Source organism: Nocardioides dokdonensis FR1436, assembly GCF_001653335.1.
GTDB classification, from domain to species: Bacteria; Actinomycetota; Actinomycetes; order Propionibacteriales; family Nocardioidaceae; genus Nocardioides; species Nocardioides dokdonensis.
Genome location: NZ_CP015079.1, coordinates 3,302,449 through 3,529,609 on the forward strand (window position 1 = coordinate 3,302,449; position 227,161 = coordinate 3,529,609).

General features: G+C 71.2%; 218 protein-coding genes, 1 tRNA gene, 3 pseudogenes and 1 riboswitch (2 of these 223 running past the window's edge). Of the genes and pseudogenes, 102 read left to right on the top strand and 120 right to left on the bottom strand.

Annotated features, from left to right (window positions below):
- The 8 genes and pseudogenes from pglZ to I601_RS21740 all read left to right on the top strand — a co-directional run.
- Positions 1-1,246, top strand: partial view of a BREX-1 system phosphatase PglZ type A gene (pglZ, locus tag I601_RS15615; protein WP_068111678.1) — the final stretch only. Its footprint begins 1,250 nt before the window's first position; 1,246 of the gene's 2,496 nt are visible here — the last part of the coding sequence; its start codon lies off the left edge, out of view; the stop codon is at positions 1,244-1,246.
- Positions 1,247-1,256: 10 nt separating this feature from the next.
- Positions 1,257-3,413: a BREX system Lon protease-like protein BrxL gene (gene brxL, locus I601_RS15620; RefSeq protein WP_068111680.1), complete on the top strand. Its 2,157-nt coding sequence runs from the start codon at positions 1,257-1,259 to the stop codon at positions 3,411-3,413.
- Complete coding sequence (locus I601_RS15625; protein WP_068111683.1) at positions 3,410-5,260, top strand: ATP-dependent nuclease; 1,851 nt, start codon at positions 3,410-3,412, stop codon at positions 5,258-5,260. The genes brxL and I601_RS15625 overlap by 4 nt, the downstream gene beginning before the upstream one ends.
- The gene (locus tag I601_RS15630) at positions 5,257-6,987 is read left to right on the top strand and encodes a UvrD-helicase domain-containing protein (protein ID WP_068111686.1); all 1,731 of its coding nucleotides are present in this window, start codon (positions 5,257-5,259) and stop codon (positions 6,985-6,987) included. The genes I601_RS15625 and I601_RS15630 overlap by 4 nt, the downstream gene beginning before the upstream one ends.
- A 151-nt stretch (positions 6,988-7,138) precedes the next feature.
- Entirely contained in the window at positions 7,139-7,873 is a 735-nt protein-coding gene (locus tag I601_RS15635; protein WP_068111689.1) for a hypothetical protein, read from the top strand.
- Complete coding sequence (locus tag I601_RS15640) at positions 7,866-9,005, top strand: helix-turn-helix domain-containing protein (RefSeq protein ID WP_068111691.1); 1,140 nt, start codon at positions 7,866-7,868, stop codon at positions 9,003-9,005. The genes I601_RS15635 and I601_RS15640 overlap by 8 nt, the downstream gene beginning before the upstream one ends.
- Positions 9,006-9,149: 144 nt before the next feature.
- Positions 9,150-10,076 (top strand): tyrosine-type recombinase/integrase, encoded by a 927-nt coding sequence (locus I601_RS15645; protein ID WP_084527694.1) that lies wholly within the window; start codon positions 9,150-9,152, stop codon positions 10,074-10,076.
- Positions 10,077-10,351: 275 nt separating this feature from the next.
- Positions 10,352-10,465: pseudogene (locus tag I601_RS21740) on the top strand (MerR family transcriptional regulator); the annotation flags it as partial.
- Between the two features lie 319 nt (positions 10,466-10,784).
- Here the strand turns inward: I601_RS21740 and I601_RS15650 are convergent.
- Together I601_RS15650 and I601_RS15655 are read right to left on the bottom strand one after the other, a co-directional pair.
- Complete coding sequence (locus I601_RS15650) at positions 10,785-11,324, bottom strand: hypothetical protein (protein WP_135268390.1); 540 nt, start codon at positions 11,322-11,324, stop codon at positions 10,785-10,787.
- Between the two features lie 360 nt (positions 11,325-11,684).
- Positions 11,685-12,863 carry a cytochrome P450 gene (locus tag I601_RS15655; protein ID WP_068111696.1) on the bottom strand — a complete coding sequence of 393 codons (1,179 nt, stop codon included), beginning with the start codon at positions 12,861-12,863 and terminating at the stop codon, positions 11,685-11,687.
- A gap of 229 nt (positions 12,864-13,092) precedes the next feature.
- Here I601_RS15655 and I601_RS15660 point away from each other — a divergent pair, with 229 nt between their 5' ends.
- A complete protein-coding gene (locus tag I601_RS15660) occupies positions 13,093-13,719 on the top strand; it encodes a TetR/AcrR family transcriptional regulator (RefSeq protein ID WP_068111701.1) in 627 nt (208 codons plus the stop codon).
- A 5-nt stretch (positions 13,720-13,724) separates the two neighbouring features.
- On the top strand, positions 13,725-14,204 hold the full coding sequence (locus I601_RS15665) for a PaaI family thioesterase (protein ID WP_068115057.1): 480 nt from the start codon (positions 13,725-13,727) through the stop codon (positions 14,202-14,204).
- 333 nt (positions 14,205-14,537) lie between these two features.
- On the opposite strand, the gene I601_RS15670 is transcribed toward I601_RS15665, so the two are convergent.
- The 3 genes from I601_RS15670 to I601_RS15680 form a co-directional block, all read right to left on the bottom strand.
- The gene (locus I601_RS15670; protein ID WP_068111705.1) at positions 14,538-15,092 is read right to left on the bottom strand and encodes a TetR/AcrR family transcriptional regulator; all 555 of its coding nucleotides are present in this window, start codon (positions 15,090-15,092) and stop codon (positions 14,538-14,540) included.
- A gap of 960 nt (positions 15,093-16,052) precedes the next feature.
- The gene (locus I601_RS15675) at positions 16,053-18,260 is read right to left on the bottom strand and encodes an MMPL family transporter (RefSeq protein WP_237089435.1); all 2,208 of its coding nucleotides are present in this window, start codon (positions 18,258-18,260) and stop codon (positions 16,053-16,055) included.
- 163 nt (positions 18,261-18,423) lie between these two features.
- Positions 18,424-18,972: a TetR/AcrR family transcriptional regulator gene (locus I601_RS15680; protein WP_169834716.1), complete on the bottom strand. Its 549-nt coding sequence runs from the start codon at positions 18,970-18,972 to the stop codon at positions 18,424-18,426.
- Positions 18,973-19,359: 387 nt separating this feature from the next.
- Between I601_RS15680 and I601_RS15685 the strand changes: the two genes are divergently transcribed.
- Positions 19,360-19,692: a MarR family winged helix-turn-helix transcriptional regulator gene (locus I601_RS15685; protein ID WP_166318101.1), complete on the top strand. Its 333-nt coding sequence runs from the start codon at positions 19,360-19,362 to the stop codon at positions 19,690-19,692.
- Between the two features lie 400 nt (positions 19,693-20,092).
- Here I601_RS15685 and I601_RS15690 read toward each other — a convergent pair whose 3' ends face one another.
- The 6 genes from I601_RS15690 to I601_RS15715 form a co-directional block, all read right to left on the bottom strand.
- Positions 20,093-21,190, bottom strand: coding sequence for a BtrH N-terminal domain-containing protein (locus I601_RS15690; RefSeq protein ID WP_068111716.1), 1,098 nt, complete (start codon positions 21,188-21,190; stop codon positions 20,093-20,095).
- Positions 21,191-21,323: 133 nt separating this feature from the next.
- The gene (locus I601_RS15695) at positions 21,324-21,920 is read right to left on the bottom strand and encodes a TetR/AcrR family transcriptional regulator (protein WP_204797203.1); all 597 of its coding nucleotides are present in this window, start codon (positions 21,918-21,920) and stop codon (positions 21,324-21,326) included.
- Between the two features lie 56 nt (positions 21,921-21,976).
- Entirely contained in the window at positions 21,977-22,765 is a 789-nt protein-coding gene (locus I601_RS15700) for a lysophospholipid acyltransferase family protein (protein WP_227492390.1), read from the bottom strand.
- Positions 22,766-22,827: 62 nt separating this feature from the next.
- Positions 22,828-24,030, bottom strand: coding sequence for an NAD(P)/FAD-dependent oxidoreductase (locus I601_RS15705; RefSeq protein ID WP_068111721.1), 1,203 nt, complete (start codon positions 24,028-24,030; stop codon positions 22,828-22,830).
- Positions 24,027-25,433: a cytochrome P450 gene (locus tag I601_RS15710; RefSeq protein WP_068111724.1), complete on the bottom strand. Its 1,407-nt coding sequence runs from the start codon at positions 25,431-25,433 to the stop codon at positions 24,027-24,029. Before I601_RS15710 ends, I601_RS15705 begins: the two co-directional genes overlap by 4 nt.
- Before the next feature lie 17 nt (positions 25,434-25,450).
- Entirely contained in the window at positions 25,451-25,771 is a 321-nt protein-coding gene (locus I601_RS15715; RefSeq protein ID WP_068111727.1) for a 2Fe-2S iron-sulfur cluster-binding protein, read from the bottom strand.
- Positions 25,772-25,896: 125 nt separating this feature from the next.
- Between I601_RS15715 and I601_RS15720 the strand changes: the two genes are divergently transcribed.
- The gene (locus I601_RS15720) at positions 25,897-26,907 is read left to right on the top strand and encodes an AraC family transcriptional regulator (protein WP_068111730.1); all 1,011 of its coding nucleotides are present in this window, start codon (positions 25,897-25,899) and stop codon (positions 26,905-26,907) included.
- 11 nt (positions 26,908-26,918) lie between these two features.
- On the opposite strand, the gene I601_RS21745 is transcribed toward I601_RS15720, so the two are convergent.
- Both I601_RS21745 and I601_RS21750 read right to left on the bottom strand, forming a co-directional pair.
- Positions 26,919-27,107 (bottom strand): hypothetical protein, encoded by a 189-nt coding sequence (locus I601_RS21745; RefSeq protein ID WP_227492395.1) that lies wholly within the window; start codon positions 27,105-27,107, stop codon positions 26,919-26,921.
- A 169-nt stretch (positions 27,108-27,276) separates the two neighbouring features.
- Positions 27,277-27,690: pseudogene (locus I601_RS21750) on the bottom strand (transglutaminase-like domain-containing protein); the annotation flags it as partial.
- A 305-nt stretch (positions 27,691-27,995) separates the two neighbouring features.
- On the opposite strand from I601_RS21750, the gene I601_RS21205 reads away from it, so the two are divergent.
- The 15 genes from I601_RS21205 (at position 27,996) to I601_RS15795 (ending at position 41,101) form a co-directional block, all read left to right on the top strand.
- Positions 27,996-28,190: a hypothetical protein gene (locus tag I601_RS21205; protein ID WP_135268400.1), complete on the top strand. Its 195-nt coding sequence runs from the start codon at positions 27,996-27,998 to the stop codon at positions 28,188-28,190.
- A gap of 426 nt (positions 28,191-28,616) precedes the next feature.
- Complete coding sequence (locus I601_RS15730; RefSeq protein WP_068111733.1) at positions 28,617-29,045, top strand: DUF6153 family protein; 429 nt, start codon at positions 28,617-28,619, stop codon at positions 29,043-29,045.
- Between the two features lie 79 nt (positions 29,046-29,124).
- Complete coding sequence (locus tag I601_RS15735) at positions 29,125-29,997, top strand: F510_1955 family glycosylhydrolase (protein ID WP_068111736.1); 873 nt, start codon at positions 29,125-29,127, stop codon at positions 29,995-29,997.
- Positions 29,998-30,052: 55 nt separating this feature from the next.
- Positions 30,053-30,280 carry an SHOCT domain-containing protein gene (locus tag I601_RS15740; RefSeq protein ID WP_068111739.1) on the top strand — a complete coding sequence of 76 codons (228 nt, stop codon included), beginning with the start codon at positions 30,053-30,055 and terminating at the stop codon, positions 30,278-30,280.
- Entirely contained in the window at positions 30,277-31,743 is a 1,467-nt protein-coding gene (locus I601_RS15745; protein WP_068111742.1) for a multicopper oxidase family protein, read from the top strand. The genes I601_RS15740 and I601_RS15745 overlap by 4 nt, the downstream gene beginning before the upstream one ends.
- 87 nt (positions 31,744-31,830) lie before the next feature.
- Entirely contained in the window at positions 31,831-32,094 is a 264-nt protein-coding gene (locus I601_RS15750; protein ID WP_068111746.1) for an SHOCT domain-containing protein, read from the top strand.
- 94 nt (positions 32,095-32,188) lie between these two features.
- Entirely contained in the window at positions 32,189-32,764 is a 576-nt protein-coding gene (locus tag I601_RS15755) for a DUF305 domain-containing protein (RefSeq protein WP_084527702.1), read from the top strand.
- Positions 32,765-32,843: 79 nt separating this feature from the next.
- Positions 32,844-33,167, top strand: coding sequence for an NADH-quinone oxidoreductase subunit A (locus tag I601_RS15760; RefSeq protein WP_257735279.1), 324 nt, complete (start codon positions 32,844-32,846; stop codon positions 33,165-33,167).
- Between the two features lie 77 nt (positions 33,168-33,244).
- Positions 33,245-34,426: a hypothetical protein gene (locus tag I601_RS15765; protein ID WP_218917679.1), complete on the top strand. Its 1,182-nt coding sequence runs from the start codon at positions 33,245-33,247 to the stop codon at positions 34,424-34,426.
- On the top strand, positions 34,419-35,384 hold the full coding sequence (locus tag I601_RS15770) for an NADH-quinone oxidoreductase subunit H (RefSeq protein ID WP_218917680.1): 966 nt from the start codon (positions 34,419-34,421) through the stop codon (positions 35,382-35,384). The genes I601_RS15765 and I601_RS15770 overlap by 8 nt, the downstream gene beginning before the upstream one ends.
- A gap of 2 nt (positions 35,385-35,386) precedes the next feature.
- Positions 35,387-35,950: an NADH-quinone oxidoreductase subunit J gene (locus tag I601_RS15775; RefSeq protein ID WP_068111752.1), complete on the top strand. Its 564-nt coding sequence runs from the start codon at positions 35,387-35,389 to the stop codon at positions 35,948-35,950.
- A complete protein-coding gene (locus tag I601_RS15780) occupies positions 35,947-36,249 on the top strand; it encodes an NADH-quinone oxidoreductase subunit NuoK (protein WP_068111754.1) in 303 nt (100 codons plus the stop codon). Before I601_RS15775 ends, I601_RS15780 begins: the two co-directional genes overlap by 4 nt.
- A gap of 8 nt (positions 36,250-36,257) precedes the next feature.
- Positions 36,258-38,186, top strand: coding sequence for a proton-conducting transporter transmembrane domain-containing protein (locus I601_RS15785; RefSeq protein WP_218917681.1), 1,929 nt, complete (start codon positions 36,258-36,260; stop codon positions 38,184-38,186).
- Between the two features lie 2 nt (positions 38,187-38,188).
- Positions 38,189-39,679, top strand: coding sequence for a complex I subunit 4 family protein (locus I601_RS15790; protein WP_068111757.1), 1,491 nt, complete (start codon positions 38,189-38,191; stop codon positions 39,677-39,679).
- 15 nt (positions 39,680-39,694) lie between these two features.
- The gene (locus I601_RS15795) at positions 39,695-41,101 is read left to right on the top strand and encodes an NADH-quinone oxidoreductase subunit N (protein ID WP_218917682.1); all 1,407 of its coding nucleotides are present in this window, start codon (positions 39,695-39,697) and stop codon (positions 41,099-41,101) included.
- Between the two features lie 44 nt (positions 41,102-41,145).
- Here I601_RS15795 and I601_RS15800 read toward each other — a convergent pair whose 3' ends face one another.
- The 3 genes from I601_RS15800 to I601_RS15810 form a co-directional block, all read right to left on the bottom strand.
- Complete coding sequence (locus I601_RS15800; RefSeq protein ID WP_068111760.1) at positions 41,146-42,381, bottom strand: cation:proton antiporter domain-containing protein; 1,236 nt, start codon at positions 42,379-42,381, stop codon at positions 41,146-41,148.
- Positions 42,382-42,409: 28 nt separating this feature from the next.
- Positions 42,410-43,288, bottom strand: a complete 879-nt coding sequence (locus I601_RS15805; RefSeq protein WP_068111763.1) for a potassium channel family protein — start codon at positions 43,286-43,288, stop codon at positions 42,410-42,412.
- A 473-nt stretch (positions 43,289-43,761) separates the two neighbouring features.
- On the bottom strand, positions 43,762-44,037 hold the full coding sequence (locus tag I601_RS15810) for a hypothetical protein (RefSeq protein WP_068111766.1): 276 nt from the start codon (positions 44,035-44,037) through the stop codon (positions 43,762-43,764).
- A gap of 220 nt (positions 44,038-44,257) precedes the next feature.
- On the opposite strand from I601_RS15810, the gene I601_RS15815 reads away from it, so the two are divergent.
- From I601_RS15815 to I601_RS15820, 3 genes are all read left to right on the top strand, one after another.
- Positions 44,258-44,896, top strand: coding sequence for a YdeI/OmpD-associated family protein (locus I601_RS15815; RefSeq protein ID WP_068115072.1), 639 nt, complete (start codon positions 44,258-44,260; stop codon positions 44,894-44,896).
- Positions 44,897-44,991: 95 nt separating this feature from the next.
- Positions 44,992-45,123: a hypothetical protein gene (locus tag I601_RS21865; RefSeq protein ID WP_257733738.1), complete on the top strand. Its 132-nt coding sequence runs from the start codon at positions 44,992-44,994 to the stop codon at positions 45,121-45,123.
- 9 nt (positions 45,124-45,132) lie between these two features.
- The gene (locus I601_RS15820) at positions 45,133-45,867 is read left to right on the top strand and encodes an NAD(P)H-hydrate epimerase (RefSeq protein ID WP_068111771.1); all 735 of its coding nucleotides are present in this window, start codon (positions 45,133-45,135) and stop codon (positions 45,865-45,867) included.
- Here I601_RS15820 and I601_RS15825 read toward each other — a convergent pair.
- From I601_RS15825 to I601_RS15850, 6 genes are all read right to left on the bottom strand, one after another.
- Positions 45,864-46,610 carry a hypothetical protein gene (locus I601_RS15825; RefSeq protein ID WP_068111774.1) on the bottom strand — a complete coding sequence of 249 codons (747 nt, stop codon included), beginning with the start codon at positions 46,608-46,610 and terminating at the stop codon, positions 45,864-45,866. The two genes, I601_RS15820 and I601_RS15825, sit on opposite strands and share 4 nt — an antisense overlap.
- A gap of 26 nt (positions 46,611-46,636) precedes the next feature.
- Complete coding sequence (locus I601_RS15830; RefSeq protein WP_068111777.1) at positions 46,637-48,619, bottom strand: thiamine pyrophosphate-dependent enzyme; 1,983 nt, start codon at positions 48,617-48,619, stop codon at positions 46,637-46,639.
- Positions 48,620-48,670: 51 nt separating this feature from the next.
- Complete coding sequence (locus I601_RS15835) at positions 48,671-49,546, bottom strand: formate/nitrite transporter family protein (RefSeq protein WP_068111780.1); 876 nt, start codon at positions 49,544-49,546, stop codon at positions 48,671-48,673.
- The gene (locus I601_RS15840) at positions 49,543-50,286 is read right to left on the bottom strand and encodes a glutaredoxin domain-containing protein (RefSeq protein WP_068111782.1); all 744 of its coding nucleotides are present in this window, start codon (positions 50,284-50,286) and stop codon (positions 49,543-49,545) included. Before I601_RS15840 ends, I601_RS15835 begins: the two co-directional genes overlap by 4 nt.
- A gap of 30 nt (positions 50,287-50,316) precedes the next feature.
- Positions 50,317-50,877 carry a hypothetical protein gene (locus tag I601_RS15845; RefSeq protein ID WP_218917683.1) on the bottom strand — a complete coding sequence of 187 codons (561 nt, stop codon included), beginning with the start codon at positions 50,875-50,877 and terminating at the stop codon, positions 50,317-50,319.
- A 238-nt stretch (positions 50,878-51,115) separates the two neighbouring features.
- A complete protein-coding gene (locus tag I601_RS15850; RefSeq protein ID WP_068111786.1) occupies positions 51,116-51,721 on the bottom strand; it encodes a TetR/AcrR family transcriptional regulator in 606 nt (201 codons plus the stop codon).
- Positions 51,722-51,854: 133 nt separating this feature from the next.
- Between I601_RS15850 and I601_RS15855 the strand changes: the two genes are divergently transcribed.
- Together I601_RS15855 and I601_RS15860 are read left to right on the top strand one after the other, a co-directional pair.
- Positions 51,855-52,418: a carboxymuconolactone decarboxylase family protein gene (locus I601_RS15855; RefSeq protein WP_068111789.1), complete on the top strand. Its 564-nt coding sequence runs from the start codon at positions 51,855-51,857 to the stop codon at positions 52,416-52,418.
- Between the two features lie 651 nt (positions 52,419-53,069).
- Positions 53,070-54,425 (top strand): mycothione reductase, encoded by a 1,356-nt coding sequence (locus tag I601_RS15860; protein WP_157520210.1) that lies wholly within the window; start codon positions 53,070-53,072, stop codon positions 54,423-54,425.
- Between the two features lie 60 nt (positions 54,426-54,485).
- Here I601_RS15860 and I601_RS15865 read toward each other — a convergent pair whose 3' ends face one another.
- The 5 genes from I601_RS15865 to I601_RS15885 form a co-directional block, all read right to left on the bottom strand.
- Positions 54,486-56,321, bottom strand: coding sequence for a glycoside hydrolase family 15 protein (locus I601_RS15865; protein ID WP_068111792.1), 1,836 nt, complete (start codon positions 56,319-56,321; stop codon positions 54,486-54,488).
- Positions 56,318-57,622: a bifunctional alpha/beta hydrolase/OsmC family protein gene (locus I601_RS15870; protein WP_068115079.1), complete on the bottom strand. Its 1,305-nt coding sequence runs from the start codon at positions 57,620-57,622 to the stop codon at positions 56,318-56,320. Before I601_RS15870 ends, I601_RS15865 begins: the two co-directional genes overlap by 4 nt.
- Positions 57,619-57,948, bottom strand: coding sequence for a DUF427 domain-containing protein (locus I601_RS15875; protein WP_068111795.1), 330 nt, complete (start codon positions 57,946-57,948; stop codon positions 57,619-57,621). The genes I601_RS15870 and I601_RS15875 overlap by 4 nt, the downstream gene beginning before the upstream one ends.
- Positions 57,949-58,007: 59 nt before the next feature.
- A complete protein-coding gene (locus tag I601_RS15880; protein ID WP_068111798.1) occupies positions 58,008-58,550 on the bottom strand; it encodes a hypothetical protein in 543 nt (180 codons plus the stop codon).
- A gap of 136 nt (positions 58,551-58,686) precedes the next feature.
- Positions 58,687-59,550, bottom strand: coding sequence for a patatin-like phospholipase family protein (locus I601_RS15885; RefSeq protein WP_068111802.1), 864 nt, complete (start codon positions 59,548-59,550; stop codon positions 58,687-58,689).
- Between the two features lie 144 nt (positions 59,551-59,694).
- Here I601_RS15885 and I601_RS15890 point away from each other — a divergent pair, with 144 nt between their 5' ends.
- Together I601_RS15890 and I601_RS15895 are read left to right on the top strand one after the other, a co-directional pair.
- Positions 59,695-60,396: a Crp/Fnr family transcriptional regulator gene (locus I601_RS15890; RefSeq protein WP_068111804.1), complete on the top strand. Its 702-nt coding sequence runs from the start codon at positions 59,695-59,697 to the stop codon at positions 60,394-60,396.
- Positions 60,397-60,570: 174 nt separating this feature from the next.
- Positions 60,571-61,743, top strand: a complete 1,173-nt coding sequence (locus tag I601_RS15895; RefSeq protein WP_068111807.1) for an HNH endonuclease — start codon at positions 60,571-60,573, stop codon at positions 61,741-61,743.
- A 16-nt stretch (positions 61,744-61,759) separates the two neighbouring features.
- Here the strand turns inward: I601_RS15895 and I601_RS15900 are convergent, their stop codons facing one another.
- Positions 61,760-62,227, bottom strand: coding sequence for a methyltransferase family protein (locus I601_RS15900; RefSeq protein ID WP_068111809.1), 468 nt, complete (start codon positions 62,225-62,227; stop codon positions 61,760-61,762).
- 183 nt (positions 62,228-62,410) lie between these two features.
- Here I601_RS15900 and I601_RS15905 point away from each other — a divergent pair, with 183 nt between their 5' ends.
- Complete coding sequence (locus I601_RS15905) at positions 62,411-64,126, top strand: tannase/feruloyl esterase family alpha/beta hydrolase (RefSeq protein ID WP_084527704.1); 1,716 nt, start codon at positions 62,411-62,413, stop codon at positions 64,124-64,126.
- 58 nt (positions 64,127-64,184) lie between these two features.
- On the opposite strand, the gene I601_RS15910 is transcribed toward I601_RS15905, so the two are convergent.
- Positions 64,185-67,358, bottom strand: a complete 3,174-nt coding sequence (locus tag I601_RS15910; protein ID WP_068111816.1) for a hypothetical protein — start codon at positions 67,356-67,358, stop codon at positions 64,185-64,187.
- 145 nt (positions 67,359-67,503) lie between these two features.
- On the opposite strand from I601_RS15910, the gene I601_RS15915 reads away from it, so the two are divergent.
- From I601_RS15915 to I601_RS15925, 3 genes are all read left to right on the top strand, one after another.
- Complete coding sequence (locus I601_RS15915) at positions 67,504-67,986, top strand: SRPBCC family protein (RefSeq protein WP_068111819.1); 483 nt, start codon at positions 67,504-67,506, stop codon at positions 67,984-67,986.
- A gap of 110 nt (positions 67,987-68,096) precedes the next feature.
- Positions 68,097-68,702, top strand: coding sequence for a hypothetical protein (locus tag I601_RS15920; RefSeq protein WP_068111822.1), 606 nt, complete (start codon positions 68,097-68,099; stop codon positions 68,700-68,702).
- 233 nt (positions 68,703-68,935) lie between these two features.
- Positions 68,936-69,475, top strand: a complete 540-nt coding sequence (locus I601_RS15925; RefSeq protein ID WP_068111824.1) for a GNAT family N-acetyltransferase — start codon at positions 68,936-68,938, stop codon at positions 69,473-69,475.
- 19 nt (positions 69,476-69,494) lie between these two features.
- On the opposite strand, the gene fdhA is transcribed toward I601_RS15925, so the two are convergent.
- Positions 69,495-70,706, bottom strand: coding sequence for a formaldehyde dehydrogenase, glutathione-independent (gene fdhA / locus I601_RS15930; RefSeq protein WP_068111827.1), 1,212 nt, complete (start codon positions 70,704-70,706; stop codon positions 69,495-69,497).
- Between the two features lie 307 nt (positions 70,707-71,013).
- A complete protein-coding gene (locus I601_RS15935) occupies positions 71,014-72,360 on the bottom strand; it encodes an NAD(P)-binding protein (RefSeq protein ID WP_068111830.1) in 1,347 nt (448 codons plus the stop codon).
- 89 nt (positions 72,361-72,449) lie between these two features.
- On the opposite strand from I601_RS15935, the gene I601_RS15940 reads away from it, so the two are divergent.
- Entirely contained in the window at positions 72,450-73,301 is an 852-nt protein-coding gene (locus I601_RS15940; protein ID WP_068111833.1) for a helix-turn-helix domain-containing GNAT family N-acetyltransferase, read from the top strand.
- A 7-nt stretch (positions 73,302-73,308) separates the two neighbouring features.
- On the opposite strand, the gene I601_RS15945 is transcribed toward I601_RS15940, so the two are convergent.
- Genes I601_RS15945 through I601_RS15960 form a run of 4 tightly spaced genes read right to left on the bottom strand, consistent with a single transcriptional unit; the run spans position 73,309 to position 77,055 of the window.
- A complete protein-coding gene (locus I601_RS15945; protein WP_068111836.1) occupies positions 73,309-74,370 on the bottom strand; it encodes a phosphotransferase family protein in 1,062 nt (353 codons plus the stop codon).
- Positions 74,367-75,449, bottom strand: a complete 1,083-nt coding sequence (locus I601_RS15950) for a TIGR03857 family LLM class F420-dependent oxidoreductase (protein WP_068111838.1) — start codon at positions 75,447-75,449, stop codon at positions 74,367-74,369. The genes I601_RS15945 and I601_RS15950 overlap by 4 nt, the downstream gene beginning before the upstream one ends.
- On the bottom strand, positions 75,446-76,279 hold the full coding sequence (locus I601_RS15955; protein ID WP_218917684.1) for an SDR family NAD(P)-dependent oxidoreductase: 834 nt from the start codon (positions 76,277-76,279) through the stop codon (positions 75,446-75,448). Before I601_RS15955 ends, I601_RS15950 begins: the two co-directional genes overlap by 4 nt.
- Positions 76,276-77,055 (bottom strand): SDR family NAD(P)-dependent oxidoreductase, encoded by a 780-nt coding sequence (locus I601_RS15960; RefSeq protein ID WP_068111841.1) that lies wholly within the window; start codon positions 77,053-77,055, stop codon positions 76,276-76,278. The genes I601_RS15955 and I601_RS15960 overlap by 4 nt, the downstream gene beginning before the upstream one ends.
- Positions 77,056-77,282: 227 nt before the next feature.
- On the opposite strand from I601_RS15960, the gene I601_RS15965 reads away from it, so the two are divergent.
- The 3 genes from I601_RS15965 to I601_RS15975 all read left to right on the top strand — a co-directional run bounded on the left by I601_RS15965 (position 77,283) and on the right by I601_RS15975 (position 80,562).
- Complete coding sequence (locus I601_RS15965; protein ID WP_068111845.1) at positions 77,283-78,587, top strand: DUF2254 domain-containing protein; 1,305 nt, start codon at positions 77,283-77,285, stop codon at positions 78,585-78,587.
- Positions 78,588-78,807: 220 nt separating this feature from the next.
- Positions 78,808-80,238 (top strand): dicarboxylate/amino acid:cation symporter, encoded by a 1,431-nt coding sequence (locus tag I601_RS15970; RefSeq protein ID WP_068111848.1) that lies wholly within the window; start codon positions 78,808-78,810, stop codon positions 80,236-80,238.
- Between the two features lie 72 nt (positions 80,239-80,310).
- The gene (locus I601_RS15975; protein WP_068111853.1) at positions 80,311-80,562 is read left to right on the top strand and encodes a hypothetical protein; all 252 of its coding nucleotides are present in this window, start codon (positions 80,311-80,313) and stop codon (positions 80,560-80,562) included.
- A 12-nt stretch (positions 80,563-80,574) separates the two neighbouring features.
- Here the strand turns inward: I601_RS15975 and I601_RS15980 are convergent, their stop codons facing one another.
- The 3 genes from I601_RS15980 to I601_RS15990 all read right to left on the bottom strand — a co-directional run bounded on the left by I601_RS15980 (position 80,575) and on the right by I601_RS15990 (position 83,268).
- Complete coding sequence (locus I601_RS15980) at positions 80,575-81,783, bottom strand: MFS transporter (protein WP_237089436.1); 1,209 nt, start codon at positions 81,781-81,783, stop codon at positions 80,575-80,577.
- Between the two features lie 107 nt (positions 81,784-81,890).
- Entirely contained in the window at positions 81,891-82,211 is a 321-nt protein-coding gene (locus I601_RS15985) for a hypothetical protein (RefSeq protein ID WP_068111861.1), read from the bottom strand.
- Positions 82,204-83,268 carry an NAD(P)-dependent alcohol dehydrogenase gene (locus I601_RS15990; RefSeq protein ID WP_068111864.1) on the bottom strand — a complete coding sequence of 355 codons (1,065 nt, stop codon included), beginning with the start codon at positions 83,266-83,268 and terminating at the stop codon, positions 82,204-82,206. Before I601_RS15990 ends, I601_RS15985 begins: the two co-directional genes overlap by 8 nt.
- Positions 83,269-83,437: 169 nt before the next feature.
- Between I601_RS15990 and I601_RS15995 the strand changes: the two genes are divergently transcribed.
- From I601_RS15995 to I601_RS16010, 4 genes are all read left to right on the top strand, one after another.
- The gene (locus I601_RS15995; RefSeq protein ID WP_068111867.1) at positions 83,438-84,337 is read left to right on the top strand and encodes a universal stress protein; all 900 of its coding nucleotides are present in this window, start codon (positions 83,438-83,440) and stop codon (positions 84,335-84,337) included.
- A gap of 15 nt (positions 84,338-84,352) precedes the next feature.
- The gene (locus tag I601_RS16000; RefSeq protein WP_068111871.1) at positions 84,353-85,258 is read left to right on the top strand and encodes a universal stress protein; all 906 of its coding nucleotides are present in this window, start codon (positions 84,353-84,355) and stop codon (positions 85,256-85,258) included.
- Between the two features lie 48 nt (positions 85,259-85,306).
- Entirely contained in the window at positions 85,307-86,017 is a 711-nt protein-coding gene (locus I601_RS16005) for a flavodoxin family protein (RefSeq protein ID WP_068111875.1), read from the top strand.
- A 91-nt stretch (positions 86,018-86,108) separates the two neighbouring features.
- A complete protein-coding gene (locus I601_RS16010) occupies positions 86,109-87,377 on the top strand; it encodes a bifunctional alpha/beta hydrolase/OsmC family protein (protein ID WP_068111878.1) in 1,269 nt (422 codons plus the stop codon).
- 565 nt (positions 87,378-87,942) lie between these two features.
- Here the strand turns inward: I601_RS16010 and I601_RS21410 are convergent.
- Both I601_RS21410 and I601_RS16015 read right to left on the bottom strand, forming a co-directional pair.
- Complete coding sequence (locus tag I601_RS21410; RefSeq protein WP_169834717.1) at positions 87,943-88,086, bottom strand: hypothetical protein; 144 nt, start codon at positions 88,084-88,086, stop codon at positions 87,943-87,945.
- A 54-nt stretch (positions 88,087-88,140) separates the two neighbouring features.
- A complete protein-coding gene (locus tag I601_RS16015; protein ID WP_068111881.1) occupies positions 88,141-88,329 on the bottom strand; it encodes a hypothetical protein in 189 nt (62 codons plus the stop codon).
- 158 nt (positions 88,330-88,487) lie between these two features.
- Between I601_RS16015 and I601_RS16020 the strand changes: the two genes are divergently transcribed.
- The 15 genes from I601_RS16020 to gcvP all read left to right on the top strand — a co-directional run bounded on the left by I601_RS16020 (position 88,488) and on the right by gcvP (position 102,503).
- Positions 88,488-89,336 carry an alpha/beta fold hydrolase gene (locus I601_RS16020; protein WP_068111885.1) on the top strand — a complete coding sequence of 283 codons (849 nt, stop codon included), beginning with the start codon at positions 88,488-88,490 and terminating at the stop codon, positions 89,334-89,336.
- Between the two features lie 26 nt (positions 89,337-89,362).
- On the top strand, positions 89,363-90,028 hold the full coding sequence (locus I601_RS16025) for an N-acetyltransferase (RefSeq protein ID WP_068111887.1): 666 nt from the start codon (positions 89,363-89,365) through the stop codon (positions 90,026-90,028).
- Complete coding sequence (locus I601_RS16030; RefSeq protein ID WP_068115083.1) at positions 90,025-90,849, top strand: spermidine synthase; 825 nt, start codon at positions 90,025-90,027, stop codon at positions 90,847-90,849. The genes I601_RS16025 and I601_RS16030 overlap by 4 nt, the downstream gene beginning before the upstream one ends.
- A 185-nt stretch (positions 90,850-91,034) precedes the next feature.
- Entirely contained in the window at positions 91,035-92,402 is a 1,368-nt protein-coding gene (locus I601_RS16035; RefSeq protein WP_068111891.1) for a hemolysin family protein, read from the top strand.
- Complete coding sequence (locus I601_RS16040; protein WP_068111894.1) at positions 92,395-93,501, top strand: hemolysin family protein; 1,107 nt, start codon at positions 92,395-92,397, stop codon at positions 93,499-93,501. The genes I601_RS16035 and I601_RS16040 overlap by 8 nt, the downstream gene beginning before the upstream one ends.
- Positions 93,502-93,587: 86 nt before the next feature.
- Positions 93,588-94,187, top strand: coding sequence for a CDP-alcohol phosphatidyltransferase family protein (locus tag I601_RS16045; RefSeq protein ID WP_068111898.1), 600 nt, complete (start codon positions 93,588-93,590; stop codon positions 94,185-94,187).
- A 25-nt stretch (positions 94,188-94,212) separates the two neighbouring features.
- Complete coding sequence (locus I601_RS16050) at positions 94,213-95,061, top strand: DUF881 domain-containing protein (RefSeq protein WP_068111900.1); 849 nt, start codon at positions 94,213-94,215, stop codon at positions 95,059-95,061.
- Positions 95,058-95,390: a small basic family protein gene (locus tag I601_RS16055; RefSeq protein ID WP_068111902.1), complete on the top strand. Its 333-nt coding sequence runs from the start codon at positions 95,058-95,060 to the stop codon at positions 95,388-95,390. Before I601_RS16050 ends, I601_RS16055 begins: the two co-directional genes overlap by 4 nt.
- Positions 95,383-96,159, top strand: a complete 777-nt coding sequence (locus I601_RS16060) for a DUF881 domain-containing protein (protein WP_068111905.1) — start codon at positions 95,383-95,385, stop codon at positions 96,157-96,159. Before I601_RS16055 ends, I601_RS16060 begins: the two co-directional genes overlap by 8 nt.
- A 60-nt stretch (positions 96,160-96,219) precedes the next feature.
- On the top strand, positions 96,220-96,606 hold the full coding sequence (gene gcvH, locus I601_RS16065) for a glycine cleavage system protein GcvH (RefSeq protein ID WP_068111908.1): 387 nt from the start codon (positions 96,220-96,222) through the stop codon (positions 96,604-96,606).
- A 152-nt stretch (positions 96,607-96,758) separates the two neighbouring features.
- Complete coding sequence (locus I601_RS16070) at positions 96,759-97,298, top strand: FHA domain-containing protein (RefSeq protein WP_068111911.1); 540 nt, start codon at positions 96,759-96,761, stop codon at positions 97,296-97,298.
- Positions 97,299-97,304: 6 nt separating this feature from the next.
- On the top strand, positions 97,305-98,048 hold the full coding sequence (ftsR, locus tag I601_RS16075) for a transcriptional regulator FtsR (RefSeq protein WP_472459105.1): 744 nt from the start codon (positions 97,305-97,307) through the stop codon (positions 98,046-98,048).
- Between the two features lie 69 nt (positions 98,049-98,117).
- Positions 98,118-98,591, top strand: coding sequence for a bifunctional nuclease family protein (locus I601_RS16080; protein ID WP_068111913.1), 474 nt, complete (start codon positions 98,118-98,120; stop codon positions 98,589-98,591).
- Between the two features lie 201 nt (positions 98,592-98,792).
- Positions 98,793-99,392 (top strand): MerR family transcriptional regulator, encoded by a 600-nt coding sequence (locus I601_RS16085; RefSeq protein ID WP_068111915.1) that lies wholly within the window; start codon positions 98,793-98,795, stop codon positions 99,390-99,392.
- Between the two features lie 49 nt (positions 99,393-99,441).
- Positions 99,442-99,550: riboswitch (glycine riboswitch) on the top strand.
- Between the two features lie 73 nt (positions 99,551-99,623).
- On the top strand, positions 99,624-102,503 hold the full coding sequence (gcvP, locus tag I601_RS16090) for an aminomethyl-transferring glycine dehydrogenase (protein WP_068111918.1): 2,880 nt from the start codon (positions 99,624-99,626) through the stop codon (positions 102,501-102,503).
- A gap of 72 nt (positions 102,504-102,575) precedes the next feature.
- Here gcvP and I601_RS16095 read toward each other — a convergent pair whose 3' ends face one another.
- From I601_RS16095 to I601_RS16115, 5 genes are all read right to left on the bottom strand, one after another.
- The gene (locus I601_RS16095) at positions 102,576-103,118 is read right to left on the bottom strand and encodes a hypothetical protein (protein WP_157520213.1); all 543 of its coding nucleotides are present in this window, start codon (positions 103,116-103,118) and stop codon (positions 102,576-102,578) included.
- Between the two features lie 113 nt (positions 103,119-103,231).
- Positions 103,232-104,641 (bottom strand): metallopeptidase TldD-related protein, encoded by a 1,410-nt coding sequence (locus I601_RS16100; RefSeq protein WP_068111923.1) that lies wholly within the window; start codon positions 104,639-104,641, stop codon positions 103,232-103,234.
- A complete protein-coding gene (locus I601_RS16105) occupies positions 104,641-106,182 on the bottom strand; it encodes a TldD/PmbA family protein (RefSeq protein ID WP_068111926.1) in 1,542 nt (513 codons plus the stop codon). The genes I601_RS16100 and I601_RS16105 overlap by 1 nt, the downstream gene beginning before the upstream one ends.
- A complete protein-coding gene (locus I601_RS21895) occupies positions 106,179-109,340 on the bottom strand; it encodes an AAA family ATPase (RefSeq protein ID WP_068111928.1) in 3,162 nt (1,053 codons plus the stop codon). Before I601_RS21895 ends, I601_RS16105 begins: the two co-directional genes overlap by 4 nt.
- Positions 109,340-110,515, bottom strand: a complete 1,176-nt coding sequence (locus tag I601_RS16115; protein ID WP_068111931.1) for an exonuclease SbcCD subunit D — start codon at positions 110,513-110,515, stop codon at positions 109,340-109,342. The genes I601_RS21895 and I601_RS16115 overlap by 1 nt, the downstream gene beginning before the upstream one ends.
- Before the next feature lie 72 nt (positions 110,516-110,587).
- Between I601_RS16115 and I601_RS16120 the strand changes: the two genes are divergently transcribed.
- Genes I601_RS16120 through katG form a run of 3 tightly spaced genes read left to right on the top strand, consistent with a single transcriptional unit; the run spans position 110,588 to position 114,362 of the window.
- Complete coding sequence (locus tag I601_RS16120) at positions 110,588-111,577, top strand: NAD(P)/FAD-dependent oxidoreductase (RefSeq protein WP_068111934.1); 990 nt, start codon at positions 110,588-110,590, stop codon at positions 111,575-111,577.
- A 32-nt stretch (positions 111,578-111,609) separates the two neighbouring features.
- A complete protein-coding gene (locus tag I601_RS16125) occupies positions 111,610-112,074 on the top strand; it encodes a Fur family transcriptional regulator (RefSeq protein WP_068111937.1) in 465 nt (154 codons plus the stop codon).
- 38 nt (positions 112,075-112,112) lie between these two features.
- Positions 112,113-114,362: a catalase/peroxidase HPI gene (gene katG, locus I601_RS16130; RefSeq protein ID WP_084527708.1), complete on the top strand. Its 2,250-nt coding sequence runs from the start codon at positions 112,113-112,115 to the stop codon at positions 114,360-114,362.
- Between the two features lie 170 nt (positions 114,363-114,532).
- On the opposite strand, the gene I601_RS16135 is transcribed toward katG, so the two are convergent.
- Both I601_RS16135 and pepN read right to left on the bottom strand, forming a co-directional pair.
- Positions 114,533-115,375 carry a formate dehydrogenase accessory sulfurtransferase FdhD gene (locus I601_RS16135; RefSeq protein WP_237089437.1) on the bottom strand — a complete coding sequence of 281 codons (843 nt, stop codon included), beginning with the start codon at positions 115,373-115,375 and terminating at the stop codon, positions 114,533-114,535.
- A gap of 2 nt (positions 115,376-115,377) precedes the next feature.
- A complete protein-coding gene (pepN, locus tag I601_RS16140; RefSeq protein WP_237089438.1) occupies positions 115,378-117,855 on the bottom strand; it encodes an aminopeptidase N in 2,478 nt (825 codons plus the stop codon).
- A 207-nt stretch (positions 117,856-118,062) separates the two neighbouring features.
- On the opposite strand from pepN, the gene I601_RS16145 reads away from it, so the two are divergent.
- Positions 118,063-119,835, top strand: coding sequence for a hypothetical protein (locus I601_RS16145; protein WP_157520216.1), 1,773 nt, complete (start codon positions 118,063-118,065; stop codon positions 119,833-119,835).
- Positions 119,836-119,973: 138 nt separating this feature from the next.
- Here I601_RS16145 and I601_RS16150 read toward each other — a convergent pair whose 3' ends face one another.
- On the bottom strand, positions 119,974-120,711 hold the full coding sequence (locus I601_RS16150) for a hypothetical protein (RefSeq protein ID WP_157520219.1): 738 nt from the start codon (positions 120,709-120,711) through the stop codon (positions 119,974-119,976).
- 155 nt (positions 120,712-120,866) lie between these two features.
- On the opposite strand from I601_RS16150, the pseudogene I601_RS21820 reads away from it, so the two are divergent.
- Positions 120,867-121,457, top strand: a pseudogene (locus tag I601_RS21820) (aminotransferase class V-fold PLP-dependent enzyme); the annotation flags it as partial.
- Between the two features lie 8 nt (positions 121,458-121,465).
- The gene (locus I601_RS21825; protein ID WP_250636868.1) at positions 121,466-122,488 is read left to right on the top strand and encodes an aminotransferase class V-fold PLP-dependent enzyme; all 1,023 of its coding nucleotides are present in this window, start codon (positions 121,466-121,468) and stop codon (positions 122,486-122,488) included.
- A 33-nt stretch (positions 122,489-122,521) separates the two neighbouring features.
- Here the strand turns inward: I601_RS21825 and I601_RS16165 are convergent, their stop codons facing one another.
- Positions 122,522-123,520 (bottom strand): NADP-dependent oxidoreductase, encoded by a 999-nt coding sequence (locus I601_RS16165; RefSeq protein WP_068111952.1) that lies wholly within the window; start codon positions 123,518-123,520, stop codon positions 122,522-122,524.
- Between the two features lie 187 nt (positions 123,521-123,707).
- Here I601_RS16165 and I601_RS21210 point away from each other — a divergent pair, with 187 nt between their 5' ends.
- Positions 123,708-123,851: a hypothetical protein gene (locus I601_RS21210; RefSeq protein WP_157520222.1), complete on the top strand. Its 144-nt coding sequence runs from the start codon at positions 123,708-123,710 to the stop codon at positions 123,849-123,851.
- A 108-nt stretch (positions 123,852-123,959) separates the two neighbouring features.
- Here I601_RS21210 and I601_RS16170 read toward each other — a convergent pair whose 3' ends face one another.
- On the bottom strand, positions 123,960-124,244 hold the full coding sequence (locus I601_RS16170; RefSeq protein ID WP_068111956.1) for a Fe-S cluster assembly protein HesB: 285 nt from the start codon (positions 124,242-124,244) through the stop codon (positions 123,960-123,962).
- 110 nt (positions 124,245-124,354) lie between these two features.
- Between I601_RS16170 and I601_RS16175 the strand changes: the two genes are divergently transcribed.
- Together I601_RS16175 and I601_RS16180 are read left to right on the top strand one after the other, a co-directional pair.
- Positions 124,355-124,807, top strand: a complete 453-nt coding sequence (locus tag I601_RS16175; protein ID WP_068115092.1) for an OsmC family protein — start codon at positions 124,355-124,357, stop codon at positions 124,805-124,807.
- 6 nt (positions 124,808-124,813) lie between these two features.
- Positions 124,814-125,710 (top strand): oxidoreductase, encoded by an 897-nt coding sequence (locus tag I601_RS16180; RefSeq protein ID WP_068111958.1) that lies wholly within the window; start codon positions 124,814-124,816, stop codon positions 125,708-125,710.
- Here the strand turns inward: I601_RS16180 and I601_RS16185 are convergent.
- The 6 genes from I601_RS16185 to I601_RS16210 all read right to left on the bottom strand — a co-directional run bounded on the left by I601_RS16185 (position 125,697) and on the right by I601_RS16210 (position 130,252).
- Positions 125,697-126,422 carry a peptidylprolyl isomerase gene (locus I601_RS16185; protein WP_068111961.1) on the bottom strand — a complete coding sequence of 242 codons (726 nt, stop codon included), beginning with the start codon at positions 126,420-126,422 and terminating at the stop codon, positions 125,697-125,699. The two genes, I601_RS16180 and I601_RS16185, sit on opposite strands and share 14 nt — an antisense overlap.
- 70 nt (positions 126,423-126,492) lie before the next feature.
- Positions 126,493-127,578 (bottom strand): alanine racemase, encoded by a 1,086-nt coding sequence (locus tag I601_RS16190; RefSeq protein ID WP_068111965.1) that lies wholly within the window; start codon positions 127,576-127,578, stop codon positions 126,493-126,495.
- 27 nt (positions 127,579-127,605) lie between these two features.
- Positions 127,606-128,055 (bottom strand): hypothetical protein, encoded by a 450-nt coding sequence (locus I601_RS16195; protein WP_068111967.1) that lies wholly within the window; start codon positions 128,053-128,055, stop codon positions 127,606-127,608.
- Positions 128,052-128,273, bottom strand: a complete 222-nt coding sequence (locus tag I601_RS16200) for a hypothetical protein (RefSeq protein WP_068111970.1) — start codon at positions 128,271-128,273, stop codon at positions 128,052-128,054. Before I601_RS16200 ends, I601_RS16195 begins: the two co-directional genes overlap by 4 nt.
- Before the next feature lie 68 nt (positions 128,274-128,341).
- A complete protein-coding gene (locus I601_RS16205) occupies positions 128,342-129,379 on the bottom strand; it encodes a glycoside hydrolase family 26 protein (protein ID WP_084527710.1) in 1,038 nt (345 codons plus the stop codon).
- A gap of 150 nt (positions 129,380-129,529) precedes the next feature.
- Positions 129,530-130,252: an SGNH/GDSL hydrolase family protein gene (locus tag I601_RS16210; RefSeq protein ID WP_068111973.1), complete on the bottom strand. Its 723-nt coding sequence runs from the start codon at positions 130,250-130,252 to the stop codon at positions 129,530-129,532.
- Between the two features lie 36 nt (positions 130,253-130,288).
- Between I601_RS16210 and I601_RS16215 the strand changes: the two genes are divergently transcribed.
- The 3 genes from I601_RS16215 to I601_RS16225 all read left to right on the top strand — a co-directional run bounded on the left by I601_RS16215 (position 130,289) and on the right by I601_RS16225 (position 132,071).
- On the top strand, positions 130,289-130,945 hold the full coding sequence (locus I601_RS16215; RefSeq protein ID WP_068111978.1) for a histidine phosphatase family protein: 657 nt from the start codon (positions 130,289-130,291) through the stop codon (positions 130,943-130,945).
- A gap of 47 nt (positions 130,946-130,992) precedes the next feature.
- Entirely contained in the window at positions 130,993-131,607 is a 615-nt protein-coding gene (locus tag I601_RS16220) for a YdeI/OmpD-associated family protein (RefSeq protein WP_068111981.1), read from the top strand.
- A gap of 71 nt (positions 131,608-131,678) precedes the next feature.
- Complete coding sequence (locus I601_RS16225; RefSeq protein WP_068115097.1) at positions 131,679-132,071, top strand: VOC family protein; 393 nt, start codon at positions 131,679-131,681, stop codon at positions 132,069-132,071.
- Here the strand turns inward: I601_RS16225 and I601_RS16230 are convergent.
- Together I601_RS16230 and I601_RS16235 are read right to left on the bottom strand one after the other, a co-directional pair.
- Complete coding sequence (locus I601_RS16230) at positions 132,058-132,513, bottom strand: DUF309 domain-containing protein (protein WP_068111984.1); 456 nt, start codon at positions 132,511-132,513, stop codon at positions 132,058-132,060. The two genes, I601_RS16225 and I601_RS16230, sit on opposite strands and share 14 nt — an antisense overlap.
- Before the next feature lie 152 nt (positions 132,514-132,665).
- Positions 132,666-133,433 carry a 2-phosphosulfolactate phosphatase gene (locus tag I601_RS16235; protein WP_068111988.1) on the bottom strand — a complete coding sequence of 256 codons (768 nt, stop codon included), beginning with the start codon at positions 133,431-133,433 and terminating at the stop codon, positions 132,666-132,668.
- Positions 133,434-133,555: 122 nt separating this feature from the next.
- On the opposite strand from I601_RS16235, the gene I601_RS16240 reads away from it, so the two are divergent.
- Both I601_RS16240 and I601_RS16245 read left to right on the top strand, forming a co-directional pair.
- A complete protein-coding gene (locus I601_RS16240; RefSeq protein WP_068111990.1) occupies positions 133,556-134,806 on the top strand; it encodes an HNH endonuclease signature motif containing protein in 1,251 nt (416 codons plus the stop codon).
- 21 nt (positions 134,807-134,827) lie between these two features.
- Positions 134,828-135,286, top strand: coding sequence for an NUDIX domain-containing protein (locus I601_RS16245; protein ID WP_218917685.1), 459 nt, complete (start codon positions 134,828-134,830; stop codon positions 135,284-135,286).
- Here I601_RS16245 and I601_RS16250 read toward each other — a convergent pair.
- The 5 genes from I601_RS16250 to I601_RS16270 form a co-directional block, all read right to left on the bottom strand.
- Positions 135,266-135,637 carry a hypothetical protein gene (locus I601_RS16250; protein ID WP_157520225.1) on the bottom strand — a complete coding sequence of 124 codons (372 nt, stop codon included), beginning with the start codon at positions 135,635-135,637 and terminating at the stop codon, positions 135,266-135,268. The two genes, I601_RS16245 and I601_RS16250, sit on opposite strands and share 21 nt — an antisense overlap.
- 8 nt (positions 135,638-135,645) lie before the next feature.
- Positions 135,646-136,395 carry a tyrosine-protein phosphatase gene (locus I601_RS16255; protein ID WP_068111997.1) on the bottom strand — a complete coding sequence of 250 codons (750 nt, stop codon included), beginning with the start codon at positions 136,393-136,395 and terminating at the stop codon, positions 135,646-135,648.
- The gene (locus tag I601_RS16260; RefSeq protein WP_068112002.1) at positions 136,392-137,009 is read right to left on the bottom strand and encodes a GrpB family protein; all 618 of its coding nucleotides are present in this window, start codon (positions 137,007-137,009) and stop codon (positions 136,392-136,394) included. The genes I601_RS16255 and I601_RS16260 overlap by 4 nt, the downstream gene beginning before the upstream one ends.
- A gap of 390 nt (positions 137,010-137,399) precedes the next feature.
- Positions 137,400-138,194 carry an alpha/beta fold hydrolase gene (locus tag I601_RS16265; RefSeq protein ID WP_068112006.1) on the bottom strand — a complete coding sequence of 265 codons (795 nt, stop codon included), beginning with the start codon at positions 138,192-138,194 and terminating at the stop codon, positions 137,400-137,402.
- A 62-nt stretch (positions 138,195-138,256) separates the two neighbouring features.
- Positions 138,257-139,147: a LysR substrate-binding domain-containing protein gene (locus I601_RS16270; RefSeq protein ID WP_084527715.1), complete on the bottom strand. Its 891-nt coding sequence runs from the start codon at positions 139,145-139,147 to the stop codon at positions 138,257-138,259.
- 94 nt (positions 139,148-139,241) lie between these two features.
- Here I601_RS16270 and I601_RS16275 point away from each other — a divergent pair, with 94 nt between their 5' ends.
- Positions 139,242-140,252 carry a YeiH family protein gene (locus tag I601_RS16275; RefSeq protein ID WP_068112012.1) on the top strand — a complete coding sequence of 337 codons (1,011 nt, stop codon included), beginning with the start codon at positions 139,242-139,244 and terminating at the stop codon, positions 140,250-140,252.
- A gap of 355 nt (positions 140,253-140,607) precedes the next feature.
- On the opposite strand, the gene I601_RS16280 is transcribed toward I601_RS16275, so the two are convergent.
- A complete protein-coding gene (locus I601_RS16280) occupies positions 140,608-142,257 on the bottom strand; it encodes a DUF7800 domain-containing protein (protein ID WP_068112015.1) in 1,650 nt (549 codons plus the stop codon).
- Positions 142,254-143,285, bottom strand: a complete 1,032-nt coding sequence (locus I601_RS16285) for a zinc-dependent alcohol dehydrogenase family protein (protein ID WP_068112017.1) — start codon at positions 143,283-143,285, stop codon at positions 142,254-142,256. Before I601_RS16285 ends, I601_RS16280 begins: the two co-directional genes overlap by 4 nt.
- A 95-nt stretch (positions 143,286-143,380) precedes the next feature.
- On the opposite strand from I601_RS16285, the gene I601_RS16290 reads away from it, so the two are divergent.
- The 4 genes from I601_RS16290 (at position 143,381) to I601_RS16305 (ending at position 147,831) form a co-directional block, all read left to right on the top strand.
- Complete coding sequence (locus I601_RS16290; RefSeq protein ID WP_068112019.1) at positions 143,381-144,925, top strand: helix-turn-helix domain-containing protein; 1,545 nt, start codon at positions 143,381-143,383, stop codon at positions 144,923-144,925.
- Between the two features lie 60 nt (positions 144,926-144,985).
- Positions 144,986-145,843, top strand: a complete 858-nt coding sequence (locus I601_RS16295; protein ID WP_418303069.1) for a glycerophosphodiester phosphodiesterase family protein — start codon at positions 144,986-144,988, stop codon at positions 145,841-145,843.
- A complete protein-coding gene (locus I601_RS16300; RefSeq protein ID WP_068112023.1) occupies positions 145,833-147,236 on the top strand; it encodes an MFS transporter in 1,404 nt (467 codons plus the stop codon). Before I601_RS16295 ends, I601_RS16300 begins: the two co-directional genes overlap by 11 nt.
- Before the next feature lie 205 nt (positions 147,237-147,441).
- Complete coding sequence (locus I601_RS16305; RefSeq protein ID WP_068112027.1) at positions 147,442-147,831, top strand: RNA polymerase-binding protein RbpA; 390 nt, start codon at positions 147,442-147,444, stop codon at positions 147,829-147,831.
- 18 nt (positions 147,832-147,849) lie between these two features.
- Here the strand turns inward: I601_RS16305 and I601_RS16310 are convergent, their stop codons facing one another.
- The 4 genes from I601_RS16310 to I601_RS16325 all read right to left on the bottom strand — a co-directional run bounded on the left by I601_RS16310 (position 147,850) and on the right by I601_RS16325 (position 151,782).
- Positions 147,850-148,389 carry an FxsA family protein gene (locus tag I601_RS16310; RefSeq protein WP_068112030.1) on the bottom strand — a complete coding sequence of 180 codons (540 nt, stop codon included), beginning with the start codon at positions 148,387-148,389 and terminating at the stop codon, positions 147,850-147,852.
- Positions 148,386-149,192 carry a polyprenol monophosphomannose synthase gene (locus tag I601_RS16315; protein ID WP_237089439.1) on the bottom strand — a complete coding sequence of 269 codons (807 nt, stop codon included), beginning with the start codon at positions 149,190-149,192 and terminating at the stop codon, positions 148,386-148,388. The genes I601_RS16310 and I601_RS16315 overlap by 4 nt, the downstream gene beginning before the upstream one ends.
- Positions 149,189-150,772, bottom strand: coding sequence for an apolipoprotein N-acyltransferase (gene lnt / locus I601_RS16320; protein ID WP_084528180.1), 1,584 nt, complete (start codon positions 150,770-150,772; stop codon positions 149,189-149,191). Before lnt ends, I601_RS16315 begins: the two co-directional genes overlap by 4 nt.
- A gap of 383 nt (positions 150,773-151,155) precedes the next feature.
- Entirely contained in the window at positions 151,156-151,782 is a 627-nt protein-coding gene (locus I601_RS16325; RefSeq protein ID WP_068112035.1) for a TetR/AcrR family transcriptional regulator, read from the bottom strand.
- A gap of 70 nt (positions 151,783-151,852) precedes the next feature.
- On the opposite strand from I601_RS16325, the gene I601_RS16330 reads away from it, so the two are divergent.
- The 6 genes from I601_RS16330 (at position 151,853) to I601_RS16350 (ending at position 157,914) form a co-directional block, all read left to right on the top strand.
- Positions 151,853-152,602 (top strand): enoyl-CoA hydratase/isomerase family protein, encoded by a 750-nt coding sequence (locus tag I601_RS16330; protein ID WP_068112038.1) that lies wholly within the window; start codon positions 151,853-151,855, stop codon positions 152,600-152,602.
- Positions 152,595-154,130, top strand: a complete 1,536-nt coding sequence (locus tag I601_RS16335; protein WP_068112041.1) for an AMP-binding protein — start codon at positions 152,595-152,597, stop codon at positions 154,128-154,130. Before I601_RS16330 ends, I601_RS16335 begins: the two co-directional genes overlap by 8 nt.
- Positions 154,127-155,740 carry an amidohydrolase gene (locus I601_RS16340; protein WP_068112044.1) on the top strand — a complete coding sequence of 538 codons (1,614 nt, stop codon included), beginning with the start codon at positions 154,127-154,129 and terminating at the stop codon, positions 155,738-155,740. Before I601_RS16335 ends, I601_RS16340 begins: the two co-directional genes overlap by 4 nt.
- Positions 155,737-156,231, top strand: coding sequence for a GNAT family N-acetyltransferase (locus I601_RS16345; protein ID WP_068112046.1), 495 nt, complete (start codon positions 155,737-155,739; stop codon positions 156,229-156,231). Before I601_RS16340 ends, I601_RS16345 begins: the two co-directional genes overlap by 4 nt.
- Positions 156,222-156,365: a hypothetical protein gene (locus I601_RS21215; protein WP_157520227.1), complete on the top strand. Its 144-nt coding sequence runs from the start codon at positions 156,222-156,224 to the stop codon at positions 156,363-156,365. Before I601_RS16345 ends, I601_RS21215 begins: the two co-directional genes overlap by 10 nt.
- Positions 156,366-156,447: 82 nt before the next feature.
- Positions 156,448-157,914 carry a KamA family radical SAM protein gene (locus tag I601_RS16350; protein ID WP_068112049.1) on the top strand — a complete coding sequence of 489 codons (1,467 nt, stop codon included), beginning with the start codon at positions 156,448-156,450 and terminating at the stop codon, positions 157,912-157,914.
- 363 nt (positions 157,915-158,277) lie between these two features.
- Here the strand turns inward: I601_RS16350 and I601_RS16355 are convergent, their stop codons facing one another.
- Positions 158,278-158,754 carry an Lrp/AsnC family transcriptional regulator gene (locus I601_RS16355; protein ID WP_084527718.1) on the bottom strand — a complete coding sequence of 159 codons (477 nt, stop codon included), beginning with the start codon at positions 158,752-158,754 and terminating at the stop codon, positions 158,278-158,280.
- A gap of 61 nt (positions 158,755-158,815) precedes the next feature.
- Here I601_RS16355 and I601_RS16360 point away from each other — a divergent pair, with 61 nt between their 5' ends.
- Positions 158,816-159,748 carry a 5'-3' exonuclease gene (locus I601_RS16360; protein WP_335582168.1) on the top strand — a complete coding sequence of 311 codons (933 nt, stop codon included), beginning with the start codon at positions 158,816-158,818 and terminating at the stop codon, positions 159,746-159,748.
- A gap of 149 nt (positions 159,749-159,897) precedes the next feature.
- Here the strand turns inward: I601_RS16360 and I601_RS16365 are convergent, their stop codons facing one another.
- From I601_RS16365 to dop, 13 genes are all read right to left on the bottom strand, one after another.
- Positions 159,898-162,738 (bottom strand): DEAD/DEAH box helicase, encoded by a 2,841-nt coding sequence (locus tag I601_RS16365; protein WP_068112054.1) that lies wholly within the window; start codon positions 162,736-162,738, stop codon positions 159,898-159,900.
- A gap of 48 nt (positions 162,739-162,786) precedes the next feature.
- Positions 162,787-163,224, bottom strand: coding sequence for a hypothetical protein (locus I601_RS16370; protein ID WP_068112057.1), 438 nt, complete (start codon positions 163,222-163,224; stop codon positions 162,787-162,789).
- Positions 163,221-164,060, bottom strand: coding sequence for a twin-arginine translocase subunit TatC (gene tatC / locus I601_RS16375; RefSeq protein WP_237089440.1), 840 nt, complete (start codon positions 164,058-164,060; stop codon positions 163,221-163,223). Before tatC ends, I601_RS16370 begins: the two co-directional genes overlap by 4 nt.
- Before the next feature lie 67 nt (positions 164,061-164,127).
- Positions 164,128-164,433: a Sec-independent protein translocase subunit TatA gene (locus I601_RS16380; protein WP_068112061.1), complete on the bottom strand. Its 306-nt coding sequence runs from the start codon at positions 164,431-164,433 to the stop codon at positions 164,128-164,130.
- Positions 164,434-164,508: 75 nt separating this feature from the next.
- Entirely contained in the window at positions 164,509-165,531 is a 1,023-nt protein-coding gene (locus I601_RS16385; protein ID WP_068112065.1) for a helix-turn-helix transcriptional regulator, read from the bottom strand.
- Positions 165,528-166,532 (bottom strand): helix-turn-helix transcriptional regulator, encoded by a 1,005-nt coding sequence (locus I601_RS16390; RefSeq protein ID WP_068112067.1) that lies wholly within the window; start codon positions 166,530-166,532, stop codon positions 165,528-165,530. The genes I601_RS16385 and I601_RS16390 overlap by 4 nt, the downstream gene beginning before the upstream one ends.
- 62 nt (positions 166,533-166,594) lie before the next feature.
- Entirely contained in the window at positions 166,595-167,695 is a 1,101-nt protein-coding gene (locus I601_RS16395) for an FKBP-type peptidyl-prolyl cis-trans isomerase (protein WP_068112070.1), read from the bottom strand.
- A 236-nt stretch (positions 167,696-167,931) separates the two neighbouring features.
- Positions 167,932-169,293: a Pup--protein ligase gene (gene pafA, locus I601_RS16400; protein ID WP_068112073.1), complete on the bottom strand. Its 1,362-nt coding sequence runs from the start codon at positions 169,291-169,293 to the stop codon at positions 167,932-167,934.
- A gap of 62 nt (positions 169,294-169,355) precedes the next feature.
- Entirely contained in the window at positions 169,356-170,318 is a 963-nt protein-coding gene (locus I601_RS16405) for a hypothetical protein (RefSeq protein WP_068112076.1), read from the bottom strand.
- Positions 170,319-170,473: 155 nt separating this feature from the next.
- Positions 170,474-171,277 carry a proteasome subunit alpha gene (gene prcA / locus I601_RS16410; protein WP_068115116.1) on the bottom strand — a complete coding sequence of 268 codons (804 nt, stop codon included), beginning with the start codon at positions 171,275-171,277 and terminating at the stop codon, positions 170,474-170,476.
- 4 nt (positions 171,278-171,281) lie between these two features.
- Entirely contained in the window at positions 171,282-172,121 is an 840-nt protein-coding gene (prcB, locus tag I601_RS16415) for a proteasome subunit beta (RefSeq protein WP_084528187.1), read from the bottom strand.
- A gap of 2 nt (positions 172,122-172,123) precedes the next feature.
- A complete protein-coding gene (locus tag I601_RS16420; RefSeq protein ID WP_068112082.1) occupies positions 172,124-172,321 on the bottom strand; it encodes a ubiquitin-like protein Pup in 198 nt (65 codons plus the stop codon).
- 61 nt (positions 172,322-172,382) lie between these two features.
- The gene (gene dop / locus I601_RS16425; protein ID WP_068112085.1) at positions 172,383-173,891 is read right to left on the bottom strand and encodes a depupylase/deamidase Dop; all 1,509 of its coding nucleotides are present in this window, start codon (positions 173,889-173,891) and stop codon (positions 172,383-172,385) included.
- Positions 173,892-173,932: 41 nt separating this feature from the next.
- Between dop and I601_RS16430 the strand changes: the two genes are divergently transcribed.
- Positions 173,933-174,559, top strand: a complete 627-nt coding sequence (locus I601_RS16430; protein WP_068112088.1) for a class I SAM-dependent methyltransferase — start codon at positions 173,933-173,935, stop codon at positions 174,557-174,559.
- Positions 174,560-174,673: 114 nt separating this feature from the next.
- On the opposite strand, the gene arc is transcribed toward I601_RS16430, so the two are convergent.
- The 3 genes from arc to I601_RS16445 form a co-directional block, all read right to left on the bottom strand.
- The gene (gene arc / locus I601_RS16435; RefSeq protein WP_068112091.1) at positions 174,674-176,443 is read right to left on the bottom strand and encodes a proteasome ATPase; all 1,770 of its coding nucleotides are present in this window, start codon (positions 176,441-176,443) and stop codon (positions 174,674-174,676) included.
- A gap of 210 nt (positions 176,444-176,653) precedes the next feature.
- Positions 176,654-177,568: a tRNA (adenine-N1)-methyltransferase gene (locus I601_RS16440; RefSeq protein ID WP_068115118.1), complete on the bottom strand. Its 915-nt coding sequence runs from the start codon at positions 177,566-177,568 to the stop codon at positions 176,654-176,656.
- A gap of 174 nt (positions 177,569-177,742) precedes the next feature.
- Entirely contained in the window at positions 177,743-178,921 is a 1,179-nt protein-coding gene (locus I601_RS16445; RefSeq protein WP_068112093.1) for a site-2 protease family protein, read from the bottom strand.
- Positions 178,922-178,994: 73 nt separating this feature from the next.
- On the opposite strand from I601_RS16445, the gene I601_RS16450 reads away from it, so the two are divergent.
- Positions 178,995-179,921, top strand: coding sequence for a RecB family exonuclease (locus I601_RS16450; protein WP_068112096.1), 927 nt, complete (start codon positions 178,995-178,997; stop codon positions 179,919-179,921).
- Here the strand turns inward: I601_RS16450 and I601_RS16455 are convergent.
- The 10 genes from I601_RS16455 to metH form a co-directional block, all read right to left on the bottom strand.
- The gene (locus tag I601_RS16455; RefSeq protein WP_068112098.1) at positions 179,873-181,219 is read right to left on the bottom strand and encodes an ABC transporter ATP-binding protein; all 1,347 of its coding nucleotides are present in this window, start codon (positions 181,217-181,219) and stop codon (positions 179,873-179,875) included. The two genes, I601_RS16450 and I601_RS16455, sit on opposite strands and share 49 nt — an antisense overlap.
- Positions 181,203-182,258: an ABC transporter ATP-binding protein gene (locus I601_RS16460; RefSeq protein WP_068112101.1), complete on the bottom strand. Its 1,056-nt coding sequence runs from the start codon at positions 182,256-182,258 to the stop codon at positions 181,203-181,205. Before I601_RS16460 ends, I601_RS16455 begins: the two co-directional genes overlap by 17 nt.
- Positions 182,255-183,214: an ABC transporter permease gene (locus tag I601_RS16465; RefSeq protein WP_068112105.1), complete on the bottom strand. Its 960-nt coding sequence runs from the start codon at positions 183,212-183,214 to the stop codon at positions 182,255-182,257. The genes I601_RS16460 and I601_RS16465 overlap by 4 nt, the downstream gene beginning before the upstream one ends.
- On the bottom strand, positions 183,214-184,245 hold the full coding sequence (locus I601_RS16470) for an ABC transporter permease (protein WP_068112107.1): 1,032 nt from the start codon (positions 184,243-184,245) through the stop codon (positions 183,214-183,216). The genes I601_RS16465 and I601_RS16470 overlap by 1 nt, the downstream gene beginning before the upstream one ends.
- A 70-nt stretch (positions 184,246-184,315) precedes the next feature.
- On the bottom strand, positions 184,316-185,929 hold the full coding sequence (locus tag I601_RS16475) for an ABC transporter substrate-binding protein (protein ID WP_068112109.1): 1,614 nt from the start codon (positions 185,927-185,929) through the stop codon (positions 184,316-184,318).
- A gap of 141 nt (positions 185,930-186,070) precedes the next feature.
- The gene (locus I601_RS16480; protein ID WP_068112111.1) at positions 186,071-186,721 is read right to left on the bottom strand and encodes a response regulator; all 651 of its coding nucleotides are present in this window, start codon (positions 186,719-186,721) and stop codon (positions 186,071-186,073) included.
- The gene (locus I601_RS16485) at positions 186,718-188,052 is read right to left on the bottom strand and encodes a sensor histidine kinase (RefSeq protein WP_157520230.1); all 1,335 of its coding nucleotides are present in this window, start codon (positions 188,050-188,052) and stop codon (positions 186,718-186,720) included. Before I601_RS16485 ends, I601_RS16480 begins: the two co-directional genes overlap by 4 nt.
- Positions 188,049-188,483: a hypothetical protein gene (locus tag I601_RS16490; RefSeq protein ID WP_157520233.1), complete on the bottom strand. Its 435-nt coding sequence runs from the start codon at positions 188,481-188,483 to the stop codon at positions 188,049-188,051. Before I601_RS16490 ends, I601_RS16485 begins: the two co-directional genes overlap by 4 nt.
- 478 nt (positions 188,484-188,961) lie before the next feature.
- Positions 188,962-189,624, bottom strand: a complete 663-nt coding sequence (locus I601_RS16495; RefSeq protein ID WP_237089441.1) for an HAD family hydrolase — start codon at positions 189,622-189,624, stop codon at positions 188,962-188,964.
- 2 nt (positions 189,625-189,626) lie between these two features.
- Positions 189,627-193,364: a methionine synthase gene (gene metH / locus I601_RS16500; RefSeq protein ID WP_068115122.1), complete on the bottom strand. Its 3,738-nt coding sequence runs from the start codon at positions 193,362-193,364 to the stop codon at positions 189,627-189,629.
- Positions 193,365-193,549: 185 nt separating this feature from the next.
- On the opposite strand from metH, the gene I601_RS16505 reads away from it, so the two are divergent.
- Complete coding sequence (locus I601_RS16505) at positions 193,550-194,398, top strand: PAC2 family protein (RefSeq protein ID WP_068112119.1); 849 nt, start codon at positions 193,550-193,552, stop codon at positions 194,396-194,398.
- 163 nt (positions 194,399-194,561) lie between these two features.
- On the opposite strand, the gene mshC is transcribed toward I601_RS16505, so the two are convergent.
- Genes mshC through I601_RS16525 form a run of 4 tightly spaced genes read right to left on the bottom strand, consistent with a single transcriptional unit; the run spans position 194,562 to position 198,011 of the window.
- Positions 194,562-195,800: a cysteine--1-D-myo-inosityl 2-amino-2-deoxy-alpha-D-glucopyranoside ligase gene (gene mshC / locus I601_RS16510; protein ID WP_068112123.1), complete on the bottom strand. Its 1,239-nt coding sequence runs from the start codon at positions 195,798-195,800 to the stop codon at positions 194,562-194,564.
- Positions 195,801-195,834: 34 nt separating this feature from the next.
- On the bottom strand, positions 195,835-196,617 hold the full coding sequence (locus I601_RS16515) for an SCO1664 family protein (RefSeq protein WP_237089442.1): 783 nt from the start codon (positions 196,615-196,617) through the stop codon (positions 195,835-195,837).
- Between the two features lie 34 nt (positions 196,618-196,651).
- Positions 196,652-197,227: a DUF3090 domain-containing protein gene (locus I601_RS16520; protein WP_068115126.1), complete on the bottom strand. Its 576-nt coding sequence runs from the start codon at positions 197,225-197,227 to the stop codon at positions 196,652-196,654.
- 10 nt (positions 197,228-197,237) lie between these two features.
- Positions 197,238-198,011, bottom strand: coding sequence for a histidine phosphatase family protein (locus I601_RS16525; protein ID WP_068112125.1), 774 nt, complete (start codon positions 198,009-198,011; stop codon positions 197,238-197,240).
- 54 nt (positions 198,012-198,065) lie between these two features.
- Between I601_RS16525 and I601_RS16530 the strand changes: the two genes are divergently transcribed.
- Positions 198,066-199,046 carry a magnesium and cobalt transport protein CorA gene (locus I601_RS16530; protein ID WP_068112128.1) on the top strand — a complete coding sequence of 327 codons (981 nt, stop codon included), beginning with the start codon at positions 198,066-198,068 and terminating at the stop codon, positions 199,044-199,046.
- A 138-nt stretch (positions 199,047-199,184) separates the two neighbouring features.
- On the opposite strand, the gene I601_RS16535 is transcribed toward I601_RS16530, so the two are convergent.
- Together I601_RS16535 and I601_RS16540 are read right to left on the bottom strand one after the other, a co-directional pair.
- Positions 199,185-199,403, bottom strand: coding sequence for a DUF5703 family protein (locus I601_RS16535; protein WP_068112130.1), 219 nt, complete (start codon positions 199,401-199,403; stop codon positions 199,185-199,187).
- A 69-nt stretch (positions 199,404-199,472) separates the two neighbouring features.
- Positions 199,473-200,420, bottom strand: a complete 948-nt coding sequence (locus tag I601_RS16540) for an aldo/keto reductase (RefSeq protein ID WP_068112133.1) — start codon at positions 200,418-200,420, stop codon at positions 199,473-199,475.
- A 72-nt stretch (positions 200,421-200,492) separates the two neighbouring features.
- Here I601_RS16540 and I601_RS16545 point away from each other — a divergent pair, with 72 nt between their 5' ends.
- Positions 200,493-201,317 carry an undecaprenyl-diphosphate phosphatase gene (locus tag I601_RS16545; RefSeq protein ID WP_084527719.1) on the top strand — a complete coding sequence of 275 codons (825 nt, stop codon included), beginning with the start codon at positions 200,493-200,495 and terminating at the stop codon, positions 201,315-201,317.
- Between the two features lie 150 nt (positions 201,318-201,467).
- Here I601_RS16545 and I601_RS16550 read toward each other — a convergent pair whose 3' ends face one another.
- Positions 201,468-202,808 (bottom strand): M20/M25/M40 family metallo-hydrolase, encoded by a 1,341-nt coding sequence (locus tag I601_RS16550; protein ID WP_068112136.1) that lies wholly within the window; start codon positions 202,806-202,808, stop codon positions 201,468-201,470.
- Positions 202,809-202,945: 137 nt separating this feature from the next.
- Between I601_RS16550 and I601_RS16555 the strand changes: the two genes are divergently transcribed.
- Positions 202,946-203,031 (top strand) — tRNA-Leu (locus tag I601_RS16555).
- 44 nt (positions 203,032-203,075) lie between these two features.
- Here the strand turns inward: I601_RS16555 and I601_RS16560 are convergent.
- Entirely contained in the window at positions 203,076-204,014 is a 939-nt protein-coding gene (locus I601_RS16560; protein ID WP_068112138.1) for a sterol desaturase family protein, read from the bottom strand.
- A 141-nt stretch (positions 204,015-204,155) separates the two neighbouring features.
- On the opposite strand from I601_RS16560, the gene I601_RS16565 reads away from it, so the two are divergent.
- The gene (locus I601_RS16565; protein ID WP_179948543.1) at positions 204,156-205,652 is read left to right on the top strand and encodes an alpha/beta hydrolase family protein; all 1,497 of its coding nucleotides are present in this window, start codon (positions 204,156-204,158) and stop codon (positions 205,650-205,652) included.
- 20 nt (positions 205,653-205,672) lie between these two features.
- Here the strand turns inward: I601_RS16565 and I601_RS16570 are convergent, their stop codons facing one another.
- The 4 genes from I601_RS16570 to I601_RS16585 all read right to left on the bottom strand — a co-directional run bounded on the left by I601_RS16570 (position 205,673) and on the right by I601_RS16585 (position 209,393).
- Positions 205,673-206,131: a DUF1579 family protein gene (locus I601_RS16570; RefSeq protein ID WP_169834719.1), complete on the bottom strand. Its 459-nt coding sequence runs from the start codon at positions 206,129-206,131 to the stop codon at positions 205,673-205,675.
- A 79-nt stretch (positions 206,132-206,210) separates the two neighbouring features.
- On the bottom strand, positions 206,211-206,933 hold the full coding sequence (locus I601_RS16575) for a glycosyltransferase family 2 protein (protein ID WP_068112145.1): 723 nt from the start codon (positions 206,931-206,933) through the stop codon (positions 206,211-206,213).
- A gap of 10 nt (positions 206,934-206,943) precedes the next feature.
- Positions 206,944-208,311: a bifunctional PIG-L family deacetylase/class I SAM-dependent methyltransferase gene (locus I601_RS16580; RefSeq protein WP_068115133.1), complete on the bottom strand. Its 1,368-nt coding sequence runs from the start codon at positions 208,309-208,311 to the stop codon at positions 206,944-206,946.
- A complete protein-coding gene (locus tag I601_RS16585; protein ID WP_084527722.1) occupies positions 208,308-209,393 on the bottom strand; it encodes an acyl-CoA dehydrogenase family protein in 1,086 nt (361 codons plus the stop codon). Before I601_RS16585 ends, I601_RS16580 begins: the two co-directional genes overlap by 4 nt.
- Positions 209,394-209,602: 209 nt before the next feature.
- Between I601_RS16585 and I601_RS16590 the strand changes: the two genes are divergently transcribed.
- On the top strand, positions 209,603-210,184 hold the full coding sequence (locus I601_RS16590; protein WP_068112147.1) for a LysR family substrate-binding domain-containing protein: 582 nt from the start codon (positions 209,603-209,605) through the stop codon (positions 210,182-210,184).
- 19 nt (positions 210,185-210,203) lie between these two features.
- Here I601_RS16590 and I601_RS16595 read toward each other — a convergent pair whose 3' ends face one another.
- Together I601_RS16595 and I601_RS16600 are read right to left on the bottom strand one after the other, a co-directional pair.
- Positions 210,204-211,637, bottom strand: coding sequence for a GuaB1 family IMP dehydrogenase-related protein (locus tag I601_RS16595; RefSeq protein ID WP_068112150.1), 1,434 nt, complete (start codon positions 211,635-211,637; stop codon positions 210,204-210,206).
- 10 nt (positions 211,638-211,647) lie between these two features.
- The gene (locus I601_RS16600) at positions 211,648-212,049 is read right to left on the bottom strand and encodes an ankyrin repeat domain-containing protein (protein ID WP_068112155.1); all 402 of its coding nucleotides are present in this window, start codon (positions 212,047-212,049) and stop codon (positions 211,648-211,650) included.
- A 64-nt stretch (positions 212,050-212,113) separates the two neighbouring features.
- On the opposite strand from I601_RS16600, the gene galK reads away from it, so the two are divergent.
- Entirely contained in the window at positions 212,114-213,307 is a 1,194-nt protein-coding gene (gene galK, locus I601_RS16605; protein WP_068112157.1) for a galactokinase, read from the top strand.
- A 2-nt stretch (positions 213,308-213,309) separates the two neighbouring features.
- Here galK and I601_RS16610 read toward each other — a convergent pair whose 3' ends face one another.
- Positions 213,310-214,650: a DUF2252 domain-containing protein gene (locus I601_RS16610; RefSeq protein WP_068115137.1), complete on the bottom strand. Its 1,341-nt coding sequence runs from the start codon at positions 214,648-214,650 to the stop codon at positions 213,310-213,312.
- A gap of 162 nt (positions 214,651-214,812) precedes the next feature.
- Here I601_RS16610 and I601_RS16615 point away from each other — a divergent pair, with 162 nt between their 5' ends.
- From I601_RS16615 to I601_RS21915, 3 genes are all read left to right on the top strand, one after another.
- Complete coding sequence (locus tag I601_RS16615; protein ID WP_068112160.1) at positions 214,813-215,100, top strand: YiaA/YiaB family inner membrane protein; 288 nt, start codon at positions 214,813-214,815, stop codon at positions 215,098-215,100.
- Positions 215,101-215,157: 57 nt separating this feature from the next.
- A complete protein-coding gene (locus tag I601_RS16620) occupies positions 215,158-215,568 on the top strand; it encodes a hypothetical protein (RefSeq protein ID WP_068112164.1) in 411 nt (136 codons plus the stop codon).
- A gap of 113 nt (positions 215,569-215,681) precedes the next feature.
- Positions 215,682-216,362, top strand: a complete 681-nt coding sequence (locus I601_RS21915; protein WP_068112167.1) for a hypothetical protein — start codon at positions 215,682-215,684, stop codon at positions 216,360-216,362.
- A 98-nt stretch (positions 216,363-216,460) separates the two neighbouring features.
- Here I601_RS21915 and I601_RS16630 read toward each other — a convergent pair whose 3' ends face one another.
- Both I601_RS16630 and I601_RS16635 read right to left on the bottom strand, forming a co-directional pair.
- On the bottom strand, positions 216,461-217,681 hold the full coding sequence (locus I601_RS16630; protein ID WP_068112170.1) for an acyl-CoA dehydrogenase family protein: 1,221 nt from the start codon (positions 217,679-217,681) through the stop codon (positions 216,461-216,463).
- A gap of 12 nt (positions 217,682-217,693) precedes the next feature.
- On the bottom strand, positions 217,694-219,070 hold the full coding sequence (locus tag I601_RS16635; protein WP_084527724.1) for an acyl-CoA dehydrogenase family protein: 1,377 nt from the start codon (positions 219,068-219,070) through the stop codon (positions 217,694-217,696).
- A 134-nt stretch (positions 219,071-219,204) separates the two neighbouring features.
- On the opposite strand from I601_RS16635, the gene def reads away from it, so the two are divergent.
- Positions 219,205-219,801: a peptide deformylase gene (gene def / locus I601_RS16640; RefSeq protein ID WP_068112175.1), complete on the top strand. Its 597-nt coding sequence runs from the start codon at positions 219,205-219,207 to the stop codon at positions 219,799-219,801.
- A 119-nt stretch (positions 219,802-219,920) separates the two neighbouring features.
- Here the strand turns inward: def and I601_RS16645 are convergent, their stop codons facing one another.
- Positions 219,921-220,526 carry a hypothetical protein gene (locus tag I601_RS16645; protein ID WP_068112176.1) on the bottom strand — a complete coding sequence of 202 codons (606 nt, stop codon included), beginning with the start codon at positions 220,524-220,526 and terminating at the stop codon, positions 219,921-219,923.
- Between the two features lie 29 nt (positions 220,527-220,555).
- Here I601_RS16645 and I601_RS16650 point away from each other — a divergent pair, with 29 nt between their 5' ends.
- A complete protein-coding gene (locus I601_RS16650) occupies positions 220,556-221,197 on the top strand; it encodes a hypothetical protein (RefSeq protein ID WP_068112178.1) in 642 nt (213 codons plus the stop codon).
- A gap of 19 nt (positions 221,198-221,216) precedes the next feature.
- Here I601_RS16650 and I601_RS16655 read toward each other — a convergent pair whose 3' ends face one another.
- Positions 221,217-222,020, bottom strand: coding sequence for a TrmH family RNA methyltransferase (locus I601_RS16655; protein WP_068112181.1), 804 nt, complete (start codon positions 222,018-222,020; stop codon positions 221,217-221,219).
- Entirely contained in the window at positions 222,013-223,302 is a 1,290-nt protein-coding gene (gene cobA, locus I601_RS16660) for a uroporphyrinogen-III C-methyltransferase (RefSeq protein WP_084527726.1), read from the bottom strand. The genes I601_RS16655 and cobA overlap by 8 nt, the downstream gene beginning before the upstream one ends.
- Before the next feature lie 85 nt (positions 223,303-223,387).
- Here cobA and I601_RS16665 point away from each other — a divergent pair, with 85 nt between their 5' ends.
- Positions 223,388-223,918 carry a YbhB/YbcL family Raf kinase inhibitor-like protein gene (locus tag I601_RS16665; protein ID WP_068112184.1) on the top strand — a complete coding sequence of 177 codons (531 nt, stop codon included), beginning with the start codon at positions 223,388-223,390 and terminating at the stop codon, positions 223,916-223,918.
- A gap of 30 nt (positions 223,919-223,948) precedes the next feature.
- Here I601_RS16665 and I601_RS16670 read toward each other — a convergent pair whose 3' ends face one another.
- From I601_RS16670 to I601_RS16685, 4 genes are all read right to left on the bottom strand, one after another.
- Positions 223,949-224,578, bottom strand: a complete 630-nt coding sequence (locus tag I601_RS16670) for a CE1759 family FMN reductase (RefSeq protein ID WP_068112187.1) — start codon at positions 224,576-224,578, stop codon at positions 223,949-223,951.
- Positions 224,575-225,666, bottom strand: coding sequence for an LLM class flavin-dependent oxidoreductase (locus I601_RS16675; RefSeq protein WP_068112190.1), 1,092 nt, complete (start codon positions 225,664-225,666; stop codon positions 224,575-224,577). Before I601_RS16675 ends, I601_RS16670 begins: the two co-directional genes overlap by 4 nt.
- A gap of 109 nt (positions 225,667-225,775) precedes the next feature.
- The gene (locus I601_RS21590) at positions 225,776-226,438 is read right to left on the bottom strand and encodes a class F sortase (protein WP_068112192.1); all 663 of its coding nucleotides are present in this window, start codon (positions 226,436-226,438) and stop codon (positions 225,776-225,778) included.
- Positions 226,435-227,161, bottom strand: partial view of a PP2C family protein-serine/threonine phosphatase gene (locus I601_RS16685; protein WP_068112196.1) — the 3' portion only. It continues 341 nt past the right edge of the window; 727 of the gene's 1,068 nt are visible here — the last part of the coding sequence; its start codon lies beyond the right edge, outside the window; it ends in the stop codon at positions 226,435-226,437. The genes I601_RS21590 and I601_RS16685 overlap by 4 nt, the downstream gene beginning before the upstream one ends.

Genomic DNA, 227,161 nt, shown 5'->3' on the forward strand with positions numbered 1-227,161 from the left:
GAGCTCGACCGCGCTGCGCTCGCAACGCTCGTTCTACGGCGACTACGTCGAGCAGCTCGTCCGTGAAGAGAAGAAGGCAGTCGTCATCATCTCCGACGCCCTCCGGTACGAGGTCGCAGAGGAGTTGGGTTCGCGCATCCGCCAGGAAGACAGGTTCGACGCCGATCTTGAAGCGGTGCTTGGTGTCCTGCCGAGCTACACGCAACTGGGCATGGCGGCGCTGCTTCCGCACCGAACCCTCAAGCACTCAGCCGACGGCAAGGTCGTCCTCGCCGACGACCAGCCGACGAACGGGACCGCGTTCCGAAAAAGGATCCTAGAAGGCGTTGGAGGGACGGCGATCCAGGCTGAGGACTTCAAGGCACTCAGCCCCGAGGAGCGTCGTGAGGTCTTCAAGAACAACCGCGTCTTGTACATCTACCACGATGTCATCGATGCGACCGGCGACAAGCAGGGTACTGAACGCCGCGTCTTCGAGGCAGCCGAGCTGGCGCTGAGCGAGTTGGTGGATCTGGTGAAGAAGGCGGCTAACGCCAACGCCACCAACATCTTCGTGACCGCCGACCACGGCTTCCTGTTCCAGGACGAAGAGTTGCCCGAGCAGTTCTTCCTCTCCGAGGTACCACAGGGCGACAAGATTCTCGTCAAGAACAAGCGCTACGTCCTCGGCCACGGCCTGAAGGTCGACCTCGCGTTCACAACGTTCAGTTCGGTGCAGCTCGAGCTCGACAGTGACATCGAGGTGCAGATCCCTAAGTCGATTCACCGGCTCCGGCTTCCCGGCGGGGGCTCGCGGTTTGTCCACGGCGGCGCGACCTTGCAAGAGGTGGTCGTTCCGGTGCTCGCGATCAACAAGAAGCGGAAGAGCGACACCCGTCTCGTCAACGTCAAGGTGTTGCCGGACACCGACAAGATCACGACCGGTCAGCTCGTCGTGAAGCTTTTCCAGTCGGAGCCCGTGAGCGACAAGGTACAGGCGCGGGTGCTGCGGGCGGGCCTGTATGTCGGGGAGACGCTCATCTCCAATGACCCGCAGCCCGAGCTGGCCTTCGACTCGGCCTCGCCAGAGCAGCGGGACCGCTACCAGAGCATCCAGTTGCTGCTCAACAAGGACGCCAACGACTACAACAACCGCGCGGTGGAGTTCCGCCTCGAAGAGCGCATCCCCAATACGAACCAGTGGCGCGTTTTCGAGAAGGCGATGTACACGCTCAAGCGATCCTTCACTTCGGACTTCGACTTCTAAGGCGGCTGGGATGACTGAAGACACCGATCTGCAAGCGATCGACGACGACTTCCCGACAGGAGTCGCCGCCGAGGACACGAGCGACGAGACTCCAGAGCAGACAGCGCTCGACAAGAAGATCAACCAGCACTTCGCGGGTCTCGTCGTCCGCAAGGACCTGGTCAAGGCCGTCAAGGGCAACGCGATCGTGCCGTCGTACGTCCTTGAGTACCTGCTCGGCCAGTACGCCGCATCTGACGACGAAGCCACGATCCAGGCGGGCATCGGGTCGGTCCGCCAGATCCTTGCCGATCACTATGTCCATCGGAACCAGTCCGAGCTGGTGAAGTCGACGATCCGCGAGCGCGGTCGCTACAAGATCATCGACAAGGTCGCCGTCTCGCTCAACGACAAGGAGGACCGGTACGAGGCCGAGTTCTCAAACCTCGGCATCAAGGGAGTGATCGTCGAGTCGTCCACCGTCAACGCCCACCCCAAGCTCCTCGTCGGCGGCGTGTGGTGCATCTGCGACATCGACTACTTCCACTTCGACGACGCGCGAGTCAGCCCGTGGCAGCTGGGTTCGCTGAAGCCGATTCAGCTCTCGAATTTCGACTTCGATAGCTACACCACCTCACGTCGGGAGTTCACCACCGACGAGTGGATCGACCTGCTGATCCAGTCGATCGGGTTCAACCCGGAGCTCTTCGGTCGTCGGGCAAAGCTCATCCAGCTCGTACGTCTGATCCCGTTCGTAGAGCGCAACTACAACCTCGTTGAGCTCGGCCCCAAGGGCACCGGCAAGTCACACATCTTCTCGGAGTTCTCGCCGCACGGCATGCTCATCTCGGGTGGCGAGGTCACGGTCCCCAAGCTTTTCGTCAACAACTCCAACGGGCGGATCGGTCTCGTCGGCTACTGGGACGTCGTCGCGTTCGACGAGTTCGCCGGCAAGAAGAAGCGCACGGACAAGGCGCTCGTCGACATCATGAAGAACTACATGGCGAACAAGTCGTTCTCGCGCGGTGTGGAGACGCTCGGCGCAGAGGCGTCGATGGTCTTCGTCGGCAACACGTCGCACAACGTGCCGTACATGCTCAAGCACTCTGACCTGTTCGACGAGTTGCCAGAGAGCTACCACGACGCGGCGTATCTCGACCGCCTCCACCACTACATCCCCGGCTGGGAAGTCGACACCATCCGCGGCGAGATGTTCTCCGACGGCTACGGCTTTGTCGTTGACTACATCGCCGAAGTCCTCAAGTCGATGCGCAACGCGGACTACTCCGACCGCTACCAGCAGCACTTCACGCTCGGCTCGGACATCTCCACCCGCGACCGCGATGGGATCCACAAGACCTTCTCCGGGCTGATGAAGATCCTCTACCCCCACGGGGAAGCGACCAAGGAGGAGATCGCCGAGATCCTTCGCTTTGCCATCGAGGGGCGCAAGCGCGTTAAGGACCAGATCCTGCGGATCGACTCGACGATGGCCGACGTGAAGTTCGGATACCTCGACAAGGCTGGCGAGTGGACTGCCGTCACCACCTTGGAGGAGGACGAGTACCCGGCGTACTACCACCAGACTCGCCACGGGGAGTCGGCGGACACCGAGCCGTCGGAGGGCGCGGGAGCGGTGGGTGATGCGCCGCCCGGGGTCGCCCCTCCGAAGCCTGATCCGCTGTTCGAGGGACACAGCGAGTTCCAGGAGAACCAGCGCGGAGTCTCGTACGAGAACTTGCTCATTCCGTACCTGCGCGGCGCTACGGAGATCACGATCACGGACCCTTACGTCCGGCAGTTTCATCAGGCTCGGAACCTCATGGAGCTTGTCGAGGCACTCGCGGTCGGCAAGGATCCCGCCGACGAGGTGAAGGTCCTGCTCGTGACGAGTGAGAGCACCGACGGCCCTGAGAAGCTTCAGAAGCAGATGGAGTTCCTGCTCCGCGTCAAGCAGGCCGCGGCGGTCGCCGGCATCACCCTCGACGTCAGGTTCGACGCGACGATCCACGACCGTTCGATCGTCGCCAACTCCGGTTGGCGCATCAATCTTGGTCGCGGCCTCGACATCTTCCAGTACGCCTCCAACGATGCGTTCGATCTCGCGGCAAAGCTCCAGCAGTACCGCCAGGTCAAGGCCTTCGGTGTGACCTATATCCGCGAACCAGCAGCTGGGTCGCACGGATGAAGGTCCGGCAGTTAGAGATCGAGAATTTCCGAGGCATCAGTGCCGGGAACGTCGAATTCGCCGACAACACGCTGTTGGTCGGAGGGAATAATGTCGGCAAGTCAACGGTATGCGAGGCCCTCGATCTTGTACTGGGGCCGGAGCGTCTCAACCGACGCCCAGTCGTTGATGAGCACGACTTCCATCGGAGTCTGTACGTCGATGAGGATAAGAACTCCATCCCTATCGTCATCCGAGCAATCTTGATCGAGCTCTCCGATGAGGCGCTTCGGCGCTTCGGCGGGCACCTTCGGAGATGGAATGACGTCGATCAGACGTTCGTCGATGAGCTCAACGATGGGGCCGATCACTCCGACGACGAAGGCGTCGTGTGGGCGCTGCCGGTCTCGTTCCGTGCCCGTTACGACGCCGCTGAAGACGACTTTGAAGCAGACACGTACTTCGAGCACCCGCTCCCTGAGCCCGACGACCTCGATGAGGAGAGGGCCCTATCTCTCGGCCAGGGGCGCGACCGCTTCACCCGTACCCACAAGCGCCTATGCGGGTTCGTCTACCTTCGAGCGCTGCGTACCGGCTCACGGGCGCTCGGCCTTCAGCGTGGCTCACTCTTGGATACCGTACTCAGGCTGAGCGAAGAGGGTTCCGCAGAGATGTGGATGGAGACCCTGCGGCAAATGCGGGACCTTGATCCATCCATCGGAGCGATCCCTGATCTGGAGCTCCTTCTGACGCAGATCCGTGAGCGTGCGGGCGGATTTGTTCGGCTGGCCGACGGCGAGGATGCCACAGCGTTCTTCGCCTCTGATCTGACCCGCGAGCACCTGCGTGAAGTGGTGAGGCTCTTCGTCGCCACCGGCCCGAGCGACCACCCAGTGCCCTTTAACCGGCAAGGGATGGGGACAGTCAACCTCTTGGTCTTTGCCCTGCTCACTTTGATCGCAGACCTGAAGGAACAGCAGTCGGTGATCTTCGCAATGGAGGAGCCCGAGATCGCGCTGCCTCCCCACACGCAACGTCGAGTGACTCGCTTTGTGAAACGGGAGATGGGGCAGGCCATCGTGACGTCGCACTCGCCCTACGTCATCGAGCAGTTTGAGCCGAACGAGATCGTGATGCTCAGTCACGACCACGCGAGTGCAGTCGACGGCGCGCCGATTGACCCTGCTGGCATCAAGCTGAAGAGCTACCGCACTCAGCGGCGTCAGTTCTCCGAGGCAATCCTCAGCCGTGGGGTCATCGTCGTAGAGGGCGAGACCGAGGCATCCATCATTCCGGTCGCCGCTGCTGTTCTAGAACTGTCGGATCCTGTCTACGTCCACCCCGACTTGGCTGGCATCACCGTCTTCACCGCAAACGGCGACGGCGACGTCCCTCGCTGGGCACCGATCTTTCGGACACTGGGGAAGGTTCCGTTCGGAATGGTCGACAAGCAGGATCCGCCGTACACGGGGGACAACGGCACAGCGCTCACATCGTTCGAGGAATTCTGGGAGTCGACGGTCAAGGGGGTCGAAGACCTAATCGTCGCCCAGGTGCCCACGGCTGTCCTGCGGCGGTTCTTGGACAGCGCCGTTCAGCTTTCCGACTTTCCCGTGCACCAGGCCACCTACGACGCGACGGTGGGCGACGCGGACCTTGCCGGCATCGCGTTGAAGGTTCTGAAGGCCCGCAAGGGTGATGCCTATGGCTACGCTGCGCTGCTGATCGAGCATTGCCAGGGCAGAGACGAGCTCCCCGAGTTCTTGGTCATCGCGCTGGAGCGCATCAACGAGGTGCTCATGCCAAAACTGCCTGCGACTGAGACCGCAGAGGATTCCGCGTCCGAGGTGACCGAGGAATCGGAATGACCATCAACCTCTCCGATGTCGGGAAGTGTGCTCTCGCAGCAGACGGGACCGTGCTCGTCACCGGAGGTCCCGGATCAGGGAAGACCACGCTCGCGCTTCTCAAGGCCCAGCGGCTCATACCTGCGTTGAAGCCCGGCCAAGAGGTCCTCTTCTTGAGCTTTTCCCGTGCTGCCGTGAGGCAGGTACTCATCGGGTGCAAAGACATCCTGACTGCCGGCGAGCGCAAGCACATAGCGGTGAAGACCTATCACGCCTTCTGCATGGAAATCCTAAAGAGCCATGGTCGTCTCCTCAACGGTAAGTGCCCAACCATCCTGTTTCCCGGTCCGGAGCGGCTCGCGAAGTCTCGCTTTGACGGTGAATGGTCGACCGAGGTGCAACGCCTGGCTTCTGAAGACGGGCTGTATGCCTTCTCGACCTTCGCAGGATGTGCGGCAGCCCTGCTGGTCCGGTCAGCAAGCGTGCGTGAGCTGATCTCGGACACCTATCCGGTCATCATCCTTGACGAGTTCCAGGACACTGACGATGCCCAATGGGCTCTGGTGAAGCAGGTCGCGCGGGGCAGCAGCCTCATCACGCTCGCAGATCCTGACCAACGGATCTTTGACTACCACGCAGACATCGATCCGGAACGGCTGAACCAGTTCAGGGCGAGGTTCGCCCCGCAGGAGTTCAACTTCGGTAGCGACAATCACCGCAGCCCAAACGCGGGAATCTTGGCGTTCGCGGACGCAGTGATGGCGAACGAGGTACCGCCCGTGACCGACGATGTAAAGCAGGTTAGGACGTACCCCAACAATCACGAGGCCACGGTGCACGCCGCCGTCATCTGGTTGCTGTCGAAGCTTCGCAAGGCCGGGATCGACTCTCCCAGTGTTGCTGTCCTCGCTCGATCCAACTCCTACGTTGGTGACATCTCCCTCATGCTGGGCAAGTCACATACGTACAGCAAGCAGTCATGCAAGCCGGTGGATCACCACGTCGTCTGGGACGCCGAGCTAACCGCTGCGGCCGCGCAGGTCGTTGCGTCGATCCTTGAGTGGCCGTTGAATGACGCCGTCGCTTCGGCGGCGAGCACCTTGGAGGCAATCGCCGACTTCTATGAGATGAAGAACGCCGAGCATCCGAGCAAGTCGGCGCAGCGGGACGCGGCCAGCTACCGTGCGGCTGCCACGCGCGTGAGGGAGGGTAAGGAGCCGCGCTCGAATGGCGCCAAGGCAGTGAAGGCCGCTTGCGTCACCGGGCTCTTGTTCCGTGGCGACTCGGTCGAAGATTGGTTGATGGCGCGAGGGGTGCTGGGATCCAGCGACAAGCTCGCCGAGCTCTTCACGGCTGCTCGCTTCGTGAGGCTCTTCCGAGCCACCGACGAGATCGGGGGGCGCCTGTCGGCCCTGTGGGCAGAGACGGGGACCTACCGCGATGCCCGGACCGTGGTTAGGCGGACGCTCAACCTCGGCCGGCTAATGGCCATCGAGACTGAGCCGCGCGGAGTCGTGCTTATGACGCTCCACAAGTCCAAGGGGAAGGAGTTCGACGGGGTCGTCATCGTCGAAGGCCAATATTCCGGGTCGTTCTTCAACGATCGATGGGAGAAGCCTCCGTTTGCGGCAACGCGCCGGCTGCTCCGGGTGGGGATCACCAGGGCCCGCCATCGCGTCATGATCGTTCGCCCGAACGCTGCGCCACCGTTGTCCGGGGCGGGCAACTCCGAAGGCGCCGCGGCGTGATTGCCCCGACTCCGACGCGGCCTGCATGAACTCAGGCCCGGTGGGCAGCTAACGGCACTCCGACGCGCCGATGAAGCAAAGAAGTCCCCATCGCGTGCAAATCTAAAGCGTTCTGGTAGGTTGAGGGCAGTCACCTAGAGAGGACGTGCTCGTGGACGAAGGTCGCCGCTGGGCTATCGAGACATTTGGTTCGCAGGGTGTCCACATCCGCGAGCGCGTTGCTGAGCTCGTCCGAGCGGAGCACACCGCATCCGCTGACGCGCAGGAAGCCTCTGGTCACCGCAGTCGGGGTGTGTACGGCGAGTTCTGGCGGGGCATCTTGGAGCGCTTCGAAGAGCTGGGCAGTCTCCCGCACGCGACCCTCCTGCCGCCCGGGCGTGCGCCCTACAAGATCCCGGTCATCAACGGTGTCGCGCTGTTTCCGTGGCGGTATGGGCGCGACCGGGATGAAGACCTTGCGTTGACGCCGTTCGTCACTTCCGACGCCCGCGCGGCGGTATTCGCGCTGGGCGCCTCTGTCACCCAGGGTGAGCTCGATCTGGGCGTCCCTGGTCCTGGCCTCACTGCCGAAGAGCAGGAACTCGCGGAAGCGGTCGAGGCCGCCATCAGCGATTCGTTGGTGACGGCCAACAGGGTCGTCGTCGTGGCAATTTCCAGTTCCCCGATGGGGCTACATGCGATGAGCTGGGGTGGGGTTACCTTCACCAGCGACGGTCGCTTGGAATGGGGCTTCAGCGAGAACTTGATGGACGTCTCGGTGTCTGGCCCTGCGGGCGTCGTGGAGAGCGAGAAGACATTTACCGCGGGCGAGCCGCCGGCGAAGGTGATCCGTCTCCAATCCGAGCCTGACGACGAGTCCGGCGTTCCCGCATCCGACGATGAGTGACGAGACCCAGGGCGAACTGCAACTCTTCGGAGACCGTGGGAGCAGCCTCCGTGAGGTTGCACGAGCCTTCGACTGTGCTCGCCTCACCCAAGCCCGCGTACTGGCGGAGCTGACGAAGGGCGAGTTGGCCGACGAGCTCGATGTTTCGGCGGCAGCGGTTGGTCAGTACGAAGCAGGGGCCACCAAGCCACGCCCTGAACTACTCCCAGAGCTGTCGCGCATCTTGAAGGTCCCGGTCGCGTTCTTTGCAGCGGGTCGGCCGATCGGTCGACTCGATGCTGCCAACGCACACTTCCGCAGCCTTCGGTCAACGCGGGCAAAGGATCGGGCCAAGGCCGCCACTCATGCAGAACAACTGTGGGAACTGACGTACGCGCTCGAGAAGCGCATACGCCTACCCGAGGTTGACTTGCCGGCGGTGGGCGAGGGCACTCCGCCTGCTCAGGCGGCACGACTGCTTCGTCAGGAATGGGGAATCGGGCGGGGTCCGCTCCCACACCTGGTCGCGACGATGGAGTCGCGAGGCGTTGTGGTGAGCCTGATTCCAATGACGAACCAGTCCGTGGGCCGCGTGAGCGCCTATTCGACTGACGCGCTTGGCCGCCCACTCGTGATCATCACGCCCGAGCGGGCTCAGTCGATCTACCGGTACCGGTTTACCTGTGCGCACGAGCTTGGGCACCTGCTCCTGCATGCCAACCCGCTGCCCGGCGACCGGCAGCAGGAAAGGGAGGCAGACGAATTCGCCGCCGAGCTCCTCACGCCGAAAGCAGAGATTGAACCGCTGCTCCCGCGCACCATGCGAATCGCAGCACTCGAGAAGTTGAGTGGCGAGTGGGGTGTCTCAGTGGAGTCCCTGATCCGCCGTATGGGTGAGCTTCGCGTGGTCTCCGACTTGTCGGTGCGTCGCGCTCATCAGCGTCTCAGCGCGACGGCGGAGTTCCGACGTGATGAGCCGATCTCGACGTACAAGGGTGAGGTGCCGTCCCTCTTGCGAGAGGCACTGGAACTTGCTGAGCGACACGGACTCACTAGGCGTGAACTGGCCATCGAACTCTGCTGGACCGCTTCGCATCTGAGTGAGGTCCTCGGCGAGGACGACCCTCGTCCGGTGCTCAGCGTTGTGCGATGAGCCGGGCGGCGGCAGGGTCTGCGGGATTCGACCCGGTACCACCTATGGCTGAGTTATCCGGACCAACCACGTCCCCGCTTCGCGTCGTAGTCGTCGGCCTTTGCTGAGCGCGTGACGCTGACGGCCCGCTGGTCGGTTGTCGCCATGACTGACCTCACTACCACCACCGCCCGCGACCTCCTGCCCGAGTGGCGCCTCGCGCTCACCTCCGAGCGCAAGAGCCCCAAGACGATCGCCCTCTACCTCGACGCCGTCGGCCGCTACCTGACCTGGACCGAGACCCAGGACCTGCCGCCGATGCGACGCACCAGCCTGCAGACCTGGATCACGACCATGCTGGCTGCCGGTCGGTCGCCCAGCACGGCGCGGATCCGGCAACAGGCCGTGCGCCGCTACGCTGCCTGGCTTCTCGCAGTCGGGCACCTGGATGGTGCCCCGTTCCAGGGCATGACCTCGCCCAAGCTGGACCAGCCCGTGGTCGACCCGCTCACTGTCGCGCAGGTCCGCGCGCTCCTGCAGACCTGCCAGCCGGAGGCCGCCGACGTTCCCGCGACGGCGCGTCCGCTACGGCACGCCCGCGACGAGGCAATCATCCGGCTGATGGCCGAGACCGGGATCCGGCTCAGCGAGGTCATCGCCCTCACCGCGGGCGACCTCGACCTCGCGACTGGCCTCGTCACGATCCGGCGCGGCAAGGGCGGCCGCGGCCGCGTCATCCCCATCGGCCAGGCCACAGCTACCGCGATCCGCACCTACCTCGCCGTTCGCACCACCCAGCCCCATGCCGATCGCGAAGAACTCTGGCTCGGCGAACGTCGCTGCGGGCTCGCCGCCGACGCCCTCTACCGCTCCCTGCGCCGACGCGCCGAACGAGCCGGCATCACCGGGTTCCGACCCCACCGACTCCGCCACACCGCGGCCCACCGCTGGCTGGCCGCCGGCGGCTCCGAGTCCGGCCTGATGGCCATGGCCGGCTGGACCCGCGTCGAGATGCTCATCCGCTACACCCGCGCCAACGCCAGCGAACGCGCCGCCGCCGAAGCCCGGCGTCTCGACCTCGGGAACCTGTGAACGCGTTGGAGCCTCGGGAGAGCGGAAGAAGACCCACCCGAAGATTGAAACGCTCCGTTTGCTTCGAGTATTGCGAATTCGTGCCCGCCTCGAGAAAAGAAGCACCATGACCGCATTGACCACTCGTCCCGTCCAACCCCGGCAGCGCCGCCGTCGCGCCGCGCCGCACGTCAAGGACGACCTCGCCACCCACCCCGACAGCGTCATCCGACTCCTCCCGGCCGCGACCCCAAGGAGACGCTTGTTGTGCTGGCGCAGTCGAGCTCGCCACCCAGCAGGCCGCAGAGCTCCTCAACGTCAGCCGGCCCTGCCTCATCGGTCTGCTCGCCGCCGGCGACCACGAGTACCGCAAGGTCGGCAAGCACCGCCGGATCAAGGCCAGCCCCTGATGGTCTACTGGGCGTGATGAACAGGGGCCGCCCCGCGACGCCGCCGACGGACTGACCCGGAGAAGGGCGTGCTTGACGGTGCTGTTCGTCGTCCTCTGCGACGCAGACGTGCTCTACCCGAGCATCTCCGGGACTCGCTGATGGGCATTGGCCGAGACGGGCTCGTCCAGGCGGAGGGGATGGACTAGATCCTCGACCAGGTCTTCCCGACCTCGTCGCGAGCCGACCCGGCCTCGACCCGCAGAAGCGTGCCCGTACGCGTGAGCTCATGAACCGTGCCGTCCGTGACTGCTTGGTATCTGTCGGTGCCCATGCCTTCTTAGCTGCCGCTTCGCATCCGGATTGCCAGCCGCCGGTTCCACCAGCCCGGCTGGGCGGCCGCTTGCGCCAGCAGACGGTCGTACTCGCGCGGTGTCAGCCAGCGCAGTGCCGGTACGGCGACGAGGCCGGCCGCGAGCGCCCACGGCCAGGCGCTGAGGTTCTCGACCAGTCCGCCCACGACGGCCACGGCCGACACCTGGAGCACCATGTTGTAGGGAACGATCAACACGCCCTCGATCCCCTCGCACTCCACCAGCCAGGGGAGTCCGTGCCAGGTCGCCCGCGGCCAGCTCGCATAGTGCGAGATCACCGCGGCCGCGAACAGCCCGTTCGCGGCCGCGAACCTACGGTCTCCGCGCGGGCCAGGGAGACGACCGGCGGTCCGGTAGGCGCCGGCGGTCGCCAGGGCGTACCCCGCGACGGCGGGCCGCACGCCGATCCGCGGGGCACCCGGCACCCCGACCCCGACGGCTAGCTCGTAGCCGAGGTGGCTGGCCACGGCGACTATCCCGAGCCGGGTCCAGCGACGGTAGGGCATGCGTCTCAGGGTACCCGCGCGGCTACTGGTCAGCGGACGTCCTCGGACCGGGACAGGAGTCCGCACTCGCGCGTGTGCGGACCGGCGGAGTGGTCGACCAGACCGTGACGAAACGGCGGCGAAGTTGACGTTCGCACAGGGTCGTGACCACAGCATTCCCGGAGCGTCTCGACGGCATGCCGCAGCCCTCGATGACCGTGCCCTCCCAGTCTTGGAGGTCGCCGTAGGTGCTTGGCTCGGCTCTGCGGTGGACGACCCGTGCCAGGAGCCAGCGGAGCGTCTGCGACGTCCTCGGTGTCGAGGACACGGTGCGGGTCGATCGCGGATCGTCTCGTATGTCGTCCGTTCCGCGTTGGGCGTCTACTGCATGGGCAGCGAGATGTAGCCCCGGATCGGGCCGGAGTGGAGCCTGACGGCCGCGTCGAGGTCGACGTCCCAGTCAGGACGGCGAGTCAGCAGTGTCTGGAGAGCGATGCGTGCTTCGAGGCGGGCCAAGGATGCGCCGAGGCAGAAGTGGATGCCGCGTCCGAAGGCAACCTGTCGTTCGGGGTGCCGGTTGACGTCGAAGCGGTCTGCGTGGGGAAAGGCGTGATCGTCGCGGTTGGCCGAACCGAAGAGAAGCAGCACCGTGTCACCGGTCTGCATGCTTTCCCCGTGCAGCTCCACCGGCGCGGTGAGGGTTCGCGCGAGGCCCTGGACGGGTGAGTCGAAGCGAAGTAGTTCCTCGACCGCGGCCGGCACGAGTTCTGGGTCGTCCGCCAGCTGCTGTCGGACATCGGGGTGCTGGGCGAGCACCACGGCGCTGTTGGAGAGTAGGTTGGTGGTGGTCTCGTGCCCGGCGACGAGCAGCAGTAGGCAGAACCCGAGCAGCTCTTCTTCGCTGAGGTACTCGCCGTCGACTTCGGCCTGGACGAGTGCCGTCATGAGGTCGTCTTGAGGGTGCGCGCGTCGCTCGGCGAGGAAGGCTGTGAAGTACTCGTAGAGCGCGGCGGCGGCATCCAGCCCGGCGCCGAACTCTCCTCGGACAGGATTCGACTGGATCAGCGTGGTGGACCATGCCCGGAACTGATCACGGTCGTCACGCGGAACGCCGAGCATGTCCGCGATGACGATGGCGGGAAGCGGGCCGGCGAACCCGGAGACGAACTCCCAATTGCCTGCCTCCGGAGTTTGGTCGAGGAGGTCCTTGACCAAGGTCTCGATGTGCGGCTCGAGCGCTGCGATGCGACGCGGGGTGAAGGCTCGACTGACGATCTGGCGCAGCTGGGTGTGCCGGGGTGGATCGCTCATGATGAGCATCGGCAGGAACAGTTCCGTCATGTCGACCCCGGGTGGGGTTGGGAAGATGCCCGACGCTGAGGAGTACGTCGCCGGGTCGGCCAGGGCGGCGGAGACGTCGTCGTACCGGCTGAGTACCCACGAGTTGGCCTCGCGCGACCAGTGGGCCGGGGAGTTGGCCCGCAGCTCTCGGTAGACGGGATAGGGGTCAGCTATCACCTCGGCGTCGAACGGGCTGTAGGTCAGTGGCTGATCGCTCATCGAACATCTCCTTCGCGGTCGCTCCTTCATCCGCAGCCCTCGGCTGTGATCGATGTCGAGTACGGACAGTGGGCGGGGGCGACGACCGTGCCGCCCACCGACCGTCGCTCGGTGGGCCGCGTCATCTTCTGAACTCTTGGTTTGTACTGTGAGTACAACATACGATGTCGCATAGGTCGAGACCCGCGACCTCACCGAGATCGACGGCACCCGAACGGAGACGTGTGGGATGAGGAAGCTTCCGGCGAAGTTGGCCAGTCAGCTCTACGGGGCGGCGGAGCTGATCGCGGAGCGCGGTCTGGACGGCACCAAGATCGAAGACATCGCCGAAGCCACGGGCATCCCCAAGGCCACGATCTACTACCACCTCGACGGCAAGAATGCCGTGCTGGAGTTTCTCCTCGGCGACCTGTTGGACATGATCGCCGGAGCCGTCGGTGTTGCGGTCACGAGTGAGGAGAACGCGCGGACCCGACTCGAGGCGGCTGTGCTGGCGCAGCTGGGCGTGATGCTCGAGCACCCGTCCTTGTGCCGGGCACTGGTCGGCGACCTCGGACGCGCGACCCGGCTGCCCGAGTTGGCGGCGGCACTGCGGACTGCCTTCTACGAACCGATCGAGCAACTATTGGCTGACGGTGTCTCCGACGGGTCCCTGCGCCAGGTCGCCGACCCGGCAGCCGTGGCCTTGAGCGTCTTCGGTGCCATCACCGTCGCTGGCCTCAGCGCGGCCGTCGAGGGGCCCTCCGCCGACCCGTCCGCCGACGCAGCACGGTTCTCCGCCGCGATCACCGAGCTGGTCCTCGACGGTCTCGCGACACCTGGCAGTCGCGACCAGCGGCGGGGTGACCCGCTGTGAGCAGCATGGAGGAGCTCCTCGCCAGCTGGAACGAGAAGTTCCGGCTGCACGCTGATGGTGCTCAACTTCCCCCGCACCACACCCTCTGCCTCGCCTGTGGACCCGACAACCCGCACGGCCACCACCTCACCGTCAATCGTCGAGGAGAGGAGGTGCACGCGACCCACGTCTTCGATGAACGTCACGTGGGCGCACCCGGGATCGCCCACGGCGGTGCCGTAGCAACCGTTTTCGACGACCTCTTCGGGTTCCTGCTCTACCTCACGGGCGGTCCTGCGGTGACCCGGAAGCTCGAGGTGCTCTACGACTCACCGGTCATCCTCGGCACTACCTACGACCTCGCCGCCAGGGTCACCCGCACAGAAGGGCGCAAACTCTTCATGGAAGCCGACATGAAGCAGCTCGGAGGGTCACGTGTCGCCTCCGCCTCGGCCCTCTTCCTTTCTGTGGACGTGACCCACTTCAACCAGGGCTTGCCAATCTGACGCAGACAGTCCGGCGCCGTTCTTCCGGACCAGAGGGTTCCGAGCCGCGCTCGTGGGGGCCGCTCGATCCCGCCGCGCAAGTGCACCTTCTGGGCGCCACGCACCAACAACGTCAGCTCCTGCTCGATTGTCTCCACCGAGACCAGCTCGCCCTCCGCTTTTTGTTGCATGTAGCACCCATACCGCTAGCCGAGGGGGAATCCTGCTCTGTCTCTTGCGCCATAGCCGGGGACGCCTGCGCAGGCGCCGCGACCCACGGGTGGCGGTGGGCAGGCTGCAAGCCGACGCGGGTCGAAGATAGGGCCGAGTGTCCGCGGGCAGACGGACGCCGTGTCAGGAGATGTTGCCGACCAGGTAGCGCTGCAACGTAGGAGCAAACGCGGCCACCAGCTCGTCTTGGCTTGCCGAGGTCAGATCTTCGAGTCCGACGACGTGGCGAGCCACGGCAATGCCCAGGATCTGCGACATGACGAGCACGGCGCGCAATGGTGCCTGCCCGGCTCCGAGCTGGGACACGATCGGTTCCAGCACCCCCGTCGTGAACTTGTCCCGAATCATGCGGGCAGTGTCGGCTTCGACCCCGGCGGTGCGGATGATTGCGAGGATACGCTGCCGCCGGCCTGCTTCATCGAGGGCTTCGATCAGGCACCTGGCTAGGCGCTCGCCGACGTCCCTGGAGTCGCCGTCGAGGAGCTGAGCCCTCAACGCGGCCGAATCGAAAGAGAGGACGGTCACCTCGTCGAAGAGCTCCCGTTTCGAGCCGAAGAAGTATGCCACCAGGGCGGCATCGACGCCTGCCTGTGCCGCGATTGACCTCATGGTCACGCGGTCGTAGCCGCCGGCGGCGAACTGCTCGCGAGCGGCCCGAGCTATCTGCTCGCGTGTCACGCTGTGCCCCGGTCGGCGTCCTGAACCTCCCGGGCTGAGCCTGGGCGTTGCCGTCCCGGGGGTCTTTGTTCGGCCAGAAGGTTGCTCCATACACAACTCACTCCGTGCTCAGTGTGGATGCTGGCGTCGCCTCTCCGTCCCGGGGATCGCCGGCGGAGCCGAATCGACGCTGACAAGGCTCGATAGCGCGCTTCCCGAATCTACCCTGTTCCTCCTATGTATTTCGGCGTACCGTGGGCTGTGCCACTGTGGCTGGGGTGATCGTGAGGCCCGGCTCGCCGCTAGGGGTGGAGGTGAACGAAGTGAGGTACGGAGATCCGTACGGGCCGGCATGGCAACAGCTGGGAAGCGCGTTGTGGGATGCGTTGGCAGTCGTGTTGTGGACGCTGGTGGCTGGCAGCATCGCGTTCGGCTCATGCTGGTGCATGGGCCAGTTCATGTACACCGCGTGGGTTCGCGAGCATCCGCCTCCGCGCCTCCGGTTCGTTGCCGAACGCAAGCTGCGCAGGGATATCGCCCGAGGGCTGGGCGACCTCGAGGAGTACCTGCGCGAACGCGGTCCAGCCTGCCCCCACGATGTTCCTTCTCGTCCCGCGCGGTTTCGCACGTGGAGGCGCCCAGGCGCGCCCCGGCGGTAAGCCAACCTCCATCGCGCCGGACGCCCTCGGTCAGCCGTTCGCTAACTCATCGCTGATGGGCGGGCCCAGACACCCCGTCCGGGGGCCCGGCGATGGCGGCCACCAAGCAACTCCATCAACCCCAGCAGCGACGTTGAGCGCTTTCCGCGCAGCGAGCTGGCACTAACGGAGCTGCGCTTGTGTGACTCGCGGAGCGGTCCAGGCTGACTGTCGAGCCAAAGGGCCGATGGCCGCCCACGTTCAGAGAGGCTGGCAGACGCCGTAGGTCTGGGGCGGCTCCTGAAACATCGCCCGACGTTCGACTCTGGAAGCTTCGCCTACTTCAGTTGCGGACCTCGAGGTGTTGACGACCCGGAGCCTCAGCCTCCTCGTTGAGCATCGTGAGCAGTTTGTCCCCCTCGATGTCGAGGTCTGGCAGCACGCGGTCGAGCCAGCGGGGCAGCCACCATGCTCGCTCGTTGAAGACGGCCATGAGCGCCGGGACGAGCGTCAGCCGGACGACGAAGGCGTCGATAAGGATGCCAGCGGCGAGGGCAAAGCCGATCTGCTTGATCATGATGTCGTGGCTGAAGATGAAGCCGGAGAAGACCGCGACCATGATGATGGCGGCTGCGACGACGACCCGGCTGGCTTGGTCGAACCCGTGGACGACGCTCTGCCGTGCTCCCTCACCGTGGATGTGTGCCTCGCGCATTGAGGAGACCAGGAAGACCTCGTAGTCCATGGCCAGTCCATAGAGGATGCCGGTGACGATGATCGGCATGAAACTCATCAGCGGCCCCCCGGTGTCGAACCCGAAGAGGCTGCTGAGCCAGCCCCACTGGAAGACGGCAGTGGTGGCGCCGAAGGTGGCCAGGATGCTGAGCAGGAAGCCGGCTGTGGCCTTGATCGGGACGACTACCGAGCGGAAGACCAGCATCAGGATCAGCACGGAAAGCGCGATGATGATGCCGAGGTAGAGCGGAAGGACGTCGGCGAGCTTGTCGGACATGTCGATGCCGATGGCGGTGAACCCAGTTACGCCCAACTGTACCTCATTGTCGCCGGCGATCGCGTTGTCGGGCTCGCGCAGCGAAGTCACCAGGTCGCTGGTGACCTCGTCGCTCGGGCCGGAAGTGGGGATGACGCTGAACACGGCCAGGTCGCCGGCTTCGTTGACGCCGACCGGGGCGGCCAGCACGATGTCGTCTCGGTCCTGGAGGTCGGCGATCAGTTTCGCGGTCAGCTCGGGTGTGACGCGGCCGGCGGTGCCGGTGGGTTCTGCGGTGACGAGTAGGGGACCGTTGAATCCCTCGCCGAAGCCTTGCGAGACTGCCTCGTAGCTCTGCCGGGCGGCGGTGTCCTGGTTCGCGGTGGCCCCGGTGGGGATGCCCAGGTTCATGCTGGCGGCGGGGATCGCCATCACGCCCAGGATGGCGACCACACCCACTATGACGGGCCACCGGAACCTGATCACGCCTTTGACCCAGTGGTCGGCGACACTGTGTGATTCCTCCTTGACCTTGGCGCGGCGTTGGGCTCGGGCCTTGTCCGAGCAGATCCGCTCACCGACCAGCCCTAGCAGTGCGGGCAGCAGGGTCAGCGCGATGAGGACGGCCAGGGCCACCGTGGACGCCGCGACCAGGGCCATCGTGGAGAGCATGGCGATGCCGATCACGGTCAGTGCGGTCAGTGCGATGAGGACGGTCACGCCGGCGAAGAAGACGGCACTGCCCGCGGTGCCGACTGCTCTGCCGGCCGCCTCCTGCGCGGTGAGTCCGCGGTCGAGGATGAGCCGTCGCTGCCGGTTGACGACGAACAGCGCGTAATCGATGCCGACGGCGAGGCCCACCATGAGACCGAGCACTGGGGTGGCGGAGTTCATCTCGACGGCCGTCGAGAGCGCGTACGCTCCGCCGACGCCGATGCCGACCCCGACCAGCGCGGTGACCAGGGGAAGGCCGGCCGCGATCAGCGAGCCCAGGGTGAGCACCAGCACCAGGGCGGCGACGGCGAGACCGATCACCTCGCCGATGCCGACCGGGATCTCGATGGCCTTGAGCGAGTCGCTCGGGAGCACGGTGATCCCGGTCCCGTGCTCCGCGCGCTCCACCACCTCGACCACCGAGGTGACGTCATCGTCGGTCAAGGAGGTCGAGGCGACCGTGAACTGGAATTGGAACAGCGCGACCTGACCGTCGGAGGACACCAGCACGCCGGGCACAGGTGCTCCGTCCACCAGCAGCGGCTGGTAGGGAGGCGTCTGCCCCTGCGCCGATCCCGTCGGGGGAGTGCCCGGTGCATTCTCCTCGGGAGTGCCTGGAGCGCCTTGATCAGCCGCACCCGGAGCAAGGTCGAGGGGGTTTACGACCTTGTCGAGGTCATAGACGTCGTTGACGGTGTTGGTGATCACCGAAAGGCGGTCCGCGGTGTCGAGTCGTTCACCCTCCGGGACGGTGAAGACGACGCTGGCCTGACCTCCCGAGGCTGCAGGCAGCTCATCGGCTACGCGGTCGAGCACGGTCTGTGCCTCGGTGCCCTCGATCTTCATCTCGGAGCTGACACTGACCCCGTTGATAGCGACCGCACCGACGACCACGGCGAGGACCGCGAGCCAGCCCGAGATGAACAGCCACGGCTTGCCGAAGGCGGTTCGTCCGAGCCGGTACAGGAAGGTGGACATGGGTCTGGTGCTCCTTGAGGGCGAGGGGGTTCTAGAGGCCGTTGCGTAGGTAGTCGAAGGTCAGGTCGAGAAACGAGCTGTAGTCCATCGCGGCGGAGCTGAGGTCGCTCTCGCCGCTGAGGTGGACGTCGAGGGTGCCCTCCAGGGCGGCCATCACGGCGCCGTACACCGCGCCGAACAGCAGCGGCACATAGATCGAGGGGTACCGGTCCCCGGCCACCGACCCCAAGAGCTCCTGGGCGGTATGACGCATGCGCTGCTGAACACCCAGGACGTAGGGCTCCAGGGTCGGGTACTGCCGCGCCATCGTCATCAGCTCGCGCATCGTCAGCAACGTGTCTTCGGTGAACTGCTCCCTCATGACGGCCAGCAGGGCATCGAGCAAGGGCAGGTCTGCGGGGAGGCTGGTCAGGATCTCGCTGACGTCGTCGACCCGGCCGAACGCGACCGAAGCGACCGCCTCTTCCTTGCAGGAGAAGTGGTTCGCGAAGGTGCGTCGCGAGTAGCCCGCTCGGTCGACCACGTCCGCGGTGACGAAACCGAACAGGCCACGCTCTCGGGTGAGCTGGAACGCCGCCACGGCCAGCGTCTGTCCCGTCGCCTCTCGCTTGAGGTCACGCAGTCCACGATCCATGTGCGCAGTATGACCTGTCGTGCCCAATGGGCAACATTGCCCACCGAGCAGAGCCGTGGCTTCGGGGCGCCATGGACCGCAACAGTCCGACGCGCTCGGTAGCGTGGCGGCAACAGCTCGCCATCGCCCTCCGGCGCCGCGGGTGGCATTGGGTGGGCGTCCAAGGATGGGAGTGCGCGCATGGGCACTGCGGGGGATGGGACGGACGCTGGACGCGTAGCGGACCTCACGCAGCTGGCTGACGGCGCGCAGTTCGCTGACGCCGTGCTGGCTCTACTGGCGGTCGCTCGGCGGACCAGGGGCCGACTGCAGCCCCTCTTCGAGGACGTCACCGTGCCGCAGCTGGTACTGCTGGATGCTGTCCAGGCCTGCGGGCGGGAAGGCATCGTCGCAATCTCGGAGTACACGTTGCTCAGCCAACCGACCGTGACCCAGCAGGCCGCCGCGCTAGAAGCCGCCGGGCTTCTGCGTCGCATCGCAGCCGAGAACGATCGGCGCCGGCGGGTCCTCACGCTCACCGAACGCGGTGAGGACCTCCTGGCATCTAAGCGCGGACTGGTTGCCGACCGGTTATCAGTGGCCTGGGCATCGCTCAGCGCCGAGGAGCGGTCGATCGCGGTCCCGCTGCTGCGTCATATCATTGACCTTGTCTCGGAGTTGGCCTGACACTTGCACGCACGGACGCGGGAGGAGCCGGCGCCTGCGGCCGGCCGATCGGGACGAGCGCGCTCGGGTGGTGCGTGGCCAGCTGTTGGCACGGGCGGCGACGGCCGAGCCCATCCGACTACGACCGACGGACTGACGCGAGGGCCCGCATCTCCCCTGCGCCCCGTCGTAGGACCTGCGAGGGTCTGACCTAAGCCGCCTCCATCAGGGCGAAGTGGGGCCGCGCACGTTCGCCGGTTCGAGAAGTTGGAGACGCCTCTGTTTCGGGCACACCCACCATCGGAGATGCAGGCACGAGAGTCACCAGGAGGCCGGTGTAGCAGACAAACGTCCGAGCCAGCAGTCCCGAGCTCGGCGGTGGTGCTCGCGTGCTGGCGTTCGCTGACTTGCCTACGATTGGTCACCCATCGCTGAGTTCGCCCGCCGCTTTGCGCATCTGAGAGATGGCATGGTCTTCGTCTCTGGGGAGCGTCGCGACGAGCTCATTCACCCGTCGCCAGCGGTCGAACGTCGCTGCGTCGCTACGGCCGGCCGCAGCCAGCGCCGACCACGTGTCCGCGCAGCGCAGGAGCGCGGTTCCGGCCTTCGCCATCTCAGCGGACCCCGTTAGCCGAGCCACGTCGGCACAGAAATGTGCCTGCAACCGGCGGAACAGGCCGCCGCCGGTCCCTGCCTTCTCCACAAAGGCGTGGAGTGAACGCAGCGCGACGTCTAGTTCCGGTTCGGGCATGAGCCCCGGCCACCGGTCGACATCCTCGGCGAATACCGCGACTCCACTGATCCCCGCAGCAGCAACGGCATCCGGCGGCAGCGCCGACGTATCCGGGATAATCGCGGTTACCGGCGCTTGCATGTTCTCGACCGAGGCGACGAGGGCCGAAGCCGCGGTCGGGCGGAGACCGGGCAGGCTCTGGGGCCAGTTCACGAAGTACGTGGTGTGCCTCGTGGGCACGGGGAACGACCGTGACGCGCGCGCCCGCGCAAGAGCCTCGTAGGAGACTTCCTGCACCTCGGCTCGGTCGTTGTCCACCACAAAAGCCTTCTCCGTCTCGTCGTCATAACCGATCACGACGATGTCATGCCGACTCATCTGAAGGCGGACATTGAGGTAGGGCAGCTCAGCAATGTCCGCCCACATCAGCACGGGACGGCCTCGCTGGAGCTCCCTGCGGACCCAGCCCCAACCGGTCACGGGGTCGTCGGTGCCACGGACGTCGACCTCTGCACCGAGCCTCGAAAGAAGGTCGACCTCAAGGTCGCTGCTACGCCCGACGAAGTAGATGGGCGGGGTGAGAGCCGGCACGCGCAGATAGGTGAAACCCAGACCGCCGCCCATCCCGAAGACCAGACCTTCGCTCGGTACCTCCTCCCAGCCGAGACCGGCCCACTCCAGGAGGTCTCTCAGCGCTCCGGAACCGCAATGACCGGCCTCGCGGTGGGGATAGTCCAGCAGGATCCGCCGCGGCTCCGGCTGTCGGGGCAGGAACTCAGCTGACATGGCAACTCCTGGATGGGCTCGCAGGGCTCTGTGCGTACGCCGGTGGGTCGGGCGCGGCGGGTTCCGCGACTCTACATTTCGCTGAGGCACGCAGGGGCTCGCGGTCGACGGCGGTCGTGAGGGCTGGTGCAGGTCACGATTCGAGGGACAGGAACCGGACGGCGACGTCGGAGATCTTGCGCGCCGTCGCGGTTCGGTCCCACTTGGGGAGCGCCAGATGACTGACCGTCAGGCGCACCATGGTGTCGGCCGCGTCGACGACGTCGTCTGGGGGAAGACTCGGGTAACTCTTCGCCACCCATGCGGCTAGGGTGTCGGAGGCGAGGTCGAGAAGCCGCGCGGATGTCGTGAGCAGCGGGAGCATCCCTGTGGACGGCTGACTGCCCGCATCCAGGTCTCGGTTGGAGATGAGCACTGCCTTGAGCAGGGGGCTGCGCTCGGCCTCGATCAAGGTGTAGTCGACGGCTGCTGCGATGCCGCGTTTCGCATCGCCGATGTGTGCCTCCAGCGCCTTCTGGATGCCCTCCAGGAAGCGCGAGGCCTCGCGGAGCACGAGGGCTTCTCCAAGGCCGGCCTTGTCACCGAACTCCTTGTAGAGCGCCGCTCGCGACACCCCGGCACGATGCGCCACCTCTCCCATGCGCACCCGGTCCCAGCCGCGGTCGACGATCAGGTCGTGGGCAGCCTCGAGGACAGCGGCGCGCATGTGCTCCCTGAACCGTTCGCGCATGGAGGGTCCCCGCATGTCAGAGAGGTTAGCGATTCGTGTCTCGCGACCGACTCGCGTCACTGACCTGGACACGCCCGCACGCTCCTAGCGTGCTCGTGGGCCAGTTGGTCGACCATGACGGCGAGGGTGTCCTGAAGCCTCTGCACCCCTACAGCGACTGCCGTCGCCCTCGGCAACTCTCGGAGGTCCTCGAGTTGCACCGGGTCCCCGACCAGCAGGGTGACCCGACGACGGCGGCGGCCCAGCACCACCCTCCCTTCGTAGGCTGGCACGATCGCCTGCACGCCCCATTGAGCAACGGGAATCAATGGAGCCGACGTCTCGAGTGCGATGCGGACAGCACCCGACCTGAGCGACATCAGACGTCCATCCGGTCGCTTTGTGATCGATCCTTCCGGATACACCACGACAAGAGCGCCACGCTCCACGGCTTCGACCGCGGCACGGATCCCTGACCGGCCGTCGGACCGATCGACCTCGACGTGGCCGGCCGACCGGAACCACCAGCCGACTGCTCTACTTTGAAACAGGCTCGCCTTGGCCATGAACCGGGGGGTCCGGCCCTGGGCGAGGATCATCTCCCCCAGGAACAGCGGGTCGGCCTGGGAGACATGGTTGGCCGCCAGCACCACGCCTCCCGACCCGGGCAGGCGCTCCGTACCGCGCCAGTCCGCTCTCCTGCCCAGCAGCAGCAGCGGTTTGCAGACGAGCAACGCCAGCCACCACGCAGGCCCGCGGGCGTCTCTGGGGACGCCTCTCGCGCCCGCGGACCGACCCGAGTCACGCAAGTCCGGAACGATACGCAGGACTCCCATCGCCGTCCAGACCGTCGACCTCCAAGCCATCCTTGCTCACCTCGGCGGGCAATGGCTCGATGGTGACCACGACCAGCGGTCACTGCGGCTTCTCACACCGCCACCTCCGCTGTCAGGGCGGCCATGTCGGCCGCAGTCCCCTGGGTGAGCATGCGTTTGGTGGTCATGAAGTCCCGGGGACGGTTGACACAGTCAGCAGCTATCGGCTCGCCCTTCCGGAGGTAGTAGCAGGTGAAGTCGCGGTCACGGGTCGGGTCACCGCTCATGACGATGTCGTCATAGGCGGTGTTGAGTCCCGCGATCTGGAGCTTGAGGTCATACTGGTCCGACCAGAACCACGGGAGCGCCGCCACCTCCTTGTCATTTCCACAGATAGTCGCCGCTGCCACCTTGGCCTGCTCCACTGCACTCGGGACCGACTCCAGCCTGATTCGTCGGCCGTAGCGGGGGATGTCCTGCGACGTACAGTCCCCGGCCGCCACGATGTCAGGGTCACTGGTGCGGGCGTGGGCGTCGATGAGGATCCCGTCGTCCACGACCAGGCCGGCTGCCTCGGCGAGTTCGGTGGTCGGCTCGATCCCGATCCCGACGATCACAAAGTCCGCTTGGACCGACTCGCCACTGGCCAGCACCACCTCTCGCACGCGGGTGTCGCCGACCAGGGCCTCTACCGAGGCGTTCGTCCTCACGTCGACGCCCTCTTCTTGGTGGATCCGTGTGAAGAAGGCCGACACCTCAGGGGCAGTGACCCGCTCGAGGACCCGGTCTGCGGCCTCGAGGACCGTGACGTGGAGGCCCAACGAGCGCAGCGAGGCGGCGGTCTCCAGCCCGATGTACCCACCACCCACGATGACGGCGTTGCGCCCGGGGATCGCGTCCTCGCGGATCCGCTCCACCCCCGACGATTGACGCAGGTAGTGCACCCCGTCGAGGTCGGCACCCTCGGCGCGGAGACGTCGGGGGTGCGCTCCCGTGCACAGAGCAAGAGCGTCATAGGACAAGCGGTCCCCGGTGCCGAGCACGAGCTCGCCCGCCGGCCGGTCGATCTCCTGCACGCTGGCAGTCACGCGCTCGACGTCCTGCTTGACGTAGAAGTCCTCCGACCGGATGGCCAGCTCCTTCAGCGAGCACTTCCCGGCCAGATATGCCTTCGACAACGGAGGCCTTTGGTACGGCAGCGCCGACTCGTCACCGACCAGCACGATCTCACCCGACCAACCCTCTCGGCGGAGGCTGGTGACCAGCTGCACCCCGGCATGGCTGGCGCCGACCACCACCGCGCGCCCTGAGCTCATCCGCTGCCCTTGGGGGTGAGCTCGACCATCAGCTTGCTGATGCCGCGAACAAAGTTGGACTGCACGTACTGCGGCTCACCGACCACATCGATCCTCTCGAAGCGCGGGAGCAGCTCCTCCCAGAGGATCCGCAGCTGCAGCTCGGCCAACCGGTTGCCCATGCACCGATGCACGCCGAAGCCGAAAGCGATGTGGTTGCGGGCGTTGCGACGGTCGATGATCAGCTCGTCCGGCCGCTCGAACACCGTCTCGTCGCGGTTGCCGGACGCGTACCACATCACCACCTTGTCGCCCTTGCGGATGAACTGACCGTTCAGCATGGTGTCGGTCTTCGCGATCCGCCGCATGTACGCGAGCGGCGTCTGCCAGCGGATGATCTCCGAGACCATGTTCGGGATCAGGTCCGGATTGGCCTTGAGCTTCTCGAACTGGTCGGGGAACTGGTTGAGTGCAAGAACTCCGCCGCTCATCGAGTTGCGTGTGGTGTCGTTGCCGCCCACGATCAGCAGAACAAAGTTGCCGATGAACTCCATCGGACGCTTGATCAGGTCCTTGGTGCTCTCATCGCTCTGCAGCATCGTGACCAGGTCGAACCCGGGCTCTTCGCCGGCCGCGAGCCGGGCGGCCTTGTCGTGCCAGAGTTCAGTGAGTCCTCGCGCCATCTCGAGCATGCCCCGGAACAGCTCGTCGTTGTCGGTAGTGGCCGGGCCGCCGTTGGTCTGCTCCATCGAGGTTGCCAGGTCCGACCACTCGACGAGCTTGTGCCGCTCCTCGAAGGGGAAGTCCAACAGCGTGGCCAGCATGCGGGCGGTCAGTTCGATCGACACCGTGCTCACCCAGTCGAACGGTTCGTTGACGGGCAGGTTGTCCAGGACGTCCCTGACGCGCTCGCGAATGAGGTCCTCCATCTCGTGGAGGTTCTTCGGTGCGACGACACCTTGTACGGCGCGCCGCTGTATGTCGTGCTTGGGCGGGTCCATGGCGATGAACATCGCGACGTCCATGAACCGCGGGGGTGTTCCGATGACGATGAGAGGCTCGGCGGAGAAGACCTCGTGGTTCTTGTCCACCGCCATGATGTCGGCGTGACGCGTCACCGACCAGAACGGGCCGAAGGGACTGTGGGGCTGGTAGTGGACCGGAGCCTCGTTGCGCAGACGTTCGAAGTAGGACGCCCACCGCCCCTGTCGGTAGAGGAACGGGTTGCTGAGGTCGATCTCGGCGAGGGGGACCTCTTCGACCGGCGGGATCCGGGCCTCGACGAACATCGGCCCGTTCGCGCCGGTGACCCAACGCCGGCCCTTGTCGTAGAGGCGCGCGCCCTGGATCTGTCGCTCCAGGGGGATGGCGGACTCCACCTTCGTTTTCACTGTTTCTGGGATCTTCACTTCTGGGAACTTCATCGGGCTTGACCCTCCTGCTACATCTGGAACTCGGGCAACTGCACCGTCAAGCCGTCCCACGATTTGCAGACCTTGACTTGGCACGACAGGCGAGACGTCGGCTGTCGCTCGGGGTTCATCGACAGCATCTCCTCCTCCTCGGGACCGGACCGGCCGACCTTGTCGGCCCAGGCGCGATCAACGATCACGTGGCAGGTGCCGCATGCGGCCTCGCCGCCGCAGTCGGCATCGATGCCCGGGATGGCGTTGTTCGTCGCCACCTGCATCAGCGAGCTGCCCTCCTCGAGCGGGGCCTCGTGCTGCTCCCCATCGTGCGACATGAAGGTGACCACTGCCATCGACAATTCTCCTACCTTTGCCTACCGGATAGACGTTTCGATGATGATTGTTGTCGACTGTCCCCGGCAAAGCCATGTCGTATCGTGTCAGTATGTTGTGAATTCGGATCACGTGAGGATTGCCTGTGAGGACAGACGAGCCAGGCGTCCCGTCGCTGGCCTTCGTGCAACTGCTGAGCAGTCCGGCGATCGACGCGGACGCCGTCGAGCGTTTTCGCGTCATCATGGCGCGCGAGGGAACCGGTGAGCTGGCTCTCATCCGGACCCAGGGCGAGGCACCGCTGCGATGGTTCCGCGAGGTCTATCCCGACCTCGACATCGAGCAGGCCACCCGGCTCGGGATCGCCTGCGCAGAACACGCGCAGCTCACATCCTTCGGACCGTTGAGTGTCCCGTTGGTCAGCGCGTGCACCGTCGAAGAAGTCGTGGAGCTGCTGACCTATCTGCCCTTGATCACCAACGCGGTCACCACGCAGTTCCAACCGCAGCAGGACGACCTGACGATCCGGCTGTCGGGGAACGCAGGCGACCCCGATCTCGACTGTCTGGTCGTCACCTACTGCGGACTGGCACTCCTACGGCTGATCGACCTGGTGGTCGTCGAGGCCTCGGAGGCAACCATGCACAGCCACTGGCCGGAGCCGAGCGTGCTACCCCGAGAGGCCGCGAGCCGGTCCCGGCTCGAGTTCGACGCCCCCTTCTCCTACCTGCACATGCCCGCGAGGACGCTTCAGGCTGCCTGCCGCTTCCCCGACCCGATCTCCTACGAACTCGCCGTCACCGAGCTCCAGCAGGCGCTCGCGTGCCGAGCCGACACCCCGGAGTTCACCCGCAGAGTCTGGGCGTTGCTCGACGACGGGTCCGGGGCAAGGACGATCCAGTCCGTCGCGGACGAGTTCTCGATGTCCTCGAGCACCCTGAAACGGCGCCTCGCCGCTGAGGGGACCAGTTTCCGCGAGCTGCTGCAGCAGTCGATGGTCGACCGCGCCAGGAAGCGGCTTCTCGACCCCTCCACGTCGGTCGGCGAGGTCGCCAACGAGCTGGGCTACAGCGATCTCACCAACTTCTCGCACGCCTTCAAGAAATGGACCGGCAGCTCACCGAGCCACTTCCGACGTGAGCACGAGGTCCGTTGAGGCGAGAGTGCTCAGTCCGAGCTTCCTGACGGGTCCACGGGTGCATGCTCGCCGGCCTCCCCGGCGTTCCCAGGACCAATGAAGGCGTCGTCGGCAAGCCCGACGCCGGGGGCCATGCGGCCGTAGGTCTGCTCGAGGGCCGTCTGGATCCGGTCCAGCGGGAGGTCGTCGAAGCTGCCGTGGTCCCGCACGTACTCCATGTGCCGGGTGCCGTCGGAGGGTGAAGGCGTGCATGAGCGCGTCGCTCTGTCCGTCGAAGTCCACCGGGGGCACGTCGAAGCGCTCGCACAGCTCGACATTGAAGGCCGGCGTCGCCTTCATCCATCGCCCGTCGAGGTGGACGCTGCAGTACCCGTGGTACACGAACAGGTCCGTGCCACCCATGACGGCCCGTAAGGTGTCGGTCTGCAGGTGGTTGCGGACGTCAGCGAAGCCCAGCCGGGCGGGGATGCCCACGGCCCGCAGCACCGCGGTCAGAAGCACCGCCTTGGGAACGCAGTAGGCGCGGCCCGCCTCGAGCACGTAGCTCGCCCGGTAGTGCGCAGGATCTCGGGACACCGAGTAGGGGTCGTACCAGACCCTGTCCCGGACCGCTGCGAAGAGGAGGCTCGCTCGCTCACGAGGGCTCGACGCGCCGGCGATCACCTGCTCGGTGAAGTCGCGCACCGAAGCGCTGTCGTGATCAAGGAAGAAGGTCGCTCGAGGTGCGGTCCCGCGGTCGGCGTCATCGCCGCCGCCAGTGGGCATTGCTACTACGAGCAGGGCAGTCCCTTCTTGAGCCATGCCTCGTCACGGTGATCGGCGGGCTGCAGACCGATAGTGAGCCACACCAGAACAGCCGGTGGGCAGCCGCGTGGAGAGCTCCCCGCCGATCACCTGGACCGAGTCTGGCCAGACACCGGCCCTACGGGAATCGTCTAGTAGCCGCGAAGGTCGCACTCACCCGGACTTCGCCCGTCGCGGTCGCGAGGTGGGTGGGTCGTGGCAGTCTGAAGCTGTGACCGAGCAGGATCCGTGGGTAGAGGCTGAGACTTACACCTGGGAGCAGGACATGCGACGGGAGTTGGCCGACTCCGCGAGCGGCGAAGATGCCTGAGCCGCCGTGGCCAAGCCCGGACAACCCGATGCTGGCCGCGTTGCTGCACGACGCTGGCAAGAACGTCGACGCTCTCGGCGTAGACGCCGCGTTCATCCAGTTAGCGACGCACTGTTGGTTCGAGGGCGGGATTGAGGCCTACGACCGTGGCCAGCGCGATGCTCGCGGAGCGCCCGCCGAAGGCTGACAGGGGATTCGACCCGGTACCACTTACGGTCCACATTGGGCCCGCGCTACTCGGTGCCAGGCGGGTATCCTGAGATCGGACGCGAGGGCGCATCCCTCACCACACCGTGCGAATCGGTAGCTTCCGATCCAGGACCGAAGTAGTCGCGACGCCCTCGACGGCGTCCAGAGGCCACAGGTTCAAATCCTGGCCCCGCGCCACGCGTGGAAGCTGGTCAGAGGGCCGATGACGCGAGCGGGTGCGTCAGGAACCGCCCGCGAACGTCGGGATGAGATGTGTGCTGACGTCACAAGCGGTCTTCCTTTGGGCGAGTGTCGATGGCACGTCATCGCTCCTCGGGTCCGGCGGCGCCGCCTGCCCTCACAGCGGCAGGATCAAGGTGCCTGGCTGGCGGCCGGGTGTGGCTGTGCCTAGACTCAGGAGGCGATGACTCTTGCCGACCGCACCTTTCCGGGAGCCGTGAGGACGCGGCTTCCGCTGGTCGTCCTCCTGTGCGCAGTCGCGCTCGGAATCGTTGGCATGCACGGGCTGGCGTCCGGGCCGGACTCCGGCGAGCACGTGGGGCACCACGCCGCCCCGACGATCATGATGACCACCGACACCGCCGCGGGCGTGGTCGCCTCCCCGGGTGTCGCTGCCGGGGACCAGGCCCCACCGGCGGATGACGGGGGGTTGCTCGCGCTGTGCCTGATGGTGCTCACGCCGGGTCTTGCGCTGGGCTTGTGGATGTTCGCCACCGCGGCACGGAACGGAGGATGGCGTCTGCCGCGCCTAGTGCCGTGGGCCATCGCCGCGCTCGACGTGACGGGGCTGCCACCGCCGTTCGAACGACAGCTGACCGTACTCCGGATCTGATCAGGCACACCGGCGCACCACCCGCATGGGTCCGGTGCGTCAGTCCTGCCAGTCATTCGATCTCATTTGGAGTATTCGCATGTGCGCGACGCGCAAATCGCTGAGTCTGTCTTCTGGTCTCCCTCTGGTGGTCGGCCTCTCCACGGCCGCGGCCCTGCTCGCCGCCTGCAGCTCTTCAGAGAACCCGACCGCCTCCAACGCCGCTGCGGCCGGGGAGGAGTTCGGCCATATCCACTCTCTCGACGTGAACCCGGCGGACGACACGCTCTATGTCGCGAGTCATCACGGGGTGTTCGCCCTCGGTGCCGACGGGTTCGAGCGTGTGGGGGAGGGGCGTTTCGACGCGATGTCGTTCACCATCGCCGACGCGGACCGCTTCCTGATGAGTGGTCACCCCGAGCCGGGCGCCGGCGGACCCGCGCACTTCGGACTCTCCGAGTCCACCGACACCGGGCGGACGTGGAGGTCGCTCTCGCTGGAAGGCGAGGCGGACTTCCACGCGCTCGAGGCGGCCGGTGACCGCGTGTACGGGGTCGACTCTCAAAGCGGGCGTCTCATGATCACCGAGGACGGCAGGCGATGGCGCGACCTGGGCCAGTTGCCCGCCGCCGACGTGGCCGCCCATCCAGGCAACCCCGATCTTGTGCTGCTGACCGATGGCAGCGGCTCGCTCGTCCGACTCCAGGTCTCCGGGTCTCCCGAGCTCGTGGAGTCAGCACCGCGATTGGTGCTCCTGGACTGGGACAGCGAGGACCTGCTGGTCGGGGCAGGCCCTGAGGGCTCGGTCTACCGCAGCGATGACGGTGGGGACTCCTGGCGGGAGGTGGGATCACTCCCGGACGTGCCCCACGCGCTGACCGCCACCGAGTCGCGCTGGTATGCCGCCACGGAGGGCGGCGTCCTCGTGTCCACCGACGGGGGCGCCACGTGGTCCGAGGTGGGCGCCGGATGACGCCACGCCCGTCCCGCAGGTCCGGTGTCCGGCCGTGGGCCGAGGTTGATCAGCCATGACCGCGTTGTTCTACGGAGTGTTGCTGGTCCTCGGCGTCGTGCTCCTTGTGGTGACGGCGGTGCGCGTGCTTGTCGGAGGCCTCGAAGCCGGTTCGGGGCGGCCTGGCCGGCCGAGCGGGACGGGTGGTGCCCGACAGATCCTTGAGGAGCGGTACGCGGCAGGCGAGCTGAGCACGGAGGAGTACCAGCACCGGTCGCGCGTCCTGGGGGAGGAGAGGCCATGAAACCGATCAGCCGACGCGCGGCTCTGACGATCGGCAGTGCCGGCCTGGCGGGCACCGTCGTTGGTGGCACGGGCCTGTGGCGCGAGCTGTCCACCTCGGTCCTGGACCCCGTCGCCGGGGAACTGTTCACCGAGCCCGAGGTTCTCCGGAGTGCCGGCGGCCTGCTGGAGGTACGGCTGGAGGCTGCGCTGGGCAAGCACGAGGTCGCCGGACGCGAAGCGACGACCCTGGGCTACAACGGCGGCGTGCCGGGTCCCACGTTGCGGCTGCGACCGGGCGACACGTTGCGGGTGGAGCTGGTGAACCGGCTCGATCGGGTCACGAACCTGCACGTGCACGGGCTGCACGTCTCACCCGAAGGCAACGGCGACAACGTGTTCGTCGCTGTCGAACCGGGCCGGGCGCATCGCTACGAGTATCGGTTGCCCGACAACCATCCACCAGGCGCGTACTGGTACCACCCGCACCACCACGGCACGGTCGCGGACCAGGTGTTCGGCGGACTCTACGGCGCCATCATCGTGGAGGACGACGAGGAGCTCCGCGTCGACCGGGAACGGGTCATGGTCGTCTCCGACATCACCCTGGACTCCGGCGGCTCGCTGGTCAGCCCGTCCACCATGGAGCAGATGATGGGCCGCGAGGGTGAGCTCGTCCTGGTCAACGGTGCCGCCAAGCCGGACCTCAAGGGCCGCTCGGGGGAGCGTGAACGGTGGCGGATCATCAACGCCTGCACCGCCCGCTACCTCGCGCTGAGGCTGCCAGAACAGCGCGCCCGGGTTGTTGGCCGCGACGTGGGTCGGCTGCCCCGGGACACGGCGTTGGATGACGTCGTGCTCGCCCCCGGGAACCGGCTCGACCTGGTGGTCGACCTTTCCGAGGGAGGCAGCGAGCTCACCGCGATGCCGGTCGACCGCGGCGGCATGATGGGCCAGATGATGGGCGGGGGCCCGAGGCCAGGGGGTAGCGGTCCGGTGACCCTCGCCCGCTTGAGCGTTTCCGCGAGCGGCAACCGAGCCGTGGGTGAGATCCCCGCGGGCCCGGCTGTCCGCGACCTGCGTGACGATGACGTCGATGGTCGTCGGTCGATCACCTTCCAGATGGGCATGGGCGGGATGATGGGCGGCGGCGACAGTCCGATGAGCTTCACCTTCGACGGTGAGGAGTTCGACGCCGACCGGATCGACCAGCAGGTGGGGATGGACACGGTGGAGGAGTGGACCATCGGCAATGACAGCCCGATGGATCATCCCTTCCATCTGCACGTGTGGCCGATGCAGCTGCTGGAGGTCGACGGCCGCGAGCTGTCTGAGCCGGTCTGGCTCGACGTCGTGAACGTTCCCGCCCGCAGCCAGGTCAAGGTCCGGGTCGCGTTCGAGGACTTCGGCGGTCGGACCGTCTACCACTGTCACATCCTCGACCACGAGGACCGGGGAATGATGGGCACCGTTCTGGCCAGTTGACCGCGCGGCGGTTACTGCCCCGGGCCGGCCGACTGACAAACACAGCGGAGCCCTCGGGGCTCTAGGAATGAAAGAGAGGTGAGACCCATGTATGGCAACGGAGGGGGCATGGGCTGGATGTGGTTCATCTGGCCGATCATGATCCTGGTCATCGTTCTCGTCGTTGTGCTGCTGGTTCGCGGCAGCGGCGGAGGCACGAACCGCGGCAGTGGCAGTGCGCCACCGCCTGGACCGGTGACCGGGAGAACTCGAGCGCAAGAGATCCTCGACGAGCGCTACGCCCGTGGCGAGCTCACCGACGAGGAGTACCAGGACCGTCTCCGTCAGCTCCGAGGCGACAGCGACCGGTAGACGCGGGCGGAACCATTGCGCCGGATCACCGACGACAAGCTCCGGTGCCGCAACCGGCGATGTGGATACGTACCCCGATGAGAGGAGTCCCAGCATGACCACGAAGTCCGATCAGAACCAGTCCTCCGAGCACGAGGAGCACAAGAAGCACGAGCGCAGGATGTACCTCATCTTCGCGGCGATGATCACCACGTCGACGGTGACGATGTTCCTGCTCACCTACACCAACGCGTTCACCTGGTCGCACATGACGTTCAGTGAGGAGCGGGTCTACATGTCGATCCTCATGGGGTCGGCGATGACGGTCATCATGCTCGGCTTCATGTGGGGGATGATGTACAAGAACGTCAAGGTCAACGTCGCCATCATCGTGGCCGCGCTCGTGGTGGGGGGCTCCGCGTTGTGGCTGTCCCGGTCTCAGACCTTCGTGCAGGACGAGTCCTACATGAAGGGCATGATCCCGCACCACTCGATCGCGATCCTCACCAGCGAGCGGTCCGAGATCGAAGACGTGCGTGTGCGCAAGCTGGCCGACGAGATCATCAAGGCTCAGCGCATCGAGATCGCCGAGATGAAGTGGCTGATCGAGGACATCGAGAAGAACGGTGCCGCCACCACCGAGGAAGAGGCCAAGCAGCGCCCCGTCCCGGACTTCGAGGCAAGCCCCTGAGCACGGATCCCTCTCCATAGCCAGCCAGTGGCGACGATCTGAACGCGAGAGGAGAGTCATGTACGCAGGGGTTGTCGTGATGGCGAGCGCGGTCGGGGTACTCGTACTCGGGCTGTACGCGCTGCACAGGCTCACCGCCGTAGCGCCAGACTCGCTAAACGTGCTTCCGTTCGAGTCGGGCTGGGCCCCCGAGCAGCACGCACTGTCGCGGTACCACGTGCGCTGGTACCTCGCGACGCTGCTCTTCCTCGCCTTCGACGTCGAGATGCTGTTCATGTATCCCTGGGCGGTCGTCGTCGCACAGGTCGGCGTGACCGCGGTCGTCGAGATGTTCCTCTTCTTGGCTGCCTTGTTCGCCGCCGTGCTCTGGGCATGGCGGGAGGGGGCACTGCGTTGGGTCTGAGTGACGCGATCGCACGGAGCGCTTCCCGGCACGCTCACGCTCTGGTCGTCGAGGTGCCGGGCTCGTGGCGCACGCGAATGGCGGCGGAGCGCAACGTGGCCGCCCGAGGATGGCGCCTCGCCATCTCACCCGCGGACGCCGACGTGCTCGTCGTGTGCGGCGAACCCGGGCCGGGGCTCGCGGAGGCGATCGAGGGCATCTGGCACCAGATGCCGGGACCTCGGGTGCGCGTTTACGCGCACGCGGGCGACGAGGTGGGTGCTCGACTGGACGAAGCACACACCGGCCTGCTCGACACCGACCACCACCGCCGTGACGCGCAGGAGCGACCCACCGCCTCCGAACTCGTCGCCGAGCAGGCCGGATCTCGAGCCGAGAGTCATGGTGGCCATGGAGACACGGACCACGGTTCAGCCGGCGGCCACGAAGGCATGGACCACGAGGGCCACGAGGGCATGGACCACGGCAGCCACGAGGGCATGGACCACGGCAGCCACGAGGGCATGGACCACGGCAGCCACGAGGGCATGGACCACGGCGCCCACGAAGGCATGGACCACGGCGACATGGAGATGTCACCGGGAGGGATTCCGCTCGCGGAGGGCGGTGAGGACCGAGATGGCCTCGAGATGGACGTCTTGCAGGTGCGTCTCGGGCCTGTGCTGCCGCACTGGCCGGCCGGTCTGGTGTTGCGCTGCTCGCTGCAGGGCGATGTGATTGTCGAGGCAAAGGCCGAGCTCGTCGACGGGCGTGCCCGCCAGGATGACGAAGTTGTCGGGCCGGCCCGCGGCATCGACAACATCGCCTCGCTGCTGGCGTTGGCGGGGTGGGACGACGCTGCGGCAGAGGCCCGAAGGATCCGCGACACCGCCCTCGAGCCCGGGGACGGAGCGGCGGGGTCGGAACTCGAGCGTCTGCGCCGGAGGGTCCGTCGTTCGTGGACGTTGCGCTGGTCGTTGTCAGGCCTCAGGCGGCTGAGCGACGAGGACGCCCACGCCCGGGGGTTGCCGGCCGACGCGGTCGGTGACACCTATGAGCGGCTGATGGGCATGCTGGACCGGGCGGTCGCCGGTGTTGCCGCGACCGCCGCCGGTGACATCGGCACTCGGACGAACGACGCCGGCCGGACACTCTCGACCGACCACCTGGCGCATCTGGTCATGGGTCTGGATCTGGCCACGGCACGTCTGGTCCTCGCCAGCCTCGACATCCACGAGCTGCTCGCCGGACAGGCGGAGCACGAGGTGTCGCATGGCTGACCCGATGCCGATGACGGACTCGCCGATCACCACCGTGGCGCCCGGCTGGGCGATTGCCGCGTTGGGGATTCTCGGTGCGCTGGCCGTAACCGCTGCCATGCTGGACGGTGCCCTCGCCGCGCGTGCGGGGGGCGGGCCGGGCGGGAAGATGGGCGGGCCGGTCCGGCCGTTCGGTGAAGCGGCCCGGCTGATGCGGCAGCGACGTCGTACCACCGTCGAAGCCGACCGCCTGCTGTGGCGCATCGGGGGTGCCGGGCTGCTGGTAGTGGCGGCGCTGATGGTGACGGTCGTGCCGTTGGGGGAGTGGACAATCTTCGACCTCGACGTGGGCGTCATGTGGTTCAACGCCATGGACGTGATGGTCTGGGCGCTGGTGTGGCTAACCGGGTGGGGTGCGAACTCGGCACACTCGCTGGTCGGCGGCTACCGGTTCCTGGCGCACGGACTGGGCTACGAGCTCCCGTTGATGTTCGCCCTGGTCGCTCCGGCGATCGCCGCGGAGAGCCTGAACGTGGGCGCGGTCGCGGCGGCCCAGGAGGGCCTCTGGTTCGCTGTCTGGATGCCGGTGGCGTTCCTGGTCTACCTGCTCGGGGTCGCGGCCTTCTCTGTGTGGGGGCCTTTCGCCCCGGCGATCGGCACGGACGTCTCCGGCGGCGCACGGGTGGAGCTGTCGGGCGTGGACCGGCTGGTGTTCGAGGCGGGGCGATACGCGCTGCTGGCCGCCGGCGCGGCGTTCGCGGTCCCGATGTTCCTCGGCGGCGGCGCCGGTCCGCTGCTGCCGGGATGGGCCTGGGTGCTGGTGAAGACCGTTGCCCTGCTCGCGGTCCTGGTCTGGCTGCGGCGGCGGCTGCCGGCCTTCCGGCCGGACAAGTTCATGGAGGTGGGCTGGATGCTGCTGCTCCCGGCCGTGCTGCTGCAGGACCTGGTCGTCGCCGTCATTGCCGTCTGGAGGTCGTGAACGTGATCAGTGACATCGCCTTCTGGGGGGTCGGGCTCGTCGCGGTGGTCGGCGGCGCCGCGGTCTTCTACGTCGACTCGATGGCTCGAGCGACGTACGCCCTCGCCCTGTCCTTCGTCGCGGTTGGGCTGCAGGTGCTCTTCCTGCAGCAGAACTACGTCGGCGTGGTGACGATCCTGATGATGGTCATGGAGATGGCGATCATGGCCGTCTACATGGTCATGTTTATGGGGATGAACCCCGCGCTGATGCCGATGAGCATGGTGCACAGCAACAAGACCGCTATCGCCGTCGCCGTGACCACGTTCCTGGCGCTCGCGACGGGCATCCTGATGGTCGACTGGCCCACCCGCAGGGGCAGTCCACCGCCGGACGTCACCATGGCGCTGGGGGAATCGTTGATGGGCCCGAAGATGCTGGTGATGGCCGTGATCAGCCCGGTGATGGTGGCCACCATCGTGGCCGGCGTCGTCCTCGCGGCGCACCGCACCCGCTACGACCGGTTCGGCGATGACCTGAAGCAGCGCCCCGCAGACGACCCCCAGCCCGGAGGTGTCGGCAGATGACCTTGGAGGCGACCCTGCTCATCGCCGCGGCGATCTTCAGCGTCGGGCTGTACGGCGCGATCTCCCAGCAGGTGGTGGTGATGGTGATGATGGGCCTGGAGCTCATGATCAACGCTGTCATCCTCGCCGCTGCCGGCGTCTGGTGGTTCCTCGCTCCCGCCCCGACCGGGCAGGTCCTCCTTATGGTGATCATCGCCGCGATGACCGTGGAGATGGCGATGGGCTTCGCGGTCGCCACGCTGCTGCATCGTGAGCGTGGTGCCGACATGACCGACATGGCCACGGACCTGTCGGGGTGACCATGTCCATGTCTGAGACCGCACTCTGGCTGCTCGTTCTGCTGCCCGCCGTGGTGGGCGGAGGGCTCGCCCTCTCCCGCCTCGAGCGGGCGGCGGCCGCCGCCGTGTCGCTGGCAACGGCCTTCACCACAGCCGCACTGTCGGTGGTCGTCGCCCTCGAACGACCTCGCGTGTCGGTGCCGTTCATGGCCGGCAGCGACCTCGCCCTCGGGGTGGACGCGCTGTCGGCCTTGGTCGCACCGACCGTGGCGGTCGTGAGCCTGCTCGTGCTCGTGTTCTCGGCCGGCGAGATCCGGGAGTCACAGGCCCGGTTCCACGGACTCATGCTGCTCTTCGCCTCCGCCGCTCTCCTGACGGCTACTGCCGAGACGCTGCCCGCGCTGCTGTTCGCCTGGGAGGTGATGGGCGCGACGTCGTTCGCACTGATCGGGTTCTGGTGGCGCGACGACCACCGGGTCTCCGCCGGCATCACGGCGTTCGTGACCACGCGCACGGCGGACGTCGGCCTGTACGTCGCGGCCGGAGCAGCGCTCGCCGGTGGAGCCGGTCTGGCACTGGCTGACCTGCCCGCAAGCAGTGAGGGGTGGCGGCACGTCGTCGCGGCGGGTGTCCTGGTCGCAGCTCTCGGCAAGGCGGCGCAGCTGCCGTTCTCGTTCTGGCTGTCGCGGGCGATGGAGGGTCCGAGCCCGGTCAGCGCGCTGCTGCACTCCGCCGCCATGGTCGCCATGGGCGGCTACCTGCTGCTGCGCACCGAGCCGCTGATGGCCTCGACGGGCTGGGCCGCGCCGGCTGCTGCCTGGGTGGGCGCGCTCACCGCGCTGCTGCTCGGCGCGGTCGCCGTGGCGCAGCAGGACCTCAAACAGCTCCTCGCAGCCTCCACTTCCGCCCAGCTGGGGTTCGTGGTCATGGGCGCCGGGCTGGCCTCGGTGAGCGGGGGAGCGGCACACCTCGTCGCCCACGCCTCGACCAAGGCGCTGCTCTTCCTCGCCGCCGGGGCCTGGCTCACCGCGCTCGGCACCAAGCAGCTCGTCGGCCTGCGGGGCGTGGCTCGGCGGTGGCGGCTGGTCGGCTGGGCCGCCACTGCCGGTGCGCTGTCCCTCGCGGGGGTCGCCCCGCTGGCGTTGTGGGCGACCAAGGACGCGGTCCTCGCCGCGGCGCTGGCGGACTCACCGTGGCTCTACGCCGTCGGTCTCGCCGCGGCCGCGCTCTCGGCGGCCTACGCCGGCAAGATCCTGGTGATCCTGTGGCTACCGCTTCGCGAGCGGGAGCACGCCGAGGTCGAGTCGCATCTCGACGAGGAGGAGCGGGGCACCCGCCACGTCGGCATGCTGGAGCAGGCGCCGCTGGTCGCACTCGCGCTCGGCGCAGTGGTCCTCGGAGTACTTGCGCTGCCGCCGTTCGGCGACACGGTCGCGCGCGCTCTCGGCGAGGAGCCGCTCCACCCGACATGGGCGGAGATGGCCGCGTCGGTCGTGATCGCACTGGGGGTGCTCACGCTCGTGTGGTGGCGTCCCGTGCCGGAACCGGGCTGGGCCCTGGCCTGGCTGGGTCTCGAGCGCGCAACACAGGCCCTCGTCGTACGCCCGACCCTCGCGCTGGGAGAGGCCCTGGCGCGCTTCGACGACCGCGTCCTGGACCGGGGCGTGGCCGGGTCCGCCGCGGCCGCGCTCGGTCTGGCGCGTCGGGCAGCGACCTTCGACGACCGGGTGCTGGACGGTGCGGTCGAGACAACGTCCCGGGCGTCGCTGTGGACCGCGGCTCGCGCGGCACGGGACGACGACCGGTGGTTCGATGGGGCGGTCGAGGGGCTCGCTGCGCAGCTGCGCCGCCTCGGCCGGCTCGCACGTCGTCCGCAGACCGGCCAGCTGCACCAGTACTACATCCAGGCCGTCGCGGTGCTCGCGATCGGCGTCCTGCTCCTTGTCACGGTGAGGTGAACGTGCTCAGTCTGATCGTCTTCCTGCCCCTGTCTGCCGCTCTGGCCCTGCTCGCACTTCCGCGGCTCGGCGACGCGGCCGCACGGTGGACCTGGGTCGCGGTCGCAGCGGCCGACCTCGCCCTCGTGGTCGCGGCGTGGCTGCGCTACGAGACGCCGGCGGCGGGCGGACTGGCGTTTGAGGAGCAGGCCGAGTGGATCCCCGGCGTGAACAGCAGCTACCACCTCGGCGTCGATGGGTTGTCCCTGCCGCTGATCGCGATGACTGCGGTGATCTTCCTCGCCTGCGCGATCTTCGCGCTGCGCGAGACCGACCGCCCGCGACTCCAGGCGGCGCTGTTCCTCTTCCTGCAGAGCGTCAGCATGGGCCTGTTCGTCGCCGCCGACCTGATCCTCTTCTTCGTCTTCTTCGACCTCTCGATCGTCGGCATGTACTTCGTGATCGCCGGCTGGGGCCACGGCAACGCCGCCCGGTCGGCGATGAAGTTCTTCCTCTACACGTTTCTGGGCTCCCTGGCCCTGCTCGTCGGGTTCATCGGCCTCTACATCGCCGCCGACCCGCACACCTTCGACATGGTCGAGCTGGCCGAGCAGACCCCGCTCGCCGGGTCGTCGCTGGCCGGTGGGCTGGTGCTGGCCGCGATCCTGATCGGCCTGGCGGTGAAGACCCCGACCGTGCCGTTCCACACCTGGCTGCCGCCTGCCCACACGGACGCGCCGGCGATCGGCTCAGCGGTCCTGGCGGGCGTGCTGCTGAAGATGGGCACCTACGGGTTCGTGCGGATCGCGATGCCTATGCTGCCCGAGGCGTGGCGGGACTGGGCGTGGGTGATCATCGTCGTCGGCATCGTTTCTGTCGTGTACGGCGCCTTGGTGGCCCTGGCCCAGACGAACTTCAAGCGGATGGTCGCCTACACGTCGGTGAACCACATGGGCTACATCGTCCTCGCCGTCGGCGCCGCAGGGGTCGTCGCCGACGACACCGCGCAGGCCCGGTCCGTCGCGGTCACCGGTGCCGTCACGCAGATGGTCAGCCACGGGCTGATCACGGGTGCGCTGTTCCTCCTCGCCGGGGTTCTCCAGGACCGGGCAGCGACCTATGACATGGACTCCTACGGCGGCCTGGCCGGACCCGCGCCCCGGTTCGCCGCGTTCTTCGCCGTCGGCGCTTTCGCCTCCCTGGGCCTTCCCGGGCTGTCCGGCTTCATCGCGGAGTTCCAGATCTTCACCGGCAGCATCGCCGCCGCCCCCGTCACGGCCATCGCGCTCGTGGGCATCCTCCTCACCGCGGCGCTGTTCCTCCGCTCGCTGCAGCGGATCTTCACCGGCGAGACCCGCGGCCGCTCGGTCGGCTTCACCGACCTGCGCGCCGCCGAGGTCTGGTCGGTCGGCCCGCTGCTTGTGCTCTCCCTGCTCATCGGGGTGTTCCCCCGGCCACTGCTCGCCGTCATCGAGCCCGCGGCCGAGGTCGCCGTCGAGCTCGTCGGAAGGTAGCCCGTGGGCTCCGACATGGCCATGCGGCCGCTGCTGCTCCTGCCGGAGATCGTGCTGTTCCTCGGCGGGCTCACGGTCCTGGTCAGCGGGTCCTTCCTCCCGAGGACCCGCCAGTGGGTCACCCGCGTCATCGCCGCGGCGGCGCTGGTCGCCGCCGCCATCCTGGCCGCGGTCGCCCTCCCCGGCCCGGCCCAGCCGGCGATGGAGGGCACCTTCACGGTCGATACCGCCACCGGAGTGGCGCGGATCGTCGCCGCCCTCGGGACGCTGATCGTCCTGGCGCTGGCCTCGGACGAGATCGCCGGCTCGCCGCGGGAGAGCGAGACCTACGCACTGCTGCTGTTCGCAACGACCGGCACGCTCGTCCTCGCCGGCGCCGACGACCTGCTCGTGGTCACCGTCGGGTTCCTGCTCGCGAGCATGCCGCTCTACGGCCTGATCGGCATCGCGCGCACGCCCCGCGGAGCCGAGGCTGCGATGAAGACCTACCTGCTGGGTGCCCTGTTCGGCATCCTGCTGCTTGTCGGCGTCACGCTGCTGTACGGCGTCTCCGCGACCACGTCGTACGCCGAGCTCACCGACCGACTCGCCGAGGCGCCGCAGGGCGTGGTTGCCGCGGGCGTCGTGGCAGTGCTGGGTGGGTTGATGTTCAAGGCCGGCGGTGTCCCGGGGCACTACTGGGTCCCTGATGCTGCCGAGGGTGCGGGCGGGGCGGTTGCGGCCTTCCTCACCACCGTGCCCAAGATCGGCGCGGTGGTCGCCGCCTACCGGCTCATCGCCATGCTCCCCGACACCCTCGCCTGGCCGCTGCTGGTCGCCGTCCTCGCGGTCGCCAGCATGACGCTCGGCAACCTCGCCGCCTACTGGCAGACGGATCCCCGGCGCCTGCTCGGCTGGTCCACGGTGAGCCAGGTCGGCTACCTGCTCGTCCCGGTCGCGGTCGCCGGACGCAGCGACCTTGCCCTGCCCTCCCTGCTGCTCTACCTCGCCGGCTACACCGTCACCAACCTCTCGGCTTTCGCGGTGACGACCGCCTTCCCTGACCGTCGCGACCTCGACTCCTACCGCGGCATGGGCCGAGCCCGGCCGTGGCTGGGCGCATCCCTCGTGGTGGCGCTGCTCGGCCTCGTCGGCACCCCACCGACGGTCGTCTTCGCCGGGAAGCTCACCACCACCATGGCCGCCTGGGACGGAGGGCTTGCCTGGCTGGCCGTGCTGGTGTTCGTCAACACCGTGATCAGCCTCTTCTACTACCTCCGGTGGATCGCGCCGGTCTACGGCCGAGTGGAACCCCCCGCGCGGACCCTGCCAGGGGCGTTCATCTCTGCTGGCTGGTCGGCGACGACGGCGGTCGTGACCGCCGGTCTCAGCCTCGCGCTCGGCATTGCAGCCGGCGCCCTCTGGAGTGTCTTCTCGGCCTGAGCTGCATCCCAGGTGGGGATCCACCCACCCACGTATCGGGAGGGTCAATCGCCGGACCCCGGCCGTCGGGTTGTGGTCTCGCCCGTGAGGCGCCGGTAGAGCAATCTGCCGGCCGAGGAGGTCACGCCATGGGCCACGGTGCTCACGACCACGATCATGATTCCGGCGGCCATCACGGTTTCAGGGAGGCCGAGCTCCTCCGCCTCGAGCGTCAGGTAGAACACGGCCGAGACACCGACCGGCCCGAACCACCCCAGGTACAGCGCATCCGGCCAGCCGAGGTGCAACGGTCGTTTGAGCAGAAGCAGCACGGGGAGTCGACGAAGCAGGAGCACGGCGAGCGCGAGCACGATCGCCGCCCACCCGAGCTCGCCCCACTCGGTCCAGGGAATGGTGGCACCCAGCAGCACGAACATCGGCAGGACGGCGAACCGATTGACCGCCTCGTCGATCTCGACCTCCGCCGTACGCTCGCTGCCGGTGCTGGTCAGGTTGAAGGCCAGCCCCGCGACGAACGCGGCGAGGACACCATCGAGATGAAGCACCCCGGACAGCCCCAGCACGAGCAGGGCGAGCAAGACGGTGAAGAGCAGCATCGGGCCGTGGGCTGTCGCCCCGTGCGCCTCCCCGGCGCGCAGTGCGCGCCCGCCGAGCCAGCCGGCGACCACACCGAGAGCGACCGCGCCCAGCACCTGCCAGAGAGCGTCCCCAGCTGCCTGGCCAGCGGTCATCGGTCCAGCGAACGCGACCGCGGCCAGCACGAACAGCAGGGCCAGCCCGTCATTGGCGCCTGACTCCAGCGAGAGGATCTGCCGGTCACGAGCCGGTAGGTCCTCCTCTGCGGGCTTTCCGGTGACCACGCTCGAGGCGAGGACCGGGTCGGTAGGGCAGATCGCTGTCCCGAGCAGCAGCGCAGCGCCAAGCGTGACCCCGAGGATCCCGGCGGTCAGGCCTGTGGAGATCAACGCCATGGCCGGCATAGCCACCAACAGCAGGATCGAGACCGGCCGGAGCTGTGCACGGACCGAACCGAACGGATAGCGCAGCGCGACCCCCATCACCGAGATCACCAGCAGGACCCGTGTCGCGTCGTGAACGCTCGCATGCTCGGTCGTGATCGGTGGAAGAGGCAAGGCGCGGAGCACCTCTGGCCCGACGAGCACGCCGACCACCAGCGCAAGTAGCGGCTCGGACACGGGCAGACGCCTGATCCGTGCAGACAGCGCAGCCACCAGCACGCCGAGCGCGCCGGTCGCGATGAGCAGCATGTCGAGGGTCATGGCAGCGCCCTGCCCCGCGCCTTCGTCGTCATGCGTGGGGCTCGAATCCGTGGTCGGCGCCGTAGGACGCGAGCACCTCCGGTGTCGCGGACCCGGTCTTGAGGTAGGCACGGTCCAGCAGCAGGGCGAGGCTCTCGACGGCCGCTGTGAGCATGTCGGCTGCGAGTTGCACCTCGCGCGAGGACGACGTCCTTCCGGCCTCCGCCAACTCCAGGGCGTGGGGGAGGGTCGCAGCGAGCGACAGCTCTTCCTCTTCCTCGATGAAGTAGTAGGACTCGGCGTACTGCAGGAGGTCCGTCTCGGCCTGGATCGTGCCGTCGGTCACGGCGTCCAGCATGCGGCTGGCGACGCATGGTTCCCCACCGGCCACCACGGCAGTCGCATGACTCGACTGCAGAAGGCTCAACCGCTTCGCAACAGACCTCCGCCTGCCCAGGGCGGGGTAGATCTGCAGGATCCAGGAGATGGCGGCGGTCAGGAGGACGAACCCGAGAAGCGCCTCGAACGGTGCCAGCAGGCGCAGGACGGCGTCGGCCGGGGTGACGTCACCGAAGCCGAGCGTGGCCACGGTGACCAACGACAGGTACAGGGCGGTCAGGGCATCGGAAGACTGCTCGGGTCTGAGTGCAGACCCGAAGTAGAAGCCGTCCGACATGTGGGGCAGGTAGACCAGAGTCCAGCCGATCACCACCAGACCGGTCCACAACGCCACGGTTCCGAGGATTCCGATCGGCCCGGCGAGCTGCCGGGTGTGGCTGGGCAACACGTGCTTGGTTGCCCACCACACGAACTGGAACACCCAACGAGCGATCCGGCCGAATCCGCCCGGGTGCCACAGAGTGTGGAAGATGTCCCACAGCGCCACCAAGACAACGAGTAGGCCTGCCGCACTGATCATCCATCCCATCCGGGCGACTGTAGTCTCAACGCCGCTTCCTCGGACCCGACGTCAACGCCCTCGGTGTTTGCCCACTGCCATCGGGGTTGCTCACTCCACCGACGCCTTCACGGATGCGATCCTCCAGCGTGTCCGGGTCCGCACCGGGGTCGAGGCCGACGAGTACGTAGGGCGTCCGCGCCGTGGTCGTTTACTGGTCGTAAACACCAGCAATACCCGGCCGAAGTGAGCTACATCGAGCGACATCACGCACGTTCCTCCGGCATCGTTCTTGCAGGTCAGCACGCCTTTCCGCAACGAAGCGCATGACTCGGCTGAGTGCCTGCTCAACGTCAAGGGGTCGCAGGTTCAAATCCTGTCAGCCCGACCGAACAAGAACTGCCTCTGACCTGCGGAAACGCGGGTCGGAGGCAGTTCTGTCCCCCTGCCGTAGCAACGTCCTTGCCACTGCGCCCGTCTTCTGTCCAGGATCACCTCTCGGATCAGGAACCGCGCGCAGGACGCGCTCCCGTCAGGATCTGGTGTGACCTGGGTGCCGCCCCGTCGTAGCCGGTCAGCCGGCCGGCCAGGGTCACGCCCCAGGCATGGTCGGGCGAGCCCACCACGAGGAGGTCGACGTCCGAGCCGATCGCAGTCGGGGCGGTACCCACCTCGATCGCCTCGGCGGCAACCCCCGCCTCGTTCAGCCCGGCCGCGATGGCCCGCGCCGCCTGCTGGTTGTCCCCGAACATCGACTCATAGATCACCACGGCCCGCATCCGGGACCTCTATGCCCGCCATGTCACGGGGGTCGTCACGCTCCGCCCGACGTTCCCCGTGCAGGACGGTGCAGGTCAACCACGTGATGCTTTGACCAGTACGGATGTGACGTTGAGCCTGGGCGGCCCTGCCGACGGGCTCAGGCTCGTGTTCGGCTCCCTCCTCCGGTTCGCCGCCGGAGCGTCGCAGGTGTCGGCGGCCGCGGGTAGCGTCGGACCCATGGCGACCCTGCTGCCAGAGCTGCTCGCGACCGACCCGGCCGCGCTGCGCGCGTGGCTCGAAGAGCACCACGCGACGTCGCTCGGCGTGCGGCTGGTGCTGACCAAGAAGGGAGGCTCGGTCACCTCGATCACGTGGGCGAACGCGGTCGAGGAGCTGCTCTGCTTCGGCTGGATCGACGGCCAGGCCGGCAAACGCGACGAGGACAGCTACACGGTGCGCATCACCCCGCGTCGCCCCAAGGGCAGCTGGTCCCAGCGAAACGTCGCGCTCGTGGCGACGCTCGAGGAGCAGGGCCGGATGACCGCCGCCGGGCGCGCCGCGGTCGAGGCCGCGCGCACCGACGGGCGGTGGGAGGCGGCGTACGCCGGTCCGGCGACCCGCCAGACGCCCGACGACCTGGCCGCGGCGATCGCGGCGGAGCCGGACGCGCAGGCGATGTTCGACGTGCTCACCAGCGCCAACCGGTTCGCGCTGATCCATCGCGTCGAGAGCATGAAGCGCGCAGAGAGTCGGGCTCGCAAGATCACCGAGATGGTGGAGATGCTGGCGCGCGGCGAGACGCTCTACCCGCAGAAGACGGGTCACCCCGGACGGGCAGGCCATGGCGTCGACGCCCGGCATCAGGGTCGCCCATGATCCTGAACCCCGGCCCCGGCCGCAGGTCGCTCCGCACTCGTCGATCACGACGTTCATGGTCGAGGACCTCGTCGGATCCAGCTACGGTGTCCACGATGACCCAGGCCGAGATCGTGGCCGGAGTGGACTTCGGGCGACCGGGGCCACTGTCGCCGCAGGCCGGTCGCGGTGACTTCACCATTCCTCAACAGGGCGTGGTCGCCGTCGGCCGCGCCTTCGTCTGCTGAGAGGTCGACGTGGATTCCTTCGTGTCCGAGGCGGGGCTCGTCGTCCCGGCTGTGACCACCGAGCAGATGCGCGAGGTGGACCGGGTAGCGATCGAGGGGATCGGCCCGAATCTCTACCAGATGATGGAGAACGCCGGTCGGAACCTGGCGTTGTCGTGCGTGGAGATGCTGGGGGAGGGGTGGGCCACGTCTTCGGTCGTCGTGCTGGCGGGCACCGGCGGCAACGGGGGCGGCGGGATCTGCGCTGCTCGGCACCTGGCCAACCACGGTGGCCAGGTCACGCTGGTGGTGTCGGACGTCGAGCGCCTGGCGGGCGTGCCTGCCGAACAGCTCGCGCTCTTCCGGGCCAGTGGCGGTCGGCTGGCCGCCATCGGAGACCTCGGGACCCTCGAGACCTCGCTGACGGTGGATGCCGTGCTGGGCTACAGCCTCGCGGGGGCACCGCACGGGGCCGCAGCCGACTTGATCGGGTGGATGTCTCAGGGCCCTGCTCCCGTGGTGTCCCTCGACGTCCCCTCCGGTGTCGACGCCACGACCGGGGAGGCTCCCGGAGTCCACGTGCGGGCCGCGACCACGATGGCCCTGGCCCTGCCCAAGACCGGGCTCGCCGTCGACGCCACCGGTGAGATCTGGCTGGCCGACATCGGCATCCCCGCGGGTGTCCTGGAGCGAGCCCGGGTCCGGCCCCCACCGGCGGGCCTCTTCTCGAAGGGGTACCGCGTCCGGCTGAGCTGGTCCTCCTAGCCCGCGAGCAGGGACCGGCCCTCGAGCAGGAAGGCGTGGGCTGCGGCGCGCGGATCAGCCTCGGTGACGAGGTCGGAGTACCTGAGGACCGCCATCCGCCCCGCCGACCAGAAGTCGCTGGACCGCTTCGCGTCCGGGTACCACGGGGCCACGTAGAGGTAGGGCAACGGCTCGGGGCCCGCCGTGGCATCCGCGGCCACGTCCCCCGGAGAGAAGCCGAAGCTCGCCCGGGTAGTACCAGCAGGATCACCGATCTCGATGGCGGGGTCGAAGTGCTCGGGCCAGAGCTGGGGTTCGCTGGCGTGCGCGGAGTCGCCGTCGGAGGAGAGCGCGTCCAGGATTCCCCAGCCGAACCCGAACCACGCGGCGAGTGCTGCGGCATCGTCTGCGTCGATGCCGAGGTCGGCGTCGAGTGGGCCGGGTGCGGGGATGTCGAGGTTCGACGCCCAGGCCACGTCGGGCGCGATGCCGACGAAGGACCCGGCTGCCGCCAGGGTCGAGAGGCGTTGGTGTCGGTGGCCGGCATCGGAGTGGACGACGAGGTCGACCCCCGCGACCCCAACGGTGGTCATCCCCTCCGGTCCCGCGAAGGTCGGTGTGACGAGCCCGCCGGGAGCGGCGCGCAGCCCCATCCGGCCCATGGCGTGCCGGCGCGCGGGGCTGACGATGTACGCGGCGACGCGGTGCAACGCGAGGCGAGTCGCGGGGAACGAGTCCGAGAGCGGGACGAGCGGAGCGTTCATGGCAGGCGACCTTTGTTCGAGGGCGTTCACATCAGCAGTGGATCGGTGACGACCTCGACGAGGGACGGGCCGTCATGGGCGAGGGCGGCTGCGACCGCGTCGTGGAGCTGGTCGAGCTGCGTGACGCGGGCGCCGTGTGCGCCGCAGAGCTGCGCGAAGGCGGCGAAGTCCGGGTTGTGCAGGCTCGTCGCCCACACGTCGAACTCGCCTGCTCGTTGCTCCTTGCTGATCTTGCCCAGCTCACTGTTGTTGAGCAGCACGTGGGTGATGTTCATGCCGTACTTGACGGCCGTCGTGAGCTCCATCGCGTACTGGCCGAAGCCTCCGTCGCCCGACACTGACACGACCTTGCGGGAGTCGCCGACGGCGGCCCACGCGCCCATGGCGGCGGGGAACGCGAATCCGATCGAGCCGAGGTAGCCGGACATGAGGACGTCTTGTTCGGCCACCTCGAAGTAGCGGCCGAACGAGTAGGTGTTGTTGCCGACGTCGACGCAGATCACCGCGTCGTCCGGGACGTGCTCGGACAGCTCGGCGAAGACCGAGGCGGCGTTCAGGCCGGCCCCATGGTCATCCGTGCGGCGGCTGGCCTTCTCCTCGCGCCAGATCTGCCAGCGCTCCGCGATGATCGGGCGCTGGTCGACGCAGGTGTGTCCGCCGTCGAGACCCTCGGCGAGCAGTCGGGCAGTGGTGGCAACAGCCCCCTGCAGGCCGATGTCGACCGGGTGGTGTCGGCCGATGGCCATCGGGTCGTGATCGATCTGGATGATCGACTTGTAGGGAGCGATCCCGGTGTGGTTCGAGAAGGAGGCGCCGAACGCGACGACGAGATCGGACTCGTTCATCAGCCAGCTCGCTACGGGGGTGCCGCTCCGCCCGAGTACGCCGCAGCCGAGCGGGTGGTGGTCCGAGACCGCACCCTTGGCCTTGAACGTCGTGATCACCGGCGCACCGATCAGCTCAGCGAGCTCGAGGACGCCATCGATGTCGGCGCGCGCGCCCTGGCCGACCACGATGACGGGACGCTGTGACCCGCGGATGGTCTCGATCGCTGCCGCGAGGACCGCAGCAGGCGGGGCGATCTCGCGGGACCCGGTCCGGCCGTCGGGTCCGGACGGCTCCTGGTTCGAGGGCTCGACCTGCACCTCATCGGGGAAGATCAGGTGTGCGACGTCCTTGTCGACGATCGCGGTCTTGCACGCGAGGGTCATCAGCTCGGCGTGGTCAGCGGCCGACAGCACCACCTCTCCGAAGCGGGCCACGTCCTTGAAGGCGTTGGCCAGGTCCATGTCCTGGAACGCGCCCCGCCCCTTGGTCTTCGACGGCACCTGCCCCGAGAGGGCCAGCACCGGCGCCCGGTCGACCTTGGCGTCGTAGAGGCCGGTCAGCAGGTTGGTCGAGCCGGGACCGGCGATGCCGAAGCAGGCGGCGAGCCGGCCGGTGAGCTTGCCGTACGCCGTGGCGGCGAACGACGCTGCGCCTTCGTGGCGGATCCCGACGTAGCGCAGGTCACCGCGTCGCTCGGCGCGATGCATCGCGTCGGCGAACCCGAGGTTGGAGTGACCGACCATCCCGAACACGGTGTCGACCCCCCAGTTGACCATCGTCTCGACCATGACGTCCGAGACGGTGCGCGGGTGCTCGGCCTCCGCGGGGAGCGCCACGTAGACGCCGTCGACGCGCACCTCGCTCGCGTACGCCTCGGGGGCGTCGGCGAAGCCCTCCGGGGGTTCGCCGTTGCAGGGGCTGTAGTCGTAGCCGTGCCACGGACACCGCAACCAACCCTTCTCGATCGATCCCTCGCCGAGCGGGCCACCCTGGTGCGGACACCGGTTGCTCAGGATCCCGAACCTGCCATCGACGTGGGTGACCGCGAGCGTGCGGCGCCCCACGCTCACGGTGGTCACGCGGCCCTCGGGGAGCTCATCGGGGTCGAGCACCTTGTGCCATTCGTGCGCGACCTCGGGCACGGTGACGGGTTCGGTCGACGGTCTCTGGCTGGCGGTCATGGGGTTCGCGTCCTGTCGCAGCTGGATGGAGGTGACGTTATCGCTCTGCCGTCAAGCGGGCACGTGGCCGTCATCAGTTTCGTCGGGCACCTGCCGGTTGCCCGCGATGTAGAAAGGCAGGGCGACGAGGAAGAAGGCGCCGATGATGTTGCCGATCGCCGCGGGCAGCACCGACCACAGCAGGCCGTCGCCCCACCCGGGCCCGTATCCGAGCGGCTGGCTCAGTGACAGGTAGGCCATGTTGGCCGGGGCGTGGAGGAAGCCGCCGGCCACGAAGGCCATGACGGTGATCAGGACCGGGATGTACTTTCCGATGATCGTGCGACCCATCGTGGCCAGGAACGCGGCCATCCCGACGAGCCAGTTGGCGACGACGCCCGACAGCACCGCCTGGAAGAACCCCTCGGCGCCACCCACGTCCTGGAAGCGCATCTTCGTCGACATGACCTCGTCCAGCAGCGCTTCGAAGCCCGCGCCGTAGTCCGAGACGTAGACGATGACCTGGCCCAGCACGAAGGCGCCGATCATGTTGCCGATCGCGGCAAGCAGCCAGAGCTTCAGGATCGCCGTACGCAGCGGCGGGAGGCCGAGACGATCGCGTCGCTTGCCGAGCAGCGTCGCCGGGAGCTCCACGTTCACCTCGGTGAACAGCAACGCCCCGCTGAGCACGACGAGGAAGAACCCGACCGAGAACCCGAAGCCTTCCAGGAGCCGTTGTACTCCTTCGTTGTCGGTACCGGTCGCGATCAAGGTGCTGAAGAGGGCGCCGATCGTGATGAACCCACCGGCCATCACGCTGAGCACGAGGACCTGGTGCGCGCGGAGCCCGCAGGCTCGCTTCGCACCGGCCTCGGCCATCTCGATGAGCACGCGCTCAGGTGCGACGAACTGGCTGGGCGGCAGGTCGGTCTCAGACTCCCCGGTCATCGATCTCGATCCCCTTCCAGGGGCAGACGCTGGTGGTGCTGCTGGGGTGCAGCACTCCTGCGGGTCGTGCGACGCACGGTGCGCAGCAGCCCCAGGGTCGTGGCGATGGCGGCACCACCGGCGGAGAGGAGGAGGGCCTCGACGATCGAGTCTCCCGATCCTGTCCACGTCGCGCCCTCCAGGCGGCCGGCGGAGGACAGGAGTCCGGTGAGTGCCAGGGCCGCGGCGAGGCCGCTCCCGCCGGCGAGCATGATGCGTCGTCGAGCCGAAGGATCACCAGAGATGGTGTCCTGGCTGACCACCCAGGGCCAGGCCGCAGCCAGGATCAGTGGAGCGAGGTGCCACGTGGTCGTGGGCCGCCACGCGACGAGCACGGACCAGACCAGCGCAACCACGAGGGTCCAGGTGAGCCCCGGGCTGACCCTCGCGTTGCCGCCGCGGTGAGCCGCCGCTGCTGGCGGATCGGGCTGATGCTCGGGGTCAACCGCCCGGATCGCGGCGACCACCTGCCGGACGGAGGGGTTCACCAGAGCTTGATCGCCGATGAAGACGGTCGGGACCGTCTCGTCTCCGCCGGTGACCGCGCGTACGCGGGCGGCGGCGTCTGCCGACGACCAGATGTCGTGCTCGAGCGTGGCCACGCCCGCGCGGCGCAGACCGCGACGCAGGGAAGCACAGAAGGGGCAGCCGGGTCGCCACATCACCTCGATGCTGGTGGTGGTCGCGTTGGTCTCGGTCATGGCTCGTCCTCGAGTGTGGAAGGCGGGTGATCAGTGCGCGCGCTTGGCGCCCATGAGCAGGATGAGGCCAAGGAAGAGCCCGAAGACCAGGTGCTCGACGAGGAAGGTGCCGTAGCCGACGAGCTCGGCCATGTTGGTGATCTGGTCGCCACTGTCGAAGATCACGGCGGCCAGGGGGAGGCCCACGAAGGAGCTGATGACGAAGACCAGGCCGCCCCAGACGACGGCGGCGGCGACGAGCGCCATCCCACGGATCTTGGCCAGGACGGCCAGCACACCGAAGCCCACGCCGTACATCGCGCCCACCATCATGTGGACCAGTGCGCCCACGAGGGCAGCCCCGGCGAAGAACTCGAAGTTCGAGCCCCCCATGGTGGCGCTCTCCATCGACGACATCATGTCGGCGGGAGAGATGAACACCGACGCGATGTGGTGGAGCGGCGTGAAGAACCCCGACCCCTGGTAGGTGGCGGCGGCGAGCATCGCATAGGCGGCCATCATCAACGAGCCGATGACGCCCGCGACCGCCCCTGTCGACGCGGCGCGGGCGAGGCGGGTTCGGCTGGTGGGGGCGTGGGTATCGGTGTTCATGGTGTCCTCCGGGTCATGGCGTGTCGATCGAACGAACTCCCATGGGTGAAACACGGGGACCCCCCGGTGAGCATCCCGGAGCCCGTGTGTCTGGGATCGGGCAGCGCCTGAGGGCGCGCGCACTGAAGTCGGCCGGTGCCCTCATTCCGCAGGAGGCGCAGATCGCGAGACCGGCCTTGCCAGCGGGGTCCGGCTCCATCCCGCTCGCGCAGCGGTCAGAACGGTGGAGCCGCCAGACTCACCAGGCGTCGACGGTGACGTGCATCGCGTTGAGGTACTGGTGGATCTCAGCCGCGTCGGCGCCGGAGCGCATGATGACCTGGAGCCCAAGCAGGTAGGTGGTGAGAAGGTCGGTCCGCGCTCGGGCGATCTCGGAGTCGACCTCCTCCTCGGACATGGCGTGACCGATGAGGGTGTGGATCTGCTCGCGCATCTGTCGTCGGTAGTCGGTCGAGAAGTCGTAGCTGGGCAGGCTTCCTCGCAGCTCGTTGGAGGCCATTACCATCAGGCAGCCGTCGCGGCCGCGCTCGGAGATCGCGTCTGCTTCAAACATCTCCAGGAACCGGTGGACCCCGTCGATCCCGGGCCCGGCCTGGTCGATCAGGGCAGCGAACATCGCAATCCGCTCGGCGAGATAGCGCCGCAGCACGGTCGCGAAGAGCTCCTCCTTGGTCCCGAAGGTGCGGTAGAGGCTCGGCTTGTGGACTCCGCTGGTCTCCACGATGTCCGCCATCGAGGTCTGGCCGTACCCCTGCCGCCAGAACAGAGCGGTCAGCTCGGCGAGGACCGCTTCCTCGTCGAAGAGTCTCGGGCGGCCGATGGGTGCCTTGGCGGTCGTGCTCATGGGGTGATGCTACGGCCTCGGGCCTCATTTGTAACCCTTCGGTAGTAAAGTCGAGTGCGGTAAGGTACCGTTCGGTACAGAACGTTGTTCCCAATGGCTTTCACTGCCGGCCCACCATCGAGACGGAGCACCCATGACTGACTTCCCGCTGCACGACGAGACCACCGCCCCCGAGGCGAGCAGGGAACTGCTCGCCCGGTCGAGGAAGCAGAACGGGATGATCCCGGGGCTGCACGCGACCATGGCCGAGGCGCCCGGCCTGCTCGAGGGCTACCAGCTGGTGCACCAGCTGTTCGTCGACTCGAGCTTCGACAAGGACGAGCTGACCGTGGTCTGGCAGTCCGTCAACGTCGAACACTCCTGCCACTACTGCGTCCCGGCGCACACCGGTATCGCGAAGGGCATGAAGGTCGACGACGCGATCACCGACGCGCTGCGCGACGGAACACCCCTGCCGGGCGAGCGCCTCGAGGCGCTGCGCACCTTCACCCTTGCCATGGTCCGCGAGCGCGGAAACGTGGACGATGTCGCAGTGCAGGCGTTCCTGGACGCCGGCTTCACCAAGCGCCAGGTGCTCGAGGTCATCCTCGGTGTCTCGCAGAAGGTGATGTCGAACTACACCAACCACCTGGCGCGGACGCCTGTCGACGCGCCGTTCGAGAAGTTCGCCTGGCAGGGAGCGGCCGCAACCGTCTGAGTGGTCGCACCGCACTCGGGGGTGGTGTGAGGTGAACGCTCCGCCCGGGACGACCTTGCCGTCGACGTGGGCGTCGTAGTAGCTCGCGACTCCCTTCCAGGGGCAGATGCGCAGCAGCCCCAGGGTCGCGGCGATGGCGGCACCACCGGCCGGGGGGAGGAGCGCCTCGACCACAGGGGTTCCCGATCCTGTCCACGTGGGCCCGTCGCGGCGACCGGCCGCAGATAGGAGCCCCGTGAGCGCCAGCAGCACCGAGGCCGCCGCCGGTGAACAGGATGCGTCGTTGAGCCGACGGGTCATCCGGTGAGCTGTCCTGATCAACGGCCCACGGCCAGTCTGCTGCCAGGATCAGCGGAGCGAGCTGCCACGTGGTCCTGGGACGCCCCGCGACCCTCATCTGCTGGCCCAGACGTGATCGTCATCGGGGAAGGGTCGGCCGCAACCACGCCCTGGTGCGCGCCCCGGTCGTCGACCTGCTCCGGAGGCACGGCCCTCAGGGTCTCGTCACGCCGATCGAGGTTGCCCGAGCCGCCCTGAGCGACGATTCCGGGCTGATCGGTGGGGCCGTCTGGCCGCGTGCGATCGGAGGGGTGAGCGTGTGACGAGCGTAGGGTCGCCGAGGTGCGGGCCCTACGACAGGAGGCAGATCACGTGCATGACTACGACCTGATCGTGATCGGTGCTGGCAGTGGCAACATGCTGTTCACCGACGAGATGACCCGGATGAGGACGGCGATCGTGGAGCCGGACCGGTTCGGGGGGACGTGCCTGAACCGAGGCTGCATCCCCTCGAAGATGCTGGTGGTGGCCGCCGACGCGGCTCTCGCCGTCGAGGAGTCCGCTCGCCTCGGGGTGCACGCTCGTCTGGAGCGCGTGGACTGGCCAGCCATCCGGGCGCGCGTCTTCGGGCGCATCGACCCGCTGCACGAGCAGTCCGTCGCCTACCGTCGCGCGTCGGGGGTCGACGTGTTCACCGAGCCGGCGCGCTTCATCGGCCCTCGTCAGATCCAGGTCGGCGACCGCGCCATCACCGGCGAGCAGATCGTCGTTGCCTCTGGGTCGCGTCCGGCCATCCCAGCGATCCCCGGGCTGGATGGCGTCGAGTTCCACACCTCGGACACGATCATGCGCATCGCGGAGGTCCCGCGGTCGATGGCAGTCATCGGCGGCGGATTCATCGCCGCCGAGATGGGGCACGTCTTCGCCGCCTTCGGCTCGGCGGTGAGCATCGTCCAGCGTGGCCCGAGGCTGCTCATGGCCGAGGACGAAGCTGTCTCGCAACGGTTCACCGACCAGGCCGCCCGCCGCTTCGACCTGCACCTGGACACGGTCGTCACGTCGGTGGAGCGCTCGGCGACGGGCGTCGCCGTCACCGTCACCGGTCCTGCCGGTCCTGCCGTGCTCGACGTGGAGGTGCTTCTGGTGGCGGCCGGTCGCCAGCCCAACACCGACCTGCTCGACGCGACTGCCGCGGGGCTGGCACTGGACGCGCACGGCCACCTCGTCACCGACGAGACCTACCGCACCAACGTTGCCGGGGTGTGGTCGCTCGGTGACGCGACCAACCACTTCCAGCTCAAGCACATGGCCAACGCCGAGATGCGCGTCCTCACCCACAACCTCATCCACCCGGAGGCCCTGCGGCGGTTGCCGACCGGGCTGGCGCCGCACGCCGTCTTCTCGCACCCGCAGATCGCGGGCGTCGGGCTCACCGAGGCGCAAGCCGTCGAGCAGGGGATCGACCACGTGGTCGCCGTTCGCCCGTACTCGGACACCGCCTACGGCTGGGCTCTCGAGGACACCGAGAGCTTCGTCAAGCTGGTCGCCGATCCCACGACCCGCCTGCTTCTCGGCGCGCACATCATCGGTCCGCAGGCCGCGACGCTGCTGCAACCGCTGCTGCAGGGGATGATGCTCGGCCTGACCGTCGACCAGCTCGGCCGAGAGGTCCTCTACGTCCATCCCGCGCTCACCGAGGTCGTGGAACAAGCCCTGCTCGAGCTGTAGACCCGCGCCGGCGAGCTCAGCACCCGGCAACCTGGACCAGCAGATCGTCCAGTCCATCGTTCACATCCCAGGGGTCGCCCTGGTGGGTGAGGCCTGGTCCAGTGCCCAGGCGGCGTTGACCAGGCCGATGTGGCTGAAGGCCTGGGGGAAGTTGCCGAGGAGCTCGCCGGTGGCGGAGTCGACCTCTTCGGCGAGCAGCCCGACGTCGTTGGCATGGCTCGCCGCACGTTCGAAGACCGCGATGCCTTCCTCGGGACGCTTGGCCAGGGCGAGGGCGTGGGCAAGCCAGAAGGTGCAGAGCAGGAAGGTGCCCTCCAGTCCCTCGAGCCCGTCCACGCCGGAGCCGGTGTGGTAGCGGTGGACCAGCCCTCGGGAATCGGTGAGCTGCTCACGGACGGCGTCGATCGAGGACAGCACCCTCGGGTCGTCGGGGGGCAGGAAGCCGACGATGGGGAGGAGCAGGACGGTGGCGTCGAGGTCGGGGCTGTCGAAGGACTGGGTGAACGCACCCTGGTCCTCGTCCCAGCCCCGGGTCTCCACGGCGGTCCGGACCTCCTCCGCGGCAGCCCTCCAGCCGGCGACGCGCCCCCCGGCGTCGAGCAGGTCCGCGAGTCCGATCGTGCGGTCCAGTGCCGCCCAGCACATCACCTTCGAGTGCACGAAGTGCCGCGGATCTCCACGCACCTCCCAGATGCCGTTGTCGGGCTGGTCCCAGCGCGCGGCAGCCGAGTCGGCGAGGCCGACGAGGAAGTCGCGGGTGGGTCCGCTCAGCACACCCAGCTGGTCGCGGAGCTGGGAGGCCGCGTCCAGCAGCTCGCCGTACACGTCGAGCTGGGGCTGGTTCCAGGCGCCGTTGCCCACGCGGACCGGTGCGCTGCCACGCCAACCCGACAGGTGGGGCAGCGTCCGCTCGGAGAGGTCGTGCTCGCCGCCGATCCCGAACATGATCTGAAGTGGGCGGTCGATGAACGAGCCTGCGGCGGCACTGGACATGAAGTCGAAGAACTCGTAGGCCTCGTCGGGGCAGGCGGCGACCCACAGTGCCTGCATGGTCATGCTGGCGTCGCGGACCCAGGAGTAGCGGTAGTCCCAGTTGCGTCCGCCACCGACCTGCTCGGGCAGGGAGGTGGTCGGTGCGGCGACGATCGCGCCGGTGGGCTGGTAGCTGAGTGCCTGCAGCACTCGTCCTGAATGGTGCACCAGGTCACACCAGGGGCCCTGGTAGCTCTGGTGGAGCGCCGACCACTCCTGCCAGCCGATCACCGTCTCATCGATCAACGCGGAGATCTCGGGTCCGGTGCGGGTCGCCGGGTCGGGTGTGCCGAGTGCCGCGTGCTCGAGACCGAAGCAGGCGCCCTCGCCCGAATGGAGCTCGAAGTGGGCGGAGGTCTCCTCCCGCTCCACATCGAGAGGGACAGAGCTCGACAACGTCAGCCGGCTCGCGCCGCCGGTGACCATCAGACCCCCGTCCACGGGAGTGACGACAGGCAGAACCAGCCCGTACTCCGGACGCGCACGGAACGACATCAGGACGCTGACGTGCCCTTCGGTGCAGCTCGCAGTCCGCGCAAGCAGGTGGGGAGCGTGCTCGCCGAGCGCATGCGGGTCGTGGTTGTCTCCGAGACCCAGGGCGTCTCGCAGCTCGAGGGTCCCCGTCGAGGTGTGGAACTTCGTGAGAAGCACCATGCTGCCGGCGACGTACTCGCGTTCCACCCGGAAGTCGGCGTCCGGTCGGATGGACCAGTGGCCACCCTCGTCGTCGAGAATGGCGGCGAAGACCGATGGACTGTCGAACCGGGGCATGCACAGCCAGTCGACCGAGCCGCCCGAGGAGACAAGGGCTGCCGAGTGCCGGTCCGAGAGCAGTGCGTAGTCGGCGATGGGCAGCGAGCTCATGCCGACGCCTCGGCAGTGGCGGCGGTCGCGTCGTCGGCTACCCGGGGCAGGGTGTCGCCGGGTGCCATCGACGTGCGCACATCGACCTCGGAGTGCAGCGTGCGGTGCACGGGGCATCGGTCAGCGATCTCGAGCAGCCGCCGGCGTTGTTCGGCATCGAGGTCGCCGGTCAGCTCGATCACCCGCTCGACGCGGTCGAGCTGGCCGGACTGGGTCGCGCAGCCCGCGCAGTCCTTGGCGTGGATCCGGGAGTGCCTCAACGAGACGCTCACGTTCTCCAACGGCCACCCCTTGCGCGCGGCGTACATGCGCAGCGTCATCGACGTGCAGGCGCCGAGACCGGCGAGCAGCAGGTCGTACGGCGAGGGGCCGGTGTCGTGCCCGACCGGCGCGGGCTCGTCGGCGCTGAGGACGTGCCGCCCTGCGGTGATCCGCTGGCCGTAAGGACCGCGCCCGTTCTCGGACACCACGACGAGGCCCTCCTCCGCCCGCAGCGCGGTCGCGCTCATGGGCGGGGCGGACGACATGGCGGCGTCGTCGAGGTACCGGCTCGCCCAGGTCGCCAGGACGGCGGCGGCGAAGCGGGCATCGTCAGGTCGGGTGAGCAGGTGGTCGGCGCCGTCGAGGGAGACGAACGACTTCGGGTGGCGGGCCGCCTCGAAGATCTTGCGCGCGTTCTCGACGCCGACCGTCTCGTCGTTCGGCGAGTGCAGCACCAGCAAGGGAACTCCCAGGCGCTGGATCCGCTCGGCCTGGGGCTGGCTGGTCACGTCATCGAGGAACTGCTTGCGGATCCGGAACGGACGCGAGGCCAGGCAGACCTCGACCTCGCCCTTCTGCTCGATCTCTGCTCGGCTCTCGGCGAGCAGGTGCAGCAGGTGTTCGGTGCCTGCTGGGGCACCGATGGTGGCGACCGCGCGCGTCTCCGGCACGTGTTCGGCGGCGGCCAGCACGGCGGCGCCGCCGAGGGAGTGACCGACGAGGATCGTGGGTGCCTGGTGGTGCTGGCGCAGGTAGTCGGCGGCGCTGACCAGGTCACCGACGTTCGAGGTGAAGTCGGTGTTGGCGAAATCCCCTCCGGAGCCGCCGAGACCGGTGAAGTCGAAGCGCAGGACGGCGATGCCGAAACCGGTCAGTGCCTGCGCGATCCTCGATGCGGCGAGGACGTCCTTGGTGCAGGTGAAGCAGTGCGCGAAGAGCGCATATGCCTGGGGGTTGGTCTGGGGCAGGTCCAGGCGGCCGGCCAGCTGGGCACCGCTGGAGCCGGGGAACTCGATGCGGGTGGACGTGGTCGAGCTCATCGCGACCACCCGCCGGAGAACAGTCGGCGGAGCCGGCTCGGCGCGCGCTCCACCGTGACGCCGCCTCCGAAGGCGACGTGCCTCTCGGTATCGGCTGCCGCCGCGCTGGGAGCGCGGTACCGCCAGGCAGCGCCCCGGTTCGTCTTGTCACCCACGACGATGTCGTAGTAGCTGGCGGTGCCCTTCCAGGGGCAGACCGTCTGCCGGTCGTTCTCCTCGAGCAGCTCCCAGCGGAGCGAGTCGGCGGAGAAGTAGTGGTTGCCCTCGACGACCGAGGTGGTCTCGCTGTCGGCGATCACGGTGCCGTTCCAGCTGGCCTGTGTCATGACGATCTCCTGTGGCGGCTCGGCGGTGCCGGGCTGTTCGTGGGTGGGGCCGGACGGGTTCAGGCGGTCGGTCGGGCCGAGTCCGCTGCGTGGTGCCGGGCGTAGATGAGCCCCAGGGTCATGCCGAAGGCGGCGTGGGCGACGTACCAGAGCCACTGCGGCGACACCGCTGCTCCGGTGAACAGGTCCGCGGTGCCAGCGTTCAGGGGCAGCACGACGTAGCGCATGACGACCCAGGTGGCGATGCCGAACATGGTGCCCAGCGCGACCGAAGCCAGTACGCCCTGCTTCTTGACCACCACCGCCATCAGGAGGGCGAACGCGACGCCGAGCATCATCGAGTTGGCCAGGTGACCGCCCATGCCCAGGACGATGGCGCCGACGTGTTCGGACGGTGCGCCGAACTGGTCGCTGCCGGCCACGAAGGCCCAGATCGCCATCGGGGCATCCCACAGTGTGTGACCGTCAGCGAAGGCGCCGTAGGCCATCTCGATCATCGCCATCATCATGCCGGCGACGCCGCCGCCGATGGCTCCGGCGGTGATCGTGCGGGGAAGGTCGAGCGACCCCTGGTGGGTAGTGGTCGGGTGCAAGGTCGTCATGGTGTGCTCCTGTGAGTGGTGTGGGACCAGGACCGCCGGGACGGTCACGGTGCGAGACCCGAGGAATGGGTTCTGGATGGGGAACACGTCGTCGACGGCCCTGCTGCGGGGAGTGTCAGGTTGCTGACACAGCAGGTCACGACGACTCGGCGCGGCGCACGTGCGAGTGCGCTGCGAACAGGGGGAGGGGCTGCCGGCCCGCCACGGAGGCGGCGTTGGCCAGCCAGTCGGACGTGTGCTGGTAGGCCCGTCGGATCAGGTCGTCGGCCTGGCTGAAATCGGTCGGGGCCACCGAGATCGGGCACAGCGGCGGCACGACCCGCAGGTCAACCGCGTCGGCGTACCGCTCGACATCGAGACTCAGCCGCTGGTGGATCATCAGCGTCACCGCGTGCAGCGACATCCCCAACGCGGAGCGCGGCGGCTCGTGCAACGAGCACGAGTAGCCGGTGGCCAGGACCCAGACGGTGTCGGCACCCAGCTCCACGGCGTGTGAGATCGGGGCGTTGTTGACGACACCGCCGTCCATGTAGTGCCGGCCGTCGATCGGGACCGGCGGAAGCAGTCCGGGGATGGCGGTGCTGGCCAGGATGGTCTCGACCGCGGGCCCGTCGGAGAACAGGACCCCGAGCCCGGTCAGGACGTCGGTGGCCAGCACGTGGAACGCCACCGGTGCGTCCTCCAGCCGTTCGAAGCGAAGATGCTTGCGCAGCAGCAGCCGAAGCCCCCGATCACTGACCAGGTGGTCGCTGCGACCAGCGAAGCCGAGGAGCCCGCGCAGCGGGTCTGCCGGGAACACCTGACCGCGGCGCAACGAGCGCCACAGGTCGCCCAGCTCGTCGAGCGGGGCGTCGGCCGCGACCCAGGCCCCGTTCAGCGCCCCGACGGAGGTTCCGATCACGAGTTCGGGGCGCACCCCGCTCTCGTGCAGGGCCATCATCATGCCCACCTGGGCGGCTCCCAGGTTGGCCCCGCCCGACAGCACCAGCGCCGAAGTCATCTCAGCCCCCGTGGCCGATGACCGCGATCGCGACCTGTTCGCTCATGGTGGCTGCTCCTCATTCGGTTCGGTGGTGCCGCTCGTCCGCGACGTCCTCTGCTCTGGCAACCCGGCCCGGGCAGCAAGAATCCGTAGAGTGTCAGCGTGGTGACACAGCTGCTCCCCGGGCGCGGGCCGGACCCGGCCGCTGTCCAGAGCGCTGCCTGGGTCGCCCGCTGCGTCGGCCGAGGCGCGAGCGTCCCGTTGGGACCCGAGGACCTACGGGCGCTGGCCTCCACCCTGGAGGCGAGAGCGATCGCCCCTGGAGGGGTGCTGTTCAGAGCCGGCGTCGGACCGGCAGGCGTGTGGTTGATCCGATCCGGACAGGTCGAGCTGGCTGTGGGATCGGGGCGCAAGCGCGCTGTCCTGACGGTGCTCGGGGAGGGCGATGTGGACGGCGACATCCCGATGCTGTTGAAGATGCCGCCGCCCTACACGGCGCGCGCGCTGGACCCGGTGAGCTGCCTGTACCTGTCGCCCGAGGCGTTCGAAGGCCTGCTCGCCAGCCAAGGGCAGCTGGCGAGACGTTGGTTGACGAGCGTGGCCAGCCGACTCGCGCACAGCCAGAACAGGCTCGTCGGGCTTCTCGGCGGGTCGCTGACAGCCCAGACCGCACGGTTGCTGCTGGACGAGGCGGACGCGACAGGGACTCTTTCCCTCTCGCAGGCAACGATCGCTGCCATGCTCGGAGCTCGACGTCCCAGCGTGAACAAGGTGCTGGGCGAGCTGGCCGCGGCGGGGCTGGTCGAGGTGTCCTACCGCCACATCCGAGTGATCGATCGCGACCGCCTGGCACAGGTCGACTGACCCTGACCAGGGCACGGCAGCCGTACCGGGCAGGGCGGAGAGGTCGGTAGCCGAGGCCGGGTCGTCGACGGTGAGTCAAGCGGGGCCGGTGCTGGTGTCCGCGTTCGCGTTCGCTCATCCACAAGGCTCCGCGGACCCTGGACAGGGGTCCCGACCTCTCGCAGAATCGAACACATGTGCGAGACAGATGTTGACCCGCTCCCCGGCACGCCGGGCGAGTGCGTCGCTGCGCTCGAGGAGCTCGAGGCACTCAAGGCCCACCTCGCCGCCCGCCAGGTGCGGATCACCGCCCACCTCGACGACCTCCAGCCCGACGCCTCCGACCGCTCGGTCGGTGCCCAGGTCGCCCTCGCCCGCCACGAGTCACCGCACCGCGGCACCCGGCTGCGCGCGATGGCCTGCACCCTCGTCGACGACCTCCCGCACGTCCTGGCCGCCCTCGAGCAAGGCCTGATCAACGAGCACCGCGCCGGGACCCCGCTCGGCGACCGGGCGCTGCGCCTGGCTGCGCAACGGATCGCGATGCGCCTCGACGACCGGGCCGCCGTCAAGCGTCGCGAGCGCGCCCACCGCAACCGCCACGTCACCAGCCAACGCCGCGACGACGGCACCACCCAGATCACCGCCACCCTCCCCGAGGTCCACGCCGCCGCGATCATGCAGTCCCTGCACACCCGCGCGGCCACCGAGAAGAACCTCGACGGCGAGGAACGCTCCTTCTCCCAGGTCGTGGCCGACCTCTTCGTGGCCCGGCTCACCGGCCAGGTCACCGCCACGGCCGTCCCGGTCGCGCTCAACCTCGTCGTCTCCGCCGAAGCCCTCCTCGGCGACAGCGACGAACCCGCCGAGCTGGTCCCCATGCACGGCGGCGCCGGCGGCCCCATCCCCGCCTCCGTGGCCCGCCAGCTCCTCACCTGCTCCCCGGACACCTCGACCCGCATCCGGCGTCTCTTCGCCGACACCGAGCACCTCGTCGCCATGGAGTCCACTTCCCGCACCTTCGACGGACTGCTGCGCCAGTTCGTGACCCTGCGCGACCGGACCTGCCGCACCCCCTGGTGCAACGCCGCGATCCGACAGCACGACCACATCACCCCCGACCACGCAGGCGGCCCCACCAGCGCCACCAACGGCCAAGGACTCTGCACCGCCTGCAACCAGCTCAAGGAAGAACCCGACTGGACCCACACCGCCCTCCACCGAGATGACCTCGACCCCCACCACGTCCAGGTCACCTCACCCGCCGGCCAGACCACCCGCACCAGAGCACCCGACCCACCCGGCCTCGCCCCACCCGCACCCACCTGGATCGAGGAATCACCCGGACACTGGGTCCTCACCGCCTGACGTCTGTGGTCGGAACCTATGAACCCGGGTGCACGGGGCCGAGCCAACGGGGGACCCGGGCACGGTAGGCGTCGTACTCCGCCCCGAAAATGGCGCCGAGATTCCGCTCCTCGGCGGGGATCTGCAGCCGGTCGACGGCGGCCAGGAAGCCGACGATCGGCAGCAGCGCGGTGGCGGAGCGGCGGGCTGCGGCGTGCCCGAGCAGGATGCCGGTCAGCCCGACGTACATCGGGTTGCGGGTGTGGGCGAAGGGCCCGTCGGTGACCAGCACGCTGGCTCGCTCGGGGTGGAACGGCTGGTCGGTGGTGCCGTACCGGCGGAAGAGCCGGTCCGCGGTCATCGAGACACCGAACGAACCCGCGGCCAGGACGAGGCCGCACAGCCCCGAGACCCGGGTGGGCCTCCGTCCGCGGGTCAGCAGGAGCTGCGCCCCCGCAGCCGCGGCGGCGTACGCCGGCGGGGGGATCATGGTGCTCACGGCCATCCATCGATGCTGTCACCGCACGCGTCGGGGAGCAACGGTGCGAGGAACAGGCGGACGGGTCGTTCCGGTGAGAGAAACGTCGCTGGTTCTCTTCAGGTGGACGCTTCCTTGCGCACTGTCGGCGCACCGTGGTGCAATTCACAGCACCCAGTGCGGGTGTTCCCCTAGGAGGAACGGTGTCGCATGTCTGAGCGCCCACGACGAGGTCTGCGCTTCGGAACCACCCTGCTGGTGACGATGCTTCTGGCCGGGGGCCCTCTCGCCACCGGCTCCGTGTCCGCGGCGTCAGGCCGCACGCCGACGGTCGGGTCGATCTCGGCAGGATCGGGCGTCTACGTCGACTCCCGCACCGATGGCAGCAGAGGTCCCGAGGACAGGAGGCCGAAGCGGATCAAGTCGGTCACCGCGGACGCTCGCGACTGCGCGACGCTGACGGGGCGTTCCTTCCGCACCGACGACGGAGACGCCCGCGTGCTCAGCGCTGCCGTGGTCACGACCACGGACACCGCCCGGCCGCTCTGTCAGGCCGCGGTCGTCATCGACGACCGGATCCGCGTCGACGTGCAGGCGCCCCTCACCTGGAACCGCCGCTACGTCCAGCTCGGTGGCGGTGGCTTCTGCGGCAGCGCTCCCACGCTCTCCGGAAGTGGGGCGGACCTCGTAGCCGCCAGGTCCGCGATCGCCAGCAGCGACAGCGGCCACGTGGGCACCCCGTTCGACGCGACCTGGGCCTCCGACTCGCTGCCGGGCAGTGCCCAGGCGGAGACCGACTGGGGCAACCTGTCGGAGCACCTCACGTCCCAGGCGGCCACCTCGGTCCTGCGCGGGCTGTTTCGCAAGAAGACCGCCTACTCCTACTTCATCGGCTGCTCCACCGGCGGCAGGCAGGCCCTGGTGGAGGCCCAGCGCTACCCGGACGACTTCGACGGCATCGTGGCGGGAGCGCCGGCCAACCGGCAGAACTACCTGGCCCCGTTGTCGCAGGGGTGGCGCGAGGTGGTCAACCACCGGGCCGACCGGAGCCTGATCGTCGATCTGGCCGCCACCGACGTGGTGCGTCAGGGCGTGCTCGACGCCTGCGACGCGCTCGACGGGGTGGTCGACGCTGTGGTGGACGATCCGCGCACCTGTGCGTTCGACCCGGGCGACCTGGCCTGCACCGACGACCGGCTCTCGGGGTGCCTGACCTCGGAGCAGGTCACCGTGCTTCGGAAGTGGTACGGCGACCCACGCGACTCCCGGGGCAGCTCGCTCTACCCCGGCGGACTCCCACTGGGCTCCGAGGGCGGCTGGCCCGTCTCCGACGTTCCCCCCGCGGGACAGACGTTGTCCGGGGGCGGCATCTACGCCGAGAACGTGCTGAAGTTCCTGGCCTTCCCGCAGGATCCGCCCGCCACCTACAGCCTGTTCGACTTCGACTTCGACGAGGACCCGCCCCTCCTGGACGCGAGGGCACGGGCGTACAACGCGGACGAGCCCGACATGTCCGCCTTCCGGGCCGCGGGCGGAAAGCTGCTGATGCACCACGGCCTGGCCGATCCGCTGATCACCCCGATGGCGACCATCCAGTACTACGAGGACGGACTGTCGGCCATGGGCGGACTCAAGAAGGTGCGGTCCTGGTACCGCATGTTCCTCCTGCCCGGCGTCTACCACTGCAGCGGCGGACCGGGTCCGGACCAGGTCGACTGGTACGCGGCCATCAGGGCCTGGGTCGAGAAGGGAGAGGCGCCGAAGCGACTGGTGGCGTCGAAGAAGGACGCGTCGCTCACGCGCCCTCTGTTCCCCTACCCGTCGAAGGCGGCGTACTCAGGTGCTGGCTCCACCGACGACCAGGCCTCGTTCGTCCGCGAGCGCGGCCCGCGCGGTCGGGCTGTGCAGGTGGTCACGGCGCACTGACCCGGTTCGACACACTGCACCGAGCCATGCGGGATCCCTCCAGCCGGTCGGCCAACGCTCAGGGAGCAGGCAGCAGCGTCCCGCGCACCGCGTCGTAGACCTCCTGGGCGTAGGCGGTGCGCTGCGTCGAAGGCCGGGCCAGCACGAGCTTGTCGATCAGATCGGTCAGCTCGGCCGGTGCCCAGTCGTGCTCGTCCTGGTTCTCCTCGCCCACGACCTGGTCGCGGAAGTCCGGGTATCCCGGGTAGGGCGTCACTGCCTCGCGCAGGCGATCCCTGGCCACCTGGATCTGCCCGGCGTTGTAGCGACCGAGGTCGCGGTAGGCCGCGAACTGTGCGGTGTGGAAGAACTGGTTGACCGTGTTGACCCGCGGGAAGGTCTCGTCGATCTCGCGGTAGGCCAGCAGCTTCGGCGGCATGTCCTGGGTCAGTGCCGGCTTGCAGTACCAGAGCAGGGTGAAGTGGTGTCCCGGCCGGGTCACGAGCGGGTCCGGGTCCCGGACCTGCCGGTGCACGATGCCGAGTGTCACCGAGCGCGGTGAGTAGTCCTGCCCGGGATAGGGGTCCCGTCCGGCGCGCAGCGTGTCGAGGTTGACCATGACGGTCGCGTTGCACTCGAGCTTGGCCAGGTCGATCGCCTTCGACAGCGAGGCCACGCGGTGACCGGCGCCGGCGTCCGCGTCGACGCAGACGATCTCCCGGTGCAGTCCGGTCCGGAGCAGCTCGACCAGTGCGGTGTTCTCCCAGTGGCCGCCGTCGGTGACGTAGAGGTACAGGTCACTGGGGTCGTGGAAGCCGAGGAACTCCTTGAGCAGGTAGCCCAGCCGCGGTGAGGGCAGCGTGGCCTTCGCGTCGACCAGCTGGGCGGCGTACCGGGGGTTCGGGACCCACATGCCGAGCCGCACGTTCGCGAAGGCCAGCAGCATGCTCAGCGGGCCGGCGCCGATCCGGCCCATCGCGGGCGAGACCGCCGCGCCGGAGATCCCCACGGCCATCATGGTGGTCAACCGTGGCCGGCGGTTGCCGGCCATCAGAGCGGACATGTCCTCGGTGCGCGCTGCGTAGGCGCGCCACTCGCCCTCCCCGTTGAGGGGCGCGAAGAGTCGCACGTGGTTGGGGGAGAAGGTCATGCTCAGCGCTGGGATGCCGTAGTGCGTGCGCACCTCGCGCCCGCTCACCGCGGCGGCCGCGCAGATCGTCAGGGGACTCGAGGAGAGCGCCACCAGGTCCGGTTCCGGCAGGCGGGCGCTGGACCCCTCGTCACCGTTGGCGTAGGCGACGGCGTACGTCGAGTCCGGTGTCGGCCGGTACGTCGCGAATCCCGCGCGCAGCTTGCCGCGGTAGAACGCGGACAGCGACCACCACTCCGCGCTGGTGCTGAAGTGGACGATCAGCAGCCCCAGGATCGCGGCGATCCACAGCGTGGTGTCACGCGCGTCGGGCGCTGCGGCCAGGGCGGACAGCGCCCACATGCTCGTGATGAAGAGCAGCAGCACCGCGAAGAGGAGGCCGGCGACCACCGGCGCGAACCGGGCCAGGGGCTTGCGCAGGATCCGGAGCAGGGCTCCCGCGCTGCCGAGCCCGCCGAGGATCGCGAGCAGGGCGGCGCCGAGCCCGTTGCCCTCGACGGGGTCCCAGAGCCTGGCGATGAGCAGGGGCAGCCCGACCAGGAGCAGTGCGAGCAGGGCCGCGAGCCCGAGCCCGCCGTACCCGAGGACCTTGAGGATCAGCAGGAAGCCCGGTGGTGATTCGCCGCTCCGGCGGTTGACCTCGTCCTTCTTGGCCAGCACGACCCAGACGAGGATCGATCCGATGCCGACTCCCAACCAGATCAGCACCGAGGGGGCGGTGCGGCTCAACGACGGGAGGCAGTACGACAGGTCGGCGGTGGCCTGGGTCGGCTCCTGCAGCGCAGGGCAGCCGAGCGCGAAGTACCACCGGTAGAACCAGCCGAGCGGCTGGCTGACAGCCCAGAGCATCGCGAGGAACACCACGACGTTGATCGCTACCCCGGTGAGGACGATCGCGACGACAGCGGGACGCCGCTCGGCGACCATCCGGTCGTGATCTCGCGGGTCCGTCACCCGGGTGCGCCGCCCGGTCGTGGAGCCGTCCTCGCGCATCATCCGGTCCTGGCTGATGCCGCGGGGGGCGTTGCTGAGCAGGTAGCCCAGGTTGGCCTCGACGTGGCGTTCCTCCGGGCCCGGTCGGTCGGTCTCGGTCCAGCTCCACGGTCGCGGCGCGTCGGTCGGTCTCCCCGGGGCGTGCCGAGCCAGGCTCCAACCGCCGGCCATGTAGGAGCCGCCGGAGACCGAGGTGATGTCGGCAGCGTCGTCCCAACCCAGCGGGTGCCCGCGTTCGAGGGACTGCAGCGCGCCCAACGAGATCGAGGCCGCACGGATGCCGCCGCCGGAGATCGCGATGCCCAGGTCGCGCGGGCTCTGCTCGGCGACGGTCCAGGTCGCGGCATGACTGCCCGGATCGTCGCTCACGTGCGACACCGCGGCCGTCTGGAGGACGTCGCGCACCCGGCGATCGAGGAGCAGCGACAGCACGCCCCCGAGGCCGTACAGCGCGACCATGACGACCAGCAGCCACTTCCCCCAGGCTGCGGCCGCCGCCACGCGCCACGTCCACTCGGCGCGGGCGACCCCCGTGTCCGCCACCGCCCACCCGATGAAGACGTTCTCCAGCAGGTCCAGGACGCCCGCAGCGACGGCGAACCACATCAGCTTCGGCGCCAGCCGTCGGGTGCTGACGGTGCGGTAGTTGCACCCGGTCCGGGCGAGCAGCGCCAGGAGGGCGACGTACACGGTGATGAAGAGCAGGTCCCACCACAGTGCGGCGCGGACCTCGCTGTCGGGGTAGGCGTCGAGCCAGGCGACGCGCGGAGGCTCCAGGGTCACGTCGACGATCGGTTCGCCGGCGAGCGCGCGACGGCAGGCAGGAGTCAGCTCCACCTGGGCCAGGCAGTCGGCCTGGGTGGGCGGGTCGGGCGGGTCGGGAAGCACCTGGCCGGTGGCCCCGAGGAACTCGAAGCCGAGGATGCCCGGCGCGAAGGTGGTCTCCGGGCCCGGGTCGTCGAGCGAGGCCAGCGGGAGGAGTGCGACGAGCACCGCGCCGAGGAGGACCGCCGGCAGCAGCACCCACCACCCCGTGGTGGCGCGGAGGGCCCGTCCCAGCGGGGTTGGCCGCCGGGGCTCGTCCGCCTCGCTCGTGGGATCCGAGGTCATGCCCGATCACCTGCCCTCCCGCAAGGAACCGCATCTCCGTTCTACCGGCATCCGGTGCCGCTGACCAGAGCCAGGCGGGTCGCCGGCCGATGCGACGCGACGGTGACAGAGAGGCGTGGTTGCCCCGGTCTGCCAGGGTGTGCCCATGGACGTCTCGAGCACGCGCACCCATCAGGAGTCGATCGCGGTGGAGGCGCCGCCCGAGGTCCTCTACGACCTCGTCTCCGACATCAGACGCACCGGCGAGTGGAGCCCGGTCTGCGCTGACTGCTGGTGGCACGACGAGAGCGAGGCCGGCCGGGTCGGTGCCTGGTTCACCGGACGCAACGAGCTGCCGCACCGCACGTGGGAGACCCGGTCTCAGGTGGTGGCGGCCGAGCGGGGCCGTGAGTTCGCGTGGGTCGTGGGCGACGGGTTCGTCAGGTGGGGCTTCTCGATGGCTCCGGACCGAGCCGGGACACTGCTCACCGAGTCCTGGGAGTTCCTGCCGGACGGCATCACCTTCTTCGAGACCACGTTCAGCGACGAGGCGCCCGCCCAGATCGCCGACCGCACCCGGCAGGCGCTCGACGGCATCCCGCGCACGCTCGCTGCGATCAAGCGGATCGCCGAGGGTTCCCAGCACTGACGGTGCAGGGCACGTCACGGGCGTTGGCCCGGTGACAGGGGCCCCTCCGAGGCGTAACGTCGATGGGTGCCCGCTCCGGGCGGGGTGGGCTCTGGAGAGGGGAGCCACACATGTTCATCCAGGTCATCCAGGGTCGGTGCAACGACCCGGATCGAATGCGCCAGCTCACCGAGGAGTGGCGCGCACAGCTGGGCCCGACCGCCGAGGGGTGGCTCGGCGGGACCTACGGGATCACCGACGACGGAGAGGCCGTGGCCGTCGTCCGCTTCGACTCGCGTGAGGCTGCGAGCCGCAACTCCGCCCGGCCCGAGCAGGGGGAGTGGTGGCAGCAGATGGAGGCCTGCTTCGACGGCGAGGTCACCGTCCACGACTGCGACAACGCCATGCTGTTCCTCGGCGGCGGCTCCGACGAGGCCGGCTTCGTCCAGGTGATCCAGGGGCGCATCGACGACCCGGAGCGCTTCCGTCACTTCATGGAGCGGCCGATGGACGCCCTGCACGAGGTGCGCCCCGAGATCATCGGCGGCACGCTGGCCATGGAGCCGGACGGGTGGTTCGTCCAGACCATCGCCTTCCGCACCGAGGAGGAGGCGCGGGCGGGCGAGCAGAAGCAGATGCCGCCCGAGGTCCGTGGGGAGTTCGAGGACACGATGGCGCACGTGAGCGACCAGCGGTTCCTCGACCTGCACCGGCCGTGGTTCGCCAGCGCCGGCTGAGTCATCGGGTGTCGGTGATGTCCTCGGGGCGGATCGGGACCCGGCACAGGGGGAGGCCCGTGGCGTGCGGGTCGGCGTGCTCCAGCACCTCGATCGGCATCGGCGGGGTGTCGAGGATCGTCGGGATCAGGTAGTCGGTGAACGACGGCTTGAGATGACGACCTGCTCGCCCCCGAGCTCGGTGCGACAGATCTGCTGCTCCACGGTGACCAGTCCCTGTGAGATGCTGGGGCATGGCAGACATCAGGATCCGCCTGCTGGGCGAGGACGAGTGGCAGCTGTACCGCGAGGTGCGGCTCGCGGCGCTCACCGACGCCCCCGAGGCGTTCGTGGCCAACGTCGAGGACGAAGCGGCCCAGGACGACGACTTCTGGCACGCCCGGATGCGGCGCGCCAGCCGGATCGTCGCTGAGCGTGCCGGTGAGCCGGTCGGTCTGGTGGGTCTGGGCCGGCACGACGACGACCCCGAGATCGGCGAGGTGTTCGGGCTGTGGACCGCACCCACGGTGCGCGGTCAGCATGTCGCGCGCGACCTGGTGGCGGCAGCGGCGCAGAAGGCGGCGGAGGACGGTTGCCGGCTGCTCTACTTCTGGGCGGGGTCGGACAACGCGTCCGCGGTCGGCTTCGCGAGCAGCTACGGCTTCCGGCCCTCCTCCGAGCGTCGACCGGTGCGGGTCGCCGACGGGACGAAGGAACGGGACGAGGACGAGGTCGCCATGGTGCTGCCCCTCGCCCCCGACCCGACCCTGACGATCAACCCGCACCGGAGGTGACCCGGCTTGCCGGCAGGACCTAGCTGGTCATGCCGTGGGGGTCGATCACGTACTTCTTCGCCGCCCCCTGGTCGAACTCCCGGTAGCTCGCCGGCGCCTCGTCGAGCGGGATCGTGGTGGCGTTGACGGCCTTGGCGATCTGCGCCTTGTCGGTGAGGATCAGGTTCATCAGCTGGCGGTTGTACTTCTTGACCGGGCACTGCCCGGTGGCGAAGGAGTGCGACTTCGCCCACCCCAGCCCGAGCCGCACCCCGATCTGGCCGACCTGGGCGTTCTCGTCGACCGCGCCGGGGTCGCCCGTGACGTACAGGCCGGGGATGCCCAGGCCGGCGCCGACCCGAGCGACGGTCATCATGTCGTTGAGCACGGTCGCCGGGGCCTCCTCGGCATCGGCGCCGTGACCTCGCGCCTCGAAGCCGACCGCGTCGACGCCCGCGTCCACCTCGGGCTCACCGAGGATCTGCTCGATCATGTCCGGGAGCGCGTCCCCGGTGCTCAGGTCCACCGTCTCGCAGCCGAAGCTCTTGGCCTGCCGGAGCCGGTCGGTGTTCATGTCCCCGACGATGACCACCGACGCACCCAGCAGCTGGGCCGCGTGCGCGGCAGCGAGCCCGACCGGGCCGGCGCCGGCCACGTAGACCGTCGACCCGGTCGTCACGCCCGCGGTGTACGCGCCGTGGTACCCGGTCGGGAAGATGTCCGAGAGCATGGTGAGGTCCATGATCTTCTCCAGCGCCTGGTCCCGGTCGGGGAACTTCAGCAGGTTGAAGTCGGCGAACGGCACCATCACGTACTCGGCCTGCCCGCCGACCCAGCCGCCCATGTCGACGTAGCCGTACGCCGCGCCCGGCCGCGCGGGATTCACGTTCAAGCAGATGCCGGTCTTGCCCTCGAAGCACATCCGGCACCGCCCGCAGGCGATGTTGAAGGGCACCGAGCAGATGTCGCCCTCCTTGAGGAACAGCACGTCGCTGCCGAGCTCGACGACCTCGCCGAGGATCTCGTGGCCCAGCGACTGGCCTACCGGTGCCGTGGTGCGGCCCCGGGCCATGTGCTGGTCGCTGCCGCAGATGTTGGTGGTGACCACCTTGAGGATCACCGCGTGCGGGGCGGCGGGCCGGACGCCGAGCCACTCTGCGACCTCCCGGGGGATCTCCAGCTTGGGGTAGTCGATCGAGTTGACCGCAACCTCACCCGGACCCATGTACTCCACAACCCTGTTCCCTGACATCGTTCGATTCCTCTCGTGGCCGATCAGCGGGATTCACGAAGCGCGTCCACCCGCGGTGGAGGCGCGTCAGGAACGGGACCGGGGCGCGGGGCACATGGCTCCAGCCGGACGCGGCGACGGCTCATGGCTGACCCCCCTCCGAGAGGTGGCCGAGAAGCGTGACCTGAAGGTGTGCCCACCGAAGCCCGAGACGTGCGGCCGACCTGCTGCTGAACTGGTCGATTGTCCTGACCGCTGCGACGCTACGACCTCGACAACCCCGTGTCCACAGCCTGTTGGAGCCCGCACCCAGTGCCGTAGGTGCCGCTCAGCCGAGCACGACCAGCGATGGCTCCGAAGGGGTCGGGCCGCCGCAGCAGCCGCCGGAGGCGTCGGCCGCCGCTGGCTCGTCGAACCTGCCCGCGCCGTTGCAGACGCCGGTCTCGGGCAGCACCAGCTCCACGCGATCAGCAGCCTCGAGGTCACCGTCGAGCGCCGCGACGACCGAGCGGACCTGCTCGTAGCCGGTCATGGCCAGGAACGACGGCGCTCGCCCGTAGGACTTCATGCCCACCAGGAACAGGCCCACCTCGGGCTGAGCGAGCTCCCGGTGACCGTGCGGAGCGACGTCGCCGCACGAGTGGTGGTCCGGGTGGATCTGGTCGGCCAGGACGCGCGGCGCGCCGAGCGCGGGGTCCAGGTCCAGCCGAACCTCCGAGAGGAAGTCGAAGTCGGGCCGGTAGCCGGTGACCACGATGATCTCGTCCACGTCGCCGACGAGGTCGCCGTCGACCGAGGTGATCGTGAGCCGGCCGTCGTCCTGGGTGGTCACGGCCCCGGTCCGGAACCGAGTCACCGGTGTGACCACCCCGCTGGCGGCCGCCGCCTCGGCGTCCTGGCCGAGCCGGCCACGCTGCTCGAGCTGGTCGTTGTCCCCGCCGCCGAACGCGTCCCCGATGCCGGGGCGCCGCAGCAGCCACGCGACCCGGGTCCCGGCGCCGGCGGGGTCGCGAGCCAGGGCGGCCAGGCCGACGAGCACACCCTGGGCCGAGGCGCCCTTGCCGACGACGGCCACCTGCTTCCCGGCGTACCGCGCGGCCACGGCCGGATCAGCGAGATCCGGGATGCCGTAGGCGATGCGCGCGGCGTGCTCGCGCTCCCCGACAGCGGGGTAGCCGTCCGCGCCCAGCGGGTTGGGTCGCGACCAGGTTCCCGAGGCGTCGATCACGGCGCTGGCCAGCTGCCGTTCGTGGCCGTGGGAGGTGCGCACGTGGACGGCGAACGGGTCGCTCTCGCGGCCGGAGTCGACGAGCAGGTCACGGCCGGCGCGGCCGACGCCGACCACCCGGGCGTCATAGCGCACGACGCCGCCGGGGGAGCCCCCGAGCAGCTCCGCCAACGGTCGGAGGTACTGCTCGCGCCACTCCTTCCCGGTGGGGTAGGTGTCCTCGTCGGGCGCCGTCCACGAGCCGGCGGCCTCGAGCAGGCGTCGGGCCGCGGGGTCGACGAGCTCGCGCCAGGCAGAGAACAGCCGCACGTGCGCCCACTCGCCCACGGCGGCGCCGGCGTCGGCCCCGGCCTCCAGCACGACGAAGTCCAGGTGGCGCTCTGCGGCGTACGCCGCGGCGGCCAGCCCGACGGGTCCGGCTCCGATGATGACGACAGGGTGCTGCACGGCTCGCTCCTCCGGGTGAGTTGCATCGACAGGCGTCGATGAAGTGACTGTATCGACCTCGATCGATGAAGACAAGGTAGGCTCCGCGCATGAGCACGCCACCGATGACCGGGCGCCGAGCGCCGACCCTGTCCAGGGGGGAGGCGGAGGGCTACGCGGAGTGGTTCGCCGTCCTCGCCGACCCGACCCGGGTCCGGCTGCTCCACGCGGTGTCGGCGGCACCGGGCGGTGCCTCGCGCATCGGCGACCTCGCCGATGCCCTCGGTGTCAGCCAGTCGACCTGCTCGCACCACGTCGAGGTGCTGAAGAAGGTCGGCTTCGTGGTGGTCGACAAGGTCGGGACGTCGAGCATGGTCTCGGTCAACGCGGCCTGCTGCACCGGCCTCCCGCACGCGGCGGACGTCGTCATGGGCACCCTGTCCGCGGCGCCGTGCTGTCCCGAGGAGCTGCCTGCCGACGTGACCACGCGGCTGGTGGCCGACGAGGACATGGCCGCGGTGCTCGCGATCTACGCCGAAGGCCTGGCGACCCGCAACGCGACGTTCGAGACCCGGGTCCCGACCGCTGAGGAGCTCCGCGGCCGCTGGCTGCCCGGGTTGGCGTGGGTCGCGGAGTGCGACGGTGCCGTCGTGGGGTGGACCGCGGTCGTGCCGGTCTCCGGCCGCGAGTGCTACTCCGGGGTGGGGGAGTCCTCGGTGTACGTCGCCGAGGCGGCGCGCGGTCGAGGGGTCGGCAAGGCGCTGCTGGCGACCCAGGTCACCGGGGCCGACGCGGCCGGGATGTGGACGTTGCAGACCAGCATCTTCCCGGAGAACCGCGCCAGCCTCACGCTGCACCGCTCCGCCGGCTACCGCACCCTCGCCGTGCGGACCCGGATCGCGAGGCTCGACGGGGTCTGGCGCGACACCGTCCTGCTGGAGCGGCGCAGCGAGGCCGTCTGAGCGTCGGTCAGGCGCCACGGCCGAGCAGCCGCAAGGCGTCGTGGTCACGGATGGCCGCGCAGGCCCGGGTCGCCATCGTGGCGAACATCCGGTCCCCCCGCTCGGTCGGGGCACCGTAGGCGCAGCCGAAGACCGTGATCAACGGCGCCTGGAACATGGCGTAGACGTAGTCGTCCCAGCACGCGTCCAGGTCGTAGGACTCAGGCGCGCCGTGCTCGAGCAGTGCTCGGTGGTAGGCGCCGACGAGCTCGCGCTCCACCTCGCGGCGCACCGGGGCGTCGAGGCTCGTCGTGATCAGGAAGGCGAGGTCACGGGCCGGGAGTGCCAGGGTGAGCGTTTGCCAGTCCAGGGCCGCCACCTCGCCCCGTCCCCCTCCGGGGGAGAACATCAGGTTGTCGAGGCGGTAGTCGCCGTGCACGAGCGCGAACCGCTCCTGGCGGCCCAGCGCCCACTCCTTCGACACCCCCGGACATGCCTGCAGCACCTCCACCACCTCGGGATCGAGCTCGGCCCCGAGGCGGTCGAGGAAGATCTCCAGGGCCGGGCCGTAGAGGTCGGCGAGCACCTGGGCGTCCTCCTCGCCGGTCAGCGCCAGCCCCGGGAGGTCGAGCAGGGTCGGGTCGCACCAGCGGGGGCCGTGCAGCCCCGCCAGGTTGGCGGCCGCGTCGAGCAGGCGTTCCGGTGTGCTCCCGGCGATCTGCTCGCCCGGCTCGAGAGGGGAGAGGTCCTCGAGCAGGAGCACGAAGTGCGCGGTCTCCTCGTCGAACCTGGCCACGTGGCACTGCGGGACCCGCACCGCCACGGTGTCGGCGACGCGCTCGTAGAAGAGCACCTCGCTGCGATAGGTCCCGCGGTAGAAGTCCCGGGACGCGGCGTCGGCGGTGGGCAGCTTGAGGAGCAACCGTGCAGGGACCCCCTCGCCGGTCATCGTCAACCGGAAGCAGGTGCCGATCTGGCCGGTGCCCACCTGCTGCACGTCGAGCGAGGTGACCTCGGCCCCGAGCAGGGTGGAGATCGCGTCCACGGTGATGCCCTCGGGGCCCTCGATGGCCCAGTCCGGGGCGCTCATGCGCTCATCCGACCCGGGTTGAGGGGCAGGGAGTCGAGCGCGGCGCTCCTGCGCCCGCGCCAGGCCTCGACCACCGGAGCCAGCTCCGTGGGGGTCGCTCCGTGGAGGACGACGCTGTCAGCGCCGGCGTCCAGCTGGTCCTGCACGCGCGCTGCGCACTGCTCCGGCGAGCCGGTCGCCGAGGCGGCCAGCCACGAGGCGGGGAGCACCTCGTCGCGGACCCAGGTGAGGTCCTCGAGCGTGCCGACCGCGTCGAGCGCGCCGGGGACCGCCTGCACGCGCTCGTCCGCGCGGAACCGGGCCAGCACCGTCTCGTCCCATCCGTTGGCCCGGACCAGGACGCCGCCGTACCCCTGCAGGTACGTCGCGAGCCGACCCACCAGCTTGCGCAGCCGCAACGTCTCGTCGAGGTGGTCGGGCACGGTGGCGAGCACCGACCAGATGCGTACCGAGGCGGGATCGCGTCCGGCCTGCTCGGCCGAGCGCCGGATGGTGGCGACCGCGCGGGCCAGGGTCTCGTCGGTGAAGAAGGTGTGCAGCACCACCCCGTCGGCCAGGCGCCCGGCCAGCTCCAGGGTCCGGTCGCCGATCGCCATCATGAGCACCGGGATCCGTTCGTCGAAGGTGGGGTCCTGGAAGAGGTAGGGATAGCTCCCGGCGGGGCCGTCCGAGCCGAACGCCTCGCCGCTCCAGAGCCGGCGATAGATCGAGATGGCGTCCTCCAGCTGAGCCCCGGTCACCCGGGGAAGCCCCATCACGTCGAACAGGGCGTCGATGCCACGCCCGAGCCCGAGCGCGTAGCGGCCCTCGCTGAGCCGGTGCATCGTGGTGGCCAGGGTGGCGGTGACCATCGGGTGACGCGTGTTGTGGTTGGTGGCCGCGGTGGCGATCCCCAGGGTCGTCGTGGCGGCGGCCACGGCCCCGGCCAGCACGCCCGCGTCCTTGACGTTGAAGCGCTCGGAGAGGAACAGCGAGCCGATGCCGATGCGCTCGGCCAGCTGCGCCTCGGCGATGACGTCGCGGGGCGACTCGGTGTGGCCGGCCAGGCCGTAGGCGGCCAGCTCGGGACAGGTGGTCACGATCGCATTGCCTCCATCTGTTGGCGCACGTAGCGCGTGGTGATCCGGTCGGTGAGCCCGGGCAGGAACCGCTGGGCCCGCCAGGACGCCCGGGCGCGGCTGGGTGTGACGACCAGCGCGCGGTTGCGTCTCATCCCCTCGAGCACCTGGTCGGCGAGCACGTCGACGTCCAGCGCCTGGCTCAGCCCCTGGCTCGACAGGTAGAACCGCCGCCCGTCGAAGGCGCCCACCGCCCCCTTGTCCAGGATCGGTGTCTCGACGGCGGCCGGGCACACGGCCGTCACGCGCACCCCGCTGGCGGCGGCCTCGGTGCGCAGTGCGAGCGACAACCCGACGACGGCGTGCTTGGTCATGCAGTAGCTCGTGATCAGACCCGCCGCCATCAGCCCGCCCATGGAGGCGGTGTTGACGATGTGTCCGGACCCCTGGCGCTGCATCAGCGGGTACGCCGCCGCCACACCGTGCACGACGCCGCGGATGTTGACATCGATGATGGCGTCCCACTGCGCGAGCGTCAGGTCCTCGGTGCGACCTCCCCACGTGATGCCGGCGTTGTTGAAGAGCAGGTCGAGACGCCCGTGCCGGGACACGACCTCGTCCACGGCGGCCTGCACGGCGTGCGGATCGGTGACGTCGGTGGCGTGGGCGCTGGCGCTGCTCCCGCAGGCCTCGGCCGTCGCGCGCGCGGCGTCCCCGTCGAGGTCGTGGCAGGCCACGAGCGCTCCCTCGGCACTCAGGGCCCGGGCCAGGGCGGCGCCGATCCCGGAACCCGCTCCGGTGACCAGGGCGGTGGCGCCCGTGAAGCGGGTCCCTCGGGTGCGACGGATCACGAGTGCTCCAGCATCCGGACCACGTGACCCATGACGTCGGGGTAGCGCATCAGGTGTGCGCCGCCGTTGAGGTCCATCACCTCACCAGTCATCCAGCCGGACTCGTCGGAGCACAGGAAGGCGACCGCTGCAGCGACGTCCTCGACGCTGCCCGGGCGGCCGAGCGGGGTGTTGGCGACGTAGTCCTCACGCACGCCGGGGATGTCCATCGCGGGTGCGGTGAGCGGGGTGACCACGAGGCCGGGGGAGACGGCGTTGACCCGGATGCCGACCGGCCCCAGCTCGAGCGCCGCGACCTCGGTGAGCATGGCGAGTCCGGCCTTGGCGGCGCAGTACGGCGCCAGGCCCGCGCCGGGCTGTCGGGCGTTGAGGGAGGTGAGACTCACGATCGACCCGCCCCGTCGCATCTTCCGCGCCGCGGCCTGGACGACCAGGAAGCCGCCGGTGAGGCAGACGTCGATGACCCGGCGCCACTCCTCGGCGGGCAGGTCGGTCACGGCGCCGAGCGTGCTGACCCCGGCGGTGTTGACGCAGGCGTCGAGGAGGGAGCCGGTCGGGGCGACGTCCTCGAGCAGGGCAGCGAGCGAGGCCTCGTCGGTCACGTCGACGCCCGCGCCACGGTGCGTGCCCGGGCCGGGGAGCGCGCCGGCGACCGAGGTGGCGCCCGCCTCGTCGAGGTCGGCCACGACCACGTCGTACCCGTCCCGGGCCAGGCGGTGGGCCACGCCGGCCCCGATGCCGGAGCCTCCTCCGACGACCAGTGCGTTCCTGCGCATGTGTGCCCTCCGCTCCGCGGTCCGCCGGAAGTGGCAGCGCCGCACGTCGGGCTCACCCTGTCACCTCGGCGGGGCGGCAGAGGGCTATTTCCAGAACACGTTCTAGTTGAGTGCGCGACCCGGGACGGGCAGCCGTCAGACCCGGTTCGACTAGGTTGGTCGTCGATGGGGCACGCCCCCGTCGGCCGGCCACCAGGCATCCCCTCGGCGGACAGGACCCCCGCGACATGCTGTCTCGACTCCAGGCGTACGGCGACCGGCTGCGCAGCAGCCTCTTCTTCGTCCCCATGCTGTGCGTGCTCGCCGGCATCGTGGTCGGGGAGGCGATGCTCTACGTCGACGCGCTCGTCGAGGGCATCGACCCACGGCTGACCGCGACCGTGGACAGTGCGCGCACCGTGCTCACCACCGTCGCCGGGGCGACGCTGACCTTCGCCGGCATCGCCTTCTCGGTCAGCCTGCTGCTCATCTCCCTCGCCTCCAGCCAGTTCTCGCCGCGCGTGGTGCACGGGATGTTCCGGGACCCCTTCAACAAGCGCGTGATGGGTCTGGTCATCGGAACGTTCACCTACTGCCTCGTGGTGCTGCGCGCGGTGCGCAGCTCACTGGAGGAGACCGGCGACGCGGTCGTGCCGAGCGTCTCCATCCTGCTCGCCGTGGTGCTCGGCATCGCCTCGATCCTGGCGATCGTGGCCTTCATCAACCACGCAGCCCACTCGATGGACGTCTCGAAGATCCTGCACCGGGTCACCGAGGAGGCGCTGAGCCAGGCCCGGGCGGCCTGGCCCGACCCCGAGCCGGAGTCCGACCCGCCGGTCGGGACGGACGAGGACACCACCCTGCCGGTCGGCGCGGCGGCGGTCCGCTTCGACGGCTACGGGTGGGTCCAGAACGTCGACTACGAGCAGCTCCTGGCCGCGCTCCCGTCGGGCACGACAGCGCGCCTGGAGACCTTCGCCGGTCAGTACGCCATCCAGCACACGCCGCTGTGCCACCTCTTCCCGCCCGCGCCCGACCCCGAGGCCGTCGCCACCGCCGTGCGCGCGGCCGTGCTCGTCGGCGAGACCCGGACGTTGCAGCAGGACGTCGCGTACGGCGTACGCCAGCTGTCCGACGTGGCCCTCAAGGCCATGTCGCCCGGCATCAACGACCCGACGACCGCCCACGACGCGATCTCCCACCTCGGCACCGTCCTCAGCGACCTGCTCCGTCGGCGGCCACCGGCCCGTCGTCTCGCGGGCGCCGACGGCCAGGTCCTGCTCGTGCCCGAAGCCACCACGCACGACCAGCTCGTCGGGCTCGCCTTCGACGAGGTGCGGATCGCCTCCGCCGACCAGCCGACCGTGCTGATCTACCTCCTCGACGTGCTGCACCAGGTGGAGCAGTCGCTCACCGACCTGGTCCGTCCCGGTGCGGTGGCTTCGCTGCGTCGTCAGGCGAGCATGATCCGGGAGATCAACGAGCAGGCCGACGTCCTGGAGCCGGACCGGCAGCGGGTGCGGGCGGCCTTCGCACGTCGCTACCCGGACTGACTCCCCACCATTCGTGCCGACGCGGGAATGAAGCCGGGTTCCGGTCGGTTGCAGCCGACGTGCGAGGACCGGGGATCGAGGGCGAGCTGCTGACGCGGCGCCTGGTCATCGACCTCGAACGCGCCCAGACCGCACCCTGTCGCTGCTGAAGACCTCCACGTCCTCAGACCCGAGCCGGTGGGCCACGTCGCCCCCGGTCGCAGCGAAAGGCACGACCCTCATGAGCACCACCACCCGTTCCGTGGCGCGCACGCGTCGATCGTGGCGTCCCTCCTTCGGCACCCAGGTCCTGATCGGACTCGTGATGGGCGTCCTCCTCGGCCTCGTCGCCCGGTCCATGGGCCCGGACTCGGTCTCCGCGAGCGGCGAGGTCGACCCCAACTGGTTGACCGAGACCCTCACCGTCGTCGGCAGCACCTTCGTGACCCTGCTCAAGGCCGTCGTGCCGGCCCTGGTGTTCCTCGCCATCGTCGCCTCGATCGCCAACCTGCGCGACGTGGCCGGCGCCGCCCGGCTCGCCTGGAAGACCCTGGCGTGGTTCGCCGGCACCGCCCTGATCGCGGTGTCGATCGGGATCACCCTGGGACTGGTCCTGCAGCCCGGGGCGCACACCAGCGTGTCCGCGGACGCCGCCGGCGCTCCGGCCGGCAGCGGCTCGTGGCTGGACTTCCTCACCGGGCTGGTGCCCGCCAACGTCCTGGGCCTGCAGGCCAGCGCCGGGGACGACGGCAGCGTGGCGCTGTCCTTCAACGTGCTGCAGATCCTGGTGCTGGCGATCGCCGTCGGCATCGCCACCCTCAAGGTGGGCGATGCCGCGGAGCCCTTCCTCGTCCTCGTGCGCTCGGCGCTCACGGTCGTGCAGAAGGTGCTGTGGTGGATCATCCTGCTCGCGCCCATCGCCACCGTCGGCCTGCTGGGCAGGGCCGTCGCGAGCTACGGCTGGGACGCGCTCGGTTCGCTGGGCATGTTCACCGTCGCGATCTACGTCGGCCTGGCCCTCGTGCTGTTCGGCGTCTACCCGGTGCTGCTGAAGCTCAACGGGCTCTCGATCCGCCAGTTCTTCTCCGGCGCCTGGCCGGCGCTCTCCCTGGGCTTCGTGTCCCGCTCGTCGGTGGGCACGATGCCGGTGACCGAGTCCGTCACCCAGCGCAACCTCGGCGTGCCGCGCGCGTACTCCTCGTTCGCGGTGCCGCTGGGCGCCACCACCAAGATGGACGGCTGCGCCTCGATCTACCCCGCCGTCGCCGCCATCTTCGTGGCCCAGTTCTTCGGGATCGAGCTCGCGATCACCGACTACCTGCTGATCGTGTTCGTCTCCGTGATCGGCTCGGCCGCCACCGCCGGGGTCACCGGAGCGACCGTGATGCTCACGCTGACCCTGTCGACCCTCGGCCTGCCGCTCGAGGGGGTCGGCCTGCTGCTGGCCATCGACCCGATCCTCGACATGGGCCGTACCGCGACCAACGTGGCCGGGCAGGCGCTCGTGCCGACGCTGGTCGCCAAGCGCGAGGGCATCCTCGACCTCGACGTCTACAACGCCCGACGCACCGGGAAGGCCTGGGCCGAGGACGAGCCGGTCGCACCCGTCGAGACCCTCGACGAGGGGGCGCAGCGCCCGCTCGAGGCGCCTGCGGTGGGTGCCTCGGCCTGACGGTGCCACGTGGCTCCGTGCAGGCGCGGGGCACTGTCGAGGTCGCGCCGGGAGTGGCAGAGTCGGGCTGTGATGCCCATCGCTCTCCTCCTCGTCCTGCTGCTCCTCGGCGCGGCTGCCGGGTTCGCGGCCGGCAGGTCTGCGGGGCCCGGTGGCCCCGACCTGACGGCGTCCCTGCGTCGGCGTGACGCCTTCATCGAGCACCTGCGCGAGGTCGCCTGGCGCGACCGCGACATCGCGCCTGAGCTGTCGACCGTGCTGCTCGACGACATCCGGGTCTTCACCGCAGATCCGGACGGCTGGGAGCGTCGCACCCTGGGCTGAGCCACCGGCCCGTCACCGGCGCGGGTGCAGCGCGCGCCACAGCAGCGCGAGGGCACCGACCTGGAGCCCGGCGACGAGCGCGACCAGGGCGACGAGGTGCTCGGCGTACAGCACGCCGGCCACGGTGCCCCCGGCCAGTGCCGCCGCGCCCTGGAAGGCCGCGAAGACCCCGTAGCCGGTGCCGAGGCGCTCGCGCGGCACCAGGTCGGCGACCCAGGCCTTGACGGTCGAGTCCTGGACCCCGGTGGCAGCGCCCCACACGAGCACGCCCGCCACCGCCGTGCCGAGGGTGGTGGAGAGCGACAGTGGCGCGACGACGGCGGCCGCGGGAGGGAGCAGGAGGAGGACCCGGGCGCCGACGTGGTCGTAGGCCCAGCCGGTGCCCAGTGCTGCCACCGCCTCGACGGCCATCGCGGCCGCATAGAGCAGCGGCACCGTCACCAGGGAGAGCAGCCCGGCCTCGACGAGGTGGAAGGAGATGACGCCGAACGTCATCAGGGCGAAGGTGCTCGCCGAGACCCCCGTCGCCATCAGGTAGAAGGACCGGGGCAGGCGAGCGGTGCTGACCGCGACCGTCGCGACGTCCGGTCCCGGTCCCGCGGCGGGAGGGCCGGCTGGAGCACGTCGACGCAGCTGCACGAGCAGGACCATCGCCAGCGCTCCGGGCAGGGCGAGGGCCAGGAAGGCCGGCCAGGTGAGGTCGGTGGTCGCGACGAGCGCCGCCACGACGAGCGGCCCCAGCAGCGCCCCGACCTGGTCGAGGGCCTTGTGCACCGCGAACCCGCGACCGCGCCCGACCTGCTGGGCGACCCCGGCCAGCAGAGCGGACTTCGACGGGCTGCGCACGGCTTTGCCGGTGCGTTCCAGGAGCATGAGGGTGCTGGCCAGCCCGAGGCCGGCGGCTCCCACGAAGGGTGTCACTGCCAGGAGGGGCACGCACACGGCGGTCAGTGCGTAGCCGACGAACGTGGCCCGCCAGTGCCCACCCGTCCGGTCGGCCCAGGGACCGGCGGCCAGGCGGAGCACCAGCGCCAGGGCCTCGCCGGCTCCCGTGACCAGGCCCACCACGGCCGCCGACGCGCCCAGGCTGCCGAGCAGGGGGCCGGCGACCGAGCGCATCCCCTCGTAGACCATGTCCGCGAAGAGGCTGACCACGCCGAAGGCGACCACGGTCCGCCACGCCGACCAGGGCGGGCGGGACCTCTCGAGCGTCGGAGCCACGATCACCCAGCGTAAGCGGGCCGGGGGAGACCCGGCGGCCGGTCACTCCTGACGACATCTCCCGGAGCTCGCCGGGCCGGCTGTGGGACGAGGGCGCACTGGTCAGGTCAGGCCAGGGTCACGATCAGGACGACCGCCGTGATGATCACCGCGATTGCGATCGCGGTGCCTGGCACGGCGCCGCGGCGGAACCCGTCGAGACGGAGGCTGGCCACGACCAGCCACCCGAGCCAGCCGACGGTGCCCGCGAGCAGCAACCACGGGAAGCTCCGTTCCGGCGCCCAGCTCTCGGGGCCGAAGCTCGCGAGGGTGGCCAGCACCCCGGCGCCGATCCAGGGCACCACCAGCAGTCCGAGACCGCAGATCCACCCGAGCACGACCCCGGCGTGCTCCGCCTCAGGCGGGACAGCCTCGACGCGCTCAGCCACGGTAGGAGTCCGTCGGCACGACCACGGCCCGCCCGGTCACGGTCTCGTGGGCCAGGTCCCGGTAGGCTTGGGCCGCGTCGTCGAGCGTGTAGATGGTGGTCTCGGGCCGTAGCAGCCCGCGGGCGGCGAGCGCGAGCACCTCCACCAGCTCGCGTCGGTTGCCCCAGTACGTCGTCTGGACGCTGGCCTCGTAGGGCAGGCCGAAGAACGAGACCGGCAACGTCCCGCCGCCGAGCCCGACGATGGTCAGGTCGCCGAGCGGGCGCATCGACGCAGCCGCCGCGGCCAGGGTCTCGTCGGATCCGACCATGTCCAGCACGACATCGGCGCCGAGGCCGTCGGTGGCGTCGCGGATCTCGGGGACCAGGTCCGGGCCCGGGGCGAGCACGCACTCGGCCCCGCACTCCGTCGCCAGGTCGCGCGCCGAGCCCCGCGGGTCGACGGCGATCACCCGGGCCGCCGTGGTGGCGGTGAGGATCTGCACGGCCAGGTGGCCCAGCCCACCGACGCCCATCACGACCGCTGTGGAGCCCGGGGTCAGCTTCGCGGCCGAGCGGCGTACGGCGTGGTAGGGCGTGAGGCCGGCGTCCGTCAGGGGAGCGGCGTCGACCGGGTCGAGGCCCTCGGGCAGCGGCACGACGTGCCGGGCGGCGGGGACCAGCAGGTACTCGGCCATCCCGCCGTCCAGCCCCAGGCCCCCTCCGCCGCTCGGCACGGGCGCGAGGTCGGGCCGCTCGCAGTAGGTCTCGAGGCCGTCGAGGCAGCGTCGGCAGGCACCACAGCCCCAGGCGCCGACCACGGCCACCGGGTCGCCCGGCTCGAGGCCCGTCACTCCCTGACCCACCCGGTGCACCCAGCCGGCGTTCTCGTGGCCCAGGGTGAACGGTGGCTGCCAGGGCAGCGCGGCGTCCTCGAAGTCGTGCATCAGGTGCAGGTCCGAGTGGCAGGCGCCGGCGGCGCCCACCTGGACGAGCACCTCGCCGGGGCCGGGCTCGGGCACGGGGACGTTCTCGAGCACCGGCTCGCTCTTCCAGGACTTCAGTCGCAGTGCCTTCATCTGGGGGGCCTCCGGCCTCATCGGGGTCTCCCACCCACCCTGCGTCGCGCCGGGACCGGGCGGCAGGGTCGTCGGGCAGGGCGCAGAGGGGACCTTCGTCCCTGGGGCGATCCCCACGCAGGTAGCACCGTGGGCACCACGAGCACGGATCGATCCCGGGGAGGTCGGCATGGAGGAGACGAACGAGGCGCCGGTCGTGGTGGCCGTCGGTGACGAGGACTGCGAGGCCGCCCTGGCCTTCGCCGGTCAGGAGGCGTCGCGCACGGGCTGTGGGGTGCACCTGCTCCATGTCGCTCCGGCCTTCGTCCACGGGTCCGACAGCATCCTGGTCCAGTCGACCGACGTGGAGGAGGTCGGACGCCGGACGCTGCACCTGGCACTCGAGCACGCCCGCGACGTGCTGCCACCCAGCACGGCGATCACCTCGGAGCTGCTCGTCGGCGGGATCGTCGACTCGCTGCGGGAGGCGACCGCAGACGCCCCCATGGTCGTCGTGCAGCACCGTGACCTGTCCCGGATGCGCCGCCTGGTGACCCGCTCGGTCACCAACGGACTGGGCGCGCACGCCCGGGTGCCGATCGTGTCGGTGCCGTCGTGGTGGTCACCCCGGCGCGCACCGGGCCAGGAACCACGGGTCACCGTGGGCGTGGACGTCCCGGTGCGGTCCGAGCAGGTGCTGCGCACCGCCGTCGCGGCTGCGCAGGCCCGCGGCGCGACCCTGCACGCGCTGCACGCCTGGAAGGTCGCGGGGATCTACGACGACATCACCGTGGCCCGGACGCTGGCCGAGGCGTGGGCCGAGCGTGCGGGCCAGGAGGTGCGGGCGGCGTTGGAGGCGCTCGGTCCCGAGGCAGCCGGCGCCCCGCTCGTCGTCGAGACCCGGCACGGTCCCGCGGCCGAGGCGCTCGTGGAGGCGAGCCGGTCGTCGGACCTCCTGGTGGTCGGTCGCCACGACCCGATGGTCCCGCTGGGCTCCCACCTGGGTCCGGTGGCCCGCGGGGTGCTGCACGAGTCCCACTGCCCGGTCCTCCTGGTCGACCCCCACTCCCGCACGCACGCCCGCCCCTGAACCGGAGGAATCCCGATGAGCCAACCCGATCCGCGCCCCGTCGTCGTCGCCGTGGGGGACCAGCCCGCCGACGCCGCCCTGTCCTACGCCGTCGCCGAGGCCGAGCGGCTGGGGTGCGGGGTACACCTGGTGCACGTCGTCCACTCCCTGCCCCAGGGCTCCGAGCTGGTCCGGGTGCAGTCCGTGGATGTGGAGGACCGGGGGCGGCACACCCTGCGCCGGGCCCTCGACCTGGCCCGCGAGCTCGCGGGGGACGGCCCCAGGGTCACCGCGAGCCTGCTCATCGGCACCGTGGTGCACGAGCTCGTCACCGCGGTCGAGCAGATCGGTGATGTCCGGATGGTGGTGGTGCAGCACCGCGACCTCTCGCGCGTGCGCCGGCTGGTCTCGCGCTCGACGACCGGCGGGTTGGCCGCGCGGCTGCGCCTGCCGTTGGTGTCCGTGCCGGCCTCGTGGACCGCCGGGATCGCCCCGGCGGTGGGTGGCGTCGATCGGGTGGTGACCGCTGGCGTGGACGAGCCGGAGCGCTCCGTGGAGGTGCTCCGCGCCGCTGTGGCGGCGGCGCGCACGCACGGGGCACGGCTCGACCTGGTGCACGCCTGGGGGGTGCCCGGTCTCTACGACGACCCCCAGCTGGCCGAGGAGGTCGGCAAGGAGCTCGCCGAGGCCGGAGCAGGGGAGATCCGTGCGCAGCTCGACGGACTCGGGGTCGACTTCGACGACCTCCACATCGAGGTGCACACACCGCCGCAGCCCGCTGCGGAGCAGCTGGTCGAGGCGAGCCGCACCGCCCACCTGCTGGTGCTGGGCAAGCACGACCCGTGGTTCCCGCTCGGGTCGCACGTCGGGCCGGTCACGGGCGCGGTGCTGCGCGACGCCCAGTGCCCCGTCCTGTTGGTGGACCCGCACCCCTCGGACTGAGAGGGGCGGGTGGTGGCGCAGCGGCGGCGGGGATGCGACGGTGGCTCCATGACCGACCTCGACTTCTCCGGCCTGCGCGCGATGTTCGTGAACTGCACCCTGAAGCGCAGCCCGGACGTCAGCCACACCGGCGGCCTCATCGAGGCCAGCGCCGACGTGATGCGCAAGCACGGCGTGGAGGTCGAGGTGCTGCGCGCCGTCGACCACGACATCGCCACCGGTGTGTACCCCGACATGACCGAGCACGGGTGGAGCAGCGACGAGTGGCCCGAGATCTGGCCCCGGGTCCTGGCCAGCGACATCCTGGTCATCGGCGGACCGATCTGGCTCGGTGACAACTCCAGCGTCACCAAGCGGGTCATCGAGCGGCTCTACGCCCAGAGCGGCATGCTCAACGACCAGGGGCAGTCGATCTTCTACGGCCGGGTCGGCGGGTGCCTGATCACCGGCAACGAGGACGGCATCAAGCACTGCGCCCAGAACGTCCTCTACTCCCTGGGACACCTCGGCTACACGATCCCCCCGCAGGCCGACGCCGGTTGGATCGGCGAGGCCGGCCCGGGGCCGTCGTACCTCGACGAGGGAAGCGGGGGACCGGAGAACGACTTCACGAACCGCAACACCACCTTCATGACCTGGAACCTCCTGCACACCGCACGGATGCTCCAGCAGGCCGGCGGGCTGCCGTCCTACGGCAACCAGCGCCCGGCCTGGGACGACGGGGCCCGCTTCGACTACGAGAACCCCGAGTACCGCTGAGCGGACCGTCCACACCGTCCTTGCCGTCCAGGCCGTCCAGGCCGGGCGGACGGGGCGCCGGAGCGGCCGGGGCCGTGGCTAGGGTTCTGCCATGACCAGGTCCGAGAAGTTCACCTTCACCGGCTCCGACGGCCACGACCTCGCGGGACGCCTGGACCTGCCCGAGGGGGAGCCGCGGGCGGTGGCGCTCTTCGCGCACTGCTTCACCTGCTCGAAGGACGTCGTGGCGGCCTCGCGGATCAGCCGTGGCCTCGTCGAGCGCGGCTACGGGGTGCTGCGGTTCGACTTCACCGGGCTCGGTGGCAGCGACGGCGAGTTCGCCAACACCAGCTTCACCTCCAACGTCGACGACCTCGTCGCGGCCGCGGCTGCGCTGGAGACCCGCCACCGTGCACCGCAGCTGCTGGTCGGGCACAGCCTGGGCGGCGCGGCGGTGATCGCCGCGGCGTCGCGCCTGCCCGCCGTGACTGCGGTCGCCACGATCGGGGCGCCGTTCGACCCGGGGCACGTGCTGGGTCTCTTCGACGAGGACGCCCGCGCCCGCATCGAGCGGGACGGTGCCGCCGAGGTGGTGCTGGCCGGCCGCACGTTCACGATCGGCGCGCAGCTGCTCGAGGACGTCTCGGCGCAGCGTCTCGGGCCGGTGCTCGGAGACCTGAAGCGGGCCCTGCTGGTCCTGCACTCGCCGATCGACCAGCAGGTCGGGGTCGACAACGCCCGGCAGATCTACGACGCGGCCCGGCACCCCAAGAGCTTCGTCACCCTGGACGACGCCGACCACCTGCTGACCCGCCCACGCGACGCGGAGTACGTCGCCGACCTGCTGTCGGTGTGGGCCGCGCGCTACCTGCCCGAGCCGGCGCCCGCGACCGCCGAGGAGCCCGACGAGCCCGGCGGCACCGTGCTGGTCGAGGAGACCGCGGGTGGCTGGCTCGCCCAGTCGGTGCAGGCCGGTCGGCACACCTGGCGTGCCGACGAGCCCGTCGGGGTGGGCGACGACACGGGGCCGACGCCGTACGACCTGCTGCTCTCGGCGCTCGGGGCGTGCACCTCGATGACGCTGCGGATGTACGCCCGTCGCAAGAAGCTCGCGCTGGAGCACGTGTCGGTGCGCCTGACCCACCGCCGCAACCATCCCGACGACTGCGCCGCGGTCGGTCGCGAGGGCGAGGACCCGTGCCGGGTCGAGGGGATCCACCGGGTCATCACCCTGGTCGGCGACCTCGATGACGACGCCCGGCGGCGGCTGCTGGAGATCGCCGACCGCTGCCCGGTGCACCGGACCATCACCGAGGGCCTCACGATCACCTCGGTGCTCGCAGAACAGGCTCAACTCGGGCGAAGTCAACCTATGGACTGAACTAGTGGTTCAGGTGGTCACGCTCATCGGCGACATGGTCGGCTCACGCGGGCTCTCCGACCGCGCCGGGGTCCAGCGCCGCCTCGCCGAGGTGCTCGACGAGGTCGACGTCGCCCCGCGCCCGACCCAGGCGCTCCGGCGCCCGCACCTGGTCCTGCGGGCCCGGCCAGGCCCAGGTCGACGCCTTCCTGCTGACCCGCGACGCCCTGGTCGACCGCCTCGGTGACCGTGGCCTGCGGCTCCTGGCCGCTTCGCTGCGGGGGGTTACCCAGAGCGACATCGCAGCGGCCGAGGGCATGTCCAGGTCCGCGGTCAGGTGCCGCCGACCTGGTGCGCGCGGCGTACGACGTCGTGTCGCCGCGCCGCGCGGCGGTGTGCATCGCCACCGGGGCAGGGGTGCTCCTCGCCGGGTTGCTGGTCGTCGACGTCGTTCCCGGGTGGCGGTTGCTGCTGCTCGTCCTGCTGGTCGCCCCGCAGGCGACCCCGGGTCTGCCGCCGGAGACGGCGAAGGGCGCCGCCCCCAGGTCGAACCTGGCGGCGGCGCCCTCCGGAGCGCGGGGTGGTCCTAGAAGACCCGTCGGCGGGTGCCGCCGATCGGGACGAGGTTCAGCACCAGGCCGACGACGAGCAGGACGCCGCCGATGATGGTGAGGATGTTGATGCTGGCCAGCAGGCCGATCAGCAGCAGGATGAGTCCGAGGATGATCATGGGGTCTCCTTCATGAGTGGCGGGACGGCCGGTGGGTCGCCCGCATCGGGTTGCTCAGCTGAACCAGACGAGGTCGCACCGGGTGCACTCGAGGCGCCTGATGCTCGACCCGCCCTCGAACTCGACGCCGCGCAGGTCCCACTCGTGCTCGTGCGCGGTGGGGACTGCGGACGCACGCGGTCCAGCAGGTGGGGTGTCGACGAGGGGGAACGCTGGTTCCCGGTCGGTGGCGCCGGTGCTCATCGTCTCCTCCTCGCCCGTCGCTGCGCCGGGTGGCGCAGCGTCAGGGACCTTCTGACCACTGCGTGCCGGGTCTAAACCCGTGGCGGCGAAGTCGGTCCAAGAGGGTGAGCGGGGTCCTTCTCCGCCCGTCCGCCGCTCGGACTGTCATGCTCGTCGGTATGGACGAGTCGCCGGGTCGGCACCACGAGGTGCACCGCTCCACCGCCCACGGGGACCTCGTCCTCGACGTCCGCGAGTGGGGCCCTGTCGACGGTGTGCCCGTCGTGCTGCTGCACGGCTTCCCGCAGAGCGCGGCGAGCTGGGCCGGGGTGGCCGAGCACCTCGCCGGGTCGGGGCTGCGGCTCCTGGCCCCCGACCAGCGCGGCTACTCGCCCGGGGCGCGGCCCGACGACGTCGCGGCGTACGCCATCGAGGAGCTCGCCGGCGACGTGCTGGCCCTGGCCGAGGACCTCGACCTCGGGCGCTTCCACCTGGTGGGCCACGACTGGGGTGCATCGGTGGCCTGGTGGTTGGCCGCCCACCACCCCGACCGGCTGCTCACCCTGACCGCCCTGTCGGTGCCGCACCTCGCGGCGTTCGGACGCGCGCTGGTGGAGGACCCCGAGCAGGCGTCCCGGTCGGCGTACCTCAAGGTCTTCCGCCGTCCCGGCGTCGCCGAGGAGCAGCTGCTCGCCGACGACGCCGCAGGGCTGCGCGACGTGTACGCCGGGCGGGTGCCGATCGCCCACGTGCAGCGTGACGTGGCGCTCATGCGCGATGGGGCGCTCACCCCCGCCCTGGGCTGGTACCGCGCGATGCGGGACCTGTCCGGCACGCCCGACGTGCACGTCCCGACCACCTACATCTGGGGCGAGGAGGACCAGGCGGCGGCCCCGGCGGCGGCCCGGCTGTGCGGGGAGCACGTGCAGGCCGACTACCGCTTCGTCCCGCTGCCCGGCGTCTCGCACTGGAGCCTGGACGAGGTCCCCGAGGTGGTGGCCGCGGAGATCCGGCGCCGGGTGTGCTGAGGGCGGGAGCGGGGGAGGGGCACGGGATGCAGGTCCGGGACATGCGACGCGGTGACCTCCCCGAGGTGGCCGACCTGCTGGCGGAGGCCTTCGCCGACGGCACCAACCTGGCCAGCTTCGTGCCCCCGCGCCAGCGGGTGGCCCGACTGCGCCGCTGGTTCACCGTGGTGGGTGAGCAGGACGCCTTGCGCCACGGCCTGGCCGAGGTGGCGCTCGCCGAGGCCGGCCCGGGTGCGGACGCCCGGATCCTCGCCGTCGCCTGGTGGCACCCGCCCGTCCGCCCGGGTTCGGCCGTAGGCGCCGGGTGCCGGCTCGGGGTTCCTCGGTCGCGCCTTCCTCGGTCGCGCCTGCGCGAGCTGGCCTGTGCCGTGCGGGTCTTCGGTGCGCGGGTGCCCGCGGCGGCGTGGTCCGATGCGGCCTCCCGGCGCGCCCGCCCGACCGAGCCGCACTGGCACCTGTCCTACCTGGCCTCGAGGTCCGAGCCCGGCGCCCGGGGTGCCGCCACCGCGCTGCTGCAGCACCGCCTGGGCGTCGCCGACGCCGACGGGACCGGCGCCCACCTGGAGTCGTCGTCGATCGCCACCATCGCCTTCTACGAGCGGTTCGGGTGGCGGGTCACGGGTCCGGTGCGCGGACCCGCGGGCCGCAGCACGACGGCGATGTGGCGCCCCCCGGGCGGGGTCGCGCCATGAGCGGGCCGCACGTGGAGATCGTGCCCGGGGATCGGCCGAACGCCTGGCTCGTCCTCATCGACGGGCGCGAGCAGTCGCTGGTGGACCTCGACGACCCGCAGCACCTCGGGTTCGACTACGTGCGGCGCATCGCCGACGTCGTGGACCACCAGGCTCCGGCACGGGTCCCGCTGCGGGTGCTCCACATCGGTGGCGCCGGCCTGACCCTGCCCCGGTACGTCGCCGCGACCCGGCCGGGGTCGTGGCAGGTGGTGCTCGAACCGGACGCCACCCTGACCGCGCGGGTGCGCGAGGAGCTGCCGCTGCCCCGACGCAGCGGCGTGCGGGTGCGGGAGCAGGACGGGCGGGTCGGGCTGGCTGCGCTGCGCGACGACGCGGTCGACCTCGTGGTCGTCGACGCCTTCGACGAGGGCCGGGTGCCGGCCGAGCTGATGACCACCGAGGCGGCAGCGGAGGCGGCGCGGGTGCTCGCGCCGGGGGGACTCCTCGTGGTCAACGTCAGCGACCAGGCGCCCTTCCCGGTGGTGCGTGACCTGCTCGCCGCGGTGCGCCAGCGCCTGCCCCACGTGCTGGTCAGCGCCGAGCCGGCGACGCTGCGAGCGCGGCGTCCCGGCAACCTCCTGGTGGTCGCGGGGCACGAGTCGGTGCCTCGTGCGGGCCTCAGCGCCCGCGCTCGCAGCGCCGCGGCGCCGTACAAGGTGCTCGACGACGTCGCCGTCGCGAGCTCGTTCGGTGGTGGCCGCCCGCGCACCGACGCGGGGCTGTCACCGGGCGCGACCTCGCGGTGGCGGGTGGTGACGGGCGCGGGCGCGGACGGCTGAGGGCCGCGGGGCCTGCCCGCGGGGTGGGAGGCACGAGCATCCGCCCGTTACACTCGCCGTCGATCTGGCCCTCACCGCAAAGGACACCGAGCACCCCTGATGGACGGCTCCCAAAGTCGCCTGCTCTCCCCGCACCTGCACCGGTCCGCTGACCTGGTCGCGGGTCCCACCGGGGGAGAGCGCCCGTGACCGCCACCCTGCTGCTCCTCGCAGCGCTCCTGCTCGTGATCGCGTGCGGCGTCTTCGTCGCCGCCGAGTTCGCGCTCGTCACCGTCGACCGCAACAAGGTCGACCAGGCGGCCGCCGACGGCGACGCGGGCGCGATCGGCGTGCAACGAGCCCTGCGCTCGCTCTCCACCCAGCTCTCCGGCGCCCAGGTGGGCATCACGCTGACCAACCTGGGCATCGGTTTCCTCTCCGAGCCCGCGATCGCCGACCTCATCGACGAGCCGCTGGCCGCACTGGGCGTCCCGGACGGTGCCGTGACGCCGGTGGCGCTCGCCGTGGCGCTGACGCTCAGCACGATCGTGACGATGCTCTTCGGTGAGCTGGTGCCCAAGAACCTCGCGATCGCCCTGCCGCTGGCCACCGCACGGGCGACCCAGGCACCGATGCGGTTCTTCACCCGGGTGAACAAGGGCCCGATCCGGATCCTCAACGGCGCTGCCAACGCCCTGGTCCGCCGCCTGGGCGTCGAGCCGCAGGAGGAGCTGCGCTCGGCGCGCAGCTCCGCCGAGCTGGCGTCGTTGATCCAGCGCTCGGCCGACGAGGGCACGCTCGACCCCGACACCGCGGAGCTGATGGAGCGCTCGGTGGAGTTCGGCACCCGGACCGCGGGCGAGATCATGACGCCCCGGGTGCGTACCCGCTCGCTGGAGCTCAACGACCGCGCGGCGGCCGTCATCGAGCTGACCCGCCAGACCGGGCACTCCCGCTTCCCGGTGCTCGACGACGAGGACATCGTCGTCGGCACGGTGCACGTCAAGAACGCCGTCGCGCTGCCCGTCCACGAGCGCCCCACCACGAAGGTCAAGCACCTCATGGCCAAGCCGATCGTGGTGCCTGACTCGCTCCGCCTCGACCCGCTCCTGCAGCTGCTGCGCGAGGACGGCTTCCAGATGGCGGTGGTCCTCGACGAGTACGGCGGCCACGCCGGCATCGTGACCCTGGAGGACGTCGTCGAGGAGATCGTCGGTGACATCGCCGACGAGCACGACCGATCGGGCTCCCGCGCCCGGCAGCGCCGCGACGGCTCCTGGATGATCTCGGGCCTGCTGCGCCCCGACGAGGTCGAGGACCTCACCGGCATCGAGCTGCCCGAGGACGAGGCGTACGACACCGTCGCCGGGCTCGTGCTGCAGGTGCTCGGCAAGGTCCCGGTCGCCGGCGACCTGGCCGAGATCCCCGTCCCCGACCGGTCCGACCCCGACGAGCCGCGCGAGCAGCTCGCGGTGCTCACCGTCGAGCACATGGACGGCCTGCGCGTGGACCGGCTGACCCTGCGTCTCCTCGAGGGCGACACGACCGACGCGGAGGCGAGCGAGCATGAGTGACCTCACCGGGGTGCTGGTGGCCATCGGGCTGCTGGCGCTGAACGCCTTCTTCGTGGGTGCGGAGTTCGCCCTGATCTCCGCCCGCCGCAGCCAGATCGAGCCGAGGGCCCAGGCCGGTTCCCGGGTGGCGCGCACGACGCTGCACGCCATGGAGAACGTGTCGTTGATGATGGCCGGCGCCCAGCTGGGCATCACCATCTGCTCCGTCGGCCTCGGTGCCGTCGGCGAGCCCGCGGTGGCCCACCTGATCGAGCCGCTCTTCGCGAGCGCGGGGGTGCCCGAGGCGCTCCTGCACCCGGTCGCGTTCATGATCGCCCTGGCCGTCGTGGTGTTCCTGCACGTCGTCCTGGGCGAGATGGTGCCCAAGAACATCGCGATCGCCGGCCCCGAGCGCTCCGCGCTCGTGCTCGGCCCGCCGATGCTCTTCGTGGTCACCATCTTGAAGCCGGTGATCGTGGCGCTCAACGCCATCGCCAACCGGACCCTGCGCCTGGTGGGCGTCGAGCCCAAGGACGAGATCAGCTCGGCCTTCACCCGCGAGGAGGTCGCGGCCCTGGTCGAGGAGTCGCGCGGCGAGGGTCTGATCGAGGCCGACGAGTACGACCGGCTCGCCGGCGCGCTCGGGTTCACCGAGAAGGACGTCACCTCGGTCCTGATGCCCCCCGACACCCTGACGACCGTGCGGCGGGGCTCCACCCCGGCCGACGTCGAGGCGCTGTGCGCCGCCACCGGCTTCAGCCGGTTCCCGGTCGAGGCCGACGGCGGCGAGCTCGTGGGCTACCTGCACATCAAGGACGTCCTGGAGCCGGACGAGGAGCGCCGCGAGCGCCCCATCGAGGACAAGTGGATCCGTCCCTTCGCGCCGGTCACCCCGGACGACGCGCTGCACGCCGCGCTCGAGCAGCTGCAGCGGCGTGGGGCCCACATGGCCCGGGTGGTCACCACCGAGGGCGTCACCCTCGGCGTGGCGACCCTCGAGGACGTCCTCGAGGAGCTCGTGGGGGAGATCCGCGACGCCGCCCACAACGACGACCAGCCCGAGGCCGGCGCCGAGGCCGGGCACGGGACCGGTCGCGGGGGCGCGGGCTCCGTGTCCTGACGAGCCGGCAGCCGCCGTTCGTCTAGGGTGTGCTGGCCGGCTCGCCCGGTGACCGATGACCCCCGGACGGTGGAGTGCAGGCAGCTGTGGTGGACGACGTTGGGCGCAGCACGAGGGTGTGGACGCTCCCCAACCTGCTCAGCGCGGTGCGGCTCGCCGGGGTCCCGGTGTTCCTGTGGCTGGTGCTGGGTCCCGAGGCGGACGCCTGGGCGCTCGCGCTGCTCGTGGTCTCGGGCATCACCGACTTCCTCGACGGTTGGCTCGCCCGGCGCTGGGGCCAGACCTCCGCGCTCGGCCAGATCCTCGACCCGGTCGCCGACCGCCTCTACATCCTGGCCGTCGTCGTCGGGCTGGCGCTGCGCGACGTCATCCCGTGGTGGATGGCGGTGTCGCTGCCCCTGCGCGACGCCCTGATGTGGGGTCTGGTCCCGCTGCTGCGCACCCGGGGCTACAGCTCGCTGCCGGTGCACTTCCTGGGCAAGGCCGCGACCTTCAACCTGCTCTACGCCTTCCCGCTGCTGCTCCTGGGTGACGGCGACGGCGCCGTGGCCACCCTCGCCGAGGTGTTCGGCTGGTCGTTCGCGCTGTGGGGCATCGGGCTCTACTGGTGGGCCGGAGTGCTCTACGCCTGGCAGGTGAGGCGTCTGCTGGCCACCACCGAGCGGCGGAGCGTCTCCCATGCCTGACCCTGCACCGGGACAGGCACCTCAGGTGGCTCCCGAGCAGCTGCCCGCCCGGGTCACGATGCCCCTGCTCACGCTCATCACCCAGCAGTCCTTGGACGAGGACTACCTGCACGTCGCCGAACGGCGCGGGCGTGGTCAGCTGCCCTCCTCGCGCACCCGGCCGCACCGCACCGCCGCGGTCGTGGTGGCCGTGTTCGGCATCCTGGTGACCACGGCGGCCGTGCAGACCGCGCAGGACGCCGACGAGAACCGCGCCAGCCGCAACACCCTGGTCTCGCGGGTCCAGGACCGACGGGCGACCGTCTCGCAGCTGCAGGACCGCATCGTCGAGCTGCGGGAGGAGGACCAGCTGGCCACCGAGGACCTCGCCCGCCTCACCGACACCGCCCTCGACGCACAGGCCCGCCTACGCCGCCTCCAGGTCAGCACCGGCTACCTGCCGCTGCAGGGCGAGGGCGTGCGCCTGACCCTGGAGAACCCCGAGGCCGGGGCGAACGAGATCCGTGACATCGACCTGCAGAAGGCCGCCAACGGGCTCTGGCTCGCCGGGGCCGAGGCGATCGCCATCAACGGCCAGCGCCTGACCGCGGTCAGCGCCATCCGCAACTCCGGCGTCGTGGTCAACGTCAACTCGGTGCCGATCAGCGCGCCGTACGTCGTGACGGCGATCGGCGACAGCCGGACGCTGCTGGCCCGGTTCCAGGAGACCGCCAGCGGCAGCGGCCTGATCAACGTGGCCCAGGCGCTGGGCTTCTCCTACCGGCAGGAGACGGCCCCCTCCGTGAAGATCCCCGCGGCCCGACGTCGTACGCTCCTGTCCGCCGAAGAACTGTCGCGCGAGCCACGCGCCGAGACCGAGGAGGGGACGCCATGATCGCTGCCCTCGGCCTGCTCGTGGGCATCGTCCTGGGGCTGGTGCTGCAGCCCGACGTGCCGGCGTCGCTGGAGTACTACCTGCCCATCGCCGTGGTGGCCGCGCTCGACGCGGTCTTCGGCGGGCTCCGGGCCTACCTCGACGGCATCTTCGACGACAAGGTCTTCGTGATCTCCTTCGTCAGCAACGTCGTGATCGCAGCCGCCATCGTCTTCCTCGGCGACAAGTTGGGCGTGGGCAACCAGCTCTCGACCGGTGTCGTGGTGGTGCTCGGCATCCGGATCTTCTCCAACGCCGCCGCCATCCGGCGCCACCTCTTCCATGCCTGACGAGCGCCCCGACCACGGACCCGACGCCGGTAGGTCGGGTCCGACCCCGGAGACCGGCCGCACGCGGCTGCTGCGGGCCCTGCGCACCCCGAGCCGCAACCAGCTGGTCGTGGCGGTGCTGCTGGCACTGGTCGCCTTCGCCGCGGTGGTGCAGGTGCGCGCGACCGAGATCGCCGACGACTACGCCGGCTACCGCGACGAGGACCTGATCGCGGTCCTCGACGGTCTCGCCGGCACCAGCCAGCGCGCCCGGGCGGAGATCGAGCGCCTCGAGACGACCCGGGACCAGCTCGCCTCCGACACCGCCGACCAGCGCACCGCCCTGCAGCAGGCCCAGTCCGAGGCCGACACGCTCGCGATCCTCGCCGGGCTGGTGCCGGTGCGCGGACCAGGGGTGCGGATCACCATCACCGAGGTCACCTCCCCGATCAACGCCGACACGGTCGTCGACATGGTGCAGAGCCTGCGGGTCGCCGGCGCCGAGGCGATCCAGGTCAACGGGCAGGTGCGGCTGGTCGCCCAGAGCGCCTTCACCGACGTGGTCGGCGGCCTCGAGGTCGACGGGGTGAGCCTCACCGGGCCGTACGTGTTCGACGTCATCGGCCCCCCGTCGGCGCTCAGCAACGCCATGACCATCCTCGACGGCCCCCGCCTGGATCTCCAGGACGAGGGCGCGGAGGTCGAGATCACCGAGCTGGCCTCCGTCGACATCGAGGTGGTCGCCGATCCCCTCGAACCCGACTTCGCACAACCCCAGGACGCCCAGTAGCCACGTCGTCAGCACTGCACCCAGCCCCGACCCAGACCGGACCCAGCCCGAGGAGACCGCATGTACCCCGCAGACCTGTCCTACACCAGCGAGCACGAGTGGGTGCGCAGCCCCGGTGAGCACGAGGGGTCGGTGCGCATCGGCATCACCCAGTACGCCCAGGACGCGCTCGGCGACATCGTCTACGTGTCCCTGCCCGAGGTGGGCGAGAGCGTGGAGGCCGGCAGCACCTGCGGCGAGCTGGAGTCGACCAAGTCCGTCAGCGACATCTACGCACCTCTCACCGGCGAGGTCGTGGCCCGCAACGAGTCGCTGGACGCGACCCCCGAGCTGGTCAACAACGACCCCTACGGCGGCGGCTGGCTGTTCGAGGTCGTGCCCGTCGACGCCTCGGCCGTCGACGCCCTGATGGACGCCGCGGCCTACGAGGCATCGGTCCAGGGCTGAGCGGCGCCCGGCTCCGTCGTCCGGGCTTGCCCCGGCCGCGTGGACTGATAGGTTTCGGGGCAACCGTCACCCTCCGCCCGGTGGTGAGGGTTGGGGCCGGTCCTGCCGGCCCACCGCTCGCCGTCGAGCCCGTCGTCAAGGAGGAGTCACCGATGCCGTTCTGCACCGCGTGTGGCAACAAGAACCCTGACGACGCCCGGTTCTGCGCCCAGTGCGGCACCCGCCTGGTGAGCGCGGACCCCTCGGCCCCGGGCGAGGGCCCGGGGGAGTCGACCGCGACGATCTCGATCGGGATGACCGCCTCCGGCACCGGCGAGGGCAGTCGGGTCGAGACCTCCGACCGCAAGCTCACCGCCGTGGATGCAGCGGCGGTCGACGCCCTTCCCTCGGGGCACGCGCTCCTGGTGGTGCAGAAGGGCCCCGGCTCGGGAAGCCGCTTCCTCCTCGACTCCGACGTGGTGACCGCCGGCCGGCACCCCGACAGCGAGATCTTCCTCGACGACGTGACCGTCTCCCGCCGCCACGCGGAGTTCCACCGCACCGGCGCGAGCTTCAGCGTCGGCGACGCGGGCAGCCTCAACGGCACCTACGTCAACCGCGACCGCATCGACCGGGTGCAGCTCAGCGACGGCGACGAGGTCCAGATCGGCAAGTACCGACTCGTCTTCTTCTCGGGGCACGAGGGCAGCTGAGCCGTGGTGACCGGTCCGGTCCAGGTCGACGCGGCCTCGGGAGGTGCGCGCGCCCGGATGAACATCGGGCAGGTCCTCGACCTGCTGCGTCCCGACTTCCCCCAGGTCACGATCCCCAAGATCCGGTTCCTCGAGGACAAGGGGCTCATCAAGCCCGAGCGCACGCCCGCCGGCTACCGCAAGTTCTCCGCCGACGACGTGCAGCGGCTGCGCTACGTGCTGCGGATGCAGCGCGACCACTACCTCCCGCTGAAGGTCATCGGCGAGCACCTCGACGCCATCGACCGCGGCATGGAGCCGCCGCCGATCGAGCCGGTCGTGCCTACCGTGCCCCAGGTGGCGCTGGCCGCTGACGGGCTGCCCAGCGCGGCGTCGTTCGCCCGCCGCGACGACCTGCGGCTCTCGCGCCGCGAGCTGCTCAAGGTCGCCGAGATCTCCGAGGAGCTGCTCGGCGAGCTCGAGCAGTTCGGCCTGGTCACCGCCAAGCCGGGGACCGGCCACTACGACACCGATGCACTGGTCATCGCCCGCACCGCCCGCGAGCTGGCCGACTTCGGCTTCGAGCCGCGCCACCTGCGCGCCTTCAAGACCGCCGCGGACCGCGAGGTCGGGCTGGTCGCGCAGGTCGTGGCGCCGCTCGCACGCGGGCGCGACGCCTCCGCGAAGGCGCGGGCGGCCGAGGCGGTCACCGAGATCGCGGCGCTCTCGGTGCGCCTGCACGCCACGCTGGTCAAGGCCGGCCTGCCCTGACACGCGCGGTCCCGGGCCTCCCGGCACGACCCCCGGCCCGGCTCACGACCAGCAGCGTAAGGTGATCGTGTGCGCGAAGTAGATGTCATGGGAGTCCGGGTCGAGATGCCCTCGAACCAGCCGATCGTGCTGCTGCGCGAGGTGACGGGGGAGCGGTACCTCCCCATCTGGATCGGGGCGGTGGAGGCCACCGCGATCGCCTTCGCCCAGCAGGGCGTCACCCCGCCACGCCCGCTGACCCACGACCTGCTCAAGGACGTCCTCGAGGCGACCGGCAACGAGCTGGTCGAGGTGCGCATCACCGACGTCCGTGACGGCGTCTTCTTCGCCACGCTGGTGCTGGGCTCCGGGACCGAGATCAGCGCCCGCCCCTCCGACTCGATCGCCCTGGCGCTGCGCACCGGCACCCGGATCGTGTGCTCGGACGAGGTCCTGGACGAGGCCGGGCTCGCGGTGCCGGCCGAGCAGGAGGACGAGGTCGAGAAGTTCCGCGAGTTCCTCGACCACGTCACGCCCGAGGACTTCGACGCACCTCAGGAGTGAGGGGCCCGGTCCCTGGGTAGAGCCTCACCCTCAACTTCAGGTTGAGGGTTTGCGACACACCGACGAGGGTCTTTGACCACCGTCGCCGTGGGGCTTACCTTGAAGTGTCTTCGTTGTAACTCCACCGTTGTGGTTGCCCCGGCACCTGCATCTCCTTCCCCGGGGGTTACGTCCCAGCGGAGTAGACCCACGGAGGACCGCGTGAACGAGCACGAGCAGGAGCTGCAGGCGAGCCGCGAGGCCGCCGCTGCGGCCGAGGCCGCCGATGAGCAGGGACTCCTCTTCACCGACGACGTCTCGCCGCTTCCCAGCGACACCGGCTACCGCGGTCCCACCGCGTGCAGCGCCGCCGGCATCACCTACCGCCAGCTGGACTACTGGGCTCGCACCGGCCTGGTCGAGCCCACCGTGCGGGGTGCCAAGGGGTCCGGTTCGCAGCGGCTCTACTCCTTCCGCGACATCCTGATCCTCAAGGTCATCAAGCGGCTGCTCGACGCCGGCATCTCGTTGCAGCAGATCCGCGCCGCGGTCCAGCACCTGCACGAGCGCGGCACCGACGACCTGACGCGAGTGACGTTGATGAGCGACGGCGCCTCCGTCTACGAGTGCACCAGCAACGACGAGGTCATCGACCTGCTCCAGGGTGGCCAGGGCGTCTTCGGCATCGCCATCGGCGGTGTGTGGCGCGAGATCGAGGGCACCCTCGCCGAGCTGCCCAGCGAGCGCACCTCGGACGCCGCTGCCACGACCGGTGCCTCGGACGAGCTCGCCGCACGTCGCGCCGCGCGCAACGCCGGCTGAGCCGATGAGCGGGGTTCGCGCAGCGAGGGAGTAGATTGACCCCTGCTGACCATCCCGTGCGGGAGAGTCCCCGGAGCCGGCCACCCCGGCGGCTTGCGGGGCGCCGAAGGGGCAATTCCTCCCCGGAACCTCTCAGGCGCCAGGACCGCGTGGGCCAGGCAACTCTGGAGCACCGCGTGGTGTGACAGAGGGGGAGGCGCCCGGACGACCACTCCCGAGGAGCCCGCCACCGTGTCAGACCACCCCTCACTCGCCCAGCTCGACGCCGCGTCGCCGTTCGTCGACCGGCACATCGGGCTACGCCCCGACGACGTCGCGACCATGCTCGACCGGCTCGGCTTCTCCTCGCTCGAGGACCTGATGGACGCCGCCGTACCGGGCGGGATCCGCCAGGTCGGCGACCTGGACCTGCCTGCGCCGATCAGCGAGGCCGAGACCGCCCGCGAGCTGCGTGCCCTGGCGGCGGCGAACCGTCCGGCCGAGGCGATGATCGGGCTGGGCTACCACGCGACGATCACGCCGCCGGTCGTGCGGCGCAACGTGCTCGAGGATCCCGCCTGGTACACCGCCTACACGCCCTACCAGCCGGAGATCTCCCAGGGCCGTCTCGAGGCGCTGATCAACTTCCAGACCGTGGTCGGTGACCTGACCGGTCTGCCCACCGCCAACGCCTCCCTCCTCGACGAGGGCACGGCGGCCGCGGAGGCGATGACGCTGGTGCGTCGAGGCAACCGCAAGGCCCAGGGGCCGTTCGTGGTCGACGCCGACGCGCTGCCGCAGACCATCGACGTGATCCGGACCCGGGCCGAGGGGCTCGGCATCGAGGTCGTCGTCGCCGATCTGGCCTCGGGCCTGCCCGAGGGCGAGCTGTGCGGCGTGCTGGTGCAGTACCCCGGTGCGTCCGGTCGGGTCCTCGACCCCCGCCCCATCATCGAGGCGACCCACGAGCGTGGCGCACTGGCGGTGGTGGCCGCCGACCTGCTGGCGCTGACCCTGGTGGAGTCGCCCGGCTCCATGGGTGCTGACGTCGTGATCGGTTCCTCGCAGCGCTTCGGCGTCCCGCTGTTCTACGGCGGCCCGCACGCCGGCTTCATGTCGGTGGCCTCGGGCCTCGAGCGGCACCTGCCCGGGCGGCTGGTCGGGGTCTCCGTCGACGCCGAGGGGCGTCCGGCGTACCGCTTGGCCCTGCAGACCCGTGAGCAGCACATCCGTCGTGACAAGGCCACCTCCAACATCTGCACCGCCCAGGTGCTGCTGGCCGTGGTCGCCTCCATGTACGCCGTCTACCACGGTCCCGACGGCCTGCGGGCGATCGCGACGCGCACCCACCGGTACGCCGCCGTCCTGGCCGCGGCCCTGGGCGAAGCCGGCCACCCGGTCGCGCACGAGAGCTTCTTCGACACCCTCACCGTCCCGGTGCCGGGCCGCGCCGAGGCGGTCGTCGACACGGCCCGCGAGCTGGGCCTGCACCTGCGCCTGGTCGACGCCGACACCGTGGGCGTCTCCACCTCCGAGACCACGACCACCTCCAGCCTGGTCCGGGTCCTCCAGGCCTTCACCGCCGCGGCGCCCGACGGCGACTCGCTCGAGGCGCTCGACCGGGTCACCGGGGACGCGCTGCCGGCCGCGCTGCTCCGCGAGACGGAGTACCTGACCCACGAGGTGTTCTCGCTGCACCGCAGCGAGACCCAGATGCTGCGCTACCTGCGCCGGCTCTCCGCGCGAGACTACGCGCTGGACCGGGGGATGATCCCGCTCGGCTCCTGCACCATGAAGCTCAACGCCACCACCGAGATGGAGCCGGTCTCGCTGCCCGGGTTCGCCGACCTGCACCCCTTCGCCCCGGCGCAGGACGCCGAGGGCTACCGCGAGCTCGTCGCGCAGCTGGAGGCCTGGCTGGGCGAGGTCACCGGCTACGACCGGGTCTCGATCCAGCCCAACGCCGGCTCGCAGGGCGAGCTGGCCGGGCTGCTGGCCATCCGCGGCTACCACCACGCGAACGGCGACACCGCCCGGGACGTCTGCCTGATCCCGAGCTCCGCGCACGGCACCAACGCCGCGTCGGCGGTGATGGCGGGGATGCGGGTCGTGGTGGTCAAGGCCGGTGACGACGGGTCGGTCGACCTCGACGACCTGCGGGCGCAGTGCGAGAAGCACGCCGACGAGCTGGCCGCGATCATGGTCACCTACCCCTCCACGCACGGTGCCTACGAGGAGTCGATCACCGACCTGTGCCGGGTCGTGCACGAGCACGGCGGCCAGGTCTACGTCGACGGGGCCAACCTCAACGCGCTCCTCGGCTACGCCAAGCCTGGCGAGTTCGGCGGCGACGTGTCGCACCTGAACCTGCACAAGACGTTCTGCATCCCCCACGGTGGTGGCGGGCCGGGCGTCGGGCCGGTCGCCGTGCGCGCCCACCTCGCGCCGTACCTGCCCTCGCACGCGATGCACCCCGAGGCGGACAAGCGCACCGGCATCGGCCCGATCTCGGCGGCGCCGTACGGCTCGGCGGGGATCCTGCCGATCTCGTGGGCCTACGTGCGGATGATGGGCGCGGAGGGACTGACCCGGGCCACCGCCTCGGCGGTGCTCTCGGCCAACTACGTCGCCGCCCGGCTCGGCGAGCACTACCCGGTGCTCTACCGCGGGCACAGCGACCTGGTCGCCCACGAGTGCATCCTGGACGTGCGGGGGCTGACCAAGGAGACCGGCGTCAGCATCGACGACGTGGCCAAGCGCCTCGTGGACTACGGCTTCCACGCCCCGACGATGTCCTTCCCGGTGGCCGGCACCCTGATGGTCGAGCCGACCGAGTCCGAGGACCTCGCCGAGATCGACCGGTTCTGCGAGGCGATGATCGCGATCCGGGGTGAGATCGACCGCGTGGCAGCCGGCGACTGGAGCCCGGAGCGCTCGCCGCTGCGGGGCGCTCCGCACACCGCTCGGTGCCTGGTGGGGGAGTGGGACCGCGACTACCCCCGAGACCTCGGTGTCTTCCCGACCGGCATCGACCCCGACAAGTACTGGCCGCCGGTGGCCCGGATCGACCAGGCCTACGGCGACCGCAACCTGGTGTGCGCCTGCCCGCCGCTCGAGGCGTTCGCCGAGTGAGCGCTCGTGCCCCGCGTCGTGCCCCCGGGCGTGATCGGTGGAACACGCCCAGGGGCACGACCGAGGTGCCGCTCACGCCGGCGTGCGGGTGACCTGCAGGTCGAACGCGAAACCGGTGCACTCCAGTGCTGCGCCGCGACCGCGCCAGACGAGCGCGAGCTCGGTGTCGAGCCCGCGGTGCACACCGTCGACGACGACGTGCTCGCCGGCGTGGTCGCGCTCCTCGTGCACCGGGGTGCGCTGGCCGTTGCGGACCGCGGTGCCGCTCAGGCGGGCGCTGCGTCCGTCGAGGTCGAGGCGGGCGCGCACGCGCCCGTCGCGGACGAAGCGGCGCTCCCGGGTGGCCGCGGCGCTCACCTCGCGGGGGCCGTCGCCCACCTGCACGACGACCTCGTTGACGAGACCACGGTTCTCGTAGACGGTCGCGATCACCGGTCGGCGCATCCAGGTGCCGGTGCACTCCAGCAGCCGACCGACCTCGCGGGTCGTGGTGGTGCCGGGGTCGCCGGCGGCGTGGGCGCTCGGCGCAGCGACGGCGCCGCCTAGGGCCAGGCCCGTCGCGCCCAGCACGAGCGCGGCTCGGATGGTCGGTGTGGGGTGGGTCGTTGCTCGCATGGTGGTGCTTCCTCCGCTGTGGTGTCCCGCCCGGTCGGCGGGGTGTCAGCGTGTCTACGCACCAGCGCCCGGGTCGGTTGCACTCCTGTGGGAGCCACCGGCCCGCGACCGGGTCACATGGCCTGGGAGACGCTGGACATGCGGAAGTCCGGCACCCGCAGCGCCGGGGTGGCGGTGCGGCTGAAGTAGTCGTCGCCCCACTCCCGGCTGAAGCTGGGCACGCTGGCCGAGGCGTGGGAGAAGCGGGTCAGCAGGTCGACCGGGCTCTCGTTGAACCGGAAGTTGTTGACCAGGCCCACGACCTCGCCGTGCTCGACCAGGTAGACGCCGTCGCGGGTCAGCCCGGTGAGCAGCATCGTCTGCGGGTCGACCTCGCGGATGTACCACAGGCAGGTCAGCAGCAGGCCGCGCTCGGTGCCCGCGACCAGGTCGTCGACCGAGCCGGTCGCCCCCTCGACGTCGAGCACCAGGTTGTCGACGTACGGCGTCACCGGCTGGCCGCTCAACCCGGCGGAGTGCCGGGTCTGGGTCAGGGCCCGCAGCTCGCCGTCGCGGATCCAGTCCGTGCGACCCAGCTCCAGACCGTTGTCGAAGACCGAGGCGTCGTTGGAGGACGACGCCGCGGTGAGGAACGGTGCGCACTCGAGGCCGGGCTGGGCGGGGTCCGAGAACAGGTGCACCCCGGGGGCGACGATGCGCTCCCCGATCCGGGTGCCGCCGCCGCGCACGCTGTAGAAGGACTGGCCGTCGTGCGCCACGCGGCCGCCGCTCGCCCAGTACGCCGAGATCATCAGGTCGGCGACCGACGAGGGCGGCAGGATCGTGTCGTAGCGTCCCGCCGGCAGGTCGTGGCGCCCGCGGGCGCCCCAGGCGAGGCGCTGGGCGACGACGTCGTCCATGGCCAGCGCGTCGACGTCGGTGAAGTCGCGGGTGGCGCCGCCGACCCAGGCGCTCTGCGACAGCGCCGCGTCCTTGCCGGTGCACCCGTAGTGACCGGTCGGCTGCACGTGCCGCAGCCGCAGCCCCGTGGACGAGCCGAGGTAGGTCGTGGTGACCTCGTGGTTGACGAAGCCGTAGAGCACCCGCTGCTGCGACCGGGCCCGGCCGAAGACCTCACCCAGGGCGGGGGCGAGGACGTCGTAGGTGTGGATGTCGGTCGGCTCGGCCGGGTCGGACCAGTCGGGGGAGACCCGGTCGCGCACCAGCTCGGCAGCGTCCTCGGCCGGGTCAGCCGCGCGGGCAGCGGCGTCGGCGGCGCGGACCAGCTCGGTCACCTGGGCCTGCGTGGTCGCGGTCGAGGACACCGTCCCGGTGCCCGTCCCGCCGGGGCCGCGCACGAAGGAGACGACGCTGACGTGCAGGCCGTGCATCACGCCGTTCGTGGTCAGGGTGTTGTTGGCCCAACGCAGGTTGGCGCTGGTGGCGTCGCGCACGATCACCACGCAGTCGTCGGAGATGCTGGCGGCCAGTCCCTGCTCGACCAGGGACTGGGGGGTCGCCCGGGGCGACTGGTGGGCGGTCATCAGTGACCAGCCTCCTCGGTGGTGTTCAGGATGCGCACGTCGCGGAACAGCGAGGTCGGGCAGCCGTGGCTGACCGAGGCGACCTGCCCCGGCTGGGCCTTGCCGCAGTTGAAGGCGCCTCCGAGCATCCAGGTCTGCGGGCCACCCACGGCCTCGAGCGAGCCCCAGAAGTCGGTGGTGGTGGCCTGGTAGGCGACGTCGCGCACCTGGCCGGCCAGCTCGCCGTCGACGATGCGGTGGAAGCGCTGGCCGGTGAACTGGAAGTTGAAGCGCTGCATGTCGATCGACCACGACCGGTCACCGACGACGTACAGACCGCGCTCGACCCGGCTGACCAGGTCCTCGGTGCTGGGGCCGTCGGGGTCAGGCTGCAGGGACACGTTGGCCATCCGCTGGATCGGCACGTGGCCGGGGGAGTCGGCGTACGCGCAGCCGTTGGACCGACCCGACGGACGATCCGGGCCGGCGAGCTCGGGCTTCATGGCCGCCATCGACCGGTCGAGTTGGTAGCCGACCAGCACCCCGTCGGAGACGATGTCCCACGACTGCGCCTGCACGCCCTCGTCGTCGTAGCCCACGCTCGCCAGGCCGTGCGCCGTGGTGCGGTCGCCGGTCACGTTCATCACCGACGATCCGTAGCGCAGGCTGCCGAGCTGGTCGTAGGTGGCGAACGAGGTGCCGGCGTAGTTCGCCTCGTAGCCCAGTGCCCGGTCGAGCTCGGTGGCGTGACCGATCGACTCGTGGATGGTCAGCCACAGGTTGGAGGGGTGGATCACGAGGTCGTAGCGACCGGCCTCGACGCTGGGGGCGGCGAGCTTCTCGGCCAGCAGCCCCGGCACCTCCGCGATCTCGGCGTCCCAGTCCCAGGCCGCTCCGGGCGAACCCCCCACGACGTACTCCCAGCCGCGGCCCACCGCGGCCGCGATCGAGGCCATCGAGTCGAAGCCTCCGGCGCCGGTGCCCATCGCCTCGAAGCCCGGCTGCATGCGCACCCGCTGCTGGGTGGTGCGGGTGCCGTGCAGATCGGCGTAGTACTTGTTCTCCCGCACCGCCAGGACGAAGCCCGAGGCGTGCTCGACCCCGGGGTGCTCGCGCAGCCGCCGGGTCCAGTCGACGATCACGGCGGCCTTCTCGGCCGTGGGGACCTCGAGGGGGTCGATCTCGTAGTCGGAGACCCAGGTGACGTCGTCGTACGTCGGCTCCGGTGCGAGCTCGACGGGCGTGCTGGTCATGGTGGCGGCGACCTCGGCGACCGCGACCGCACGCGCGGCGACGCTGCGCGCCTCCTGCGGCGTCAGCACCACGCCGGAGGCGAAGCCCCACGCGCCGTGGTGGACCACGCGCACCGCGAACCCGATGTCCTGGGTGTCGTCGGCGGCCTGCAGCACGCCGTCGCGGGCTGCGAGGTGCTGGTAGCGCACCCGCTCGAAGCGGAAGTCCGCGTGCGTGGCCCCGAGCTCGCCGGCACGAGCCAGGGCGACCTCGCCGAGGTGCCGGTGGGGCAGGGCCAGGAAGGACGGGTCGACGCGGGTGCCGCTCATGACAGCGAACCTAATCGATCGCTCGCGCCGCCGGCGCTCGTGACGGCCAGGGTCGACCCGGAGCGGGACTTCGCCACCCGCAGCTGGGTGGGGATCCGGTCCCGCATCTCGGCCACGTGGCTGACCACGCCCACGACGCGCCCGCCCTCGCGCAGCGAGTCGAGGGTGTCCATGACGTCCTCGAGGGTGTCGGCGTCGAGCGAGCCGAACCCCTCGTCGACGAAGAGGGTGTCGAGGTCGGCGCCCCCCGCCTCGGCGGTGATGACGTCGGCGAGCCCGAGTGCGAGGGCCAACGAGACCACGAAGGTCTCGCCGCCCGACAGGGTGGCCGGGTCACGGGCCTCACCGGACCAGTCGTCGCGCACCCGCAGGCTGAGGCCGCCCCGGGTCTCGCCCGCACCTCGCTGGGCGGTGTGCTCGAGGCTGTAGCGGCGGTCCGACATCCGCGCCAGCCGCTCGTTGGCGGCCGCCACGACCTGGGCGAGCCGGTAGGCCAGCACGTAGGCCGAGAGCCGCATCTGCAGGTGGTTGTCGGCGGACCGGCCCTCGACGAACGCCCCGAGGCGGCTGGTCAGTGCGAGGTCGCGCCGGATCGGCGCCCACTCCGCCAGCCGGGTGTCGAGGTCGGTGACCAGGCCGTCGAGTCGGGTCCGGCGCGCGGTCAGGGTGGCGACCCGGGAGCGGGCCGCGGCCAGCTCCGCACGAGCGGCCTCGTGCCGGGTCGCCAGGGCGTCGACGTCGGGCGAGGGGGTGCCGTCCGGGTTCGGATCCGGCGCCAGCGTGCGGCGCTCGGTGGCGACCTCGGCGAGGGCCTGGCGCGCCCGGTCGACTCGACGGGCGTGCTCGCTGGTCCGCTGCTCCAGCGTGCGCACCCCCGCATCGTCGAGGTACGCCGCCACCGCGGCCCCCACGTCGGCGAACCCCTGCTCGAGCGCGGTGTCCAGGGCGGCGGCGTCCGCCGCCGCGGCTGCCTCGCGGGCCGTCTGGAGGTCCGCGAGGGCGGCGTCCAACGCCCGGGCGGTGCTGGCGCGAGCCTCGTGCAGCTGCAGGAGCGTCTCCAGCAGCGCGTCGAGCCCCTCGTGCTCGACATCGCGGACGAGCTGGTCGGGGGTGAGATCGTCCAGGACGGCTCGGACCTCGTCGTCGAGCCGCTCCAGGTCGTCCTGCAGGGCGCTGAGGGTCGCCTCGCGCCGGGCCTCGTCAGCCACCAGGCTGCTGCGCTCGGTGCCGGCCCTGGTCAGGCGGTCCTCGAGGTCGGTCAGCGTCTGCGCGGCCCCCGGCAGGGCGCGCCCGGCGGCCTCGGCCTCGACCAGCTGATCGCGCAGCGTGGCGGCGCGGGCCGCCAGGTCGTCGGCGGCGACACCGCCGGTGCGGGCGCGGGCGACCTCGAGGCGGGTGCACAGGTCGCGGTGGTGGGTGGCGCGCACGTGCTCCTCGGCCTTGGCGTCGTCCAGGCGGCGCTGGGCCTCGCGCTCGGCGCCGGCGTCCGCCGCGCCCGGGCCGGCCACCGCCTTGGCGGGGTGGTCGTCGGAGCCGCAGACCGGGCAGCAGGAACCGACGGCCAGCGCGCCGGCGAGCTCGGCGGCCATCGAGTCGATGCGAGCCTCGCGGACCGCGAGCAGGTGCTCGTGCGCGGCGACGGCGCCCTCGCGGGCCTCGAGCCACTCGGTCCGGGCGCTCTCGCCCGCCCGGAGGAGGGTGCGGACCTCCTCGTGCGCGTGCATCCGGGTCCGGACCAGCTCGAGGCCCTCCTGCAGGGCGGGGGCCCGCTCGGCTGCGGAGCGCAGCGCGGCGACCCGGTCGCGGGCGGCCGCGACCTGGGGCGGCAACTCGACCAGGACCTGCGCCAGGTCGTCTACGAGGGCCGAGTCGGCCTCCTGCCGGGCCAGCAGCGTCGACAGCCGGGCCCGGCCCTCGGCGAGCTGCCGCACCCGGGGGCGCAGGGTGCCCAGGGTGGTGACCGCGGCCCGGGCGTCGTCGTGGCTGCGCCGCAGCACAGCAGCGTCGTCGAGCGGCTGCTCGGGCCCCAGCGCCCGGGCGGCGGAGACCCGGCAGGTCTCGACCCGGTCGCGCAGCGGCGGCACCCGCTCGGCCGCCCGCCGGGCCAGCTGGGCCAGTGGCTGGACCCGCGCGGCCCGGTGGGCCCCCTCGAGGCGCTGCTGGTCCACGAGCTGCTGCTGCGCACCGTCGGCCAGCAGGCGCTGCTCGCGCAGCGCGCGCTGCTCCCGCTCGTGCAGCCGTTCCCGGTGGCGGGCCCGCTCCAGGGTCTCGCCGGTCTGCTGCTCGTGGCCCAGCGCGACCTCGACAGCCGCGCCGGCCTCGTCGTGCTCGGTGGCGGTGCTCGCGGCGAGGTCACGGGCCCAGGCCAGCAGCGAGCCGTCGTCGGCCAGCAGGCCCAGGTCGGGCACAGCGTCGTCGGGCGCAGCGTCGTCGGGCGCGGCGCCGGACCCAGGGCCGGACCCAGGGCCGGACCCAGGGCCGGGCAGGGTGGCGAGGGCGACCTCGCTGAGTCGACTGACGAGGTCGGCGACCTGCTCCTCCGCGGCCTGGGAGGTGCGGCGCAGGAGGCTGCGCCGCTCCTTCAGCCAGGCCTCGACCTGCTCGAAGCGACCGGTGCGGAAGAGCTGCTGCAGCAGCTTGTGCCGTTCGTCGGATCGAGCGCGCAGGAACGCCTGGAAGCGTCCCTGCGGCAGCATCGCCACCTGGGTGAACTGGACCAGGTTCATCCCCAGGAGATCGCCGACGAGGTAGCCCGTCTCGTCGAGACGGGTCGACAGGGCCTGCCACTCTCCCTCGCGCCGCTCCGACAGGACGACGTGGGCGGGCTCGGTGGTCGTGCCGGTGCCGCGCTTCTTGGGGCGCTCCCACGCGGGGGAGCGCACCAGCCGGAAGCGTCGGGCCGACAGGGTGAACTCGAGCTCGACGCGCGGGGCCACCCCCGGCTCGGCCTGGTCGCAGCGCAGGCGCTTGGCGCTGGCGCGGTCACCGGGAACATCGCCGTACAGCGCGAAGCACACCGCGTCGAGCACGCTGGTCTTGCCGGCGCCGGTGGGACCGGTGAGCAGGAAGAGCCCGGCCTCCGAGAGCCGGTCGAGGTCGACCTCGACGGTGCCTGCGAAGGGCCCGAAGGCCGTGATCTCGAGGCGGTGCAGCCGCATCAGCCCACGCTCCGCTCGACCGGGTCGGCGGTGGTGTCCTCGCAGCACGCGTCGACGGCGGCGCGCAGGAGCAGCGCCTCGTCGTCGTCGACACCGGTGCCGCGCACCGTGCGCACGAACTCGGTGACCACGTCGTGGTCGCTGCGCCCGGTGCTGGGCCGCGCGGGCAGCGCACCGAGCCCGGGGACCTGGCCCTCGAAGGCCAGCACCATGGTGTGCGGGAAGCGGCGACGCAGCTGGTCCATCGCCTGGGCAGGGCGCTGGGCATCCGTCAGGCTGACCTGCACCCACGACCGCTCGTGGCGCTCCAGGTCCGGGTCGGCCAGCAGCTCCTCGAGGGTGCCGCGGAGGCGGGCGAGCCCCCGGGGGACCGGCGCCTCGACGAACTCGGCACGGCGCAGGCCGTCGGCGTCCAGGTCGACCAGCCAGGACCCCTTGACGTGGTCGGCCTCGGAGAAGGAGTAGGCCAGCGGCGAGCCGGAGTAGCGCACGCTGTCCGCGAGCACGTGCCGACCGTGCAGGTGGCCCAGGGCGGTGTAGTCGATGCCGTCGAAGAGGTTGGTGGGCACCAGCGAGACGCCCCCGACGCTGATGTCCCGCTCGGAGTCGCTCGCGCGCACCGCGTCGAGCGAGCCACCGACGAACGCGTGCGCGAGCACCACCGAGCGGGCCCGCGGACGACCCGCCAGGTCGACGCGCACCCGCCGCATCGCCTCGGAGAGCGCGGCCTCGTGCGAGCGAACGGCGAGGCCCCACGGCTCCCGCACCGCGTCGGGATCGAGGTAGGGCAGCGCGTGCACGACCACCTCGCCGTGCGCGTCGCCCAGCACCACCGGGGTGCCCACCGAGGCCGGATCGGTGCGCAGGTGGACCCCGGCGGCGTCGATGAGCCGGGAGCTGAAGCCCAGGCGCTGCGCCGAGTCGTGGTTGCCGCTGCTCACCACGACCCGCGCCCGCGACGCCGCCAGCCGCGACAGGGCGTCGTCGGCCAGCCGGACCGCGTCGACCTGGGGCAGCGCCCGGTCGTAGACGTCCCCGGCGACCACCACCAGGTCGACCTCCTCGGAGGCGACGACCTCGAGCAGGTGGTCGATGTAGCCGGCCTGGTGCGTGAGCATCCCCTCGCGGTGGAACGACCGGCCCAGGTGCCAGTCGGAGGTGTGCAGGATGCGCATGGCCCCGACGCTAGGAGGGACCACCGACAAGCAGGTGGTCCCACGCCGCGACCGGCCTGCCAGGCTGCTCACATGACACCCCCGAGCCCGAGCCCGGACCAGGTCGTCGTGGTCGGCGCCGGCATCAGCGGGGTCGCCTGCGCCCGCGTCCTGCAGGAGGCCGGCGTCTCGGTGCGCCTGCTCGACCGCGGACGCCGGATCGGCGGCCGGATGGCCAGCAAGCGGTTCGAGGGGCGACCGGCCGACATCGGCGCGTCCTACCTGACCGTCGGCGACGACGACTTCGCTGCCGTGGTCGAGGAGTGGCGCTCCCGAGGACTGGCGCACCCCTGGACCGACACGTTCACGGCCCTGGCCCCGGGACGGGCGCCCGAGCCCAAGCGCGGCCCGGTCCGGTGGGGGACCGCGGGCGGGATCCGGACCCTCGTGGAAGCGCTCGCCGCCGGGCTCGAGGTGGGCACCGCTCAAGAGGTGGTGCAGGTGGGGCGCTCACCGGCCGGGCGTCCGACCGTCGACGGCGTCCCCGCTCGCGCGGTGCTGCTCGCGATGCCGGACCCGCAGGCCGCCCGCCTCCTGGACCCTGCGGCGTACGGCGCCGTCGTGGCGGCGCTGGACGTGCCCTTCGAGCCGGTGCTCGCGCTGACCGCCACCTGGGGCGACCGGTGCTGGCGCGACCTGCCTCACGGGGCGTTCGTCAACGACGACCCGGTGCTGTCGTGGATCGCGGACGACGGACGCCGCCGCGGTGACGACGCCCCTGTGCTGGTCGCGCACTCCACCCCGGGCCTGGCAGCAGGGCACCTCGAGGACCCCGCCGCAGCGGCGCCGCTGCTCGTGGAGCGCCTGCGCGCGCTGGTAGGTGCCCGAGCCGCACCTGTGCAGGCGCACGTGCACCGCTGGAGCCTGGCGCGGCCCGAGCGCGGCCGCGAGCAGGCGACGTACCTGTGGGGCGAGGACCTGCTCGGCGTCTGCGGCGACGCCTGGTCGTCGCGGCCCCGGGTGGAGGGTGCCTGGCTGAGCGGCCGGGCGCTGGGACGGGCGGTCGTGGAAACCTTGTCTTGAATGATTCAAGACACCGGGTCATACTCGTCGCGATGACCAGTGACGCCGCGCCCCTGTCCGCGCACGTGCTCGACGGCCCCGGGGCCAGCACGTTCGAGGCACTGCTGCGCGCGGCCTCGCTGCGCGTGACGCGGCCACGGGTCGCGGTCCTCACCGCAGTCCAGCAACAGCCGCACAGCGACACCGAGACCATCCTGCGCTCGGTGCGCGCCGCCCTGGGCGAGGTCTCACACCAGGCGGTGTACGACGTCCTGCGCGCCCTCACGTCCGCAGGCCTCCTGCGTCGCATCCAGCCCTCGGGCTCGGTCGCGCTCTACGAGACCCGGGTCGGCGACAACCACCACCACGTGGTCTGCCGCAGCTGCGGAGCCGTCGCCGACGTGGCCTGCGCCGTCGGGGACGCCCCCTGCCTGGACGCCTCCGAGGACCACGGCTTCATGCTCGACGAGGCCGAGGTCGTCTACTGGGGGACCTGCCCGGCCTGCACCCCGTCGTGATCCACCACCCAGACTCCGATGCATCTCGAAAGGCAGACATGACCGAGAACCAGGAGCGTTGTCCCGTGGGCGACGCCGCCGCCCAGAGCGCCACCCAGCAGCACGGTGGCTCCGAGAGCGAGAACCCCGGGATCCCGGGGCCGACCGCCCCCGAGGGCGCCGCCCCCCGCACCAACCAGGACTGGTGGCCCCATCGCCTGGACCTGTCGCCGCTGCGCGTCCACTCCTCGAAGGGCGACCCGCTCGGCGCGGACTTCGACTATGCGCGGGAGGTCGGGTCGCTCGACGCCGAGGCCGTCAAGGCCGACGTCGTGCAGCTCCTGCGCACCTCCCAGGACTGGTGGCCGGCCGACTTCGGCCACTACGGCGGGCTGATGATCCGGTTGAGCTGGCACGCCGCAGGCACCTACCGCCTCTTCGACGGGCGCGGCGGGGCCGGGCAGGGCATGCAGCGCTACGCCCCGCTCAACTCGTGGCCCGACAACGCCAACCTCGACAAGGCGCGCCGCCTGCTGTGGCCGGTCAAGCAGAAGTACGGCCAGAAGCTCTCGTGGGCCGACCTGATCGTGCTCGCCGGCAACGTGGCGCTCGAGGACATGGGCTTCGAGACCTTCGGCTTCGCCTTCGGCCGCGCGGACGTGTGGGAGCCCGAGGAGATCTTCTGGGGCGCCGAGGACGAGTGGCTGGCCGACGGCCGCTACACCGGCGACGGCACGATGGTCGAGGACCTCGGTGCGACCGAGATGGGGCTCATCTACGTCAACCCCGAGGGACCGCAGGGCGAGCCCGACCCGCTCAAGGCCGCGCACTACATCCGCGAGACCTTCGCCCGGATGGCGATGAACGACGAGGAGACCGTCGCGCTCATCGCCGGCGGCCACAGCTTCGGCAAGACCCATGGTGCGGCCGTCGCCGACGACCACGTCGGCCCCGAGCCCGAGGCCGCCGACCTCACCGAGCAGGGGCTCGGCTGGATCAGCGACCACGGCAGCGGCACGGGAGCCGACGCCATCACCTCCGGTCTCGAGGTCACCTGGACGCCGACGCCCACCCGGTGGAGCAACGGCTTCTACGACATGCTCTTCGGCCACGAGTGGGAGCTCGTGAAGAGCCCCGGCGGCGCCTGGCAGTGGGAGGCCAAGGACGCCGAGGCGGTCATCCCCGGCCCCACCGAGGACTCGCCCAAGCGCAAGCCGACCATGCTCACCACCGACCTGTCCCTGCGCGTGGACCCGGCCTACGAGAAGATCTCGCGCCGCTTCCACGAGAACCTCGACGAGTTCGCCGACGCCTTCGCCCGCGCCTGGTACAAGCTGCTGCACCGCGACATGGGCCCGATCGAGCGGCTGCGGGGCCCCTGGGTCCCCGAGGCCCAGCTGTGGCAGGACCCGGTGCCGGCCGTGGACCACGAGCTCGTGGACGACACCGACATCGCCTCGCTCAAGGCGACGCTGCTCGGCTCCGGCCTGAGCCCCCAGCGACTCGTCGCCACCGCGTGGGCCTCCGCCTCGTCGTTCCGCAAGACCGACCTGCGCGGCGGCGCCAACGGTGCGCGGGTGCGCCTGGCACCGCAGAAGGACTGGGAGGTCAACGAGCCCGAGGAGCTGGCTGCCGCCCTCGAGACCCTCGAGCGCGTCCAGCGGGACTTCAACGACGCGCAGTCGGGCGGCAGGCGGATCTCGCTGGCCGACCTGATCGTGCTCGGCGGTGTCGCCGCGATCGAGCAGGCGGCTCGCGAGGGCGGTGTCGAGGTGACGGTGCCGTTCCGCCCGGGGCGCACCGACGCCAGCGCCGAGCAGACCGACGCCGACTCGTTCCGCTTCCTCGAGCCCCGTGCCGATGCCTTCCGGGGCTACCTGCGCGACGGCGAGAAGATTCCGGCCGAGGCGCTGATGGTGGACCGGGCCTACATGCTCGACCTGACCGCTCCCGAGCTGACCGTGCTGCTGGGCGGCATGCGCAGCCTGGCGGCCACGGTCGGCGGGTCGCGCCACGGCGTGCTCACCGATCGTCCGGGTGTGCTCTCGACCGACTTCTTCGTCAACCTGCTCACCCCCGGCAACAGGGTGCGGGCCTCGCGCGACCAGGAGAACGTCTACGACATCCAGGACGCCACCGGCGCGACCCGCTGGACCGCGACCGCGGCCGACCTGGTCTTCGGCTCGAACTCCGAGCTGCGCGCGCTCGCCGAGGTCTACGCCAGCGACGACGCGAGGGAGAAGTTCGTGCACGACTTCGTCGCCGCCTGGGACAAGGTGATGGAGGCCGACCGCTTCGACCTGGCCTGACCAGGACCAGTCCGCACCACCCCGGGAGCCCCGGTCGCACCGCGACCGGGGCTCCCGTGCGTCCCGGGGCGGGGGAGCGGTGGGCTGGCAACCGTCCTGGAGTCGGGTCCGGTTGCGGGCTCACCGCTCGGGCGCGGCGTGCGAGGCGGTCGGTCGGTCGGTCGGTCGGGTCAGCTGTAGCGCACGGCGCGCTCGCCCCGCACGAAGCCCCACAGCGCCAGACCGTGCTCGGCGGCGAGACGGGCCGACAGCGAGGTGGGGGCGCCGACGGCGACGAGCGCGCCGATGCCGCTGGCGACGGCCTTCTGCACCAGCTCGAACCCGGCCCGGCCGCTGACCACGAGGCAGGCCTCCGCCGGCGTGGAGCCGGCCAGGATCCGGGTCCCGACGACCTTGTCGACGGCGTTGTGGCGCCCGACGTCCTCGCGGACGACCAGCACCCGTCCGTCGGCGGTGGCCAGCCCGGCGGCGTGCACCCCGCCGGTGCGGTCGAAGACCCGCTGCGACTCACGCAGCCGCTCCGGGAGCAGGCGTACGACGTCCGCGGACGGCAGCGGCCCCGCCCACGGCGCGGCGGTGCTCACGGCCAGCGCCTCGGCGACGCTGTCGGAGCCGCAGACGCCGCAGGCCGACGAGCCCGCCGACAACCCCTCGTGCCGGTGCCCGGGCTCGCGGGCGGGGGCGGCGTCGAGGGTGACGGTGACGACGTTGAACTCCTGCTCCGGCGCCAGGTCGGCGTCGGTGCAGTAGGCGATCCCGGCCAGACCCGTGCGGGCCGACAGCAGCCCCTCGTGGGCCACCCACCCGGCGGCCAGCTCGAAGTCGTGTCCCGGGGTCCGCATCGTCACCCAGGCCCGGCGCGCGGGTGCGCCCGGCCAGGCCAGGCGCAGCTCGAGCGGCTCCTCGGTCACCAGACGGTCCTCGCGGTGCCGGACCTGGTCGCCGTCGTGCTCCTCGACGCGGGTCCGGACCGTCGGGCCGGGTCGGCGGGGGAGTCCCGGCAGGCCCACCACGATCAGTGGCTCCCGTACGTCCGGGCCACGGCGAGGCGGTGCTCGAGCTCGTCGGTGGTGTCCACGACCCGTCGTCGCAACGAGGCGTCGAGGTCGGCTCGGGCGATGAGCTCGTGGGCCCGGGTCACGGTCGTGTCGTGGAGCGAGGTGAGCGGGAAGAACGCCTCGGCGACGTCGGCCAGCACCCAGCCGCTGTGCGCCTGCGCGGTGCCGGGCAGCTCGTCGAAGTAGCGCGCGACGTACGGATCGGTCAGCTGCTCCTGGCCGGCGCGCCACATGCCCTCGCCGGCCGCCTCCAGCTCGTAGTTGGGCGCGGTGGCCGCTCCCGAGAAGCGCGCCCAGGCCCACGCCTTCGCCTCCGCCGTGGGCAGCGACGCGATCGCGCGGGTGTGCTCGACGCGGGACACCGCGGTGGGTTCGGCGTCGAGGTGCTGGTCGAGCGCCGCGCGGTCCACCGCTCCCAGCACCGCGAGCCGCACCAGCAGCCGCCAGCGCAGGGCGAGGTCGAGCTCGATCCCGACCGGCAGGTCGCGCCCCATCAGCCAGCCCTCGAGCAGGTCGACCGAGGCGCAGGACGAGACCGCAGCCTGGAAGGCCGCGAGCTGGACCGTCGAGCCCGACTCGGCCGCGCGCGCGACCTGCCAGGTGGCGGCGTGCACGCGGGACGCGGCGGCGTCGGGGTCGGCGGCGAGCGGGACGACCTTGGCGAGCACCCAGCCCAGCGTGTGCTGCAGCCCGGCGTCCTGGTCCTCCACCGGCAGCCAGGCCTCGAGCAGGTCGAGCACGGCGTCGGGGGAGACCCGGGCGTGGTGGTAGGCGCTGCGCACCGAGTTCCACATGCCCGCGCGCAGCATCGGGTCGGTGGTCGTCGCGACCAGCCCGGGCAGCAGCGCCAGGGTCTCGGGGTCCGGCTCGGTGACCGCCCAGGTGTCCTCGAACGGGTCGAGCAGCACCGCGGTGCCCGCCGCGACGTCGTACGCCGTCTCGGCCGCGTCGAGCACCTGCTCGTCGACCTGCCAGTCGGCGGCGCCGGCCGCCCGGGTCGCGATCCGCAGCGTGTGTCGACGCTCGGCCGGTCGGTCCGGGGCCGGGGTGCGCAGCAGCCGGTCGGGACGCTCCAGGACCAGCCGGTCGGGACCGGCGGTGACGAGCCAGTTGTCGGCGAAGGGGCCCAGGTCGACCGCGCCGGCCCGGGTCCAGCTGTCGAGCAGGTCCTGCATCGTGGCGTTGCCGTAGAAGTGCCGGTCGAAGTGGTCGCGCACACCGGCGAAGAAGACCTCGTCGCCCATCGTGGTGTTGAGCTGCTTGAGGATGCTCGAACCCTTGGCGTAGGAGATGCCGTCGAAGTTCTGCAGGGCCGCGGTGGCGTCCTCCTCGCCGTTGCCGGCGACCGGGTGGGTGCTGGGGCGCTGGTCGGCGAGCAGGCCCCACTGCCGGCGCGCGTAGGCGGTCTGCACCCAGGCGTCGTCGTACTGGGTGGCCTCGGCGGTGACCCGGTTGCCCATGTACTCGGCGAACGACTCGTTGAGCCACAGGTCGTCCCACCACCGCGGGGTGGTGATGTTGCCGAACCACTGGTGGGCCATCTCGTGGGCCACGGTCGTCGCGCGCGAGATGCGCTGGCCGCGGGTGACCCGGCTGGTGAAGACGAGCGGGTCGCGGAAGGTGACGCACCCGGGGTTCTCCATCGCCCCGGCGTTGAACTCGGGCACGAACGCCTGGTGGTAGTCGCCGAAGGGGTAGCGGATGCCGAACAGCCGGTGGAGCTCGTCGAAGCACTGCCGGGTCAGGGTGAGCAGCTCGTCGGCGTCGGCGTCGAGGTCGGCCGCGATGCTCTGGCGGCAGGAGAGGCCGAGCGGGATCCCGTCGTGCTCGTCGCGCACCAGGTGGTAGGGCCCGGCCACCAGGGTGACGAAGTACGTCGACAGCGGCTTGCTGGTCTCCAGCTCCCACACGCCGGGCTCGGGGTTGTGCCCCGGCGCGTTCCCGATCACGACCCAGTCCTCGGGCGCCCGCACGTGGAACGTGTACGGGGCCTTGAGGTCGGGCTGGTCGAAGCAGGCGAAGATGCTGGGCGCGGCGTCCATGAACGACATGCCGTAGACGTAGTGGCGACCGTCGGCGGGATCCACGGAGCGGTGCAGCCCCTCGCCGTCGTTGCGGAAGGCCATCACGGCCTCGACGACGACCTCGTTGACGCCCTCGACCGTCTCGAGCGGCACCCGGCCGCGCTGCAGCAGGTCGACGTCGATCGCGGTCCCGTTGAGCCGGATGCTGCGCACCGCCCGCGGCTTGAGGTCCAGGAACGTCCTCCCGCCGCGGGAGGTCAGGCTGATCCGCGTCGTCGAGTCGAAGGTCTCCTCCGAGGAGGCCAGGTCGAGCGCGACGTCGTAGCCGCTCACCTCGATCATCTCGGCGCGGGCGAGTGCCTCGGAGCGCTGCAGTCCGCGGGTGCTGGGGGCTGGGGGCTGATCGGTCACCCGGCCACCCTAGGGGCGCCCGGGCACCCTCCGGACCACCTGGCCCCGGGCCGGCGGCGGGTAACAGTTGGGACAGAAGTGGGAGTGGTGGCAACCAAAACGTCGTCGGCGGCGTCAACATGAGCGAGAGGCGTCCTGTTCGCCTCCACCTCACGGGAGGAACCACACGCGATGAAGCGTATCCACAGCAGCCGCAGGGCGAAGGCGATGGCATCCACCACAGCCGCTCTCGGGCTGATGATCTCGGGGCTGGCCCTGTCCTCCGGGCCCGCTCAGTCCGCGGCCGCGCCCGACGGCTGCGCGTCGCCGGTCGACGTCGCCACCCTCGCCGAGGGTGACACGCTGACCGCGCTCAGCGTGGTCCGCGGCACCGAGCCGCAGGAGTTCACCGGCACCGTCATCGGCACCATCGACGACGGCATCGCGGTGGGCCTCGACATGCTGGTCGTCGACTTCGAGGACCCCGACCCGGAGTCGCCGATGTCGAAGGCCGGCGGCATCTGGCAGGGCATGTCCGGCTCGCCGGTCTACGTCGGCGACCCCGCGGACAACAACCTGGTCGGGGCGATCGCCTACGGCCTCTCGTGGGGTCCGTCCCCGATCGCGGGCATCACGCCCTACACCGAGATGGACGACTACCTCGCCTCGGAGTCCCCCAAGAAGGTCGGGGTCGACGGCTCGACGGCACGCGAGATCGGGGCGCGCACGAGCGCCACGCGCAGCCAGGCCGCCGAGGGCTTCTCGCAGCTGCGGCTGCCCCTCGGTGTGACCGGCATCAGCGCACGACGTCTGTCCGACATCCAGGAGCTGGCGGCCGAGCGCGAGGCGAAGTACCTCACGGGCACCGACTTCGCCGCCGTGCGCGGCGGCCGCGACAGCGCCGGCCGAGCCGGTGCGGCGGACCTGGTCCCCGGCGGCAACCTGGGGGCGTCGTTCTCGTACGGCGACATCTCCTACGCCGGTGTCGGCACCGTGACCTCGGTGTGCGCCGGCGAGGTGGTCGGCTTCGGCCACCCGATGGGCTTCCTGGGGAACACCACCCTGGGCATGCACCCGGCCGACGCGCTGTTCGTGCAGCCCGAGAGCCTCGGAGCGCCGTTCAAGGTCGCGAACATCAGCCCGGCGGTCGGCACCGTGACCGACGACCGGCTCGCGGGCATCACCGGCATGATCGGCACCCTGCCGGACGCCATGACGGTGACCTCGGACGTCACCTACCGCGCCAAGCAGCGCACCGGCTCCACCGACGTCTACGTCTCCGACTACGCCGCCGACGTGAGCTTCTCCCAGCACGTGGCCAACCACGACCGGGTCCTCGACGGCATCTTCGGGGGCACCTCGGCGTTCGGGATGAGCGTCACCGGCACCGACGAGGCCGGCGCACCGTTCACGATCGCCTTCGACGACACCTACGTGTCGCAGCGGGACATCACCATCGAGCCTGCCTGGGAGATCGGGGACCTGGTCTACGTGCTGTCCCAGATGGACGAGGTGGACCTCGACTCCGTCGAGCTCGACTCCGCGGTCACCGACGACACCGACCTCCTGCGGGTCAAGGGCCTCGAGCAGTGGCGCAAGGGCAAGTGGACCAAGGTCAGCAACCGTCGCCAGGGCATCGTCGCCAAGCCCGGGTCGATGCTCAAGGTCCGCGCGATCCTCAAGGCGGAGGACGACACGCTGAGCTACGTGCCGTTCAGCACCCGCATCGGCGACCGGGCCCGCTCGGGCTTCCTGGGCGTGCAGGGCGGCGCCTCGGCGTGGACGAACATCTGGCGTGCCAAGACGGTCGCCGCGGTGAGCAAGGCCATCGAGGAGGCCCCGCGCAACGACGAGGTGCTCTTCGAGCTGCGACTGCGCCGCAACGGTGGTCGCGTCGAGAAGAGCGTGGGTCCGCAGACCAGCGTGGTCCAGGGCGGCAAGGGCTACTTCGTCCAGATCAACGAGAAGGGTGGCCGGGGCCCCGTCTGCCGCGGCTGCTGAGCCGAGCCGGGGCAACGTCGCAGCCCCATCCCCTCAGTGCCCTCCGACCCGGCAGGCCGGGCTGGAGGGCACTGAGCGCTCCGTGCGGGTGACCTGGTGAAGGCCGCGCTCCGGCGCTCGGTCGAGCCAGCGGGGACGTCACGGGATCTCCCCACGCTCGATCTGCGCGAGGGCCTTCGGGGTGTAGTAGGCATCGGACAGCAGGACCTCGAACTGGAGCACGTCGCGCCGACCGAACCGGGCGGTGGTCGACACCACGAGGCCGCTCTGGGCGACGCTGGGCCCCAGGACGCGGTCGACCTCGCCTCCCCACTGGACGTCTTCGGCCAGGAACTGCAGGTCCGACGCGCGCAAACCCCAGCGTCGGCGCTCCGCACGCAGCGCGCTGAGCCCCTCGCCGGCGTCGTACGACGTGGTCCACGTGACCGAGAGTCCGGAACCGTCGGTGTCGAACAGGACCCCGAAGACCGAGGTCTCGACGGTGTCCTCACCCCGGGGTCCGACGAGGGTCAGATCGATCACCGGTCCGCTGGGCGAACCGATGATCGGACCCATGCGCCCTTCTTCGACCCCGACCTCGCTCGCCGCGATGGCGTGGTCCTGCAGGTCCAGGCGAGCGGCGCCGGTGCTCTTGATGACGGCGATGCCCTCGTCGCCCAGGTGCGACTGCCGGGTGTCGGACACGGCATCGGCTCCAGTCGCCGGTCCGGTCGTCGTCTCCTGCGACGTGCAGCCCGTGGTCATCAGGACGGCGAGCGTCAGCACGGACAGCCGCGTCAGCAGGGAGGTCCACCTGGTCGTCGACGGGTGGCGCCGGTCGGTCGGGAAGACCCCCGCGACATCGCCGAGGTCGCAGGACGTACCAGATCGCTCCACGGGGGTCATTGAAGTCGGGGGCGACGAGATCCCGCAATCGGCCGGCATCGTCGTGTTCCTATGCTGTGGCCATGGCTGAGGGAGCGTGCGCACGCGAGGACCGCGACCGGCTGCTCGAGACCGTGCGCACCTCGGTCATCGGCGAGGACCAGGTGATGGCCACGCCGTACGGCAGGCGCCGCGTGACCTACGCCGACTACACGGCCTCAGGTCGGGCGCTGTCGTTCATCGAGGACTTCGTGCGCGAGCAGGTGCTGCCCGCCTACGCCAACACCCACACCGAGTCCTCCGGCACCGGGTTGCAGACGACCCGGCTGCGCGAGGAGGCCCGCGCGACCATCCACGAGGCGTGCGGCGGTGACGACTCCACCGTGGTCCTCTTCGCCGGTTCCGGCAGCACCGGTGCCATCGCCAAGCTCATCGGGGTGCTCGGGCTGCGGGTGCCCTCCGTGCTCGACGACATCCACCGCCTCAGCGACCACGTCCCCGCCGACCGGCGCCCGGTGGTGTTCGTGGGTCCCTACGAGCACCACTCCAACGAGGTGCCGTGGCGCGAGACGATCGCGGACGTCGTGGTGATCCCCGAGGACGCCGACGGCCAGATCGACCAGGCGCACCTGCGCGCCCGCCTGGAGGAGCACGCCGACAGACCGCTGCTCATCGGGTCGTTCTCGGCCGCCAGCAACGTCACCGGGATCCTGTCCGACACCGCCGGTGTCGCGGAGGTCCTCCACGAGCACGGGGCGCTGTCGCTGTGGGACTTCGCCGCGGCGGCGCCGTACGTCGACATCGAGATGCAGGCGCTCGAGGATCGGCCGCTGTCCCCAAGGACGGCGTCTTCATCTCCCCGCACAAGTTCATCGGCGGTCCCTCGACGCCCGGGGTGCTGGTGGCGCGACGCGAGCTGTTCGCCAACCGGGTGCCCGACGTGCCCGGCGGCGGCACGGTGGCCTACGTCAACGACGACGCCCACCGCTACGTCGCCGACCCCGCGCAGCGCGAGGAGGGCGGCACCCCGGCGATCATCGAGTCGATCCGGGCCGGGCTGGTCTTCGGGCTCAAGCAGGCCGTGGGCACCGACACGATCCGTGAGCAGGAGGAGCGCCACCTCGCCCGCGCGGTCGCCGCCTGGCAGGAGGAGCCTGCCCTGGAGATCCTCGGCAGCCTCGAGGCCCGGCGGCTCTCGATCGTCTCCTTCGTGGTGCGCTCGCCCTCGGGTCGCTACCTGCACCACAACTTCGTGGTGGCGCTGCTCAACGACCTCTTCGGCATCCAGTCCCGCGGCGGCTGCTCGTGCGCCGGGCCCTACGGCCACCGGCTGCTGGGCATCGACCTCGAGCGCTCCCAGGAGTTCGAGCGCGAGATCGCCGGCGGCTGCGAGGGCATCAAGCCCGGCTGGGTGCGCGTCAACTTCAACTACTTCGTCTCCGATACCGTCGTCGACTACCTGGTCGAGGCGGTGCGGATGGTCGCCCACGACGGCTGGCGGCTGCTGGGCGACTACCGCTTCGAGGTGGCCACCGGGCTGTGGCGCCACCGCGAGGGACTGGTCGAACCGCCGCTGTCGCTGCGCCAGATCTCGTACGCCGGCGGGGTGCCGCAGATGCCCCAGCACCGCGAGAGCGGGGGAGAGAAGCTGCTGGACGAGCACCTGCGCGACGCGCGAGCGCTGCTCGCGGCCGCGCAGGGCCCCGACCTGGCTGCCCATCCCGGGCAGGTCTCCGCGGACTTCGAGCACCTGCGGTGGTTCGACCTGCCGGCGCAGTGCCTCACCTGACCCCGACGCGACGGTCGTCGCGCCGGGTGGGTGTCACAGGCGCACGAGCATCTTGCCGGTGTTCGCGCCGCTGAGCAGACCGAGGAACGCCTCCACGGTGCTGTCGAGACCGTCGGTGAACGTCTCCCGGGCCACCAGCTCGCCGGCCGCCACCCAGTCGCCGGCGCGGCGGTAGAACTCGCCCGTGGCCTCGGCGTGGTCGCTGACGATGAAGCCGCGCAGCATCAGCCGCTTCTGCACCAGCATCATCATGTTGCGCGGCCCGGCAGGCGCCTCGGTGGCGTTGTACGTCGCGATGGCACCGCAGGCGGCGACCCGGCCGAAGTCGTTGAGGTTGCTGATCGCGGCCTCGAGGTGCTCGCCGCCGACGTTGTCGAAGTAGACGTCGATCGGACCGTGCTCGCGCAGCTGCTTCGAGACCGGGCCGTCCTTGTAGTTGAAGGCGGCGTCGAAGCCGAGCTCCTCGGTCAGCCACCGCACCTTCTCCGGGGACCCGGCCGAGCCGATGACCTTGGCGGCACCGAGGAGGCGGGCCATCTGCCCGACGAGCGAGCCGACCGCGCCGGCGGCGCCGGAGACGAAGACGACGTCGCCCTCCTTCATGGCAGCGACCCGCGTCAGGCCGACGTACGCCGTCATGCCGGGCATGCCCAGCACGCCGAGGTAGGCCGAGGCCGGGACCGAGGAGACGTCGATCTTGCGCGCGGCCGAGGCGGGCAGGACGGCGTGCTCGCGCCAGCCGGACATGTGCAGGACGGTGTCGCCGGGGGAGAGGGAGGGGTCGTTGCTCTCGACGACCTCGCCGACGGCACCGCCCTCGAGCGGGGCGTCGAGGGCGTAGGGCGGGACGTAGGACTTGGTGTCGTTCATCCGGCCCCGCATGTAGGGGTCCACCGAGAGGAACGTGTTGCGCACCAGCACCTCGCCCGCGCCGGGCGCGGGCAGGTCGGTCTCGACGGTCCGGAAGTCGGAGGGCACGGGCTCGCCGTGCGGGCGGGAGGTCAGCTGGATCTCGCGGGTGGGGGTGCTCATGACCCCGATCCTGCCAGCCGGCCGGTAGCCCCCGCGGGTGCCCGAGATCACAGCGTCGCTGATGCGTCGAGGACATGTAGCGACCGCTACAGTGTAAGCGTCGTCGAAGAAGATGACTCATGACCACCGCGGTGTCACCGGACACCGCACAGGACCTGGCCCGGGAGGGCCGAGAGGGAAGAGAAGCATGAGCTCGCAGTTGGACCTGGCCCACGGGATCGTCGCCGGTCGGCGCCTCCCTGATCAGGAGCACGCCCTGCTGCGCAACGTGGAGCTGGCCGACCAGGCCCAGCGCCCCAAGCGCCGTTCGTTCCGCCTCCTCGCTCGCTGAGCGGGGCCCGGGCAGTCCCGGGAACACGAAACGCCCTGTGCGTGGCACCGATCCCTCGAACGAGGGAGCCGGCGCCACGGGACAGGGCGTTCTGCGTGCGGTCGCGACCTACTGCTGCAGGCCGAGCGCGAACTCCACCTTGCCGCTGGGGTCGACGGCGGCGTCGAGCACCTTGTCGTCGAGCATGACCGCGGCCGACTCGTCGAGGTAGATGGTGGCGCCGGACTGCTCGACCACCTGGTCGCCGGGCTGACCGGCGTCGGCGGCCGAGACCGCGAAGCTCGGGTCCGCGGCCGACTCGGAGGTGATCCGCAGTCCTGCGGTGTCGGGGAGGCCGTCCTGGGAGGCGATCTCCTTGACGATGTTCGTGGCGTTCTCGGTGAGGGTGAGCATCAGAACTCGCTTTCCTCGGTGGGGTGCAGAAGTCCTCCACACAACCCGACATGGCCGTCTCGTTCAAGCCGGCGGTCATCCCGGGCGTGTCGTCGTGGGAGGCTGGCCCCATGAGCGAGAGCACCCCCGAGGCGTCCCCGGACACCCTGCGCAGCATCGACCTGGTCAAGATCGGCCCCGAGCGGTTCAAGGCCACGAACGGTCGTGGCGGCGTGCTGCCGATCGGGTCCGGCAGCGACCCTGACTTCACCCCCGTCGAGCTGCTGCTGGCGGCGCTGGCCGGCTGCGGTGCGATCGACCTGACCCTCATCACCGGCAAGCGCGCGGAGGCGACCGGCTTCTCGGCGCACGCCGAGGGGCACAAGATCCGCGACGAGGCCGGCAGCCGGATGACCGGGATGAGCATCACCTTCGACATCGACTTCCCCGAGGGCGAGGCCGGGGACGCGGCGCGCGCTGTCGTGCCGCGCACGATGAAGCAGATCGAGGACCGGCTGTGCACCGTCGGGCGCACGGTCATCGTCGGTGACCAGGTCCGCTACCGCGTCGCCGACCAGGACTGAGCCACGGTGGTCCGTGCCCGTCCCTGGACCGCGGTGCCCGACCAGGGCGGTCGTCGCGTCGTGGTCACCGGTGCCACGAGCGGCATCGGCCTGCTGACCTCGAAGGTGCTGGCGCACCGTGGCGCGCACGTGGTGCTCGCGGTGCGCGACCCCGCCAAGGGGGAGCGCGTGGCCCGGGAGCTGTCCTCGATGCGGGGGCGGGTGGAGGTCAGCCGGCTCGATGTGTCGGACCTGGACTCCGTGCACGCCTTCGCCGAGCGCACCGGTGAGGTCGACGTCCTGGTCAACAACGCCGGCGTGCTAGGTCTGCCCCGGTCCGCCAGCGCCCAGGGCCACGAGCTGCAGCTGGCGACCAACCACCTCGGCCACTTCGCCCTGGCGAACCTGCTGCTGCCGCGGCTGCGGGACCGCGTGGTCGTCGTCTCCTCGGCGTCGCACCGGCACGGCGATCTCGACCTCGAGGACCTCGACTGGGAGCGGCGCGGCTACCGTCCCTACGCGGCGTACGCCGCCTCGAAGCTGGCGAACATGCTGTTCCTCGCCGAGCTGCAGCGCCGGTTGGGCGCGGCCGGCTCGACGCTGCGCGCCACCGGCGCCCACCCGGGCAACACGCGCACGGCCATCACCTCCAGCACCGGCAACGGGCTGACGACGCGCGTGGGAGCCGTCGGTCAGGGCCTCGTCGCGATGCCGGCCTGGCGCGGTGCGCTGCCGGTGCTGTACGCCGCCACGATGGACGTGCCCGGCAACAGCTACCTGGGCCCGGACGGACCCGGCGAGCTGTGGGGGTGGCCGACCCAGGTCGGGCGCAGCCGAGCCGCCTCCGACCCCGACCTGGCCCGCAGGACCTGGACGGCGACGGAGCGGCTCACCGGCGTGGTCTGGCCGTTCAGCCGACGGTGACGGCCTCGATGTCGACGGCGGTCCTGGGCGCCCCGTCGCCGGGACCGTTGCTGTCGTCCGCGCCGGCCGACGCGGCCTCGGCGACGGCCTTGACGCCGTCGGCGTCGACGGTGCCGAAGACGGTGTACTGCGGGGGCAGCGGCGTCTCGTCGTAGACGATGAAGAACTGCGAGCCGCCCGAGTCGGGGTACGGCGTCTTGGCCATCGCCAGGGTGCCGGCCGGGTAGGTCTCCTCGCCGCTCAGCTCGTCGGGGATGGTGTAGCCCGGGCCGCCGGTGCCGGTGGCGGTCGGGTCGCCGCACTGGAGCACGAAGATGCCCTCGGTCGTGAGGCGGTGGCAGGTGGTGGCGTCGAAGTAGGACTGCTCGGCCAGCGACACGAAGGAGCCCACGGTGCACGGGGTGGCCGCGGCGTCCAGGGTGGCGTCGAGGTCGCCGATGCTGGTGCTGAGGGTGACCTCGACGTCACCCTCGACCGTGGGGTCGGCCGGCGGGAGGTCGACGTCCTTGGACGGGTTGCCGTCCTCGACGTAGGCGCACTCGCCGTCGGCGGCCGGGGTGAACTCACCGGAGTCGCCGGACTCGCTCTCGGGGCTCTGCGGGCTCTCGGAGGCGGGCGAGGCGTCGGCGGCGGTGTCGTTCTCGGAGCCGCAGGCGGCCAGGGCGCCGACGCAGGCGAGGACGGCCGCGGTGGCGAGGGATCGGGTCAGCATGGCGATGATGCTAGGTGAGGCTCCTGAGGGCGACCTGAGCGGCCCGCGTGCGGTCCGGGGCCTGCGGTCCTCAGGTGTTCAGGCCCCGCGCGGTGACCGGCCACGGACGCAGTCCGCCGGCCTCCTCGACCCACAGCACGTCGGCCAGGTTGACCGCGGCGCACACGTGGTTGGGCACGACGTCGACCTGGGTGCCCAGCCGGGGCAGCCGTCGTCCGGCCGGCTCCACCACGGCGTGGTGCTCCGAGAGCGAGACGATGCGCGCCTTCGGGTGGTGCAGCAGCCGCCCGAACCCGCTCGCGTACGCCGCCCGGTCGGCGCCGAGCACCTTGCTCCCGGTGTCGAGGACCAGGCGGCCGCCGGCGTGGCTGATCACGGTGGCCCTCGCGGTCAGGGCGATGTCGGCGGGGGCGCAGCTGCCGAGCTCCCACTGCTGGGCGTCGCCGAAGACGTAGACCCCCGGGCGCATCTCGATCTCGGTGCTGTCGCCCTCGTCGCGGTAGGCGCGGGTGTGGGAGAGGCTGTCGGTCAGGGTGGGGGTGGACCCCCCTGAGACCACGTGCACCGGGAGCCCGGTCGCCTCGACGGCGGCCTGGGCGGTGCGCAGCGCGTGGGCCTCGGCCGCAGCGACCGCCGCCCCGGCTCCGGGCGCGTAGCCGTGGCCGGGGAAGGTGAAGATGCCGCGCACGTGCAGACCCGCGCGCCGGGCGGCCTGGGCGACCAGGCCGGCCTGCTCGGGCGCGACGCCGGTGCGGTGGTGTCCCGAGTCGATCTCCACCAGCACCTCGATCCCCGTGCCGCCGAGGTGCCGGCCGGTGTTGGCGGCGCCGGCGACGGAGTCGACGCCGATCGCCACTCGGGCGACCTCCGCGAGGTCGCGCAGCCGTGAGGCCCGCGTGTCGTCCACCCAGACGGGGTAGGCCAGGAAGACGTCGGTGCAGCCCAGCCGCACGAAGGCCTCGGCCTCGCCGACGGTCGCCACGGTGATCCCGCGCGCGCCGGAGACGAGCTGGAGGCGGGCGATCTCGATGCTCTTGTGCGTCTTGACGTGCGGTCGCAGCGACACCCGTGCCAGCGCGGCGTGCTCGGCGACGCGGCGTACGTTGGCGCGCAACCGGCCCAGGTCCACGCGCAGGTGCGGGGTCGGCACGGCCATGGCTCGAAGCCTAGGTCGCCCCGCTGCTCAGGCCTCGCCGGGGGTGACGCCGGGACGGGCGGTGTGGTCGGGGAGGCCGTGGGTGCGTCGGTCCTCCTTCATCTCCGCCTCGTAGAGGTGCCGCTTGCCCTCGACGAGCGCGTCGCGGGCGTGCTTCTCGAGCCGCTTGAAGTCGGCGTAGTAGCCGTCGTCGTACTCCTCCATGACCTGGAAGGTCCACCGCCCGTCGAGCACGTTGCGCCCGACGAGCTCGCGCTCGAGCACGTCGGCGAGGTCGCCGTGCCCGGCGTCGCGCAGCTGCGCCACGCCCTCGCCGAGGGTGAGGTCAGCGGTGCCGGACAGCCGGTGGAACGTGTAGAGGTGGCCCCGGGCGATCTCGATGGCCTCGAGGGCCTCCGAGACCTTGCCCAGCGCCTCGACGGTGGCGTCGCTGACCCCGTCGGGGCGCTGGTGCGCCACGTCGGGGCGGTCGCTCACCCGAGGACCTGGGCGGCGTCGACGGAGCCGCCCTTCTCGATCGCGTCGGTCAGGGACCTGACCTGGTCGTCGCCCAGCTCCACGCCGACCTCGGTGAGACCCTCGCGCAGGTTGGCCTCGACGGTGCCCTCGGGCGCGCTCTCCTGGTAGCTGTTGACGCGATCGACGACGCCCTGGACCGCGGTGATCTGCTCGTCAGTGAAGGTTGAGTCGCTCATGGCGGCGAACCTACGTCGCTGCAGCGCTGGGACAACCCACCCGCAGGGGGGCCTGCGAGGACCGGCGCTCAGCGGAAGCGCGCGTACCCGTCCCGGAAGGCCTCGAGAGAGGCCTGGCTGCTCCAGATCCGCCAGTCCGTCTCCTTCTGCAGGTGGAACCAGGTCAGGCCGCGCACCTCGGGCACGCTGTCGAGCCAGCTCCACAGGTCGCGGATCCACGCGGCCTTGTCGCCGCCGTCCTCGGCGCTGCCGATCTCGCCGATGAAGAAGGGGCGGGTGCTGAGCGCCCGCACCTGCGCCAGACCCGGGCCGAAGACCTCGGCGGCGCTCTGCCAGCGCGACCAGGGCTGCGAGGTGCCCCAGTTGTAGCCGTCGAGACCGACCCGGTCGACGACGTCGTCGCCGGGGTAGAGGGCGGCCAGCGGTGCGGATCCCTCGAACGGCACGTTGGCCGACCAGGACCACTGCACGTTGGTGGCGCGCTGGGCCCGGAACACCGACACGACCCGGCGCCAGGCCGCGACGTAGTCACCGGCGCGGTTGCCGTTGACGCCCTGGGCCCAGGGGTACCAGGTGCCGTTCATCTCGTGGGCGAACCGGATGACCAGCGGACCGCCGTACGACCGCACCTGCCGGGCCCAGCGCTTGAGGTAGGCGTCGTGCGCGCCGGCGGCGATCCGGTCCAGGGAGTAGTCCGGCTGCTCCGTCCCGGCAGCGGGGTCCCAGGGCTCCCAGGTCAGCTCGGGCACGGCGCCCGCGGCCGCGATGCGGCTGGCGTCCGCCGCTGGGAAGTCCCGCACCGTCGCCCAGGCCGCGTAGAAGGTGATCTGCTCGGGTCGACGGCCCAGGGCGCCGGCGAGGTCCTCGTACTCGCCCAGGTCGCTCGGGGCCCCGGGCACGGCCACGCCGAGCAGTCGTTCGCCGACGCTGGGCGGGGGGCTCGGCGCGGACGGTGCTTTGCCCGGGCGGGCCGCCTCTGCGGCGGGGGTCAGCAGCAGGACGCCCAGCGCAGCCACCGCCACGGCCACGACCACCCCGGTGGCCCGGCTCGCGCGGGGGCGCAGGCCGGTGGACGGGGCTCGGGTGGAGCGGCACGTCTCGGTCATCGTGGTTCCTCGAGGATGGCTCGGCACCGACGCCGCGGCCGGTCCCCGGCGAGGGGCCGGAGGTGCCACTCTCCGCGCCTCGCGGGGATCGTGCAGCGATCCAGCCGGATCGAGGGGAATCTTTGCCGGCAGCCCCTCGCCGCCCGATCGTCACGGGTCCGGGAGGAGCGCCCCTCGCACGACCGGCTCGAAGGCGTCGGTGATGGCGGCGTAGCCGGCCTCGTTGGGGTGGAAGAAGTCCGCGGCCAGCCGCCCGCGCCAGGAGTCGGGCCCGTCGGTGCGCAGGTCCACCAGGCGCAGGTGGCCGGTGCGGGCGGCCTCGTCGAGCACCGCGTTGGCCGACCGCGCGGCGCGGCGGGGCTGGGGGAGCGTGGTCACGATGCTGCCGCGAGGCAGGCGCCGCACCAGGTCGGCCATGGCGTGCGGCAGGTGGTCACGGTGCCGGGCGCGCCCGAAGAGGTCGTTGGAGCCGACCATCACCGTGACCAGGTCGGCGACGGTGGAGTCGGCCGGGGGCAGGGCGGCCAGGGCCGGGAGCTGCTGCTCGATCACGTCGGGCACCCGGGCGCCGGTCGCGGAGAGGTTGACCACGCGCAGGTCCGCGCCCAACGGACCGAGGCGGCCCAGCAGCTGGTCGACCCAGCCGCGCTCCGGACCGGTCGCACCGATCGCCTGCGACATGGAGTCGCCCAGCACGACCCACCGGCGCCCCGCCTCGACGGCCGCCCGGTGGGTCCGCTCGTGCCAGGCGTCGGCGTACGGCTCGGACTGGCTGCGGACCCGCGCGATCCCGGGCAGCACCAGCCCGAGTGCACGCAGGGTGCGCCCGGGAGCCCGGCCGGTGCGGTTGGTGTAGGCGGAGGACGGGCTCATGTCACGATTCAAGCCCACCACCCCTGGGAGGCCGCCGTGCGCACGCTCCACCTCGTCACCCATCCCGAGGCCACGCACGTCGTCGACGGGCTGGTGGGGGGTTGGTACGACGCCGACCTCACCGAGCGCGGTCGGGTGCAGGCCGAGGCGGTGGCGGGAGAGCTCGCGACCCGGCTGCGGCCCGCGCTCGAGGCAGGGGAGCGGGTGGCGGTCGCCTCCTCCGACCTGCTGCGGTGCCGGCGCACCGCCGAGCTGGTGGCCGCGGGCCTCGGCCGGGCCAGTGGCCGGAGCATCCCGGTGGAGCTCGACGAAGGCCTGCGCGAGCAGTCGTACGGCGCCGCCGAGGGTCGTCCGGTCGGCACCTTCACGCAGCAGCCGCCGCGCGCCGGCATCGACCCGCTGCGCCACCGCGACGGGGTGCCCGGCTCGGAGACCCGCCTGGAGGTGGCCACCCGGGTGCACGCCGTGGTCCACCGGCTGTGCGCCGGGCCCGCCGAGCACCTCGTGGTGGTCACGCACGGGGGAGCGGCGACGTACGTCGTGACGGCCTGGATCGGGATGCCGCTGGACTCGGTCGGCTCCGTGCGCTTCGTGGCGCCCCCGGGCAGCATCAGCACGCTGCGCGAGGACGCTACGACCGGCGACCGTCGGGTCGAGGTGCTCGGCGACCGGCGGCACCTCGAGGTGTGCTGAGCCTCGGCGCTGTCGGACCCCGTCTCCCGCACGTAGCCTCGTGACGCATGACGCCGGTGCCTCGTTCGTCGTCGGACCACCCCGCGACCGGGAAGTTCGACTACCCGATCTACCACGCCGAGACCCGCGCGCAGTGGCGCGCCTGGCTGGAGGCGCACCACGACAGGGCGCCGGGGGTCTGGCTGTGCTCGTGGCGGAACAGCACCGGCAGGGCGGCCTGTCCCTACCCCGAGGTGGTCGAGGAGGCGATCTGCTTCGGCTGGATCGACTCGACCGCCGGCCGCCTCGACGACGACAGGGGCCTGCAGCTCCTCACTCCGCGCCGCCCGAGGAGCACGTGGACCCGGCTCAACCGGCGACGGGCGGCCGAGATGGAGTCGGCAGGTCTGATGACCGGTGCCGGGCGTCGGGCCGTCGACGCGGCGAGGGCCAACGGCTGGTGGACGATCCTCGATCCGGTCGAGGACCTCGTCGAGCCCGGCGAGCTCGCGGCGGCGCTCGACGACGACCCGCCGGCCCGGTTGGCCTGGGACTCGTTCCCGCCCAGCGCCCGCAAGGCCATGCTGTGGTGGGTGGTCAGCGCGGTGAAGCAGGAGACGAGGGAGAGCCGGATCGCGACGATCGTGGTGAAGGCAGCCCGGGGCGAACGCGCCCAGGGCTGAGCGCGGCGCTGGGGTGGTCGACGAGGTCACCTGGCTCGCCGACGGGGGAGCGGCGTCCTAGGGTGCTGGTCATGGTCTCGCGTGTCGCCAACATCTGCGTCGACTCCCACGACCCCGTCGCGCAGGCACGCTGGTGGGAACAGGTCCTCGACGACTTCCACGTCGTGCCGGACGGCGCGTGGAACGACAACGAAGCGGAGCTGCGCGGTCCGGGAGGTCGTTGGCTGGAGTTCCTCCGGGTGCCGGAGGCCAAGGTGGTGAAGAACCGCATGCACCTGTGCCTGCGCCCGGTGGGCACGACCTGTGACGCCGAGGTCGAGCGGATCGTCGGCCTGGGCGCCAGCGTCGTGGACGACCGCCGCGGACTCGAGGACGGCGGCTGGGTGGTGCTGGGGGACCCGGAGGGCAACGAGTTCTGCGTGCTGTCCACCAGTGCCGAGGACGCCGGCATCAGCCAGGCGTGACCTGCTCCGGTTCGGCGGTCTCGACGCAGCGGCGTGCCTCAGCGAGCACCTCGTCGAGGTCGAGGCCGTACGTCGGACCGTCGGTGCCGGCGTACCCGGACAGGTGGGTGCTCGCACGGTCGAGCAGGCGCTGCGCGCCAGTCGGGTTGCCACGACGCGCGTGGGTGACTCCGACGCACAGCTGGGCCAGGCCCTGCCACAACGGCCGTTCGTGCTCGGGACAGTCCTTCCAGCGGGCCTCGAGCACCTCGTGAGCCGAGAACGGGCGACCCTCGTCGAGCAGCGCACGCGCAGTCGTCAGCGTCTCCAGCGGCGGCAACGGTTCCTCGGAGACCGGCTCGACGCCCACGGCGTCGTACGGCAGCGGCCGACCCAAGGCATCGCGTGGCCTGGCCTGCCGGGCGCGGCCGTCGTCGTCGCGGTCGCGATCGGTTCTCGTCATCCAGCGACCCTACGCGCGGTGCAGTGGTCGGCCTGGGGGACACGAGGAGGCCAACAGCGTGACATCCGTGTAGTTCCCTGACCCTCTGCTCCACGCGAGTTGACATAATGTCAGTTATCGGCGAACGGTGACGGTGGTCGGAAGTGGCGCCGTCAGTCGTCCTGGAGGAAGGCGTCGCCGACGAGTACGGGCACGACGCGGGAGGCATCGAGGTCGGCTGCCACGGTGACGTCGTCGGCGAACCCCTTGGATGCCAGCTCGCGCCCGCCGACACAGGCGCGCAGCGTCGCTGCGAGCTGACCGACCGTCGACGTCCACAGCGCGACGGCTGCCCGTGCCTCAGGGCTCATCTCGTCGTCGTGCCCGAGCTCGGTGAGGACGCTGAGCACTGCGCCGGCGCCCAGGTGGTCCTCCAGGGCAGGTCGCAGTGAGTCGTCCTGGTGCCATCTCTCCCCTGCGGCGACCACCGCGACCGAGCGACCTGCATCGAGCTCCCGAGCCAGACGTCGGCCCACTGCGCTCGCGTTGCGCAGGCAGCCGATCAGCACCTGGGTCCCGGTGCCCTGGAGCACAGCCGAGATGGTGGAACCGTTCGGCGAGGGCAGCACCAGTCGCGGCACCGGCTCGCAGGTCAGCAGCCCGGCGGGCGACAGGGACGGCGCCGACACCCCGCCGCCGCGTGCGGCCTCGAGGCGACCGACCGCGAGCGTGGCGTCCTGCTGCTCGGCGTACGCCGCGGCGCGGGCGTCCTTCCAGGCGAACGGCAGCACGTGCATCCCGCGTTCGACGGCGATCACCACCGACGTCGAGAAGCTCAGCACGTCGACGACGACGCTCACGTCGGCGGACGCGGTGGCAGCGCCCACGGGACCCCAGTCGAGACGGACGGCCTGGTCGCGCTGACCGAGGATGTCGTCCACGACCGCACCCTAACCGTGACTCCCCCGGGCCGATCGGCGGCTGCGGAATCTTCTCGAAAAAGTTTTCGACGAAGGCCCTCTGAGCAGCCTGGACTGTCGGTGCTGCCTGCTTGGATGAGGTCATGAGCACGACGACCCGGCACCCCCTCGCCGAGGCCGTCGCGCGTGTGCACTCGGCCCTCGACCAGGTGGCCGAGACACCCACCTGGTCGCTGAGCCAGTCGGGCACAGCCGACCTGCTGACCGACCTCGCGCGGGCGCAGTCGCGGTTCGCCGAGCTGCAGGCGCGCGTGCTCGCGCACGCCGACACGGTCGCTGTCCAGGAGCGCTCGGCGGCCCCGTCGGTCGCGATCTGGTTGGCCAACGCCACGACCGTGACCAAGCGTGACGCCGTGCGTCAGACCCGCTTCGCCGACGCCCTGAGCCGGTACGACCTGCTGCGGGGAGCCCTGGGTGCCGGCGACCTCAACCTCGAGCAGGCCCAGGTCGTGGCGCGGGCGCTCGACGAGCTGCCCGACGACCTCGACGCCGGGATCCTGGCTCAGGCCGAAGCGGCCCTGGTCGGCCTCGCCCGCGTCCACGACGCCAAGGCGCTGCGCGTGCTGGGCCGCCGCATCCTCGACGTCGTCGCCCCCGAGATCGGCGAGGCCTGGGAGGCGGAGAAGCTGGCCGAGGAGGAGCGCGAGGCCGAGCGCACCGCGTCCTTCCGGATGCGCGACCAGGGCGACGGCCGCACCCGCGGCAGCTTCACGATCCCGACCCTCGCGGCGGAAATGCTGCAGAAGGTGCTGATCGCCTACGCCTCCCCGCGCCGTGACGACCGGGCCGGGACCGGTGCCCGAGACACCGAGCCGGTGCGCAGGCCCTCCCGGTCGCGGTGGGGCCGGGCGTTCGTCGAGCTCGTCGAGCGTCTCGACCCGCGCGACCTGCCCCGCAGCGGCGGCGTCAACGCCGCGGTGGTCGTCACCATGACCACCGCGACCCTCAGCGGCGCGCTCGCCGCCGCGACCCTTGACACCGGTTCCCGCATCTCCGCCGGCACGGCCCGTCGTCTGGCCTGCCAGGCAGGGGTGCTGCCGGCGGTGCTGGGCGGCGACAGCGAGATCCTCGACCTGGGCCGCACGCGACGGTTCTTCTCCGGTCCCCAGCGCATCGCCATGACCGTGCGTGACGGCGGCTGCACCGCGCTCGGGTGCGACGCACCCGCCGGCATGTGCGACGCCCACCACGAGGACATGTGGTCCCACGACGGCACGACAGATCTCGGCCGGGGTCGGTTGCTCTGCGGCCACCACCACCGTCGCGCCCACGACCCCGCCTACGAGACCAGGGTCGTCGAGCGCAACCAGGTCGTGTTCCACCGTCGGACCTAGACCGACCTCTACCGTCACCACATGCCCCTCGACCGTTCCTTCATCCGGGTCAAGACGATGCTGCTCGCCCCCGACATCGATGGCACGGCGCACGCCGTCAGCCTGAACCAGCCCACCATCGAGAATCCCCTGGGCTACCACCGCCTGGTCGGTGGCAGCGTCGAGCTCGGCGAGACGCACAGGCATGCCATCCGTCGCGAGGTGCGCGAGGAGCTAGGAGCCGACGTCCACGACCTGGAGCTGCTCGAGGTCGTGGAGAACATCTTCCTCATCGACGGCGTGGTCGGGCACGAGGTCGTCTTCGTGCACACCGGACGGCTCGATCCCCTGCCGGCCACGACCGGCGCCACACTGACGGAGAGCGACGGCAGCGTCGTCCCGGTGGTGTGGCGGTCACTGGACGACGAGACCGAACCACTGCCCCTCTATCCCGACGTCGCGGGCGGGTGGGGCGCCCGCCTACGCCGTCGCCTGCACTGACCGGCCCGTTCGGTGCCACGCCATCAGCTGGCGCACTGCCAGCGCGCCTGCCTGCCACGCCAGGTAGGACGGCGTGGCGACCGCCACGGCGACACCGACCTCGAGCAGCCACGGCGTGCCGCCCTCGACACCGGCGAAGATCCACGCCCACAGCGCGACCGCGGCAACCCAGGGGGCGATCCAGACGACCGCTTCGAGGCGCCGGATGAGTCCGTCGCGCGCGTACGCCGCCGCCAGGAACGCGCTCGCCGACATCACGTAGATCGACGCCAGGGCTGCCAGCGGCCACGTGAGCACGGCGAGGGCGGCGAGGAAGACGGCGCCGGACGCGAGGTTGCTCGTGAGGGTCACGCGATCCATCACCCGTCGCTCCCCCGCAGCCGCTCAGCCAGCCGCTGTCGTGCGTCGGGCCCGACGCCCGCCGTGCCCAGGTAGCCGACCACGTCGAAGGTGGCGTACCAGTCGCGTAGCACCGGGCGCCGGTCGGCGAGGGCCCGGTCGAGCTCGTCTGCCTCCCAGGTCTGGTCGGGAGCCTCGGGTGTCCACCGGCCGCTGCTCGTGTCGTAGGCCAGGGTGTGGCCGCGGTGCTCGGCTGCGCCGCGGAACCCACGTTCGTAGTTGGCGACGACGCCCTCGACGCCCACCCCGGCCAGCACCAGCAGCAGCGAGCCGACCATGCCGGTGCGGTCGCGCCCGCCGGCGCAGTGCAGCAGCACGCCCCCGTCGGCCTCGGCGACCGCGATCACGGCCCGGCCGATCTTGTCGGGGTAGCGCTCCAGGTTGGGGGTCCACGACCTCGGGTGGTCGAGCCACGGCCCGCACTCGGTCAGGAACTCCTCGTCGTAGGGATCCTCGGTCGGCGCGTGCACCACCTCGACGCCCTCGGGCGTCACGGCCTGCTCCCGCTCGACCGCGTTGCGCAGGTCGACGACTCGGCGCAGGCCCGCGGCCCGCGCCTGCGCCCAGCCCTGGTCGGTGATCTCGTCGGGCGCACCCGAGGCCCACACCACGCCGTACGCCGTGTGCCCACCGTCGCGCAGCGGCAGGCCGCCGAGGTCGGCCAGGTTGCGCGCACCCTGCCAGCCCGGCGCCCTCGGGGTCGTGCTCACGACGACCCGTCCAGCAGCCCGGCGGCTGTGAACGCCCGGCGGCAGATCTCCCGGACCACCTGCTCCTTGCGGGCGTTGTACTGCATCGAGTGCTCCCCCGCCGAAGTAGACGCCGCGGCCGCCGCACGCTTGGCGCGGGCGTACAGGTCGCGCTCGCCGGGGTTGCCGCGCAACCAGTCGCGGAAGATCCGGTGCTTGATGGGCTCCGGCGCGTCGGGCCCGAACACGTGCAGCCCGCAGGCCGGATCGGTGTGGCGCAGCACCCGGTGACCGAACCACCAGGGCTCTCGGACCCGCAGCTCGAAACCCGCGGCCTCCAGCGCCGGCACGTACGCCGCCTCGTCGTCGGCGTCGGCGACGACCAGGTCCATGTCGATGATCGGCTTCGCTGCCAGTCCCGGCACCGACGTCGAGCCGATGTGCTGCAGCTCCAGGACCCGCCAGCCGAGCGCGTCCCGCACCCGCGCGGCCAGCTCGGCGTACTGCAGCGGCCAGTCGGGGTCCGGATCGACCACGGTGACCACGGGCGACGGACCGGCCCCGGGGACGTAGGGCTGCTCCCCCACGGGCGTGGGAATGTCGTGGAAGGTCACGATGTTGTCACGGGACGGCACGCTGAGATCCAACCATCTGGGACCGGAAGGGTGATGGACATCATGTCCTCGCCGATTCGAGTTCTCCCAGGTCAGCGGCCACAATTGAACTCAGTGAGCACCTGGTGGCGCTCACTGGCTCTGTATCCAATTCTTACCCGAGGGGGTGCGCATGACCACCATCATGACTCTGATCCGACGCTTCGACACCGAGATCCTCGAGGCGTTCGTCCCGTGGCACCAGCGCACGTGGGAGCGCACCGGTCGCTGACCGCTCTCCCCCGGCCCTGGTGGCCAACCGACCAGAGCGCCTTCATCGGCGTTCCACCGGCGCTCGACGCTCACCGCGTCGAGCGCCGCTGTGTTTCCCGGTCCGTCCCGGCCCCGCTGCGGGCCTCGGTCCGGGATCGATCAGGTGGCGCCGAGGAAGGTCCGCAGCGCTGAGATGAACGCCTCGGGCTTCTCCGAGTGCACCCAGTGCCCGGCCCCCTTGATCGTCACCTGCACGGTGCGGGGGAAGAGCCGCTGCATCTCGGGCTCGGCGTCCTCGGTGACGTAGCCGGAGCGCTCGCCGGCCATCCAGAGCACCGGGTGGTCGAACGACTCGGTGACCTCGGGGAAGCCCCCGATCGCGGCGAGCTCGTCGCGCAGCAGGCCCAGGTTGGCCTGCCAGCTGAACCCCTCGCTGCTCGAGCGCAGGTTCTGGAGCAGGAAGCCGCGCACCCGTTCCTGGGGGATGGCCTCGCTCAGCTGCTCGTCGGCGTCGGCTCGTCGGGCCAGGCCGTCGAGCTCGAGGCCGGCCAGGCTGCCCAGCAGGTGCTCGAACTCCCCCGCGTTGTCGCTGGGCACCGGCGCGATGTCGACGACGACGAGCCGCTCGACCAGCTCGGGGTGGCGCAGGGCGAGGAGCATCGCGACCTTGCCGCCCATCGAGTGACCCACGACGTGGACCGGCCCGTCGGCTGCGAACCCCTCGGCCAGGTGCTCCGCGATCCGGTCAGCGGTCGCGGCGTACGAGAACGTGTCGGTCCAGCCCGAGCGTCCGTGGTTGGGCAGGTCGACCAGCAGGCTGTGGAACTCGGGGCGCATCGCCTTGGCGATCTGGGTGAAGTTGCGTCCCTGCCCGAACAGGCCGTGCAGGAAGACCACCCGCTCCCCCGTGTCGCCGACCTCGGTGCTGTGCAGGGACGTCGATGTCTGGCTCACGGCGCCAGGGTAGAGGGTGCGGGCGCGGTGCCGGTGGTGTCACGCTCCCCCACCTGCGCCGCTCAGCGGCGGGAGGCCTCGATCGCGATCGACAGCAGCTCGGCCGCGGACTCGGAGAGCCGCTCCTCACCGCGCCACACGCAGGTCAGGGGGCGCCACAGGTCGAGGTCGGTGGGCACGGCGACCAGCCGGCCCAGCTCGAGCTCGGCGCTGACCGACCGGCCCGAGACGACCCCCGGGCCCACGCCTGCCACCGCCGCGCCGACGAGCGCTGCGGTCGAGGTGGCCTCCATCGCGACCTGGGGCTCGCGGCGCAAGGCGCTCTCGAAGGTGCTGCGGGTCCCGCTCCCGCTCTCGCGCAGCACCCACCGTGCGGCTCCCAGCTCCGCCGACGTGAGCGGTGCACGCCGCCGGGCCCAGGGGTGCGCCGGGGCGACCACGACCACCAGCCGGTCGCGGCCGACCACCTTGCGCGCGAGGCCCACCGGGAGGTCGGCGGACTCGATGAAGCCGACGTCGGCCTGACCGCTGCGCACGGCGTCGGCGACCGTCTCGCTGTTGACGACCTTGAGCACCGGCTGGACCTCCGGTCGGCGGTCGTGCAGCTCGCCCAGCCAGCGAGGCAGCAGGTACTCCGCGACCGTCAGGCTGGCCGCGACCGTCACCCCCGCGCGACGCTGCCCGGTCAGCGCCTGCATCGAGGCGCGCATCGTGTCCGCGGCGTGCAGGACGGTGCGTGCCCAGGACACCACCGCCTCGCCGTCGGTGGTCATCCGCGACCCCCGGGCCGAGCGGTGCACCAGCGCCAGGCGCCACCGGCTCTCGAGCTCGCGCACCCGGGCGCTGGCCGCGGGCTGGGAGATCCCGCGCTCGGCCGCGGCCGCGGTGAGGCTGCCGGTCTCGGAGATCGCGACGAGCAGCCGCAGGGTCTCGAGGTCCAGGTCGGGGGTCACCCGTGGCAATATACCGCGGGCCCATCACCTGACGTTATGACCCACCAGCGACGGACGCCTACCGGCACCGCCGTCGCGCAGCCATGCTGGTGCGGTGCCTCCCACCCGGACCTCCCCCCGCCGCGTCCCAGCGGTCTCCGGGGTCATCGTCCGGGCCCTGCCGCCGCTCGTGGCCGCGCTCGTGTCCGTGGCGATCAGCTGGTGGGTGCCGCTGCTCGGTCCGCTGCTGCTCGCCCTGCTGATCGGGGCGCTCGTCGTCAACAGCCGGCTGGGCCGGCACCGGGTGCTCGAGGGGCACACCGAGGTCACCAAGATGCTGCTGCGACTCGGCGTGGTGATGCTCGGGCTGCGGCTCCCGCTCAGCGACATCGCCTCCATCGGGGTGCCCGGCGTCGTCGTGGTGGTCGCCACCGTCGCCGCCACCTACACCCTGACCCGGCTGGTCGGCTCCCGGATGGCCCTCAGCGGCGGGTTCGTGACGCTGCTCGCCGCCGGTTTCTCGATCTGCGGGGCGGCGGCCATCGCGGCCGTGAACGATGCGGTGCGGGCCAAGGAGAAGGACGTCGCGCACGCGGTCGCGCTGGTCACCATCTACGGCACGGCGATGATCGCGGTCGTGCCCTGGGCCACCACCCGGCTGGGGCTCAGCGAGGAGCAGGGCGCCATCTGGGCCGGGGCCAGCATCCACGAGGTGGCCCAGGTGGTCGCTGCGGCCTCTGTCGTGGGCACCGGTGCGATCGCCGTGGCCACCACGGTCAAGCTCGGCCGGGTCGCGCTGCTGGCGCCGACCTACCTGGCTGCCGCCCGCAGCGCCGGGGCCGGTGCCACCTCGTCGACCGGCCCGCGGGTGCCGCTGGTGCCGTGGTTCCTGGTCGGTTTCGCCCTGATGGTCGCGGTGCGCTCGAGCGACCTGCTGCCCGCCACGGTCGTGGCGGGGGCGCAGCAGCTGACCACCGTCCTGCTCGCAGCCGGCATGTTCGGGCTCGGTCTCGGCTTCCACCTGCGCGAGCTGTGGCCGATCCCCCGCCAGGCGCTGGCCCTGGCCACGCTCTCCACGCTGGTCGCGGGCGGCACCTCGCTGGCGCTGGTGGTCGTTCTGTACTGAAAGCCGGCGCCGACCCCCGCTCCACCGCGTCCGGATGGCCCGTCCGGGCCATCCCCCTCCCCCGTCCTGGGGATCTTCGAGCCGCAGGACGCGACACGCCGGGATTACGGCCCCGTACGTCGGTGCGGAGGCCTACCGTCGGAAGAGAACCGGGGGCACAGGGGTGGACCTCCGGAGTCCGGCACCAGGAGAGCACCATGTGGGACACCGCACAGGACGAACAGCCCGCCAGCGCCCGTCTCTCGCACGATCGACCGTGTCCGCGCTGCGGCCACGCGCTGCACGTCTTCCTCGCCTGCGGGGACGGCTGCACCTGTCCACCGTCGCCTCGTACGTAGTCGGACGGGGCGCGCCCTCAGACGTCGACGCGGCTCACCTGCCGCCAGCGCGGGCGTTCGTGGTCGCCGCCGACGACCTCACCGGTCGACCAGGTCAACCGCAACCCGCGGGGCGTGACCTCGAGCGAGGCCAGGAGGTTCTCGAACCACGGACCGTGCGTCATCCGCCAGTGCAGCGGGGAGGGCGGCACCCGGCGCCCCAGCACCCGCCCCACCGGCCGGGCCCGACCGTGCGACGCGATGCGGAACACGTTCTGCATCGCCGCGGGCAACGGGTTGCGGATCGGTGAGCAGACCGCCTGCAGGATCCGGCTCGAGGCAGTGGTCCCGGAGGCCGGCGCCGGGACCGCCTCGATGAGGTAGCTGTGGTGCACGTCGCCGGACAGGAAGACGATCGAGGTCGGGGCTCGACCGCGCCCGCCGGAGGCGACGTCGCGCACGAGGCCGCCCACCTGCGCGAACCCCTCCTGGAAGGCGGCCCAGTGCTCGATGTCGACCTTGCGGCGCACCCACTCCCCGACCAGGGCGCCCGGCTTGCCGAGCAGACCCCCGGTGATCGCCTCGACGGTCGCCTCCACGTGGTGCAGCCCCGGCGAGAGCAGGAACGGGACCGAGGTGCCCACCAGCAGGTGGTCCACGTCGCCGCACAGCTGGTCGTCGAGCCAGGCCATCTCCTCGTCGTCGATGATCGAGCGGCGCTCGTCCTCCAGCACCCGCGCGGCGCGCGAGTCGATGACCACCAGGCGGGCCTGGGTGTCGAAGTCCCGGGCGAAGCTCCACCGGAAGGTCGTGGGCTGCTTGTCGGCGCGCTCGACGACCTCGTCCACGAGGTCGCTGAGGTCGAGCTCGTCCGGGCCCTCGTGCGCGGCCACCCGCTGCCACAACAGGTCAGCGGCACGGCCCTCCGCGTCGAGGTTGCCCAGGTGCTGGTGCACCCAGTAGGCCGCCAGGCCACCGACGATCCGGTCGCGCCACCAGTCGGTGGCCCACATGTCCCGGCGCCAGCTGGCGCTGGTGTTCCAGTCGTCGCGGATGTCGTGGTCGTCGAAGATCATCGCGCTGGGCAGCGTCGAGAGCAGCCAGCGGTTGGCCGGCTCGCTCCACGCCAGCCGGTAGAGCTCGGCGTACTCCTCGTAGTCGCGCAGCTCCCACCAGGGCGCCTGCTCGGGGTCGCGGCGAGCGCTGATGAAGTCACGCATCGCCTGGCTGGTCTCGTCGGCGTAGACCTGGTCACCCAGGAAGAGCGCGAGGTCGGGCACGGTCTCGTGGCCGTCGGCGAGGTGCAGCCCGTAGGTGCGCAGCGCATCGACCCCGAACTGCGCATGGGTCGGCGCATCGTGCGGCACGGAGACCCGGCAGGAGCCGAAGACCATCCGCAGCGGGCGACCCGGCTCCAGCGTGCGGATGCACGAGGGCGGGTACGCCGAGCCCGGTTCAGGCCACACCACCTCGCCGTCGACCTCGACCGTGTACGGCGTCGCGGTGCCCGGGCCCAGCCCCGTCACCTCGACGAGGGCGTAGTGGTGCCCGTGCACCGCGAACGTGCGGGCCTGTGCCTCCCGGTCCCCCGCACGCACGTGCACCGTCGCCGCCGACGCGGTCTCGACCCAGATCGTGGCCGAGTCGGCGTCCACGTGACGCAGCAGCGGACCGAGGACCAGGCTCACGGCTCCAGGAGCACCTTGATCGCGCGTCGCTCGTCCATCGCCTTGTAGCCCTCGGCCACCTGGTCCATCGGCAGGGTCATGTCGAAGACCTTGCCCGGTTCGATGGTGCCGTCGAGGACGAGGCCGAGCAGGTGCGGCAGGTACTCGCGCACCGGCGCCATGCCCCCCGACAGCCCCACGTTCTTCTGGAACATGCGACGGATCGGCAGCTCGACGCCGTGCGGGACGCCGACGAAGCCGACCATCGCGCCGGGGCGGGCGACTGCGAAGGCGGTGCCCATCGCCTGGTCGGTCCCCACGCACTCGAGCACGGCGTCGGCGCCGACGCCGTCGGTGATCTCCTTGATCGCCGCGGCGCCCTCCTTGCCGCGCTCGGCGACGACGTGGGTGGCGCCGAAGGCCCGGCCGATGGCCTGGCGCGGCTCGTGGCGCGACATCAGCACGACCTTCTCCGAGCCCATCTGGGCCGCGGCGAGCACGCCGCACAACCCGACGGCGCCGTCGCCGACGACGACCGTGGTGCCGCCGGGGCGAACCTGGGCCGCGACCGCGGCGTGCCACCCGGTCGGCATCACGTCGGAGAGCGCCATCAGGTGCGGCACCAGAGCCTTGTCCGGGCCCTGCTCCCCCACGTCCGGGACGACGACGAGGGTGCCGTCGGCCTGGACCACACGGGCGAGCTCCCCCTGGCCGCTGCTGGTCATCCCGAGGTTGACGCACGCGGACTGCATGCCGGCGCGGCAGTGGGCACAGGTGTTGTCACAGTGGTCGAAGGGGACGACGACGAAGTCGCCGACGCGCACGGTGCGGACGTCGCTGCCGACGGCCTCGACGACCCCGATGCACTCGTGGCCGATGGTCGCTCCGGGGGTGATGTCGTTCTCCCCGCGGTAGGGCCACAGGTCGGATCCGCAGATGCAGGAGGAGGTCACCCGCACGATGGCGTCGGTGGGCTGCTCGAGGGTGGGGTCCGGCACATCGGCGGAGACTCGGATGTCGCGGGCGGCATGGATGGTGGTGGCTCGCATGCGCCGAGCATGGCACTGCGGACCCACCCCGCGCCTCCCCTGGCGGGTCCCCCGCGGGTTCTTGCGCTATCTCATATGTGAGTTACCGTCGACCAATGAGCGATGAAGCAACCAGCAGCGAGGGCTACAAAGGCCGCATCGGCAACCTGATCCGCGACGCCCGCAAGCACCGAGGGCTGACCCAGCACCAGCTCGCCGAGCTGCTCGCGACCAGCCAGAGCGCGATCAACCGGATCGAGAAGGGGCACCAGAACCTCTCCCTCGAGATGCTCGCGCGCATCGGCGCCGCCCTCGACTCCGAGATCGTCGCGCTCGGCGCCGGTCCCACGCACCTGCGCATCAACGGCCCCACGACGCTGTCGGGCTCCATCGAGGTCAAGACCTCGAAGAACGCCGGGGTCGCGCTGCTGTGCGCCTCGCTGCTCAACCGCGGGCGTACGACGCTGCGCAAGGTCGCGCGCATCGAGGAGGTCAACCGCCTGCTCGAGGTCCTCGGCAGCCTGGGGGTCCAGACCCGCTGGCTCAACGAGGACAACGACCTCGAGATCATCCCGCCCAAGACCCTGCGCCTGGACGCCATCGACGAGGCCGCCGCCCGGCGCACCCGCTCGGTGATCATGTTCCTGGGTCCCCTGCTGCACCGCTCCGAGTCCTTCGACCTGCCCTACGCCGGCGGCTGCAACCTCGGCGAGCGCACCGTCGAGCCGCACATGTCGGCGCTGCGGCCCTTCGGGCTCGAGGTCAAGGCCACCGACGGCAACTACCACGCCAGCGTGGACCGCGCGGTCTCGCCGGTGCGGCCGATCGTGCTGACCGAGCGCGGCGACACCGTCACCGAGAACGCGCTGATGGCCGCGGCCCTGCACCCGGGCACGACGATCATCCGCAACGCCTCGTCGAACTACATGGTCCAGGACCTGTGCTTCTACCTGCAGCGCCTCGGCGTGCAGGTCGAGGGCGTCGGCACCACGACGCTGACCGTCACCGGTTGCACCGACATCGACGTCGACGTCGACTACGCGCCCTCCGAGGACCCCATCGAGGCGATGTCGCTGCTCGCGGCGGCGATCGTGACCAGCTCGACCATCACCATCCAGCGGGTCCCGATCGAGTTCCTCGAGATCGAGCTGGCGACCCTGGAGGAGATGGGGCTGCGCTACGACCGCACCGAGGAGTACGTCGCTCGCAACGGCCACACGCGCCTGGTCGACATCACCACCCGGCCCTCGACGCTGCACGCCCCCCTGGACAAGATCCACCCGATGCCGTTCCCCGGGCTCAACATCGACAACCTGCCGTTCTTCGCGGTCATCGCGGTGGTCGCCACCGGTCAGACCCTGCTGCACGACTGGGTGTACGAGAACCGGGCGATCTACCTGACCGAGCTCACCAAGCTCGGCGCCCAGGTCAAGCTGCTCGACCCGCACCGGGTGATGATCGAGGGCCCCACGCACCTCTCCGGCACCGAGATCGTCTGCCCGCCGGCGCTGCGACCGGCCGTGGTGATCCTGCTGGCGATGCTGGCCGCCAAGGGCACCAGCGTGCTCCGCTCGACCTACGTCATCCACCGCGGCTACGAGGACCTCGCCGCGCGGCTCAACGAGCTCGGGGCGAGCATCGAGACCTTCCGCGACATCTGATCGCCGGCCCGCCTGGTGGGTCTGCCCCACCAGCGGGCCGTCGGAGGCGATACTGCTGCCGTGACCTCCCCGTCGACCGGCTACGCCTACCTGGACCGGGTGCTCGATCCCCCTGGCGGCGTGCTGGCGATGGCCCACCGTGGCGGTGCCTTCCACCCCGAGGTGGAGGGCCTGGAGAACACGATGGCTGCCTTCGAGCACGCCGTCGAGCTCGGCTACCGCTACCTCGAGACCGACGTGCACGTCACGCTCGACGGGGTGCTGCTGGCATTCCACGACAACGTCCTCGACCGGGTGACCGACCGCTCGGGGGCGATCGCCGAGCTGACCCTCGCGCAGGTCCGTGAGGCCACCGTGGGCGGGCGCGAGCAGGTGCCCACCCTCGCCGAGCTCTTCGAGCGCTTCCCGCAGGCCCGCTTCAACATCGACATCAAGTCGCAGGGCGCCGTGGCCGCGCTGGCCGACTTCGTCTCCGCGCACCGGGCCTGGGATCGCGTGCTGGTCGGCTCGTTCTCCGCGAAGCGGCTCGCGGCCTTCCGACGGCTCACCGAGCACCGGGTGCCGACCTCCGCGCACCCGTGGGAGGTGCTGGCCTTCTGGCTGCTGCCCAGTGGACGGCTGGCGCGCCGGCTCACCCGCGGGCGGCCCGCGGCGCTGCAGGTCCCGCACCGCCACCGCCTGCCCGGGGTCCCCGCACGCACCCCGCAGCGCTGGACGATGCGGGTGGTGACCTCGGGCCTCGTACGCCGCGCGCACGCCGGCGGGGTCCACGTGCACGTCTGGACGATCGACGACCCCGACGAGATGCGCGAGCTCCTCGCGCTGGGGGTCGACGGCCTGGTCACCGACCGCACCGACGTGCTCCGCGACGTGCTCCGTGCGCGCGGGCAATGGGAGGAACCCCGAGATGACACCTGACCCCGCGACGTCCGGCTCCGCAGGAGCCACGACCACACCGCCCGGAGGCCCGGCGGTCCCCCCGACCGGGCGCGCCCGGTTCGGCTGGCCGGTCTACGCCTGGGGCCTGTGGGACTGGGGCTCAGCGGCGTTCAACGCCGTCATCACCACCTTCGTCTTCAGCGTCTACATCACCTCCGACGACTTCGGGCCCAACGCCGACACCAACCTCGGGTGGGCGCTGGCCGGGGCCGGGCTGCTCGTCGCGGTCTTCGCCCCGATCACCGGTCAGCGCGCCGACCGCTCCGGGCGCCGCGGCTTCTGGCTCGGGGTCAACACGATGCTCGTCGTGGCGGTCTCCGCGGCCCTGTTCCTCGTCCAGCCCTCCGAGGACTACCTCTGGCTGGGCCTGGTGCTGCTGGCCAGCGGCAACATCTTCTTCGAGTTCGCCTCGGTGAACTACAACGCGATGCTCAACGAGATCTCCACGCCCCGCACGGTCGGGCGGGTCTCGGGACTGGGCTGGGGCCTGGGCTACATCGGCGGCATCGTGCTGCTGCTGGTCGTCTACTTCGGCCTGATCAACCCCGAGGTCGGCCTCTTCGGGATCACCAGCGAGAACGGCATGGACGTGCGGGTGAGCATGCTCGTGTGCGCCGTGTGGACCCTGGTGTTCTCGCTGCCGGTGCTCATCACGCTGCGCGACGACAAGGCCGAGCGGACACCGCGCGGCCCGCGGGTGGGCATCGCCGCGTCCTACCGGCACCTCTTCGCCATGGTGCGCGACCTGTGGCGCACCGACCGCAACACCGTGCGCTTCCTGCTGGCCTCCGCGGTCTTCCGCGACGGTCTGGCCGGGGTCTTCACCTTCGGTGGCGTCCTGGCGGCCGGCACCTTCGGGTTCAGCGCCGGCGGCGTGATCATCTTCGGTGTCGCCGCCAACGTGGTCGCCGGCCTGGCCACGATCGGCTTCGGCGTCCTCGACGACCGCCTCGGACCCAAGCGCGTCATCGTGTTCGCGCTGGTGTGCATGATGATCGCCGGGGTGGCGATCTTCTTCCTGCACGCCGGTGGCAGCACCATCTTCTGGATCTTCGGCCTGATGCTCGCGGTCTTCGTCGGCCCGGCGCAGAGCGCCTCGCGCACCTTCCTGGCCCGCCTCATCCCCGAGGGCCACGAGGGCCAGGTCTTCGGCCTGTACGCCACCACGGGGCGGGCCGTGAGCTTCCTGGCGCCCGCGGCCTGGTCGATCTCGATCGCGATCGGGGCGGCGGTGACCGGGGTCGCCGACGGCGACGACGCGCAGTACTGGGGCATCCTGGGCATCCTGCTGGTGCTGCTGGCGGGGCTGCTCCTGCTGCTGCCGGTGCGCTCGCAGGTGCGCGAGGACTCCGCGCTGGCCCACCACGCCTGAGCGCACCCCGTGGCGAGGGTTCTTCACCCCTGGCGGCGATTGCCGGAATCTTTCCCGCCTCGCTACCGTTGATCACTTCGAGAGGACGGCTGCGACCGCAGCCGGGGATGGTCCGTGACCGGCGAGCGCGCCGCACGAGCAGGCCCCGGTCGTCGCGGCGGCTCTCGCACCGGCACGAGGGACACGACAGGACTGGAGGTGCCTCATGGCTGAGCGCACACTACGAGGAGCACGGCTCGGAGGCCAGAGCTTCGAGGACGAACGCGGCATCGAGTTCGCGGCACGTCAGCAGGTCGGCTACCGCTGCCTGCAGGGGCACGAGTTCGAGATCACGATGTCGGTCGAGGCCGACGTACCCGCGGTCTGGGAGTGTCCGCGCTGCGGCGCCGAGGGCGAGAGCACCTCGGGCATCGTGCGTGAGGTGAAGGCGGAGAAGCCCGTGCGCACGCACTGGGACATGCTGCTGGAGCGGCGCTCGGAGAAGGAGCTCGAGGAGATCCTCAAGGAGCGCCTCGACCTCTTGCGCGGCGGCAAGATCGGCCCGGCGCACCTGCACCGCGCCAACGCCAAGAAGCGCGCTGCCAAGTCCATCTGATCCGTCACGGACCCAGCGTCAGTCGGACGAGTCGTCCGGCCCGTCCACCACGTCGCCCCGGACCACCGGCCCCGAGCCCGGTCCGGGGCGATGTGCGTCTCCGGACCCGCCCGGGGCTCCCGGCCAGCGTCGGATCGTCACCGGGACCAGGCGGGCCGCCACCATGCGGGTCAGCAGCCCGCGGAACAGCGGCCGGGTGACCGGGAGCACCAGCAGCGCGCCGAGGGCGTCGGTGACGAAGCCGGGGGTCAGCAGCAGCGTGCCGCCGACGAGCACCAGCCCGCCGTCGGCCAGCTCCTTGGCCGGCACTCCCCCACGAGCCAGGGTGTCGCGCAGGGCCCGCCAGGCGCGCGCACCTTCGCGGCGTACGACGAACGCGCCCAGCACGCTGTCGACGACGAGGAGCAGGATCGTCCAGCCGGCGCCGATGAGCTGACCCACCTGGATGACCATGTAGAGCTCGAGCAGCGGCAGCCCCACGAAGAGCACCAGCAGCACCCACCCCAGGCCCCCGCGTCGGCGGGGGGCGCGGCCTGCTGCTCCGGCGCTCTGGCTCATGAGGGGTCTCCTGTCGTCGTGCGGGCGCGGGTCGTGGACCGGTCTCGGCGCAGCAGCCGGGCCGCCTGCTCGCGGCGCTCGGTGAGCCCCCACGCGGTGATCCGCTTGAGTGACTCGAGCGCGACGGAGCCGCTCATCTTGGAGTCCCCGCGCACCCGCTCGACGAACTCGATGGGAACCTCGCGCACCACCAGGCCCGCGCGCAGCATCCGGACCACGAGGTCGGTCTGGAAGACGTAGCCGGCCGAGCGGACCGAGTCCAGGTCGATGGTCTCGAGGGCCGAGCGGCGGAAGAGGCGGAAGCCGGCGGTCGCGTCGCGCACCGACACGCCCAGCAGCACCCGCACGTAGAGGTTGCCGCCTCTCGAGAGCGCCTCGCGCCGGCGCGGCCAGTTCACGACCGAGCCGCCCGGGACCCAGCGCGAGCCGATCACCAGGTCGGCGGGGGCCGCCGGGTCGTCGAGCGCCGCGAGGAGCCGGTGCAGCTGCTCGGGCTGGTGGGAGCCGTCGGCGTCCATCTCGCCGATGACCTCGTAGCCGGCGGCGAGGGCCCGCGCGAAGCCGGCGCGGTACGCCGCTCCCAGACCGCCCTTGGCGGTGCGGTGCAGGACGCTGACGCGGGGGTCGGCCGCGGCGAGCTCGTCGGCGAGGTCGCCGGTGCCGTCGGGCGAGTTGTCGTCGACGACCAGGACGTCGACCTCGGGCTGGGCGGCGTGCAGCCGTCCGACGATCCAGCGCAGGTTGTCGACCTCGTCGTAGGTGGGGACGACCATCACCACCCGCGAGCGGGGTCCGGTGCTCACGGCTGCTCCGCCATCGTCTCGGCTCCTCGTCGTGGCTCCTCGGCGCCACCTGCTCCCTGTGCCGGGGTGCGTGCCTGCTCCGCCCGGTCCCTGCGGGCGCGACGATACGGGAGCAGCGCCGCGACCAGGGCGATGAGGGTGAGCGTCACCGCCACCTGCCAGGGCCAGCGGGCCAACCGGACGGCGGGCGTGAGGCCGCTGCGCAGCTCGACCTCCTCGACCAGCACCTCCGTCTCCCGCACGCCGGCGGTCGCGACGACCTCGCCGTCGGGGCCGATGACGCCGCTGACGCCGTTGGTCGAGGCGACCACGGTGGCGCGGCCGGTCTCGATCGCCCGCAGCCGGGTCATCGCGAACTGCTGCAGGATCTGGTCGGAGAAGATGAAGGTGGCGTTCGACGTCTGCACGCTCAGCAGCTGCGCTCCCCGGGTGACCTGGTCGTGGATCGCGTCCTCGTAGGCGACGTCGAAGCAGATCGCGTCGGCCACCTCGGCGCCGCCGATGCTCAGGGGGTCCCGTCCGGTGCCGGCCAGCATGTCCCGTCCGATCCGGGCGAGCTCGCCGAAGTTGAAGTCCGCCACCGAGCGGAACGGGATGTACTCGCCGTAGGCCACCGGATGCCGCTTGGTGTAGCGCTCACCCGCACCGGTGACCGGGTCCCACACGATCCCCTGGTTCAGCACCGCCCCGGGGCCGCCGTCGACGATGGCGCCCACCAGCACCGGGACGCCGATCGCCTCGGTGGCCCGCCGGATCTGGGCCTGGGTCTCGCCGTCGCGGAAGGGGTCGACGGCGGTGGAGTTCTCGGGCCACAGCACGAAGTCGGGCGCGGGCACGCGCCCGGCAGCGACGTCGTCGGCCAGATCCACGGTGGCCTGTGCGTGGTTCTCGGTGACCTGTCGGTAGTCGTAGAGGATGTCGTTGCCCGGTCCGGGGACGTCGCCCTGCACCACCGCGACGGTCACGGCGCCGTCGGTGCGGGTCGTCCACGGCAGTGCCACCGCCAGGGCGACCGAGGCGACCACGACCCCGAGGGTGGCCAGCGCCACGAGCCGTGTGCGGCCTTGACCGACGAGCACGGCGGCCAGCGCCGCACCGGCCAGGGCGAGCAGGAAGGTGACACCGGCCATGCCGACGTACGGCAGGGCGGCGGCGACGGGGGTGTCGACCACGGAGAAGCCGAGCCGGCCCCACGGCATGCCGCTGAAGGGCCAGCCGCTGCGCCAGACCTCCATCGAGACCCACGCGGTGGCCACCCACAGCGGCCAGACGGGCAGCCGGGTGAGCAGCGCGACCGCGCTGCCGAGGATGCCGTAGAACAGCGCCTCGAGGAACGACAGCCCGAGCCAGGCGGCCATCGCCACCGTGGTCATCCAGTAGATGTGGACGTAGTAGAAGCCCACCCCGAAGGCCAGACCGACGACGAAGGCCCGGCGCAGGCCCAGGCCGCGGGTGAGCAGCGTGTGGGCCGCGACGCCGCCCGGCACCAGGAGCGGGACCAGGGCTGGGATCGCGAAGGGTTCGTAGGCCATCGCCAGGGCGACGCCGGCGAGGAGGGCGAGGACCGAGCGCTGGAGCACGGGCACAGGCTACGGGGCCGGCGTGCGAGCCCGGGACCGGTGCACGGCTGCGGGCGCAGAGGTACGGGAGGATCCGGGGCGCCTTCGGTCCAGCCCGGTGCGCGACCGGCTGCCGTGGCGGGCTGTTGTCTAGGGGGTCCAGGATCCTCCCGCGCCCGCTCTCGTGGGGCGGACCGACCTCCGCGAACAGTGACGGACAGGTGTTTGGCACCCCACCCTCCGACACGGCCACTCGGACGTCGGTCCGCCCGCCACGATCTGCACGAGCGGACGGCTCAGGTTGTCGCGCGGGGTGGGCGGTGTCAACCGGTCGCTGACCTGCGCGTTCATCTAAAGTCGCAGGTCAACGGTGGTCGACCGCGAGGGAAGTTCTCCCCGGGAATCTAGACCGGTCCCGGCGTGTCGGGCGCGACGCGCCGAGCGGGCGTCGTCGCCGGGTCCCCCACGACCCCGAGCAGCCGCAGGGCCAGCGCCGAGTACTCCTCGGCGAGCTCGCCCAGACCCATCCGGCCGGCCGGGTCGTACCACCGGGCCACGCCGCTGCACATCTCCAGCAGGGCGCGCCGCGCGATCGAGGCCGAGGTGACGGCGAAGTGGCCGCTGCCGACCCCGTCGTCGATGACCTGCTGCCACAGCGCCTCGTAGCGGTCGCGCAGCGCGACCACCTCCTGGCGCCGTGACGGGGACAGGGCGTGCACCTCGTCGTCGACCACCCGGGTCTCCAGGGGGCGTTGCGCGTGGCTGGTGACGTGCATCCCGACGAGGTCGGCGAGGCGTGTCGGTGCGTCGTCGGTGGAGCCGGCGATCTCCTCCCCCGCCCTGACCAGTCGTTCGAGGCTGGTGCGCATGAGGGTGACGAGCAGGTCCTCCTTGGTGCCCATGTAGTGGTAGAGCGTCGCGCTGGAGAGGCCGGCGTGCTCGGCGAGCTGGCGGATGCCGGTGCCGTGGAAGCCGCGCTCGGCGAAGAGCTCGAGTGCCGCGGCGTGCACACGCTCGCCCGTGGAGGTCATGAGCCTTATGCTATCGATCGATCGATCGAACCGCCACGCCGAGCGCGGCACGAGCACGAGGAGGACGCCGGTGCAGCCGGTCGAGTACGCACAGGACGGGCCCGTCGCCCGCATCCACCTCAACCGCCCCGAGCGGCTCAACGCCGTCGACGTCGACCTGACGCGTGAGCTGGCCTCGGCGCTGGCGCGCGCCGCCGGCGACGGCGCCCGTGCGGTGGTGCTGGCCGGCCGCGGCCGCGCCTTCTGCGCCGGGCACGACCTCAAGGCCGACCCGCTGGTCGAGACGCCGCTGCAGACCCGGGCCCGGCTGGAGGAGATCCAGGACGTCACCCGACTGGTCCGACGCTTCCCCGGCCCGGTCGTGGCCGCGGTCCACGGCTACGCGCTGGGCGCCGGCTGCGAGTTCGCGCTGGCCTGTGACGTCGTGGTCGCCTCCGAGGACGCCGTGTTCGGTTTCCCCGAGGTCTCGGTGGGGCTCTCGGTGACCGGCGGCATCTCCCGGCTCCTGCCGGTGCTGGTGGGGTGGGCCCGGGCCAAGGAGCTGCTGCTCCTCGGTGAGCGGGTCGGTGGGACCGACGCCGCTGCGATGGGCCTGGTCTCCCGCGCGGTTCCGGCCGGCACCCACGAGGACGTGGCCCTCGAGCTGGCGGGCCGGATGGCCCAGCGCCCGGCACTGGCGCTGTCGCTGGCCAAGCAGGTCCTCGACGGCGGGCTCGACGGGACGCTGGAGGAGGCGATGGGTCGCGAGGTCGAGCACGCGTTGCTCACCTCGCTGTCCGGTGAGGGCGACGCCCCGCGCGAGGGGTTCGGTCGTGGCTGAGGCCCCGCGCACCGAGCTGAGCCTGGTCGAGCACCTGCTGGGCGCCGCCGAGCGCTGGCCCGACCGGCCGGCGTGGACCTTCGACCTCGGCGCGGCCGGGCGCACGACCTGGACGTTCGCGCAGGTCGCCGCCGCCAGCGCGGCGTACGCCGGGGCGCTCGCGGAGCGTGGCGTCACCGCCGGCGACCGGGTCGCGGTGATGCTCGGCAACGTCGCCGACTCGCCCCTGCTCTGGCTGGCGCTGCAGCGGCTCGGTGCCGCGACGGTGCCGCTCAACGTCCGCTACCGCCACGACGACCTCGCCCACGTGCTCAGCGACTCCGAGGCCCGTCTCGTGGTGGCCGCACCCGAGCACCACGACCTGGTCCGCAGCACCGGCGGCGTGGCGGTGCTGGCCCCGCACGAGCTCGTGGCCGACCTCGGGACTGCGGCGGAGCGCTCGGCGGATGTCGTTGGTGACCAATCGACATCCGCGCGGCCCGACCCGGACACGGTCGTCAACGTGCAGTACACCTCCGGGACGACCGGCCGGCCGAAGGGCTGCCTGCTGACCCACCGCTACTGGACCACGCTGGGCGCATCGATGCTGGAGGAGTTCCCGCACCTCGACAGCGACGACGTGATGCTGACCGCCCAGCCCTTCCACTACGTCGACCCGCAGTGGAACGTGGCCACCGCCCTGATGGCCGGTGCCCACCTCGTCGCGCTCGACGGGTTCCACCCCTCGACGTTCTGGGCGCACGTGCGCGAGCACGAGGTCACCTACTTCTACTGCTTGGCCTCGATGCCGACCCTGCTGCTGCGGATGCCGCCGGACCCGGCCGACCGCGACCACCGGGTGCGTGCGGTGCAGTGCTCGGCCATCCCGCCGGCCCTGCACGCCGACCTCGAGGCACGCTGGGGGGTGGGCTGGTACGAGGCCTTCGGGATGACCGAGACCGGCGCCGACATCCGGGTCGGCGAGCAGGAGCACGCCGCCCTGGTCGGCACCGGTTGCCTGGGCCGGCCGGCGGCCCACCGCGAGGTGCGCGTGGACCCGACCGGCCAGCTCTGGCTGCGCGGGCCCGGCATGATGCGCGGCTACCTCGGCCTGGACTCCCCCTTCGACCCCGACGGCTGGTTCCCCACCGGTGACCTGGCCCGCCTCGACGACCAGGGCCGCGTCTACCTGACCGGACGGCTCAAGGACATGATCCGCCGCAGCGGCGAGAACATCGCGGCCGTCGAGGTGGAGGAGGTGCTGCTCAGCCACCCCGAGGTCCGCCTCGCCGCCGTCGTCGGCGTGCCCGACGACGTGCGCGGCGAGGAGGTGATGGCCTACGTCGTGGCGCCGGGCACCGACGCCGACTCGCTCGCCGCGTGGTGCGCCGCACGGCTGGCCCCGTTCAAGGTGCCCAGCCGGTGGGCGCTGCGGGAGTCGCTGCCGCTCACCGCCTCGCACCGGGTCGAGAAGGCGGTCCTGCGCGCCGAGACCGCCGCCCCCGGATCGCCCACCGTGCACACCGGGCCCGGGCGGGGCGCCCGATGAGGGCCGACCTGCTGCTGACCAACGCCCGGGTCCGGACCCTCGAGGGCCCGGGCCGCGCCGACGTGGCCCGCAGCGTCGCCGTCTGGCGCGACCGGATCGTCGCCGTCGACGAGGACGTGCCCGCGCACCGGGTCGTCGACCTCGACGGCGCCGTCGTCGCCCCGGGCTTCCACGACGCCCACAACCACATGGCCTGGTTCGGGCAGTCCCTCGAGGAGCTCGACCTGCGCCTGCCCACCCTCGAGGCCCTGTACGACGCCGTGGCCCGGCGCGCGCGGGAGCTCCCGGAGGGCGCCTGGGTGATCGGGGCCGGCTACGACGAGAACAAGATCGGGGCGCACCCGACCCGCGACGGGCTCGACCGGGCCGCCGGCGGACGCCGGGTCTGGCTGCGCCACACCTCGGGCCACATGTGCGTGGCGAGCAGCGCCCTGCTCGACGACCTCGGTCTCGCCGATGCCGCCGTCGACGTGCCCGGTGGGCGGGTGGTCGTCGACGCCGCCGGGCGACCGACGGGGCTGCTGCAGGAGCAGGCCCAGCACCTGGTCAACGCCCTGGTGCTGCCCTACCCCGTGACCGGGCTCGTCGACGCCATCGAGCGCGCCGGGCAGGTCTACCTGAGCCAGGGCCTGACCTCCGTGGTCGAGGCCGGTGTCGGCGGCGGCTGGATCGGGCGCAGCCCGGTCGAGGTCGCGGCGTACCAGGAGGCCCGGGCGCAGGGCCGGCTGCCGGTGCGCGTCGAGCTCATGGTCGCCGCGGACGCGCTGCGCCGCCTCGAGGGCCATGCCGACGACGACCTCGGCATCGGGCTCGACCTGGGCATCCGCACCGGTCTCGGCGACGACCGGCTGCGTCTGGGGCCCGTAAAGATCTTCTCCGACGGCTCCCTGATCGGGCACACGTGCGCGCTCAGCGAGGAGTTCTCCGACACCCCCGGCGAGAAGGGCTACCTGCAGGACGACGCCGAGGTGCTGCGGACCCGGATCCTCGACGCGCACCGCTCGGGGTGGCGGGTCGCCGCGCACGCCATCGGCGACGCCGCCATCGACCTGGTCCTCGACTCCTACGAGGAGGCGCAGCGCCGGTGGCCGCGGGCCGACGTGCGCCACCGCATCGAGCACTTCGGTGTCTCCCGGCCCGACCAGGTCGCCCGTGCCGCCGCGCTGGGCGTCGTCCCGGTGCCGCAGGGCCGCTTCGTGGGCGAGATCGGCGACGGGATGCTGCGTGCGCTCGGCCCGGCCCGGGCCGGGTGGGCCTACCGCTACCGCTCGCTCCTCGACGCCGGCATCGTCGTGCCCGGCAGCTCGGACCGCCCCGTGGTCGACGGCACCCCGCTGCGCGGCATCCACGACATGGTCAACCGACTCACCGACTCGGGTCAGCCGTGCGGGCCGGAGGAGGCGATCACCGGGCTGGAGGCGCTCACGGCCTACACGCTCGGCTCGGCCCACGCCTCGCACCAGGAGCACGAGCGCGGCAGCATCGCGGTCGGCAAGCTCGCCGACCTCGTCGTCCTCGACGACGACCCCGCCACCGTCGACGCCGGGGTGATCCGCGACATCGAGGTGCTGCGTACCTTCCTCGGAGGAGAGGTGGTGTGGCAAGCATGATCGGGCAGACACACGAGGACCACCCGCTGGTGCCGGCCGCGTCGCTGCGTGCCGACCAGCTGGGCCGGGTGCGCGACATCTACGACGAGGCGTTCCCCGAGGAGCTGCGGGTGCCCTTCGAGGACCTGCTGGTCGACCGGCTGCTGGTGCGCGTGTCCGGCTCCGGACAGCCCGAGGGCCTCGCGGTCGTCCGGGCCCTGGGTCCGACGGGCTGGACCTTCCTGCGCTACTACGCCGTGGGGGCCCGCGGTGGTGGCATCGGCTCGGCGATGCTCGACCAGCTCGCGGCCGCGCTGGCCCGCGAGGGCGGCTCGCTGCTGGTCTGGGACGTCGAGGACCCCGACGAGCCCGGCCTGTCCCCGAGCACGTCGAGGAGCACCTGCGCCGGATCCGGTTCTACGAGCGCAACGGCGCCGAACTGCTGCCGGTGGTGGAGTACCGCCCTCCCCACGACGGCGAGCTCGCCGGGCACGCCCCCGCGATGCGGCTGATGTGTCGCACCCTGGGCGCGTGGGTGCGCCCGCCGGTGGCCGACATCGTGCGCGGCGCCTACCGGTACCGCTACGGCCTCGACGGCGACCACCCCGCCGTACGCCGCACGCTGGAGGCCAGCGGACTCGTCTGACGCACCGCCCGAACAGACGTCGGCGGGAGATCTTCCGGCGTTTCATTCGACATGCCGGAGAATCTTCTGGCATCGTGGAGGCATGAGCATCGAGACCTCCATTGCCTCGCTGGTCGAGGACGCCTCCGGCCAGCCCTACCCCTACCGGCGCGTCGAGCTCGTCGAGCCCGACTGGACCCGCTTCCCGGGCTGGCGCGACGTCACCGCCGCCGACTGGGCCTCGGTGCAGTGGCAGCGGGCGCACTGCGTCAAGAACGTGCGCCAGCTGCGCGAGCTGATGGGCGACCTGATCGACGACCGGTTCTACGCCGACCTGGAGCGCGACCAGGCCGAGCGGGCCACGATGTCGATGCTGGTGCCGCCGCAGATGCTCAACACGATGGTGCCGCACGAGACGCCGTCCGGCCCCGGCTCGCTGACCGAGGCGTTCTACGCCGACCCGATCCGGCACTACATGCTCCCGGTGCTCTCCGACCGGCGCACCGACTGGGCCTCGCACCCGCACGCCACCCGCGACTCGCTGCACGAGCACGACATGTGGGCCACCGAGGGCCTGACGCACCGCTACCCGACGAAGGTGCTGGCCGAGCTGCTGCCGACCTGCCCGCAGTACTGCGGCCACTGCACGCGCATGGACCTGGTGGGCAACTCCACGCCCGTGATCGAGAAACTGAAGTTCGCCGGCAAGCCGAACGACCGGATCGGCGACATGCTCGACTACCTGCGCCGTACGCCGCAGGTGCGCGACGTCGTCGTCTCCGGCGGCGACGTGGCCAACATGCCCTGGCCCCGGCTCGAGGCGTTCCTGACCTCGGTGCTCGAGATCGAGAACGTGCGCGACATCCGCCTGGCCACCAAGGCGCTCGTGGGTCTGCCACAGCACTGGCTGCAGCCCGACGTCGTCGAGGGCATGTCCCGGGTGGCCGGGATGGCCCGCTCCCGTGGGGTGTCCCTGGCGATCCACACCCACGCCAACCACGCCCAGTCGATCACCCCGCTCGTGGCCGAGGCGTCGCGGGCGATGCTCGACGCCGGGGTGCGCGACGTGCGCAACCAGGGGGTGCTGCTCAACGGCGTCAACGCCGACCCGCACGCCCTGCTCGACCTGTGCTTCGCGCTGCTCGACGGCGCCCAGGTCATGCCCTACTACTTCTACATGTGCGACATGATCCCGTACTCGGAGCACTGGCGGGTCTCGGTCGCCGACGCCCAGCGCCTGCAGCACCACATCATGGGCTACCTGCCCGGGTTCGCCACGCCGCGCATCGTCTGCGACGTGCCGTTCGTGGGCAAGCGGTGGGTGCACCAGCTCGCCGACTACGACACCGAGCGCGGCATCTCCTACTGGACCAAGAACTACCGGACCTCCATCGAGGCCACCGACCCCGAGGCGTTGTCGCGCACCTACGAGTACTACGACCCGATCCACACCCTCCCCGAGGCCGGCCAGCGCTGGTGGGCCGAGCACGGGCGCCTCGACGAGTCCGCCCTCAAGGCCGCCGAGGTCGCCGAGGCCTCGCGGCGCACCGCCGCGCTGCAGGCCTACTGACCCTCGGTGCCACCGTGACGGCGGCGCTGCGGTCGAGGGCCGCGGCGCTGCCGTTTGGTCACCAACGACACCCCAACCTGCTTCCGGTGTGCCGTTTGGTCACCAACGGCACCCCAACCGGCTTCCGGTGTGCCGTTTGGTCACCAACGGCAACGGCAACGCCACCGGTGCCACGATCGAGCCCCCGGCTCAGGCCGGACAGGGTTGTGGCCTGGAGAGCGGGGTCCGGCGCAGCGACCGTTCGCGACCCGGGGACGCACCTATCGCGATGGACTTCACCCTCGGCGCGCAGGAGGTCGTCCCTCACCGACTCGCAGGGGTCCAGCCGGTCCCAGGACGCGGCGCTGCTCGCGCGGTGAGCCGTCAGGCCGGGTCGGGGTCCGCTGTGCCGGTGACCGGTCGGTTCTCGTAGTAGGTCGTGAGCACGATCGTGGTGCGTGTCGACACGTTGGCCGCAGCCCGCACCCGGGCGAGCAGGTCCTCCAGCGCTGACGGGGACGTGCAGCGCACCAGCAGCACGTAGGACTCTTCCCCCGCCACCGACCAGCAGGACTCGATCTCCTCGATGTGCTCGAGGCGGGCTGCGCAGTCGTCGGGCTGGGACGGGTCGATGGGGCGGATGGAGATGAACGCCGCCAGCGGTACGCCGATCTCGGCGTGGTTGATGGTCGCGCCGTAACCCTGGATCAGGTCACGCTGCTCGAGCCGCTTGACCCGTTGGTGCACCGCAGACGTCGACAGGCCCGTGGCCTTGCCCAGGTCGGTGAAGGACATCCGGCCGTCGTGGGCCAACAGCTCGAGGATCTTGCGGTCGGTCGGCTCGACACCGGGATGGCTCACGCCAGCAGCCTAGTGCCCGACGGGGTCGCGGCGTAGCGGCGTCCCCTGCAAGACTGCCGGCGTGACCCAGCAGCCCGGCCGCCTGATGCTCCTCGACACCGCCTCGATGTACTTCCGGGCCTACTTCGGGGTCCCCGAGATCCTGGCGCCCGACGGCACCACCCCGGTCAACGCCGTGCGCGGTCTCCTCGACTTCATCTCCCGCCTGGTCGACGAGTACCGGCCCACCGACCTGGTGTGCTGCTGGGACGACGACTGGCGCCCGCAGTGGCGCGTCGACCTGGTGCCGACGTACAAGGCGCACCGCGTCGAGGAGGAGGTCGAGACCTCCCCGGACGTGGAGGAGGTCCCCGACCCGCTCCAGGTGCAGATCCCGATCATCGGCGACGTGCTGGCGGCCTACGGGATCACGGTCGTCGGTGCCCCCGAGGCCGAGGCCGACGACGTCATCGGCACCCTGGCCACCGGCGCCGGGCAGCCGGTCGACATCGTCACCGGTGATCGCGACCTCTTCCAGCTCGTCGACGACGAGGCCGACGTACGGGTGCTCTACATCGCGCGGGGTGTGGGCAACCACGAGCGGGTCGACAACGCGTGGGTGCGGGCCAAGTACGACGTCGACGCGGCGCAGTACGCCGACTTCTCCACCATGCGCGGCGACGCCTCGGACGGACTGCCCGGGGTCAAGGGTGTCGGGGAGAAGACCGCCGCCACCCTGCTCGCCCGCCACCACGACATGGCGGGCATCCTCGCTGCCGCGGAGGACCCCGACTCCGGCATGGGGCCGGGACCGCGCGCCAAGATCAAGGCCGCCCTCGACTACCTGGCCGTCGCACCCGAGGTCGTCGCCGTACGCCGCACCCTCGACCTGGACCGCTCCGGCTTCACGCTGCCGCGCTCCCCCGCCCACCCCGAGGTCCTGGCCGAGCTGGCGGCTCGTTGGGGCCTGGACAGCCCAGTGGAGCGGCTGAACGGCGTGCTCGCCAGCCTCTGAGACACCCCGGGGACGGCCGCGGCCCAGCTGGCGCGTGGATCAGTGCCTGCCGTTTGGTCACCAACGACACCGCTGAGGCCCGATCGGCTGCGGTTGGTGACCAAACGGCAATCCCCGAGCCCCCACTTCGCCCCTGTCGCCGGGTGGGCCTACTCCTCGGTGAGCCCCGAGGCCGCCACGACCCCGCGCCGCATGGCGTCGATGGCGTCGCGAGCCGAGCGGCGCACGGGCGAGTCGCCGGCGGCCTGGGCGACCTGGCCGGCGAGGTCGAGGACCTGCTTCATCCAGCGCACGAAGTCGCCGGCGGCCAGCTCGCTCTCGCCGAGCACGTCGTCGAGGTCGTCGCCCTCGCACCAACGGTAGGCGATCCAGGCGAAGCCCAGGTCGGGCTGGCGCAGGTAGTCGAGCTTGTGGTCCTTCTCGAGCCGGTCCAGGTCACCCCACAGCCGCACCATGGCGCCGATCGCCTTCTTCGCGCCCCCGCCCGGGACCCGCGGCGAGGTGGCGTCGTCGGGGCGGCGGGCCTCGAAGACCAGGGTCGAGAGGGCAGCGGCCAGCTCGGAGGGGGTCAGCTCGTCCCAGACGCCCAGGCGCAGCGACTCCGCGGCGACGAGGTCCATGTCGGAGTACAGGCGCATCAGGTGCCGGCCCTGGTCGGTGACGACCGCGTCGGCGCCGTCGTCGCTGAGGTAGCCCAGCGCCGTGAGCACCTCGCAGACCCGGTCGAACTGGCGGGCCACGGTGTTGGTGCGCTGCTCCACGCGTCGCGCCAGGGTGGCGGCGTCGCGGTCGAGCTTGAAGTACCGCTCGGACCACCGCGAGTGGTCCTCCCGCTCGGGGCACTCGTGGCAGGGGTGCGCCTTGAGCTGGCGACGCAGGTCGGTGACCTCCGACTCCCACGCGCTGGGCTCGCCGGCGTGGGCGCGTCCCGGCGCGCCGGGAGTGCCGCGCAGGTGCTTGGGTGGCAGGTCGCGGGTGCGCATCCGCAGCTGGGCGGCCAGGTCGCGACGCATCTGGGGGTTGCGCGGGTTGAAGCTGCGCGACACCTTCAGGCGTGTCAGCGCCGCGATCGGCTCCGGGAAGTCGACCATCGCCAGGCGACGTGCCTGCTTCTCGAGCGTCACCACGAACGGGCGCGGTCCCTCGGGCGACCAGCCCGGGTCGATCACGACGGCGTACCCGGCGAACTTGCCGGTCGGCACCTCGATCACGTCACCGGGCTTGAGGTGGCGCAGCGACTCGACGGTCTCGGCGCGGCGGTCGTCGCGGCGCGCCTTGCTGGCGCCCTTCTCGACGTCGCTGATCCTGCGGCGCAGCGCGGCGTACTCCATGAAGTCACCGAGGTGGCACCGGGCGGCCTCGGCGTAGCCGTCGAGCGCCTCCCGGCTCTTGTGCAGCTGCCGAGCCAGGCCGACCACGGCCTTGTCCGCCTGGAACTGCGCGAAGGACTGCTCGAGGAGCTCGCGGGCGGTGTGCCGGCCGAACTGGTGCACCAGGTTGACGGCCATGTTGTACGACGGACGGAACGACGAGCGCAGCGGATAGGTCCGCGTCGAGGCCAGGCCCGCCAGCTCGCGGGGGTTCATCCCCGCCTGCCACAGCACGACGCCGTGGCCCTCGGTGTCCAGGCCCCGGCGCCCGGCACGCCCGGTGAGCTGGGTGTACTCCCCCGGCGTGATCGCGGCGTGGGTCTCGCCGTTCCACTTCGAGAGCTTCTCGATCACCACGGTCCGCGCCGGCATGTTGATGCCCAGGGCGAGGGTCTCGGTGGCGAAGACGACCTTGCACAGGCCCCGTTCGTAGAGCTCCTCGACGCACTGCTTGAACGCCGGGAGCATCCCGGCGTGGTGGGCGGCGACGCCGCGGGTCAGGGCCTCGAGGAAGTCGTGGTAGCCCAGGACGTGCAGGTCCTCGGCGCTGAGGTGGGCGCAGGCGCCCTCGACGTAGGTGTGGATCTCCGCGCGCTCGGCGGGACTGGTCAGGCGGACACCGGCGCTCAGGCACTGCTGCACCGCGGCGTCGCAGCCCACCCGGCTGAAGATGAAGACGATCGCCGGCAGCAGACCCTCGCGGTCGAGGCGGTCCACCACGTCGGCGCGGCTGGGGATCCAGACCCGGCGCCCGTTGCCCACCTGCTTGCCGCCCGACTGCTTGCCGGCACCCTGGCGACCCGGCTGCGAGCGTCCCCGCGGGGAGCGGCGGTCCTTGATCCGCGACGATGCCCAGTCGTCGCGGGCGATCTTGAGCAGGTCGTCGTTGACCGGGGCTCCCTCCTTGACGAAGCCGGCCGCGGCGTCGACGTCGGAGGAGGCGAAGAGGTCGAGCAGACGGCGTCCGACCATGACGTGCTGGTAGAGCGGGACCGGCCGCTTCTCCTCCACGATCGTGGAGGTCTCCCCGCGCACGGTCTCCAGCCACTCGCCGAACTCCTCGGCGTTCGAGACCGTCGCCGAGAGCGAGACCAGCGCCACCGACTCGGGCAGGTGGATGATGACCTCCTCCCAGACCGCGCCGCGGGAGCGGTCGGCGAGGTAGTGCACCTCGTCCATCACCACGAAGCCGAGACCACCCAGGGTCGAGGAGCCGGCGTAGAGCATGTTGCGCAGCACCTCGGTGGTCATCACCACGATCGGCGCCTCGCCGTTGACGCTGTTGTCGCCGGTCAGGAGGCCGACCCGGTCGGAGCCGTAGCGGTCCACGAGGTCGTGGTACTTCTGGTTCGACAGCGCCTTGATCGGGGTCGTGTAGAACGCCTTGCGACCGGTGGCGAGCGCGAGGTGGATCGCGAACTCGCCCACGATGGTCTTACCGGACCCGGTCGGGGCGGCCACCAGCACGCCGCGGCCCTCCTCGATCTCACGGCACGCCCGGAGCTGGAAGTCGTCGAGCGGGAAGGAGTAGAGGTCGCGGAAGTCCTTGAGGACGGGGTGCTCGCGGGTACGTCGGAACTCGGCGTACCGCTCCGACGGGGACAGCTCGTCGGTCGTCATGGTCCCAACCTACGTGAGCCCCGGTGCCGGGGCGTCGCAGCCTGCTGCTCAGACCCGCCCGGGGCCCGCGTCGCGGCCGATGCGCAGCAGCACCGCGTAGTGCTCCGCCGAGGCGCCCACGGCCTTGGCCAGGCGGCTCAGGGCGTCGAGGACGAGGTCGGCGTCGAAGGCGGTGCCGGGCACCGCCAGGGTCAGCCGGGGCCCCGAGCCGGTGTCGGCCTCGAGCAGCAGCACCTGTCCGTGGCGCCAGGCCAGGTGGGCGCGCGAGCGGGTGGCGTCGTCGATGACCGGGCGGGGGTACGCCTCGTCGACGGCCAGCAGGTCGCACGGGTGGCTCTGCTGGTCCCCGGCGCTCTCGAGGAGCCCGGTGACCCGGTGCCCGGTACGCAGCCCGGACCCGGCGCTCCAGGTCACGTCCCGCTCACCGAGCCACTCCGGGAGGTCGAAGGGGTCGACCTCGACGGGTGGGGCCTCCACGCCGCTCACAGCGGCGAGACCTCGTCCGGGGAGAGCCCGGCGTTGAGCTTGCGCTTGGCGCGGCGACGGTCGTTGAAGCGGGCGATGATCTCGGCGACGAAGAACAGCAGGACCATCGGGACCGCCATGAAGGTCATCGTGAACGGGTCCGCGGAGGGCGTGGCCACGGCCGCGAAGACGAAGATGCCGACGATGATCCAGGGCCGGTGCTTGCCCAGGCTCTTGCCGGACACGACCCCGGCGAGGTTGAGCAGCACCACGAAGACGGGGATCTCGAAGGCGATCCCGAAGACCAGCAGCGTGCGGGTGAAGAACTGGAGGTACTCGGAGAACTCCACGATGTTGACGATGCCCTCGGGGTTGAACCCGATCAGGATCTCCAGGCCCTTCGGCAGGGTCAGGTAGCCCAGCGCGATGCCACCGAGGAAGAGCGGACCTGCGATGGCCGCGAAGACCCGGGACCACTTGCGTTCGTGAGCGTGCAGGCCGGGCAGGATGAAGGCCCAGATCTGGTAGAGCCACACGGGGCTCGTGACCACCAGGGCGCTGAATCCGCAGAGCTTCAGGTACAGCAGCAACCCGCCGCCGGCGCCGCTGGTGGAGGGGAAGGTGACGTCGTCACCGAGCTTCTCCCGAGCGGTGTTGTACGGGCCCAGGACCAGGTCGAAGAGCGTGTCGAAGAAGAACAGCGAGACCGCGACGGCCACGACGAGGGTCAGCGCGACCTTCAGGACCCGTGCCCGGAGCTCCCGGAGGTGGTCGGAGAGCGCCATGCGCCCGTCGGCCCCGACGGGGTGCATCGGCTTGCCGATGAAGAGCTTGACGATCCCGGAGAGCGCTGGCACGAGGGCAGGGGCCTAACCGCGGTGAGGTCTGGGTGGGGTTGGGTCGGTGCTGGAGCGGCGGCGGATCTCAGCCGTGGTGCTTGTCGACCGGCGGCTGGGTGGGGTCCACGACGCCGTCGGTGCCGGCCTGGGTCGGGCGGGACGGGGGCAGCTCGGAGGGGGCCGGGTCGGGGGTCACGGTGGCCTGCTTGGCCTCGGTGGCCTTGTCATCGTCGTCGTCGCGCAGACCCTTGGTCTCGGACTTGAAGATGCGCAGCGCCTGTCCGGTGCCGCGAGCGAGCTCGGGGAGCTTGGCGGCTCCGAAGACGATGATGACGATGGCCAGGATGACCAGCCACTCAACGCCCTGGGGCATTCCGATCATGGGGGTCATGGAGCGTCCCTACCTTCTGTCGTCTCGGTGGTCGCGCGCCCGCCCTCGGGCCTAGCGGCACTGACCGTTTTCATCTTACGTGAGGTGTTCGTAGAGACCGAGCGTCCGGGTTGCCTCGGCGAGGAACGTGTCGGTGAACTCGTGGGGTACGACGACCTGGGCGTGCGGCGCGAGCCGGAGCAGGAGGCGGGTCAGCCAGCGCTCGTCGGCCACGACGAGGTCGACCTCCCAGTCGGCGTGCGGACCCTCCCCCGTCGGACGCACCCGCTCGACCGGGTAGTAGTCGACGACCCACCGGGCCGCCGGCGCGAGGAGCAACGTGGTCACGGTGGTCTCCGAGGAGCCGGCGAACAGACCCTCGGAGAGGTCGCGGGGCGGCTCGGGCTCGGTGCTGACCGGGCTGTCGAGGACCTCGGCGGCGCTGATCCGGTCGAGCCGGAAGAGCCGTGGGGCGTCGGCGCTGTGGCAGAACGCGTCGAGGTAGCTGTAGCCCTGGCCGGTGACGACACCGCGGGGGTCGACCACCCGCGCGGACTCCTCGTCGCGGGCGGGCACGAAGTAGGTCAACCGCACCTGGCGGTGGGCCTCGGCTGCCTCCTGGAGGCGACGGGCCAGGATCGCGGTGTCCACGTCGGCACCGCCCAGGCCGGGGTCGATGCGGGCCGCACCGGCTTCGGCGGCCGCGGCCTCGAGCTTGGCCAGCGCGCGGTCGACCACGGTGCGGGTGTCCGCGCCGGCGCCGTTGCGCAGGGCGCGCAGCGCCACGATCACCGCGCTGGCCTCGGTCGGGGTCAGCCGCAGGGGGCGGGCCAGGTAGTCCGCGTTGGAGACCCGGATCACCCCGTCCCCGCCGGGCTCGAGGGCGTCGAGGTCGACGTCGATCAGGTCGTCGGGGTAGCCGCCGGGCAGTCCGCACATCAGCAGGACCTTGAGGTCCTTGAGCAGCTGCTGCGGGGCGACCCCGAGCGCGTCAGCGGCCTCGTCGAGGCGCACCGCCTCGCGGGCGTGCAGGTAGGGCACCAGGGTCAGCAGCCGGGCGACCTGGTCCTTGGCGCCCGAGGCGGCCTGGCGCGTCGCCGCGCCGGTGTCGTCGTTCATCGCTGCGCTCCCGTCGAGCTGGTCGGGTCGTGCGGGGCGCCGGTGGCTGCTCGCAACCGGGCGAGGACCTCGGCGCGCAGCGCCAGCGGCTCCTCGACGAGCACGGCGCTGCCGTGCCCGAGCACCTCGTCGGCGAGCCCGAGGCCGCTGCGGGTCAGCACCACCCGGTCCCACAGCGTGGCGTCGTCGGGGCCGACCACATCGGTCTCGACGCTGTCCGCGCCGCGACGCAGCAGGTGGCCGGCGCCGCGCCGCACCAGCAGCGTGGCGGCCTCGGGGGCGGGCTCGGGGGCCAGGCGTCGGGTCAGGGCCTGCAGGTCGGTGCCGGGCGGGACGTCGTACGCCGCCGCGGCCCCCTGCTTGCGGGCCTCGCCCTGGACGCGCGAGAGCCGGAAGACGCGCTCCTCACCGCGGTCGGTGTCCAGCCCCACGACGTACCAGCGTCCGGAGTGGCGGGCCACGCCCCAGGGCTGGAGGTGACGAGTGGCGACCTCGGTGCTGCTGGCGGTGCGGTACTCGAAGGCGACCTCGGTGCGGTCCTGGGTGGCCTCCCAGAACACGTCGAAGGACGGCTCGTCGGCGCTGAGGCGCGGCTCCACGATGTCGAGGGCCGAGACGTCGACCTCCACGCCCGAGGCGGTGAGCTTGCGCACCGCGTCGGTGGTCGCCTCGGCGAGCCGGGCGTGCTGCCAGACCCGGGTGGCCAGGCCGATCACGGCCGCCTCGTCGGCCTCGAGCGCGATCGGGGGCAGGCCGAACTGGTCGGGCTGGATCCGGTAGCCCGGTTCGTCGTCGAAGTAGGCGTCGATGTTGCCGACCTCGATGGGGACCCCGAGGCTGCGCAGCTCCTCCTTGTCCCGTTCGAACATCTTCTCGAACGCCTCGTCGGAGGAGCCCGGGTAGAGGATCGAGCGGATCCGCTGCTTGGCCACGAAGTGCCGCTGGACCAGCAGCATGATGAGCAGGTTCATCAACCGCTCGCTCTTGCGGACCGCTGCCATGCCACCTCCTGGTGCTGGGTCGTGCCGGGTCGTGGTCCTCGTGCCGTGGCGCCGTCAGCAGGTCACTGCTCGGCGGGGCTCTCCTGATCGCTGGGTGCCTCGGAGACCGCCGGGCTCGGGGTCTCCGACTGGCCCTCGGTGACCTCGGCCTGAGCGTCGGCGGCAGCCTTCTTCGCTGCCTTGTCGGCCTCGTCGGCCGCGGCGGTGCGCGGCGCCACGCCCAGGATCTCGATGAGGAAGTAGAGCGTGTCGGTGCCCTTGATCTTGGCGCCCTCGTTGCCCTCGGGGCCATAGCCGAGCTCGGGCGGGACCGCCAGCCACACGCGGCTGCCGACCGTCTGGCCCGAGAGGCCCTGGACCCAGCCCGAGATGACGCCCCCCTGCGACGCGGGGCGCAGCGGGAAGGCCGCGGGCGCGCTGTCGAAGCTGGTGTCGAACGGCTTGGGCTTGGCGTAGACCGAGCCGATGTAGTCGACCATCACCGTGTCGCCCTTGCGGACCACGGGGCCGCCGCCCTCGACGACCGTCTCGACCTGGAGCTCACCGGTGGGCTTGGGGATGCCCTTGAAGAGCATCGACTGCGGGACGCCGTCCTCGTCGAGGACCAGGTCGGGGGCGATGCCCTCGCCCTCCTCGGCCTGGGGCACGTCGACGGGCATCGGACCCAGGACGTCGATGACCAGCAGCAGGGCGTCCTTGTTGTTGACGTCGAGGGCCGGGTTGCCGACCTCGCCGAAGAGCTCGGAGGACTCGAAGCCGACGGCGACGCGCGCGCCGACCTGCTCGCCGACCAGCGCCTCCGCGAAGATGTCGGGCAGCTCCTCAGCATCCAGGTCGAGCACCTCGGGGGCGTCGTCGGCGTAGGTGCTGATCGCGGTCTTCCTGGTGTAGCCGTTGCTCAGCACGTACTGCACGAGCACCGCGCTGTCCTCGGTGATGTCGACGCCCTCCCCCTCACGCAGCACCTCGGTCTCGAGGTCGCCGGTCTGGGTGACCTGCTCGTTCCAGCTGACCTCCGGCTGCTCACCGGCCTCGCCGGTGACCTCCACCGCGGAGATGACGCTCTGCTCGTTGTCGGAGCCGTCGGAGCCGCACGCGGCCAGGGCCGGGATCAGCAGGGCGGGAACGAGGAGGGCCAGCGGCCGTCCGGGGCGTCGCAACACCGGTACATCCTTCACATCACGGGCATGGAGGCGGACCAGCGCAAGCACCGGTCCGACGAGCACCCTAGCGGCCCCGGCCCACGCGGATCCGGCTGACCCACCGCGGGTCTTGCGGGCTCTGAGGCTGCCGTTGGTGACCAAACGGCATGAATCGAGCGGGTCGGGTTGTCGTTGGTGACCAAAGGGCAGCCCGGAGTGACGCCCGGACCTCCCGGGCTCTACCCGCCGCGGGCCGTTCACATGCCGTCGATGAGTCGCTGCACTCGTTCGTCGTAGGCCTTGAACGGGTCCTTGCACAGCACCGTGCGCTGCGCCTGGTCGTTGAGCTTCAGGTGCACCCAGTCGACGGTGAAGTCGCGACGGCGCTCCTGTGCGCGTCGGATGAACTCGCCGCGCAGCCGGGCCCGGGTGGTCTGCGGTGGCACCGACTTCGCCTCGAAGATCTTCAGGTCGGTGGTGACCCGGGCGACCTGGCCACGCTTCTGGAGCAGGTAGTACAACCCGCGACCGCGGTGGATGTCGTGGTAGGCCAGATCGAGCTGGGCGACACGGGCGTGGCTCATCGGCAGACCGTGCTTGGCGCGGTAGGCCTCGATCAGCTTCCACTTGATGACCCAGTCGATCTCGCGGTCCACCAGACCCAGGTCGTCGGACTCGACGGCCTTCAACGTGCGCTCCCACAGGTCGAGGGTCTGCTCGATGACCGGGGTGCTGATCTGGCGGCGGTCGACGAAGTCGCGCGCCCGGGACAGGTACTCCGACTGGATGTCCAGCGCGCTGGCCTCCCGACCGTTCGCCAGCCTCACCTTGCGCCGCCCGGTGGGGTCGTGCGAGATCTCCCGGATCGCCCGGATCGGGTTCTCCATCGTGAGGTCGCGCATCACGACCCCCTCCTCGATCATCCGCAGCACCAGGTCGCAGCTGGCGACCTTGAGCATCGTGGTGGTCTCGGACATGTTGGAGTCGCCGACGATGACGTGCAGGCGCCGGTACTTCTCGGCGTCGGCGTGCGGCTCGTCGCGGGTGTTGATGATGGGCCGCGACCGGGTCGTGGCGCTGGAGACCCCCTCCCAGATGTGCTCGGCACGCTGCGAGACCGAGTACGACGCCCCGCGAGGTGTCTGGGTGACCTTGCCGGCGCCGACGATGATCTGGCGGGTGACCAGGAACGGGATCAGAATGTCGGCGAGGCGGGAGAACTCGCCGGCGCGGCCCACCAGGTAGTTCTCGTGGCAGCCGTAGGAGTTGCCGGCAGAGTCGGTGTTGTTCTTGAACAGGTAGATCTCGCCGGCGATGCCCTCGTCGTGCAGGCGCTGCTCCGCGTCGAGCAGCAGGCCCTCGAGCACCCGCTCCCCCGCCTTGTCGTGGGTGACGAGCTCGGTGATGTCGTCGCACTCCGGCGTCGCGTACTCCGGGTGGCTGCCGACGTCCAGGTAGAGCCGGGCACCGTTGCGCAGGAAGACGTTGCTGCTGCGGCCCCAGCTGACGACCTTGCGAAACAGGTAGCGCGCCACCTCGTCCGGGCTGAGTCGTCGTTGACCCTGGAACGTGCAGGTGACGCCGTACTCGTTCTCGATCCCGAAGATCCGGCGGTCCATGCATGCACACTACGACCCGCCCGGTCGCTTCGGGTGGACCAGCAAGACACCGGCACGGCTCGTCAACCCACGCGCAGCACCACGAAGTCGCCCCAGCGACGCCACCGGTCGCGGACGCGCGCCCGCCCGGTAGCGCCGTACATCGAGTCCTCCACCAGCCGGCGCCACGTGTCGAGGCGACGCACGTCGTGGGGACGGTCGAGGGCGCGGTCGATCTCGTGCATCACCACGACCGGGTGGTTGAGCAGGTCGTCGAGGGTGTAGCCACCCCGTTCGTACGCCGCCTCGCGCAGGCCGCGCTCGCGGCGCAGGTCGGCGCGGTGCTGGGCCTTGTCCCGGTGCACTCCTCCGTCGTACTCGTGGACGCGCCGGGTGCCGGTGAGCCGCAGGTCGGCGCGACCCACGACGCGACCCTCGTCGTCGTGCAGGACGGCCTGCGGCTCGACGAGGACCCCCAGGACCCGGTGCAGCACACGCAGCACGGTCTCCCCCGCCGACTCGGTCTGGCGGTGCGACAGCCGCCAGGCAGCCCGCAGCACCCGCACCCCCGGCCGCCCGCTGCGGAGCAGCTGCTCCATGGCCTCGGGGTCGAGGTGGCCCAGCTGCAGGGCCGAGTCGATCATGATGACCACGTCCAGGACCCCGAAGTCACGAGCGGCGCGGAGCAGGATCTCGGTGGGTGTGTCGAGGGGCAGCTGTCGGCGGTCCTGGGCCTCGCGCGGCCCCACCAACCGGGAGCAGACCAGGCCGGCCCGCCGCGGCCGGCGATCCTTCTGGTGCACGGCCGCGAAGACGGGGACGTGGTCGGGCAGCTGCGGCAGGCGCCAGCCCAGCACCCGCGCCGCGGTCACCGACGTGAAGACCGCCGACTCCGGAAGCACCAACAGATATGCCTTCAGATCGCTGACGAACTGAGCATCATCGTGCTGGTCCTCGACCAGGTCGTCGTACAGGCCGTGACTGATGCGCCTCTTGCCCACCAGGCGCAGGTGGCCCCTCACGGGGGTCGACGGGGTGGAGTCCATGGCGCCAGCCTGAGGCGAAAACGCGCTACCGAAACGACCGCTCAGCGATCTGTGGATAGCCAAGGTGTGTCGTTTGGTCACCAACGACGCGGATTCGGCCCTGAGAAGTGCCGTTGGTGACCAAACGGCACGGAAGTCCCGTGCCGCAGGTGGGGTCAGGGGGCGACGGGAGGCTCGCCTGCCGCACCCGGCGACCCGGTGCCGTCGGTGCCGGGTGGCGCAACGGCGTCGGGACCCGGGTCAGCGTCGGGGACGGCGGTCCCGGCGTGCTCGAGGACGGCCTGGATCCGCAGCGGACTCAGCCGGCTGAACTTGCGGGGCTGGGTGCGGGTCCGGTCCAGGACCGCGACCTCGAGGTCGTCGGCGGCGATGCGGCGGTCCTCGCTGTCGCTGTGCCCCAGAGCAGCCACGGCGAGGGCGAGAGCGCCGTCGAGGTCGTTGCCGGGGCGGTAGTGCTCCTCGAGGTAGCCGGCCACCGCCTCGGCGGCACCGCCCATCACGGCGAACTGGTGCTCGTCGGCGACCTGGCCGTCGTAGGTGAGGCGGTAGAGCTGGTCCTCGGCGGCGCTGGCCCCGATCTCGGCGACGAACAGCTCCACCTCGTAGGGCTTCTCACCGCCGCTGGAGAAGATGGTGCCGAGGGTCTGGGCGTAGGCGTTCGCCAGGCTGCGCCCGGTCACGTCGCGCCGGTCGTAGGCGTAGCCGCGCATGTCGGCGAGGCGCACCCCGGCGATGCGCAGGTTCTCGAACTCGTTGTAGCGCCCCACCGCGGCGAAGGCGATCCGGTCATAGATCTCCGAGACCTTGTGCAGGGCCTGGGAGGGGTTCTGGGAGGCGAAGAGGATGCCGTCGGCGTACTGCACCGCCACCACCGACCGACCGCGGGCGATGCCCTTGCGGGCGAAGTCGGCTCGGTCCTTCATCAGCTGCTCGGGCGAGACGTAGAAGGGGGCACTCATCTGCTCAGGCACCTCCATCCAGGGGGGCGTGGGGTCCGTCGGGTCTGCCCATCCGCCCGGCGATGACGCGCTCGGAGACCTCCGCGACCCGGTCCTCGTCGATGGTGCGCCCGCCCTCGGCGGTGATGACGTGGACCATCGGGAAGATCCGGCGCGCCACGTCGGGCCCGCCGGTCGCGGAGTCGTCGTCGGCGGCGTCGTACAGCGCCTGGATGGCCAGTGTCACGGCCTGGTTCTCGTCGAGGTCGGGCCGGTAGAGCTTCTTCAGGGCCCCGCGCGCGAAGAGGGACCCGGAGCCGACCGAGTGGTAGCCGGTCTCCTCGTAGCGACCGCCGGTGACGTCGTAGCTGAAGATGCGCCCGCCGGCGGTGTCCACGTCGTAGCCCACGAACAGCGGCACCACGCCCAGGCCCTGCATCGCCATCCCGAGGTTGCCGCGGATCAGCGCCGAGAGCCGGTTGGCCTTGCCGTCCAGGGAGAGGCGGGTGCCCTCGATCTTCTCGTAGTGCTCCAGCTCGACCTGGAAGAGGCGCACCAGCTCGACCGCGAGCCCCGCGGTGCCGGCGATGCCCGCGGCGGAGAACTCGTCGGTGGGGAAGACCTTCTCGATGTCGCGCGAGGCGATGATGTTGCCCATGGTGGCGCGCCGGTCACCAGCGAGCAGGACGCCCCCGGGGAACGTGGCGGCCACGATCGTGGTGCCGTGCGGGGCCAGGTCGGTGGCCTGACCGGGCGGCAACGTACGCCGCCCCGGCAGCAGGTCGGGTGACTGGGAGGCCAGGAAGTCGGCGAAGGAGGAGGTGCCGGGCTGCAGGTAGGCGGCCGGCAGACGGGGGTCCGCCACGCTCACTGGCCGCCCTTCTGGATGAACGACTTCACGAAGTCCTCGGCGTTGGACTCCAGCACCTCGTCGATCTCGTCGAGGATGTCGTCGATGTCGCTGTCGAGCGCCTCCTTGCGCTCAGCGACGTCGGTCTCCGGGGCGGTCTCGACCGCCTCCTCGTTCTCCGTCGACTTGCGGGGCTGCTTCTGCTCCTGGGCCATGCTCCGACCCTAGCCGAGCCTGCCGAGTCGGGGGGTGACCCGACCGCCGCGCCGCGCCCGATCAGCGGGTCAGCGCGGTGAAGAGCTCCTCGGCGCTCCGGCAGCGCTCCATCAGCTCCCCGACGTGGGCCTTGCTGCCGCGCAGCGGGTCGGTGGTCGGCACCCGCTGCAGCGAGTCGCGTCCGGGAAGGTCGAAGATGACGGAGTCCCACGAGGCCGCGGCCACCGCGTCGGGGAACTTCTCCAGGCACCGGCCCCGGAAGTAGGCCCGGGTGTCGGTCGGCGGGTCGTGCATCGCGTCCTCGATCGTCGCGTCGTCGAGCAGCCGCTGGATCCGACCGGCACCCACCAGCCGGTGGTAGAGCCCCTTCTCGGGGCGGATGTCGGAGTACTGCAGGTCGATCAGGTGCAGCTTGGCGTCGGACCACTCCAGGCCGTCGCGGTCGCGGTACTGCTCGAGCAGCCGCAGCTTGGCGACCCAGTCGAGCTCGCCGGCCAGGGACATCGGGTCGCGCTCGAGACGGTCCAGCACCGACTCCCAGCGGGCCAGCACGTCGACGGTCTGCTCGTCGGCGTCCGCGCCGTAGCGGTCCTCGACGTACTTGCGGGCCAGGTCGAGGTACTCCAGCTGCAGCTGCACCGCGGTGAGCCGTCGACCGTCGCGCAGCGTCATGGTGTGCCGCAGCGTCGGGTCGTGGGAGACCGCGCGCAGCGCGGCGACCGGGTTCTCGACACTGAGGTCGGCGTCGATGAAACGGTCCTCGATCATCGCCAGCACCAGCGAGGTCGTGCCGACCTTGAGGTAGGTGGAGATCTCGGACAGGTTCGCATCGCCCAGGATCACGTGCAGGCGCCGGTACTTGTCGGGATCCGCGTGCGGCTCGTCGCGGGTGTTGATGATCGGGCGCTTGAGCGTGGTCTCCAGCCCGACCTCCACCTCGAAGAAGTCTGCGCGCTGGCTGATCTGGTAGCCGTGCTCGCGTCCGTCGGTGCCGATGCCGACCCGGCCGGAGCCGCACACCACCTGCCGGCTGACGAAGAACGGCGTGAGGTGGTGGACGATGTCGGCGAACGGCGTGGAGCGGCGCATCAGGTAGTTCTCGTGCGCGCCGTACGACGCACCCTTGCCATCGGTGTTGTTCTTGTACAGCACGATCGGCCCGCCGCCGGGCAGCTGCCCGGCCCGTCTGGCCGCGTCCAGCATCACCTGCTCGCCGGCCTTGTCCCAGCGCACCACGTCCAGCGGGGAGGTGACCTCAGGTGTGGCGAACTCGGGGTGGGCGTGGTCGACGTAGAGGCGCGCCCCGTTGGTGAGGATGACGTTGGCCAGGCCCAGGTCCTCGTCGGTGAGCTGCGACAGGTCCGCGACCTGGCGCGACATGTCGAAGCCGCGGGCGTCGCGCAGCGGGGACTCCTCCTCGAAGTCCCACCGGGCCCGTCGCGCCTTGACCGTGGCGCTCGCGTAGGCGTTGACCACCTGCGAGGAGGCGACCATCGGGTTCGCCGAGGGTTGGCCCGGCACCGAGATCCCGTACTCGACCTCGGTCCCCATCACCCTTCTGACACTCATGGGGCGAGCCTACGTGGGCAGGCGCTGCGTAGGCTCGCCCCATGAGCTGGTGGGAAGAGCGCGTGCTGCCGCGCCTGGTCGACCGAGCCCTGTCCACGGGTCCGGTCCATGCGTTGCGCGCCCAGGTCTGCGAGGGGTTGGAGGGCCGGGTCCTGGAGATCGGGTTCGGCTCCGGGCTCAACCTGAGCCACCTCCCGGCGGCGGTCACGTCGCTGGACGCCGTAGAGCCCGCCGACCTGGCCTGGTCTCTCTCGGAGTCGCGGCGCGGGGCGGCAGCGGTGACCGTCGAGCGGGTCGGCCTGGACGGCCAGCTGCTGGCCGCACCCGACGCGGCGTACGACGCGGTGCTGTGCACCTTCAGCCTGTGCACGATCCCGGATCCGGCGCTGGCCGTGCGCGAGGTACGTCGGGTGCTGCGACCGGGTGGGCGCCTGCACGTCCTAGAGCACGGCCTGGCCCCGGAGCCGCCGGTCCGGGCCTGGCAGCGGCGACTGGAGCCGGTGCAGCGCCGCGTCGCCGGCGGGTGCCACCTGACCCGTGACCCGTTCGCGCTCGTGGTCGAGGGTGGACTGCGTCTCGACGACACCGAGCAGCGCTACCTGCCCGGGCCCGCCGCGGCGCGCCCGTGGACGTACGGCTACCTCGGCACCGCCACCCGCGTCGGCTGAGCCTCCCCGCCGCCGCCGGGCCGGAACAGGTTCAAGGGGACGTCGTTTGGTCACCAACGGCACCTGGACGGCGCCCCTTGTTGTCGTTGGTGACCAAACGGCGCTGAGCTGCGCTCAGAGGTACTGGCCGGTGTTGGCGACGGTGTCGATGGACCGGCCCGGCTCGGTGCCCTGCTTGCCGGTGATGAGGGTGCGGATGAACACGATCCGCTCCCCCTTCTTGCCCGAGATCCGCGCCCAGTCGTCGGGGTTGGTCGTGTTGGGCAGGTCCTCGTTCTCCTTGAACTCGTCGACGCAGGCCTGGAGCAGGTGGCTGACCCGCAGCCCCCGCTGCTGGTGGTCCAGGAAGTCCTTGATGGCCATCTTCTTGGCACGGTCCACGATGTTCTGCAGCATCGCCCCGGAGTTGAAGTCCTTGAAGTACAGAACCTCCTTGTCCCCGTTGGCGTAGGTGACCTCGAGAAAGCGGTTCTCCTCGGTCTCGGCGTACATCCGCTCGACCGTGGCCCGGATCATCCCGTCCACGCAGGCCTGTCGGTCACCACCGAACTCACCGACGTCGTCGGCGTGCAGGGGCAGAGTGGTGGTGAGGTACTTGCTGAAGATGTCGCGTGCGGACTCGGCGTCGGGCCGCTCGATCTTGATCTTCACGTCGAGGCGTCCGGGGCGCAGGATCGCAGGGTCGATCATGTCCTCGCGGTTGGAGGCGCCGATGATGAGCACGTTCTCCAACAGCTCGACCCCGTCGATCTCGCTGAGCAGCTGCGGAACGATGGTGTTCTCGACGTCGGAGGAGACGCCGCTGCCGCGGGTGCGGAACAGCGAGTCCATCTCGTCGAAGAACACGATGACCGGCGTACCGCTGCTGGCCTTCTCGCGAGCACGCTGGAAGACCAGGCGGATGTGCCGCTCGGTCTCGCCGACGTACTTGTTCAGCAGCTCAGGGCCCTTGATGTTGAGGAAGTAGGACTTGCCCTCGGCGCCGGTCTTGGCGGCGACCTTCTTGGCCAGCGAGTTCGCGACCGCCTTGGCGATCAGTGTCTTGCCGCAGCCGGGAGGACCGTAGAGCAGCACGCCCTTGGGGGGCTTGAGCTGGTGCTCCTTGAAGAGCTCGGGATAGAGGTAGGGCAGCTCCACCGCATCCTGGATCTGCTCGATCTGCCCGGCGAGCCCGCCGATGGAGGCGTAGTCGATGTCGGGCACCTCCTCCAGGACGAGCTCCTCGACCTCGGACTTCGGCACCTTCTCGTAGACGTAGCCGGCGCGGGAGTCCAGGAGCAGGGAGTCGCCGGCCCGGATGGTCTCGGCGCGCAGCGGCTCGGCCAGGCGTACGACGCGCTCCTCGTCGGCGTTCGCGATGATCAGGGCACGCTCGCCGTCCGCGAGGAGCTCCTTGAACATCACCACCTCACCGATCTGCTCGTACTCGAGCGCGGCCACCACGTTCATCGCCTCGTTGAGCATCACCTCCTGACCCCGGGTCAGGGAGTCGAGCTCGACGCCGGGGCTGACGTTGACGCGCAGCTTGCGCCCGCCGGTGAACACGTCGACGGAATCGTCCTCGTTGCGGGTCAGGAAGGTGCCGAAACCGGCGGGCGGCTGCGCCAGCCGGTCGACCTCGTCCTTGAGCTTGGTGATCTGGTCCCGGGCCTCGCGCAGCGTCTGGGCGAGGCGTTCGTTCTGGCTCGTCACCGCAGCCAGCGATCGTTGGGCGTCGATGAGCCGCGCATCGAGACCCCGCGAGGAGCCGGGTGCGTCGCTCAGGCGACGGCGCAGATCGGAGACCTCGGCCTCGAGGAAGCGCACCTGACGTAGGAGCTCCTCCGGGCCGGGTCCGGACGAACGGGGCTCACCTGTGCCCGAGTTGCCTTCGGATGTCGACATCAGCCACCTCCTGTGTGACTTCGACCCTACCGGTGAGACCTCGTCTGGGAAGGGGCTCGCCGTGGTGTCGACCCAGAATCGGCAAACGGGTGCAGGGCGCGCCGGACCGTCTTTGCCGACCCGGCTGCGCCGATCAGGAGATGTCGTTGGTGACCAAACGGCACGCCCGAGGGCGGAACTCCTGCCGTTGGTGACCAAACGGCAGAGAAGTCAGACCTCGGTGTCGGTGGGCTCCACGGGCAGACCGGGCGGCCGGGGACCGGAGTAGTCGGGGCCGTAGGCGCCGGGGGCGGGTCGGCGGGTCTTGCGCAGCGGCTTCTGGCCGGGGGCGAGGCGACGGGCGGTGACCAGGAACGCGGTGTGCCCGATCATCTTGTGGCCGGGGCGCACGGCGAGACCCTCGACGTGCCAGTCGCGCACGAGGCTCTCCCACGGCTGCGGCTCGGTGAAGCCGCCGTGGGCGCGCACGGTCTCGACGAAGCGGGACAGCTGGGTGGTGGTGGCGACGTAGGCGCACACGATGCCACCGGGCACGAGTGCGCCGGCGGCGGCGTCGAGGCACTCCCACGGCGCGAGCATGTCCAGGATGATCCGGTCGCAGCGCTCCCCCGAGGCCGGCAGCGCCTCGGCGAGGTCGCCGAGGGTGAGCTCCCAGGCAGGGTGGCTCTGGCCCTCGGGTGCCCCGAAGAACTGGTTGACGTTGCGTCGGGCGACGTCGGCGAACTCCTCGCGCCGCTCGAAGGAGGAGACCTTGCCCCACGGCCCGACGGCGCGCAGCAGCGAGCAGGTCAGGGCGCCGGAGCCGACGCCGGCCTCGACGACACGGGCGCCGGGGAAGATGTCGGCCATCGCCACGATCTGGGCGGCGTCCTTGGGGTAGACCACCGCTGCCCCGCGTGGCATCGAGACGACGAACTCCGACAGCAGCGGCCGGAAGACCATGTACTCGCCCCCGGCGGAGCTGGCGAGGGTGAACCCCTCCTCGCGCCCGATCAGGTCGTCGTGGCTGAGGTGGCCCTTGTTGGAGAAGAACTTCTTGCCGGCCTCGAGCGCGAAGTTGTGCTTGCGACCCTTGCTGTCGGTGAGCCGCACCCACTCCCCCTCGCGCAGCGGCCCGCGGTGCACACCCGACCAGGCCTCCGAGGGCACGTCCGGGTACGCCGCCGCGCTGGCGGCCGCGGCCGCCTCCGACGCGCTCTGCTCACCGGTCTCGGCGGGGGTCTCGACCGCAGCGGTGGCGTCGAGATCGGTCTGGTTCAGCTGCTCGGGCACGGGCGAACCCTAGGCGCGGGGGTCGGCTCAGCGCGATTCGCGAAACGCCCGGTCGACGTCCTCGGTGGCGAGCACACCGTAGATCGAGCCGTCCTCGTGGACCAGCAGGTACTCGGTGGCCGGGGTCGAGGTGATGGCGCGCACGAGCTCCTCCCCGCCGATGCCCACCGGTAGTCGCAACCCGGTCTCCAGGGTCCGCGTCACGCTGGAGACGGGCACCCAGGGCCGTCGCTCCTGCGGGGTGGCCAGCAGCGCGGCCTCGTTGACCAGGCCCAGGGGCGCCCCGTCCGCGGTCAGCGTGACGATGCCTCCGGCCTGCACCTCGTTGGCGCGGCGTACGGCTTCGGCCAGCGGCAGGTCGGCGGGCACCGAGAGGGTCCTGCGGGCCAGGCCCCGGGCCTGGAGGCTGGGCAGGCGCGAGCGCAGCCTGGCCGAGACCAGCGCAGCAGTGGCCCCGGTCCACAGGAACATCGAGATGATCAGGACGAGCACGAAGTCGAGCAGGTCCGGCTCGCTGCCGACGACCTGTGCCTGGACCAGCGGCCAGACCAGGACGGCCACCGCGGTCAGTCGACCGCCCCAGGCGGCCACGACGGTGCCACGGTGGACGCTGCCGGTGACGCCCCACACCAGCGACTTCAGCACCCGCCCGCCGTCGAGCGGCAGGCCGGGCACGAGGTTGAGGACACCGACGAGCAGGTTGGCCACCACCAGACCCTCCACGGCCAGCAGCAGCAGCCCGTCGGGGGTCACGGGTCGCAGGGCGAGAGCGCCGAGGCCGACCGCGATCGAGGTCAGCGGGCCGACCACGGCGATGGCGAACTCCTCGCGCGGGCGCCGGGCCTCGCCCTCGATCGAGGTCATGCCCCCGAGGAAGTGCAGGGTGATCGAGGAGACCGTGAAGCCCAGGCGGCGCGCCACGAGCGCGTGCGAGGCCTCGTGCAGCAGCACCGACCCGTAGAGCAGTACCGCGAACGCTGCCCCGGCGACGTACTTGAGGGCTCCCAACCCGGGCTGGACCTGGTCGACGATCGGGGCCACGAGCACCGCGATGAGGGCGGCGACCACGAACCAGGAGCTGGAGATGAGGACGTCGCTGCCGGCGATGGAGCCCACCTTCAGCGACCCGGGGGGCCGCTTGGTGGGAGCCGTGGAGGGCCGGTCGGAGGAGCCGTGCGGGCCGGGGTCGGACGGGCTCGCGGGCATGCCACGAGGCTAGCCGACCCCCGTCCAGCAGCGGCCGGGCGCCCTGTCGGCGCCGACGCCTAGGGTGCGCCGTATGGAACCGGTCCCGCCACCCCACGTTCCGTCGCCGGCCGAGCGCGTCTCGACCCCGGTCGACGGCGTCGAGGTGCTGGGCGCGCTCTCCCCCAGCCGCGCCGGCGACTTCCTGACCTGCCCGCTGCTCTACCGCTTCCGCACGATCGACCGGCTGCCCGAGCCGCCCTCGCCCGACGCGGCCCGGGGCACCCTGGTGCACAAGGTCCTCGAGGACCTCTTCGACCTCCCGGCACCCGAGCGGACACCGCAGCGAGCCACGGACATGCTGGCGACCACCTGGGAGTCGTTGCTCGAGGCCGAGCCGGGCCTGTCCGAGCTGTTCACCGGGGACGCCGACGAGGTGACGGCGTGGATGACGTCGTGTCGCACCGTGCTCGAGCGCTGGTTCACCCTCGAGGACCCCACGCGCCTCGAGCCGGCCGAGCGGGAGCTGTACGTCGAGACGCTCCTCGACTCGCGGCTGCTGCTGCGTGGCTTCGTGGACCGGGTCGACATCGCCGCCGACGGCGCGGTGCGCATCGTGGACTACAAGACCGGACGCGCCCCCGGCGTCGGCTTCGAGCAGCGGGCGCTGTTCCAGATGAAGTTCTACGCGCTGGTGCTGTGGCGCACCCGCGAGGTGCTGCCGGCGATGCTGCAGCTGGTCTACCTCGGCAACGGCGAGATCGTGCGCTACAGCCCCGATGAGGACGACCTGCTGGCCACCGAACGCAAGCTGCAGGCGATCTGGGAGGCCATCCGCGCAGCCCAGGACAGCGGGCAGTGGCTCCCGAACCCGGGCCGCCTGTGCGACTGGTGCGCCCACCGAGCCCTCTGTCCCGCCTGGGGTGGCACGCCCCCGCGGCTGCCCGGGCCGAACGCCACGGACCCGGCTCCTCAGCCGCCGTCGGCGGCGCCCTCGGTCCACTCGGGTGCGGCCCCGTAGTGCACGCACGCCACCTCGACGCCACCGGCCGCCCGTAGTCGGGGGTCCACCCCTTCGACGAAGTCGACCTCCACCCGGCCGTGCCGCACCTCGAGGGCCTCGACGCCGCGCCACAGCGGCTCGTCGGGGTCTGCGGTCCGCACCCGGTCCAGCACCTGCCGGACCGCAGCGGGGTCCTTGCCCGCCAACCGGGCGGTACGCCCGGGCCGGTCCAGCTCGTCGAGGTCCCCGACCGTGGCGCGCTCGGCCTCGAAGTCGGCCGTCTCGTCGCGCACCCAGTGCTGTTCCAGCAGCGCACGCAGGTCCCGCGACTCCCACCCGCACACGGGGGTGGCCACCGGGCAGCGCGGGTGGAAGGAGCAGCCCAACGGCGGGCTGGCGGCGTCGGGGATCTCCCCGCGGGGCAGGTCGCGCGGCACCATCCGGTCGGGGTCGGGCTCCGGGATGGCCTTGAGCAGCGCTTGCGTGTAGGGGTGGCGAGGCTGGGAGAAGATCTCCTCGGTCGGCCCGATCTCCACGATCCTGCCCAGGTACATGATCGCCACCCGGTCGCAGAAGAACTTCGCCGAGGCCAGGTCGTGGGTGATGTACAGGTAGGTCAGGCCCAGGTCGTTCTTCAGGTCCAGCATCAGCTGCAGGATCTTGGCGCGCACGCTCATGTCGAGCATCGAGACCGGCTCGTCGGCGACGAGCACCTCGGGCTCCAGGATGATCGCGCGGGCGATCACGGCGCGCTGCTTCTGCCCGCCCGACAGGTCGGAGGGGTACTTCGACAGGAACCGTTCGACCGGGGCCAGGCCGACGCGCTCGAGGGCCGCGACCACGCGTCGGCGCAGGTCCTCACCCGAGGCGATCTTGTGGATCACCAGCGGGTGGCCCACCCCCTCCTCGATGGTCATCGAGGGGTTGAGCGCGGCGCTGGGGTCCTGGAAGACCATCTGGACGTCGGTCCGCAGCCGCCGCAGGTCCGCGCCCCGCAGCCCGGTGATCTCCTGGGAGGCACCGTGGCTGGGGTGGTAGGTCAACGCGCCCCCGGTCGCCGGGGCCAGCCCGAGCAGGGCACGGCCCAACGTGGTCTTGCCACTGCCGGACTCCCCCACCACACCGAGGACCTCGCCCCGGCGCAGCTCGAAGCTCACGCCGTCGACGGCCTTGACGCGGCGCGAGCCGAGCCCCAGCAGCCGCGAGAACGCGCCGCCCTGGAGCTGGAAGTGCACCGAGAGGTCGTGCGCCTCCGCGACCAGGGGCGCGGGCGTCGTCCCGTCGGGGCCGGCCGTGGTGTCAGGCTTCGTCGGCAACGGAGAGCTCCTCGCGCTCGAGGGGCGCCGACTCCTCGGCGTCCAGGGTGACCAGGCCGTGCGCACTGGCCGCGGACCAGCAGGCCACCCGGTTGCCGCCCGGCAGGTCGATCGGCTCGGGCGACCGGGTCGCGCACACGGCCATGGCGTCGGGGCACCGGGGATGGAAGTGGCACCCCGGTGGTGGGCTGGTCAGGTCGGGCGGGGCGCCCTCGATGTAGTTCAGGCCGGTGGTCGACAGCGAGATCGTCGAGCGCAGCAGCTCGCGGGTGTAGGGGTGCTGGGGGTGGCGGAAGACCTCGCGAGCATCACCGATCTCCACGATCTTGCCGGCATACATGACCGCCACCCGGTCGCAGGCCTCGGCCACGATGCCCAGGTTGTGGGTGATCAGCAGCAGGGACGTGTCGAAGCGGTCGCGCAGGTCGTGCAGGATCCGGATGATCTGCGCCTCGACCAGCACGTCGAGGGCCGTGGTGGGTTCGTCGGCCACCACGAAGGCCGGTTGCAGCACCAGGGTCAGCGCGATCATCAGCCGTTGGCGCATGCCTCCGGAGAACTCGTGCGGGTAGGCCCGGAACCGGGTCGGCGGGATCCCCATCACCCGCAGCGCCTCCAGCGAACGGCGCTGGACCTCGTCCTTGGAGATGCCCTTCTCGTGGACGCGCAGGGTCTCGGAGAAGTGCTCCGAGATCCGCATGAGCGGGTTCAGCCGGGTCAGCGGCTCCTGGAAGATCATCCCCAGCTCGCAGCCCCGCAACCGGCCCTGCTCGCGCGGCGACAGGGTGAGCATGTCCTGACCCTTGAACCGCAGGACCCCGTCACGTGCGGCCCCGTCGGGCAGCAGCCCGAGCAGACCTCGCCCGAGCGTCGACTTGCCGCACCCCGACTCCCCGACCAGGCCGAGGATCTCGCCGCGGCGCAGGCTGAAGCTGACCTCGTCGACGGCCCGCACCGGGCCGCGCTCGGTGCCGTACCAGACCCGCAGGTCCTCGGCCTCGAGGACCGGGTCGTCGGACGGTGAGGAGACCGAGGTCATCGGGCCGCTCCTTCCGGGTCGGTGTCCGCGTCGTCACGACCCGCCCCGGCGAGCCCGAAGCGGACCTGCTGGAGCCGCCGGCGGCGCAGCGCGGGGTTGAGGGTCTCGTTGAGGCCCTCGCCCACCAGGGTCAGGGCGGTGATGAGCAGGATGATCGCCAACCCCGGGAAGAGCGCCGGCCACCAGATCCCGGCCGAGGTGTCGTCGAGCGCCCGGCTCAGGTCGTAGCCCCACTCAGCGGCCTCCGTGGGCTGGATGCCCAGCCCCAGGAAACCCAGCGCCGCCAGCGTGCCCAGCGCATCCGCGGCGTTGAGGGTGCCGATCACCGGAACCGACTGCACCACGTTGCCGAACAGGTACTTGCGCATGATCGTGAACGGTTTGGCGCCCAGCGCCCGGGCCGCTTCGACGTACGTCGCCTCCCGCGCGGAGACGGTGGTGTTGCGCACCACCCGGAAGTACTGCGGGATGTAGACCGCCGTCAGGGCCAGGGCGGCCGCCAGCACGCCGCCCCCGACCGCGGAGCGCAGCAGGAACGAGAAGACGATCGCCAGCAGCAGCGAGGGGAACGAGTAGAGCGCGTCCATCAGGAAGACCAGGACCCGGTCCAGCCAGCCCCCCAGGAACCCCGAGGCCAGCCCCATCGGCACCCCGACGAGGGCCGAGAGCAGGACGGAGAGCAGCACCACCTCGAGCGCGGTGCGGGCGCCCCAGACCACCCGGGAGAAGATGTCGTAGAACTGGTCGTTGGTGCCCAGCCAGTGCGTCCCCGAGGGGCGCGCGAGCTTGGGCAGGCGCTGGCCCGCCTCGGTGCTGTTCTGGGCGAAGTCGTAGGGCGCGATCCAGGGCGCGAAGACCGCCATCACGATGAACAGCAGGCTCAGGACCACCCCGGCCAGCAGCAGGTAGCGCGCCAGGCCGCGGGTGTGCCAGATGGTCGCGAAGGTCTTGCGCATCAGTACCTCACCCGGGGGTCGACGAGCGCGTTGAGGACGTCGACGACCACGCTGACGATCACCACGGCGACCGCGAAGAAGGTCACCAGGCCCTGCACGGCCACGTAGTCGCGTGCTGTCACGTAGGTCACCAGCTCGTTGCCCAGCCCGGGCCAGTTGAAGGTGCGCTCGGTGAGGATGGCCCCGGACAGCACCAGCGCGAACTGGAGCCCGATCACGGTGATCACCGGCACCAGTGCGTTGCGGAAGGCGTGCTTGCGCACCACCCGGCGCTCGGGGATGCCCCGGGCCCGGGCCGCCTCGACGTAGTCGTCCTTGAGGGTCTGGATGACGTTGACGCGCACGAGACGGATGATCACGCCCGAGAGCAGCAGGCCGAGGGTGAAGCAGGGCAGCACGTGGTGCTGCAGGACGTCGACCACCGACTGGGAGTCGTTGGCCAGGATCGCGTCCACGAGGATGATCCCGGAGCGGTCGGGGACGTAGAACTCCGTCTCCGCCGAGGCGATGCCGAAGGTGGGCCAGTCGGGCACGTAGGTGATCACCAGCAGCACCAGGAGGATGCCCACCCAGAAGACCGGGGCTGCGTAGCTGACGACTCCGAAGATCCGGATGACCGCGTCGAGGGCGGTGTCCCGGTGCCGGCCCGCCAGGCGTCCGAGCGGCAGGGCGATGACCAGCGCGAACAGGAACGCGCCCAGGGTGAGCGTCAGCGTCGCCCCGCCCTGGTTCTTGATGATGTCCAGGACCGGGCGGTTGTCGCTGATGGTGCGACCGAAGTCGAACTGCGCGACCCGGCCCAGATACTCCAGGTACTGCACGACCAGCGGGCGGTCCAGGCCCAGCGCCGCGCGGCGGCTCTCCAGCGCCTCCGGGCTGAGCTTGTCGCCGACCGCCGCGCTCACCGGGTCGCCGGGCGCCACCCGCAGCAGCAGGAAGACGATGCTGAGCAGCACGAACATCATCGGGACCACCAGCAGGATCCGGATGAGGATGTAGCGGGGCAGGGAGCCCGATGATGCGGAGCTCATGCGCCTCCTGTCTCGTCTGTGGACAGCCGCAGGTGGGGCGCGTGCACGCACGCGCCCCACCTCGGGGCCGTCAGCCCTTGCTGATCTCCCAGAACCGGAAGATGTACGTCGGGTCGAGCGTCTCCGCGACCCCCTCCATCTCCGGCACCGCGACCGCGACGTTCTGCCCGTTCCACGACGGGATCAGGGGGACGTCCTCGGCGACGATGTCCTGCAGCTCACCGATCTGCTCGTCGCGGGTGGCCTCGTCGGTCTCCCCCAGCTCCTGGTCGAGCAACGAGTTGACCTCGTCGTTGGAGTAGCCGTTCTGGAAGAAGCCGCCGTCGCGCAGGAACGGCGTCAGGTAGTTGTCGGCGTCCAGGAAGTCGGGGTACCAGCCCAGGATGAACAGGTCGTAGGCGTTCTCCTTGTACAGCGTCTGGTACTCCTCCCACTCCGCGTCCTCGGTGCTGACCTGGAACAGTCCGCTGTCGTTGAGCTGGCCGGCCAGCTCGGTCGCCTCGTCGACGGCGTTCGGGCCGTAGTGGGTCGGGGTGTAGCCCAGGGTCAGCTGCACGGGGGTCTTCACCCCGGCGTCCTGGAGCGTCTGCTTGGCCGCGTCGACGTCCGGGCTCTCGCCGTAGACCTCCGCGAAGGAGTCCCTCTGGCCGCCGAAGCCGGGCGGCACGATGGAGTACGACGGCTCCACGGTGCCGTCGTAGGCGTTCTGCGCGATCGCCTCGCGGTCGATGATCTGCGCGACGGCCTGGCGCACCGCCTTGTCCTTGCCGATGGGGGTGCCGAGCTGCCAGACCCAGTAGCGGAACTCCGAGCCCTCACCACGCAGCACGTCGACGCTGCCCTCGTCCTCGATGGAGGCCAGGTCGGTGGGGCTCAGCGTGCGCCAGGCGACGTCGACCTGGGAGGACGCGGCGGCGTTGCGCAGCGGTGCGGCGTCGTTGAAGTACTGCACGAAGACCGTCTTGGAGGCCGGCGCCCGGTCGCCGTCGTACTCCGGGTTGGCCTCGAGGACGGCCTGCTTGCTCTGGGAGTACTTCGAGAGCATGTAGGGGCCCGAGCCGACGACCTCCTCGTCGGCCATCAGCTCGTCAGCGGGGAACGTCTCCTCGTCGACGATCGAGGCCGTCGCGCTGGAGAGGATCTTGATGAACGTCAGGTCCGGCTGGTTGAGGTGGAAGACCACTGTCTGGTCGTCGGGGGTCTCGATGGCGCCCTCGGCCAGGGCGTCCTTGTCGGGGTCCTTGATCGCGCCCAGGAGGACCGACGACCCGTTCGGGTCGGCGATCTCGAGGTTGCGCTTCATCGAGAACGCGACGTCGGAGGAGGTCAGCTCGTTGCCGTTGGAGAACGTCAGCCCCTCGCGCAGCGTGCAGGTGATGGTCTGCGGGTCGTCGTAGTCGCAGGACTCCGCCGCGTCGCCGACCGGGTCGGGCTCCCCGGCGGGGATCACGAGGAGCTGCTCGAAGATGGAGTACTGCATGTTCCACGAACCGATGTCGTAGGACCCCGCAGGGTCCATCGCGGTCACGGTCTCGGTGGTGCCCAGCGTCCAGCTGCCGGAGGCCGAGCCGCCGCCCCCGTCGCTGTTGCTGTCGCTGTCACGCTCACCCTCACCGCACGCGGCGAGACCGAGCATGAGGATCGCCGCGCTGGCCAGGGAGAGCGCGTGCCGGGGTCTGAACACAGGAAACCTCCGCGAGAATCGGATGCTGAGGCAAAGAATCTAGCGCCGACGATGTGACGTGCGCCACCGTGACGGACCGCTGCGGAGGTCGCGATTCGGCAACGATCCTGACGTTGTCGGCTGCGCGGCCCTGGCTCGTGCCTACAGGGCGTGACGCTGGGCCCACAGCGCCGCCTGGGTGCGGTCCACCACCCCGATGCGGGCGAACGCCGAGGTCAGGTGCGCCTTGACGGTGCGTTCGCTGATGTCGAGACGGCGCGCGATCTGCTTGTTGGCCAGCCCGTCGCGCACCAGCCGCAGCACCTCGACCTCCCGGCCGGTCAGCTGGGGACGGGTCGGGCCGGAGCGGGCACCGAGCAGGGCCCTGGCGGCCTTGGGGTGGATCGGGGACTCGCCGCGCGCGACCGCACGGATCCCGGCCAGCACGTCGTCGGGGTCGGCGTCCTTGAGCAGGTAGCCGACGGCGCCCGCATCCAGTGCGTCGAGGATCCGCTCGCTGTCGGAGAACGACGTCAGCACGAGCACGTCGACCCCCGGGACCTCGGCCCGGATGCGCCGGGTCGCGGCCACGCCGTCGACCACGGGCATCTGCAGGTCCATCAGCACCACGTCGGGGCGGACCTCGGCGACCACCGCCACCGCGGTCTCCCCGTCCCCGGCCTGGGCCACCACGTCGATGTCCTGCGTGGACGCCAGCAGCTGGGCCAGCCCGGCGCGGATCACGGCGTGGTCGTCGACGAGGACCACCCGGATCCGGCCGTTGCCCGTCGGCGGCTGGCCGGACGGGCTCATCGGCGTACCGCCAACCGGACGGTGGTGCCCTCGCCGGGGGCGGAGTGGACCTCGAGGTGTCCGCCGGCGTCGGCCACGAGGCTGCGCAGCCCCGTCAGACCGAAGTGCTCGGGGCCGCTGGCGCAGTCCTGGTCGAAGCCGGTGCCGTCGTCGACGACCTCGAGCAGGCTGCCCGAGGCGTTCCCGCGCACGGTCACGGCCAGGGTCGAGGCCTGCGCGTGGCGCAGCGTGTTGCGCACCGCCTCCTGGGCCACCCGCCACAGCAGCGCCACCTCGGCCTCGGGGGCCTCCTCGAGTCCGTCGACGCTCACGGACGCGCCGATGCCCGCTGCGCTGGCCGGAGCCAGGAGGTCGGAGAGCGCCGAGGACAGGCCCTTGCCGTGCAGGTCGGGAGGGTGGATCTCGGCCAGCAGGGAGCGCAGCGACTTCAGCCCGTCGCGCAGCGACGCGCCGGCGGCATCGAGGCGGAGGCGCACCGGCGGCGGCACCTGGGAGTCGCGGGCCACGGCGGAGAGGGAGAACGCGGTGCCGGCGAGGTCCTGAACCACGCCGTCGTGCAGGTCGCGGGCGATCCGCCGGCGCTCGGCGTCGGAGGCGTCCATGGCCGACTGCAGCAGACGCTCCCGCTCACGCCCGGCGCGGCGTACCTGCATGGTGAGCAGGCCCAGCATCCCCGCGGAGATCAGGGAGAGGAGCATCAGTGGGCCGAGGGTGATCCAGCGGAACGACCCGAAGATCTGGGTACGGCGATCCTCCAGGCCGTCGAGTGCCCAGTAGGCCACGAACAGCACGGGCTCGCCGCGCGGGGTCTGGATCTGGGTGAAGATCTTGACCAGCCCGTCCTCGTTGCCGGTGCGGTCGAGGCTGCGCTGAGTTGTTGGGTCGGCCAGCTCGGATCCGGTGCCGCCCTCGGCCAGCACGTCGCGCTGGGCGTCGCTGAGCTCGTAGCGCTCACGGGTCATGATCGGGACCGCGGCGGGGTCGTCCTGGCTGTAGATGAGGGTCCCGTCGGAGGCGAACAGGTCGACGCTGTCGACGTCCTTGCTCTGCAGCAGGTTCGGGGCCTTGCGGAAGAACCTGTCGGAGGCGCCCGGCTTGCCGCTGAGCAGTCCCCCACCGACGTACGGCTCGGCGGTGGTGTGGGCCAGGAGCTCGCTGACCGACTCGGCCTGGGCGCGGGCTGCCTCGGTGGCGGCGTCGTCGGCGATCACGTTGGTGGCCACGAAGATGGCGCCCACCAGCACCGCGCTCACGACGACGAACAGCACCACCGGGCTGCGAATCCAGGCCGTGCGCCCCCGAGGACCCGGGTGCTCGGTCGGGGCGCTCACCCGAAGAAGGTCACGTCGCCGCGGCAGACCTCGTCGCTGTCCTTGTTGCCGGCGCGGAAGGTGACCTCGTCGGGACCGGAGAAGTTCAGCATCGAGCGGACGATCCGGAAGGAGCGGTCCGCGTCACGCGCGGTGACGGTGCCCTTCGCGGAGACGTCGTCGTTGTGCTTGAGCTTCCAGCCCCACTGGTCGGTGTCCTCGCTGAAGACCACGGCGATGACGGTCAGGCTGCCGTTGGACTCCTCGGCGACCTTGAGCTTCCAGGTGCTGCTGGGCGAGCCCTTGCAGGACCCCTCGGACACCACGGTCGACTTCGCCTGGGCGGGACCGGCGGTGACGAGCAGACTGGCGGTCAGGGCCGCGGCCACCGGCAGAGCGAGCGCCGCCGCGAACCCGCGGGGGCGGCGTACGCCGGGCTCGAGGTGCCTCATGATCGCCTTCACGTTCAGGTCGCCAGGCTGGACCCTGGCACAAGGGTGGGGCCACAGGATCGCACGGGCCGACACCGCACGCCTAGGAACAGGTGGAAACTCGGCCCGGCCGCGCTCGACACCGCCACCACCCGACCGATCGGCGGTCGGGCGCCGCTCGCCCAGGGGTGGACGTGGTGGCAATGTCGAGCACGGCCGGTACGACGCTCCAGGTGCCTGGGGCGCCGTTCCGAGTGACTTCATCCTGCTCCGCGCGGGGTCCCGGTCACCATCGTCCGGTGGTACTAGTACCTCGCTCCCGTGGGCCCTCGGGGCGCTGGCCGCTCCAGGTCGGGGGCCGGCGGACCTGCCGTTGGTGACCAAACGGCACCCAGGAAGCCTCAGAACATGCCGTTGGTGACCAAACGACACCCAGGAAGCCTCGGAACATGCCGTTGGTGACCAAACGGCATCCTCCGGAGCCGGTGCCGCGGTCGGCTCAGGGCAGGCGGAGGGCCCCGAGGTCGGCGGGGTGGAGGTCGTCGAGGCCGTCGCGGAAGACGCGGCGGGGGCCGGGGAGCACGGGCACGTGGTTCTCGACCACCAGCACCGTGCAACCGGCCGCCTCGGCCGAGGTCGCCCCGGTCTCGGAGTCCTCGATGGCCACGCACGCGGCCGCCGCGACCCCCAGTGCGGCGGCGGCCGTCAGGTACGGCTCGGGGTGCGGCTTGCCGAGGTCGACCTGGTCGCCGGTGACGATGACGCGGAAGGTCTCGGGCGGCAGGTGCGCGAGGATCGGGGCGACCAGCCGCTCGTAGGACATGGTCACCAGCGCACACGGCACGCCGGCCGCACCGAGGGCCAGGACCAGCTCGCGTGCCCCGGGGCGCCACGGCACGGCCCGGTCGACGCGGGCGACGACGCCGTCGAGGAGCTCCTCCACGATCTGCTCGGGCACCAGGTCGATGCCCATGTGCTCGCGGATGTAGTGCCCCGAGGTGAGCAGGTCATTGCCCACCAGGTTGAGGGCGTGCTCGGTGCTCCAGGTGCCGCCGTGGGTCTCGGCGAGCTCGAACTCGGTCTCGATCCAGTACGGCTCGGTGTCGACGAGGGTGCCGTCCATGTCCCACAGCACGGCTGCGGGCAGCGGGTTCTCGGGCACGCTCAGTCCTCCGGGTCGTAGCCGAGGTTCGGCGAGAGCCAGCGCTCGGCCTCGGCCAGGCTCCAGCCCTTGCGCTCGGCGTACGCCTCGACCTGGTCGCGGGCGATCCGGCCGACCACGAAGTACTGCGACTGCGGGTGGCTCAGGTACCACCCCGACACCGAGGCGCCGGGCCACATCGCCATCGACTCGGTCAGCTCGATCCCGGTGCTCGCCTCCACGTCGAGCAGCTCCCACAGCGTCGACTTCTCGGTGTGGTCGGGGCAGGCCGGGTAGCCGGGCGCGGGCCGGATGCCCTCGTAGCGCTCGGCGATCAGCTCCTCGTTGCTGAGCTGCTCCTCGGGCTGGTGGCCCCAGAACTCGGTGCGCACCCGCTCGTGCAGCCGCTCGGCGAACGCCTCGGCCAACCGGTCGGCCAACGACTCCAGCAGGATGGCGCTGTAGTCGTCGTTGTCGGCCTGGAAGGCCGTGATGCGGTCCGGCAGCCCGATCCCGGCCGTCACCGCGAAGCCACCGACGTGGTCGGGCAGCCCGGTCCCGAGCGGCGCGACGAAGTCGCCCAGGGAGCGGTTCGGGATCCCCTCGCGGTGCTGACCCTGCTGGCGCAGGTGGTGCAGCCTGGTCAGCACGTCGTTGCGGGTGTCGTCGGTGTAGAGGATCGTGTCGTCCCCGTCGCCGGCCGCGGGGAAGAAGCCGAAGACACCGCGCGCGGTGATCCACTTCTCGGCGATCACCCGGTCCAGCATCTCCTGGGCGTCGTCGTAGAGCTTGCGCGCGGTCTCCCCCGAGGCCGGGTTGTTGAGGATGTCGGGGAAGCGCCCCTTCATCTCCCAGGCGTTGAAGAACGGCTGCCAGTCGATGTAGTCGCGCAGCTCAGCGAGGTCGTAGTCGTCGAGGACGTGGATCCCGGGACTGTTCGGGGCCGGGGGCCGGTAGTCGCTCCAGTCGATCGGCGTGGCGTTGGCACAGGCCTGCTCGTAGCTGAGCTTGGGGCGCTCGGTCTTGTGCGAGTGGCGCTCGCGCAGGGAGTCGTAGTCGGCCTTGACGTCGGCCATCAGCGTCGTACGCCGCTCGGCGTGCAACAGCGCGGCGGCGGTCGGCACCGAGCGGGAGGCGTCCTTGACCCAGACCACCGGCCCGTCGTAGCGCGGGTCGACCTTGACCGCGGTGTGCGCGCGTGAGGTGGTCGCGCCGCCGATCAGCAGCGGAAGGTCCATCCCCAGGCGCTGCATCTCGGTGGCCACCGTGACCATCTCGTCCAGAGAGGGGGTGATCAGACCAGACAGGCCGATGATGTCGGCGCCGACCTCGCGGGCGGTGTCGAGGATCTTCTGCGCCGGCACCATCACCCCCAGGTCGATGACCTCGAAGTTGTTGCACTGCAGGACCACCCCGACGATGTTCTTGCCGATGTCGTGCACGTCGCCCTTGACCGTCGCCATCACGATGGTGCCGTTGGTCTCCTTCGCGGTGGCGTACTCGGGGTTGTCGATCTTCTCCTGCTCGATGAACGGGATCAGGTGCGCGACGGCCTTCTTCATCACCCGCGCCGACTTCACCACCTGGGGCAGGAACATCTTGCCGGCGCCGAACAGGTCGCCCACCACGTCCATGCCGGCCATCAGCGGACCCTCGATGACCTCGATCGGTCGTCCGCCGCGCGCGGCGATCTCGAGCCGCAGCTCCTCGGCGTCGGCCTCGGCGTAGGTGTCGATGCCCTTGACGAGCGCGTGCGTGATCCGCTCCGAGACCGGCAGGCCGCGCCACTCCTCGGTGGTGGCCTCGACCGGCTGACCGGCACGGTTGTGCTCCTCGGCGATCTCGAGGAGGCGCTCGGCGGCGTCGGGACGCCGGTTCAGCACCACGTCCTCGATGCGCTCGCGCAGCTCGGGCTCCACCTGGTCGTAGACCACCAGGGCACCGGCGTTGACGATGCCCATGTCGAGCCCCGCCTTGATGGCGTGGAACAGGAAGACCGCGTGGATCGCCTCGCGCACGGGGTTGTTCCCGCGGAAGGAGAAGCTCACGTTGGAGATGCCGCCGGAGACCTTGGCGCCCGGCAGGTTCGCCTTGATCCAGCGGGCGGCCTCGATGAAGTCGAGGCCGTAGGAGGCGTGCTCCTCGATGCCGGTCGCCACGGCGAAGACGTTGGGGTCGAAGATGATGTCCTCGGCCGGGAAGTCGACCACGTCGACGAGGATCCGGTAGGCCCGCTCGCAGATCGACTGCCGGCGCTGCAGGTTGTCGGCCTGGCCGTCCTCGTCGAAGGCCATCACCACCGCCGCGGCGCCGTACTTGCGGCACAGTCGGGCGTGGGCGATGAACGCCTCCTCGCCCTCCTTCAGCGAGATCGAGTTCACGATCGGCTTGCCCTGGACGTTCTTGAGCCCGGCCTCGATCACCTCGAACTTCGAGGAGTCGACCATCAGCGGGACCCGGCTGATGTCGGGCTCGCTGGCCACGAGCTTGGTGAAGCGGTCCATGGCCGCGACCCCGTCGATCATGCCCTCGTCCATGTTGACGTCGAGGACCTGAGCGCCGCTCTCCACCTGCTGGGCGGCCACGCTCAGGGCGGTGTCGTAGTCGCCGTCCTTGATCAGCTTGCGGAAGCGGGCGGAGCCGGTGATGTTGGTGCGCTCCCCGACGTTGACGAAGAGGCTGTCGGCGTCGAGGGCGAACGGCTCGAGACCCGAGAGACGCATGGCGCTGGGCAGCTCCACGGGCACCCGGGGCCGCTCCTGCCGGACCGCCGCGGCGATCGCGCTGACGTGGGCCGGGGTGGTGCCGCAGCAGCCGCCGACCAGGTTGACGAAGCCCGCCTGCGCGAACTCGTGCACCACCGCGGCGGTCTCGGCCGCGGCCTCGTCGTACTCGCCGAAGGCGTTGGGCAGGCCGGCGTTGGGGTAGCAGGAGACGAAGGTGTCGGCCACCCGGGACAGCTCGGCGATGTAGGGGCGCATCTCGCGGGCCCCGAGCGCACAGTTGAGGCCGATGGCCAGCGGTCGGGCGTGCCGCACGGAGTTCCAGAACGCCTCGGTGGTCTGGCCCGACAGGGTGCGCCCGGACGCGTCGGTGATGGTGCCCGAGACGATCAGCGGCCACCGGCGGCCCAGGTCCTCGAAGAGCGACTCCACCGCGAAGATCGCGGCCTTGGCGTTGAGGGTGTCGAAGATCGTCTCGATGACGAGGAGGTCGCTGCCACCGTCGACCAGTCCCCGGGCAGCGGTGCGGTACGCCGCCACCAGGGCGTCGAAGGTGACGTTGCGGGCCGCGGGGTCGTTGACGTCGGGTGAGATCGAGGCGGTGCGGGTGGTCGGACCCAGGGCACCGGCGACGTAGCGGGGCCGCTCGGGGGTGGCCACGGCGTCGGCGGCACGGCGGGCCATCCGGGCGGCCTCGAGGTTCAGCTCGTAGGCGAGCGCCTCCAAGCCGTAGTCGGCCAGTGAGATCGAGTTGGCGTTGAAGGTGTTGGTCTCGATGAGGTCGGCACCGGACTCGAGGTATTCGCGGTGGATCGACTCGATGATGTCGGGCTGCGTGAGGGTGAGGAGGTCGTTGTTGCCGATCAGGTCGCTGGGCCAGTCCGCGAAGCGCTCCCCGCGGTAGCCGGCCTCGTCGGGCCGGTCGCGCTGGATGGCGGTGCCCATGGCGCCGTCGATGACGAGGATCCGCTCGACCAGGGCGGCGCGCAGCTCGTCGGTGGCGTCGGGGCGCCACTCGGCCGGGCCCACGGGCTCCATCGGGGTCTCGGTGCTGGCCTGGCTCACGCGGATCTCCTCTCGTGGGGCACCGGCGGCACCCGAGCGGGTCCTGCCAGCGTAGGAGGGTGTCCGAAGGCTGGACAGGGTGACCAGATGGTGACATCGCCGCGCGCGGCGGACGAAATCCTCAGGGTAGGCACCAGGGGCGTGACTACGCTGGGGAGGTGATCGAGATTGAGGACGCGCCCGACCTGGTCGACCCCATCGTCATCGCCGCCTTCGAGGGTTGGAACGACGCCGCCGACGCCGCCTCCTCGGTGGTGGACCACCTGATGTCGGCCTGGGGTGCGCGTGTGGTCGGTGCGGTGGACCCCGAGGAGTTCTACGACTTCCAGGTCAACCGTCCCGTGGTGGGCGGCGACGCGTTGGGACACCGACGCCTCACCTGGCCCACGACGCAGATCGCGGTCGCCTCTCCCCCGGGCCTGGGCCGCGACATCATCCTGATCCGCGGGATCGAGCCGAACATCCGGTGGCGCCAGTTCTGCGCGGAGCTGTTGGCGGCCGTGGACGAGCTGGGCGGCGCGCTGGTCGTCACCCTGGGCGCGCTGCTCGCCGACACCCCCCACACCCGCCCGATCCCCGTGACCGGCACCGCCACCGAGCCCGAGCTGGTCGACCGGCTCAAGCTGGAGCAGTCGACGTACGAGGGACCCACCGGGATCGTGGGCGTCTTCCAGGACGCCTGTGTGCGCGTGGACATGCCCGCGGTGTCGTACTGGGCGGCGGTCCCGCACTACGTCGCGCAACCGCCGTGCCCCAAAGCCACCCTCGCACTGATCGGGCAGATCGAGGACCTGCTGGAGGTCTCCATCCCGCTCGGCGACCTGCCCGAGGACGCCCGCGCCTGGGAGCGCGGTGTGGACGAGCTCGCCGAGGACGACGAGGACGTGGCCGACTACGTGCGCGCCCTCGAGGAGACCCGCGACACCACCGACCTGCCGGAGGCCTCCGGCGAGGCCATCGCCCGCGAGTTCGAGCGATATCTCAAACGTCGCCAGGGCGACGACTGAGGTCAGCCGCCCCCAGGGCTGCGGCGCCAGGAGCTTGCCGTTTGGTCACCAACGACAGTCCTGGAACGTTCCAAGACTGACGTTGGTGACCAAACGACAGCGGCGACCCCGAACACTGGGGTCAGCGCCCCGCCAGGCACCTGAGCGCCCGCGGTGCCAGCTTTCAGAGCGAGAGGCCGAGGGCGGCGTCGAGCACCTGGTGCACCGCGAGGGCGGCGTGCGGGTCGGAGGTGTCTGCCAGCCCGTCGGTGCCCAGCGTGGCCCGGGCCCAGTCGTCGACGAGCCGAACGGCGCGGGCGGCGTCGAGGTCGTCGGCGCAGGCGGCGAGCACCCCCTCCACCACCGGTGCGGCCGCGGCGCCGGCGCCCAGGGACAGTGCGCGGCGCCAGGTGGCGAGGGTGTCGACGCTGGCCAGCAGGTCGGCGTCGGTCCACTCCCAGTCGGAGCGGTAGTGGTGGCGCAGCAGCGTGAGGCGGATGGCCATCGGGTCCACGTCGGCGTGGCGCAGCGCGGAGACGAAGACCAGGTTGCCCTTCGACTTCGACATCTTCTCGCCGTCGTAGGCGACCATCCCGGCGTGGACGTAGACCTGAGCGAAGGCGGTGCCGGGCTCTGCGACCTGCGCGTGGCCGGCGCACATCTCGTGGTGCGGGAAGACCAGGTCGCTGCCACCGGCCTGGACGTCGAAGGCGCCGCCGAGGTAGGTCATCGCGATCGCGCTGCACTCGATGTGCCAGCCGGGGCGACCGGGGCCGAACGGGCTGGGCCACGACGGCTCGCCGGGTCGTTCGCTGAGCCACACCAGGCAGTCCAGCGGGTCCTTCTTGCCGGGCCGGTCCGGGTCGCCGCCACGCTCGGGGAAGATCTGCAACATCGTCTCGCGGTCCATCCGGGACTCCTGGCCGAAGGCCGGGTCGGCGTGCACCGAGAAGTACAGGTCGTCGTCGACGGCGTAGACCGACCCGGTGGCCTGGAGCCGCTCGATCAGGTCGATGACCAGGGGGATCGACTCCACCGCACCGATGTAGTCGCGCGGCGGGAGCACCCGCAGCGCCTGCATGTCCTGGCGGAACAGCTCGGTCTCGCGCTCGGCCAGCGCGACCCAGTCGATGCCGACCTTGGTCGCCCGCTCGAGCAGCGGGTCGTCGACGTCGGTGACGTTCTGCACGTAGGCGACCTCGAGCCCGGCGTTGCGCCAGGCCCGGTACAGCAGGTCCACGCCGACGTACGTCGCAGCGTGGCCCATGTGGGTGGCGTCGTACGGCGTGATGCCGCACGCGTAGAGCCGCGCGGTGCCGTCCGGGCTCAGGGTGCGGCGTTCGCCGCTCGGGGTGTCGTGCAGCGAGACTGCCGGACCCGTCACGGGGAGGGTGGGCATCTCCGGAGCAGACCAGGCACGCATGGGGCGAGCCTAGAGGGTGGGGTGGCGACCGGGCTCAGAAGGGCGGCCACGGGATCGCCGGGCCGTCGCTGTCGGGCGCCGGCATCGTGCCGCGCCCCGTGAGCCGGTCGCACCGGCGCGCCAGGTGGTCGATCTCGGCGTCGTCGAGCAGCAGCGCCAGGGCCGCTCCCAGCTCGCCGGACAGGGCGGCGCGCACCCGGGCCACCGCATCGCGCTCCCGCTCGTCCAGACGCTGGCCCATCCAGCCCCACAGCACCGTGCGCAGCTTGGGATCGGTGTGGAAGGCGATGCCGTGGTCGACGCCGTAGCGGTGCCCATCGGGCATCGCCAGCACGTGCCCGCCCTTGCGGTCGGCGTTGTTGAGCAGCACGTCGAGCACCGCCATCCGACGCAGCGCCGCGGTGTCCTCGTGGACCAGTGAGACCAACCGGTCGTGGGCGTCGTAGCCGTCGAAGACGTGCAGCATCCCGGGCGGGGCCTGCCCGGCCGGGACCAGCGTCACCGCCTCGTGGACGGGGTCGGGCTCCTCCCAGACCTGCACCATCCCGGGCCCGTGCGGCCCCTCGCGCAACCAGGTGCGCGGGACGACACCGGTCTCGTCGGTGGCCGCGAAGACCTCCGAGACCAGGTACGCCGCCACCTCGCGGTGCGCCAGGACCGCGCCGGGGAAGTCCCACAGGGGCCGCTCCCCGGCGATCGGCTTGTAGACCACCTGGACGCCGCCGACAGAACCGAGGAACGTGGCGTTCGAGGCGGGCATGATCCGCCCGCGCAGCTCCAGCTCGTCCTCGACGAGGTCGACCCCCGCCCCGCTCACGGGGCGTTCCTGCTGGTCCGGGCCACGACGTGGCTCAGGGCTCGCGCCTGCGGAAGCCGTTGGCGCGCACGCACAGGTGGCCCTCGGGGTCGATGGGGTTGCCGCAGAAGGGGCAGCTGGGCCGCCCGGCCTCGATGACCTGGGCGGTGCGCTGCACGAAGGCCCGTGCCGGGCCGGCCTCGAGCCGCACCAGGAGCATCTCCTCGGGGTCGGGCTCCTCGAAGTCCTGGTCGACCTGCTCGGGCGAGACCACCGCGGCCTCGGAGTAGGGGAAGACCTCGATGACGATGCGTTCGGCGTCGGGGTCCCAGGACAACGTCATGGTGCCGGCCCGGAACTCCTCGTCGATGGGCTGCTCCAGCGGGGCGGCGTCCTCGAGCCCCAGCGGGGCGACCGCGGGGATCACGGCGGTCGAGGTGTCGCTCTCCATCACCTCGTCGAGCAGCTCGTCGACCCGTTCGGCCAGCGCGGCGACCTGCTGCTTCTCCAACGAGACGCTGATCAGCCGGCTGCCGCTGCGGGCCTGGAGGAAGAAGGTGCGGGACCCGGGTTCCCCGACGGTGCCGGTGACGAACCTCTCCGGCGGGTCGAAGGCGTGGACGACTGGCATGTCACTCACCCTAGGGGCGCCCCGGGAGGGCCGGGTCCACCCGGTGGTGCGAAGCAGCCGCGGTCCCCGGCGCGACGGTGTCCTCCCGGGGGCCGGCGCCGCCGCCGACGGCCGCGTCCGCGCCCGGCTCACCGGTCGCGTCGGGCGCCGGGACCAGCCAGGACAGGTCGCCGGCGTGGGTGTTGCTGGCCAGCACGTAGGGCCGGGTCTCGGTGTAGCGCACGATCGACAGCGACGCCGGGTCGACGCCGATGCGCTGGAAGAGGTCCAGGTGCATCCCGAGGGCGTCGGCGAGCACCGACTTGATGATGTCGCCGTGGCTGACCACCGCCCACACCGCGCCCGGGCCGTGCTCGGCCTCGATCGCGGCGTCGATGCGGCGTACGGCGGCCACCGCCCGCGCCTGCATCCGCGCCATCGACTCCCCCTCGGGGAACGTCGCCGCGGACGGCTGGGTCTGGACGGTGCGCCACAACGGCTCCGCGGCCAGGTCCTTGAGGCTGCTGCCCTGCCAGGCCCCGTAGTCGCACTCGGTCACGTCGTCCTCGGTCAGGGACCGGGTCCCGGGTGCCTGGTGGGCCAGCACCGCCTCCGCGGTCTGCTGGCAGCGCAGCATCGGGCTGGAGACGACCGCGGCCAGCGGGACCCCCGCCAACCGTTGCCCGGCGCGCTGCGCCTGGTCGCGCCCGGTCTCGTCGAGCTCGACGCCGGGGGTTCGACCGGCGAGGACACCGGTGGCGTTCGCGGTCGTGCGTCCGTGCCGGACGAGCACCATCGTGGCCATGCCGGGCACTGTAGCCGGGGCCTGCACAGCGCCGGTGGCACTAGCGTGGCCCCCGTGATCGTCGATGCCGCCGTCTACCACGACGGGACCCGTACCGAGGTGGACTGCGCCGACCAGGACTACGCCGCCCTGCGCGCCCGGGCCCGCGAGTGCGGCGGGTTCGTCTGGGTGGGGCTCCACGAGCCGGCGCCCGAGGAGCTGACCGCGGTCGCGGAGGCCTTCGACCTGCACCCCCTGGCGGTCGAGGACGCCGTCAAGGCGCACCAGCGCCCCAAGCTGGAGCGCTACGAGCACGGGTTGTTCCTGGTGCTCAAGACGCTCTGGTACGTCGATGCCGAGGACGCGGTCGAGACCGGCGAGGTGAGCCTGTTCATCGGCCCCGACTTCGTGGTGACCGTGCGCCACGGGCACGGGCTCGACCTGGGTCCGGCCCGCTCCTTCCTGGAGTCCAGCGAGCAGGTGCTCACCCACGGCCCTTCGTCGGTGGTCTACGCGGTGTGCGACCGGGTCGTCGACGGCTACGTCTCGGTGGTCGGTGAGCTGCAGGTCGACGTCGACGAGGTGGAGGAGTCGGTCCTCTCCCCCGCCCGTACCAACGACTCGGTGCGCATCTACACCCTCAAGCGCGAGATCGCCGAGGTGCGCCGCGCCGTCCAGCCGCTGCGGGAACCGCTGCACCGCTTCAGCGAGGGCGCGGTGAGCGGCATCGACGCCGAGGCGGGGCCGTTCTTCCGCGACGTGCTGGACCACCTCAGCCGCACCGCGGACCTGGTCGACAACCTCGACGGTCTGCTCTCGACCGCCTTCGACGTCCACGTCGCCCGGATCCAGCTGCAGCAGAACGACGACATGCGCAAGATCTCTGCCGGCGCCGCGCTGGTGGTCGTGCCCACCCTGATCGCCGGGGTCTACGGCATGAACTTCGAGCACATGCCGGAGCTGGGCTGGGCGCTGGGCTACCCCTTCGCGCTGCTCGTGATGGCCGCCGCCTCCGGTGGCCTGTGGTGGCTCTTCCGCCGTTCCGGTTGGTGGTGAGCCGAACGTTCCGGGCTGCGATTTCGTCTGCCGTTTGGTCACCAACGACAGATCTCGAGGCTCCGGGAGTGCCGTTTGGTCACCAACGGCACTCGCTCGGCGGCCCGCAGCGATCGGTGTCGCGGAGGGCAGGGCCGCTCAGGCGGTTCTGACCGCGCGGATGATCTTGCGGCGCAGCACCACACGCCGGGTCCCGTCGGTGGAGATCCGCACGCAGTCCAGCTCCCAGCCGCCGTGCTCGGCGCGGTCGACGAGGAGCCGGGTCACGACGTTGCGGCTCAGCTCGCTGGGGAACGACACCTGGTCGAACTCCCACTCCACGCCCGCCCGGCTCGGCCGAAGGGGGATGCGGCTCATACGGCCTCCCGTGGGTCGGTGGTGGTGGGTCAGGAGCAGGTCGGGAGAGAGTACGCCGCCGGCGTGCCCTCAGTCGGCCGAGACGTCGTCGAGGGCCTCGGTGATCTCGGGGGGCAGCACGACGTCCTCGACGCTCAGTGCTTCCTTGAGCTGGGCGGCCGTGCGGGCGCCCAGGATCGGTGCGGTGACACCGGGGCGGTCGCGCACCCAGGCCAGGGCCACCTGCGACGCAGTCAGGTCGAGCCCCTCCGCGGCACGCACCACGGCCTCGACGATGCTGGCCGAGCGCTCGTCCATGTAGACGCTCATGAAGGAGGAGAACTGCGAGGTCGCGGCGCGCGAGTTCGCGGGCGTCCCGGTCCGGTACTTGCCCGTCAGCACGCCCCGGCCCAGCGGCGACCAGGTCAGCGCACCCAGACCCGTCGCGGCGGCCGCGGGCAGCACCTCGTGCTCGATCCCCCGGTTGAGCAGCGAGTACTCCACCTGGGTGGAGGCCAGGGCCACCCGCCCCGGGACGGCGCGCTGCCAGGTCGCGGCCTGGGCGGTCTGCCAGCCGGAGTAGTTGGAGATGCCGACGTACGACGCGCGGCCCGAGGACACCGCCAGGTCGAGCGCCGAGAGGGTCTCCTCGATCGGTACTCCGTCGTGCCAGGTGTGGACCTGCCACAGGTCGACGTGATCGACCCCGAGCCGACGCAGTGAGGCGTCGAGGGTGCTGAGGAGCCGGCCGCGGGAGGTGTCGACCCGCAACCGGCCCTTGCTCAGGCCCATGCCGGCCTTGGTGGCCAGCACGATGTCGTCGCGGGCCACCACGTCGCCGATGAGCGAACCGAGGAGCGACTCGGACTGGCCGTCGGCGTACGCCGCGGCGGTGTCGACGAGGGTGCCGCCCGCCTCCACGAAGGAGGTGAGCTGGTCACGGGCCTCGTGCTCGTCGGTGTCGCGTCCCCAGGTCATCGTGCCGAGACCGAGACGGGAGACGCGGAGCCCGGTCGCCCCCAGTGAGCGTTGCTGCATGGCGACAACCTATCGGCGGGGCCCACGTGAGTCGCCGTCGGCTCGCCCGGACCGGTCTCCTAGGCTGACCGCGTGCTGGATCTCCTCAAGGCCGTCGTCCTGGGCCTCCTGCAAGGCCTGACCGAGTTCCTCCCGATCTCCAGCAGCGCGCACCTGCGGATCTTCCCCGAGCTCTTCGGCTGGGGCGACCCGGGCGCCGCCTTCACCGCCGTGGTCCAGATCGGCACCGAGCTGGCGGTCCTCATCTACTTCCGCCACGACATCTGGCGCATCGCCTCGACCTGGCTGCGCTCGCTGGTGCGGCCCGAGTGGCGCGGCCACGTCGATGCCCGGATGGGCTGGTACATCATCATCGGCTCGCTGCCGATCGTGGTGCTGGGCATCGCCCTCAAGGACATCATCGAGCAGGACTTCCGCAGCCTGTGGATCATCGGCACGACGCTGATCGTGCTCGGTGTGGTGCTCGGGATCGCCGACCGGTTCGGGCGCAACGAGCGCGCGATCAAGAAGATGCGGCTGCGCGACGCGCTGCTGATGGGGCTGGCCCAGGCCGCCGCGCTGGTCCCGGGCGTCTCACGCTCCGGGGCGACGATCTCGATGGGACGCTTCCTCGGCTTCGAGCGCGAGGCGGCGACGCGCTTCGCGTTCCTGCTCGCGATCCCCGCTGTGCTCGGCGCCGGGTTCTTCCAGCTCGCCGAGATCCCCAACGGGGACAACGCCTACGGCTGGGGCCCGACCATCGTGGGGACCGTCGTGTCGTTCATCGTCGGCTACGCCACCATCGCGTGGCTGCTGCGCTACGTGAGCACCCGCTCCTACACGCCGTTCGTGATCTACCGGGTCGTGCTGGGCGCGGCGGTCCTGGTCCTGCTCAGCGCCGGCGTGCTGACGGCCTGATCCCTCTCGGAGGACGGCATCGACCTGCCGTTGGTGACCAAACGGCACTCCCGGAGCCCGAAGATCTGTCGTTGGTGACCAAACGGCAGCGCCGGAGCCCGGAGATCTGTCGTTGGTGACCAAACGGCAGCGCCGGAGCGCAGCGACCGCTCAGACGTCGTCGAGGAACGTGTCGAAGACCCGCGCCCCGAACTCGAGGGCGTCGACCGGGACCCGCTCGTCGACACCGTGGAACAGTGCGGTGAAGTCGAGGTCGGCGGGCAGGCGCAGCGGCGCGAAGCCGTAGGAGCGCATCCCGAGCTTGCGGAAGTGCTTGGCGTCGGTGCCGCCGCTCATCAGGTATGGCGCGACGATGCCGTCGGGGTCCTCGCTGAGGATGGAGCGGTTCATGGCGCGCACCAGGTCGCCGTCGTACGGCGTCTCCCAGGGCTGCTGGTGGGAGAGGTGCTCGATCTCGACGCCCTCACCGACGAGCTCGGCGAAAGTGGCGAAGAACTCGTCCTCGAAGCCGGGCAGGAAACGGCCGTCGACGTGGGCGGTGGCCTCGGTGGGGATCACGTTCACCTTGTAGCCGGCCTGCAGCATGGTGGGGTTGGTGGTGTTGCTGATGACGGCACCGAGCATCCGGGCCGCGCCACCGAACTCCTCGATCAGGGCCGGCGCGTTGGCGGGGGTGGCCTCGACGCCGGCGAGGTCGCCGACGGTGGCCAGGAGGACCTCCATGGTCGGGGTCAGGCGCACCGGCCAGTCGTAGGCGCCGATGCGCGCGACGGCGCCCGACAGCCGCGTGACCGCGTTGTCGGTGTTGAGCATGGAGCCGTGCCCGGCCCGGCCCCGCGCCGTCAGGCGCATCCAGGCCATCCCCTTCTCGGCGGCCTCGATCAGGTAGACCCGGCGCCCGCGCACGGTCACCGAGAAGCCGCCCACCTCGCCGACCGCCTCGGTGACGCCCTCGAACTCCTCGGGGTGGTCGCGGACCAGCACCTCGGCGCCCTTGTGGCCGCCCGCCTCCTCGTCGGCGGTGAAGCACAGCACGATCGGCCGGGTCGGGATCCGCCCGGCACGCTGGCGCGCGCGCACCACGCTGAGCAGCATCGCGTCGAAGTCCTTCATGTCGACCGCGCCGCGACCCCACACGTAGCCGTCCTGGATCTCGCCGGAGAACGGGTGCACCGCCCAGTCCTCGGCCGCGGCCGGTACGACGTCGAGGTGTCCGTGCAGCAGCAGCGCGTCGCCCTCGGTGCCGCCCCAGCGCGCCACGACGCTGGTGCGCCCCGGCTCGGACTCGTAGAGGCGCGCGGTGATCCCGACCTCCTCGAGCAGCGCCGCGACGTGCTCGGCCGCCTTGCGCTCCCCCGGGCCGTCCGCGTCGCCGTAGTTGGAGGTGTCGATGCGGATCAGGTCCCGACAGATCTCCACGACCTCGGCCGCGGGGTCGTAGCCGCGCGGCTCGTCGGTCTCCGGGCGATGGTCCTCGGCGGGGGTCGACATGCCCCCAGCATGTCAGCGGGGCGGTGGCTGTCCACCCCCGTGACGGGTGGGACGGGTGGGGTCGGTCTCTCGCGCCGCCCAGGAGGGGGTCCGATGCGGAGGATCCGGCGGTGGCTTGCTACTGTTCCCACGCACTCGTCCGGGTGGCGGAATAGGCAGACGCGCTAGCTTGAGGTGCTAGTGCCCGTATTAGGGCGTGGGGGTTCAAGTCCCCCCTCGGACACTCAGAAGGCCCCGGCTCCACGGGGCCTTTTGTTCATTTCGGGGCTAGGCGTCGACGCGATCCGCAGCCGGTCGCCAGCCTGGCGGACCGAGCACGTAGCCGACCTTGTCGCGCCACGTCCCGGCCCGACGCACGTCGCGGCCGATGGCGGCGTACTCGTGGGTCTGCAGCCGCAGCAGGTGGTAGGTGCCCACCGGCACCGTCAGCCCGTACGTGGGTCGGTGCAGCTCGGGCTGGAAGGAACCGAACAGCCGGTCCCAGACGATGAGGATCCCGCCGTAGTTGCGGTCCAGGTACTCCGGGTCGCTGCCGTGGTGCACCCGGTGGTGCGAGGGCGTGTTCAGGACCAGCTCGACAGGGCGCCACAACCGGCCGACCCGCTCGGTGTGCACGAAGAACTGGTAGACCAGGCTCACCGAGAACCCGAGGAACACCAGTGCCGGCGGCACGCCCAGCAGCGGTAGCGGGGCCCAGAGCACGAGCTCGTGGGAGTTGTTCCACTTCTGGCGCAGGGCGGTCGAGAAGTTGAAGTACTCGCTGGAGTGGTGGGCCTGGTGGGTCGCCCAGACCAGTCGCACCCGGTGCGCGATGCGGTGCGCCCAGTAGAAGAGGAAGTCGACCCCCAGGATCGCCAGCGCCCAGGTCCACCAGGCGTCCGCCGGCAGCTGCCAGGGCGCGACGTAGGCGAACAGGACCGCGTAGCCCAGCAGTCCCAGCCCCTTCCACGCCGCCATCGTGGCGGCCGACACCACGCCGAGGGTGAGGCTGGTCAGCGCGTCCCTGCGCTCGTAGCCACCGCGGCGCGGGGCTGCCCGCCCGTCGCTCGTACGCCGCTCCCCCGCCGGTTGCTCGTCGTCCTCGAGGAGCAGCGCGGCCAGGGCCTCGAGGCCGATCATCAACACGAAGAACGGTGCCGCGAGGGCGACGGGGTCCCGCAACGCCTCCGGCAGGGCGTCCCACAACCCGCTCAGGGTCTCCAGCACGGTCCTGCTCCTCGTCGTGGGGGGCGTCACCGGGAAGTCAACACTGCCGAGGGCGCCGGCACCGCCGGAACCACGTATCCCGGTCGGCGCAGCGTCGTTGAGACACCGGGAGGGCGACGTCGCCCCCGGAAGGAACGTGCCGTGCCCCTGAACCGTCCCCGCACCCTGCTCGCACTGATGGCCGGGACCGGTCTGCTGCTCGTCGGCACCGGCCCGTCTCTCGCGCGCACGAGCGAGCCCGAGCCCGGCTCACCGGCGTACGTGCAGCGCGACACCCAGAACATCGCCGACGCCTACGGGCGCATCCACGGTGAGGGTGGCCAGCTGCGCAACCCCGCCTACCTGCCGGCCCTGGTCGCGCAGGGCACCGCCACCAGCGTGGCCCAGCTGCTCACCCAGGTCGCCGAGCCGACCCGCCCGGCGCTCACCGCCGGCAACAGCGTGCCCGGCTGGGACGTCGGCAACCCGCTGCGCGCCTCCTGGGCCGGCACCCGGGGTCGGGCGCGACGCGTGGCCTTCACCAACCAGCACGGCGCGCTGCTGCGCGGCACCGTGTGGGCACCCGCGCCCGGAGCCCGTGACCCCTACTCCGGTCGCCGGTTGCGCGGCCCGTTCCCCGGCGTGGTCATCACCCCGGGTTCGGTGCAGGGCTCGGAGGGCATGTACGAGTGGCTGGCGCAGGACCTCGCCGAACGCGGCTACGTGGTGCTGACCTACGACGTCCAGGGCCAGGGCGCGAGCGAGACGTTCCCCCACCCCGACGGCCAGGTGTTCCCGTTCTGCGACCCGACCGCGGAGCCCCTGCCCGGCGAGATGAGCGGCTGCCCGGGCGTGCCGTTCCAGCAGCAGGCCAACTTCGAGGTCGGCACCCGCGACGCGCTGTCCTTCCTGCACGCCACCCCGGCGCGGCCCTACGCCAACCCGGGTTCCGAGGGCGCCCGCGTCGACGCCGCCAACCCCTTCCACCGCCTCCTCGACCGCTCGCGCGACCACTCGCCCTTCACCCCCGGTCGGCGGCAACGGACCGCGATCATCGGGCACTCGCTCGGTGCCGCCGCCGTCTCGCGGGTGCAGGCGGTCGACGAGCGGGTGGCCACGGTCGTGGCCCTCGACAAGCTCGGCTCCCCGCTCTCCTCGGGCCCGCAGTTCCGTCCGGTGGTGCCTGCGCTCGGCATCCAGTCGGAGTACGGCTTCAGCGTCAGCCCGTGGTTCCTGTCGGGCGGGAGCTCCATCTCGCCGCAGCCCAGCCCCGGGGGGCCCGACCCGCAACGCGAGAAGGCCACCGGCTGGGACGCGTGGGACGCCGCCGGGATCGACTCGATGATGCTGGTCCCGCGCGCCTCGACGCACCTGGAGTACACCGACATCCCGCTGGTGCTGCCCGCGAGCCGCTGGGGCCAGGCCGTCACCAGCGTCACCGTGCAGCGCTGGCTGGACCGCTACCTCAAGCACCGGGGCGGGCCGCGAGCGCTGCTACGCGAGCGGATGCGCTACCTCGAGCCCACCGGCGGCGGCACCTGGTCAGAGGTGCGCCTGCGTCGCGACCCGCTGCTGAGCTCCTACTACTGCTCGGCCTACCGCCTCGACGCCGCGCGCCGCACCCTGCGCGACGCCGACCTCACCGGCGTCGGCTGCTGAGCCGCGACGCTGGTCCGGCGCTAACCGATCCGGCGTGCGGTCCGATCGCACAGGGGCAGCCACTGGTGTGCCGGCTTCCACTCCCAGGAGATCTCCTGGGTCCGGCCGTCCTCGCTGAAGGTGCAGGTGGCGCGCTCGGCCTCGCCGGACAACGTCCAGGTGCGGCCCTCGACGGTCATCGTGTAGTCCCGTGCGAAACCGTGGTTCTCGATGCTCCGAGCGAAGTAGCGCTCCGACTCCACGTCCCAGCCCATCATGGTGAGGGTGTCGAAGGGACCACTCGCGCGTTCGTCCTGCACCACGAAGTACTGCCCGGAGTGCCAGCGTGCGGAGTGGATGCTGCTCCACGGCGTCGCGCCCGCGCGCGGATCGTCCAGCGACTGCTCCTGCCCGCCGTAGGAGGTCCCGACGGCGTGCCAGTCACCCAGGAAGACTGACAAGCGTCGGTGGGGCTCGGGATCAGTGCTCGGCCTGCTCACGGTCTTCCTCTCCTCGACATGTCTCACCGAGGAGACCGGAGCACTCCGTGGAACTCATCGCAGTCGCGGGCGATCCGGATCAGGCGGGCTCGCCCTCGGCCACGGCCAGGCGCAGGGCCCGCAGGTAGCCGGCGAACCCGTCGGGCGCCCGGCCGCGCTCGCGGGCCGAGGTCACCACCGGGCGGCCCTGGCGCACCGTCGGCACGTCGAGGGCCAGGAGCGCCTGCACCAGCGCGACGTCCTCGCCGGTGGCCAGGTCGGCGAACCCACCCACCGCCCGGTACGCCGAGAGCCGCACCCCGAGGTTGGCGCCGTGCACGTGCAGGCGCCCGGTGCGGTGCCGGTCGTGCCACGCGGCCAGCACGGCGGGGTCGAGCTCGTCGGCGTCCGGCAGCACCGGCCCCACGAGCAGATCGTGCCCGTGGTGGGCGGCCGCGAGGTGGTCCAGGAGCCAGGATCCCGGCACCCGGCTGTCGGCGTCGGTGGTGGCCACCCAGGTGCGCCGCTCGTCGTCGGGCCCCACCGCGGCGAGGCGGTCGGGGTGCCCGGTGGCCACGCCCACCCCCAGGGCCCGGGCCGCTCCGACGCAGCGGGCGTCGGTCTCCACGACCTGCACGTCGTGCTCGGAGGCGACCGCCAGGCTGCCGTCGGTGCAGTCGTCGAGGACCACGACGACGTCGACGCGCACGCGCAGGACCCGCGCCTGTGCGGCGGCGTCCGCGATGTCCTCGAGGCAACGACCCAGCACGTCCTCCTCGTCGTGAGCGGGGACCACCACGACGACCCGGTCCACCGGGCTCACCGGCCCGGGCTCACGCGTGCGGCTCCGGCATCCGGCTCTGGGGCCCGAGCAGCAGCATCTCGACGTCGCGGTCGCGGTACTCAGCCAGGCGGGACCAGTCCGACAGCGACTCGAAGGCGCGGTGCACGGCCGCACAGTCGAGCGGCCAGCCCTGCACGGGGTGCCGCCAGTGCGCCAGGAGCACGACCCCGTCGGACGCCAGCCCGTTCGCGACCTGGCGCACCAGCTCCTCGAGGTCGACGGGACTGAGGAAGTAGCCCAGCTCGCTGACCACCACGAGGTCGTAGCGACCGTCGGGCCAGTCCTCGGGGAGCAGCCGGTGCTGCACCTCGACGTGGTCGAGGTCCTCGGTGCGCCGGCGGGCAGCGGTGACGGCGGCCGCGCTCGCGTCGACGGCCAGCACCTCGGCGCAGCGACCGGCCAGCTCACGCGTCAGCACGCCCGTCGAGCAACCGACCTCGAGCGCCCGGCCGTGCCGGCGGTCCGGCAGCATCGCCATCGTCAGGGCCCGCTTGCGCTCCTCGTACCAACGGGTGTCGGCACCCCAGGGCTCGGCGACCTCGCGGTGCAACGCGTCGAGGGTGTCGTCGTGGGCGGGCTCCTCGACGAAGACCTCCTGCTCGCCCAGGAAGTGCGCGAGCATCCCCGGCAGCAGCAGCGTCTCGTCACCGGGTGCGTCGGAGAGCGGACGCACCTGCGAGGTGTGGCACTCGACGGCGCGGTGCTTGGCCGCACTGGTGACCGGGTCCATCGGCAGCCGCCGCAGGTCCACCCAGGGGGCGTCCTGGGGCTCGGCGTGGTGCCAGAACCAGATCGGGTACTCCAGCAGCCGGGCGCCGGTCCGGTGGGCGACGGCGGCACAGATCCGCCCGGCGGCGTCGTGGTCCGGGTGGCCGTCGTGGCGCCAGGGCCCCACCAGCAGGGTGCGGCTGCCGTCCCCGACCAGGGTGCTGAGGCGGTCGGCCCACCGGGCCTCGTCGTCGGCCACCTGACCGTCGCCGACGTCCCAGCACTCGATCCCGACCGCCTCGGCACCGTCACCGAGGGCGAGCACCGCGGCGCGCGACTCCTCGAGCCGGCGCGCGGAGAGCACCTCGGTCGAGTGCGTGGGCGACTCCGGGTGGCTGCGCTCCCCCGACGTCAGGAGCACCACCTCCACGGTGGGTCGCTGGTCGGCCGGGAGGGCCAGCACCCGTGACATCAGCCCGGCCGCGCCGAGCGACTCGTCGTCGGGGTGGGCGGCCACGACCACGACCCGGGTCAGGGTCCGACCGTCGCGGGCCGACAGCTCCAGCATCGGCAGCGCCGCCCAGCGGCGGTCGTCGTGCCACGTCCTGGCCGCCGTGCCCGACGAGTCGTGCCGGAAGGACGGGCTCACCGCGACCACCAGGCGCCGGACCGGTCGGCCTCGCGGCCCAGGGCGGCGAGGTCGCGCTCCGCATGGTGCTGGCGCAGGTAGAGGCGCAGGTCCGCCAGGGCTGCGGCGTACGCCGGCTCGGCGACCTGGGGTCCGGGGCCCAGCGCGTGCTCGCAGGACTCGAGCACCGCCTCCGCGGAGGCGGCGACGACCGAGCGCACCCGGTTCGCCAGGGCGGCCGCGTCGCCGGCCCCGACCCGGCCGGAGTCGACCGATCGGGCCGCCTCGCCCAGCACCGCGCGCGCCGCGCTGAGGTGCTGGTCGACCCGGCCGAGGTGCAGGTGCCCGACCTGGTCGAGCACCCGGCCGCCGGGGCGGGACAGGCGGCGGGCCAGCCCGACGGCACCGCCGTACCAGACCGCGGCGACGCCGATGCCGCCCCAGGCGAAGCCGTCGCGACGCAGGTACCAGCCCGGCTCCCCGACGGCGGTCGCCGGCACGGCGTCGAGGTCGATCGCGGTGCTGACCACGTCGGGCAGGCCCCGGGCGACCCAGTCGTCGGCGGCTGCGCCCGCGCGCACCCCGGGGTGGTGCAGGTCGACCGCGAACAGGCCGCGTTGCTCGTCGTCGACCCAGGCCGTGACCAGGGCGTGGCTGAGCCGGGTCGCGAGCGAGCACCACGGCTTGGTGCCGTCGAGCACCCAGCCGCCGTCGTGTCCACGGGCCGTCAGCCGGGCGCCGGGCCCCTCGGCGGCGAAGACGCCCCACGTCGAGCCCTGCGGGATCTCGCCCCTCGGCCGGTCGGTGCTCGCCTCGGTCAGGATCGCGAGCGCGTCGAGGTGCGGCTCCACCGCGCGCGCGAGCTGCAGGTCGTGGGCGCCCAGGGTGGCCAGCGCCTCCCAGAGGATCCGGGTGCTGCCGTCCGCCGGGCGCGGGGCCAGGTCTCCCACCGCGCTCGCCACCTCGAGGTGTCCGGTGAGGTCACCCCGCTTGACCCCCTCGACAGCATCCACGACGGCGCGCCGGAACCCTCCGAGCACGTGGGCTCCGGCGCCGAGGTCGTCGCGGTCGGGGAGCGTCTCCAGGGACACCCAGGTGCTCATGCAGCGCTCTCCCCCTGACGACCGGACCTACGCCGCCGACTCGGCGTGGTCGGGAGCCCTGCGTAAGTGCCCCGTACGGACGCCGAGCCCGCGACACAGGTCTCCTTGCCGATGACGGGTGACGTCAAACACACGTGGAGCACTTTCACCCCTAGGTAGGTACGGACGCCCTGACTCTACGTCCTGCCTCGGACGACTACGCTCGACGAATGCCCAGCCCCTTCCGCCTCGGCTTCGTCACCGGAGCGACCCCCGACAAGTGGGCGCGCACCTGGCGCGACCGTTCCCGCGACCCGCTCGAGCTGGTGCCGCTCGAGGAGGACCAGCAGGAGGTCGCGGTGCGCGCCTACGAGGTCGACGCGGTCCTCGCGCGGCTGCCCGTGGATCGCGACGGCCTGCACTGCATCCCGCTCTACGAGGAGCGGGTCGTCGCCGTCGTCGGGCACGAGCACGTCGCGACGGTGGTCGACGAGCTCGGCACCGAGGACCTCGCCGACGAGCAGCTGGTCGCCCCGCACCGGTCGGGCTGGACCCCGCGCGCCGAGCAGCTGGACTGGCCGCCGATGACCGTGGCCGACGCGGTCGAGACGGTGGCCGCCGGCACCGGGGTGCTGCTGGTGCCGATGTCGGTGGCCCGGTTGCACCAGCGCAAGGACGTCACCTACCGCCCGGTCCACGACCTGCCGTCGACGACGGTGGGCCTGGTCTGGCGCACCGACAACGAGGATCCACGCGTGCAGACCTTCATCGGCATCGTGCGCGGGCGCACCGCCAACAGCTCCCGCGACTGATCCGGCCCTCCGGGCCGGGTCACCAGGACGTCGCGAGCGGACGACCCTCGGAGTAGCCGGCCGCCGACTGCACGCCGACGACCGCTCGTGCGTGCAGCTCCTCCAGCGACGCGGCGCCGGCGTACGTGCACGACGACCGGACGCCGGAGCAGATCTCGTCGATGAGGTCCTCGACACCGGGGCGCTGGGGGTCCAGGTACATCCGCGAGGCGGAGATGCCCTCCTCGTAGAGACCCTTGCGGGCCCGGTCGAAGGCCGACTCGCCGGAGGTGCGCTGCGCCACCGCACGCGCCGAGGCCATCCCGAAGGAGACCTTGTACGACCGACCTCCGTCCTCGACGAGGTCGCCCGGCGACTCATGGGTGCCGGCGAACCACGACCCGATCATCACGCTGGACGCACCGGCCGCCAGGGCCAGCGCCACGTCGCGCGGGTGCCGGACCCCACCGTCGGCCCAGACGTGGGCCCCGGCGGAACGAGCCGCCTCGGCGCACTCCAGCACGGCCGAGAACTGGGGCCGCCCGACCCCCGTCATCATCCGCGTCGTGCACATCGCGCCGGGTCCGACACCGACCTTGACGATGTCGGCCCCGGCCTCGACGAGCGCCCGGGTGCCGTCGGCCGAGACGACGTTGCCGGCGGCCACCGGCACCTGCGGGTCCAGCGAGCGCACCGCGCGCAGCGCCTCCAGCATCCGGTCCTGGTGACCGTGCGCGGTGTCGACGACGAGGCAGTCGACACCGGCCTCGAGCAGGTCCTGGGCCTTGCGCGAGACGTCCCCGTTGACGCCCACGGCCGCTGCGATCCGCAGCCCGCCCCGGGCATCGACGGCCGGGGTGTAGAGGGTGGCCCGCAGCGCGCCGGCGCGGGTCAGCACCCCGACCATCCGCCCCTGCTCGTCGACGGCGACGGCCAGCGGCGCCCGGGCCCTGTCGATGGCGTCGAAAGCCGCTCGCGGATCGGTGTCCGCGTCGATCGTGACGGTGGCCGGGCTCATCACCCGGTGCACCTGGGCGAAGCGGTCGACCTCGGCGCAGTCCGCCGCGTCGACGACGCCCACGGGCCGCCCGTCGTCGACCACGACCGCGGCGCGGTGGGCCCGCTTGGGGATCAGGGCGAGCGCCTCGGCGACCGTCTGGTGCGGGGCGAGCTCGATCGGGGTGTCGAAGACCAGGTGCCGGCTCTTGACGAACGCCACGACGTCGCGCACCACCGGCACCGGGATGTCCTGCGGGACCACGACGAGGCCGCCGCGGCGGGCCACGGTCTCGGCCATCCGCCGGCCCGCGATCGCGGTCATGTTGGCCACCACCAGGGGCACCGTGGCGCCGGTGCCGTCACCGGTGGACAGGTCGACGTCGTAGCGGCTGGCCACCGAGGAGTGCCCCGGGACCATGAAGACGTCGTCGTAGGTCAGCTCGTGCGGTGGGACCGCGTCGTGGAGGAAGTGCACGGCTGCGACCCTACGACCGCTCGGGCGGGTGCGGGAGCGGGCGACCCATCATCTGGGCGGTGTCGCGGGCGGTGGGCGCGCCGGCGTCGGGGTCGGCACCGTGCTGCACCAGGGCGTCGACCACGTCCTGCTCCCCCTTGAAGACCGCGCCGGCCAACGGCGACTGACCGCGGTCGTTGAGGGCGTCGACGTCTGCACCGCGCTCGGCCAGCCCGCGCACCACGTCGGCGTGCCCGTGGTAGGCGGCCAGCATCAGCAGCGTGTTGCCCTGGGCGTCGGTGAGCCCGACCGGGACACCCGCGTCGACGTAGGCCAGCAGCCGCTGCACGTGTCCGGCTCGGGCCAGGTCGAAGAGCTGGTGGGCCAGCTCGGCCAGGGCCGCCGGGTCCGGGGGGTTCGTCTCCTCGCTCATCCCCCGATCCTGGCACCCTCGCGCCGGCGCCCGGTGGGCGCCGTCACTTCGTAGGGTGGGCCGCATGAGCTGGACCGGACCCGGGGACCCTGCCGACGTGGTGGCCGGCCTCGTGGCCACCTTCGAGCAGGTGTACGACGCCCGTCCCGACCTCGTGGGCCGGGCACCGGGGCGGGTCAACCTGATGGGCGAGCACACCGACTACAACGCCGGGCTGGTGCTGCCGGTCGCGCTGCCGCACTCGACGTGGGCGGCGGTGCGCCGCCGCGACGACGACCTGGTGCGGGTCCGCAGCCTCCAGCAGGACCTGGGCTGGCAGGGCACCATCGGCTCCTGCGGCCCCGGCGGCCCGCAGGGCTGGGCGGCGTACGCCGTCGGGGTGCTGTGGGCGCTCGGCCCGGGCCTCGGCGAGCAGGGCCGCGCCGTGCCGGGGCTCGACATCCTCATCGACTCCACCGTCCCGGTGGGCGCCGGTCTGTCGAGCTCGGCCGCGCTCGAGTGCGCGGTGGCGACCGCAGTCGTCGGGGCGCTCGACCTCGACCTCGACCTGGACCGTCGCCGAGCGGTGGTGGCTGCAGCGATCCGCGCGGAGACCGAGGTGGTCGGGGCGCCCACCGGTGGGATGGACCAGACGGTGGCCATGCTCGCCGAGGCGGGCACGGCCCTGCTGCTCGACTTCGACACCGGCACCTCGCGCCCGGTCGCCCTGGGACTCGCGCGCAACGGTCTGCGGCTGCTGGTCACCGACACCCGGGTCGCCCACGCGCTCGTCGACGGCGGCTACGCCCAGCGCCGGGCGGACTGCGAGGAGGCCGCCCGACAGCTGGGCGTGCCCACGCTGCGCCACGCGACGCCCGAGCAGGCCGACCACCTCGCCGACGACCGGCTCCGCCGTCGCGCCCGCCACGTGACCACCGAGATCCGGCGCGTGGAGCTGGTGGCCGAGGCGATCGAGGCCCACGACCGGGCTGCCCTGACGCGGCTGGTGCTGGCGTCGCACCTGTCGATGCGCGACGACTTCGAGATCTCCTGCCCCGAGCTCGACGCCGCGGTCGACACCGCCGTCGAGGCCGGGGCCCTGGGGGCCCGCATGACCGGCGGTGGCTTCGGCGGCTCGACGGTGGCACTGGTGCCCGAGGAACGGGTCGAGGCGGTCGCCCGCGCCATCGACGCCCGCTTCGTCCGGGACGGCTTCGCGGCCCCCGCCCACCTCCTGGCGGAGCCATCGGACGGCGCCGGGACCGCCTGGCGGCCCTGACCTCAGGTCGAGGAGACCCCGATCCGCCCTTCACGGAAGGCCTCGACGAACAGCGCGTGGTCGGCCCGGGCCCGGTCGGCGTAGGCGATCGCGAAGTCGCTGATCCAGGCGACCAGCTCGTCGCGGCGCTCACCCACGCTCGCGACCACCGCCTCCTCGACCTGGAAGTCCACCAGGTCCTGCTCGCTGTCCTCGTCGGAGGCGCAGTGGATCTTCGCGGTCGCCCGGCCCAGCAGCTCGACCACCGCGGCCATGTCGTCGGGCTCGGTGATGCCCGACCAGTCCAGGTCGACCTCGTACGGCGACACCTCGGCCACGACGTAGCCGACCCCGTCGATGGCGGCGTGGCCGAGCAGCGGGTCGGTGTGCACCTGCAGGGCCCGTTGGCTGACCACCGTGCGGTGCCCCTCGTGGTCGAAGTAGGAGTCGACGTCGGTGTTGTCGGCGAACCTGCTCAGCGCCGGCACGTTGGCCTGCTTCATCGAGAGCACCACGTCGTTGTCGAGCGCCTGGCTGTGGCCCTCGATCAGCAGGTTGTAGGCGGGCAGCCCGGCACTGCCGATGCCGAAGCCGGACTTGCCGACGACGTCGTGCAGGTCGTAGAAGACCGCCCGCGAGGAACGACGCTGGTCGGGGATCGTCTCCAGGTAGTCGCGGTAGGCCTGCTCGACCCGGGCGCGCTCCTCGTCGTCGAGGCGGCGCACCGACGGGTCGTCACGGAAGCGACGGTGCTCGCCGTCGCCTCGAGTGGTGTTCTGGGCGAGCAGGTCGGTGCGCCGCTGCTCGCGCGCCTCCAGCAGCGCCTCGTGCACCGGCCCGGTGGTGTTGTGCAGGTAGAGCGCGTAGTCGTCCTCGTCGCTCTCGACGTACTCGTCAACCTGGTCGAGGTAGGCGTGCAGGTAGCGCGTCACGAGGTCACGCACGTCCTGCTCCGGCAGCGCCTTCTGCCAGCCCACCAGTCCCAGGGACGCGGCGAAGCGCTGGAGGTCCCAGGTAAAGCGGCCCAGGTAGGCCTCGTCGAAGTCGTTGACGTCGAAGACGAAGCGACCGTCCGAGTTGAGGTAGGTCCCGAAGTTCTCGACGTGCAGGTCTCCGTGGATCCAGATCCGGCTGCTGCGCTCGTCCGCGAAGTCCTCGGTCCACACCTGGGCGCCGGCCGAGCCGCCCGCGCTGCCGGTGACGTCGGCGTAGAACAGGCAGGCGGTGCCCCGGTAGAACGCGTGGGGGTCCGCGGCCATCTTGCGGTACTTGCCCCGGAAGCCCACCGGGTCGGCTTCCATCAGATCGGCGAACGCCGCGTCCAGCACCTCGATGATGGTCCCGGTCCGGTCCTGGTCGTCCATGCCGGTCATGGTGCCACCCCCGCTGACCCGGTAGGGGCACGCGGGCAGGCTCGGTCATGCTCGTGGTCGACCAGCACGCCCGTGGAGGTGAGTGCGCGTGCTCAGCACCGACGGGTACGCCGACGCATCCAGGGGCCCGGCCGGGCGCAGCATGGTGGACCCATGAGCACACCCACCCAGAACAAGACCACCAACGCCTTCTACGCCCAGGCCGCGATCTCCTTCGGCCTCGCCCTGCTGTGCATGGTCGTCGCGGTGCTGTACCTGCCCGTCGACCCCTGGATCCGCGCCTTCCTCGGCCTCGGCACCCTCTTCCTGACGACCTCCACCTTCACGCTCTCGAAGTGCGTCCGCGACGCGCAGGAGACCTCGTCGGTGGTCAACCGGCTCGACCAGGCCCGCGTCGACAAGATCCTCGCCGACCACGACCCCTTCAGCGTCGTCTCCTGAGCGGTGCGTGCTTGACTGCGGGGGCACCCGATCGATCCCCCACGAGAGGACCTGCACGTGGCACCCAGCCCCACCGCCCGCACCAGCATCGAGAACGCCGTCGGACACGTACGCCGCCGGGCCCGCGGCCCGCTGAGGCTGGGTCTGCGCGTCAGTGGACAGGCGGTCCGGGCCCTGCGACCGCACGTCGAGCGGGGTGTCGCCCTCGTGCGGGAGCGTGGTCGCGACGCCACCGACCCCAGCACGTCCGGCCCCGCCGACACGTCCGACACCGGCACGTCCACCACCGGCCAGGCCACGGCCGGCGCCCCCACGCCGGCCGACGTGGCGGCCCGGGTGGCACCCCGACCCGACCTGGCTGCGGACAGCGAGTCGGACGTCAGCTCCCCGGCGGACGCCCCCGGCGACCGCCTGCCCCCGCGGCGCTCCGCGCCGGCCCCGACCCCGGTGCGGCCTGCTGACTCCTGAGGTCGTTGCTTCACCCCTGGGTGCGGGGTCGGCCGTCCCGGCACCTGGTTGACTCGTGCACGCCCGGGTGGTCACGAGACCCCTGGTACCCCATCCCCCAGGAGGACACCACCGTGCCCACCCCGCTGTCCAAGATCCCCGTCGTCGGCCCGGCCGCCGAGGCGGCCACCGACCTGGCTGCCGGTGCCGTGAAGCTGCCGGCCGCCGTCGCCGGCAAGGCCGCCGGACAGGTCCGCACCGGTGTGAGCCTGGGCCGCACGGCCGTCGAGGGCACGGCGCGCTCGCTGCTCGGCCGGGTGACCGGACGCGGTGCGCCCGAGGCGGACGCCCCTGCTCAGGCTGCTCCGGCGGCCGAGCCGCAGGCGAAGACCACCGAGCAGAAGGTCGCGACCTCGAAGCCGACCTCGAAGCCGGCACCGAAGCCGGCACCACAGCCGCCGGTCCACGACGAGCCGCTGACCGGCATCGACGCCGCGGCGGAGGACGTCGTCGTCAAGGCGACCCCTGCCGACGTGGCTGCCGTGACCGGTGGCGGGGACACCGCCACGAAGAGCCCCGCCAAGAAGGCACCGGTCAAGAGGAGCACGGCGAAGAAGGCGCCGGCCGTGAAGAAGGCTCCGGCTGCGAAGAAGGCGCCCACCAAGACCGCCGACCAGGTGCCGCTGAAGTCCGCTCCGACGCCGGCCTCGGCTGCGCCGCCGGAGCCCGTCGGCTCCCCCGCCGCCGCCGAGACCGAGGCCCGGATCGAGGCCGAGACCGAGGCGCACGCCCAGCAGCGGGCCAGCGAGGACTGAGCACCCGCCCGCACCGCAGCGCACCAGCAGCACAGCGAACGACCCGGGGCCCACCGCGGTGGGCCCCGGGTCGTCGTACGTCCGGGTGCTGCCTGGTGCTACTTCAGCTCGGCGCTGCTCAGCCCCAGCACGCGTCGGGCGACGATGAGCTGCTGGATCTGCTGGGTGCCCTCGAAGATGTCGAGGATCTTGGAGTCGCGCGCCCACTTCTCGAGCAGCTCGTGCTCGCTGTAGCCCAGCGATCCGGCCAGCTCGACGCACGAGAGCGTGATGTCGGAGCCGACCCTTCCGGCCTTGGCCTTGGCCATGGAAGCCTCGAGCGAGTTCGGCTCGCGGTTGTCGGCCATCCACGCGGCCTGCAGGGTGAGCAGGCGGGCAGCCTCCCAGTCGGCCTCCATCTGCAGGAACTTCGCGGCAGCAGCCGACTGCGTGATCGCCGGACGGTCGTAGTCGATGACGACGCCGGCCTTCTCGAGGAGCTCACGGGTCAGGTCGAGGGAGGCCTTCGCGCAGCCGATCGCCATGGCGGCCACCAGCGGACGGGTGTTGTCGAAGGTGGCCATCGCCCCGGCGAAGCCCTGCTTGGGGTCGACGTCGGCCGAACCGAGCAGGTTCTCCTTCGGGACGCGGCAGTCCTCGAAGATGATGGTGGCGGTGTCCGAGGCCTTGATGCCGAGCTTGTGCTCGAGCCGGTCCACGCGCATGCCCGGCGTGCCCTTGGGCACGACGAACGACTTGATGGCCGCGCGGCCCAGGTCCCGGTCGAGGGTCGCCCACACGACGATCGCGTCGGCGCGGTCGCCGCTGGTGACGTAGATCTTCTCGCCGTTGATGACGTAGTGGTCGCCGTCGAGGACCGCGGTGGTCTGGATGTTCGCGGAGTCCGAGCCGGTGCCGGGCTCGGTGATGGCCATCCCGGCCCACACACCGTCGAAGCGCGCGTGCTGCTCGTCGTTGGCGACCGAGGCGATGGCGGAGTTGCCGAGGCCCTGCCGGGGCATGGAGAGCAGCAGCCCGACGTCACCCCAGCACATCTCGGCGATCGAGAGGACCGAGGCCAGGTTGGCGCCGTTCTTGGTGCCCGAGGTGTCGGGCTTCTCGGGGGCCTCGTCACGACGGACGCCGGCAGCGCCGGCACCCTCGGCCGCGCCGGACTCGGAGAGCCCGTCGATCATCGAGGCGAGCATGTCGAGCTCGGTCGGGTAGGCGTGCTCGGCCTTGTCGTACTTGCGCGAGATTGGGCGCAGCATGTTCATGGCGACCTGGTGGGCCTGGTCGCGCAGCGGGCGGAACTTCTTGGGGTCGTCCAGACTGATCATGATGGGTGGTCCTCAGACGAGGACGGCTCCTTCCAGCACGGCGACGGCCCGCAGGTCGCGGTACCACCGTTCCACGGGGTGTTCCTTGACGAATCCATGGCCGCCGAGCAGCTGCACGCCGTCGAGGCCGATGCGCATGCCCTTGTCAGCGCACAGGCGGCGGGCGAGCGAGACCTCGCGGGCGAAGTCCTTGCCCGCCGCGGCGCGGCCGGCGGCCTTGTAGGTGAGCAGCCGCATGGCCTGCAGCTCGATGGCGATGTCGGCGACCATGAAGGCCACCGACTGGCGGTGGGCGACCGGTTCCCCGAAGGCCTTGCGCTCCTTGACATAGGGCGTGACGTAGTCGAGCACGGCCTGGGCGGTGCCCACGGCCAGTGCGCACCACGCCAGGCGCGAGAGCCGCACGCACTCGGCGTACGTCGTGCCGTCGGTGGCCCCGAGGACGGCATCGGCGGGCACGGTGACGCCCTCGAGGCGCAGACGGGTCATCGAGGCGGCGCGCACGCCCATGCCGGGGTCGGACTCGACGCTCAGGCCCGCTGTGGAGGACTCGACGAGGAAGAGCACGGGCTGGTCGTCGAGCCGGGCGCCGACGATGAAGAGCTCCGCCTCGGCGCCACGGACCACGGCGCTCTTGACGCCGTCGAGGACGAAGCCGTCGTCGGTGCGTCGCGCAGTGGTGGCGGGCTTGAAGGCGTCGAACAGGACAGTGGGCTCGGCCAGCGCCAGCGCGGCGGCCGGCACCTCGTCGCCGGTGAAGGCCGGCAGGTAGGTCTGTTGCTGGGCCTCGGTGCCCCACAGGCCCAGGGCGGTGGCGACCGCTCCCGGAGCGAGGGCTGCGATCGCCAGGCCCATGTCGCCGTGCGCGAGCGCCTCGGCGACGAGGGTGCCGGCCACGGCCGAGCGCTCCTCGGAGATGCCGCCGAGCGCCTCGGGCACGCCGAGGATCGGCAGGCCGATCTCGAGGCTGGCCTTCAGCAGCGGCTCAGGGGCGGCACACGCCTCGTCCGCCTCGGCGGCCGCGGGACGGACCACCTCGGCGGCGTACTCGCTGACGACGTCGACGAGCATCTGCTCGTCCTCGCCCGGGGTGATGTCGAAGGCGCCCTTCGGCGCTGCGGACGGCACCCGGACGCCCGGCTGCTGCCGGCTGCCCACGCGGGCGAAGGCCCGGTTGGCGCTGGTGGCGGCGCGGAAGCCGGTGCGGGTCGCGGTGAAGACGGCGTGCTCGGTCTGCTTGCGCAGCCCGACGCGGTCGAGGAGGTCGCTCTGGGCGAGCTTGCCGAGGGCAGCCACGGCGTAGCCGATCGGGTCGCGCGTCTCGGTGCCCGCCAACCCGTGCCTGCCACCCGGACGCAGCCGCGCCGGAAGGGTTCTGGTGAGGTCCATGCAGATAATGTAACTACGAGTTACACAATGCGCTACACCTGCTCCGGTGTCACAGGTCACACCGGTACGGCCACGAGTGGCCGGGTGCGGTGGCGGTTGGGCGTGCAGGCCTGCCCCCTCCTAGGATCGCGCGCATGTCCGACCAGCCTGAGCAGCCCGACCACGCGCCGTACGGCCCCCTGCCCGAGGGCGGCACCGCCCGCCCGATGACCCGCTGGGGCACGCCGGTCATGCACCGGCCCCAGGCGCAGGTCACCGCCTACGACGACGACCTGCGCGCGCTGGTCGCCGACATGGTCGCCACGATGTACGCCGCCGACGGGGTCGGCCTGGCCGCCTGCCAGATCGGCGTGGACCGGGCGGTCTTCGTCTTCGACTGCCCCGACGACACCGGGGAGCGCACCGTCGGCGTGGTCTGCAACCCCGTGCTCGAGCTCCCCGAGGGCAAGGACCGCAACCTCGATGACAGCGACGAGGGCTGCCTGTCCTACCCCGGCGCGTTCGTCGCCTGCGCCCGCCCCGACGAGGCGACGGTCACCGGGACCGGCCTCGACGGCGAGCCGGTCACCTTCACCGGCACCGGCCTGCTGGCCCGTTGCCTGCAGCACGAGACCGACCACACCAACGGCACCGTCTTCGGCGACCGCTTGCCGACCAAGCTGCGCAAGAAGCTGGCCAAGGAGCACGAGAAGGCCGCCGACGAGTTCCCTGACGGCTGGCCCGTCGCCTGAGCGTCCGCCCTGCATGAGTCCCCGGTCAGCCGGGGACTCATGCACTTGATGGGTGTTGCAACGCCCGACAAGTACCGGAGTCCCCGGTCGACCGGGGACTCATGCAGCGGGTCCCTCCCCTAGTCGCGACCCGGGAAGGGCGTGCCCCCGCCCGCGGCCAGGGCCTCGGCGACGATGCCCAGGTGCTGCTCGCGCAGGTCGTCGGGCAGCGGCGGCAGCACGTCGTCCCAGAACGCCAGCATCGCGCCGCGGCCCTGCATCATCCCGGCCGGGCGGGCCAGTGCCCACAGGTGGAAGTGCTCGGAGCCGTCGCCCCAGCGCGCCAGGTGGGTGCGGGCCACTCCCGGCACGGCCTTGACGGCGTTGCTCACGCGCTGCAGCAGCGGCCCCAGGGTGGCGAGCAGGTCGAGCGGCGCGTCGTCGAGCAGCACGTGCTCGCGCGGAGCGATCCCCCCGACGAACGGGAGCCCGAAGGGCGTGAACCCCGACCGCACCTGCCACAGGTCGTCGTGCCAGATGGTGTGCTCGGACGGCCGGCAGTGCCCGCACTCGCTGCGGTCGACCTCGCCCGCGCGTGGCGCCTCCGGCACCAGCATCGGCTCCAGCGCCTTGAGCGTGACCTCCTCGAAGCAGGAGAACCGGTCGTCGACCAGGGGTCGGCTCGAGAGCCGCTCCCCGATCGGGAGGGTGCGGTGGTACGCCGAGTCGGCGGGTTGCTGGTCCATGTGCCGACGTTAGCCACTAGCCTGCGCGGGTGCTGACTCCCTCTCGGGCGGCCGCCGGCCTCGCTCCCGCGCTCGCGATCACGCTCGCCCTGTCCGGCTGCACCGGCGACGACGGCGAATCCCCTGCCGCTGCTGCCACCGCCACCGCGACCGTCACCGTCGAGCCGGGCGCCGACGACGAGCAGCAGGCCCAACCGGTCAGCCTCGAGCTCACCAGCAGTGGTACGTCCTGCTTTTCCCGCCCCCAGGCCGACATCGCCTGGATGGACGTCACCTGGCGCGCCACCCGCGATGTCGCGACGGCCGAGTTCTCGCTCGTCGACTCCGACGGGGTGCGGCAGGTCGGCGCCGCGCTCGACCTGCCGCCGCGCAACGTCGGCGGCACCATCTCCTACGGCGGAGCGACGACCTGGCCGCCGGGCGAGGTGCTGCGTCGCGAGTCGCAGGTCGTGTGGGCCGCCCGGGACTCCGCGGAGCAGATGAGCCTGTTCGAGGGCCAGACCGGCCTGCTGCTGTTCCACCTGCGCTTCGACGACGACGTGCTGGCCGGCGAGCGGGTGGCCGACCTCGGCGCGGTGCAGGTCGCGTGGACGGACGAGGACGGCGGCACCGGCACCACCGTGCTGCCGGTCGAGCAGTCCTTCTCCTTCCGCCCAGCCGACTGCCGCTGACCCGCGGCGCCAGCAGGCCTCAGCGGCGCGCGGTGACGTAGCAGGCCACGGCGGAGGCGGCGGCGACGTTGAGGGAGTCGATGCCCTCGTGCATCGGGATGATCGCTCGCCGGTCGGCGCTCTCCTGCCAGCGCTCCGAGAGCCCGTGGCCCTCGGACCCGAGCACCAGCGCGACCTTGTCGAGCCCGGCGACGGCCTCCTCGACCGGGACCGCGTCGGGTGCCAGCGTCAGCGCGACGGTGGTGAACCCGCGCGCCGACAGGTCCGGCAGGGCGTCGTACCACTCGGGCAGGCGGGTCCACGGCAGCGTGAAGACCGCGCCCATCGACACCTTGATCGCCCGTCGGTAGAGCGGGTCCGCGCAGCGCGGCGCCAGGAGCGCGGCGTCGAAGCCGAGCGCGGCGCCGCTGCGCAGGATGGCACCGACGTTGGTGTGGTCGACGACGTCCTCGAGGACCAGGACGGAGCGGGCCCCTGCCAGGACCGACTCCACCGAGGGCAGGGGGCGGCGCTCCAGCGAGGCCAGTGCCCCGCGGTGCACGTGGAAGCCGGTGACCTGCTCGGCCAGCTGCTCGCTGAGCACGTAGCAGGGCGCCCCGGAGCGGTCCAGGACGTCCGCGAGGCCGTCGAGCCAGCGCGGCGCCATCAGGAACGACCGGGCGTCGAACCCCGACTCGAGCGCTCGTCGCACCACCTTCTCGCCCTCGGCCAGGAAAAGGCCGTGCTCGGCCTCGAGGTCCTTGCGCAGCTGTACGTCGCGCAGGTCGCGGTAGTCGCGCAGGCGGGGGTCGTCGGGGTCGGTGACCTCGACCAGCTCAGCCATGGGCCGGCTCGCCCTGGTCGTCGACGCGGGCCGCGACCGGGTCGGGGTAGCGCCCGGGCCGGGCCACCGCGACGACGTCCCCGACCACGATGATGGCCGGGGCCCGCACCGCCTGCTCGACGATGTCGCGCCCGAGGTCCGCCAGCGTGCTCAGCACCGTCATCTCCTCGGGCATGGTGCCCTCCACGATCACCGCCACAGGGGTCGAGGCGGCGCGCCCGCCCGCCACGAGCGCCTCGGCGATGAGAGCAGCGTTCTGCACCGCCATCAGTAGCACGACGGTGCCGTTCATCCGGCCCAGCGACTCCCAGTCCACCAGCGACTGGGGGTGCCCCGGCGGCACGTGGCCGGTCACCACGGTGAACTCGTGCGCCACACCTCGGTGCGTGACCGGGATGCCGACCCTGGCCGGCACCGAGATGGCGGAGGTCAGACCGGGGACGACGCTGACCGGCACCCCGGCGGCACGGCAGGCCAGGATCTCCTCGAAGCCGCGGCCGAAGACGAAGTTGTCGCCGCCCTTGAAGCGCACCACCCGCTTGCCCTCGAGGGCGCGTTCGACGATCACCTGGTTGATCGACTCCTGGCTCGCCTGGCGCCCGCGGGGCAGCTTGGCGACGTCGACCAGCTCGACGTGCGCCGGCAGCTCCTCGAGGAGCTCGCGGGGGGCCAGCCGGTCGGCGACCACCACGTCCGCGCTGGCCAGGGCGTGCCGGGCCGCGACCGTGGCGAGCTCGGGGTCCCCGGGTCCGCCTCCGACCAGGACGACGCCGGGCGTGCGCGGGTGGGCGTCGCGCACCGTGAGCCGACCATCGCGCAGAGCGGTCATCACCTCGTCGCGCACGGCCGCCGAGCGCCGGGGCTCGCGGTTGGCCAGCACCGCGACGGTGACCCCGTCGTGGCGCCCGACCGCGGGTGTCCAGGCGCTCGCCTCACGGGCGTCGTCGGCACGGGCGCAGAAGATCCGGCGCGCCTCGCAGGCGGCCAGCACCTCGGCGTTGACGGCCGGGTCGTCGGTGGCGGCCACGACGTACCAGGCGCCGGCGAGGTCGTCGATCGCGAAGCGGCGCCGCTGCCACGTGATCTCCGCCTCGAGGCCCTCGAGGGCCGGCGTGGCCTCCGGGGCCACCACGAGCACGTCGGCGCCGGCGCCGATGAGAGCCGGGACCCGGCGCTGGGCCACCTGTCCCCCGCCCACGACGAGGACCTTGCGGCCGCTCAGCCGCAGCCCCACGGGGTACGGCGGGTGGTCGTGGCCGGTGTCGGTGGAGTCGTGTGCCATGTCTCCATGCTCCCTGCCTCGCCGGGCGCCGGGTCGGCTGACCGGGTGGTGGTCACCTGGTCGGGGCCCGGCTACGTTCGGCTACATGAGCAACCTGGAACGCCCCGTGGCCCCGAACCCCTACGACCTGCTGCCGCAGGTGCCCTCCTTCACCGTCTCGAGCACCGACGTGAGCGAGGGCGAGCCCCTGGACCAGGCCCAGGTCGGATCCGGGGGCGACACGTCCCCGCAGCTGTCCTGGTCCGGTGCCCCCGAGGGCACCAAGAGCTTCACGGTCACCTGCTTCGATCCCGACGCACCCACCCCGAGCGGGTTCTGGCACTGGGTGCTGGTCGACCTGCCGGCCGACACCACCGAGCTGCCCGCCGGGATCGGCGCCGAGGGCAGCACCCTGCCGGGCGCTGCGTTCATGTGCCGCAACGACGTGGGGACCCACGCCTTCGCGGGCGCGGCGCCGCCGGAGGGCGATCAGGTGCACCGCTACTACTTCGTGGTGCACGCCGTCACCCAGGACCACCTGGGGGTCGATGCGGACGCGAGCCCGGCCGTGGTGTCGTTCAACCTGGCGTTCAAGACCGCGGCCCGCGCGGTGCTGCACGGCACCTACCAGGCCTGAACCAGGGGCCCGGAGCGACCGGGCGCCGGCTCAGCCGGCGCCCGCGCCTGCTCGGCGCATCAGGTCCTCGAAGGGCGTGGGCTCGGCGAGCTCCTCCTCGACGCTGCGCTCGCGCGCCCGTCGGGGTGCGGGACGGGCGCCCGGGCCGCCGACCAGCGCCGCGAGCTCGGCGCCGGCGATGCTGACGCGCGAGTCCAGGCCGGTCTCGCCGAAGTCGTCGGTGGCGGCGTAGACGCCGGTGGACGCCACCACCGCGTGCAGGTGGTTGAAGAGCGGCCTCAAGGCGTGGTCGAGCACCATCGAGTGGCGTGCCGTTCCCCCCGTCGCGGCGACCAGCACCGGCGTACCGGCGAGGGCGTCACGGTCGAGCACGTCCAGGAACATCTTGAACAGCCCGCTGTAGGACGCGGCGAAGACCGGGGTCACTGCGATGAGGGCGTCCGCCCGCCGGACCGAACCCAGAGCAGCGTCCAGCTCCGGGCCGGCGAACCCGGTGGTCATCCGCTCGGCCAGCGGGTAGGCCAGCGGTCGCAGCTCGACGACCTCCAGCTCGACGGGGCCCTCCAGGTGCCGCACCGTCGCCTCGGTGAGGCGGTCGGCGAGCAGACGGGTCGAGGACGGTGCGGACAGTCCGGCGCTCAGGACGACCAGGCGGGTCATGCGGACACCTCCACGGTCTCGGCGCGGGCCTGGCGCAGGCTCGCGTGGGTGGGTGCGTCAGGCACGTGGGCGGGCCGCCCCTCGGCGAACCCGGCGCGAAGGTCGGGCAGGATCTCGCCGAGCAGGTCGAGCTGCTCCAGCACGGTCTTCAGCGGCAGCCCCGCGTGGTCGAGCAGGAACAGCTGGCGCTGGTAGTCGCCGACGTTGTCCCGGAAGCCGAGCGTGCGCTCCAGGACCTGCTGGGGCGAGCCGACGGTCAGCGGCGTCTGGGAGGTGAAGTCCTCCAGCGAGGGACCGTGGCCGTAGACCGGGGCGTTGTCGAAGTAGGGACGGAACTCCCGGACCGCGGCCTGGCTGTCCTTGCGCATGAAGAACTGGCCGCCGAGCCCGACGATCGCCTGGTCGGCGGTGCCGTGGCCGTAGTGCTCGTAGCGCTCGCGGTAGAGCTTGATCATCTGTGCGGCGTGCGAGGGCGGCCAGAAGATGTGGTTGTGGAAGAAGCCGTCGCCGTAGTAGGCCGCCTGCTCCGCGATCTCGGGGCTGCGGATCGAGCCGTGCCAGACGAACGGAGCCACGCCGTCGAGGGGGCGCGGGGTCGCGGTGAAGCCCTGCAGCGGCGTGCGGAAGCGGCCCTGCCAGTCCACGACCTCCTCGCGCCAGAGCCGGTGCAGCAGCCCGTAGTTCTCGATGGCGAGGTTGATGCCCTCGCGGATGTCCTTGCCGAACCACGGGTAGACCGGTCCGGTGTTGCCGCGGCCCATCATCAGGTCGACGCGGCCGCCGGTCAGGTGCTGGAGGGTGCCGTAGTCCTCGGCGATGCGCACCGGGTCGGTGGTGGTGATGAGCGTGGTGGCGGTCGAGAGCAGGATCCGCTCGGTCCGGGCCGCGATCCACGCCATCGTCGTGGTGGGCGAGGACGCGACGAACGGCGGGTTGTGGTGCTGCCCCACGGCGACGACGTCGAGCCCGACCTCCTCGGCCTTAAGCGCGATCTCGACCTGGGCGCGGATGCGCTCTTGCTCGGTGGGCGTGCGCCCCGTCGTGGGGTCGGTCGTGACGTCGCCGACGCTGAAGATGCCGATCTGCACTGTGCTCATCCTTCCGATGTAGTTGAAGATGCAACATCCTCCTCAACCCGTTCGGGGCGCCCGTTGTTCCCGGCCCCGAGCGCGCGGGAGAGCCCGCGCGTCGCACTCCTCAGACGGGCTCGGCCACCACGACGACGTTGCTGAGGTAGCCGCTCCCGTCCCAGTCCTCGCAGGTCAGCAGGACGAGACGCCCGGGCGCCTCCTGGCTGAAGAGCCGCTGGGCGTCGCGAGCGATGCGGCCCTTGGAGTAGACCTGCACGGTGCTGACCTCGTAGTCGAGGACGGTCCCGTCGGCCCGCACCCGCACCCGCGCCCCGGCGTCGAGGGTCTCCAGGTCGTCGAGGGCTCCCCCGCCGCCGTTCACGGTGTGCCCCACCAGCAGGGCGCTGCCGCTCTCGGCGCCGGGCCGCGCCCCGTCCGCCCACCAGCCCAGCTGCTGGGGGTCCCGCGGCGGGACCAGCACGCGACCGGGCGCCTTGACCGGCAGGACCGGCGCATCCACCCCGAGGTCGGGGATCCGCAGCCGGTCGGGGTACGCCGCGCGCTCCCGGGCGTACGTCGCCTCCTGGACGGTGTCGACGCCCGCCGCGACAGCTGCTGCCGCCCCGTCCTCGGCAGCAGGCGGCTCGAAGGGCTCCTCGGCGCCCGCACCCCCGCCTGAGCCCGCGCGGACGACGAGCAGCGCGACGACCAGGGCGGCAGCGACCAGGACCGCGACGGCGCTCCCGGCGACGACGAGGAGCCGGGGACGGTCCAGGGAGGGGCTCGTCATCGACTCGGGCCGCTCCGGTGCAGCACCAGGACCGCCCGGTCGTCGTCGCCGCGCTCGACCCGGCGCAGCACCCGGCGTGCCAGGGACTGCATGCCTGACTCGGCGTGCACGTCGGTGGCGGTCGTGCGCAGCCACTCGATGCCGTCGTCGATGTCCTCGCCCGGGCGCTCGACGACGCCGTCCGTGTAGAACATCAGCGCGTCGCCCGGGGCCAGCCGACCCCGGCTCGGTTCCGCCTCCCCGTGCGCCGTGACCCCCAGCGCCGTGCCGCGGGCCCGGTCGACGACCCAGGCGCCGGACGCGGCCTCGTGGCGCAGGGCCGGGGGGTGGCCCGCACTGAGGATCCCGTAGTCGCCCGTGCGCAGGTCGACGAGCAGGTGCACCGCCGTGGCGAACGCCTCGTCGGACTCCTGGCGCAGCAGGAAGTCGTTGGCCGCTGCCATCAGCCGGTCAGGAGGAAGGGCGCCCAGCAGACCCCCCAGGGCTCCGGCGAACTGCAGCGCCGCGGTGCCCGCGGCCACGCCCTTGCCGACGACGTCGACCAGGATCATCTCGAGGCGTTGCTGCTCCTCGTCGAGGCGGGCGACCAGGAAGTCGCCGGCGTAGCCGACGAAGTCGGCGGCGAGCATCGCGCTCTGGCTGTGCCAGCCGGGGGGCAGCGGTGGCACCGTGCCCTGGCGCTGCAGCCGGTCGCGCAGGTCGGACAGCACCGACTCCCCCAAC

Bases quoted from the DNA above. Each gene is read 5' to 3' on its own strand.
- I601_RS16490 (WP_157520233.1), bottom strand. From the start codon at position 188,483: ATGAGGCACCTCGAGCCCGGCGTACGCCGCCCCCGCGGGTTCGCGGCG.
- I601_RS15850 (WP_068111786.1), bottom strand. From the start codon at position 51,721: ATGAGCACGACCGCCAAGGCACCCATCGGCCGCCCGAGACTCTTCGAC.
- I601_RS15740 (WP_068111739.1), top strand. From the start codon at position 30,053: ATGACCGCGTTGTTCTACGGAGTGTTGCTGGTCCTCGGCGTCGTGCTC.
- I601_RS15865 (WP_068111792.1), bottom strand. From the start codon at position 56,321: ATGAGCTCGCTGCCCATCGCCGACTACGCACTGCTCTCGGACCGGCAC.
- I601_RS16390 (WP_068112067.1), bottom strand. From the start codon at position 166,532: ATGGCAGCGGTCCGCAAGAGCGAGCGGTTGATGAACCTGCTCATCATG.
- I601_RS21590 (WP_068112192.1), bottom strand. From the start codon at position 226,438: ATGACGAGCCCCTCCCTGGACCGTCCCCGGCTCCTCGTCGTCGCCGGG.
- I601_RS16010 (WP_068111878.1), top strand. From the start codon at position 86,109: ATGACCAGGTCCGAGAAGTTCACCTTCACCGGCTCCGACGGCCACGAC.
- I601_RS16310 (WP_068112030.1), bottom strand. From the start codon at position 148,389: ATGAGCCAGAGCGCCGGAGCAGCAGGCCGCGCCCCCCGCCGACGCGGG.
- I601_RS15975 (WP_068111853.1), top strand. From the start codon at position 80,311: ATGCCCATCGCTCTCCTCCTCGTCCTGCTGCTCCTCGGCGCGGCTGCC.
- I601_RS16520 (WP_068115126.1), bottom strand. From the start codon at position 197,227: ATGCCAGTCGTCCACGCCTTCGACCCGCCGGAGAGGTTCGTCACCGGC.
- I601_RS15915 (WP_068111819.1), top strand. From the start codon at position 67,504: ATGGACGTCTCGAGCACGCGCACCCATCAGGAGTCGATCGCGGTGGAG.
- I601_RS16665 (WP_068112184.1), top strand. From the start codon at position 223,388: ATGAGCAACCTGGAACGCCCCGTGGCCCCGAACCCCTACGACCTGCTG.
- gcvH (WP_068111908.1), top strand. From the start codon at position 96,220: ATGTACCCCGCAGACCTGTCCTACACCAGCGAGCACGAGTGGGTGCGC.
- cobA (WP_084527726.1), bottom strand. From the start codon at position 223,302: ATGGCACACGACTCCACCGACACCGGCCACGACCACCCGCCGTACCCC.
- I601_RS15765 (WP_218917679.1), top strand. From the start codon at position 33,245: ATGGCGGCGGAGCGCAACGTGGCCGCCCGAGGATGGCGCCTCGCCATC.
- I601_RS21865 (WP_257733738.1), top strand. From the start codon at position 44,992: ATGACCCAGGCCGAGATCGTGGCCGGAGTGGACTTCGGGCGACCGGGG.
- I601_RS15910 (WP_068111816.1), bottom strand. From the start codon at position 67,358: ATGACCTCGGATCCCACGAGCGAGGCGGACGAGCCCCGGCGGCCAACC.
- I601_RS15630 (WP_068111686.1), top strand. From the start codon at position 5,257: ATGACCATCAACCTCTCCGATGTCGGGAAGTGTGCTCTCGCAGCAGAC.
- I601_RS15840 (WP_068111782.1), bottom strand. From the start codon at position 50,286: ATGACCGAGACCAACGCGACCACCACCAGCATCGAGGTGATGTGGCGA.
- I601_RS15815 (WP_068115072.1), top strand. From the start codon at position 44,258: ATGGCGACCCTGCTGCCAGAGCTGCTCGCGACCGACCCGGCCGCGCTG.
- I601_RS16055 (WP_068111902.1), top strand. From the start codon at position 95,058: ATGATCGCTGCCCTCGGCCTGCTCGTGGGCATCGTCCTGGGGCTGGTG.
- brxL (WP_068111680.1), top strand. From the start codon at position 1,257: ATGACTGAAGACACCGATCTGCAAGCGATCGACGACGACTTCCCGACA.
- I601_RS16405 (WP_068112076.1), bottom strand. From the start codon at position 170,318: ATGGACTCCACCCCGTCGACCCCCGTGAGGGGCCACCTGCGCCTGGTG.
- I601_RS16205 (WP_084527710.1), bottom strand. From the start codon at position 129,379: ATGACCGAGACGTGCCGCTCCACCCGAGCCCCGTCCACCGGCCTGCGC.
- I601_RS16525 (WP_068112125.1), bottom strand. From the start codon at position 198,011: ATGGCCACGATGGTGCTCGTCCGGCACGGACGCACGACCGCGAACGCC.
- I601_RS16105 (WP_068111926.1), bottom strand. From the start codon at position 106,182: ATGAGCGGCACCCGCGTCGACCCGTCCTTCCTGGCCCTGCCCCACCGG.
- dop (WP_068112085.1), bottom strand. From the start codon at position 173,891: ATGAGTGTCAGAAGGGTGATGGGGACCGAGGTCGAGTACGGGATCTCG.
- I601_RS16025 (WP_068111887.1), top strand. From the start codon at position 89,363: ATGCAGGTCCGGGACATGCGACGCGGTGACCTCCCCGAGGTGGCCGAC.
- I601_RS16465 (WP_068112105.1), bottom strand. From the start codon at position 183,214: ATGCGCAAGACCTTCGCGACCATCTGGCACACCCGCGGCCTGGCGCGC.
- I601_RS16600 (WP_068112155.1), bottom strand. From the start codon at position 212,049: ATGAGCGAGGAGACGAACCCCCCGGACCCGGCGGCCCTGGCCGAGCTG.
- I601_RS16325 (WP_068112035.1), bottom strand. From the start codon at position 151,782: ATGACCTCCACGGGCGAGCGTGTGCACGCCGCGGCACTCGAGCTCTTC.
- I601_RS16645 (WP_068112176.1), bottom strand. From the start codon at position 220,526: ATGGACCAGCAACCCGCCGACTCGGCGTACCACCGCACCCTCCCGATC.
- I601_RS15745 (WP_068111742.1), top strand. From the start codon at position 30,277: ATGAAACCGATCAGCCGACGCGCGGCTCTGACGATCGGCAGTGCCGGC.
- I601_RS15715 (WP_068111727.1), bottom strand. From the start codon at position 25,771: ATGGCAGTGGTCACCTTCATGTCGCACGATGGGGAGCAGCACGAGGCC.
- I601_RS15905 (WP_084527704.1), top strand. From the start codon at position 62,411: ATGTCTGAGCGCCCACGACGAGGTCTGCGCTTCGGAACCACCCTGCTG.
- I601_RS15625 (WP_068111683.1), top strand. From the start codon at position 3,410: ATGAAGGTCCGGCAGTTAGAGATCGAGAATTTCCGAGGCATCAGTGCC.
- I601_RS15835 (WP_068111780.1), bottom strand. From the start codon at position 49,546: ATGACCGGGGAGTCTGAGACCGACCTGCCGCCCAGCCAGTTCGTCGCA.
- I601_RS16365 (WP_068112054.1), bottom strand. From the start codon at position 162,738: ATGACGACCGACGAGCTGTCCCCGTCGGAGCGGTACGCCGAGTTCCGA.
- I601_RS15675 (WP_237089435.1), bottom strand. From the start codon at position 18,260: ATGAAGATCGAGGGCACCGAGGCACAGACCGTGCTCGACCGCGTAGCC.
- I601_RS16020 (WP_068111885.1), top strand. From the start codon at position 88,488: ATGGACGAGTCGCCGGGTCGGCACCACGAGGTGCACCGCTCCACCGCC.
- I601_RS16670 (WP_068112187.1), bottom strand. From the start codon at position 224,578: ATGACCCGCCTGGTCGTCCTGAGCGCCGGACTGTCCGCACCGTCCTCG.
- I601_RS15770 (WP_218917680.1), top strand. From the start codon at position 34,419: ATGGCTGACCCGATGCCGATGACGGACTCGCCGATCACCACCGTGGCG.
- I601_RS16185 (WP_068111961.1), bottom strand. From the start codon at position 126,422: ATGCTGACCCGATCCCTCGCCACCGCGGCCGTCCTCGCCTGCGTCGGC.
- I601_RS16100 (WP_068111923.1), bottom strand. From the start codon at position 104,641: ATGACCGCCCACCAGTCGCCCCGGGCGACCCCCCAGTCCCTGGTCGAG.
- I601_RS21745 (WP_227492395.1), bottom strand. From the start codon at position 27,107: ATGGAGTACGTGCGGGACCACGGCAGCTTCGACGACCTCCCGCTGGAC.
- I601_RS15795 (WP_218917682.1), top strand. From the start codon at position 39,695: ATGGCCATGCGGCCGCTGCTGCTCCTGCCGGAGATCGTGCTGTTCCTC.
- I601_RS15845 (WP_218917683.1), bottom strand. From the start codon at position 50,877: ATGAACACCGATACCCACGCCCCCACCAGCCGAACCCGCCTCGCCCGC.
- def (WP_068112175.1), top strand. From the start codon at position 219,205: ATGTCCGACCAGCCTGAGCAGCCCGACCACGCGCCGTACGGCCCCCTG.
- I601_RS15920 (WP_068111822.1), top strand. From the start codon at position 68,097: ATGTTCATCCAGGTCATCCAGGGTCGGTGCAACGACCCGGATCGAATG.
- I601_RS15690 (WP_068111716.1), bottom strand. From the start codon at position 21,190: ATGTCAGCTGAGTTCCTGCCCCGACAGCCGGAGCCGCGGCGGATCCTG.
- I601_RS15750 (WP_068111746.1), top strand. From the start codon at position 31,831: ATGTATGGCAACGGAGGGGGCATGGGCTGGATGTGGTTCATCTGGCCG.
- I601_RS16460 (WP_068112101.1), bottom strand. From the start codon at position 182,258: ATGACCTCGGTCTCCTCACCGTCCGACGACCCGGTCCTCGAGGCCGAG.
- I601_RS15710 (WP_068111724.1), bottom strand. From the start codon at position 25,433: ATGAAGTTCCCAGAAGTGAAGATCCCAGAAACAGTGAAAACGAAGGTG.
- I601_RS15945 (WP_068111836.1), bottom strand. From the start codon at position 74,370: ATGAGCGCCCCGGACTGGGCCATCGAGGGCCCCGAGGGCATCACCGTG.
- I601_RS21895 (WP_068111928.1), bottom strand. From the start codon at position 109,340: ATGCGGCTGCACCGCCTCGAGATCACGGCCTTCGGGCCCTTCGCAGGC.
- I601_RS16115 (WP_068111931.1), bottom strand. From the start codon at position 110,515: ATGCGCATCCTGCACACCTCCGACTGGCACCTGGGCCGGTCGTTCCAC.
- I601_RS16000 (WP_068111871.1), top strand. From the start codon at position 84,353: ATGAGCCAACCCGATCCGCGCCCCGTCGTCGTCGCCGTGGGGGACCAG.
- I601_RS15855 (WP_068111789.1), top strand. From the start codon at position 51,855: ATGACTGACTTCCCGCTGCACGACGAGACCACCGCCCCCGAGGCGAGC.
- I601_RS16165 (WP_068111952.1), bottom strand. From the start codon at position 123,520: ATGAGCACCCCCACCCGCGAGATCCAGCTGACCTCCCGCCCGCACGGC.
- I601_RS15805 (WP_068111763.1), bottom strand. From the start codon at position 43,288: ATGGGATGGATGATCAGTGCGGCAGGCCTACTCGTTGTCTTGGTGGCG.
- I601_RS16210 (WP_068111973.1), bottom strand. From the start codon at position 130,252: ATGAGCCCGTCCTCCGCCTACACCAACCGCACCGGCCGGGCTCCCGGG.
- I601_RS15650 (WP_135268390.1), bottom strand. From the start codon at position 11,324: ATGCCCTACCGTCGCTGGACCCGGCTCGGGATAGTCGCCGTGGCCAGC.
- I601_RS16480 (WP_068112111.1), bottom strand. From the start codon at position 186,721: ATGAGCCCGTCCGGCCAGCCGCCGACGGGCAACGGCCGGATCCGGGTG.
- I601_RS15970 (WP_068111848.1), top strand. From the start codon at position 78,808: ATGAGCACCACCACCCGTTCCGTGGCGCGCACGCGTCGATCGTGGCGT.
- I601_RS15640 (WP_068111691.1), top strand. From the start codon at position 7,866: ATGAGTGACGAGACCCAGGGCGAACTGCAACTCTTCGGAGACCGTGGG.
- I601_RS16420 (WP_068112082.1), bottom strand. From the start codon at position 172,321: ATGGCCCAGGAGCAGAAGCAGCCCCGCAAGTCGACGGAGAACGAGGAG.
- I601_RS15895 (WP_068111807.1), top strand. From the start codon at position 60,571: ATGTGCGAGACAGATGTTGACCCGCTCCCCGGCACGCCGGGCGAGTGC.
- I601_RS16095 (WP_157520213.1), bottom strand. From the start codon at position 103,118: ATGCGAGCAACGACCCACCCCACACCGACCATCCGAGCCGCGCTCGTG.
- I601_RS15665 (WP_068115057.1), top strand. From the start codon at position 13,725: ATGGAGGAGCTCCTCGCCAGCTGGAACGAGAAGTTCCGGCTGCACGCT.
- I601_RS15810 (WP_068111766.1), bottom strand. From the start codon at position 44,037: ATGCGGGCCGTGGTGATCTATGAGTCGATGTTCGGGGACAACCAGCAG.
- I601_RS15785 (WP_218917681.1), top strand. From the start codon at position 36,258: ATGTCTGAGACCGCACTCTGGCTGCTCGTTCTGCTGCCCGCCGTGGTG.
- I601_RS16120 (WP_068111934.1), top strand. From the start codon at position 110,588: ATGACACCCCCGAGCCCGAGCCCGGACCAGGTCGTCGTGGTCGGCGCC.
- I601_RS16590 (WP_068112147.1), top strand. From the start codon at position 209,603: ATGCCCAGCCCCTTCCGCCTCGGCTTCGTCACCGGAGCGACCCCCGAC.
- I601_RS16200 (WP_068111970.1), bottom strand. From the start codon at position 128,273: ATGAGCGACTCAACCTTCACTGACGAGCAGATCACCGCGGTCCAGGGC.
- I601_RS15705 (WP_068111721.1), bottom strand. From the start codon at position 24,030: ATGAGCTCAGGGCGCGCGGTGGTGGTCGGCGCCAGCCATGCCGGGGTG.
- I601_RS16230 (WP_068111984.1), bottom strand. From the start codon at position 132,513: ATGACGAGAACCGATCGCGACCGCGACGACGACGGCCGCGCCCGGCAG.
- I601_RS16285 (WP_068112017.1), bottom strand. From the start codon at position 143,285: ATGCGAGCCACCACCATCCATGCCGCCCGCGACATCCGAGTCTCCGCC.
- I601_RS16630 (WP_068112170.1), bottom strand. From the start codon at position 217,681: ATGATCAGTCTGGACGACCCCAAGAAGTTCCGCCCGCTGCGCGACCAG.
- fdhA (WP_068111827.1), bottom strand. From the start codon at position 70,706: ATGTCAGGGAACAGGGTTGTGGAGTACATGGGTCCGGGTGAGGTTGCG.
- I601_RS15645 (WP_084527694.1), top strand. From the start codon at position 9,150: ATGACTGACCTCACTACCACCACCGCCCGCGACCTCCTGCCCGAGTGG.
- I601_RS16655 (WP_068112181.1), bottom strand. From the start codon at position 222,020: ATGGCTGAGCTGGTCGAGGTCACCGACCCCGACGACCCCCGCCTGCGC.
- I601_RS16340 (WP_068112044.1), top strand. From the start codon at position 154,127: ATGAGGGCCGACCTGCTGCTGACCAACGCCCGGGTCCGGACCCTCGAG.
- prcA (WP_068115116.1), bottom strand. From the start codon at position 171,277: ATGAGTGCCCCCTTCTACGTCTCGCCCGAGCAGCTGATGAAGGACCGA.
- I601_RS15830 (WP_068111777.1), bottom strand. From the start codon at position 48,619: ATGACCGCCAGCCAGAGACCGTCGACCGAACCCGTCACCGTGCCCGAG.
- katG (WP_084527708.1), top strand. From the start codon at position 112,113: ATGACCGAGAACCAGGAGCGTTGTCCCGTGGGCGACGCCGCCGCCCAG.
- I601_RS16225 (WP_068115097.1), top strand. From the start codon at position 131,679: ATGGTCTCGCGTGTCGCCAACATCTGCGTCGACTCCCACGACCCCGTC.
- I601_RS16175 (WP_068115092.1), top strand. From the start codon at position 124,355: ATGAGCGAGAGCACCCCCGAGGCGTCCCCGGACACCCTGCGCAGCATC.
- I601_RS15735 (WP_068111736.1), top strand. From the start codon at position 29,125: ATGTGCGCGACGCGCAAATCGCTGAGTCTGTCTTCTGGTCTCCCTCTG.
- I601_RS16305 (WP_068112027.1), top strand. From the start codon at position 147,442: ATGGCTGAGCGCACACTACGAGGAGCACGGCTCGGAGGCCAGAGCTTC.
- I601_RS21205 (WP_135268400.1), top strand. From the start codon at position 27,996: ATGCCTGAGCCGCCGTGGCCAAGCCCGGACAACCCGATGCTGGCCGCG.
- I601_RS16005 (WP_068111875.1), top strand. From the start codon at position 85,307: ATGACCGACCTCGACTTCTCCGGCCTGCGCGCGATGTTCGTGAACTGC.
- I601_RS16610 (WP_068115137.1), bottom strand. From the start codon at position 214,650: ATGGACGACCAGGACCGGACCGGGACCATCATCGAGGTGCTGGACGCG.
- I601_RS16450 (WP_068112096.1), top strand. From the start codon at position 178,995: ATGGAACCGGTCCCGCCACCCCACGTTCCGTCGCCGGCCGAGCGCGTC.
- I601_RS16345 (WP_068112046.1), top strand. From the start codon at position 155,737: ATGATCGGGCAGACACACGAGGACCACCCGCTGGTGCCGGCCGCGTCG.
- I601_RS16430 (WP_068112088.1), top strand. From the start codon at position 173,933: ATGAGCTGGTGGGAAGAGCGCGTGCTGCCGCGCCTGGTCGACCGAGCC.
- metH (WP_068115122.1), bottom strand. From the start codon at position 193,364: ATGGAGCCCGTGGGCCCGGCCGAGTGGCGCCCCGACGCCACCGACGAG.
- I601_RS21210 (WP_157520222.1), top strand. From the start codon at position 123,708: ATGAGCTCGCAGTTGGACCTGGCCCACGGGATCGTCGCCGGTCGGCGC.
- I601_RS15875 (WP_068111795.1), bottom strand. From the start codon at position 57,948: ATGACACAGGCCAGCTGGAACGGCACCGTGATCGCCGACAGCGAGACC.
- mshC (WP_068112123.1), bottom strand. From the start codon at position 195,800: ATGCGTGCCTGGTCTGCTCCGGAGATGCCCACCCTCCCCGTGACGGGT.
- I601_RS15800 (WP_068111760.1), bottom strand. From the start codon at position 42,381: ATGACCCTCGACATGCTGCTCATCGCGACCGGCGCGCTCGGCGTGCTG.
- I601_RS16350 (WP_068112049.1), top strand. From the start codon at position 156,448: ATGAGCATCGAGACCTCCATTGCCTCGCTGGTCGAGGACGCCTCCGGC.
- I601_RS16170 (WP_068111956.1), bottom strand. From the start codon at position 124,244: ATGCTCACCCTCACCGAGAACGCCACGAACATCGTCAAGGAGATCGCC.
- I601_RS16550 (WP_068112136.1), bottom strand. From the start codon at position 202,808: ATGTCGACCCCCGCCGAGGACCATCGCCCGGAGACCGACGAGCCGCGC.
- galK (WP_068112157.1), top strand. From the start codon at position 212,114: ATGAGCTGGACCGGACCCGGGGACCCTGCCGACGTGGTGGCCGGCCTC.
- I601_RS15825 (WP_068111774.1), bottom strand. From the start codon at position 46,610: ATGAACGCTCCGCTCGTCCCGCTCTCGGACTCGTTCCCCGCGACTCGC.
- I601_RS16240 (WP_068111990.1), top strand. From the start codon at position 133,556: ATGAGCACGACGACCCGGCACCCCCTCGCCGAGGCCGTCGCGCGTGTG.
- I601_RS16015 (WP_068111881.1), bottom strand. From the start codon at position 88,329: ATGAGCACCGGCGCCACCGACCGGGAACCAGCGTTCCCCCTCGTCGAC.
- I601_RS15990 (WP_068111864.1), bottom strand. From the start codon at position 83,268: ATGAAGGCACTGCGACTGAAGTCCTGGAAGAGCGAGCCGGTGCTCGAG.
- I601_RS15900 (WP_068111809.1), bottom strand. From the start codon at position 62,227: ATGGCCGTGAGCACCATGATCCCCCCGCCGGCGTACGCCGCCGCGGCT.
- arc (WP_068112091.1), bottom strand. From the start codon at position 176,443: ATGTCGACATCCGAAGGCAACTCGGGCACAGGTGAGCCCCGTTCGTCC.
- I601_RS16585 (WP_084527722.1), bottom strand. From the start codon at position 209,393: ATGAGCACCTGGGTGTCCCTGGAGACGCTCCCCGACCGCGACGACCTC.
- I601_RS15660 (WP_068111701.1), top strand. From the start codon at position 13,093: ATGAGGAAGCTTCCGGCGAAGTTGGCCAGTCAGCTCTACGGGGCGGCG.
- I601_RS16245 (WP_218917685.1), top strand. From the start codon at position 134,828: ATGCCCCTCGACCGTTCCTTCATCCGGGTCAAGACGATGCTGCTCGCC.
- I601_RS16540 (WP_068112133.1), bottom strand. From the start codon at position 200,420: ATGCAGCAACGCTCACTGGGGGCGACCGGGCTCCGCGTCTCCCGTCTC.
- I601_RS15755 (WP_084527702.1), top strand. From the start codon at position 32,189: ATGACCACGAAGTCCGATCAGAACCAGTCCTCCGAGCACGAGGAGCAC.
- I601_RS21410 (WP_169834717.1), bottom strand. From the start codon at position 88,086: ATGATCATCCTCGGACTCATCCTGCTGCTGATCGGCCTGCTGGCCAGC.
- I601_RS15730 (WP_068111733.1), top strand. From the start codon at position 28,617: ATGACTCTTGCCGACCGCACCTTTCCGGGAGCCGTGAGGACGCGGCTT.
- I601_RS16040 (WP_068111894.1), top strand. From the start codon at position 92,395: ATGAGTGACCTCACCGGGGTGCTGGTGGCCATCGGGCTGCTGGCGCTG.
- I601_RS16070 (WP_068111911.1), top strand. From the start codon at position 96,759: ATGCCGTTCTGCACCGCGTGTGGCAACAAGAACCCTGACGACGCCCGG.
- I601_RS15655 (WP_068111696.1), bottom strand. From the start codon at position 12,863: ATGAGCGATCAGCCACTGACCTACAGCCCGTTCGACGCCGAGGTGATA.
- I601_RS16290 (WP_068112019.1), top strand. From the start codon at position 143,381: ATGAGCGATGAAGCAACCAGCAGCGAGGGCTACAAAGGCCGCATCGGC.
- I601_RS15780 (WP_068111754.1), top strand. From the start codon at position 35,947: ATGACCTTGGAGGCGACCCTGCTCATCGCCGCGGCGATCTTCAGCGTC.
- pafA (WP_068112073.1), bottom strand. From the start codon at position 169,293: ATGGACCGCCGGATCTTCGGGATCGAGAACGAGTACGGCGTCACCTGC.
- I601_RS16535 (WP_068112130.1), bottom strand. From the start codon at position 199,403: ATGAGCCGCATCCCCCTTCGGCCGAGCCGGGCGGGCGTGGAGTGGGAG.
- I601_RS21215 (WP_157520227.1), top strand. From the start codon at position 156,222: ATGCGGCTGATGTGTCGCACCCTGGGCGCGTGGGTGCGCCCGCCGGTG.
- I601_RS15700 (WP_227492390.1), bottom strand. From the start codon at position 22,765: ATGGCTTGGAGGTCGACGGTCTGGACGGCGATGGGAGTCCTGCGTATC.
- I601_RS15880 (WP_068111798.1), bottom strand. From the start codon at position 58,550: ATGACGACCTTGCACCCGACCACTACCCACCAGGGGTCGCTCGACCTT.
- I601_RS15870 (WP_068115079.1), bottom strand. From the start codon at position 57,622: ATGAGCTCGACCACGTCCACCCGCATCGAGTTCCCCGGCTCCAGCGGT.
- I601_RS15995 (WP_068111867.1), top strand. From the start codon at position 83,438: ATGGAGGAGACGAACGAGGCGCCGGTCGTGGTGGCCGTCGGTGACGAG.
- I601_RS16300 (WP_068112023.1), top strand. From the start codon at position 145,833: ATGACACCTGACCCCGCGACGTCCGGCTCCGCAGGAGCCACGACCACA.
- I601_RS15940 (WP_068111833.1), top strand. From the start codon at position 72,450: ATGAGCACGCCACCGATGACCGGGCGCCGAGCGCCGACCCTGTCCAGG.
- I601_RS16470 (WP_068112107.1), bottom strand. From the start codon at position 184,245: ATGAGCTCCGCATCATCGGGCTCCCTGCCCCGCTACATCCTCATCCGG.
- I601_RS16380 (WP_068112061.1), bottom strand. From the start codon at position 164,433: ATGACCCCCATGATCGGAATGCCCCAGGGCGTTGAGTGGCTGGTCATC.
- I601_RS16190 (WP_068111965.1), bottom strand. From the start codon at position 127,578: ATGGCCGTGCCGACCCCGCACCTGCGCGTGGACCTGGGCCGGTTGCGC.
- I601_RS16125 (WP_068111937.1), top strand. From the start codon at position 111,610: ATGACCAGTGACGCCGCGCCCCTGTCCGCGCACGTGCTCGACGGCCCC.
- I601_RS16445 (WP_068112093.1), bottom strand. From the start codon at position 178,921: ATGCCCGCGAGCCCGTCCGACCCCGGCCCGCACGGCTCCTCCGACCGG.
- I601_RS16030 (WP_068115083.1), top strand. From the start codon at position 90,025: ATGAGCGGGCCGCACGTGGAGATCGTGCCCGGGGATCGGCCGAACGCC.
- I601_RS15960 (WP_068111841.1), bottom strand. From the start codon at position 77,055: ATGCGCAGGAACGCACTGGTCGTCGGAGGAGGCTCCGGCATCGGGGCC.
- I601_RS16615 (WP_068112160.1), top strand. From the start codon at position 214,813: ATGAGCACACCCACCCAGAACAAGACCACCAACGCCTTCTACGCCCAG.
- I601_RS16145 (WP_157520216.1), top strand. From the start codon at position 118,063: ATGGCATCCACCACAGCCGCTCTCGGGCTGATGATCTCGGGGCTGGCC.
- I601_RS16060 (WP_068111905.1), top strand. From the start codon at position 95,383: ATGCCTGACGAGCGCCCCGACCACGGACCCGACGCCGGTAGGTCGGGT.
- I601_RS15925 (WP_068111824.1), top strand. From the start codon at position 68,936: ATGGCAGACATCAGGATCCGCCTGCTGGGCGAGGACGAGTGGCAGCTG.
- I601_RS15885 (WP_068111802.1), bottom strand. From the start codon at position 59,550: ATGACTTCGGCGCTGGTGCTGTCGGGCGGGGCCAACCTGGGAGCCGCC.
- I601_RS15760 (WP_257735279.1), top strand. From the start codon at position 32,844: ATGGCGAGCGCGGTCGGGGTACTCGTACTCGGGCTGTACGCGCTGCAC.
- I601_RS16385 (WP_068112065.1), bottom strand. From the start codon at position 165,531: ATGAACGACGACACCGGCGCGGCGACGCGCCAGGCCGCCTCGGGCGCC.
- I601_RS15965 (WP_068111845.1), top strand. From the start codon at position 77,283: ATGCTGTCTCGACTCCAGGCGTACGGCGACCGGCTGCGCAGCAGCCTC.
- I601_RS16220 (WP_068111981.1), top strand. From the start codon at position 130,993: ATGACGCCGGTGCCTCGTTCGTCGTCGGACCACCCCGCGACCGGGAAG.
- I601_RS15695 (WP_204797203.1), bottom strand. From the start codon at position 21,920: ATGCGCGAACGGTTCAGGGAGCACATGCGCGCCGCTGTCCTCGAGGCT.
- I601_RS16635 (WP_084527724.1), bottom strand. From the start codon at position 219,070: ATGGACCTCACCAGAACCCTTCCGGCGCGGCTGCGTCCGGGTGGCAGG.